Below are 228,280 nucleotides of genomic sequence, written 5' to 3'. Positions count from 1 at the left end.
TCGGCGTCGCCGGCAGAGCCGTGAGCTCCGCGGCGTACTGCGGCAGCAGATGCGCCGCACCGAAGGCGCTCCAGCGCGCGGCGACCTGCGTGATCTGACTGCGGGTGTCCAGCATCGAATGCCCTGCCCGAGGCACCTCCAGCAGATCCGCTCCGGGGATCCGTGCCACCAGCTCACGCGCGATCACGGGTGGCGAGACGAGGTCCTGACGGCCCGTGAGGACGAGGGTCGGGGCCGTGATCGCAGGGGCGAGCTGGTGCAGATCCAGCACCTCGCCCGTGAACGGCGGCACCGCCCGGGCCTGCTGCCCGACGACCACCAGCGGATCGAGCGGGCCGCCGTCGGCGTGGTGGCCGTGGCCGAGCTCGCTGTGGCTGATCCGGGCCGTGAGGTCGTACTCCATCACGTAGGGCGTGTTCTGCAGCCATTCCTGGTTCAGCACCTGCCGCACGCTGTTCCAGGTCAGCTGTCCGCGTCCCAGGGCGAGCAGGTCCACCAGGTCGCGCACCGCCGAGGGGCCGCCGTGCTCGTGGACGGCGAGCACCACGGGCCCGGCGCGGTGGGCGTCGATCACGCCCTCGGCGGCCAGGCGTCGCAGCGTGGAGGCGATCGTCGACGTCGACGGCTCGGTGCCCTCCCAGTACAGGCCCCGCAGGGCCGCCTGCGCGACACGCTCGTCGTCGGCGCCGGTCAGCGGCGAGTCCAGCACCAGCGAGTGCACCCGGCCGGGGTGGAGGGCGGCCAGCGCCTGCGCGAGGTAGGCGCCGTAGCCGACGCCGTAGACGCTGACGCGAGGGACCCGCGCGTGGTCCAGCACCGCGAGCAGGTCGTCGAGGACCTCGCGCACGGAGATCACGGACGCCGGGAGGTCCTCCCCGGTGGAGTCCAGACGGGACAGCCCGACGCCGCGGTGCTCCATCATCAGCACATCGAGCCCGCGCCCGGCGAGCGCGCGACGCAGCACGTCGTAGGGCAGCACCGAGCCCCGCCCCGGCCCGTCGGGGATCAGCAGCACGGGCACCTGGGGCGGCGCCCCCGCCGGCGAGGTTCCCCCCGTCCCGGCTGCAGGACGGCGGGCTCGTCGCGGCACCGTGCGGGCGTAGCGCAGAGGGAACAGGCGCGGGTCAGCGGCGGAGAACTCGCGGTAGACCGTCATCAGGTCGTTGCGGATCTGCAGGAGGTCGTCCTGCGCGGGACGGTCGAAGAGGTCGACGGATCGCATGGCTGCGGGAGTCACTCGCCGGTCCGGCCGTCCAGCAGCTCGGCGAGCACATCGAGCTGCCCGGCGTGGCGCGCGGTCTCCTCCACCATGTGGGTGAGCACCCAGCGCACCGTGACCACCTCGGGCCTGCCGCGCAGCTCCTCCTCGACGTCACGGCCGAGCAGCTGGGCCCGGGAGAGCCGGGTCGCGGCCTCGTAGTCCTCGAGCGCCCCGGCGAGGGAGGCGCCGCCGTCCATCTCCCAGGCGTGGGACGGGCCCGATCCGTCCTCCCAGGCATAGCCGACCTCGTCGACCGGGACGGCGCCGAGGATCTGCCGGAACCAGTAGCGCTCGGTGTCCGCCAGATGGCGCACCATCCCTGTCACCGTCGTGGCGGAGCCGAGCATCCGGGCCGAGGCCTGCTCGTCGCTCAGTCCCTCGACCTTCCACCGGATCGTCGCGCGCAGGAAGTCGAGGAAACCCTCGAGAGTGGCCATCTCATCGGCGACCGACGGCGGCTCGGGTCGGCCCGCACCGTCGGACGGCCCCCGGGCCTCGGAGGCCGCCGTCGACGCCTGTTCATCGGCCAGCCGGTCCACCAGGACGTCGAGCTCGTCGGGAGCGTCGGCGGACACCGGGGCGAGGGTCCCCGGCGGGTCCGCGCGGTGGTTCGGACTCATCAGCGCTGTCCGCCGACGTCGCCGACGGTGTTCCACAGGAAGGTGTACATCAGGGCGTTCATGCGGGCGGCCTGCTCGTTGGTGGCCGCGCCGCCGTGCCCGCCCTCGGTGTTCTCCCACGAGCGCACGTCGGCCCCCAGCGACTCCATGGCGGCGGCGAACTTGCGGGCGTGGCCGGGGTGGACACGGTCGTCCCGAGTGGACGTGAGCAGGAACGTCGGCGGGTAATCCGTCCCTTCGGCCAGCAGGTGGTAGGGGCTGAAGGTGCGCACGAACTCCCAGTCGTCGGTGTCCGGATCGCCGTACTCCGCCATCCAGGACGCCCCGGCCAGCAGGTGCGAGTACCGCTTCATGTCCAGCAGCGGGACCTGGATGACGACCGCGCCGAACAGCTCCGGATACCGGGTGACCATGTTGCCGGTGAGCAGACCGCCGTTGGAGCCGCCGCGCACGGCGAGATGGTCGCGGTCGGTCACGTCGCGCTCGACGAGGTCCTTCGCGACCGAGGAGAAGTCCTCATAGGCCCGGTGGCGGTTCTCGGTCAGCGCCGCCTGGTGCCACGTCGGTCCGTACTCGCCGCCGCCGCGGATGTTCGCCAGCACGTAGGTGCCGCCGCGCTCCAGCCAGGCCTTCCCGATCGCCCCCAGATAGCCGGGGGTCAGGGAGATCTCGAAGCCGCCGTAGCCGTACAGCAGGGTCGGCACGGGGGCCTCGGCCTCCGCCCGGTCCTGGCGGGAGATCTCGAAATAGGGGACACGGGTGCCGTCGTCGCTGGTCGCGAAGTGCTGGCTGACGTCCAGTCCCTCCGCGTCGAAGCGCGCGGGAGTGGTCTTGATGACGTCGAGGTCGCCCGCCTCCCCGTCGGTCGGGATCTCCGCGAGGTCGCCCAGCTGCAGCGTGGTGGGCTCGAGGAAGCCGGTGACGGTCACCCAGACCCGGTCGTCGACGTCGGCGTCGACCGCGGCCACCCCGATCGAGCCGCGCAGCTCCGGGTAGAGGTCCTGCTGCACCCAGGCACCGTGCTCGTCGCGGTAGTGGACCTCCAGGCGGTGGACCACGTCCTCGAGGATCGACAGCACGATCGTCGACCGGGTGATGGTCATGTCCGCCAGCGACGTGGTCTCGGTGGGCTCGAACAGCATGTGCAGCTCGGGCTCGCCGGCCTGGAAGCGGGCGAAGTCGCCGACGACGAGGGACCCCGCGGGGAAGGTCGATCCCGCCACGTCCCAGTCGCTGCGGGGATGGAAGATCCCCAGGTCGCGGTGGGCGCTGGCCTCGAGGTCGCGGGGGACGTCGACCCGGGTCAGCTCCGGCGGCTGCGTCGTGCGGTCGACGACGTGCATGGTGGAGTCGTAGAAGGCGTGCGCCTCGATCACCCAGTCGCGCTCCCAGCCGGGGGTGGAGTCGTGGGCGGCGAAGACCGCCATGTCCTCCGCGGGGATCTCGTGGACCAGGTGCGCGTCGGACAGCGCGGTGCCGCGGTTCCACAGCCGTGCCTGCCGGGCGTACCCCGAGGTGGTCATGGTGTCCTCGCCGAAGTCGGTGGAGACCCAGACGGTGTCGGCGTCGATCCAGCTCAGACCGCCCTTCGCCTCGGGGCGGACGAAGCCGCCCGCGGACTCGGGCACGAAGGAGAGGGTCTCGAGGTCGAACTCGCGGGTGACGTCGGCATCGGAGCCGCCGTGGGAGAGGTCCACCAGGGCGTGGCGGTAGGGCTCTCCCTCGGCGTGACCTGCCGGCCGCAGCAGGCTCGCACCGTGCCACACCCAGTCCTCACCCTCGGCCTCGTTGAGCGCATCGAGGTCCAGCAGGATCTCCCATTCTGGGTCCTCGCCGCGGTAGGACTCGAGCGTCGTGCGGCGCCAGAGACCCCGCTCGTGCTCGGCGTCGGTCCAGAAGTTGTACAGATGGTCGCCGCGCATCACGACGCCGGGGATCTTGTCCTTGGCGTCGAGGATCTCGAGGATCTCCCGCTGCAACGTGGCGGCCAGCGGCGCCCCGTCCGCGTCGCGCGGATCGACCACCTGCTCGAGCTCGGACTCCGCGCGGGCATTGCGCTCGTGGACCCAGGCCAGGGCGTCCTCGCCGGTGACCTCCTCGAGCCACTGGTGGGGGTCGGCGCTGCCGTCGGAGGCGGGCAGGGACGGCGTCAGGGTGCGCTGCGCGGCGGGGTCCTGCGAGGCATGGGTCTGCGAGGCGGGGTCGGTCATGGATGCTCCTTCTCGGCGATGTCGGCGGCGAACTCCGTCAGGACCGCCCTCCAGATGTCCTTCCAGGCGTCGCGGGCTGCGGCGGTCACGATGCCCTTGTGCTCGAGACCCACCGTGCTGCGGGCGGCCCCGTCGTGATGGTCCTTGGTGGTGATGTTGACGCTGAGCCGGCTGCCGTCGGCCACGGTGGCGCGCCAGTACCTCCAGGTGTCGGTGGCGGTCAGGGTCGGCTCCTCGAGTCCGAGCTCCTCCCGGCGCTGCGGAGTGAGGTGCGCGTCCCAGGCATCGCGCGCCCGGTCCATGTCGCCGGCGACGGTCCTGGAGGCGGAGGCCGCGAAGTCGCCGGCGCTGCTCTGCCCGACGACGCGACGGCCGATCACCTGCTCGTAGGCGACGGTGACGCCCTGAGCCCACCATTCGGAGATCTCCCAGCGCTCAGGAAGCAGCCGGGCGATGGCGGTGTGGTCGAGGGTCCGGCCGTCGGCCCCGTCGATCCGCTGGACCCAGGTCCCCAGCGAGGTGCCCGTCGCCGTTTCGATCGCCGCAGCCCGAGGGTGCTCCCGGGGCGAGGTCTCGGTGCTCATGGCCCCAGCCTACGGGGCTGGTCGTGCCGCAGGTCACCAGTTCCTGGAGGTCGCCGCGGCGTGGAACACTGGCGCCATGCGCCGACGACACCTCCTGGCCCTGGCCCCCGTGGCCGCGCTCGCCGCCTGCACCGAGCAGGACGAGGACCCGCAGGCCGATCCGGAGCGGACCGGAGCGGCCGACCCCGAGGAGACCGGCGACGGCCAGGCCGAGGAGTCGGCCGACGAAGGACGGGTCGAGGAGACCTCGGAGCCGCCCTCGGCCGCCGAGCTGCTGCTGGAGGATCTCCCCTCCCGCGAGCTGGCCGGACAGCTGGTGCTGGTCGGCATCGCCGCGGGCACCGAGTTCCCCGCCGACGTGCTCACCGAGCATCACGCCGCCGGGGTCTTCCTGCTGCAGGTGTGGGAGAGCGCCACCGCGGTCGACGACACCGTGGCCGCCGCCCGGGAGAGCTCGCGGCAGGACCTGCCCCCGCTGATCGCCGTCGACCAGGAAGGCGGCGAGGTGCGGATGCTGCGCGGAGAGGCCGCTCGGCGCACCCCGTCGGCGGAGGAGCTCGGCGCCGAGGGGCCCGCCGCCGTCACCGAGGCCTACACGACCATCGGGGAGGACCTCGCCGCGCGCGGCATCCAGGTCGCCTTCTCCCCCGTCGCCGACGTCGTCGACCCCGACCTGGGCGATGCCAACGAACCGGTCGGCGGGCTCGACCGCGGCTTCGGCACGGACCCTGAACAGGTCGGAGAGTGCGTCGCCGCGGCGGTCGAGGCGCTCGACGCCCAGGGCGTGGCCGCGACTCTCAAGCACTTCCCCGGCCTGGGACGGGTGGAGCAGAACACCGACTTCTCGGCCGAGGGGATCGAGGACCCGGTCACCGGGATGGACGATCCGTTCCTGGAATCCTTCGCCGCCGGGATCGATGCCGGCGCCGGCCTGGTGATGATGTCCTCGGCGATCTACCCGCAGCTCGAGGCCGACGTCCCGGCCATGTTCTCCCGTGTCGCGATCCAGGATCTGCTGCGTGACCGGATGGGCTTCGACGGGCTCGTGATCACCGACGACATCGGCAACGCGAAGGCCGTCGCGGCCGTCCCGGTCGCCGAGCGGGCCACCCGGCTGCTCGAGGCGGGCGGCGATGTGCTCGTGACGGCGGACCCCTCGATCACCGGCCAACTGGTCGACGCGATCGAGGACTGGGCCGCCGCAGGGCCGGAGAACGAGCAGCGGGTGCGCGAGTCCGCCGCGCGCATGCTCTCGCTGAAGGAGGACCTGGGGCTGCTCGAGCGCTGATCGACGCGGTGGGCCCCTACTGCGCGATGGGCCCCTACTGCTTGTCGAGGGTGATGAGGTGGTTCAGGGGGTGGTATCCGCCGCGGGTGCGGGAGATCTTCCACTCCCCCGCGTTCTCGATGGCGCTGGCGAGGAACTCGCGGGCCGAGGCCACGATCGTGACCAGGTCGTCGTCGGCCCCCTCTCCACCGATGTCCCCCAGCTCCCCGGCGCGGTCGAACTCTTCGATGCGGGCCAGCTGCGCCGCGATCGCGGCCGAGAGCGTCGCCCCGGCACCGCGCACCCGCCGTCCCGGCACCCGGTCCGCGCGCAGCAGGTCCGTGCCGCCGGGATGGACGAGGACGTCGACCGCGTCCTCGGCCTCCAGCCGACCTCCGGTGATCAGCACGGCGGTCGGGCCCAGCTCCTGCAGCGCGAGGGCCTGCTCGCGCATCTCGTCGATCGAGGTGGCCAGCGGTCGGCCGAGCAGTTGGGCGGCCTCGGCCATGTTCGGCGTCAGGATGTCCACCAGCGGCACGAGCGTGCTGCGCAGGGCCCGCGCCCCTTCGGCGGAGATCAGCGGCGCGCCGTCGCTGGAGACCATCACGGGGTCCAGGACGAGGCGTCCCAGACGCCCTCGGTGCTCACGGACCGCCCCGGCGACCGCCTCGACCACGGCGGCACTGCCCAGGGCGCCGATCTTGGTGACGTCCAGCAGGAGGTCCGCCGCGACCGCGTCGATCTGGCTGCGCACGACGTCGCCCGGGAGGTAGTGGGTCCCGATGAGCTCGCGGGTGTTCACCGCGGCGACCATGGTGACCGCGGAGGCCCCGTAGGCCCCGAGCGCCGTGAACGTCTTCAGATCCGCCTGGATGCCGGAGGCGCCGTCGGCGTCGGAGCCGGCGATCGTGAGGACCAGGGGTGGGCGCATGCGAACTCCATCCGTCGGGGGCCGGAACCGGGGCGGAGGGCACCCGTGACCGTGTCCCGGGAGGGTATCAAGGGGGCCCGGACACCCCCTGGCAGATCACGCGGACCCCTCGCCGGAGTCCTTATGCTGTGACGGTGCACGCCGGCGGGGCGTGCGAGAATCACCCGGGGACGAGACCCTCGACGGGGACGAGACCTTCGACGGGAGCGAGCCTCCCGCGGGGGCTCGGGGCCCTCCGCGCCGGGGAGGTGGCGATGACACAGGATCCGCACGGCGGCGACCAGCAGCCGACGGGCTCCCCCCTGCCCGATTTCACCGGGGCCGACCCAGGGCGCCTGCCCGACCACGAGACCCCCGACCGCGGGGGGCCGCTCGGCGAGCCCGATGAGCGCGCTCGGCATCGGGCCCTGGCCACGGTGCTGGCCGTCGTCGGCTCCGGCGTCGTGCTGCTCGCCGTCGTCGCCCTGGTCCTGTCGCAGACGGTGTTCCGCTCGGCCCTGGAGGACGACCCCCAGGCGTACAAGACCGGCGAGCGCTCCGCCGAGGGCCAGTCGGAGTACGTGCCGGACCCGCAGGACCCCGACATCGCCCCTCCCCCGCCGATCTTCACCGAGAAGCCCACCACCGAGTGCACGATGCCCTCCGCCCCGGAGCCCGCGAAGGCGGCAGATCCGGGCACGATCCGAGGTGGCGACCTGCAGTACACGGTCCCGGAGACCTGGGACTTCCCCTGGGGCCCCTCCTCCCTGCCCTATCTCACCGAGGTCGACGCGCAGGCGCGCCCCGTCGAGGGCAACTGGTACAGCGTCGTGAATCTCGGCAAGGTCAGCTGGCCGGAGGAGGAGGGCGGCTATCCCGGGATGGAGGCGGCCGCGGTCGCTCTCTTCCAGTGCTATGCGACCACCTCGGGCGTCGTCGACTACTTCGGCGACCATCCGAAGGTCACGGACTACCGCTCCGAGGTCACGACGGTCGACGGCCACACGGCATGGATCGTGCAGGCCACCTACCACTTCGAGGATCCCGAGATCCTCGATACCACCAAGGCCTCGGTCGTGACGTCGATCGTCGTCGATGGCCCGAACGGGCCCAGCGCCCTGGCCAGCGACGTCGCGGCCGACCAGCCCGAGCACGTCCAGGACCTCGAGGACATCATCGCGAGCCTCGAGGTCGTCGAGTGACGCCCTGACGCGTACCGCACCCCCAAGGAGCAGCCCGTGCACACCGGAGAGCAGTTCACCTCGCCCCAGCCGCCGACCCCCGGCCCGGGCGGTGGGCGCGGCGGCGCGCTGCTGATCGGCGGCATCGCCTTCGCCATCGTCTTCCTGCTGATCGTCGGCGCCACCGTCGGATACCTGGTGCTACGCCCGACCCTCCTCGGCGGAGGGGGCGACGAGACCACTGCGGCGACCTCGGAGACCGCAGAGGATCCCGAGGACACGGCGTCCGACGATGCGACCGCCGAGGAGCCGACGGGCGAGGCGTCGACGACGGTCGTCGAGGAGCGGTGCTGGTCGCCGGCGTACGAGCGGACCTCGAAGAACCCCTCCGGCAAGCTCCGCGGCGGCGGCCTGGAGTTCATCCCCCCGGCCGCGTACACCGGGCGCGAATCCGAGGGGTTCGTCTACTTCCTCAATGACACCCAGACCGCGTACGGCAAGGTCGAGGAGGGTTGGATCTCGACCATGACCGTCGGGGAGGTCGAGTGGCAGCCGGGCGTCGAGTACCCCGGCAACGAGGTCGCCTCGCAGAAGATCGCGAAGTGCTTCTTCACCGACGGCAACTGGGGCGAGAAGGCCCGCGAGCGCACCTGGGACGACGAGACCACCAAGCCCGTCACGATCGCCGGGATGCCCGGGTACGAGACCCGGGCGGTGGTGAACTTCGGCTCCGACGACCTCGAGAAGACCGACGCCACCGAGATCGTGGTCGTGGTGCTGGACACCGATCAGGGGCCGAGCGCGTTCGTGACGGACACCGCCGTGGGCGTCACCGAGCACGAGGAAGCGGTCGAGAAGGCCTACGCGTCCGTGACCGGCCTGTCGGGCTGAGTGCTCGCGGCCGAGGCGGTCAGACGACCGCCGAGGCGAGACGGCAGAGGTTGTCCAGCAGGCGCATGGGCACCGGACGCCGCTCCCATTCGTCCCGGGTGAGCTCCCGGCTGCGGGAGCGGTAGACGTCCTCGACCTGGTGCATCTTCGCCATGAAGTCGGTGCCGCCGATCATCATCGAGCTCTCCATGTCCAGGAGGAACGAGCGGATGTCCATGTTCGAGGAGCCGATCACCGTCACCGAGTCGTCGATGGTCACATGCTTGGCGTGCAGGATCGTCGGCGCCTGGTACAGCCAGATCCGCACCCCGGCCGCCAGCAGCGCGTCGTAGTACGAGCGCTGGGCGTGGAAGACCAGGAACTGGTCCCCGATCTCGGAGACGAACAGCTCCACGTCGACCCCGCGGCGAGCGGCGGTCACCAGCGCGGCGAGCATCGACTCGTCGGGCACGAAGTAGGGGCTGACGGCGCTGATACGGTGCTCTGCCGAATAGAACAGCTGGTTGAACAGCGCCAGGTTGTTCTCGAAGACGTAGCCGGGGCCGCTGGGGACGAGCTGGCACTCGTAGGTGCCGGAGGTGTCGGCCGGGGCCTGCAGCAGCTCGTCCTCGCTGATCAGCTCGGCGGATTCATAGAACCAGTCGGTGGCGAACAACAGGTTCATCTCGGCGACGATCGGTCCGCGCAGCCGCGCCATCGTCTCCTGCCAGTGCAGGCCACGGCGGATGTTGGAGCGCTTGTCGTAGTGGGCGGCGATCATGTTCTGGCTGCCCATCCACCCGATCTGGCCGTCCACGATGAGCAGCTTGCGGTGATTGCGCAGATCCGGACGCTGGAAGGCACCGTCGCTGAACGGCTTGATCGGCATCATCGGATGATGCTCGATGCCGTGGGAGTCCAGGAAGCGACGCATCGATCGGTAGGCCGATCCGTGCATCAGCGAGCCCAGATGGTCGTACAGGACCCGCACGACGACCCCTCGCTGCGCGGCCTCGCCGAGGGCGTCGAAGAAGTCCTCGGTGACCGCATCCCGGGTCATGATGTAGAACAGCACGTTCACGTCGTGCCGGGCGGTGCGGATGTCCGCGGCCATGCGGGCGATCGAGGCGTCGTAGTCGATCTCCAGGTCCACGGAATTGTTGCCCGTCAGCGGGAACGCCCCGAGCTCCCGATTGAGGTTCACCGCGGACTGCAGCCAGCTGGGGGCGTCGGCGTCGAGCTCGCTGTCGACGATGTCGTGGGCCCGCACGTGCATCAGCCGGTTGATGACCTTCTGCTTCTCGCGCCGCTTGCGCGGCAGCTCCGCCTTGCCCAGCAGGAGATAGAGGGGGAAGCCGATGATCGGGAGCACCATGATGGCCAGCAGCCAGGCCAGCGCCGATCCGGGGCGTCGGTTGCGGGGCACCAGGATCAGTCCGAGGATCCGCAGGAACACGTCGATCACCAGGAACGTGTACGTGCCGACGACCACCCCGTGGTCGAGCAGCCACTGCCACACCTCGGCCATGGTCGGTCCCCTTTCCTCCCGGACGCGGAACGGCGGGCCCCCAGGAAGGGGGCCCGCCGCGTCAGCATACGGGTGGGCGCCGTGCGGCGTCCGGAGCCGCTGTCAGTCGCCGCGAAGGATCGCGATGATCCGCAGGATCTCGACGTACAGCCACACCATGGTGACCGCGAGCCCGAAGGCGCAGCGCCAGGCGTACACGCGCGGCATCGCCGAGTTCGCGGCGCGCTGGACGTCCTCGAAGTCCATCACCAGCGAGTACGAGGCCATGACCACGGCCAGACCGCCGATGACCAGGCCGAGGACCCCGTCGCGCAGGCTGCCGCCGGTCATGAACACGTAACCGATGTTGACGATGCCGAACAGCAGGTAGGCGACCATCGCGACCATGAAGATCTTGTTCAGCACCGGGGAGGTGCGCAGCACTCCGAGGCGGAACATGACCAGCACGGACCCCGCGACGGCGAGCGTGCCGACCACGGCCTGCAGGCCGATGCCGGGGAACTGCTGGCCCAGCATGGCGGTGAGGCCGCCCAGCAGCAGACCCTCGAACACCGCGTAGGCGAGCACCAGGATCGGCGAGGGCTTCTTCTTGAAGATGTTGATCAGCGCGGTGACCAGGCCGCCGACCAGACCGATGAACAGCGCGGCGATCGCGACGGTCAGCCCGATCGCGACGCCCTGCTCGCCGGCGATGATGCCCAGCGCACCCGGGGTCACGCCGACCGCGAAGCCGACGACCACGATGGTGCCGAGGGTCGCCGTGATCGCGTTCAGGGCGTCCCGCATCGACATCCGGCCGGTGTCGTGCCCGGTCGCGGCGGGCCGGGCGTACAGAGCCTCGAGCGACTCGGCGCTCTGCTGGCCGGCGGCCGGCGCTGCGGTGGCCGTCCCCCCGAAGTCGGTGGACCACTGGGTCCCGGGCGGAGGTCCGTCCTGCGACTGGCCGAACTGGGGGCCGCGATAGTTCCGCCCCTGCTGAACAGCCTGGTCGCGTCCGAACACGATGTTGTGGCGTGCCATGGCGCTCCTCACGAAAGAGATGGTGGGCCGACGTCGGGGAACGCAGGACGGTCCCCGGCGCGCCGACGGCACTACCTTAACGGGGTTTCCCGTGTCCGAGCTGGATGTGCTCTGCGCTCTCAGCGAGATGCGCCGGGTTTGGCCCGCAGAATGCGCTCCGCGCGGTCACCGGGAGGCGAGAAGAGCCTGGTCCAGGTCCTCGATCAGGTCGCGCACATCCTCGATCCCGACCGCGAGCCGCAGCAGCTGATCGGAGATGCCGGCGCGCTCGCGCGCCTCCGGGGTCATGGCCTCGTGGGTCATGGTGGCGGGGCGGCAGATCAGGGTCTCGACGCCGCCGAGGCTGACGGCGAAGCCGGGATAGCGCAGGGCGCGCAGGAAGGCCACCCGGTCCCTGCCGGGGGCGAGCTCGAAGGAGAGCACCGCCCCGGTGCCGGTGGCCTGGGAGGCGTGGGTCCTCGCCTCCTGGTCGCTGTGGGAGCCCGGGAACCGGACGCCGGCGATGTCGTCGTGACCGCGCAGGTGCTGCACGATCGCCCGGGCGTTGTCCTGTTGGCGCTCGAGCCGCAGCGGCATCGTCTTGATGCCCTGGATCAGGCGGAAGGAATCCCCCGGGGAGAGCACCCCGCCCTGGGCCTTCTGCGCGAGCGCGAAGGCCTCGGCGAGGTGGGCGTCATCGGTGGTGATCGCGCCGGCCAGGAGGTCCGAGTGTCCGGCGAGGAACTTGGTGGCCGACTGGACGACGACGTCGGCCCCCAGCTCCAGCGGTCGCTGCAGCAGGGAGGTCATGAAGGTGTTGTCCACGATCACCAGGGCGTCGTGGCGGTGGGCGAGGTCGATGAGGCGGCGCAGATCGGTGATCCGCAGCGTGGGGTTGGCGGGCGTCTCCACGAACACGGCCCGCGTGGCCGGGGTGAAGTCCGCGTCGGTCAGCTCCCCGAGGTCGTCGACGAAGCGACCGGTGACGCCACGACCGGGCAGGACCAGGTCGACGAAGCGATAGGTGCCGCCGTAGACGCTGGCCGGGAGGATGACCTCATCGCCCACCGTCAGCGTGGACAGCGCGGCGGCGGTGGCGGCCATGCCGGTGGCGAAGGCGAAGCCGTGCGCGGCTCCGTCCAGGGTGGCCAGCAGGGTCTCGAGCTGTGCGCGGGTGGGGTTCCCGCCCCGCTGGTAGGCGTAGGCGCCGTCCTCGCTGCCGGGGTCGAGCTCGAAGGTCGAGGCCAGGTGCACCGGGGGGACGACGGCGCCGTGCTCCTGGTGGCGCAGGGTCTGCACGGCGGCGGTCTGGACGCGCACGGGGCCTCCCCAGGGAGTCGTCGGGGCGGGCCGGTCAACGGCCCGGGGCGTCGGACGACGCCGGCTCCACTGTAGGCATCGCGGGAGCGGGATGCGCACACGGGATGACCGAGTGTGACGGCACCCGTCGGCCGACGCGCCCGCGTCCTGCCCGCTCCGTGCCTCAGACGCCGACGGGGACCCGCGGGATCTGTCCGGTGAGGGTGTCCTCGTGGCGGGCCAGCAGGGCCCGGGTGCGACGAGCGCGCACCCGCAGGGCGATCAGCGTCGCGGAGACCATCGCGAAGCCGACGCTCGCGAGCACGATCGCGACCACCATCGGCGCCTCGTAGCCGAAGCCGGCGGCGATCACGGCTCCGCCGAGGGCGGCACCGAGGGCGTTGGCGACGTTGAAGGCGGCGTGGTTCAGGGACGCGCCGAGCACCTCGGAGCGGTGGGCGACACGGATCAGCCAGGTCTGCATCGCCGGGTTCAGCGAGGCGTTGGCCGCGTTCATCAGGAAGAACGCGATGAGCAGGGCGACCAGGGAGACGCCGGAGACCAGGAACAGCCCCACCAGCGCCGCGATGTACAGCGGGAAGCCGATCATCAGCGTGGCGCTGACGGAGCGGTCGGTGGTGGCGCCGCCGATGACGTTGCCGACGGTCATGCCCAGACCGGCGGCGGCCAGCACCCACGGAACGGCGGTCGCGGAGGCACCGGTGACGTTGGTGGTGATGTCGGCGACGTAGCTGAAGACGGCGAAGGCGCCGGCGAAACCGACCGCGGCGATGCCCATGATGATCCACAGCTGCACCCGGCGCAGGGCGACGATCTCGTCGGCCATGCGGCGTCCGGCCACCCTCTCCTCGCGCGGCACCGTCCGGTGCAGCGCGGTGACCGTGGCGACGAAGATCAGGGCGATCAGCAGGTAGACGGCGCGCCAGCCGGCGGCCTGGCCGACGGCGGTCAGCACGGGCACGCCGATGAGGTTGGCGACGGTGAGCCCGGACAGCGCCAGCGCCACGCCCTTGCCCTGGTTGCCGGGCCCCATCAGCGAAGCGGCCAGCAGCGAGGCGACGCCGAAGTACGCGCCGTGGGGCACCCCCGCGAGGAAGCGGGCGAGCACGGTGAGCTCGAAGGTGGGCATGAGCGCGGAGAGGACGGCGCCGGCCGCGAGCGCGACGGCGAGGCCGACGATCATGGTCGACCGGCTCCAGCGCACCGAGAGCAGGGCGAGCACCGGGGCGCCGACGACGACGCCGAGGGCGTAGGCGGAGATGGCCAGGCCGGCCTGGGCGATGCCGCCCTCGGGGTCGACGGCCATGCGCTCGCTCAGCAGGCCGTCGGCGATGTTCGGCAGCAGGCCCATGGAGACGAACTCCGAGGCTCCGATGCCGAAACCACCCAGGGCGAGGGCGAACAGGGCCAGACGGCGGCGGGCGGGCGAGAGGGGTGCGGAGGTCCGAGGGACGGCGCGGGTGTCGTCGATGGTGGTCATGGCTGGTCCTCGACTGTCGGGAGCATGCAGGGCGGGCGGGCTCCATCGACCCGACGCACAGGTAAGCAAACGCTGTTGCGTTACGTCAAGGGGGAGGCGACCAGGAGCCGCGTCACAGGCCCGAGCACCGGCGCACCCCGGGCCGCCACCACGTGATGCTCGGCGCCGCGCACAGGGCCGTGTCCAGGAACGACGATGCGCCGGCAGGCCGGGCGACGGCACTGCCGGGCCCGGACCCGCCCGAGCAGCGTGGGAGGATGACGAGGTGAGAGAGAGCACTCCCCTGGACCGTGTGGCGGGCGCCCATGACGCCGCCGTCCTCGCCGTCGCCCGGCGGGGCGATCCCGTCTCGAGGGCGGGACTGGCACAGGCCCTGCAGGTCACGCCGCAGGCGATCTCGAAGATCCTGGGCCGGCTGATGGATCGCGGGCTGATCACCGAGATCGGCACGGTCGCCGCGGGCCCCGGCAAGCCGACCACCTTCTACCGCATCGTCCCCTCCTCGCGACGCGCGATCGGACTGCACCTGACCCGTTCCCGCGTCCACGGCGTGGTGGTCGACCTCACCGGCGAGATCCTGGAGCGGCGCGACCTGGAGATCGGGCGGCTGCAACCGGTCGACGAGCTGATCGCGACCCTGGCCGAGCAGGCGCGCGACCTGGCCCGGGTCGGCCCCGGCGAGCTGCTGGGCGTCGGGGTCGGGATGCCGGGACCGGTGGACTGGTCCGAAGGCGTCTACCGCGGCAGCGCCCAGCCCGACCCGTGGCGCGGGGCACCGCTGCGTCGGCTCCTGGCGCAGGAGCTGTCCCTGCCGGTGCTGCTGGACCACGATTCGCGGGCCGCCCTGGTGGGCGAGGCGTGGTCGCAGCCCGGACTGCTGGACGACGCCGCGCTCGTGCTCGTCGAGGACGGGCTCGGGGCGGCCCTGTGCCTGGGCGGCATGATCGTGCGCGGCGCCCACTCCCACGCCGGCGAGGCCGGCCACACCGTGGTGCGCATCGACGGGGTCCCGTGCACCTGCGGTCGACGAGGCTGCGCCCAGGCCGAGCACCAGGCCGCGCTGGAGGCGGGCGACGAGGAGTACGCCGCCCAGGTGCTGGCGACGGTGGTGGTGGATCTGGTGCGGCTGGTCGACGTGGACCGGGTCGTGCTCGGCGGGCGGTCGGTCTACGCCCAGCACGAGCGCACGATGGACGCGATCCGCGCTGCGCTGGAGGAGAGCCTGCAGGCCGAGCCCTGGGTCCACGTCGAGGTCATGCTCTCCACCCGGGGCACGGACCTGATCGCCGTCGGCTCGGCCTGCGAGGTGCTCGAGCACGAGTACGGACTGCCGCAGGCACTCGTCGGCCCCGGCTGAGGCGACGCCGAGAGGTCAGGGGCCGCGGCGACAGGCCCCCGGGAGAGCACCGTCGGAGGGACATCGGATCAGGGCCGGGGGCCGAAGATCGCCGAGCCGACGCGCACGATCGTCGCCCCCTCCTCGACGGCGATGTCGAGGTCCCCGCTCATCCCCATCGACAGGTGCTCCAGCTCCGGCACGTCGAGCTCGGCGCGCGCCTGGTCGCGCAGCTGCCGCAGGGTGCGCAGCGAAGCGCGCACGGCACCCGCGTCGTCCGTGTTGGCGCCGATCGTCATCAGGCCGACGGGCCGCAGGCCCTCGCCGGCCCGCAGCCGCTCGATGATCGGGCCGACGGCCTCCAGGGCCGGGGCGAACCCGCCCTTGGACTCCTCCCCCGAGGTGTTGACCTGCACCAGCACGTCCCGCCTCAGGCCAGCCATCCCGGCCCGACGCTCGAGCGCATCGGCGATGTCCTCGCGGTCCACGCTGTGGATCGTCTCGGCGAAGGCGACCACGTCGCGGGCTTTGTTGGTCTGCAGGCGCCCGATGAAGTGCCGCGGCACCCCGTTGTCCGCCAGCAGCGGGTCGGTGTGCTTGGAGATCTCCTGGGCCCGGTTCTCCCCCACGACGATCGGTCGCCCCCGCTCGCGCAGCAGATCGATGACGGTGGCGATCTCCTGGGGCGTGCGGGTCTTGGTGGCCAGCAGCACCGTGATCTCCCGGCCGCCCCGGCCGGCGCGGGCGGCTGCGGCATCGAGACGGGAGAGCACGTCGTCGAGGCGGGCGGTGAGCTGATCGGCGGCGGAGGTCTCGGTCATGGCCTCCATTGTGGCCCGGATCCGTGACGATCGGCCCGGAGGCGCGGGGATCGGCCCGGAGGCGCGGGGCACCGGGCCCCGTCCTGCCTGATGTCGTGGGCCTGGCCGTCGTGGGTGCACAACGATTCTTCCGTGCCCCCAGCGGGACTCGAACCCGCACTGCGCCGATTTTAAGTCGGCCGCCTCTGCCGATTGGGCTATGGGGGCGACGCCGTGGTGTCCGGCAGCATCGTCACTTTATGCTGGAATCATCATGAGCGCTGTGATCCGGTCCCTCGCGGACTCCCTGCGACGGTTCGGCGACGATCGCCTGGAGGCGCTGCTCGTCGCCCGGCCGGACCTCGCCTCGCCGCTTCCCAAGGGGCTCGGTCCGCTCGCGGCCCGGGCCGCCGGCGCCACCTCCGCCCGTCGCGCCCTCGGGGCGCTGCGGCTGCCGGAGCTCCACCTCGTCGAAGCCCTCGCCGTGCTCGAGGACGGCACGGCGCCGTCCGCCCTGGCCGAGTCGGTCTCCTCTGACCCTGCGACGATCTCCCCCGCCCTCGAACGGCTGACCACTCTCGCCCTGGTGTGGGGTGAGGACGAGCTGCACCTGATCCGGCCCCTGCGCGAGGGGCTGCGCACCCCGGCCGGCCTCGCCCCCGCCTCGGCCGACGACCCCTCGGCAGAGGTCGCCGAACGCCGGGTGGCCGCCGCCCGCGCGTCGATGCCGGACGTTCTGGAGACTCTGGCCTGGGGGCCCGCGACCGTCGAGGGCCACGGGCGGCTCGCGAAGGAGCTGCGGGAGGTCGGCATCGTCGTGACCGGTGAGGACGGCACGCTGCACATCCCCCGCAGCATCCATCTGGCGCTGCGCGGTGGACGCGTGCGCCGCTCCCATGCCGCCCGGCGCCCCGTGCCGGACGGGCCGGAGGTCACCGAGCGGATCGCCGGATCACGGTCCGCCCAGGCCGTCGAGCAGGCCTTCGAGGCGCTGCGTCTGCTGAGCACGGTCCGCGGCTTCGACGAGGACCCTCCCGGGGTGCTGCGTCGCGGCGGGATCCCCCAGCGGGACCTGCGGCGCCTCGCCGATCGTGCCGGAGCTCCCGTGCTCACCGTCGCGACCGTGCTGCAGTCGGCCTGGCAGGCCGGGCTGATCGGCCACGACGGCCAGGAATGGCATCCCACGCGCGACTGGGACGCCCACCGCGTCCAGGCCCCCGAGCAGCGGTGGACGGAGCTCGTGCTCGCCTGGGTCCACGGGCACCACCTCGCCGCGGTCGTCGGCACCCCGGACTCCTCGGGCACCGGCCGCGCCCTGCTGTCGGACCTGACCCGGCGCGACGGGGTGCGCACCCGCCGGGGAAGCCTGCTGCGCACCCTGCGGACCTGCCCGGGCGTCCATGCCACGGCCGATTCCCTGGGGCTCTGTCTGGCCTGGGCCTTCCCGCTGGTCCCGGCCGACGTGATCGAGGAGGAGACGGCGGCGCTGCTGACCGAGGGCGAGGCGCTCGGGGTGCTCGACGGCGGAGCCCTGACCGTGCTCGGGCAGGAGCTCGTGCTCGCCCTCGACGAGGACGTCACCGAGGCCGACGCCCGGCTCGCGGGGGCGCTGCGGGCCGCGGCCCCGGTCCCGGTCGACGAGGTGCTGCTGGATGCGGACCTCACGGCCGTGGTCCCCGGCCGTCCGGCCGAGCGCCTGCTGCCGCTGCTGGACTGGGCCGAGGTGGTCTCCCGCGGCGGTGCCCTCACGCTGCGCTTCAGCACCACCTCGGTGCGCCGGGCGCTGGGGGCCGGGCGCGACGCCGAGGCACTGCTGGTCCTGCTCGAGGACGCCTCCCGCTCCCCCGTCCCGCAGGCGCTGACCTATCTGCTGCGCGACGAGCAGCGTCGCCACGGTCGGGTGCAGGTCTCGCGAGCCACCACCGTGCTCACCGCGGAACCGGAGGTGCTGGACCTGCTGCAGGTGGCCCCCGAAGCGTCGGCCCTGGCAGTGCACCGCCTGGCCCCGACGGTCGCGGTGACCCTCTCCGATCCCGGTTTCGCCCTCCAGGTGGCCCGGCAGGCCGGGCTCTCCCCGCAGGCCGTCGGGCCCGACGGGCGCCCGGCCGGGCCCGAGCTCGCGCACTCGCTGCCCGGTGGGCCCGTCGACCCCGACCTCGTCACCGTCGACGGCCCCGAGCTGCGCGTCCCGGCCCCCGAGGCCGTGGCCCGGATCCGGGCGGCGGAGGAGGGCGCGACCGATCTGTCGGTGACCGATCGCCTGCTGGACGCGATCGCCCACGAGGGCGAGCTGCCGCTCGGGATCGTCGACGGCCGCGGCGGCGTGATCGTCAAGCAGGTGCGGCCCCTCTCCCTCGAGGGCGGGCGCCTGCGCGCCCGCGAGCGCGGCCACGACGAGGAGTTCACGGTGCTCGTCCACCGGGTGACGCTGGGATAGCGGGAGCCGTGACCGGCCGACGACACGCCATGGGGAGTCCTCCCCATGGCGCAGCCACGGGGACCTCTGGCTATGCTGTCCCCGACGTCGCGCGGGTCACTCCTGCGGCGTCGACAGCACCCAGGGGAACAGACCCGCAGGACTTTCGGAGGGAATCACCATGACCGACATGAACCCCAACGCCCCCGGCGGCAACTTCAACGCCCCCGGCGGCGGCGTCGGCGGGCAGGCCGGAGGCTTCGGCGGCAACCAGCCGGTGTCCAAGACCAAGTGGATCGTGCAGATCGTCGTGTCGTTCCTCTGCGGCGGCAACCTCATCACGCTGGTGCTCGCGATCATGGGTCTCGTGAAGGCCGACACCGACCTCCCGCTGGCGAACAAGCTCTACAAGTGGGGCTGGATCATCTTCGCGATCGGCTGGATCCTCTACATCATCCTCATCGTGCTGGCGCTCCTCTCGGGAGCGTTCACCGCGAACATGCAGACGTACTGACGCTCGCGCAGCGCACGACGGGAAGGCCCGGACCTGATGGTCCGGGCCTTCCGCATGTCCGGGGCGGGCGGAGCGACGTCCACCTCCCGAGCGTGGTTCCGGGGCCACCCGCGCTGGGCGGCCCCGGACACGGTCAGTCCTGCTTGGTCTCGCGACGATCCTCGGACCACTCCACGTGGAAGGTGCCCTCGACGTCGACGCGCTGGTAGGTGTGGGCGCCGAAGTAGTCGCGCTGGGCCTGGACCAGGGCGGCCGGGAGGCGCTCGGCACGGACCGAGTCGTAGTAGGACAGGGTGGAGGCGAACACGGGGACCGGGTAGCCGCTGGAGGCCGCGAAGGCCACCACACGACGCCACGCCGGGATGCACTTGGCGATCTCGGTGGTGAAGTATTCGTCGCTCAGCAGCAGCGAGAGCTTCGGATCGCGCGTGTAGGCCTCGGTGATGCGGTCGAGGAAGCGGGCGCGGATGATGCAGCCCTCGCGCCAGATCTTCGCCATGTCGCCGAGGTCGATGTCCCAGCCGAACTCCTCGGCACCGGCCGCGATCTCGTCGAAGCCCTGCGAATAGGAGACCAGCTTCGCCGCGTACAGCGCCTTCTGGAGATCGTCGATGAACTGCGCGGGGTCGGCGATCTCGAGCTCCTGCTCCTCGCCGGGCAGGACACCGCGGGCGGCCTCCCGCTGCGGGGTGCCGCCGGAGATGGATCGGGCGAAGGTCGCCTCGGCGATGCCGGTGACCGGCACGCCGAGATCCAGCGCGGTCTTCACGGTCCAGGCGCCGGTGCCCTTCTGGGCGGCCTGGTCGAGGACCACGTCGACGAAGGGCTCGCCGGTGGTGGCGTCCTTGTGGTGGAGCACGGTGGCGGTGATCTCGATGAGGAAGGACTCCAGATCGCCCTTGTTCCACTCGTCGAACACGTCGCCGATGGCGGAGGCGTCCATGCCGAGCGCCTTGGACATCATGTCGTAGGCCTCGGAGATGACCTGCATGTCGGCGTACTCGATGCCGTTATGGACCATCTTGACGAAATGACCCGCGCCGTCGGAGCCGACGTGCACGCAGCACGGGGCGCCGTCCTCGGCCTTCGCGGAGATCGTCTCGAACATCGGGCCGAGGCGGTCGTAGGACTCCTTGGTCCCGCCGGGCATGATCGAGGGGCCGTTCAGCGCGCCCTCCTCGCCGCCGGAGACGCCGGCGCCGACGAAGTGCTGGCCCTTCTCGCGCAGCGCGGCCTCGCGGCGACGGGTGTCGGTGAACAGCGCGTTGCCGGCGTCGACGATGATGTCACCCTCCTCCATGAGGGAGGACAGCTCCTCGATCACGGCGTCGGTGGGCCCTCCGGCCTTGACCATGATGATCGCGACGCGCGGCTTCTGCAGCGAGGCGACGAAGTCCTCCATGGACTCCGAGGGGTAGAACTCGCCGTCGCCGCCGTGCTCCGCGATGACCGTCTCGGTCTTGCCGACGCTGCGGTTGTGGAGGGCGACCTTGTAGCCGTTGCGGGCGAGGTTCCGGGCCAGATTGGAGCCCATCACCGCCATTCCGGTGACGCCGATGTCCGCGACATCGGCGGGGGACGGAGCGAAGCTAGCCATGGGTTCTCCTCAGGTCGGGTGACTGTCGAGCCGGGTCGGACCGCCGGACCGAGCAGGTCGGCCGAGGGCGGGGTCCCGGACCATCATGGCCATTCTAGGGAAGTCGCGCCTGCGGCGACGGGGCGTGCCGGTCCTTGCCGTGCGCCGACGCGGCGGCGGGTGGCGATGGTCGGCCTCCCCGACCCTGCCGACGAAGGTCCCGGGCCCCGGACGGCATCGTCGCCCCGGGTCGGGTGCGACTCCGGGCCCCGGGCACGTACCGTGGTGCCGTCCCCGTCGGGACGGTGCAGCCGTCCCTGCCGGGCCCTTGACCGTCGTCGTCGCGTCGCCGAGCACGGCCCGCCCTCGCGAGAGTAGAACCACCTGATGACTGTTCCCCCGCCCCCACACGATCCGTACGGCCAGCCATCGCCCGCACCGGGTTCCGACCCGTACGGCCAGCCGTCGCCGGCGCAGCCCGGCGCCTACGGCCAGCCCTCCCCTGCGGACCAGTACGGCCAGCCGGCACCTGGTGGTCAGTTCGGCCAGCCGTCCCCCGCCGGGCCGTACGGCCAGCCGTCTCCCTCCGCGGGCTACGGGGCGGGGAACGCTCCGGCCCCGGTCGGGAGGGACGCGTGGGGTCAGCAGGCGCCGGCCGCCTCGCCCGCCGCCGGCCCGCCGCCGGGCACGGACCTCGCCTCCGATCTCGGCGCCGCGCTGAAGTTCGCCGGGAACTCGCTGCTGCGCAACCCCGCCGCGTTCATCATCGCCGGACTGATCTACAGCGTCGTGATGTTCGTGCTGATCGCCGGCGGGTCCGTCCTCGGCTTCGTGCTCACGATCCCGCAGATGGAGGCGACCGCGAGCTCCGATGACCCGCCGATCGGAGCCCTGCTGACCCTGTACGGGATCATCCTCGCCGCGTCGCTGCTGTGCATTCCGCTCAACCTGCTGTGGCAGTCGGGGTCCGCCCGCGCGGCCGGCGTGATCCTCGAGGGAGGGCGTCCGAGCATCGGCCAGGCGATGATCGGTCCGATGCGGATCATCCTCACGGCGCTGCTCGTCCTGGTGATCACGGCCGTCGGATTCCTCCTGCTCTACATCCCCGGGATCATCGCCTCCGTGGTGCTGATGTACGCGGTGCCTGCGGCGGTGCGCGGCGCCTCCCCCGGCGAGGCGATCAAGGAGAGCTTCTCGCTGGTCAAGAACAACCTCGGGACCTCGATCGTGATGGTCCTGGCGCTCGCCGTGATCGGCTCGATCGCGGGCATGATCGTGATCTCCGTCATCGTCCTCGTGCCGTTCATGGTGCTGGCCTACATCGGGATGTACGAGCGGCTGAGCGGCAGGGAGCTGCCGGAGCCCGCCCGCGGCTGAGCGAGGCGGATCGCCCGCCCGCCCCGCGGCGTCGGCCCCCGCGTAGTCTGATCCGATGACCGACGGTCCCCTCATCGTCCAGAGCGACAAGTCCCTCCTGCTCGAGGTCGCCCACCCTCGGGGGCAGGCCGCCCGCGCCGCGATCGCCGCCTTCGCGGAGCTGGAGCGGGCGCCGGAGCACGTCCACACCTATCGGATCACGGATCTGGGCCTGTGGAACGCGCGCGCCGCGGGCTACGACGCCGAGTCCGTGGTGGCCGCGCTCGTGGACCATTCGCGCTACCCGGTCCCCCATGCGCTGCTGATCGACGTGGCGGACACGATGGACCGCTACGGGCGGCTGCAGCTGCTGGCCGACCCCGCCCACGGTCTGGTCCTGCACGCCCTGGACCGGGCCGTGCTCGAGGAGGTCTCCCGGGCCCGCCGCATCCAGGGGATGCTGGGCGAGCGGATCGACGAGGAGACCGTGATCGTCCACCCCTCCGCACGGGGCGCCCTCAAGCAGGCGCTGCTGAAGCTGGGGTGGCCCGCCGAGGACCTGGCCGGCTACGTCGACGGCGAGTCCCACGCCATCGCCCTGCGCGAGGAGGACTGGTCGCTGCGGCCGTACCAGGCCGAGGCGGTCGACAGCTTCCGCCACGGCGGCAGCGGCGTGGTCGTCCTCCCCTGCGGGGCGGGCAAGACTCTGGTCGGGGCCGGGGCGATGGCGGCGATGGGCCGCACCACGCTGATCCTGGTGACCTCGACGGTCTCGGCCCGCCAGTGGAAGGACGAGCTGCTGGCCCGGACCACACTGACCGAGGACGAGATCGGCGAGTACTCCGGGGCGACCAAGGAGGTCCGACCGATCACGATCGCGACCTATCAGGTGCTGACGACGAAGCGGAAGGGCGTCCATCCGCATCTGGAGCTGATGAGCGCCCGGGACTGGGGCCTGATCGTCTACGACGAGGTCCACCTGCTGCCGGCTCCCGTCTTCCGCATGACCGCGGATCTGCAGGCTCGGCGCCGTCTGGGCCTGACCGCGACCCTGGTGCGCGAGGACGGCCGCGAGGGTGAGGTGTTCTCGCTGATCGGGCCCAAGCGCTATGACGCCCCGTGGAAGGACATCGAGGGTCAGGGCTACATCGCCCCGGCCGACTGCACCGAGGTCCGGGTCGCGATGCCGTCGGCGGACCGCATGGCCTATGCGATGGCCGACGTCGGGGACCGACCCCGGCTCGGCGCCGCGCATCCGGCCAAGATCGACGTGGTCCAGCGCATCGCCGCCGGGCATCGGGGCGAACCGATGCTGGTGATCGGCCAGTACCTCGACCAGCTCGAGGAGATCGCCGACCAGCTGGACGCCGAGCTCGTCACCGGCCGGACGCCGGTCCGGCGCCGCCAGGAGCTGTTCGCGGCCTTCCGGAGCGGGGAGCTGACGCGACTGGTGGTCTCCAAGGTCGCGAACTTCTCGGTCGACCTCCCGGAGGCCTCGGTCGCGGTGCAGGTCAGCGGTGCCTTCGGGTCTCGGCAGGAGGAGGCGCAGCGCCTGGGCCGCCTGCTGCGTCCGAAGGCCGACGGGCGGTCCGCGCACTTCTACACCGTGGTCATGCGAGACACCCAGGACCAGGACTATGCGGCCCATCGCCAGCGCTTCCTGGCGGAGCAGGGCTACGCCTACACGATCGTGGACGCCGACGAGCCGGAGACCGCGCACGAGGGGAGCTGACGCCTCGGGCGGTGCCACCCCGCGCGGGAAGCTCGGCCTCCTGGGGAGGGTCGGCGGGTGCTTCCACACCGCTGGCACACGGGGTCCCTGCGGCCTGCGCGTTCCCCGAATCGTTACAGTGTGCTCAGCGGCCGCCTTCCCCCGTCGGCCGCACGGGAGACATCCCGGCACCCGAATTCGAGGAGCGACCATGAGCACCGGACCCGAGACCCCGGACCGTCCCACAGACCGCACGCCCGCGGACGGCGCAGATGCCGACGGCGCCACCGGGCGGGATCACGCTCGCGAGGCACCGGCAGGGACGGACGGCCCCGCCGAGCCGGCACGGGGTCGCCGCGCCGCCGACCCCGGGGACGGCACGGGCACCGCCGAACGGCCGGCGCAGCGGACGAAACAGCCCGAGCCCGTGGAGCCCGTCTCCTCCGGCGGCGGCCGGACGGCCGGGATCTGGATCTCCCTGATCCTCGGTGCGATCGTGCTGGTGCTCCTGCTGATCTTCGTGATCCAGAACAGCGCTCCGGCGAGCTTCGACTACTTCGGCGCGAGCTTCGAGCTGCCCCTGGGCGTGGCAATGCTGCTCGCGGCCATCGCCGGCGCACTGGTCATGGCCCTGGTCGGCTCGGTGCGGATGATCCAGATGAGCTGGACGATCCGCAAGCTGCGCAAGCAGCAGGAGAAGATCCAGCGCGCGGCCCGCTGATTCCGCCCAGTCAGCATTCAGCCGATTCTCACGAATCAGGAGCACCGTGGAGCCATGACTACGACTGCCACGACCGAAGACCAGGATTTCGAGGCCCGACTGCTCGTCGTGGACGATGAGCCGAACATCCGCGACCTCCTCGCGACATCCCTGCGTTTCGCCGGCTTCGAGGTGTTCACCGCCTCCACCGGCAACGAGGCGATCCGCGAGGCCACCGAGCACCAGCCCGATCTCGTCGTCCTCGACGTGATGCTGCCGGACATGGACGGCTTCACCGTCACCCGACGCCTGCGCGACCGCGGCGAGCAGTACCCCATCCTGTTCCTGACGGCGAAGGACGAGACCCAGGACAAGGTGGCAGGGCTCACCGTCGGCGGGGACGACTACGTCACCAAGCCGTTCAGTCTGGAGGAGGTCGTCGCCCGCATCCGCGCGGTGCTGCGCCGCACCCACGGCGGCCACGACGCGACGATCGACAGCTCCCTGGTGGTCGGGGACCTCCGCCTGGACGAGGATTCCCACGAGGTCTACCGGGCCGACGTCACCATCGAGCTGTCCCCCACCGAGTTCAAGCTCCTGCGCTACCTCATGCTCAACGCGGGCCGCGTCGTGTCCAAGACGCAGATCCTCGACCACGTGTGGGACTACGACTGGTCCGGCGAGGTCGGCATCGTCGAGTCCTACATCTCCTACCTGCGCCGCAAGATCGACGTCATCGGCGACCCGATGATCCACACCAAGCGCGGCATCGGCTACGTGCTGCGCGCCGCCGACGCCTCCTGAGAGACGCCCGCTGAGTAGTGACGCTGCCGACCCTGCGCACTGACCGACCCGTGTCCCTGTGGACACGGATCGTCGCTCTGATCTCCCTGCTGCTGGTCATCGGCGTCGTCATCACCGGGAGCCTGTCGCTGTTCCTGCTGAATCGCACCCTGATCCAGTCGGTGGACAACAACCTCCACTCGGGCATGGGAGAGATGCTCTCGCTGGCCCAGCGCGAGCTCGCCGGGGACGTGGACGACGACGTCCGCAGCAGCGTCTACACCCCGGTGGAGTACGCCGTGGAGGTCCGCGACGAGAACGGCGTCCCGATCGAGCAGGTCGTCGTCCACTACGGCAACGGCGACGTGGCGGTCCCCTTCCCGGACCTCTCGGACGAGGAGATCCTCCAGCGCGGCGGCCGGCCCTTCACCGTCCTGGACTCCTCGGAGAACCGTTGGCGCGTCGTCGCCATGCTCAATTCCGGGCCCGAGAAGGGCAGCGTGTACGTGGCGCTGCCGCTGACCGGGGTGGACCGCACGATGCACGAGATGGCGCTGATCATCGTGCTGGTCGGCACCCTCGTGGTGCTGGTCGGGATGGGGCTGGGCGGTTTCATGACGCACCGCGCCCTCGAGCCGCTGCAGGATGTCGAGGCCACGGCCTCCCAGATCGCCGGCGGGGACCTCTCCCGCCGCGTCCCGGTCACCGACACCAGCCTCGAGGTCCATGCCCTCGCGCGATCGCTGAACGAGATGCTGGTGCGGATCGAGCAGTCCTTCGCCGCGCAGTCCGCCTCCGAGGAGCACGCCACCCGCTCCGAGGCCCGGATGCGCCGTTTCGTGGGCGATGCCTCCCATGAGCTGCGCACCCCGCTGGCCGCCATCCGCGGCTTCGGGGAGCTGTACCGGATGGGCGCGCTGGGATCCGACGAGGACGTCGCCTCGGCGATGCGCCGCATCGAGGACGAGGCCCGACGCATGGGATCGCTGGTGGAGAACCTCCTGCGTCTGGCGCGCCTGGACGAGAACCCGGACCTGGCCCTGGAGCCGATCGACCTCACCGACGCCCTCTTCGATGCGGCTCAGGACCTGCGCGCGCTGGACCCGGGCCGCCAGGTCATGGTGGTCTCGCTGTCGGGGACCCCGGTGTCGGTCCAGCCCCACCTGTCGATCGGGGTGCTCGGCGACGAGGCGTCCCTGCGCCAGGTGATCCTCAACCTGGTGGGCAACGCGAACCGGCACACCCCCAAGGGGTCGGCGGTGGAGATCGCCGTGGGGTACACCGACGAGGGCACCGTGCGCATCGAGGTCCGCGACCACGGCGAGGGCATCGACGACGACCAGCGCGAGAAGGTGTTCGAGCGCTTCTACCGCACGGACTCCTCCCGGGTGCGCTCGGCCACCCAGGGCGGCGGCGCGGGTCTGGGCCTGTCCATCGCGGCCACCATCGTCCAGCAGCATCGCGGCACCATCGGGGTCACCGAGACGCCCGGCGGCGGATCCACGTTCTGGATCGAGCTGCCCGGCAGCGACGTCGAGGCGGAGCACCGCTCCCAGCCCGATCAGGTGCAGGCGCTGACGAGCCCGCAGTCCCCCGGCGAGCCGACGGGCCCCCGGACCCCCGGCGATCCGCAGAGCCCGTCGTCCGGTCCCTGAGGGCTCCGCCGAGCGCGGGCCGACGTCTCAGTCCCCGCCACCGAGCACCTGGCCGATGAACACCCGCCCGCTCGCCTGCTGGGAGAGCTCGTCGAGCTCCTCGAGCAGGGCCGCGGCGGCGCGGCGTCCGGACATCTCGTGTGCTTCCACGCGGGGCGGGGCCGCAGGATCGTCCCGCGTCATCCGGAAGGCGCCCGGTGCCGCCTCGTGCGGCAGCGGAAGCGGGTCGACGTGACCGGTCGGTCCCCAGATCAGGTCCTGTGGGACCGGAGCCAGGCCCAGCTGCGCCGCGTGCTCGGCGGAGCGACGGGCGCGGGCGGCAGGGCGGTCGACGAGGCGGATCCTCAGACCGGAGCGGATGAGGATCCGGGTGAGCTCCCCCGCCTCGACGAAGCGGACGCCGACGGCCTCGAGGTCGGTGCGCGCCGGTTCGGGCCAGTCGTAGTGGTCGAGGTCGAAGGAGCGCGGCGGCAGGGCGGCCCGGGCCGCGATACCGTGCAGCTCCGTGAGCGAGGTGTCCGAGATCAGGTGGCCCCAGACCATGCCGTGGCGGGGCCACCGCGGGGTGTCGGCGTAGACGGTCACGGGCAACCTCCAGGGCGTCGCGCGGGGGCTGTGGCGGCCGGTGCCGCGGGGTCCGGGACGGTCCCGCGGGGCATGCTCGAGCCGGCCAGTGCACGCAGCACCACCTCGAGCGGTCCGCGGTGCTCGCCGCGCCGCAGCGCGGCCGCGAGCGGGATCATCGCCAGGTAGGTCACCACGACGATCACAGCGGCGCCCGCCGTGCCCAGCCGGGCCCCGAGGTCGAGGGCGTACGGCGGGAACAGGGCCGCGAAGACGAGGGACTGGCCCACATAGGCGCTCAGCGACACCGCCCCCAGGGCTTCGACGCCGTGCACCGCACGGTCCAGCAGCCGGCCCTGCCCGGTGGCGGCGCCCCGGGCCCGGACGTGCTCGGCGACCAGGGCGGCGGCCGCGGCGAGGCCGAGCGCGCCGACCAGCCCGCTGTACTGGTGGACCAGCCCGAGGACGCCGAGCGCGGTCTCGGAGTCGAGGACCTGATGGCCGGGATCCAGGACCAGCACCGCGGTCAGCGGCACCGCTCCCACCAGGCCGATCCCGATCCCCCGACGCGCGAGGGGCACGAGCAGGTCACGGTTGGCCTCGACCTCCTCGAACAGGCGCACCCGGGCCGCGATCACCCCGATCGCCATCGGGGCCAGCAGACCGATGTCGCTGACCAGACCGGTGGCCACCTCGGAGCCCGCCAGCTCGGTGCGCAGGACCAGGCCCGTGAGGTAGTCGGCAGCGGCGGCCGAGGCGTAGCCGTCTCCGTCCGACAGGCCGATGATCCCGTCGATCCAGCCCCACACCCCGAGCGCCGGCAGGGCGATGACGCCGGCCAGCGGCAGGACGACGCGGCGGCGGGTCAACAGCAGCACGCAGAGCATCCCGACCAGGGCGTAGGCGACGAGGATGTCGCCCTGGAACAGCAGGATCGCATGGGCCAGACCGATCGCCAGCAGCGCCACGTGGCGTCGCAGCATCCGCAGCAGGAAGTGCCCGGTGCGCTCCCCGCGCTCCTGGGAGCGGCGATGCAGGCTCCCGATCCCGTACCCGAAGAGCATCGCGAACAGGGGGAAGCCGCGGTTGTCGACCGTCAGCGCGATCAGCACGTCGGCGACCCGGTCCCAGGCCGTGGCGTCCTGCTGCTTCAGCAGCACGGTCCACGGCGAGCCGTGCAGCCAGCCGACGGTGTTGGCCAGAGCGATGCCGAGCAGCGCCAGGCCCCGCGCGAGATCCGGCCCGCCCGCGCGGCGGCTCAGCGGGACGGAGCCCACGCCCCCGGCGCGTGCCATCAGCGTCCGTCGGTCGCGGTGCCCTGGTGGTGGCGCAGGAGCCAGCGACCCTTCTCGCGGACCCACAGGGAGCTGCGGGCGGCGGCGCCGTCCGGCCCGCTGGTCGTGTACTGCAGCAGCACCACGCCGGGGGCCACGTCGTCGGCGACGAAGCCCTCGGCCCGGATGCCGGGCACCGGGGCGAGATGGGCGAGGATCGCGTCGCGGTCATAGGTGCGACCGCTGGCGCCGATCTCCGTGAAGGAGGGGTGCAGCAGTTCGGCGGCGCTGGGCGCGTCGGCGCGCAGGGCGTCGGACAGCAGGGCCTGCTCGCGGGCGGTGACCTGCTCGAAGTCGGTCGCGCCAGGGGCGTCGGCGGCCAGCACGGTCTCCTCGGAGGCGGTGCTGCAGGCCTCCGGGGTCGCGGAGGGCTGGTCGAAGAGGCTGAAGAGGTCGTCGGCAGGGCCGGCGGCGGGGGCCGGGGCGGCCGGGCCCGACGGGGTCCCGCCGTCGGCGGACGGTGTGCGAGCAGCCCGGTCGGCGGCGGGGCCCGACGGGGAGCGCGTACCCCGGCCGGAGGCGCGGTATCCGGGCCCGACCTGCGGGTCCTGTGACTTCGAGAAGGCGGTCGCGGCGGCATTGGCCCGCTGGTCGGCGGCCTCGTTCAGGGCGTGCCCGGAGTGGCCCTTGACCCATTCGAACTCGACGCTGCGCCCGGCGAGCGCCCGATCGATGTCCTTCAGCAGCTCGACGTTCAGCACCGGCTTGCCGTCCTTCTTGCGCCAGCCCTTGCGCTTCCAGCCCGGCATCCACGTCGTGACCGAGTTGATGACGTACTGGCTGTCGCAGAGGATCAGCAGGTGCTGATCGGCGTCGACGGCGGTGGCCTCGAGCAGGTCGAGCACGGCCTTGAGCTCGCCCATGTTGTTGGTGCCGTGGGGCCAGCCGCCGGCGCGCCAGGTGTTCTCGTCGATGTACCAGGCCCAGCCGGCCGGGCCGGGATTGCCCAGGGCGGAGCCGTCGGCAGCTGCAGTGAGGGTCATGGGCCAATCGTTCCACAGCGGGCCGTCGTCCCCGCACCGGGGCCGCCGTGCGCCCGGGGGATGCGGGGTTCGTCTCGTGCTCGGCGGACGAAGCACCTCGGCGGACGAAGCACGTGGCGCGGTGCCCAGCGTGCGGTGTCCGGTCAGCGCAGGCGGGCGACGGTCATCCCGGCCGCGGTGGGCGGATGGTCCATGGCGAGCATCGCCGAGGGCAGGTCCTCGAGCGTGAGCAGGCGGCCGACGGTGGACCCGAGGTCCAGGCGTCCTGCGGCGACATCGGCCAGCAGCTCGCGGTACTCCGCGACGGCCAGGCCGTGGCTGCCGAGGATCTGCAGCTCCTGCCCGATCACCCGGCCCATGGGCAGGCAGGGGTCGGCGTCCTCGCCCAGCAGCAGCCCCACCTGGACGTGGCGACCGCAGGGGCGCAGCGCCTCGATCGCGGAGCGGGCGGTCGCCGCGGAGCCCAGCGCGTCGAGGGTGACATGGGCTCCGCCGCCGGACGCCTCGCGGACCCGGTCGACGACGTCGGCCCCGGAGGCGATCGCGGTCGCCCCGAGCTCGGCGGCGGCCGCCAGGGCGTGCTCGGAGACGTCGACGGCGATCACGTCGGCGCCGGCGGCGCGCGCGACCATCACGCAGGCCAGGCCCAGCCCGCCGCAGCCGAACACGGCGACCCGCTCATCGGGCGCAACAGCCGCCTGCACCCGCACGGCGTGGTACGCGGTGCCGACGCGGCAGCCGAGCCCAGCGGCGAGGGTCATGTCGATCCCGTCGGGCAGGGCGACGAGATTGTGGTCCGCCTCGATCACCACCACCTTCTCGGCCCAGGAGCCGGGCAGGTCGAAACCGGGCTGATGCTGGTCCGGGCACACCTGCGGTGCGCCCGCTCGGCACTGCACGCAACGGCCGCAGGCGAGGATGAACGGGGCGGTGGCCCGCTCGCCCACGGCGAAGCGCGTGACCTCCTCGCCGACCTGCTCGATGATGCCCGCGAACTCGTGGCCGGGGATGTGCGGGACCTGCACGGAGTCGTCGTGGCCCTGCCAGGCGTGCCAGTCGCTGCGGCACACCCCGGTGGCACGGACCGAGACCACGGCTCCGCGCGGCGGGCACACGGGATCGGGGACGTCGACCAGAGCCGGCCGCTCACGGAAGGCGTCGAAGCGCACTGCTCTCATCGGGTCATCCTCGCGTAGATCCGTCCCGTCACGACGCCGAGGTCAGCCGACCGGCTTCTCGAAGGTGGCGTAGACGTGCTCTCGGGTGAAGCCGAGGGCGTCGTAGAGCCGGGTGGCGCCGGTGAGGGATTCCGCGTCGACCTCGAGCTCAGCGGACGAGTATCCGGCCCGCGCCGCGGCGTCGAGGGTGCGGGCGATGACGGCGCGCGCGATGCCACGACCGCGGGCGGCGGGGCGCGTGCCGACGAGGGCGAGGTGCAGCACGCCGGGCTTGTCCTCCATCGCGATCGCATAGGCGAGGACGGCGCCCTCGTCGTCGACGGCGATCGTCGACAGCTCGCGGCGGGCGGTGTGCGAGGACCACATCATGTTCCAGCGCTCCTCACCGACCGGGGCCGAGCCCCAGTGGTCGGCGAAGGCGGCGAGGTGGGCGAGGCGGGTGGCCTCACGCTCGGTGTCGGCCGGGGCGCTGATCCGAGCCCCCTCGGCGTCGACGGCGGGCAGTTCGGCACCGGGCAGCTCACGGGTCATGGACAGCCAGCTGCGCACGCGACGGTAGCCGCGGCGCTCCAGGAGCGGGCGCACGTCGGCACCACCGGTCCGCGGCGCAGACGGATCCGAGCCCGCCGCAGGATCACGTCCGCCGGAGGTGCGGTAGACGGCAGGGACACCGGGGTGTCGTGCCGCCGCGAGCTCGGCGGCGCGGCGCTCGCCGTGCTCGAACAGGGCGGTGCCGAGGCCTCGACGGCGGTACGCGGGGTCGACCGTCCCGAGCAGCTGGCAGCGTGCCCGGCCGTCGCGGTCGAGGGAGACGTGGACGTCGGCCAGCGAGACCGCCACCAGCTCGTCCCGGTCCCGCACGGCGAGGGAGTCCCCAGCGAGGTCCCGGTCGGGCATCGTCAGCCACTCCCGGGTGCTGGCCTCCTCGGCGGGCTCACCGAGGTCGTCGGCCTGATCGACGCGGTTCAGCAGCGCGGTCAGCGCCGGGACGTCCTCGAGGGTGAGCGGGGTCCAGGTGAGGGAGTCTGCAGCGGTGTCGGTGGAGGTCACCGGTCAAGTGTAGAGAGCCGGTAGACGCTGACGTGGCTGCGGGACTCGGCGGTGAACTCCGAGCGGTCCCAGTCGGCCCACCGGGACTCGAGGGTGAAGCCGGTCAACTGCGCCATCAGATCGAGCTCGGAGGGCCAGACGTAGCGCTGCGGGGTGCGGCCGATGCTCGCCTGCCGGGAGCCGTCCACGGGGGGGTCGAAGTGCACGTGATGGGAGACGAGGATCTGGGCGAGGGTGTCGTAGGTGTCCACCAGCAGGTACCCGGGCTCGGAGTGCTCGAGGGTGCCGCCGGTGCCCGGGGTGAGCGAGCGCAGGTCCGGCACGCTCAGCTCGATCACGAAGCAGCCGCCCGGGGCGAGATGCCGGGCGGCGTTGCGGAAGCACTCCACCTGCTGCTGCTGGGTCAGGACGTTCCCGATCGTGTTGAAGACGAGGTAGGCCAGCGAGTACCCCTCGCCCGCGCTCGCCGTGGTCATGTCGCCCATGACGACGGGGATCTCGAGGGCGTCAGCCTTCTCGCGCAGCCGGGCGATCATCGCCTCCGACAGCTCGATCCCCGTGACCTCGACGCCGGCCTCGCGCAGCGGGATCGCGACGCGGCCGGTGCCGATCGCGAGCTCGAGGACGGGCCCGCCGGCGGAGAGCTCCTGCAGGCGCTCGACCGTCGGACCCAGCACCTCCGGGGCGAACATCCCCTCGCCGGGGGTGTCGTACTCGGCGGCGGCGTGGGCGTCCCACAGGCGTGACTGATCGACCATGTCCCCATCGTGGAGCAGGTCGTCCGGGGCGTCACGGGATTATCCGTGCCCCGGGCGCCCCGCTCCCACGGCTCAGGCGTCCTGCTCGTACGCCGCAGCCTTCTCCTGCACCGCCCGCAGCCGGGCGAGGTCCAGCTTGCGGCCGCGCTCGAAGTCGACGATGCCGTTCTTCTCCTGGAACACGTCGGTCATCTGCGTGTAGCAGTAGGCGAACATCCCCGGGTCCTCGAGCAGCACCCGGGTCAGGCCCTCGAAGCGCTCGTAGAGCTCGTCCTCGCTGCGGATCCGCTGCCCGTACCCCCAGGACACGGCGGCGTTGTTCCCGGCGCGCTCGGCCTCCTCGGCCTCGCGGGCCTCCTGCTCGTTCCACCAGATGCCGCCGTACTCGGAGACGAAGTAGGGCTGACCGGCGTAGGGCAGGGAGAAGGAGCCGTCGGCGAAGGGCATCTGGTCGGGCGCGAGATCGCGACGGTTGGCGAAGGGCTCCCCCTCGGCCAGGCCCGCCTGCTCGGTGCGGAAGCGCTCGGGATCCTGCTCGTAGGAGTGGGAGTCGTAGACGTCGGCCCCGCGGACCCGGTGGGAGTAGCCGGAGGCGTCCAGCACGGGACGGGTGGGATCGGCGAGCTTGGTCGCGTCGTACATCGCCTGGGTGACCACGTCGAGCTGGGTGATGCGGTCATGCATGACCTGGTGCGTCTCGTTCAGGGGGCACCAGCCGATGATCGAAGGGTGGTTCAGGTCGCGCTGGACGGCCTCGACCCACTGGCCGATGAAGGAGGCGGTGGGCTGCTGGTTGTCCCCCATCGGGCCGAATCCCTCCACGCCCCAGTCGCCGAACTCGCCCCAGGTGAGGTAGCCGTGCAGATCCGACCAGAACAGCATCCGCTGCTCGAAGACCTTCTGGTGCAGCCGGGCACCGTTGAACCCGGCCTCCAGCGCCAGCCGGATGTCTGCGGTCATCGCGTGATCCGTCGGGGAGGTCATGAACGACTCCTCCCAGTACCCCTGGTCGAGCACGAGACGCTGGAAGACCTTCTCGCCGTTGATCCGGAACTCGTTCCCGCGCAGCGACGTCGAGCGCAGCCCCGCGTAGGAGCGGACCTCGTCGAGCACCGCACCGTCGGCGCCCAGCAGACGCACCGTGAGGGCGTACAGCTCCGGGGCCCCGGGACCCCAGACCCGCAGCGCGTCCTCGGGGATCGCCAGCTCCAGGTGCGGGGCGAGATCGAGGTCGGCGCGCACCTCGGCGCGGGCGACGTCCTCGCCGCCCGGTACGGAGGCGATGATCTCGATCCGGGTGCCGGCCGTGGTGCGCGACAGGGGCACGTCGATCGCGAAGGAGCGCCCGGCCAGCGACGGCAGGACGCGCAGGGAGCGGATCTCGTCGACGGGGACGCCCTCGAGCCAGACACTCTGCCAGATGCCGGTGGTGCGGTGGTACAAGGCATGGGTGGGGCGGAACCGGCCGGACTGCTTGCCGCGGGCCTGCGGCACGTCGTGCGGATCGCGGGCGCGCACCACGATCTCGACGTCCGCGCCGGGGCCGACGCCCGGGACGGCCGAGAGGTCCGCGGCGAAGGGCGTGAAGCCGCCGCGGTGGCGGGCGACCTCGACGCCGTTCGCCCACACGGTGGCGTCGTGGTCGACGGCCTCGAAGCGCAGCATCGGGCGCAGACCCTCCCAGTCGGCGGGGACGGTGACGGTGCGGCGGTACCAGACCGCCTCGTGGAAGTCGCGATCGCCGATCCCGGAGGCCGCCGTCTCGGGAGCGAAGGGCACGGTGATCTCGCCGGCGAGCTCGCGCTCGACCAGCCCGCGGTCGCGGCCGGAGTCACCCTGGTCGGTCTCGAACTGCCAGGTGCCGTTCAGCGTCAGCCAGGTTCGGCGGTGCAGCTGCGGCCGGGGATGCTCCGGACGGGGCACGTCGGTGATCGCCGACAGCGGGGCGTCCAGGTGCGCGGCGAGCTCATCGGCCCGGGCGAACAGGGAGCTGAGGTGCTGCGGCAGGGCGGAGGGCTGGGCGTTCACGAACGGCTCCTGGGATCGGTGATGCTCGGCGCTGAGTCACCGGCGCACGGTGCGCCGGCACGGATCGGTCAGGGATCAGTCAACCGCACACGAGACATGATTGCAACGTGGGAAACGCCAGCGAGGCGGGCGCCGCCGCCGGGTGCGCGCGCCGTGGCCGTCGTCCACAGAGCGCTGTGGTCGGGAACGGGCGTTACAGCGTGCGTCGTGGCCATATAGCCAGGACGCACGCCATGGCGCCCGTACCCGACCAATCCCTGCGGCGACGGGGACCCGGCCCTGGGGGCGGCGGCGGGACCCGGCCCTGGGGACCGATGAGTCAAGCACCCGGGGCGGCGGGCGGGGAGCTGGTCGGGACGGCCCGGGTGGACTCGCGCTCCACCAGCCGGTGCGCGATGACGGCCTCGGCGACGCGTCCCGCCGCCGCGCCGCTCTGCCCCGCGCCGGACTTCTCTGCATCTCCCTGCTCCGCGCCGCCGATCGCAGCATCCAGGGCGGCGGCGATGAGAGCGTCGAGGTCGGGGGCGATCGAGGTGAGCGCAGGGCGGGTCCACGCCACCTCGGCGGTGTCGTCCCAGCCCACCACGGCCACGTCCCCGGGCACCTCCAGGCCCCGGGCGTGCAGGGCGGCCAGCACCCCGACGGCGAGCAGGTCGTTGCCGGCGACCACCGCGTCGAACTCCACCCCGTCCTCCAGGGCAGCCAGCGCGGCGTCGCGGCCCGCTTCGCGCGTCCACTCCCCCACTCCGCGCACGAGGGACGGATCCTGCGGGAGGCCGGCGAAGCGGGTCGCGGCGCGGAATCCCGCCAAGCGGTCCGTCCCGGTCGAGCGCACCGCGTCCTCGGCGCCGAGGAACAGCAGGCGGCGATGACCGCCTGCGACCAGGTGGCGCACCACGTCGGCCGCGGAGGCGACATTGTCGATGGCGACGTGGACCACGCCGGCCGCCCCCGGAAGCGTCTCCCCCAGCAGCACGACCGGCGGCCCGGAGACCCTGTCCAGCAGGTCCTCGGGATCGAGGCCCGACGGGGAGATCACCACCGCATCGACGGGACGCGCGGTGCGACCGCGGACGTGGGCGCGCTCGGTCTCGGCGCTGTGCAGCGAGACCTCGACGCTGACCGTGTAGCCGCGCTCCCGGGCGGCGGCCTGCATCCGCTCGGCCAGTCGCGCGAAGTAGGGGTTCTGCAGCTCCGGGACCACGAGGGCGATCGTCCGGATGAGCCCGCCGCGCAGTTCGCGGCCGACGAGATTGGGCACGTAGCCGAGCTCCTCGATGGCGGCGAGCACCTTCGCGCGGGTGTCGGCCCGCACCACGGGACGCTCGTTGACGACGTTCGAGACCGTCTTCCAGGACACCCCGGCTCGCTGCGCGACGTCCTTGATGCTCACCCTGCGCGCCATCATCGGCTCCTTCTCGCCTCTCGCCCCGGACCGTTCCCGTCCCGGCCCACCTCGGAACTGTATCGGGCACCCGACCCGGGGCCCGGGCAGGGGTATCTCACATCTGAGGTGTCGATCGTTCCCCCTGGGCAGAGCCGGGTCTACGGTGGGGTCAGCGTGCCGTCGTCCCGCCGCGGCACAGGTCCCATCGCACGGTGGTGACAGCGAGGACCCGCAGCGATCGCCACGGCTGCGCTCGGGGACCCCACGCATCGGGCGGGATCTGCATCTTCAGAACGGATCTCCGTGACCTCCCCCGATTTCGCACGCCTCGGCGTGCCCTCTGTCCTGACGAGCGCGCTCGCGCCGCAGGGCATCACCCAGCCCACTCCCATCCAGGCCGCGACGCTGCCCGACTCCCTGTCCGGGCGCGACGTCCTGGGCCGGGGCCGCACCGGCTCGGGCAAGACCTACGCCTTCCTGCTGCCGCTGGTGGCTCGCCTGCTCGAGACGCCGCGCAGGCGCGCGTCCCGTCGGCCCCGCTCCCTGATCCTGGCCCCGACCCGTGAGCTCGCCACGCAGCTGGCCGAATCGCTCAAGCCCCTCGCGGCCGCGACCGGTCTGCACAGCGCTGTCGTCTTCGGCGGTGTCGGGCAGAAACCGCAGGTCAACGCGCTCGCCGGGGGCATCGACGTGCTCATCGCCTGCCCCGGCCGCCTGCTCGACCTCATGGGTCAGGGCCATGCGGACCTCAGCGCCGTCGAGATCACGGTGATCGACGAGGCCGACCACATGGCCGACATGGGCTTCCTGCCCATGGTGCGCAAGATCCTGGAGAAGACCCCGCCGAAGGGCCAGCGGATGCTGTTCTCGGCGACCCTCGACTCCGGTGTCAACAAGCTGGTCAAGCAGTTCCTGCACGAACCCGTGACCCACTCGGCGGACCCGGCCTCCAGCCCTGTCGGCACCATGGAGCACCACGTGCTCGAGGTCGACACCGCCACGCGGTTCGATGTGCTCCGCGATCTCGCCGCGGCCCCCGGCCGCACCATCATGTTCACGCGCACCAAGTACGGCGCGAAGAACCTCGCCCGCAAGCTGAGCGCCCGCGGCGTGGACGCCGTCGACCTGCACGGCAATCTCTCGCAGAACGCCCGCACCCGGAACCTCGAGGCCTTCGGCTCGGGGGCGGCCACCACGATGGTCTGCACCGACATCGCCGCCCGCGGCATCCACGTCGACGAGGTGGCTCTCGTGGTCCACGCCGACCCGCCCGTCGAGCACAAGGCCTACCTGCACCGCTCCGGTCGCACCGCGCGCGCCGGTGAGTCCGGCACGGTGATCACCGTCCAGACCCCGGAGCAGAAGCGCGACGTCAGCGATCTGATGCGCAAGGCGGGCATCAAGCCCACCGTCCACCAGCACGTGGTCCCCACCTCCCCCGTGCTCTCGCAGCTCGCCCCCGGTGAGCGCGTCGAGATGCACGAGCCCCGGGCGCCCGAGCCGGCCGAGCGCCCGCAGCGCTCCGGCGGCCAGGGCGGACGCGGCGGACGCGGCGGCCAGGGCGGCGGGCGCGGTCGCTCCGGTGGCCAGGGCCGAGGCCCCGGTGAGGGCGGCGGCCGCCGCGGAGGCCAGGGCGGCGACGGTCGCTCCGGCGGCTCGCGTCGCTCCGGTGGTCGCGGCGGTCAGGACGGCGAGGGCCGCCCCGCACGCAGCCGCAGCGGACGGCGCGACGGCGCCCCCGCGCGGTACTCCACCAGCTCCGAGGGCTCCCGCGGCGGGAACTCGGGCGGCGGTCTCGCGTCCTTCTCCTCGGGCCGCACCCGGTGACGCAGGGCACCGCCGGACGGCGCCGCGCCGACACCTCGGAGCGGCACGGCATCGACGAGATCCTCTCGGCCGCGCGCCGGGGCGTCCAGCGCGTCGAGGCCGACGACCTCGCGGCCGTGCTCGCGCAGGGAGGTCATGCGATCGACATCCGTTCGGCGAGCACCCGGGAGCCCGAGGGACACATCCCCGGCGCCACCGTCATCGAGCGCCTCGTGCTCGAATGGCGGCTGGATCCGGGCAGCGAGAACCGCATGGACGGCGGGCCGGATCACGACGATCCGGTCGTCGTGATCTGCGACGAGGGGTACTACTCCTCGCTCGCCGCGCGGGACCTGCGGGACCTCGGGTTCCATCGGGCCACCGATCTGGTCGGCGGCTTCCGTGCGTACGCGGAGACCGGTCTTCCCACGGCGGCGCAGCCCACCCGCCAGGTGCGCTGAGCTGAGGGCCGGCGCGCTCTCGGACCCTCAGCGCAGCTTGCGGACCCTCAGCGCAGCTCGCGCTTGAGGATCTTGCCGGTCGAGGTCATCGGCAGCTCCTCGACGATCACCACCTCGCGCGGATACTTGTAGGCCGCCATCTGCTCCGCGCCCCAGGCGCGCAGCTCCTCGGCGGTCACGCTCGCGTCGTCCTCGAGGATGACGTAGGCCTTGACCTCCTCGCCGACGCGCTCGTCGCTGACCCCGACGACCGCGGCGAGCGAGACCTGCGGGTGGGAGATGAGCACCTCCTCGAGCTCGCGCGGATACACGTTGTATCCCCCGCGCACGATCATGTCCTTCGAGCGGTCGACGACGTAGTAGAAGCCCTCCTCGTCCTTCCGCGCCAGGTCGCCGGTGCGGAACCAGCCCTCGCGCATCACCGCCGCCGTCTCCTCGGGACGGTTCAGGTATCCGCTCATCACGTTGTGGCCGCGGACGGCCAGCTCGCCCACCACACCGGGCTCGGTGATCTCCGTCCAGTCCGGGTCGGCGGGATCGATCAGGCGCATCTCGACGCCCCAGACCGGCATCCCGATGGAGCCGGGCCGCGGCGTCTCGGCCAGGGAGAAGCTGGCCACGGGCGAGGTCTCCGAGAGCCCGTAGCCCTCCATGATCGAGACCCCGAGCCGCTCGCGCACGGTCTCGAGGATCTCGACCGGCAGCGGGGCCCCGCCGGAGACGCCGAGGCGCAGGTGCTCGGAGAGGCCGCGGGGGTCGGCCCCGTTCTCGAGGGCGTGCAGCAGGCCCCACCACATCGTAGGCACGCCCGCGAAGCGGGTCACGCGGTGGCGGACCAGCAGATCCAGCGCCTGCTGGGCCTCGAAGCGGGGCAGCAGCACCAGGGTCGCGCCCATCGAGAACCCGGCGTTCATGTCCACCGTCGCACCGAAGGTGTGGAACAGAGGCAGCGCCACCAGATGCGTATCCGTCCCGGGCGCGGAGCGGAAGAGCCGGTTGCAGGTCAGAGCGTTCATCAGCTGGTTGGAGTGGCTGAGCTCAGCTCCCTTGGGCCGCCCCGTGGTGCCCGAGGTGTAGAGGATCACGGCGGTGTCGGTCTCGCGAGCCTGCACGGTCTCGAAGGTGGTGGGCATCCGGGCGAGGGACTCGGCGAGGGTGGGCACACCCTCGACAGGGATGGCGGCCGACGCGTCCGCCGTGATCAGGATCAGATGGGGCGGCGCGGCCGCGGTGGTCGCCCCGTCGTACCCGTACCGTCCGATCGGCAGGTCCTCACTGCCTTCGAAGCAGAAGAAGACCGTCGCCGCGGAGTCGTCGAGATAGTAGGTGACCTCACGGGCCTTGTTCAGGACGTTCATCGGCACCACCACGCCGCCGGCCTTGAGGATCCCGAAGTAGATGATCGGGAACTGCGGCAGGTTGGGGCAGGTGAGCGCGACCCGGTCCCCGGGGGCCACCCCGAGGGAGACCAGCAGATTCGCGACCTGGTTCGCCGCCGCGTCAACCTGCGAGTAGCTGAGGGTCAGATCACCGAGGACGAGCGCCGGATGGTCCGGAGCGGTCCGGGCGCTGTCCTCCAGCACGAGGGAGAGGTTGTACATGGCGGGCTCCTTCGGACGACGATGTCACGCTGCCTGCTCACGATAGGAGCAGCGCCCGCGTCCCGCGATGGATTCCGGGAACTGCGCGGGATGCGGTCGCGACGCACCGAGCTCCGTGCCCCGGCGAATCCGCGCAGCTCGTCCATCTCGCAGCGTGTCCGTGTCACAGCTCGTCCATGTCACATCCACGTTTCGTCTCTTGCGCAACTGCGAAAATTGGGAGAGGATCGAGGGCATGGACGACGAACAGACCCCCGGCGGTCCGGTCGAGGAGCCCACGGAGCTGCAGCTCGCCGCGGCGTCCGACACCTTCGCCATGCTGGCCAGCCCCGCGCGGCTGCACCTGATGTGGCGCATGAGCTCCGGTCGCTACGACGTCGGCCAGCTCGCCGCGCACGTCGGCCTCAGCTTGCCCACGACCAGTCAGCACCTGTCCAAGCTGCGTCTTGCCGGGGTGGTCTCCGCGCGCCGCGAGGGGCGGCACAGCTACTACACCGTGGACGACCCGCACGTGCTGTCCCTGGTCGAGCAGATCTTCGAGCACATCGCCCCCGACGGCACCCTCGCCCCCGATCCCCCGCTGAAGGACCTCCGCGCATGACTGCCTCGCGCTCCGATTCCCCTGCCGCGGCTGCGACGGTCGATCTGCGCAAGTTCGCCTGGCTCTCGATCGCCACCGCCATCGCCACGATCGTCCTGAAGACGGCGGCATGGGCGATGACGGGCTCCGTCGGGCTGCTCTCCGACGCCGCCGAGTCGACGGTGAACCTGGTGGCGGCGGTCGTCGCCCTGGTCGCGCTGACCGTCGCCGCCCGCCCTGCCACCGAGCGCTTCCTCTACGGCCGAGCGAAGGCGGAGTACTTCTCGGCCGCCGTCGAAGGCCTGATGATCTTCGTGGCCGCCGCGGTCATCCTGGTCACCGCCGTGGAGCGGTTCGTGAACCCGCGCCCGCTGGAGAACCTCGGCATCGGGCTGGTCATCCTGGTCATCTCCTCGGTGCTCAACGGCGTCGTCGCCTTGGTCCTGATGCGCGCCGGGAAGCGGCACAACTCGATCACCCTGCGCGCGGACGGCAAGCACCTGATGACCGACGTGGTCACCAGCGCGGGGGTGCTGATCGGGGTGGGCCTGGTGGCCCTGACCGGGTGGGAGCGGCTCGATGCGCTCGTGGCCTTCGCCGTCGGGGTGAACATCATCGTCACCGGGATCGGCCTGCTCTCGGAGTCGGTCTCCGGTCTGCTCGACAAGGCGCTGCCGGACGGCGACCACGCGGTGATCACCGAGATCCTGCGCCGCCGCACCGACGAGGGGAGCACCACCTTCCACGGCCTGCAGACCCGTGAGGCCGGGCAGGAGCGGTTCATGAGCGTGCACGTGCTGGTGCCCGACGAGTGGACGGTCAAGCACGGCCACGACTACATCGAGGGCCTCGAGGACGAGCTGCGAGGCGCGCTGCCCTCGCTGCGGGTGCTCACCCACCTCGAGCCGATCTCCGACCCGGCCAGCTACGAGGACATCCCTGCGGCGCACGTGCCGATCCACGACGGGGAGCACGACCCGACGCGGCCGCCGAAGACCTGAGTACCTCCGAGACGTCGGCCCCGGAGCTTACGATGAGCGAGCCACACCGGGCCGATCAGGGGGAGCGATGCATCACGTGCCGCAGCACGACCAGGACCGCTCGCCGGCGCACGGGCCCGTGATCCCCGGGGAGCTGGTCCCCACCGGGTCCGTCGATCCCGACGCGCGCACCGACGATCCACCGGCCGGGACCGCCGGACCGCAGCAGCCTCAGCAGGCTCCCCTGCAGCCCTATGCCGCACCGCCGTGGCCGCCGCACGCCGCCGGGCCGCCGCCCGTCCCGCCGCCGCCGGAGAAGAGCGTGGGCGTGGCCTTCGTGCTGACCTTCTTCTTCGGCCCGTTCGGAATGTTCTACTCGACCGTCGCCGGGGCCCTGATCCTGCTGGGGATCACGCTCGGGATCGCGCTGCTGGCCGGTGTGGTGATCGGACTGATCACCCTGGCGACCTTCGGGCTCGGGGCGTTCCTGGTGGCCCTGGCACCCCTGGCAGGGGTCCCGGTCTGGATCGCGAGCATCATCTGGGGCTGCCTGGCCGCCTCCGGCCACAACGACCGCGTGCGCGCGGAGTATGCGCAGCACGGCGCCGCGCACGCACAGTACGGGGCGCGGCGGGCGGCGTTCGACGGGTACCGCTCAGCCGGGTACTGACCTCTGCCGGCCCGTGACCAGGACACACCAGGAGCACTCGTGACCCGCACCGACTCCTCCGGTCCCGCCCGGGCCCTCGATGACCTCGCCGTCCGTCTGCGCGCAGAGCTCGGCGAGGACGCAGTGCCCACGGTCGTCGAGGCTCGCTACGGCGGGGACCGGGCCGTCCCGGGCGCGCCGGACCACCGATTCGTGCTGGTCCTCCCCCACGATGTCGAGGGGGTGCGGACCACGCTGCGCCGGGCGCACGAGACCACCACGCCCGTCGTGCCCCGGGGCGCCGGCTCGGGCCTCTCCGGCGGCGCGGTCCCCACGGACGGGGCGATCGTCCTCGGCCTGGAGCGCCTGAGCACCATCCGCGAGATCGACCCGCTGGACGAGGTCGCCGTCGTCGAGGCCGGGGTGATCACCTCCGATCTCTCCGCGGCCCTGGCCCCGCACGGCTTCTTCTACGCCCCGGACCCGGCCAGCGTCGGGATCTCCACGATCGGCGGCAACATCGCCACCAACGCCGGTGGCCTGCACTGCGCGAAATACGGGGTGACCCGCGAGTCCGTGCTCGGCCTCGAGGTCGTGCTGGCCGACGGCACGCTGCTGCGCACCGGCCACCGCTCGATCAAGGGCGTGACGGGGCTCGACCTCACCCAGCTGCTGATCGGGTCCGAGGGCACCCTGGCCGTGGTGGTGGCCGCCACCGTGCGGATCCGTCCGCTCCCGGTCGCCCGCCGCACGGTGCTGGCCCGCTTCGAGTCGGCGTCGGCCGCCGCTGCGGGGGTGGGCGCGATCTCCCGCAGCCCCGTGCGCCCGGCCGCCACCGAGCTGCTGGACGCGGGCACCCTCGCCGACATCGATGCGCACACCGGGTCGCGGATCGCCGAGGGTGACGGCGCGATGCTGCTGGTCGAGCTCGACGGCTACGGCGTCGAGGAGCAGACGCGCGACCTGGTGGCCGCCCTCGCCGGCGCGGGCGCGGCCGTGCATGCGATCGAGGACGCCGCGGAGGCGGAGCGGCTGTGGGAGCTGCGCCGCTCCAGCCGAGCCGCCGGGGGCGGCCGGGCGCGCCTGGGCGAGGACGTGGCGGTGCCGAAGTCCCGCCTGGCGGAGCTGCTCACCGAGTTGGAGGCGATCGGCCGGCGCCACGACGTGCGCACCTCCGCCGTCGCCCATGCGGGGGACGGCAATCTTCATCCTTCCTTCTCGCTGCCCGGCGTCCCGGAGAACCCCTCCGGTCAGCTGCCCCCTGCGATCCTCGCCGCGGCCGACGAACTGGTCCGCACGGCGCTGGACCTCGGCGGCACGATCAGCGGCGAGCACGGCATCGGCACCTCCAAGCGCGGCTGGCTCGATCTCGAGCTGTCCCCCGCCTCCCGGGCCCTGCAGCACCGGGTGAAGGAGGCCTTCGATCCGCAGCACCTGCTCAATCCCGGCAAGGCGCTGTGAGACAGCCGAGGGCGCCTCGTGAGGACGCCGTCCGCACGGTCGACGACGGGACCGCGGGATGTCATCCGGCCATTCGTCGCACCTGGATCAGGACAATCGTGCTCGTGCCCGTGTCCCCGTTGTCGCAGTCCCGGGTGTTCACCTCGGTCGACATCTCGTGGCTCCGCTCGCGTCGCAGTGGGCATCGGATGAGCAGCTCCGGTGAGCAGCTCAGGCCCGCCGCTCAGCGCAGCAGCGCCGCCAGGCGGGCGTCGGAGTCCGCGAGCGCGGCGCGGTCGTAGGTCGAGCCGGTCGAGAGGATCTCCTCGGCGCCGGTGCGCTCGGCGATCCGCTCGAGGCGGCGCCGCACGGCGTCCGCGGTGCCGGCGACCGTGGTCGCCAGTCCCTTCTCGACGCGGCGGCGCTCCGGGGTCTCCCACCTCGCCGCACGGATGTCGGCGGGCGGCTCGAGCGCGCCGAACACCCCGGTGCTGCGGGAACGGGCCATCGCCCAGATCTCCGGCAGCGCGAGCTCGCGGGCCTCGGCGTCGGTGTCGGCGATGAGCGCGTCCACGGACGCGATGATCTGCGCGACGCTGCCGCGGTGCGGACGGAACGCGCGGCGGTAGGCGGTGAGCCGTGCCGACAGCTCCGGGGCGTCCAGGATCGGGCCGCCGATCACCACGGGCAGGCCGAGCGCGGCTGCCGTCTCCATCCCGCTGCCCGTGGCGAGCACGAACAGCGGCACCTCGCCGTCGTCGTCCGGGCGGGCGGTGAGGGGCGCGGTGCCCTCGAGATGATCGCGCACCTCGGTGATCTCCTGGCCGAAGGAAGCCGGATCGGCCTCCAGGCGCCCGAGGGCCTCGCGCACCGGGGCGGTGAAGCCGAGGGAGCGTCCCAGGCCCAGGTCGATGCGGCCGGGGTACAGCGCCTCGAGCATGCGGAACTGCTCGGCGACCACGAGCGGCCGGTGATTGGGGAGCATCACGCCACCGGAGCCGAGGCGGATCCGGGCGGTGCGGGCACCGATCGCGCTCAGCAGCACCGCCGGGGAGCCGCTCGCGATGCCCGGCACGGCGTGGTGCTCAGCCACCCAGAACCGGTGGTATCCCTGCTGCTCGGTGGCGATCGCCCGCTGGACGGAGTGCTCCAGGGCCGCTGACTCGGCCTGGCCCCGACGCGTGCGGGAGCGGTCGAGCAGGGAGAGCCTCATGCCGTGATCAACGCGGACGTCTGCCAGGATCTTCCCTGCTGGGAGGTCGAGAACGTCTCATCCTCGGCGCGACCCGCGAGCGCTCCGCGCCGATAGCCTGACGAGCATGAGCGCACCGCATGTCCCCCTGTCGATCCTGGATCTCGTCTCGATCTCCGAAGGAATGAGCACCCGGGAGGCGATCACCGCCTCCATGGACGGTGCGCAGGCCGCCGACCGTCTCGGCTACGAGCGCTACTGGTTCGCCGAGCACCACAACACCAACTCGCTCGCCTCGAGCGCCACCTCGCTGCTGATCGACCGCGCGGCCTCGATGACCGAGCGGATCCGCGTCGGCTCCGGCGGCATCATGCTGCCCAACCACTCCCCGCTGAGCGTGATCGAGCAGTTCGGCACCCTGGTGCAGTTCCACGGAGACCGCATCGACCTGGGTCTCGGCCGAGCGCCGGGCACCGACCAGCTGACCGCGCAGCTGCTGGCCCGCACCTCGGCGGAGCCGCAGGCCTTCGTCGCGGCGGTCGAGCAGATGCGGGACTGGTCGCGCGAGGAGTCCACCGGCGGCCTCCCGATCTCCGCCGACGTCGCCCGCGGCACCGAGGTGCCGATGTGGATCCTTGGCTCGACCGCCAACGGCGCCCGCCTCGCCGCGCAGCTGGGGATGCCCTTCTCCGTCGCCTCGCACTTCGCGCCGTTCCAGTACCTGCACGCCCTGCAGGCCTATCGCGAGAACTTCGATGCCGGGGCGTCCACGGCCCAGATCGAGAAGCCCCGCACCATGGTCGGGGTGAACCTGGTGGTCGCCGAGACGGACGAGGAGGCACAGCGCCACTTCTCCACGCTCCAGCAGATGTTCCTGGGCGTCGTCACCGGCCAGCGGCAGAAGATCCAGCCGCCCCGGCCCATCGAGGAGATCGCTGCCGATCACCTGGTCCAGCAGGTCGACCAGACGCTGTCGATCAAGGCCGTCGGCTCCCCCGCGACCGTGGTGCGCCAGCTGGAGGAGATCGTCGAGGCGACCGACGCCGACGAGCTCATCCTGACGGCCTATTACTACGATCCCTCCGACCGGATCAAGGGGCTGGAGCTGCTGGCCGAGGCCTGGGGACTGGGCGGCTGACCGCGCCGACCCGTGAAGCCGCTGGGCGGCTGACGGCGCCGACCCGGGAGCCCGCTCAGCGCGCGGTGACCGTCGCGGTGAGGGTCGCGTGGTCGCTCGCGACCCTGCCGTCCAGCTCCGGGACCGAGGCGGCGTAAGAGTCCACGGCCAGATCGCGGGTGAGGATCCAGTCGATCCGCTCCCCGCCGACCGCCGGCGGCCCGTAGTCCGGGAAGGTGCCGATGTCCTCCCCCTCGTGGACGCCGGCGACCTCGTGCGCGTCCTCGAAGCCGGCGTCGCGCAGCACGCGCCACGGGATGCTCTGCCCGCCGGCGGCGTTGAAGTCGCCCATCAGCACCACCGGTGCGCCGTCGGCCGCCTCCGTCAGTCGCTGCGCGATGACCCCGGCGCCCCTCTCCCGGGCGAGATGACCGGCATGGTCGAGGTGGGTGACGGCCAGAACCAGCTCCCCGCCGGCGAGGAGGTCCCGCACCCTCGCCCATACCGCGATGCGGGGGCAGTGGGCGTCCCAACCCACCGAGCCCATCAATGCAGGCTGCTCGGAGAGCCAGAACTGGTCCCAGTCGAGCACCTCGAAGCGCTCCCGGCGCAGGAACAGCAGGTTGTGCTCCCCGCGTCCACCGCCGTCGCGTCCGAAGCCGAGCCGCAGATGGGTCGCCCCGAGGGCCTCGTCGAGCGTCGCGATCTGGGAGGGCAGCACCTCCTGGGTGCCGACCACGTCGGCATCGGCCGCGTGCAGCAGGTCCACCAGCACCGGAGCTCGATCTCCCCAGTGGTCGCTCTGGCCGGGGCGGGTCTCCGCCCGGTGCTGACGGATGTTCTGGGTGAGCAGTCGCAGGGCGGTGGGCAGGCGTTCCTCGGTGGTCCTCATGTCCCTATCCTGTCGCACGGCCGCCGCGGTCGCACGGTCGCCGCGGACGCACGGCCCGGGCCGGGGCCTGTGTCCCGAATCGACGCCACGTGTCGGACCTCCGGGTGCGACGCCCCCCTGTCGGCGCATACTGCCCCCATGAGTGCTCTGGTCCTGCAGTCCGATTTCGGGCTCGACGACGGCGCGGTCAGCGCGATGTACGGCGTCGCCGTCGGCGTCGACCCCACACTGCGCATCCACGACGTCACCCACAACATCCCGCCCTACGACATCTGGGAGGGCTCGTACCGCCTCGCCCAGGTGCTGCAGTACTGGCCCGAGGGCACCGTCTTCGTCTCCGTGGTCGATCCCGGCGTCGGCTCCTCCCGGCTGTCCGTGGTCGCTCGCACCGCCACCGGCCACTACGTGGTCACTCCCGACAATGGGACGCTGACCCATCTCGAGGACATCTTCGAGATCACCGCGCTGCGGGAGATCGACGAGACCCGCCATCGCCGCCCGGGCTCCGAGGAGTCCTACACCTTCCACGGCCGCGACATCTACGCGTTCACGGGCGCTCGGCTCGCCTCCGGCGCCACCGACGTCGACGACATCGGGCCCGAGCTCGACCGAGAGCAGATGGTGCGGCTGCCGATCACGGCGCCGGCCCGCTCGCAGGACACGGTCGTCGGCACCATCGACACGCTCGACGTGCGCTACGGCTCGCTCTGGACCTCGATCCCCCGCCCTCTCTTCGCCGAACTCGACGTCTCCCCCGGCGATCGCGTCACCGTGCGCGTCCATCACCACGACACGGTCGTGCACGCCGCACAGGTCACCTACGCGCGCAGCTTCGCCGCCGTCGAGGTCGGCGAGTCCCTGCTGTACGTGAACTCCCTGGACCGGATGGCGATCGCCATCAACCGTGGCCACTACGCCCGCGCTTTCTCGCTCGGCACCGGCGCCTCCTGGCGCGTGACCCTGGTGCCGGTGCGCTGACCGCCCCTCTCCCTCCGAAGGACGTCTCATGAACCGCACCCACTCCCCCGTCACCCAGGTGGTCGCCATCGGCATCGGCGCCGCCGTCTTCTTCGTACTCGGCCGCTTCGCGGCGATCCCGACCCCCGTGCCCAACACCTCGATCAACATCCAGTACGCGATCCTCGCGGTGTTCGCCGTCCTGTACGGCCCCCTCGTCGGTGCTCTGGCCGGCTTCATCGGTCATCTGCTCGTCGACGTCACCGGCTACGGCGTCTGGATCAGCTGGGAGCTGGCCTCCGGCGTGTTCGGGCTGGTCGTCGGGCTCCTCCTGCTGAAGCACGCGATCGCCGACGGCGAGTTCGGCCGTGCGGTCGCGGCCCGCTTCTGCCTCGCGGTGATCGCCGCGAACCTCCTCGCCTGGCTGCTCATCGCGCCGCTCGGGGACGTGCTGATCTACTCCGAGCCCGCCACCAAGGTCTGGGTGCAGGGGGCGTTCGCCTTCGCCTCGAACACGATCACCGCATGCGTCCTCGGGACCATCATCCTGTCGATCTACGCTCGGACCCGCACCAGGACCGGGTCGCTGAGCCTCGGCCAGTGACCACGCGGCGACCACGACCAGAGGGGGACGACACCCCGCTGATCGACCTGTCCGGCTACTCCTTCCAGTACCGGGCACAGGCCGAGCCGACCCTGCACGACATCGACCTCACGGTGCGCCGAGGGGAGAAGATCGCGATAGTCGGCGCCTCCGGCTCCGGGAAGTCCACCCTCCTCAGCGTGATCAACGGGCTGATCCCCCATCACCACCGCGGTACCGCGACCGGCACCGTCCGCGTGGCGGGCACGGATCCGTCCGCGGTGCCGCTGGTGGAGACCGCCGCCGTGGTCGGCACCGTGCTGCAGGACAGCAACAGCCAGTTCGTCGGGCTCACCGTGGCCGAGGACATCGCCTTCAGCCTCGAGAACCAGCAGGTCCCCCGCGGAGAGATGCCCGCGCGGATCACCCGCGCCGCGGAGTCGGCCGGGATCCCCGATCGCCTCGGCGACGCCCCGCAGGACCTCTCCGGCGGGCAGAAGCAGCGTGTCGCGATCGCTGGAGTGCTGGTGGACGACGTCGAGGTGCTGCTGCTGGACGAACCGCTGGCGAACCTGGACCCGGCGGCCGGGCGCGCCGCCGTCGAGCTGATCGACGATCTCCACCGCGACGGCGGTCGGACCGTGGTCCTGGTGGAGCACCGCCTCGAGGACGTGCTGCACCGCGACGTCGACCGGATCGTGGTGATGGATCAGGGCCGCATCATCGCCGATGCCGCCCCCGAGGAGATCCTCGCCTCGGGGCTGCTGGAGCAGCACGGCATCCGCCCGCCCCTGCACGTGGCCGCCTTGCGGTATGCCGGCACCCCGGTCACCGCCGCGCAGCATCCTCAGCGCAGTGAGGACATCGACCTGACCGAGGAGCAGATCGGCGCCGTCCGGGAGTGGGTCGCGGCCTGCGCGGAGGACCAGGGACCGGCCGCACCGCCCACCGACGCCGCCCCCGCCGCCTTGGACCTGCACCAGGTGCGCTGCGAGCTCCCCCTCGGGCCGGAACGCACCCGCGTCGCCCTCGAGGACGTCACCGCCTCCGTGTCCCGCGGCGAGATGCTCGGGGTGCTCGGCTCCAACGGCGCCGGAAAATCCACCCTCGCCCGTGTGATCTGCGGATTCGAGGAGCTCACCGGTGGGACGCTGACCATCGGTGGGGTCGACGCACACGGGTGGAGCCTCGCCGAGCGCGGCGAGCAGGTCGGCTTCGTGCTGCAGGAGCCCGGTCAGATGCTCTCCCGACCCCAGGTCACCGAAGAGATCGTCCTCGGCCTGCGCGCTCGCGACATCGCGGAGGACGAGATCGCCCGGCGCACCACCACCGTGCTGACGGCTTGCGGGCTGACCCCGTTCCGCTCCTGGCCGATCTCCGCTCTCAGCCACGGGCAGAAGAAGCGCGTGAGCATCGCCGCGGTGCTCGCCCTGGAGCCCGACGTGCTGATCCTCGACGAGCCCACCGCCGGACAGGACTTCGCCCATTACTCCGAGTTCATGCGCTTTCTGAGGTCCCTGCATCAGGCCGGGACCACCATCGTGCTGATCACCCACGACATGCATCTCGCCCTCGAGCACACCGAGCGGGTGCTGGTGCTCTCCGGGGGCCGACTGCTGGCCGACCAGCACCCGGCCGCCGTGCTCACCGATCCGGAGCTCGCCGCTTCTGCGGACCTCGTGACGACCGGGCTGCACGCCCTCGCCCGTCGGTGCGGGATCACCGACGCCAGGACCCTCGTGCACCGCTTCATCGCGACCGACCGTGCGGCTCGGGCGGAAGCGACATGACCGACCCGGTGCTCGGTTACGTCGATCGCCCCGGTCCTCTCCACGCGCTGTCGGGCGTCTCGAAGCTCGGCCTGTCCCTCGGTGTCGTGCTCGGGGCGATGATCGGATTCGACGTGCGCTACCTGGCGGCGGTCTCCGTGGGCTCGATCGTGCTGTGGGGCCTGTCGAGGGTGCGGGCGCGGGACCTCGCCGTCGTCCTGTGGTTCATCGTGGTGTTCGCGGCCCTGAACAACATCGGCATCTTCCTGTTCGCCCCCGGGTACGGCAGCGAGCTGTTCGGCACCCGCCACGTGCTCATGGACGGCCCCTGGCACTGGGACGTCACCGCGGAGCAGCTGTTCTACCAGCTTGCCGTGACGCTCAAGTACGTCGCGGTGCTGCCCTCGGTGCTCCTGTTCGTGGCCACCACCCGGCCTCCGGAATTCGCCTCCTCGCTGGCCAGGATCGGAGTCCCCTACCGGATCGCCTACGCTGTCTCCCTGGCCCTGCGATACATCCCCGATGTGCAGCGGGAGTTCCGCACCATCTCCCAGGCGCAGCAGGCGCGCGGCCTGGACACCACGGGTGACGTGGACCTGCGCCTGCGGATCCGGAACCTCACCTCGGTGCTGACGCCGCTGCTGCTGGGCACCTTCGACCGCATCGAGTCGGTCTCCGCCGCGATGGAGCTGCGAGGCTTCGGGCGCGGGAAGGGTCGCACGTGGTTCGTGCATTCGCGGCTGCAGGTCCCGGACATGCTCGTGATCGGGATGGCCGTCCTGCTGGTCGCCGTCCCCGTCCTCCTGCTCGTCGTCGACGACGGGCGGTTCTGGAATCCCTTCGTGTGACGAGCGGCCCCGGTCCCGACCGCTGGGGTCGAGGTCCGGGGCCGCCACCAGCACGGACATCCCCCGCGTCAGGGCGCTTCGGTCACCATCCCCAGCGCATCCGGCAGGAACATCGTGATCTGCGGGATGAACACCACCAAGAGCAGGCCGACGACGAGGGCGAGGAAGAACGGGATCATCGCCTTGATGACCGGCTCGACCCTGACGTCGCCCACCTTCGCGGCGACGAAGAGGATGTTGCCCACCGGCGGGGTGATCGTCCCCAGCGACAGGTTGAAGGTGATCATCAGCCCGAAGTGGATCGGATCCACCCCGAGCTCCAGCGCGATCGGGAGGAAGATCGGCGTGAAGATCAGGATCGCCGGGGTCGGGTCCATGAACGCGCCGACGATCAGCAGGATCACCATCATCAGCAGCAGGATGATCGTCGTGGAGTCCGCCAGGCCCAGCAGGGCGTCCGAGATGGTCTGCGGGATGGTGGCGTAGCTGAGCACCCAGCTGAGCGCCGAGGACACGGCGACCAGAAGCATCACGACGGCCGTGGTACGGGCCGCCCCGGCGACCACGTCCGGAAGGTTCTTGAGCGTGAGCTGCTGGTAGATCAGCCCCAGCACCAGGGAGTACACGACGGCAATCACGGCGGACTCGGTGGCGGTGAAGAGACCGGCCAGCAGACCTCCGATGACGATGACGATCATGAAGATCGACGGGACCGCCTTCGCCAGCGTCGTCAACGCCAGGCCCAGCGGCACCCGCTCGCCGCGGGCACGCATCTCCGGCCGACGGCGGCTGATCACAGCGACCACCGCGATGCAGGCCAGCACCCACACCAGCCCGGGGCCGTAGCCCGCCACGAACAGCGTGGCCACGGACGTGGAGGACACCAGCGAGTAGACGATCAGCGTGTTCGACGGCGGAATCATCATGCCCGAGGGCGCCGAGGCGGCATTGACGGCCGCGGAGATGGATGGGTCGTAGCCCTCCTTGCGCTCACGCGGCCCGAGAGTGGAGCCCATGGCCGCGGCCGAGGCGACGGCCGCCCCGGAGACGGAGCCGAACAGGGCGTTGGCGACCACGTTGGTCTGGGCGAGCGAGCCGGGCATGCGGCCGACGAGCACCTTGGCGGCGTCGATCAGCTTCCCGGCGATGCCGCCGGTGTTCATCAACGACCCGGCGAGCACGAAGAAGGGGATCGCGAGCAGGGTGAAGGAGCTCGCGCCCGTGAACATGCGCTGCGAGGCGACGAACACGGCCTGGTCGGGGCTGATCACAGCGACCAGCGCGAGGATGGACGGCAGGCCGATGGCGATGCCGATGGGGGCGCCGATGCCGATGAGCACGACGACTCCGGCGATCAGGATGACGCCGGCGATCATGGCGGGATCCATGGTCAGGCCCCCTTTCCGTCGGTCGAAGGGTCCTCGGTCGAGGAGTCGTCGGCCGAGAGGTCGTCGGCCGCCGTGCCACCGGTGGTGGATCCGCCGGTCGCCGCGTCGTCGGCCTCCCCGGCCTCGGCCGCAGAGATCGTGGCGGCCTGCTGCGCGTCGTCACCGGCGAGCATGTCCCCGCCGCGCGCCGCGTGCACCAGATCATCGAGGGCGAAGACGGCGATGATGACGCCGGCGATCGGCAGGGCCAGGTACATCTGACCGACGGTCACCGGAAGCCCGGGAATGGCCTGGTGCCAGGAGATGGACATGCCGCGCAGCCCGCCCCACACCAGGCCGAGTGCGGCGAAGGCGAAGACGGACAGCGCGACGAGCACGTTGGTGATGCGCTGCCCGGCGCGGGGCAGCATCCGGGCGAAGAAGTCGACGGCCACGTGCCCGCGCTCCCCGAACACCATCGCGACGGAGAACAGCACCAACCAGATCAGCAGGTACTGGGACACGGTGGTGGACCAGGCGCTCGGCGCGGACAGCACCTGGCGGGCGAACACCTGCCAGACGACCACGGCCACCAGCACCGCGAACAACCCGATGCTGATCCATCTCAGCACCTCGACACCGCGTGATCGCAGCGCGCTCATGCGCCGTCCTCCCCCATGCTCTCGGCGACCGCCTGGACCGCCTGGTACATCTCCTCGTCCTCGGCGGTCTCCAGGAATGTGCGGCCGACCTCCTCGATGGCCGGACCGAAGGCGTCGGGGCCCGGGTCATTGATCTCGACGCCCGCGTCCAGCATCTGCTGGGTGCTGGCGTCGGTCTCCTCGATCCAGAGCCGCACGAACTCCTCCTGGGCGGCGGCGAAGGTCTCGGCGTAGGCCTGCTGATCGGCCTCGTCCATCTCCTCGACGCGGTCGACGTTGGCCATCACGTAGTCGAGCCCCACCAGGTGATTGGTGAGCGTGAAGTACGGAGCGACCTCGTAGTGGCGCTGGGTCACGTAGCTGACCTCGTTGTTCTCCGCACCGTTGAGCACGCCTGACTGGAGTGCGGTGTACACCTCGCCGTAGGCCATCGGCGTGGGCGAGCCGCCCAGCGCCCGCATGAGCGCCATGAACACGTCCGACTCCTGGACCCGGATCTTCAGTCCCGCGAGGTCCTCCGGGCCCTCGACCGGTCCCCGATCGGTGTAGACGTGACGCGAGCCCTGGGTGAATCCGCCCAGGACACGCAGGCGGTGGCTCGGCTCGAGGGAGGAGAACAGATCGCCGACGATCGACTCATCGCCCAGCACGGCCTGTTGGTGATCGATGCTCTCGAAGGCGCCGGGCAGGTTCAGCGGACGGAAGTCCATCGACAGGTTCTCGACCTGGGTGCTGGAGATGACGGCCATGTCCACGGCACCGTCCGAGACCAGCTGGACGACCTCCTGCTGGGCACCGAGGGATTCGTTGGCGTACACGCGGGCGCCCCACCGTCCCTCGGTCGCCTCGGCCAGCTGCTCGCCGAAGAAGGACAGCGCCGTGAAGCTGGGGTGGGACTCGGTCTGGTTCAGCGAGATCGACAGGACGTTCTCCACGTCCGTCGTCGCCCCGGCCTGCGCGCAGCCGCCGAGGGCGAGGGCGCCGAGCCCCAGGGCCGGCAGACCCACCAGCAGGTCGCGCCGGCTCGCTCGGCGTCCGCTGCGCGGGCCGCGCAGTGGGGATGAAGCCACGAGTTACCTCCTCGTAACACAGAGCGGCCGACCGCACTCCGCGGTCGGCACACTGCTCGGATGTTCCCGGGGAGCGTAGTCGGGGCCCCGTCCCGACGCCTCGGCTTGCCAAGGGTTGCCCCTGGTCGGCGACGATCCGGGGCGGCGGCGGGCAGTCGCCGGGCCGCCGCCGAACGGGAAGGCTGCGCCCCGTCAGCTGGCATGCTGGTCCCCATGGCACCCCGGCCCCTCGCTGACGTCCCCGTGCATGAGCCCCCCGACACCCCGGGGATCGGGATGCTTCCGGCTGCAGGAGTGTCGCTGTCCGCGGTCGGGCTGTTCGGGCTGCAGCTCTCCGGATGGGGACACGCGCTGCTCGTGGTCAGCCTGATCGGCGCCTTTCTCATCTCGCGCGAGCTGGCGAAAGACCTGGCCCTGATCGGCATCGGCATCGCGATCCTCTCGACGACCTCCGTGAGGGCGGACGTGGACTGGGACCGATTCGTCACGATCGGCACGGTGCTGCTGCTCGCCGTGGCGGTGCCGCTCCTGGTGGACCGCGTCGTCCACCGCCGCCGGGCGATCCGGTTCCCCTGGCTCACCGGACAGCCCTGGACCCGCCTGGAGAAGGGGTACATCGTCGCCGTCCCGGTGCTGGGATGGCTGATCCTGCCGTTCTACTTCATCACCTCCGGCGCGTACGAGAACTGGCCGCACATCACCGGGGGCAGCGAGCTGGCGCGGTTCTTCGTGGGGGTGAGCTTCGTGGGCACGTGGGACGAGTTGTTCTTCATCTGCACCTGCTTCGCCCTGCTGCGCCGACACGTCGGCCTGTGGACGGCGAACGTGCTGCAGGCGATCATCTTCGTCTCGTTCCTCTGGGAGCTCGGCTACCAGGAATGGGGCCCGCTGCTCACCGCTCCGTTCGCGCTGCTCCAGGGCTGGCTCTTCACCAGGACCGGTTCGCTGCTGTACGTGCTGATCGTGCATCTGCTCTTCGACGTCGTCGTCTTCCTCGCCATCGTGCACGCCCACAATCCCGGTGCGATCCCGATCTTCCTCGTCTGATCCCCGAAGGGTCGGTCCGTTCAGGGCCTCCGTCCACCGAGCCGGATCCCGACCGTCCGCGGGCCGGTGTCGTCGATCAGGACCCTCTGGGCCGCCGAGCCCCTGTTCCGGACGACGACGGGCCCCGACCCTCCGGGGAGGATCGGGGCCCGGGCGCTCCGGGAGGAGCGGCTGGTGATCAGACGATCACATCATGCCGCCCATACCTCCCATGCCGCCCATGCCGCCCATGTCGTCGCCGCCGCCGCCCGCGGGGGCGGGCTCCGGCTTGTCGGCCACGACGGCCTCGGTGGTCAGGAACAGGCCCGCGATGGACGCCGCGTTCTGCAGCGCGGAGCGGGTGACCTTGACCGGGTCGATGATGCCGGCGGCGAGGAGATCCTCGTACGCACCGGTGGCCGCGTTCAGGCCCTGGCCCACGGGCAGGGACTTGACCTTCTCGGCCACGACGCCGCCCTCGAGACCGGCGTTGACCGCGATCTGCTTGAGCGGGGCCTCGATGGCGACCTTGACGATGCTCGCGCCGGTCGCCTCGTCATCGACCAGGGTGAGCGAGTCGAAGGTGTCCTTGCCCGCCTGCAGCAGCGAGACGCCGCCACCGGCGACGACGCCCTCGTCCACGGCGGCCTTGGCGTTGCGCACGGCATCCTCGATGCGGTGCTTGCGCTCCTTGAGCTCGACCTCGGTGGCGGCACCGGCCTTGATGACGGCCACGCCGCCGGCCAGCTTCGCCAGACGCTCCTGGAGCTTCTCGCGGTCGTAGTCCGAGTCCGAGTTCTCGATCTCGTTGCGGATCTGCGAGACGCGGCCGGCGATGCGCTCGGCGTCACCGGTGCCCTCGACGATGGTGGTCTCGTCCTTGGTCACGACGATCTTGCGAGCCTGGCCCAACTGCTCGAGACCAGCGGTCTCCAGCTTGAGGCCGACCTCCTCGGCGATGACCTGGCCACCGGTGAGGATCGCCATGTCCTCCAGCATCGCCTTGCGGCGGTCGCCGAAGCCGGGAGCCTTGACGGCCACGGACTTGAAGGAACCCTTGAGCTTGTTGACGACGAGCACCGCGAGGGCCTCGCCCTCGACGTCCTCGGCGAGGATCGCCAGCGGCTTGCCGGCCTGGATGACCTTCTCCAGCAGCGGCAGCAGGTCCTTGACCGAGGAGACCTTGGAGGACAGCAGGAGGATGTAGGGATCCTCGAGAACGGTCTCCTGGCGCTCGGCGTCGGTGACGAAGTACGGCGAGATGTAGCCCTTGTCGAACCGCATGCCTTCCGTGAGCTCCAGCTCGAGGCCCATGGTGTTGGACTCCTCGACCGTGATCACGCCTTCCTTGCCGACCTTGTCGAGCGCCTCGGCGATGAGCTCGCCGATGGCCGGGTCGGCCGCCGAGATGCCGGCGGTGTGGGCGATCTGCTCCTTGGTCTCGATCTCCTTGGCCTGCTTCAGCAGGGTCTCGGAGACCGCGGCCACGGCCTGGTCGATGCCGCGCTTGAGCGCGATCGGGTTGGCGCCGGCGACGACGTTGCGCAGTCCCTCCTTGACCAGGGCCTGGGCGAGGACGGTGGCGGTGGTGGTGCCGTCGCCCGCGATGTCGTCCGTCTTCTTGGCGACCTCCTTGACGAGCTCGGCGCCGATCTTCTCGTAGGGATCGTCGAGTTCGATCTCCTTGGCGATCGACACGCCGTCGTTCGTGATGGTGGGGGCGCCCCAGGACTTCTCGAGCACGACGTTGCGGCCCTTGGGACCGAGGGTGACCTTGACGGCGTCCGCGAGCTGGTTCATACCCCGCTCGAGGCCGCGCCGGGCCTCCTCGTCGTAAGAGATGAGCTTGGCCATTGTGGAATCTCTCCCGTGTGGTGTGGTGTCCACCCGACCCTGTGCCCGCGACGGACGGAACCCCACGCCGTGTTCATGTCCCACGGCGCCGGATCCCTCACGGGGCCGGAATGTTCGTGGCCGGCCGGCAAGCTGCCTGTCGACCGATCAGGCTCACGACGCCCGAGTGCGGCCTCGCCGTACGGCGCTGTCACTCTCGATCATCGAGTGCCAGATCATCATAAGCACTCGGAGGCGGAGAGTGCTAACTCCGCCGGGGGTGGATCACGGGTTCCGCTGAGGGCCGAGGACGCAGGACGCGCGCCGCCTCCCGGGAGGAGAGGTCGGCGCGCGTCCGATGCTGCGCGGAGCGGGGCGGATCAGCCCTCGCCGCCGTCGTCCCCCTGGCCGCCGTCGCCCTCGTCGCCGCCGCCCTCGTCGGGCATCTCGACGGCCACGAAGGTGATGCGGGCGTCGTACTCGTCGCTCTGGCGCGCCTCCCCGGCGCCCACCTCGGCGGCGAGAGCCTGCGCGGTCTCCTGGTCCTCGTCGTCCCGGTAGAACACGACGGGCTCCTGCTGCTGGTTGTCAGCCGTGCTGACGCTGACGTCCTCCCAGCCGTCCCCCTCGAGGGTGTCCCGCCAGGTCCCCGCCAGGCCATTCATGCCGCCGGCGTTGACCACCAGGACCGGAACCGACTTGTCGGCCTCCGGAGGCGGCTCCTCCTCGGTGGTCTCCTCCGCGGGCGCGGAGCTGGTCTCCGACGCCGCCGGGGTGGTCGGGTCCTCGGCACGCTCGTCGCCGCCGCCGCCCATGCCCCCGATGACGAAGAGGAGCACGATCAGCATCACCAGCGCGGCGCCGATGATGACGATGTAGAGCAGGTTCTGACGCCAGAACGGCTCCTCGGCACGGTGGGCGCCGTGGAAGGACACGGCGTCGGCCTCGTCGTCGAAACGGTCCGGCGGGTAGGGATACTGGGAATCAGCCACGGCCCCATTAAACCTGCTCCACCCGGTGCGGCGTCGGAGCACACGCCCCGGGATCGGGTCTGTCGGGTGGGACGGTCGGGCCTGTCAGGCGACCTGACCCGACCCGTCTGCGGAGGCGGGGCCGTGCTCGGAGGTGCGTCGGCCGCGCAGGCGGTGGACCACCGAGGGCGCCGCGCGCAGCGCCGCCGGCTCGTCGAGCAGAGCGTTCAGACGCACGTAATAGGCCACCTTGGAGATCCCGATCTCCTCGCGGATCGCACGCTCCTTGGCGCCGACGTAGCGGAAGGTGCGGGACTCGAGCGCGAGGATCTGCCGGTCCCGCTCCGAGAGCGCGCCCTGCGGCCCCGGCAGTGACGTATCGGACATCGTCGCCGGAGTGTCGACGGATCCGGCCCCGTCGTCGTTCTGCACCGGCCCGGCGGGGGTATCGGTCGATCGCCCGTCCTCGTGCGGCGTCGATCCGTCCGGCGCCCCAGGAGGCGGGGAGTCCGGGGTGCGGCCGGCGGATCGGAGGGGCATGCCGGCAGGTTACGTGGTCCGTCGCGTCCACCCGGGACGGCTCGCCGCCGCCCGGCCGACGATGGAAGACTGCTCACATGCCGAAGCCCCTGACCGAGATCATCAGTGCCGACTGGGCCCGGGCCCTCGCTCCCGCGGAGGAGCGGATCCACACGCTGGGAGAGTTCCTCCGCACCGAGGCCGGGTCCGGCCGCGGGTACCTCCCCGACGGGGATCGGGTGCTGGCGGCGTTCACCCGCCCCCTGGAGGACGTGCGCGTGCTCATCGTCGGCCAGGACCCGTACCCCACCCCCGGCCACCCGATCGGGCTCTCCTTCGCTGTGGACCGTGACGTGCGCCCGCTGCCACGGTCGCTGACGAACATCTACACCGAGCTCGAGACCGACCTGGGGATCCCCCGTGCCACCCATGGCGATCTCACCGCCTGGCAGGACCAAGGGGTGCTGCTGCTGAACCGGGTGCTGACCGTCGCGCCCGGCGCCCCGGCCTCCCACCGCCGACGGGGGTGGGAGGAGATCACCGAGCTCGCGATCCGCGCCCTGGTCGAGCGGGGCGGCCCGCTGGTGGCGATCCTGTGGGGGCGCGATGCACAGTCCTTGATCCCGATGCTCGGGCAGGTCCCGCACCTGGCGAGCCCGCATCCGAGCCCGCTGTCCGCCTCCCGCGGCTTCTTCGGCTCCCGTCCGTTCTCCGGCGCCAACGCGCTGCTGGAGCAGCAGGGCGCCGTCGGCATCGACTGGCGGATCCCCGACTGACCCGGCGCGCTCCGCGGCCGACGGGTCCGCGGCGAGGCGCGCCAGGGCCGGCGGCCGTCGGCGAGGCACTCCGCCTCACGCGGCGTCGGACCACCGCCAGCTGTCCAGGATCGCCCGGATCTCCGGGGACACCTCCGCGGCGCCATGGGTCTCCACCAGGATCTGCAGCACCTGATCGCCCACGTCGGCGCAGTACATCTCGGAGACCGCCTCCCGGTCGTCGTGGGTGCCCAGGGCGCGGTGCGAGGGCAGCTCCTTCCCGTCCAGGGTGATGGGGTCGATCGTCGTCGGATCACCGACCTCGTCCCAGAGGTACCCGATCCAGATCGCCTGCCTCTCACACTCGGACTTCGCGTGCAGCGTCGCGTCGAACACGTACACGACCAGGGAGTTGGTCGCGACCTCCTCGCCCTCGACCTGCTCGTCGCGGAGGTCGAGGACCATGCCGGAGCTCGCGCTGTCCTCGCTGATCTCCCCCTCGAACCACTCCGCCGGGTATCGCAGGGAGAAGTACTCCTGCGAGACCTGCACCGTCTCGGGCGCCGTCGCCCCGTCCTCCCCGCCGTCTCGGGTCAGCAGGTGGACGACGCCGACGGTCACGGCGATCAGCAGCAGCAGGATCAGCAGCACCGCGCAGCCCAGCGCGATCCAGATCCCGGGGCGCGAGCGCCGCGGAGCCGGAGGAGCCATCTGTGCACCGGCCGGGCCCGGCCCGCCGCCCGCGCCCGACGCACCGGGCCCTGGCGCGAACGGTCCCTGGGCGAACTGCCCCTGCGAGTCCTGCCCCCGTCCCTGCTGCCCGTGATCCTGCTGCCCGTGATCCGGCTGTCCTCGATCCGGCTGACCCATGTCCCCTCCTGGCCCCTCGGCGCTGCGGACGACAGGCGTCGTCGTCCGCCGAGCTGATGTCCATGGTAGGCGCGTACCCGGGTGGCGCCACGTCCGGCGCCGTGCCGCCCGATCATCGACGATCATCGACCGTCGTGCCCGGACCGCACGGCTACTCCTGGCGGGAGGTGCGCTCGCTGCCCCCGGACGGCGGGCCGATGACGGGGTAGCCGACGTCACGTCCCGGCTCTGCCGCCCGGTCCCGGAACACGATTGCCGCGCTGGTCACGCGGGCGGGTGTGATCGTCGCTGCGACCGCGCCCACCCCCACCGAGGCCCCTCCCGGCCGGCCCCGGGAGTGGACCGTCGCGAGCCGTGGTGTCAGACTCTCGGGGTCCGCGGCACGCCTCGTACGGCTGCGGCGAGGTCCTGGGCGCGCCCGAGAGCCCGTGTCGACACCGAGGGAGAAGCCTGTGGCCGAGCCACGATCAGCGGCAGAGGAAGCACGCGATCCGAGCACGACGCCGGAGCGCCTGCTCGAACTCACGGAGAAGCATCCCCAGCTCCAGAGGCTGATCGTGCTGAACCCGTCGTGCCCCGACGTGGCGCGGCAGTGGATCCTCGCCACGAACCCCTGGGCCAAGTCGGCCTACGACGAGCACACCGCCGCTGAGGAGCCCGAGGAGGACGCCTCCGGTGGGGACGTGGACGGCGGGCCCGCCACCGCTGCGATGGACCCGATCGATCTGCCGGGCGACGCCGAGGACACCTCCGTCGAGAGCGTTCCCGGGGAGTCGGGCACCCCGGACCGCTCCGACGACACCGCTGACGCACCGGCCGTCGTGCCGCCGTCGGCACCGTCCATGGAGTCCGCACCGCCGAGCGCACCGGCGGAGCCCGAGGAGGCCTCGGTCTGGGGCGATTTCCCGGACGAGGCGCTCTGGGGCACGTCTCCGGCATCCGCTCCGCCGTCTTCCGCGGGCGGGTCCGGTGCGTCGGCACCCGGCGGGACCACCGGCGTCCGCGTCTCCCAGGACGCCTCGGTGGTGCCGCTCGGCCCGGCGGCGAGCGGAGCCGCAGCGGGAGGAGCCGCCGCTGCAGGAGCCGCCGCTGCAGGTGGCGCCGCCGCTGCGGGTGGTGCCGGTCCTGCTGCTGCCGACGGGGGCCCCGGCGGCCCGGGCGCGGACGCCCCCGCGACCGGATCGGTCGACGACGGGGCGGTCGCATCCGGTGGCGTCGGCGCTGCGGGCGCCTATGGCTACTCCGCCTCTGCCCCTGGCGCGCAGCCTCCTGGCGCGCAGCCATCCGGCACCCAGCCTCCTGCCGGGCATCCTCCGGCCGCACCTGCGCCCACCGGCGACGGCGGCTCCGACGACACCGGACGCTCCCGCCGGCGCATCTGGTTCGCCTGCGGCGGGTGCCTGATCCTCGTGATCATCCTGCTAGTGGTCGCCTCTCTCGTCGGCCGTGCCTGGTTCGGCGGGGACGACGAGACGTACCAGCGCGACAGTTCCACCACGGCGGCGGAGACCACGGAGGAGGAGACGACCCCGGAGGAGCCTCCGACGACGGAGCCCGACCCCGTCTCCCCCGCTCCCGATGACGCGACGGAACTGACGACGCTGCAGTCGCCCACCGGGAACATCTCCTGCACCCTCGAGGAGGACTCGGTCTCCTGCTCCCTGGTCGAGCGCGACTACTCCGAGGCAGACCTCGAGGACTGCGACGACGGCCCGTTCACCATCACCGTGGCCGGGGAGGAACCCCAGCTCGACTGCGGGCAGTCCTCCCGCGACGACGAGGCGACGACCCTTGAGTACGATCGCAGCGCGAAGCACGGAGACATGGCGTGCACCAGCCGTTTCGACGGCATGACCTGCTGGAACGTCATGACCGGGCACGGGTTCATGGTGAACCGGTCGACCTACGAGACGTTCTGAGCGCCACGTTCACCCGGTGACCGGCCCGCGTTCGAGCAGACTGCGGCCCGCCGCGACGATGGCGTCACGGGACGGGCGCGGCCGGATGCCCAGCACCTCATGCAGGCGCGTGGTGCTGACTCGTTTGACCACTCCCAGGTCATGGGCGGCGACCCGCTGCGACGCATCCGTCCGGGCGGCCTGTCGCACCACGTCGTCGGGAAGGGTCCGGGTGGGGATGTTCGCGGCCGCCTCACCGAGGGCGTCACGCAGGATCTGCCCGATTCTCATCATCGCGAGCGCATCCTGCCCGGAGGAGATCAGGATGCGACGGCCGGCGGCAGCAGGGGCATCGAGCGCGGCGACGTGCGCCGCCGCCACGTCGCGCACGTCCACGATCGGTATGTACAGGTTCGGATACGCCGCCATGGCGCCGTCGAGGCTGCGCTGGATGATGCGGTTCCCGCCGGAGACCTTCGCCCCCAGCACCGGTCCCATCACGGCCACCGGGGCCAGGGTCACCAGCTCCATCCCGCGTCCCTCACGCGCGATGAACTCCCAGGCGTCGCGCTCGGCGAGGATCTTGCTGCGCCCGTAGGCGTCCACCCCGTCGCTGTCCTCGACCGACCAGTCGTCCTCGGTGAACTCGCCATGATCCGGCCCGTGGCCGAAGCCGACAGCATGGAACGCCGAGGTCTGCACGAGACGACGCACTCCCGAGTCGCGCGCCGCACGCAGCACCCGCTGAGTGCCTTCGCGCGCCGGACGCACCACCTCCTCCTCGCCGTGCGTGTCCAGGAGCACCGGCGAGGCCACGTGCAGTACCACCTCGATGCCTTCGACGGCTTCCGTCCAGCCCTCGTCGGCCAGCAGATCCGCTTCGACGAACGTCAGGGCGTCGCCGCGCGTCATCCCCGCCTGCTCGAGGTCCGCGCGCACATCGGCCTCCCGCGCGAGCGAACGGACCGTCGTGCGCACCTCGTGCCCGGCAGCCAGCAGCTGCAGGACGGTGTGCCCGGCGATGAATCCGGATCCTCCGGTGACCAGTACCTGTGTCATGATCCTGCTTCTCCTTCACCCCACGGTCCGTCCGCGGGTTCTGCTGCGATGCTCGTCCTTCGCACCGTCTCCGGCCAGGCCCCCTCGACCCTGGCAGCGACAGGGACAGGCAGGTGCGCTGGCCCCGGGTCTATCGTCGACGCATGAGCGAAGAGCAGAATCTCCTGGGGTCGTACCTGCGGGCGAGACGAGACCTCATCGCCCCCGAGCAGGTCGGCATCCCCTCCAGCGGGACCCGACGCGTTCCGGGGCTGCGCCGCGAGGAGGTGGCGATGCTCGCCGGGATCAGCGCCGAGTACTATCTCCGGCTGGAACAGGGGCGGGACCGCCACCCGTCCCCGCAGATCCTCACGGCCATCGCCCATGTGCTGGACCTCGACGACGTCGACTACCTCCTCGCTCTCGCGACCGACCGTCCCCGGCGACGCACCTCCCGTCGGCGGCCCCGCGAGACGGCCCCGGCCTCGACACAGCGCTTGATCTCACATCTGGGGTTCCCGGCCTTCGTCGAGGGCCGATACCTCGATGTGCTGGCGGCGAACCCGCTGGCGGCGGCGATCTCACCCCGCCTGGAGGTGGGTCGCAACCGCTTGCGGGATGTCTTCCTCGATCCGGCCGAGCAGGCCCTGTTCCCCGACTGGGAGGCCACTGCCCGCGCCCTGGTCGCAGGTTTCCGCCAGTCCGTCGGCACAGGGGTCGAGGATCCCCGCTCCATCGAACTGGTCGGCGAGCTCTCGCTGGCGAGCACGCAGTTCAGCGACCTGTGGGCGCGCCACGACGTCGGGCCCGCCAGAGCGCGTCGGTGGAGTTCCAGCACCCGCAGGTCGGACCGCTGCGGCTGGACCGCGAGAAGCTCGCGGTGACGGGGACGGAGGGGATGATGCTGGTCATCTATCATCCCGAGCCGGGAACGGCCGCGGCCGAGAAGCTGAGCCTGCTCGCCTCCTCGGCCCTGCCGTCGGCGGACGAGGCCGTGGCGCCGGGGTCCGGGACGGAGCAGGACTCGACGAATGAGAGCTGGAGACGAGATTCGAACTCGCAACCACCTGTTTACAAGACAGGTGCGCTACCGTTGCGCCACTCCAGCGGGAGGGGCCGGCCGACGGATCGACCGGCCCCTCAGGCCTAGAAGTCTAGACGAGCCGGCGGGGCCGTCGGACCCCGCGGACCTCCGTGCGCGGCACGTGGGCCGCGCGAGGACCTGTCACTTCCCGCCGCCGTCCGAGGCGCCGCTGCCGGCGGCCGCGACCGCGTCGGCCAGGGCACCGGGCGTGGACCAATCCTGGAACTGCGTGCCGTTGATCTCGATGTACGGAGTTCCCGCCCCCTTCTCGTCGGCATAGGGATCGGAGATCTCGCGGACCCAGCGGAGGTAGGTGCCGTTGTCGATCGTGTCCTTCACCGCGTCGGAGGCTCCGGCTTCCTCGGCATAGGCCCAGATCTCCTCGTCCGTGAGTCCGGCGCTGCCCTCGGCGGGCTGGTTGGCGAACATCAGCTGCATGAAGGTCAGCGCCGCCGCCGGGTCCTCCTCGTAGATCGCGACCATGGCGGCCGCCGCCCGAGAGGAGTAGTCACCGGTGGTCGACTGGCTGTCCAGGAATCGGCGCGGGACGATGTGGACGGTGGCGTCCTCGTTCTCGATCATCGTCTGGACGTCCTCGCCGTTGATGTCCTCGAACTGGCCGCAGACGGGGCACATGAAGTCGAGATGGATCTCCACGACGGGCTTGCCGGAGTCCTCGGGGGCGCCGAAGCTCAGGTACGGCTCATCCTCGCTCATACCGGCGGGCACGGCCACGGGGCCCTCCGGTTGGGTGGACTTGTAGATCAGGAAGCCCAGGCCGGCGAGGATCACCAGGGCGACCACCGTGATCGCGGCGATCACGGTGGTGCGCACGGTGCGCTGGCGCCGCAGCTCGGCCTGCCGCTGCTGGCGCAGCTGCTCGCGCTGGGCGGAACGGCGCTCCTGCGCTGATTTCGACGGAGAGGACTTCGACGAGCCGGACGCGGCCATGGATGCTCCTCGCCCCGAGCCGGGGCTGCGGTGGGTGACGGGTCGGTGAGAGTTTAACGGTCCGCTCCTGAGCACCGAGAGACCCCATGGGACACCTCACGCCCGGGAGTGCGGCGGCACCTCGCGGCCGCTGCCGCGTGCACGTCACGATCGGGGAGCGCGAACCTCCCGCCGCGCGTCACCGCCTCCACAGCGCGACGTCCTCGAGCCGCGGTCCGTTCGGGAAGGGGAAGTAGTCGACCATCCCCTGGCGGGCGAAGAGGGTGAAGACCACCGCGCCGACCAGCAGCAAGAGCAGGACCACGACGACCGCGGTCCACACGGCGTCCGGAGCGGCGGCATCCAGCATCCGGTGAGCACCGCTGCGGGTGGTGCGGGACCCGATCCCCACCCAGGTGATCAGCAGCGTCACCACCATCGCGGCGGCGAAGGCCACCCCGTCCGGCGGAGCTTCCCCCTGCAGGAGCGTCCAGGAGGCGTCGATCGCGATCCCCACCAGCACGCCGAGGATCAGCGGGAACAGGGCCTGCAGCACGATCTCGAGCAGTCCCAGCAGGAACGTGAACGGGCTCGAGAGCCCGGCGGCCCAGAGCGGCGCGGAGCCGGTCGAGCCGCGCAGGCGCTTCCCGGCGACGCCGCGATGGGCTCGCTCCCAGGTCCGGGCGAGCGCGCCGAGCAGGAGGAGCACCGTCAGCGACACGTACGGGGCGACAGCGGCGAGGGTGACGATCAGCAGGTGGCCGATCCACACCAGCAGCGGTCGCCGGGGCGGCGGCATCTGGGCGGCCCAGCTGCCGTTCGGGCTCATCTGTCCGGCACCAGGCTGCGGGTACCCCTGCGGCCACTGCGGATCCTGCCCGGGCTGCGGTGCCTGCTGAACGGGCGCTTGCTGACCGGGTGCCTGCTGGACCGGATACGGCTGCGTCGCCTGCGGGGACGGGTCCTGCCGGCGGGGCGGAGAGGCCTGATGCTGCTGAGGACCGCGCTGGACCGGGTGCTGGGTGCCGGTGGGGAAGCCGGCGTCCTGCGGCGGCGCCGAGGGCGGGATCACGGGCATCTGCTGGGTCGGCGGGCCAGTGACGGGCAGCGCCTCGGTCGGCCCATCCTCTCCGGCGTTGTGACGGGGCAGCGCCTCCGTGGCCGGTTCGGAGGGTGAGCCCACCCGCGGCAGTGACTCGGTGCGCTGCTCGGCCGGGCTCGTCACCGGTGCCAACATCTCGGTGGCCGGCTCCGCGGAGGCGTCCGGCGCCGAGCTCTCGTCGTCGCGCTCGAGACCGCCCGCCGCTCCTGCGGCTCCCGCAGCTCCGGCTCCCGCAGCCGCGGCTCCCGCGGCTCCAGCAGGCAGCACGGCGGTGCGACCGTCGGCGCGCAGCGCCTCCGTCGGCCCCGGGTCCTCGTACCGGGTGAGGTCCAGCTCGGCCAGGCGGGCGAGCAGATCCTCCGGGGCGGGCCGCTGCGCCGGCTCCGACTGCAGGGCCGAGCGCAGCCAGTCGCCGAGCTCGACGGGCACCCCGTCGATGTCGATCTCCCCGCGCTCGGCGCGCAGGAACACCAGGTCGGCGCGCCCGCTGCCATAGGGCTCGCGGCCGGTCGCGGCGAAGGCCAGCAGGGCGGCCCAGCCCCACCAGTCCCCCGCCTCTCCCGTGTGGTCGGTGCGGATCACCTCGGGGTCGAGATACGCGGCGGTGCCCATCACCAGCCCGGTCGAGGTCATCCGCGATTCCTCGGCGGCGATCGCGATGCCGAAGTCGATGATCACCGGGTCCAGCCGGTCGCCGTCGGGGTCGAAGCCGGTCAGGTCCTCCTCGGAGGCATTGCGCAGGAGCACGTTGCTCGGCTTGAGGTCGCGGTGGATCACCCCCGCACGATGGATGGCGTGCAGGGCATCCCCCATGGCGAGGCCGATCTCGCGCACCGCCTCCGGGTGCAGGCCGCCGTGGTTGCGCACGGCGTCATCGAGCGTCGGGCCGGGCACGAACTCGGTGACCACGAAGGCGTCGGAGGATTCCAGCTCGGCATCCAGGATCCGCACGATGTTGTCGTTGCGCACGAGCTTCTGCGCGGCGACCTCCCGGGCCAGCCTCTCCCGTGCGAGGGGGTCGTCGGAGACCTCGTGACGCAGCAGCTTGATGGCCACGTCGCGGCCGTCGGCGTCCTGGGCACGGTAGACGATGCCCATCCCGCCCGATCCGATCCGGCCCTGGATCTCGTACCCGGAGTCCTCGGCGAGCGCCGTCAACCGCGGATCGCGGCGGGCGCTGCGGGAGGACCTGGGGGTCGGGGTGTCGGCCATGAGCACATGCTACGAGGCGCGCCGCGGAGGATGCCCCGACTTCACCGCTCCCGCACAGCCTCCCCACCCCGAGTCCTCGCCCGGGACCGTCGACAGCGCGTCGCCCGGACGCGCCCGGGATGCCCCGGGGCCGTGAGACCATCGCCCTGCGGCGCGGTGGGCGCCGTGGCGACCCGGGCCGGACCGGGCATCCGAGAGGGAAGGGCCCCATGCGCTCCAATCTGTTCGACGCGGCCAACCAGGAACGGCAGACCACCGATCGGTGGGCCCTGCAGTCCACCAAGATGCTGCGCTGCTCGCTGACCCCGCAGTCCCCCGAGATCGTCTCCTCCGCCGGGGCGATGGTCGCCTATCAGGGGCAGATGGATTTCGCCTACCAGGGCTCCGGCGGCGGCATGAAGCTGCTGAAGAAGATGGCCACCGGTGAGGGCGGCAACATGATGCGCACCACCGGCCACGGGGAGATCTTCTTCGCCCATCAGGCCGACGAGATCTTCCTGATCCAGCTCGAGGGCGAGGCCCTCACGCTGAACACGAAGAACATGCTCGCCTTCGACGGCTCCATCCAGTGGGACATCAAGTCCCTCGGCGGCGCGGGATTCATGGCCGGCGGTCTGTTCAACCTGTTCCTGCAGGGCCAGGGCATGGTCGCCGTCACCTCCGACGGCCCGCCGATGCTGCTGGACTGCTCCCAGCAGCCCACCTTCGTCGATCCCCAGGCGGCGGTGTGCTGGTCGGCGAACCTCCAGCCGCAGATCAAGAACGACTTCAAGATGGGTTCGCTGATCGGGCGCGGCTCCGGGGAGTCCTTCCAGCTCGGTTTCCACGGGCCGGGCTTCGTGGTGGTCCAGCCCTCCGAGGGGATGCCCGTCACGCCCTCCTCCTGATCACGACCGGGAGCCGCCATGCCTACGATGGTGCGGTGAGCATCGCACCACCACCGGCCCTGGCCGAGGCGCTGGCCGCACTCGGTCCCCGGGGGCGGCGCCGGGCGGCGACGTCGGCGGCCGCGATGATCGCCGCCGACGTCTCCGTCGCCCAGCCCGTCGTCGACCCGGTCCCCGTCGTCCTGGACCCCGAGGACTGGGAGGCGATCTCCGCGGGCCTGATCCAGCGGGTCCGGGTGCTGGATGCGCTGTACGCGGACCTCTACGGGCCGCGCACGGTGCTGGGCACCGACGTCGCCCCGACCTCCGAACTCCTGCAGGACCCGGCCTACCTCCGTTCCGCGATCGGGATCCCCGCCCGCGGCAGCCATCATCTCTTCGCCGTGACCAGCACGCTGACCCGCACGGACGACGGGTCCTGGGTGGTGCTCGAGGACTCGGTCGACGTGCCCGACGGGGCCGGGACCGCGCTCGAGGTCCGTCGCGCGCTGTCCCGCTGCGCCCCGACGCTGTACCGCACCACGGCCCTGCGCCGCCTGCACCCCTTCTTCGACACGGTCCGCAGCGCCCTGCACCACCGCACCCGCACCGACGGCCGCGCCGGGCGGACCGTCGTGCTCACCGACGACGACGTCGAGGATCCGCTGCGCGCCTTCGACGACAGCTGGTTCGCGAACCTGCTGGGCGCCCCGGTGGTCTCGGCGGGCGATCTGCGCACCGGCTCCGGGACCCTCACCCTGCGTCTGCCGGGGGCCGATGCCGATCCCGGGGACGCGGTCGACGCGCTGATCCGCCTGCTGCCCTCCGAGCTGCTGGACCCGCTGGACCTGGGGTCGACCCGCCTCGGCGGCGTCACCGGACTGATCGAGGCCGCCCGCTGCGGCGACGTGGAGGTGCTCAACCCCTTCGGGGCGGGACTGCTGGAGAATCCCGCGCTGCGCGAGGCGCTGCCCGACCTGTGCCGGCAGATCCTCCACGAGGACCTCCAGCTGCGCCCCGCCGCTCCCGGCACCGCGAACGGACGCGCGGGCTGGCTCTCGCTGGACCCCGGCGGCGGCGACGAGCTGGTCGAGCGCCCGGTGCGCCTGCGCGTGCTGGTGGTCGCCTCCGAGGACGGCTTCGAGGTGCTGCCCGGCGGGGTCGCCCTGACCGACGACGACGGACCCGAGGCGCTCAAGGACGTCTGGGTGACCGTTCCGGAGACCTCTGCACTGCCCGCCGCGCCCGGGGAGGAGCTGCCGGGACCCGACCCGGCGGGCCCCGCCCTGACCGCTGTGACCCGCGGCGTGCTCACGGCCTACCCTGCGATGACGCGCTCGATCGGCTCGGACCTGTTCTGGTTCGGCCGCTACCTGGAACGGGTCGATTCCACCGCCCGCCTGCTGCGCACCGTGCTGGACACCTCCAACGACCTCGGCTCGGAGCACGGCCCCACCGCCCGCACCGCCCAGGCCGTGCTGCTGGGGGCGGTCACCGACGTCACCACCACCTACCCGGGCTTCCTCTCCCGCGACCCCCACGACCCGGAGGACGTCCACACCGAGGTCACGAGCCTGCTGACCGACGTCGGCCGCCCCGGATCCCTCGCCCAGTCCTACGCCTCCCTCGCCCACACCACCCGCACCCTGCGCGATCTCATCTCCGACGACATCTGGCCCGTGATCGCCCGCATGCGGGGCCGGATCCACACCCTCGCCGGCCCGGACTCCCCACCGCTGGAACGCGGGCTGACGGACATCGTCGACGGCTGCCTGACCCTCTCCGGCGCCGTCGCCGACTCGATGCCGCGCAACCTCGGCTGGGACCTCACGGAGATCGGCCGCAAGATCGAACGGACCATGGGCCTGCTGGCCCTGCTGCGCGCCACCCTGGGCCGGCGCCGCAGCCGGGCCGCCGAGGCCCGTATCGCCGGCGCGGTCGCCGTGATCACCGAGTCCGGGGCGTCCTACCGCCGCGCTTACCACGCGGCCGTGCAGTCCGAGCTGCTGCTCGAACTGCTCCTGACCGACACCACCCTGCCGCGCTCGATCGCCTTCCAGCTGGATCGCCTGCACTCGACGCTCGACCGCCTGCCGGAGCTGGACCCCTCCCCCGAGCTGCGGTCTCCGCTGACGGCGCTGCGCAGTCGCATCGGCGCCTGGGAACCGCGCGAGCTGCTGCGTCCGGCCGACGGGGCCGACGCCTCCGACGGCGCCCCCACCGCACTGCTCGAGGAGGCCGACGCCGCGATCCTCACCCTGCGCGAGCTCGCCGGCGCGCTCGAGAACCGATTCTTCCGCCCCTCGGAGTCCACCTCGCTGTGGGGGGTCGACGATGTCTGAGAACCCCGATCCGATGATCCCCCTGCGCACCGAGGACGAGCCGCCCGCCGAGGCCGTCGACTACCGCGTCCACCACCTGACCCGCTACCACTACGCGAAGCCGGTCTCGCGCAACTACGGCCGGGCGCACGTCGAGCCGCGCGCCACCCCGCACCAGCGGGTGCTCTCGCACGAGGTGGTCGTGGACCCCTCCCCGGCGCGGCTCACGGCGCACACCGATTTCTACGGCAACTCCTCGACGTATCTGCTGGTCGACGACGTGCATGAACGGCTCGACGTGCATTCCCATGCCCACGTCACGGTCTCCGAGCGCCGGTACGGGGCCGAGGGGATGTCCCGGCCCTGGGAGCAGTGCGCCTCCGACCACTGGGGCCAGCTGCTGCCCGCCGAGGGCATCGACTTCCTCCACCCCTCCCCGAGGGTCCCGACGCTCGCGGCCGCTCGGGAGCTCTCCGAGGCCGTGTTCACGCCGGAGCGACCCATCGGGGAGTGCCTGGCCGCGCTGACCGGCCTGATCCACACGGACTTCACCTACGACTCGTACGCCACCACGGTGACCTCCACTCTTCAGGACGTGCTCGCGGCCCGACACGGGGTGTGCCAGGACTTCTCGCACGTGGGCGTGGCCGCGGTGCGTGCCGCGGGGCTGGCCGCGCGGTACGTCTCGGGGTACCTGCGCACGGCCCCGTCGGCCGAAGGGGCTCTGGGCACCCAGCCGGCCGGGGAGATGATCGGCTCGGCCGCCTCCCATGCCTGGCTCAGCGTGCTGGTGCCCGGCGCGGGATGGGTGGACATCGACCCCACCAACCGCACCTTCGTCGACCAGCGCTTCGTGACCACCGCCTGGGGCCGCGACTACGGGGACGTGCCGCCGTTGAAGGGCATCGTGGTCGGCCCACCCGGGGCGACCAGTACCCTCGACGTCGCCGTCGGCGTGGTGCCGGTGCCCTCGGAGACCTCTGCGCCGGAATGATCCGGTCGGACCCGCCCTCGGGCGGCGGTCCCACCGGCGCGTTCGCGACCCCGGGGGGGGGCGGCCCACGCAGCGCGACGCCGGGGGCGGCCCACGCAGCGCGACGCCGCTGCCCCGCACATCGGCGTCGGGGGGGCGGTCGGACCACGTCGTCCAGCTCACACGGGCCGATCCGTCCCCGAATTTCGCGTATACAGTGGTGCGGAAATCAGCGCGCGCTCGACGACGCATCCGACCCGGCGCTCCGCGCCACGAGACCGAGGTGAGATGTCCTCCTCCCAGCAGCCCTTCCGTCTGGCCGTGATCGGCTCCGGTCCCGCCGGCGTCTACGCCGCCGAGACCCTGCTGCGCTCGAAGCAGGTCAAGAACGGCGATCTCGAGGTCTCGATCGATCTGTTCGATCGCATGCCGACGCCGTTCGGGCTGATCCGATACGGCGTCGCCCCTGATCATCCACGCATCAAGGGCATCATCACCGCCCTGCACCGCATCCTCGGCCGCGGCGACATCCGCTTCCTCGGCGACGTCGAGTTCGGCACCGACCTGACGGTGGAGGACCTGCGCGCCCACTACGACGCGGTCGTCTTCGCCACCGGCGCGCTCCACGACGCCGACCTCGACATCCCCGGCATCGAGCTGGAAGGTTCCTACGGTGCCGCCGACTTCGTCGCCTGGTACGACGGGAACCCCGACTACCCGCGCACCTGGGAGCTCGACGCCGAGTCCGTCGCCGTGATCGGCAACGGGAACGTCGCCCTCGACGTCGCGCGGGTGCTGTCCAAGAGCGCCGACGAACTGCTGCGCACCGAGATCCCCGCCAACGTCTACGAGGGCCTGCAGGCCGCGAACACCACGGATGTGCACATCTTCGGCCGCCGCGGACCCGCGCAGACCAAGTTCTCCCCGCTGGAGGCCCGCGAGCTCGCCCATCCCCGGGGCCTGCAGGTGGTCATGGATCCGCGCGACCTCGAGCAGATCACCGAGGCCGAATGGGAGACCATCAGGTCCGACAAGCGCACCGACCAGGTCGTGCGGAACTTCGTCGGCTGGCTCGAGGAGCAGCAGCGCCGCGAGGCCGCCGGCGAGGAGCCGACGGACAAGCACGGCGGGCCCGTCAGCCGCCGCCTGCACATGCACTTCTGGCACCGCCCCGTCGAGGTGCTCGGCGAGGACGGACGAGTCACGGGGATGCGCTTCGAGCGCACGCGCCTGGACGCCGAAGGCCGCGTCGAGGGCACCGGCGAGTTCGTCGACTACGCACTGGGCGCCGTCTACCGCGCCGTCGGCTACCACGGCTCCGAGCTGCCCGATATCCCGTACGACGCCCGCCGCGGCGTGATCCGCAACCTCGCCGGACGGGTCACGGACAGGGACGGTGCGCTCGTCCCCGGCCTGTACGCCAACGGCTGGATCAAGCGTGGGCCGGTGGGACTGATCGGCGCCACCAAGTCCGATGCGATCGAGACGATCACCTCGCTGCTCGAGGACATCGAGGCCGGCACGCTCCCGCCCGCCCGAGAGCGGGACGAGGACGCGATCCTGCGCCTGCTCGAGGACAAGGGCGTGCCCTACACGACCTGGGACGGCTGGATGTCCCTGGACGAGCACGAGAAGGCTCTCGGCACCGCCGCGGTCGATGCCGAGGGCGAGCCGCGCGCCCGGGTGAAGGTGGTCGAGCGCGAGGAGATGGTGCGCGTGGCCCGCGAAGGCATGAACTCGAACTCCCCCGCGGGCGTCTGAGGTCCGGCGCCCGGGATCTCGCCGCGCTGGCGAACACCGCGCGGATGGACACGCCCGTCGCGCCGGCGAGCACCGCGTGGGCGGACACGCCCGCCGGTTCCACCGATCCGCTTCACCAGCGGGCCGAATCAGTGGAACCGGCAACACCCACGGTGCGTGTCGCTCCAGCCCGCGCGATCACACCCGCTCGACCTGGCCACCCTCTGCGGCCACCCCTCACGCCCGAGTCTCCGCAACACGCTCATCGATTCCACCGATCCGCTTCACCAGCGAGCCGAAACGGTGGAACCGGCAACACTGAAGCGCCCTGGGTTCCGTTCCGTGGTTAGACGGTCGCGGGCGCGGTCGTCGTGGGGTGAGTGTAGGACGCTTCGACTTCGGCCGGGGTGCGATAGTCGAGTGCTTCGTGCAGGCGCTTCGTGTTCCACCAGGTGACCCAGTCCAGAGTGGCGATCTCGACGGGGGTCGCTGAGGGCCAGGTGCGGCGTCGGTGGATGAGCTCGGCTTTGTAGAGGCCGTTGACGGTCTCAGCCAGGGCGTTGTCGTAGCTGTCTCCGACGGATCCGACCGAGGCCTGGACTCCGGCGGTGATCAGCGCATCGGAGTAGGCCAGCGAGACGTAGTTGCTGCCCCTATCGCTGTGATGGATCAGCCCAGTCCGAGACGCTTCTGCCGGGGAGGTCTGGAGGGCCTGCTCGAGAGCCTGCAGTGGCAGTGCCTCAGTGCGGAGGCTGGTGGCCACTGCCCAGCCGACGATCCTTCGCGTGAAAACGTCCGTGATGAACGCGGTGTAGCAGAACCCGGACGGGATCCGGACGTAGGTGATGTCAGCGACCCAGAGCTGATTCGGTCCGGCAGCCGTGAAGTTCCGCTCGACCAGATCAGGACGACGGTCCAGGCCACCAGCAGGGCTCGTCGTGAACACCTTTCGACCACGGCGTATCCCGCACAGACCAGCAGCTTTCATCAGCCGAGCGGTCTGGTCGCGGCCGACTTCCCATCCGGCACGGCGCATCGCGTGATGCATCTTCCGATACCCGTAGACGCCGTAGTTCTCGGCATGAATCCGACGGATCTCTTCGACGAGCACCTCGTCACGGACCGCTCTGGCCGATGCCGGGCGCTGCTTCGCGGCACGGTATCCGCGAGAGGTGAGGAACCCACGTTCCGTCGCGCCCAGGACGCGGCAGATGGCCTCGACCCCGAAGTGATCGCGATGCCTATCGATGAAGGCGATCATTTCGTCGTGGGGTGGTCGAGTTCCCTGGCGAAAAACACGGAGGCGGCCTTGAGGATCTCGTTGGCCCGCCGGGACTCGGCGAGCTCTCGACGCAGTCTGCGGTTCTCCTCCTCGAGAGACTCCGCGGGGCCGGCCGAGGGCTCGGCTGGCCCGTAGCGGTTGCACCAGATCCTCAGCGTCTCCATGCCAACGCCGAGTTGGGGCGCGACAGCACGGATCGACTCCGATCGTGGGCCACCTTCGAGTGCCTGGCGGTCGTAGACCATGCGCACGGCACGGTCACGCAGCTCCGGACTGAACTTCTTGGGCATACTCCGATTCTCCTTGCTGAGACTCGGAACGGAACCCAGGGCGCTTCAACACCCACGGTGCGTGTCGCTCCAGCCCGCGCGATCACACCCGCTCGACCTGGCCACCCTCTGCAGCCACCCCTCACGCCCAGGCCTCCGCAACACGCTCATCGATTCCACCGATCCGCTTCACCAGCGGGCCGAAACGGTGGAACCGGCAACACCCACGGTGCGTGTCGCTCCAGCCCGCGCGATCACACCCGCTCGACCTGGCCACCCTCTGCAGCCACCCCTCACGCCCAGGCCTCCGCAACACGCTCATCGATTCCACCGATCCGCTTCACCAGCGGGCCGAAACGGTGGAACCGGCAACACCCACGGTGCGTGTCGCTCCAGCCCGCGCGATCACACCCGCTCGACCTGGCCACCCTCTGCAGCCACCCCTCACGCCCAGGCCTCCGCAACACGCTCATCGATTCCACCGATCCGCTTCACCAGCGGGCCGAAACGGTGGAACCGGCAACACCCACGGTGCGTGTCGCTCCAATCCGCGCGATCACACCCGCTCGACCTGGCCACCCTCTGCAGCCACCCCTCACGCCCAGGCCTCCGCAACACGCTCATCGATTCCACCGATCCGCTTCACCAGCGGGCCGAAACGGTGGAACCGGCAGCGCCCACGGTGCGTGTCTGGGCCGTCACCGTCACCGTCACCGTCACCGTCACCGTGCAGCATCGACCGGGGCGGCTCCGTCATCTTCGGAGGCCGCCGCACGGATATGCTCATCGAGGAGTGCGAAGAAGTCTCCCGGATTCCGGTGGTCCTCGACCGTGATCCGCAAGACCGTCCACCCCAGCCGGTGGAGCAATTCATCCTTGCGATGGTCCTTGCGCTGTTGCTCGGGCGTGAAGTGGTCTTTCCCGTCGTACTCGATGGCGATCCGCCGCTGAACGTAGGCGAGGTCGACCCAGTACTCCATGCCGGTGACGGGATCCGTGACCGGCCAGTTCGCCTCCGGTTCCGGATAGCCATGTCTGAGCAGCAGGAGACGGGTGGCGGTCTCGCGCGGGGAGTCGACCCAGTCCCCGGCGTCGCGAATCGCCGCCCTCAGCGCTCGAACACCGGGTGCCCGCGCATTCTCACAAGCCACCCGTATCGCACCGACGGACATCCGTTGGACCTCGCGGCGCCGTGATCCCAGGGAATCTATGCAGGCCACGAGATCGTCGTGGTCGAGCACGGACGCGAGGTCCAGGAGCACTCCGAGTGGGTCCTCGATCTGGACCCCTTCGTGAGCGAGAGCGTGCCGTCCGCTGCGCACATGGATCGTGAGTTCCCTAGCAGAGTTCCTCTTGCGCTCGGGCTCGATGGTGCAGTGGATCGGCTCTCCAGATTTCCACGTCACGCCCTCCGGCAGCGGGAGGCGGAGGAGCTCGGCCGCCGTGACGTGGCTGATGAGGCCGCCTGGAACGACATGACGCTGGGCGACCCGCGCCACCTCTCGCAGATCTGCCGGGTGCTCCTCGAGCGTGTAGCACCCGGGAAGGACCCTGCGGAACTCCGAGGAGGACAGCCGACGGGCGCTGACCCCCATCCTGAAAAGTCCCGCTCGTGTGAACACCCGTCGCGGGGGCACCACGCCCTTCTCGCGTGCTCCCCGCTCACCCCGCGCTCCTCGCGCCATCACGCATCACTCCTTCGCCCAGCGGCCAGCCGCCAGTCGCCAGTCGCCAGTCGCCAGCCAGCCGCCAGCCGCCAGCGGCCAGCTCGACGGTAGGGGCGATGAGCGTGCCGCGCACGCGGAGCGGTCGGCGTGTGGACGGCGCGGAGATGTGGAGGACGGTCACGGCCTTCGCGCGGTGATCTCCGACGGTCACTCGCGGACGCGACACGCTGGCCCGTTCCACGGATCCGCACCATGAGCGATCCGCATCAGCGGAATGGGCGACGCACTACGGCGTGTCGCGGCCTCGTCGCCACCCATCACAGAACGGGAGACCCAGAACCGACCAGGGCCCCACAGCCGACCGGGAACCCCCACGACCGACCAGGACCCCACAGCCGGCCGGGAACGCCACGACCGACCAGGGCCCCCACAACCGACCAGGACCCCCACGGCAGAACGCGGGCCCAGCACGTCAGCGGCGGATGCCGGCCAGGAAGTCCCCGATGCGGTCCACGGCGTCCTCGAGCAGTTCGACCGAGGGCAGGGTGACCAGGCGGAAGTGGTCCGGAGTGGTCATGTTGAAGCCGGTGCCGTGCGTGACGAGCAGTTTCTGCGAGCGCAGCAGGTCGTAGGCGAACTGCTCGTCGTCCTCGATGGCGTACATCTCGCGGTCGATCTTCGGGAACATGTACAGCGCCCCCTGGGACTTGACCACGCTGATGCCGTCGATGGCGCTGAGCCCCTCGTAGGCGACATCGCGCTGCTCGCGCAGCCGCCCGCCGGGCAGCAGCAGCTCGTCGATCGACTGGTAGCCGCCCAGCGCGGTGGCGACCACGTGCTGGGCGGGCACGTTCGGGCACAGCCGCATGTTCGAGAGCACGTCCAGGCCCTCGATGAAGCTGGTGGCGTCGTCCTTCGGGCCGTACAGCGCCATCCACCCGGCGCGGAAACCGGCCACCCTGTACGCCTTCGACAGGCCGTTGAAGGTGATCGACAGCAGGTCGGGGGCGAGGGAGGCGATCGAGGTGTGGACCGCATCGTCGTAGAGGATCTTGTCGTAGATCTCGTCGGCCAGGATCATCAGCCCGTGCTTGCGGGCCACCTCGACGATGTCGCGCAGCACGTGCTCGGGGTACACGGCGCCGGTCGGGTTGTTGGGGTTGATCACCACGATCGCCTTGGTGCGCTCCGTGATCCGGTCGGCGATGTCGGTGACGTCCGGCCACCAGCTGTCCTCCTCGTCGCAGCGGTAGTGCACGGCGCGGCCACCGGCCAGCGACACCGAGGCGGTCCACAGCGGGTAATCCGGCTGCGGGATCAGCACCTCGTCCCCGTCGTCGACGAGGGCCTGGCACACCATCTGGATCAGCTCGGAGACGCCGTTGCCGAGATAGACGTCGTCCAGGCCGATCCCGGGCATGTCCCGCATCTGGTAGTACTGCGCGACCGCGCGCCGGGCCGCCGGGATGCCCTTGGAGTCGGAGTACCCCTGCGCGGTGGGCAGATTCTTGATCATGTCGACGAGGATCTCGTCGGGCGCCTCGAAGCCGAATGGCGCCGGGTTGCCGATGTTCAGCTTGATGATCTGGTGTCCCTCGGCCTCCATGCGGGCGGCCTCGGCGGGCACCGGCCCGCGGATCTCGTAGCACACGTCGCGCAGCTTGGAGGACTGGGTGAAGATCATCGGGGGCTCCTGGCTCTCCTGTGTCGATCAGGACCGGCCCAGGGTAGCGGTCGGCCGGGCTCGCGGAGTCCGGGGACCGCCCGCCGGACACGCCCCTGGCCGCGAGGAGGTCTCTCGGGATCACCCCAGGTGGATGCCGTTGGCCGGGCCGACGGGCAGGTCCAGGCCGTAGAACACGAGCAGGACCACCACCCACACCGTGAAGTAGACCACGGTGAAGGGCGCCAGGCGGGCCACCAGAGTGCCCAGTCCGGCGTGCGGCTCATAGCGGCGCACCATGCCCAGGAGCACGATGAGGTACGGGTTCAGCGGGGTGATGATCTGGGTGGAGGAGTCCCCGATCCGGAATGCCGCCTGCACGAACGCCGGTTCCAGACCGGTCAGGGCGAGCATCGGGACGAACACCACCGCCATCAGACCCCACATCGAGGTGCCGGAGGTGATGAACAGGTTCGCCACCGCGCACAGCACCACGAAGGCGAGCACCACGGGCAGTCCGCCCAGCTGCGCCGACTCGAGCCACTCCGCGCCGTGCACGGCGAAGTAGGTGCCGACACCGCTCCACTCGAACAGGGCCAGGAACTGCGCGAGCGCGAAGGCCACCACCAGGAAGCTGGTCATGGAGCGCAGGCCCTGTCCCATGTGACCGGCCACGTCGGCCCCGGCGCGGATGGTCCCCGCGCGGATGCCGTAGACGATCCCGGTGACCGAGAAGACCAGCACGATGAGGAAGACGATCGACCCCATGAACGGCGAGTCCGGCAGCAGACCGCCGTCCTCGTTCCGCCATGGGGAGACGGGCACGACAGCGAGCGCGACGATCAGAGCCACGAGGCCCGCCAGGGCGAGGCCCGCCGTGGCCAGGGCCCGCTTCTCCCCGCCGTCGAGGGAGGAACCGTCCGGACCCGGCTGCTTCCGGGAGTCGTCGGCCCCCGCCGCGTCGGCCCCCGCCGCGTCGACCCCCGCCGCATCCGCCCCCGCCCCGTCCGCCCCGGCCGCGTCGCCCCCCGCCGCATCGTCTCTTCCCACCGTCGAGATGCCGGCGCGCTCCAACCGCGGCTCGAGCACCCGGTCGATGAGAGCGCCGCAGGCGAGCACCAGCACGAGGGAGGAGGCGAGGTTGATCCAGTAGTTGGAGACCACGGTGACGGGTGACGCGCCGAGCGACTCGGACAGCGAGCCCATCACGGCGGTGGTGATGCCCGCGAAGTTCGCGTCGATCGGCGAGGGCAGCATGGCGGTCGAGAAGGAGGCCCCGACCGCTGCGAAGGCGCCGATCAGTCCGGCCATCGGATGGCGTCCTGCCGCCGAGAACACGAGCGCGGCCAGCGGCGGGATCACCACGAACGAGGCGTCGCTCATGAGGTTCCCGTTCACCCCGACGAGCGCGACGACGTAGGGCAGCAACCAGCGCGGCGCGGAGCCGAACAGCCAGCGGATGGCCGCGCTCAGCAGTCCTGATCCTTCGGCGATGCCCACGGCCAGGACGATCGGCAGAACGTTGACCAGCGGTGGGAAGCCGATGTAGTTCTCGCCGACGGTGGTGGTGAACCAGGTCAGGCCCTCGCTGCTGAAGAAGCCCTTGACCCTCTGGGCCTCGTCCTGACCGGGCACCCGCACCTGGACGTCGAGCGCCGCCAGCACCGTGGTGAGCACGGCCGTGACCAGGAACAGGCCGGCGAAGAGCACGAGCGGATCGGGCAGTCGGTTGCCGAGTCGCTCCACGGCATCGAGAGTCCGGTCGAGGCGCCGCGGACGGCGGGACGGGACGGGGACGGACATCGAGCTCTCCTGGGACGGGCGCGGCGTCCCTTCCCCGGGAGGCCGGTGCGCAGGGCCCGCGCACGAGGATCCATCGTAGGTGTCCAGCCCGTGGGACTCGGCGCCCGCTCCCCTTGACGGACCGCACCACGTCATTTACTTTCAGTGCGTAATTATATGTGCGGCGCGCACCGGGAGGACCGCCGCGCCCCTGCCACCCCGGAGGCCGCCGATGTCCCCGCACCGCCTCGCCGGCGACGCCGTCGCGACCGCCGTGACCTCGCCCGTGCCCGGCTCGACGCAGCGCATCCACCTGCGCGCTGCCGGGGTCTCGGTGGTCCTGGACGTCACCGACGGCCGCTCCCCCGCCCTCGTGCACTGGGGCGCGGACCTCGGCACGCTCGGGCCGACGGGCCTGGACGCGGTGTGCACGGCGAGCATCGCGCCGGTGCCCCACAATGCGGTCGACGTCCCGGCGCGGGTCGCGATCCTCCCTCAGCAGTGCGACGGGTGGATCGGCCGACCGGGCCTGACGGGATCACGGCCCGACGGCTCCGGCTGGGCGCCAAGGCTTCTCACTCGGGCAGTCGGACTCGACGGCCAACCGCTCACCGCCGCCCACACCGAGACCGGGGCCGCCCTGGTGCGCGTCGACCTCGCCGATGAGGAGCTCGGGCTGATGGTCGGGCTCGAGGTCGAGCTGCTGCCCACGGGTCTGCTCCGCCAGCGCGCGAGCCTGATCAACTCCGCCACCCTCCCCTACACGCTCGAGGAGCTCACCGTGACCGTCCCGGTGCCGGGCGACGCCGACGAGCTGCTGGACTTCGCGGGCCGCTGGGGCAAGGAGCGCACCCCACAGCGCAGCGCCTTCACCGTCGGCACCCACCTGCGCGAGAACCGTCGCGGTCGCACCGGGCCCGACGCCGCCCACGTGCTGCACGCCGGGTGTCCCGGCGCCGGCTTCCGCGACGGCGAGGTGTGGGCGGTGCACACCGCCTTCTCCGGCAACCATCGCCACCTGGCCGAGCAGATCAACACGGGTGACCGGATCCTCGGCGGCGGCGAGCTGCTGCTGCCCGGCGAGGTCGTGCTGGCCTCCGGCGAGGAGTACCTCGGGCCCTGGCTGTACGCCTCCTACGGCGAGGGGCTGGACGCGGTGGCCTCCCGCTTCCACCGCCACCTGCGCTCACGGGCGCACCACGTGGGCGCCGAGCGCCCGGTCACCCTGAACGTGTGGGAGGCCGTCTACTTCGACCACGACCTGGCGACGCTCACCGAGCTCGCCGATCAGGCGGCCGCCCTCGGTGTGGAACGGTTCGTGCTGGACGACGGATGGTTCGGCTCCCGCCGCGACGACACCTCGGGCCTGGGCGATTGGGTGGTCTCCCCCGACGTCTGGCCGGACGGCCTCGGCCCCCTGGTCGACCACGTCACCGCCGCCGGCATGGAGTTCGGGCTGTGGTTCGAGCCCGAGATGGTCAGCCTCGACTCCGACGTCGCCCGCGCGCATCCCGAATGGATCATGGCCCCGTCCCCGGACCGCCTGCCGCTGCCGTCGCGCCACCAGCAGGTGCTGAACCTGTCGATCCCGGAGGCGTTCGAGCACGTGCGCGGACAGATGTCCGCGGTCCTGGCGGCCCACGACATCGGCTACATCAAGTGGGACCACAACCGGGACCTGCTGGAGGCCGCCACCCGCAGCTCCGGGCGCGCCGCTGTGCACGCCCAGACCCGGGCCGCCTACGCCCTGATGGACGCGGTGAAGGCGGCCCATCCCGGTCTCGAGATCGAGTCCTGCTCCTCCGGCGGCGCCCGCGTGGACCTCGGCGTGCTCGAGCACACGGACCGGGTGTGGGTCTCGGACTGCATCGATCCGCTGGAGCGCCAGCAGATGAACCGCTGGACCGCGCAGCTGGTCCCGCTCGAGCTGATGGGAAGCCACATCGCCTCCGGTGCCTCGCACGCCACCGGCCGCTTCCACGGCCTCGACTTCCGGGCCGCCACCGCGCTGTTCGGGCACCTCGGCATCGAATGGGATCTCACGCAGGCGAGCGCCGAGGAGCTCTCCGCCCTGCGCGGCTGGATCGCGCTGTACAAGGACCGCCGCGAGCTGCTGTTCACCGGTGACCTGGTACGGGCCGACCGCGGCGACAGCCCGCTGTGGCTGCACGGCGTGGTCTCGCCCGATCGAGAGCGGGCCCTGTTCACGCTCGCCGCCGTCGGCCGCTCCGGCCGCTCCCAGCACACCCGCCTGCGCTTCCCGGGGCTGGACCCCGAGGCCGTCTATCGGATCCTGCCGCTGCCGTCCGCCGCCCGCACCTCCAGCCTGGTCCCGCCCCGCTGGATGCAGCTCGCCGAGCTGGCGGCCGACGAGGGCGGGCTGCCGGTGCCCGGCAGCGTCCTGACCGCGGCCGGTCTGGCCGCCCCGCTGCTCGATCCCGAGCAGGCGCTCCTGATCGACCTGACCCGCGCCGAGGTCTCCTGACCTCTCGCCCCCTGCACGCACGGAGCCGGGTGGTCCGGCTCCGTCCGATGGAACGACGGAAAGAAGGTAGCCATGTCCACCGCGACGACGTCGACGCGGTCGGCCCCGAGGCGACGCCGACGGAAGGACGACACGAAGCTGGCGCTGATGTTCATCGCGCCCGCCTCCGTCGGCCTCCTGGTGTTCCTCGTGTGGCCGCTGCTGACCGGCATCTACTACTCCTTCACGGAGTACACGACGCTGACCCCGCCCGAGTGGGTGGGGCTGGCGAACTACCAGCAGCTGCTGGCCGATCCGATCTTCTGGACCTCGCTGAAGGTGACGGTCCTGTACGTCCTCATCAACATCGGCGTGCAGACCGTGGTGGCGCTGGTGATCGCGGTGCTCATGCAGCGCCTGACCCAGTCGACCCTGCTGCGCTCGCTGGTGCTGGCCCCGTACCTGGTCTCCAATGTGGTCGCCGCGCTCGTGTTCCTGTGGATCCTGGACACCCAGCTGGGCATCTTCAACATCTTCCTGCAGTGGATCGGCTTCGACCCCGTCGCCTTCTGGGCCAACGAGACCTGGGTGATCCCGACGGTCGCCCTGGTCAACGTGTGGCGGCACATGGGCTACACGGCGCTGCTGCTGTTCGCCGGCCTGCAGTCCATCCCCGGGCACCTCTACGAGGCGGCGCGCACCGAGGGCGCCGGCGAGATCACGCAGTTCCGACGCATCACCCTGCCGCTGCTGCGACCGATCCTGGCGCTGGTGCTGATCATGACGATCATCGGCTCGTTCCAGGTGTTCGACACCGTCTCGGTGACCACGCAGGGCGGCCCGGCCGACGCCTCCCGGGTGCTGCAGATGTACATCTACCAGAACGCCTTCGCGGAGTACGAGTTCGGCTACGCCTCGGCCCTGTCCGTCGCCCTGCTGCTGATCCTCATGATCGTCACCTTCGCGCAGTACTGGATGAGCCGGGCCGGCCAATCGGACCTGGACTGACGGGAGAGGACACCATGACCACCACGACGCACCCCGTCACCGACACCTCGCAGCGGCCCGCCGTCCACAAGCCGCGCCGGCCCATCCCCTGGGGGAAGATCGCGGCCTGGACCGTGATGGTGATCTTCCTGTTCATCACCATGTTCCCCTTCTACTGGATGCTGCGCACCGCGCTGTCCAGCAACAACGCTCTGGGCACCGATCCGGGCAGTCTGCTGCCGGTGGGTCTGAACACCGGCGGCTTCGAGCGGGTCTTCGGCATGCAGGACGTGGAGACCGCGATCTCCCAGGGCGGCTCGGGCGCCTCCATCAACTTCTGGCGCTACCTGCTGAACTCCGTGATCGTGGCGACCTCGATCACCGTCGTGCAGACCTTCTCCTGCGCGATGGCGGCCTACGCGTTCTCGCGCCTGCACTGGAAGGGGCGCGACACGGTGTTCATGATCTTCCTGGGTTCGCTGATGATCCCGCAGATCTTCACCCTGCTGCCCAACTTCATCCTGATCAAGAACCTGCACCTGGTCGACACGCTGCTGGGCATCATGCTCCCGACCCTGTTCATCTCGTCCTTCGCGATCTTCTTCCTGCGACAGTTCTTCAACAACATCTCGCGCGAGGTGGAGGAGGCGGCGCTGATCGACGGCGCGAGCAAGGTGCGGGTGTTCTTCACCCTGGTCCTGCCGCTGTCCAGCGCCCCGCTGGCCACGCTCGCGCTGCTGACGTACATGACGGCGTGGAACGAGTACTTCTGGGCGCTGATGGTCTCGTACACCGACCAGTCCCGGGTGCTCACGGTGGCGCTGGGCGTCTTCCGCGCCCAGGCGCCGGGCACCGGTCCCGACTGGTCGGGTCTGATGGCCGCCACCCTGGTCGCGGCCGCGCCCATGCTGATCCTCTTCGCCCTGTTCGCGAAGAAGATCGTCAACTCCATCGGCTTCAGCGGGATCAAGTGAGGTGCCCCAGATGAACTCCCCGATCCAGCGAGCACACACCGCTCGCACCACCCCGTCCCCGCGCTCCGCGGGCGCCCTGTCCCGTCGTCGTCTCCTGCAGGGCTCCGCCGCCCTCGCCGCCGGGGTCGCCGGCACGGGGGCCCTGGCCGCCTGCGGCGGGACCTCCGCACCGGCCGGGGCGACCCAGATCGACTACTGGCTGTGGGACGCGAACCAGCTTCCCGCCTACTCCGCCGCCATCGACCTGTTCATGGAGAACAACCCCGACGTCTTCGTCCGCATCACCCAGCTGGGCTGGGAGGACTACTGGACCAAGCTGACGGCGAGCTTCGTGGCCGAAGCAGGCCCCGATGCCTTCGCCGACCATCTCGCGCGATATCCGCAGTTCCTCGAGCTGGGCGTGATCGCCCCGCTGGACGGGCTCGGCGAGCTCGACGCGATCCCGCCCGAACGATTCCAGGAGGGTCTGCAGGAGTTGTGGACCGGCCAGGACGGCAAGCGGTACGGGCTGCCCAAGGACTACGACACCATCGCGGTGCTGTACGACAAGGGGATGCTCGAGGAGGAGGGGCTGGCCCCCGAGGACCTCGAGGACCTGGACTGGAACCCCGAGGACGGCGGCAGCTTCGAGAAGATGCTCGCCCGGCTGAGCCTGGATGCGAACGGTGTCCGCGGCGACCAGGAGGGGTTCGACCCGAAGAACGTGGTCCGCTACGGCTTGGGGGCCGGCGCCGGCACCGACTACGTCGGCCAGACCAGCTGGTCGCCCTTCGCCCTGTCCACCGGCTGGACGTTCACCGACGCCGAGACCTGGGGAACGCATTTCAACTACGACGACGAGCGGTTCGCCGCCACCATGGACTGGTACTTCGGGCTGGTCGACAAGGGATTCTTCCCGCCGTTCGGCACCTTCGGCGATTCGAGCCCGGAGCAGGTCCAGCTGCAGTCCGGCAGCGCAGCCCTGGCGACGGCCGGGTCGTGGATGATCACGACGTACAACAACATGGAGGGCATGGACCTCGGCATCGCCCCGCTGCCGGCAGGGCCCGTCGGCCACCCGGTCTCGATGTTCAACGGACTCGGCGACTCGATCTCGGCCCAGTCGGGGAACAAGGAGGAGGCCGCCCGGCTGGTCGCCTTCCTCGCCACCGACGAGGCGCAGCAGCTGATCGGCGAGCGCGCCCCGTTCTTCCCCGCGACCGACGTGGGGACCCAGGCGGCGATCGATGCCTACGCCGCCGAAGGCCTGGACGTCACGCCTTTCACGGATCGGGTGGCGAACGGCGAGACCGGGCTGTATCCGCTGGTGGAGAACTCCGCCTCGATCATGACGATCATGCAGAGCGCCTTCGACCAGTGCTGGATGCGGCAGATCGACGGGGCGGACTTCGCCGCGTACAACGAACGGGTCAACGCCCTGTTCGAGTGACGGTTCGGCGGCGCAGCGTCGTGCGGGTCGGGGTCGGGGTCAGGTCCGAGAGGTGGTCGTCTCCTAGGATTCGACCCCGACGAATTCCTGGATCGCGATGACGGCGGCGCCGCGCGCCCACTCGTCGAAGTCCCCGCTGAGCACGCGCACGACGAGGCCCTGCTGGGCCTCGGAGATCGCGCCGCGCAGGGTGTCCTCGAAGAGGGGGCCGACGGCCCGCACCAGGTCGACGTTCTCCCCGCCGAGCACGATCGCGTCGGGGTCCACGGTCGCGACCAGTCCGGCCGCCGCGGCGGCGAGGGCCTGAGCGAGCTCCCGGGCCACCTCGAGCGCGTCCGGGTCCTGGTCGGCGAGCAGGCGCCGCAGCTCGTCCATGCCCTGGTCCGCCGCGAGCATCGAGGAGGCGTGGGCGCGGCGCAGGATCGAGTCCGTGCTGGCCACCTCCCGTACGGGCAGCGGCGTTCCGTCCGCCCGTCGGCCGATGGGGAGGCGACCGGTCAGGCCGGCGACGTGGTGCCGGCCCTCGATCAAGCGGCCGTCGATCACGGTTCCGGTCCCGATGCCGGCACCGACCGTGAGCACGGCGAAGGAGCGGTAGGACCGTCCGATCCCGAACCAGTGCAGGCCGTTGACCATGGCGACCAGGTCGTTCTCCACCACCACGGGCAGCAGCAGGCGCGTCTCGAGGGCGGTGGCGACGTCGAACTCCTGCTCCCACCCCAGCAGGTACGAGGAGAGCACCCGGCGCCGGTCGCCGACCGGCCCGCCGAGGCTCACGCCCACCCCGGCCAGGTGCGGATGCGCCGCGGCGAGCGCCTGGACGGGCGCGAGGACGGCCTCGATGACGGCCTCCGGCGCGGTGTCCTGGACGGGCAGCACCAGCTCCTCGAGGACGTTGCCGCGCACCGTGGTGACCACGGCGTGGATCTCGTCGGCCGTCACCTTCACGCCGATGAACCGCGGCCCGAGGTTCTCCTCGATGTCCAGCGGTTCGTGCGGGCGGCCCTTGGCGCGCACCACGGCTCCGAGCTGATGGAGGCGGCCGGCGTCCAGCAGGTCGCGGGTGACCCGGGTGACCGTCGGGGCCGACAGGCCCAGCCGCGAGGTGAGCTCGCTGCGGGAACGGGGGCCGAAGCGGAGCAGGTCGCGGTAGACGGCGCGCGCGCTGTCCCCGCCGAGGGCCGCCACGGTGCCCGCTCCAGCGGCCCGGTCCTCCTCGCTCCCCTGCATGGGACGAGCTTATCCGGCACGGACCGCTCCCCGTGCACGGTCCTCAGCACCGGGGCCACCTGCACCGGGGCCCGTCCACCCCGGGGGCCGTCCCCTGCGAAGCGCCCGTCGTGAGACTCCCTCGGCAGGGACGAGCAGAACCGATACCCTGGTCCTCCCCACCCGCCACCCTCATCGGATATGCCGAGCCTTCACGAGACCTCATCGACGTCGATGTCCACCGTCCCCTCCGACCGCGCCTGGTGGCAGGACCGCCTGGGCGCGATCCCCGATCCCGACGGCAGCTGGCGGCCGGGGGTGAGCCGCCCGCCGGAGCATCCCGGGGTGCGCGGCGAGATCCATCAGCTGCTGCTGACCAGCTACGGCACCGAACTGGTCGCCGAGTTCTTCCGGCCGACGTCGGTGCCGTCGACGGGCGTCGTGGTGGTGGTGCCCTCCTACGACACCCCAGGCCTGTTCGCCGAGTCGACCGAGCGCACCGAGCTGAGCGGTCAGGATCCCACCCTGGCAGCACACGGCCTCCAGCTCGCCGAGGTCGGGCACGCGGTCCTCGCGGTGCCGTGGTGGTTCGAGCAGGTCGCGACCGAGGACCCCTCCCTGTCCCACGCCCAGGACTTCGCGGAGCGCTACGGCCCCGCCGCCGAGCGTCACCGGCGCGAGCAGTCCGTGACACCGTTGGGCCGGAGCGTCGCCGACGTCATGCTCGCCGTCACCGCTCTGGAGGGCTCCGGACTCGCCGACGGCGCCCGACTGGCCGCCTTCGGACACGCCCTGGGCGGCAAGCTCACGCTGCACCTGGCGGCGCTCGATCCGCGCATCGAGGTCGCCGCCGTGCACGAGGCAGGGATCGGCTTCGATCAGCCGAACTGGGGCGCCCCCTGGTACCTCGACGGCGACGTGCCCCGGGACCATGACCAGGACGAGCTGCTCGCCCTGATCGCCCCGCGCCCCTTCCTGGTCTCCGGCGGCGGGGACCGCGACGGCGAGCACAACCTGGAGCTGATCCGCGAGGCCCGTCGGCACTGGCCCGACGAGCAGGGGCTCGACCTGCTGCTGCACGACAGCGGGCATGCGCTGCCGCGCTCCGTGATGGCCGGGATCCGGGAGTGGCTGCGCGAACAGACCAGCTGAGCCCGCACCCGGGCGGCCCGTCGGCCGTCACCTCGCCCGCCCGTCAGCCGCCACCCCGCCCACCCGTCAGGCCGAGACCTGCGTTGACGGGGCCACCGGGCACCTTGGCACCGTTTCCGCAGAACTCAGCCCGGTCGCCCGGCCGACGACACCGGGGCAGCTGTCGGTGGTCGCTGCCGGAGGAACAGCCCACCCCGGGAACAGGCCCGCCCTCGGAACAGGCCCGCCTCGGTGGAACAGGCCCACCCCGGGAACAGCCCCGCCCCGGGAATGGGCTCGCCGCGGTGGAACAGCCCCGCCCGATCTGCCATGCTTCTTCCCAGACCACCCGGCCCGCACCGCGCGGCACCGGGAGATTCCACGACACGCAGCAGGGGAGCCCATGAGCGAGACGCCGGCGGACGCCGCGACCGACGAGCAGGCCACGATCTACACCGCCTACGAGATCGACTTCATGCTGTCCCTGCGCCCCACCGACAACGGGGCGATCACGCGCGAGCAGATCGGCCTGCGTCGCGCCCCGGAGGCTGCCCAGGAGTTCGTCACCGCAGCGGTCACCTCGGGCCTGCGGGCTCGCGGCAAGGTCGAGCGCTCGCAGGACGGCCAGTGGCTGCTCGGCGAGGAGGGGCAGGTCATCGCCACCGCGCTGACCGCCGCGGATCGCTGGCTCGGCATCGCGCTGGCCGAGGGCGAGGCGATGCGGATGGCCTTCGTGATCAAGGCGAACGAAGCGATCCTGATGCTCACCCAGGACGAACTGGACTCCTTCGTGGTCTCGGCGCTGCCGGACCCCTCGCACGTGCCCGCCTCGGTCAGCGACATCGTCACCGCCTTCCTCGAGGAGCAGCGCGGACGCACCGTCTCGCTGCGCCGCCGGGACGTCGGCGACGACGGCGAGGAGGTGCCGCTGATGTTCCATGTCGAGGAGGACGGCGCCTGGAAGCTCGGGCACCTGCCGCTGGACGAGGACGGCATCCTCAGCGTCTCCGACCTGGTCCGCGAGGACGTCACGGAGGCGGTCCGAGGGCTGTGGGAGGACGGCGCCGCCACGGCTCCGTCGGCGACCGGGGCCTGATCCGCCGAGCCCTGCCTCTCCGGGCCCGCCCTGCCGAGGGCTCGAACGGCCGAGGGCTCGACCGCCGACCCCGGATCCCCGACCGTCAGACGGGTCGGGCCACCGCTTTCCGACGGCGGTGCAGCTCGATGCGCAGCGCACGGATGTCCTGGCCGGAGGGCTCGGAGTAGGTCCAGATGTGGCGGTCGAACGCCGGCATCACCACCCGGGATCCATCGTCCAGGCGCAGCGCCGCGGTCAGCCAATGCACCGGATGGACCACCCTCGACTCAATGGCCAGGATCCGATGCCAGGGCACCGTGCGGGAGCGGACGACGCCGACCACGTGCAAACCGTCCTCGGAGATGTCCACGCGCGACCTCGCACTTCCCAGCGCGACCAGGCCGAAGCGGACCCCCAGCAGGCCGATCAGCACCATGGAGGCCCCCAGCAGCAGCATGACCAGCAGCAGAGCGATGCCCGGCGCGTGGCCGTCCTCGACGGTCAGCCCCAGGGCCACCAGGACCACTGCCAGCACGAGCGCAGCGCCCAGCCCCAGCGCACAGACCACGGCCCGCAGCGCCGTGTCCCGGATGGCAGCACGGGGCAGGAGCGTGCGGACACCCCGTGCCCGAGCGCCGGAACGCGGAGACGAGATGCGACCGAGGTTCGAGACCATGCGCTCGATGGTCGCGGTGCTGCGCGAGTAGTCGGGCAGGGCGGTGCGCGGCCCGGTCCGGGGCCCGAGCTGCCGGGGAATGGTCATGAGCCCAGGCTAATGCGAGTTCCAGGAGCCCGCGATGGGGCGAACTGCCCATGCGGAACCATGCCTCACGCCCCGGCGTGAGCGGCGCACCGGGCCCCGGCGACGACTGTGCGCACCGCCGATGCGGCGCGGCCCCGGCGATGCGTAGAGTTCCGGTCATGGCCCCTTCCGGATCCTCTCCCCGCTTCCGTCGCCCGGCGTCGCTGTTCCCCGCCACCGCGGAGGCGATCCCCGGCGAACCGGACCCGTCGACCTCGACGGACCTGGCCCACGACTCGGCCCAGGCCCTGCTGGACGGTGTGTTCCACAGCTCGGATCCCGAGGTCGTCGATCGGGTGCTGCGCCTGGCGGCCGAGGACGGGCTCTCGGACCTCGCCGCCCTGTGGTCCGGCTCCCCCGCGACCACGCTGCCCGGCGCGCTGTGGCGGCTGTACGTGCTGCACACCTGGGTCCTCAGCAGCGGGGACGACGTCGTCCACCGCTACCGCGCCGGCTCGCACACCATCCCGGGCCTGCGCTATCTCTCGGGGTTCGCGGAACCGCCCGACGTCCGACAGGTGCAGCGCACCATGGACGACATCCTGCGCGGCGCCTTCACCGGCGATCTCGGCCTCGCCCTGACCCGGGCCGGGGCGGTGGCCACGATCGTGGCCCACGGCACCGCCCAACTGGCCGACGAGGACCGCAACGGCGACCGCACCCGCCAGGCGGAACGTCTGCTGAGCACCGGGGAGGAGCTCACCGCCGCCGCCCGGCACGCAGAGGCCGGGACCCTCGGCTGAGGACCGCCGCCTCGGCCGAGGGCGATCCGGTCGGGGCCGCGACCGACGTATTCCCGGATCGGGCCCGTGGTGGCACTTCCCATGCCGTCCCGTCGCACGGGTGGAACCGGCCCCGCCCCGTGCCCTACGATGATCGGGCGCCGGGCCGCGGTTGCCCCGGGCTCCAACATTTGCCGCTTCGAGCGGCCTTCGCGCCGACAGGCGCATCCCGGTCCGGCGCTCCAAGCTTCACGAGACGGCCGCTCCTCGCTCACCCGGGGACGACGGCGCCGGGTACTGCGCCCTCGGGCGTGAGGAGGGGGACCTGAGGTGGTGCAGCTCTTCCCCCGCCGCGTCGAACGCCCGATGAACGACCTGTTCGGCGAGCTCGCCGAAGTCCTGGTCCAGGCCACCGACACCCACTCCAAGCTGCTCGGCCACGGCTACCGCGAGCGCACCCGCATCGCCCCGAAGCTGCACGAGCAGTCGACCCGGGCAGAGGAGCTCAGCCGACGGATCTCCCAGCGCCTCGCGCAGTCCCTGATCACGCCGTACGAGGCGGAGCTGCTCTACGACCTGGCCCTGACGATCGCCGACGCCGTCGACTCCATGGAGAACACGGCCGAGCTGCTGGTCCTCTCGCGCGTCGGCGCCCTGCCCACCCCGCTGCTCGAGGCGGCCAAGGGCATCGAGCGCTCCGCCGAGCTGACCGTGGCGGCCAGCTGGACGCTGCACCGGGTGCGGGACCTGGGCGACTACTACCCCCAGATCCGCAAGCTCACGCGTCAGGGCGAGCGGCTGGTCCGCCAGAGCCTCGCCGAGCTCTACGGACGCGGCGGCGCCACCACCGAACTGCTGCCCCTGCATGACATCACCGCATCCATCGGCCGCACCGTCGCCCTGCAGGAGAGCATCGCCCGGATCGCGGACCTGCTGCGCGTCAAGGACGCCTGAGTGACGCCCGGACTGCTCGTCGTGGTCGTCGTCCTGGCGCTGGTGATGGCGTTCTACAACGGCTTCCACGACGCCTCCAACGCGGTCTCCACCACCATCACCACCCGGTCCCTGCGGGAATCGACGGCCCTGGGGATGGCCGCGATCCTCAACCTGCTCGGCGCGCTGCTGGGCATGCTTCTGCTGTCCGTGACCGCCGAGTGGGCGCTCGCACTGCTGGGGCTGCGCCGCCTGGCGGAGAGCACCGCCGGCGCACCGGACGTGCTCGGCGCGGGGTTGATCGCGATCATGCTGGCCACCCTGGCCTGGGAGGTGCTGACGTGGTGGATCGGCATGCCGTCCTCGACCTGGCACTCCTTCTTCGGCGGCGCCCTCGGAGCCTCGCTGGCGATCGGCGCGGCAGCCGCCTGGAACCATCTGGTGGAGATCCTGGTCGCCTCGCTCGTCGGCCCGCTGATCGCCGTGGTCCTGGCATACGTCGTGATGCAGGGCCTGCTGGCGCTGGCCCGCAACGAGCGCCTGGGCGTGGCCCACATCCGCTTCGCCCAGACCGTCTCCGCCGGTGCGGTCGCCACCGGGCACGGGCTCAGCGACGCCCGCCTCCCCCTGGCCGTCATCGTCGTGGCGACCTCCGTCTCGGGCCTGTCGGCCGGCTCCTCCCTGACGGTGATGTCGGCGGTGGCCGTCGCCGTGGCCGCGGGCACCCTGCTGGGCGGGCACCGGATCATCCGCACGATCGGCCGTCGCCTCACGGATCTCTCGGCCGCCCAGGGTCTGGCCGCGGAGTCCTCCGCGGTGATCTCGATGTCCGTCGCGCTGTTCGGCCTGGACTCCCCCGTGTCCTCCTCGCACGGCCTCGCCTCGAGCGTGGTCGGCGCCGGCGTCGCCATGGGGCCGCGGCATGTGCGCTGGCCGGTGGCGCGCACGATGGTCCTGACCTGGCTCGCGACGCCGATCGCGACCGCCGTGCTCGGAGCCGCTCTGGCCGGATTGATGCTCGAGGTCGCCGCAGGGTGATCCCCCGCACGAGGGCAGGTTCCCGTCACCGGGCGGCCCGACCGACGTCGCGCCGGCCGCTCACCCTCGTCTCACGCCCGCGCCCCGCCCTGCTCCGACGGCTATCCTGGGCCAGCCCGATCGCGAAGGAGAGCTGATGTCCGACGGCGAGTCCACGACGCCCGCCCCGAGGAAGCGCCCCACCTACGGGCTTCCCGGCCCCACGACGCCGCAGCCGGGCGGCCCGTCGGCCTCCCCGTACGGATCCCCCGCGCCGCACGGAGCGCCGGCTCCGTACGGATCTCCCGAGGCCCCGGGCGCGTCCTTCGGTCAGCACACCCATGCCCACGACGCCAACGCGTCCGCGGACCCGTCCGGCGCCTACGCCCCCGCCACCGGCCCGCTCCCGCCGCAGCCGGGCGGGCCCGCCGCACCGCGTCGGCGACGGGGCCTGTGGCCGCTGCTGATCGGACTGGCCCTGCTGCTGATCATCGCTCCCGCCGCGACCGTCGGCGGCCTGGTGTGGGCCTTCGGCTCCCTGGTCGACGACGCCTCCTCCGGCCCCACCGTGATCGAGGGCGGCACCGGCCAGCACGAGATGAGCGCCAACGAGATGCTGATCCTGTACGTGCCCGCCGAGGACGCGGCCGAGGCGGAATGCACGGCGGAGGGCAGCTCGTCCGGGTCGATCACCGAGGTGCCGACCTCCGGATCGGTCACCTTCGGCGACGGGACGCAGTACGAGCAGGTGATGGGCGTGGCCGCCAGCGCGGACACCACGGTGTCGATCTCGTGCACCGGCACCGACGCCCCCGCATTCCTGGGGCCCTACAGCCTGTTGAGCGTCGCCGCACCCATGCTGATCGGGCCGGTCATCGGGATCGTGGCCGGCCTGGTCGGGCTGGTGCTCATCGTGGTCGGCATCCTGCTCCTGGTGCGCAGCCGACGGTCCTGAACGGCCGCGTCCGGTCCGGTCGACGGCGTCTCAGAGAACGACCGCGCCTGCCACCCGGGAGAGCTCCCTGTCTTAGAGTGGCGGCATCAACCGCCCCGAGGATGGAGTGATGACCATGCACCCCCGCGCAGGCCAGAAGGCTCTTCCGGAGGATCTCGTCGACATCGACGCCCTCCTCGACTCCTATTACGACCTCCATCCGGATCCCGCCGACCCCGATCAGGCCGTCGCCTTCGGAACCTCGGGGCACCGCGGCTCGTCGCTGGACACCGCATTCACCGAGGACCACATCGCCGCGACCACTCAGGCGATCGTGGAGTACCGCGCCGGCCAGGGGATCCGCGGACCGCTGTTCATCGGGCGGGACACCCATGCGCTCTCGCGTCCGGCCTTCGACACCGCGCTCGAGGTGCTGGTCGGCAACGACGTCGCGGTCCAGGTGGACTCGCTGGACGGGTACACGCCCACCCCGGCGATCTCCCACGCGATCCTCGTGCACAACCGCGGCAGGTCCGCCTCCGATCCCTCGCGGGCCGACGGCATCGTCGTCACCCCGAGCCACAATCCGCCGCGCGACGGAGGGTTCAAGTACAACCCCCCGCACGGCGGCCCGGCGGATGCGGATGCGACCGCCTGGATCGCCGACCGCGCCAATGAGCTGCTGGCCGCCGGGCTGCGGGGCGTGCGCCGCCACGGCCGCCAGAAGGCGCTGCAGGACGCGGGACGCTACGACTTCCTGCACACCTATGTCCAGGATCTGTCGGGCGTGGTGGACCTCGACGCGATCCGCCGCTCGGGGATCCGCATCGGCGCCGATCCGCTGGGCGGCGCGGCCGTGGACTACTGGGCCGAGATCGGCGAGATGCACGACCTGGACCTGTCCGTGGTCAATCCCGAGGTGGATCCGCAGTGGTCGTTCATGACCCTGGACCGCGACGGGAAGATCCGCATGGACTGCTCGAGCCCGTGGGCGATGGCCTCTCTGCTCGAGAAGCGCTCCGAGTTCGACATCGCGACCGGCAACGACGCGGATGCCGATCGGCACGGCATCGTCACGCCCGACGCCGGGTTGATGAACCCCAACCACTTCCTCGCCACCGCGATCCAGTACCTGTTCGCCCACCGCCCCGACTGGCCGGCCGACGCGAAGGTCGGCAAGACGGTCGTCTCCTCGAGCCTCATCGACCAGGTCGTCGGCTCCCTGGGACGGGAGCTGTACGAGGTCCCGGTCGGCTTCAAGTGGTTCGTCCCCGGCCTGATCGACTCCTCCGTCGGCTTCGGCGGCGAGGAGAGCGCGGGAGCCTCGTTCCTGCGCCGCGACGGCTCGGTGTGGACCACCGACAAGGACGGCATCATCATGGCGCTGCTGGCCTCCGAGATGCTCGCGGTCACCGGTCGCTCCCCCAGCGCCCTGCACGCGGAGCTGGTCGAGGAGTTCGGTGAGAGCGCCTACGCGCGCATCGACGCCCCGGCCGACCGGGAGCAGAAGGCGAAGCTCAAGGCCCTCAGCCCCCGCCAGGTCACCGCGACCGAGCTGGCGGGCGAGCCGATCGTCTCGGCGATCACCGAGGCCCCCTCGGGCGGCGCGATCGGCGGGCTGAAGGTCGCCACGGAGTCGGCCTGGTTCGCCGCCCGCCCCTCCGGCACCGAGGACGTCTACAAGATCTACGCGGAGTCCTTCCGTGGGCCGGAGCACCTGGCAGAGGTTCAGAAGGCGGCCAAGGAGCTCGTGGACGGAGCTCTCGCGGACTGAGCCCCGGGGCGGCCCGCCGGATCCGTTCTCGACGCGGTCAGGGCGTGTCTCCCGTGACCTCTCGGTGGCTTTCGAGGGCATTCCGCCCGTCCTCCCCACCACCGTCCATCCGTCCATCCGACGAGGCATCGTCCCCCGCTCACGCTGTGTGACCAGGTCAATAGTCAAGGAATCGTCAAGCCTGCCCCAAGATCTCGTCCTTCACGCGGGCGTGGCACCGTCCACACCCCCCTTGCGCGCCTCCCCCGGTTGCCTGGACCATGACAGCGGAAGGTAAAGGGACAGTAGGGTAATATGCTCCGCCGGACCCACCAGAGATGACACCGACCGCTGCCGACCGGCATGCGACATGGAAAGGGGGGACCGCGCCTATGCGCCTGCGTGCACGCCTGTGTGCTTATTCCGCAGCTGTCGCTGTCGCGCTCCCTCTCACCGCAGCGCCGGCCCTGGCGGCATCGGAAGAGTCCACAAGAACGGCATCGGAGGAGTGCGAGGGCGCTGTCGCCGAGACCGTGGCGGAGACGACACGGGACGTCGGGGATGCGGTGTCCAGCGATGAGGTCCCTGCGGTCGACGAGTTGACGACCGATCAGGGCGTCGTCCCCGGTGATTCGAAGAGCAACCCCGACCCGGCGAACGACGCATCGCAAGCGGACGGGGACGGGACGGCGGACGATTCGTCGGAGGCCGAGGACACGAACAGCTCTGATTCCGACGCCGAGGGGACACCCGGGGCGGGCGATCGGTCGGGTCAGGACGGCGCGGCGAGCACGGAGGACGACTCGGGAGCCCAGGACGGTGAGCCCGCCGCACCCGCAGAGAGCGACCCCGTCGGCGACCGGCCCCCCTCGACCGGCGGAGACACGTCCGGCGACGCCGAGGAATCGGACGGCGACCCCGAGGTCGAGCCCGCCCCCGACCAGGGCGGCGGAGGCGGAGACACCTCAGAGGGGACCGTCGACGGAGAAGTCGACGGAACACAGACCCCGAGCACGCCACAAAGCACCCCGTCTGCATCGACGTCGCCCGCAGAGACGCCGACATCGGACGAAGAGTCGGGCGACGTGACGTCGACGCCGTCCGAGGACGCGGACGGTGCCTCGGACTCGACCACGCCGGACAAGACCCCGACGTCGCCCGCAGAGACCCCGACGTCGGACGAAGAGTCGGACCAAGAGACCTCGACACCGCCCGCAGAGACCCCGACCTCGGACGAAGAGTCGGACCAAGAGACCTCGACGCCACCCGAGGAGACGGACGGTTCCTCGGACTCGACCTCGCCGGACAAGACCCCGACCGAGGACCCCACCTCGGAGGACGAGACCGAGAAGGCGGGCCCAACGATCGGAGCCAGCCAGTCCGCCGAGGCCGAGCAGGAGATCGAGACGGAGACTCTCGCGCCCGAGCCGCCGTCCGAGCCAACCGAGGACCCCTCCCCGGAGCAGCCCGAGCCCGCCACCGAGGAGGAGCCGGTCGAGGCACCGACCCCCGAGGAGGATCCGACCGATCCCCCGCGGGAGCCGGAGGCGACAGAGGAAGCGCAGGAGACCGAGAACGAATCCTCCGAGACCGATGCGGCGGCTGCCGCCGACGACGGGGACACCCCGGCGGCCGCGCCTGCCCCCGAGCCGATCGCAGCTCAGCAACAGGGCGGGCCGATCGTCAAGCTGCTGAGCACGATCTCCTCGCAGGATTCGGACTCCGCCTTCGGCCGGGTGCGGAGCGTCCTCGTGATCGCCCTCGGGATCGGCTTCCTGACCACTGCCGGCTTCGTCGGCGCCACCTGGCACAGCCGACGGGCCGCGGGACTGGGCTCCTCGAAGGACACCGGCCGCTGAACCCGCCGCAGCACCCCGGCGAACGCTGCGTGCTATCGGGCGCTGAGCACGTCCTGCACGTGCGCCACGAGCGCCGGCAGGCTCCGCTGCATCTGCACGACCGTGCGATCGAAGGCTGATTGGCCCTCGTACCACGGATCGTCGACGGCGATGTCCGTCTCGGGCATCTCGGCCGACGCCGCCGGATCGAACCGCCGCCACATGATGATCTCGGGCGGCGTCCGCCCCTGTGGCACCTGGTCCGCCATGCGGCGCAGCGCCTGAGCCTGCTCGACGGTCATCGGCAGCACCACGTCCCAGGTGAGCAGCTCGGTCAGATGGATCGTCCGGGCGGTGTGCTCGAACGGCCGCACGTATCCGGCCCGCACCAGGGACAGCTCCGTGCGCTCGTCCATCGGCATCCCCTCGGCCTCCCAGCTGGTGCCCGCCGAGCCCACCTCGACCCTGTCGGCGAGACCCGCGCCGCGCACGGCCTCTCGCAGCATCACGGCGGCGGCCGGGGAACGGCACACGTTGCCGGTGCAGACTGTCAGGATGCGCAGGGACGACATGTGCCCATTGTGTCAACGATGGGGGCGGGGCGAGCATCGAACCGCCATCCCCATTAGACTGCCGGTGTCAGCGCATGCGAGGCCGCGTGTCCGCGCGCACAATCGCCAGGACGTGGTCGCCCGGGAATGATCGCCCGTGACCACGCCACGACGGCTCAGGAGGACAGCCATGGCCGAAATCATCCGTGCCCAGGACGACGACTGGTCGCTCGTGCGCGAGATCCGTCTCCGCTCTCTCAGCACCGATCCCAAGGCCTTCGGCCAGAGCTGGGAGAAGGAATCCACCTACGAGGAGAAGGTCTGGAAGAAGCGCGTCCGCGAGGCCGCCTGGTTCCTGGCCGTCGAGGCCGGGCAGCCGGTGGCCGTCGTCGCCGTGCGCCACGAGGCCGACTCCCCCGCCAACGAGCGAGAGCTCCAGGCGATGTGGGTGCTGCCGAGCGCACGGAAGGCCCGTCTCGGCCAGCGCCTGGCCGAAGCGGTCCTCGACTGGTCGCGGGAAGACGGCGCCGACACGGTCACGCTCTACGTCGGCCCCACCAACACGGCCGCCCGCGCCGCCTACGAGAGCCTCGGCTTCGCCGACACCGGAGAGCGCTGGGAGGTCGTCGAGGACGATCCCGACGGCGCCTGGCTGAAGATGTCCCGAGGCCTCTGAGGCCCGGTGTCGATCGCACGTCGCGTCGGCTCCCGCGTCCCCTCGCCCCGCACCGTGCTGGCAACGGTCGGAGCACGATCCGAGCAGGTGCGCCCGCACTGGGCCGCCCGGCTCGAGGACGTCAAGAATGCCGTCGTCGGTCGCGCACTGCGCAGACTGCACTGGGATCTGCGACTTCAGCCCTTCCACGGCTACGGGTCCCCGACCCGCGTCCGGGTGATGGCGAAGGTCCTCCACTCCTCCCCCGGCACGCCCGCCGATTTCCACGATCAGCCGGTCCACGACATGCGCACGATGGCGGTGCGGGGCTGGCGGAACTTCGCGGGCCAGGTGGTCCCCTACAGCACCGTGCACGTGCTGGTGGGCGGACAGGAGTTCAGCGTGCGCGCCGATCGCGGCGGCATCGTCGATGCCGAGATCGAGATCGATCTGCCCCCCGGCGACCACCAGGCCGTGCTGTGGACGGCCCCCGGCAACGAGGTCACCGCTGACATCACCGTGTTCCCCGACGAAGCGAGCGTGGGACTGGTCAGCGACATCGACGACACCGTGATGGTGACCTGGCTGCCCCGGCCCCTGCTGGCCTTCTGGAACGCCTTCGTGGTCCACCAGTCCTCCCGCCAGGTCGTTCCCGGCATGCCGATGCTCTACCAGCGCCTGGCCCGCGAGCACACCGCGATGCCGGTGATGTACCTGTCCACGGGTGCCTGGAACGTGTTCCCGGTGCTCAAGCGCTTCCTGTACAAGAACGGGTATCCCGACGGTCCGCTGCTGCTGACGGACTGGGGTCCCACCAACACCGGGTTCTTCCGCTCCGGCCGCGAGCACAAGGAGCGGGCGCTGCGCCGGCTGGTCGCGGACTTCCCGGAGATGCGGTGGATCCTGGTGGGCGACGACGGGCAGCACGACCCGTCGATCTACGCGGACTTCGCCTCCGAGCTGCCGGATCACGTCGAGGCGATCCTCATCCGGCAGCTGACCGAGTCCGAGCAGCTGCTCGCTCACGGCACCCTGCGACCCCTCGAGCAGCGGCGCCGCGGCAGCCACACCCCACGGACCGCCACGGCCCCCGACGGACACGGACTGCTCGCCGAGCTCGAACGCGCAGGAGACCTCCCATGACCATCTCGCAGGACACCGACCTGCAGGTCCGCCCCGCCCGGCCCGCGGACGTCCCCGACATCGTCGACCTGGTCCAGGCCGCCTACCGCGGCGAGGGCGGGTGGACGACCGAGGCCCACCTCGTCCGCGGCGCGCGGACGCACCCGGACGAGGTCCACGGGATGCTCGCCGACGACGCGGTGGTCCTGCTGGTCGCCGAGGCCGTCACCGACCTCGAGCCGGCCGCCGACTCCCCCGCCGACGTCGTCGGCTGCTGCTACACGCGCCAGGAGCCCGCCGATGTGAACGGCCGGATCCAGGCCGAGCTCGGGCTGTTCGCCGTCCATCCCTCGGCGCAGTCCCGCGGGCTCGGCGGGCGGCTGCTGGAGTCCCAGGCGGAGCTCCTGAGGTCGGCCGGGGTCGACGTGCTCATGATCCGGGTGCTGCAGTCCCGACCCGAGCTGCATGCGTGGTACGAGCGGCACGGCTTCGTGCGGACCGGCGCTGCCGTCCCCTTCCCCGGTGACCCCTCCTGGCTGACCGTGGAGGGTCTCGGGATGGATGTCATGGAGCGCCCGCTGACCTGAGCCCCGGCCGCGCAGCTGTTGAGGTCGCCCCTGCTGGGCGACGACGCTGACCTGCACGACCGTGACGCAGAGTGGCCCATGCCACTAAACTGCCCCCATGAGCATCGACGCCTACGTCCCGTCCCCTTCCCGCTATGACGGCACGCCCTACCGGCGGGTGGGCCGCTCCGGTGTTCTGCTGCCCCCGATCTCGCTGGGATTCTGGCAGAACTTCGGGGAGGGCCGGGATCCGCAGGCCCTGCGAGCGATCGTGCGCCGTGCCTTCGACCTCGGCATCACCCACTTCGACCTGGCCAACAACTACGGCCCGCCCCCGGGGAGCGCGGAGGAGCACGTCGGCCGCATCCTCGAACAGGACTTCCGCCACCTGCGCGACGAGATCGTCGTCTCCACGAAAGCCGGCTACCGGATGGGGCCGGGCCCCTACGGCGACGGCGGCTCCCGGAAGTACCTGCTGACCTCCCTGGACCGGTCGCTGCACCGGCTGGGCCTGGGATACGTCGACATCTTCTACCACCATCGCGAGGACCCGGACACGCCTCTCGAGGAGACCATGGGCGCGCTCCACCAGGCAGTCCGCAGCGGCAAGGCCCTGTACGCCGGGATCTCGAACTACTCCCCCGAGCGGACCGTCCAGGCGGCCGAGATCCTCGCCGACCTGGGCACACCGCTGCTGATCCACCAGCCCTCCTACTCGATGTTCAACCGGCACGTCGAGCACGGTCTGCTGGAGGCCGCCGACGGCCTCGGGATCGGACTGGCCGTCTACTCGCCGCTGCAGCAGGGGCTGCTGACCAACAAGTACGCCTCCGGGGTCCCGACGGGCTCGCGGGCGAGCAATACGGGAGGCTCGCTGACCGCACGGCAGGTCCACGATCACGCCTACCAGGAACGCCGGCACGCCCTGAGCGAGATCGCGCTCGGGCGCGGTCAGAGCCTGGCTCAGCTCGCCCTCGCCTGGACCCTGCGCCACCCGTCGGTGGCGACCGCCCTGGTCGGAGCCTCCACGGTGCGTCAGCTCGAGCAGAACAACCTCACCGTCGAGAACCTCGGCTTCACCCCCGAGGAGCTGGCGCTCATCGACGAGTTCGCGATCGACGGCACCGCCCGCTGAGGGTCCGCACGCGGCTCAGCCGGTGTTCTTCAGACCGGCCGCCACACCGTTGATCGTGGTCAGCAGCGCGCGCTGCAGCTCCGGGGAGAGCTCCTCGCCGCGAGCCGTCGCGGCCCGGGCGCGCTGCAGCATCGCCACCTGCATGTAGGAGATCGGATCCAGGTAGCGGTCGCGCACGGCGAGGGTCCGCTTCAGCACCGGCTGGTTGTCCAGCAGCTCCAGCACCCCGGTGAGGCGCTCGAGCTCCGCGACGGACAGCTCGTACTCCGCCTTGATCCGGTCGAACAGCGGCCACAGCCGCTCCGGCACCAGCGAGTGCACGTAGTGCGCGGCGATCTGCATGTCCGTCTTCGCCAGCGTCATCTCCACGTTGCTGATCACGGTGCGGAAGAAGTGCCAGCTGCGGTACATCTCGTGCAGGTCCGGCTCGAGCCCGGCCTCACGGGCGGCCTTCAGCCCGGAGCCCGCGCCGAACCAGCCCGGCACGATCTGCCGCGACTGGGTCCAGCCGAACACCCACGGGATCGCCCGCAGGCCGTCCAGGCCCTTGTCGGAGGTGGCGCGCTTGGAGGGGCGCGAGCCGATGTTCAGGTCCCCGAGCTGCTCCACCGGGGTGGAGGTGACGAAGTACTCGGGCAGGTCCGGGTCGTCGGCCAGCGTGCGGTACCGGGTGAAGGAGGCGTCGGAGACGGTCTGCATGACCTCGCCCCAGCGTCCCAGCTGCTCCTCGGTGGAGCGCGGCGTGGTGTGCAGAGCAGAGCCCTCGAGCACCGCCGCCAGCGACAGGTCGAGGTTCTCCCGGGCCAGCGTGGGCAGGGTGTACTTGTCGGAGATGACCTCGCCCTGCTCGGTGAACTTGATCTCGCCCTCGAGCACGCCGTACGGCTGGGCGAGGATCGCGTCGTAGGTCGGCCCGCCGCCGCGGCCCACGGACCCGCCGCGACCGTGGAACAGGCGCAGCGTCACCCCGTGGCGCGCCGCGACGTCACGCAGACGCCGCTGGGCCTGGTGGATCTCCCACTGGCTGGTCATCACGCCGGCGTCCTTGTTGCCGTCGGAGTAGCCGAGCATGACCTCCTGCAGGTCACCGCGCAGGCGGACGATCTTGCGATAGGAGGGGTCGCTGAGCAGCTCGTCGAGGATCTCGCCGGCGTGACGCAGCTCGGAGACCTCCTCGAGCAGCGGGGCGAAGCTGATGTCGGCGCGGTTCCCCTCGCCGCCGGGCAGCGTGACCAGACCGGCCTCACGGGCCAGCAGGGCGACCGCGAGGATGTCGTCGGCCCCGTGGGTCATCGAGACGATGTAGGTCTCGATGGAGGAGGTGCCGTACTTGCGATGGGCGTCGCGGATCTCGTCGAGCACCCGGTAGGTGGTGCGGGTGGCGTCGTCGAGGATCGTCTCGTCCGAGCTGAGCGCCGTGCCGACCAGCGGGCGGCGGCTGGCGAGCTCGGCCCCCAGCACCGTGGTGCGCTCGGCGCGGCTGAGCTCCGCATAGGGGCGATCCAGCTCCCCGACGCGGTCGAAGACCCGGGCGAGCACCTCGTGGTGCTTCTCGGAGTGCTCGCGCACGTCGAGGGTCGCCAGGTTCAGGCCGGAGCCGGCCAGCACCTGCTGCGCGATCGCGATCGCCCCGTCGGCGGCGCGCTTGCCGCCATGACGACCCAGCGCGGACCGCAGCACCGAGAAGTCCTGCTGCAGCTCGTCGCCGTCGCGGTAGTCCTTGCCGTGCACGTGCGGTTCCCCGCTGAGGATCCGTTCGCGGGTGGCCGTGAGCTTCGCCCGCATGGTCCCGAGCTTGAGCCGGTAGGGCTCCTGCTCGTACAGCCTCTGCTGGACCTCGTCGACCTCGGACTCGAACTCGAGATCGGCCGCGATGCTCGCGCGCAGCTCCTCGTCCTCACCGGTCAGCGCGCTGGAGATCGACAGGTCCGCGATCAGCTCCGAGATGACGTCGATCGCGAGATCCACGGCGGTCTCCGCCTGCAGCTGCAGGACCTCGCGCGTGACCTCCGCGGTGACGAAGGGGTTGCCGTCACGGTCACCGCCGATCCAGGAGCCGAAGCGCAGCGGGACCTGGCGCTCGGACAGGTCCGCCCCATGGCCGCGCAGCTCCTCGCGCAGATCGTCGAGGAAGCCCGGCATGGTCTGCATGTACAGCTGACGGAGGTAGTACAGGACGTTGCGGGCCTCGTCCTGCGGGGTGGGCCGCTGGCGGCGCAGCTCGTCGGTCTGCCACAGCGACTCGATGAGCTCGGAGAGCGCATGGTCCTGGCGGCGCCGCTCGGCGGTGCCCTCCTCCGTGTCCTGCTCCAGGATGTCGGAGATCTTGCGCAGCTTGGTCAGGACCGCCCGGCGGGACGCCTCGGTGGGATGGGCCGTGAAGATCAGGCGCACGTCGAGCGAGTCGACAGCCTCCTGCAGACCGGTGGGGCCGACCTCCTCGTGGACGTCCGCGACGGTGCGCGGCACCCACGACTGAGAGGCCGGGCGATCATTCAGCCCACGCACCCGGTACACCTGCTCCGCGGCGTTCGCCAGCAGGAAGTACTGGGCGAAGGCACGGGTCAGCTCGGTGGCCTGCTCGATCGGCAGCTCCGCCAGTCGGTCCTGGACGTCACGCGCCTCGCCCTCGGACTCCGAGGACTTCGCGTCCTTGGTCAGCGTGCGGACCTGCTCGACGAGGTCCAGCAGCTCCTGGCCGTGCTGGTCGGCGAGGGTGCGACCCAGCAGGGTCGACAGGCGGCGGACGGTCGCACGCAGCGGCGCATCGATATGGGGATCATCGCCGACGACGGGGAACTCGCTCGTCAGGGTCGGGACGGCAATGGCGTCGGTTTCTGGCACGGGGCCTCCTGGGGTCGGCGGCGCCACACAGCGGCCGCCGACAGCTGAGGCGACCGCTTCGGCGCGGAACGAACGGGCACAGACTACCGCGAGGGACTCTCGCAGCATCCGGCGGGACGGTCCGCGGACGGACCGGGCCACGGTCCGGGGCCGACGGAGAGCGTCCCCGCCGGCCCCGGATCCCGGGCTTCGCGGGTCAGAGCACGGCGCGCAGGAAGTCCCTGGTGCGCTGGTTCTCGGGCTCGCTGAAGATCTTCTCGGGCGTGGCCTCCTCGACGATCGAGCCCTGGTCGAACATCATCACGCGATCGGAGACGTCCTTGGCGAACTGCATCTCGTGGGTGACGATCAGCATGGAGATGTCTGTCTCGGCGGCGATGTCCTTGAGGACACCGAGCACCTCGTCCACCAGCTCCGGGTCCAGCGCCGAGGTGACCTCGTCCAGCAGCAGCACCTCGGGGTCCATCGCCAGGGCACGGGCGATCGCCACGCGCTGCTGCTGACCACCGGAGAGCTGCGAAGGGTTGAAGTCGCGCTTCTCCCCCATGCCCACCTTCTCCAGCAGGCCCTCGGCCTTGGTGATGGCTTCGGCCTTGGGCAGACCCATCACATGGATGGGCGCCTCGATGATGTTCTCCAGCACCGACATGTTCGGGAACAGGTTGAAGTGCTGGAACACCATCCCGATCTGGGTGGTGGTCCGGCGACGCTGCTTGTCCGCGACGCGCTGGCGCTTGCCGCCCTTGTGCTCGTACTGCAGCGCCTGCTCGCCGACGTAGATGTATCCGTCGGTGAGCTCCTCGAGCGTCATCAGCAGGCGCAGGATCGTCGTCTTGCCCGAACCGGACGGGCCGATGAGGGTGACGCGCTCCCCGCGCGAGACCGTGAAGTTCAGGTCGTCCAGCACGGTGTTGTCCCCGAAGCGCTTGATCACGTCCCGGAACTCGATGTGCGCAGTGTTCTCAGGCAAGTTTCTTCTCCAGTCGTCGGATCAGGAGGGACGTCGGATAGCTGGCCGCCAGGAAGATGAGGCCGGCCAGGGTGATCGCCTCGGTGTATCGGAAGGTGTCTCCTCCGTAGTTCTGGGCGACCCGCACCATCTCCGGTACGTAGATGACCACGAAGAAGGGGGTCTCCTTGAACATGGAGATCGCGTAGTTGCCCAGGGCCGGCAGGGTGTTGCGGATCGCCTGCGGGACGACGACCGCCCTCCAGGTGCGCAGCCGCGGCAGCGACAGCGCCGTGGCGGCTTCCCACTGCCCCTTGGGCACCGAGTCGATCCCGGCGCGGTACACCTCGGCCATATAGGTCGTGTAGTGGATGCCCAGCACCCAGATCCCGATCGCGAGCGTGCTGTCGATGTAGGGCGAGAGCGCGAGGTTCGCGAACACCAGCTGCACCACCAGAGGTGTCATGCGGATGAACTCGACCACGCCGGTGACCGGGGCGCTGATCAGCCGCGGCGCGCTGCGCCGGGTCATCGCGACGACCAGGCCGAGCACCAGGGCGATGAGGGTGCCGAGCACGGTGGCCAGCAGCGTGATCTTGAAGCCGTCCAAGAGCATGGGGAAGACCGCGAACGCGTGGTCCCATTCCCACCAGGAGGGGTTCATGCCAGCTCACCTCCCGCGGGCTTGCTCCCGGGGGCGCGGAACAGCATCCCCCAGGACTGCGACAGGGCGGGGCCGCGCCCGATCTTGTGCTTGGCCCGGACCTCGAGCGCGTTCATGAGCACCACGATCAGCCAGGCGATGAGGAAGTAGGCCAGGAGCGCGAAGATGTACGCGAACCAGGTGCCGGTCCGGATACGCAGCTGCTCGACCTGGAAGAAGAGGTCGTACAGCGTCACCGTGTAGACGATGGCGCTGCCCTTGAGCAGCTGGATCCACAGGTTCGACAGCGAGGGCAGCATCAGGGCCCAGGCTTGGGGGATCACGATGCGGAACATCCCGCGCATCGGGCTCAGGCTGAGGGCGCTGACCGCCTCGTACTGGCCGGTCGGCACGGAGCCGATGGACCCGCGCACGACCTCGGCGGCGTAGGCCCCGTAGTTCAAGCCCAGTGCGAGGACCCCGATGGCCAGCGGTTCGAGCTGGAAGCCGAAGGGATAGGGCAGCTGCGGAAGCACGAAGGCCAGCCAGAACAGCTGCACCACGAGCGAGGTGCCGCGGAAGAACTCCACGAAGATGCGCGCGATGATGCGCACGACGGCGAACTTCGCCACCTGGGCGATGCCGAAGACGAAGGCGATCAGCAGCGCGAGCAGGGCCCCGAGTGCGGTGGTGAGCACGGTGATGTAGACGCCGTCGAGGATCAGCGGCATCCGGTCCAGCAGCAGCTGGAAGTTCGGTCCGAGGTCCTGGAAGAAGCCGATCACACCATCCATCGGCCGGTCACCTCCTGGGCGAGCACGGACCCGGCGCGCCCCGTGGTGGGACGCGCCGGATCGAGCTCATCGCTGGGGCAGGGGCTCACTGCAGGGAGGACAGATCGCCCGAGCACAGGATCTCGGTCGTCATGTCCTCGGGCGGCAGCTCCTGCTCGGTGAAGCCGAAGTCACCGACGATGGAGAGGTAGCGCTCCGGATCGGCGATGATCTCGTCGAGCTTCTCGTTGTACGCCTCCAGCAGGGAGGTGTCGTCCTTGCGGAACACGGTCGCGCCGGCACCGAACTGCTTGACGTCGTTGATGTTCGCGACGAAGCTCTCGGTCACCTCGACGCCGTCGACGGTGTTGTCGGCCAGCCAGTTCAGCGAGATCGCGGTGAGCGCGAAGGCCGCGGCGTTGCCGGCCTTCAGCGCGTCCACGCCGTCCTGCGGTCCGCCGACCTCGATGCTGTCGAGGCCGAGATCCTCGGCATAGGTGGACTCGATCGCGCCGGACATCGTGGCGACGGTCAGACCGGAGTCGACGAAGGAGTGCATGTCCTCCAGCCCTTCAGGGTTGCCCTCGAGGACCATGAGCGCGGTCGTGTACTGGAACTCGGGGTGGCTGAAGGCGGCCTGGGCGCAGCGGTCCGGGAGAATCGACATGCCGGCGCTGACGGCGTCGAACTGGCCGGCGTTCAGGCCCGGGATCAGCGAGTTCCAGTCGGTGAGCTTGCCCTCGACCGTGTCGATGCCCAGCTCCCCGAAGATCTCGCGGTGCATCGCGAGGGTCGCGCCCTTGAGCTCGCCCCCCTCCTCGAAGCTGTAAGGCGCCTCGCCGGCGAAACCGACGGTGATGGACCCCTTCTCCTGCAGCTGGGAGAGCAGGTCGCCCCCGCCGCCGCCGTCGCTGGCGCCGCCACCGCCGCCACCGCCATCGGTGCTCTCGCTGGTCCGGCTGCAGGCGGCCAGACCGCCCAGGGCGGCGGCCGACAGGACGAGTCCGCTGCCGCGGACGAAAGTTCGGCGATTGTGCATGGTGGTCCCTCTCACTTGCTCTCGACGTGCGACCACCCTACGGGTTGTCGGACAATCAGACGTCTGGATATCGGATTAGCGTCCACGCTATCGGGCAAGCGATCTCTCCCACGGATGCAGACGTGATTCGTGATCCGGTCGTGACCCCGTGTCATGGGATCGTGACCTCATGACGTGCAGGACACAGGGCACGGGGCCACCGAGGAGCGTCGATGCGGGATGACGTCGCTCCCCCGCCCTGTTCTACGATGTCGCCGCGCGGCGCGCGCCGCACACGAGCAAGGAGGACGGCGATGACGACTCGCCATGAACGGGTGCAGCTGCCGATGATGCAGCCGCTGCGCCGGCCCTCGATCATCGACCAGGCCGAGCTCGAGCTGCGCAACGGCATCTACTACGGCGACCTCCGTCCGGGCGACGCGGTCCCCGAGGTGCAGGTGTCCCGCCAGATGGGCATCTCCCGCTCCTCGCTGCGCGAGGCCTGCCAGCGTCTGGTGCGCGACGGCCTGCTCACCCAGATCCCCGGTCGCGGGCTCTTCGTCACCCATATGGACGCCGAGACGATGTCGGACTTCATCGACTATCGCCTGGGCATCGAGATGCAGGCCGCCACGATCGTCGCGGAGCGGGTGGCGCGGCTGCGCAGCACAGGTCATGGCGAGAAGGTCGAGATCCTGCTCGCCCCGCTGCGGGCGTGCCTGGAGCGCAGTCGCACCTCGATGGCCGCCGAGGAGGTCATCGAGGCCGGCAACGCGGACCTCGACCTCCATCAGCAGCTGGCCGAGCTCTCCCGCAACCGCTTCCTGGTCACCGCGATGAACACGATCGTGATCCTCACCCGGATGGGCAGCTTCTCCGACCCTCTCGGCTTCGGCGTGCGCGCCGACATCACCTCCACGCTCGAGGATCTGGTCGAGGCGCTCTCCCGCGGCGATGCCTCCCGGGCCCGCGCGCTGCTGCGCGAGTCGCTGCAGGAGCTGGCGCGCCGCCTGCGCTCCGGCGAGGAGACCGTCGAGGACACCGAGGTCGTGCGCGATCCGGACCTGCTGGAGTCGACCGCCCCGGAGTGGCCGACCCTGGGCGAGGGCGACGCGACGAGCTGACCCGGGCCGCACCGGGCCGCTCCCGTCGGCTCGGGCCGGCGCTCGTCGGCTATGGACAGCGAGAAGGCCTCCGACCCGCGAACATCTCGCGGATCGGAGGCCTTCTCCGTCGGGCGGAGACGAGAGGATTTGAACCTCCGAGGCGATGTTGGTCGCCTACTCCCTTAGCAGGGGAGCGCATTCGGCCGCTCTGCCACGTCTCCTGATGCCGTGCGCTCGGCAGGGCATGCCGGAACAGCATACGGGAGCACGGGGGGTGCGCCAAAGCGGGAGCAGGCAGATCACGTCACATGTGTGGACCGCCACCGCACAGCGGGCCGGCCTGCGCCGAGGTCGCTCCTGCGGCGTCAGGGATCAGAGCCCGAGCTTCTCCTGCAGCAGCGCGATGTGCTTCGGGGTGCCCACGCGGTACTTCACGAAGGTCAGCACGCCCTCGGCATCGAGGGCGAACGTCGAGCGGATCGTGCCCTGGACCGTCCTGCCGTACATGTTCTTCTCGCCCCAGGCCCCGTAGGCCTCCATGACCTGGTGGGTCTCGTCGCCGGCCAGGGTGTACGGCAGGTCCTGCTCGGCGACGAAGCGGTCCAGCTCCGTGACCGGGTCCGGGGAGATGCCCACCACGCGGTATCCGGCACCCGTGAACAGCTGATGGTTGTCGCGCAGGTCGCAGGCCTGCTTCGTGCACAGCGAGGTGTTCGCCGCCGGGTAGAACCAGATCAGGGCCGGGGCCCCGCGCAGCTCCGCGAGGCTCACCCGGCCGCCTCCGGCGCTGGGCAGATCGAACTCGGGGGCGCGGTCGCCGACGGCGAGCTTCACGGGGGCGGTCATGTCACTCCTGGGGGACGGTGGGCGACGGCTCCGCACACCTTATCGGGCCGACCCGACAGGGCCCGTCGGCCGCGGCCGACGGCGCTTGAAGTACGTCTGGCGGAAGAGCCGTTCGGCGTGGCGGTCGCCGAGCAGCAGCAGCTTGCCGGGCGACGAGGGGATCGACTCGCTGTCGTAGCGGAGGGTGCCGTCCTCCTCGGCGACGGCGACGATGTGGCAGCCGGTGCGACGGTGCACCTCGGAATTGCGCACGGACCGCCGGACCAGCGAGGACGGCCGGGGTGCCAGGAACAGCTCGTTGCCCTCGGCCACCAGCACACGGTGGCTGAGCCCGGCGTGGTTCCACAGGTCGGTCGCGCCGATGGTGGCGTAGGACAGCACGCTGTCCGCCCCCGCGCGGTACAGCGTGGCGACGTTGCGCTCGTAGGTGGCGCGGGAGACGACCTGCAGCTCGGGGCGCAGACGACGACAGAACAGGGTCAGATACACATTGAGGTCGTCGTCCCGAGGCGTCACCAGCACCGCGGTCGCGCGGTCGAGACCCGCCCGCCGCAGGACCCTCTGGTCCGCGGCGTCGCCGTCGACCACCGTGTAGGAGGCGGTCCCCTCGAGGGCCGAGTACGAGTTCTCCACCCGGCCCGGCAGCTGCTCGACGATCGTGTTGGGGATCCCCTGCGCGGTCAGCTCTCGCGATGCGGAGCGTCCCACCCGACCCCCACCGATGATGATCACCGGGTCCTCGGACTGCTCCTGGACCTGGAACTGCGCGTCATAGGCCGCGAGCTCGTCCGGCTCCCCCGCGAGGATCAGCACGGTCGTGGCCGTGATCTGCAGCTCGGGCTTGAGCGGGCGCAGCCGCCCCTTGCGCATGATCGCGAGGATCCGCACGCAGGAGCGGAGGCTCTCGGTGGCCTCCCCCAGGGTCATGCCCACCAGGGCGGTGTCCCGCGCGGCGGCCTCCGCGATGAAGGTGTCGCCGAAACTGCCGATGCGATGGACCCGTCCCGTCGATCCGAGCACGCGGGAGGCCATCTCCCGGCCCAGCACCGCGCCGAGTTCGAGCACGTGGTCGGAGCCGGCCAGGCCGAGCACGTCGACGGAGACGGGTTTGCTCGCGGTGACCGCGACCGGGACGTCGCCGCAGACCTGACGGACGGTGAACGCGACGTTGGTGTTGGCGGTGTCCGAGAGCGTGGAGACGACCAGGCGGGCCCGTTCCGCCCCGGCGCTGCGGTAGGTCATCGCCGAGTCGAGCGGGCCGACGACGACCTGCCGACCCTGGTCGTGGATCCGTCCGGCCTCGATCGGGTCCTCGACGACGAGGACGGCGGGCACCTGCGAGCGTTCGGCGCGGGCGGCGAAGGCCTGGGTGACGGCGTCGGAGCCCACCAGCAGGACGTGGTCCTGCAGGGCTGCGGGGACCTTGCGCGGGGTGCGCGTGGTGCGACGCCGGTCCAGCCAGGGCGTGACGATGTACTGGATGACGAAGAAGGGCAGCAGCACCAGCATGTAGACGACCCCGCTGAGCAGGACCCACAGGGAGAACAGGCGACCCACGTCGCTGTCGAAGGTGATGTCGCCGTAGCCGAGCGTCGACATGGTGGTGATCGCCCAGTAGATCGCGGTGACGAGGGAATGGTCCTGTCCCTCGAGCGTCATCAGGGCCAGGAAGCCGGCGGCGTGGACGAGCACCATCAGGGCGCCGATCGCGACGATCAGCACCCCGGACCGCGACGTCCGCCGCGCCGCCGGGACGTGCTCTGCGCGCCGACGTCTGCGCTCGGGCAGCTCCATGACTCTCCTCTCCGTGGCGCCCGCCCCTCGTGGTGAGGTCCGCGGCGGGCCTGCGGCATCGTAGGCCGGTCCCGTCGGCCGCGCCCAGCGGGCCCGCGCCGGTGAGGGCGAGGCCACTGTGCCTGCCTCGTCACATCCCGGCACCACCAGCGGGGCGAGGCACGGGGTCCCCGATGCGACGCCGTGTCGCCGCCTTCTACCATGTGGTCCTGACCCGGGTGCGCACGGGCCCTGCGGGGCGCTCTCAGCTGGTGCCGGGCTCGGTCTCCCAGGCGTGGGTGACCAGCTCGGCCAGCACGCCGAGGTCGATGTCCTCGAGCTTCTTCACCCACACGCATCCGGCGCCGCGACGATGCCTGCCCATCCGCCCCAGCAGCTCGTCGGTGCGCGGGAGGTTCACGAGCCCGTACAGGGCGAGGTCCGCCTTCCGGGGGCTGAAGCCGACGTGGAAGGTGTCCCCCTCACGGCCGCTCGCATACACGTAGTGGGTCTGTCCGTAGCCGATCATGGTGGGCCCACATGGTCGCCGGTGCGCCGGTGGCCTCACCGAACAGCTCCAGGAGGACATGGCCCTCGCGGGCGCGTCGGGCACCGAGGCCCGCGACGTGCTCGGCCGGGTCCACCGCGGTCGCGTGGGTCCTCAGGTCCGCGGCGTTCTTCCCCGTGTTCCCGCGGGTGACCGTGGCCGAGCGGCCCTGCGGAGCGGGCGGGTGCGCCAGGGTCTCGCCGTGCTCGGCGAGGGCCGCCTGCAGCCGACGCCCGGCGGCGGGGCCGACGCCGTGCAGAGAGGCCAGCAGGCCCCAGTCCGCCCCGGCGAGGGAGCCGAGGGTGGTCAGCCCCTGCCCCGCGAGGGCTCGCGCCGCCGGTCGGCCGACGCCGGGGATCTCGCCGATCGGCGTGCTGAGGTCGCTCATGGTGGGCAGGCTACTCGGAGGCCGCGACCTTCGCGGTCGATCCGCGAGGCACGAACTGGGTGGGCAGGCCGATGCGGGCGCGTCCGGCGCCGGGCGGGGCCGCAGCCGTCAGGACCAGGTCCGTCGCGGGCGCGCCCGTCGGGGGCGCGCCGCGTTCGTGCACCAGATCGATGGCCGCGACGCCCATGTCGTAGCGGGGCACGCGGACGGTGCTGAGGCCCGGGGTGACCAGGGCGGAGAACTCGATGTCGTCCCAGCCCACCACGCTGATGTCGCCGGGCACGCCGACGCCGAAGCTGCGCAGGCGCTCCATCAGGGCCAGCGCCATGACGTCGTTGTAGACGAGAACGGCGGTGACATCGGTCAGCAGCACGCTTTCGGCGCCGCGTCGTCCGCCGTCGACCGACGGTGGGAAGGAACCGATGTCGGTCCATTCCAGGCCCGCTCCGGTGCAGACCCGCTCGATCACGGTGCGCCGCACCGCATCGGACCGGCTGGTGCCGGGTCCGCCGACGTAGCCGATGCGGCGGTGGCCCATGCGCTGCAGGTGCCGCAGCGCTGCCGGGATCCCTTCGGCGGGATCCGCGAACACTCCCGGCAGGGCCGGGGAGACACGGTTGACGAGACTGAGAGGGGTCATCGTGGCCGCCTGGCGCAACGAGTCCTCGTCCATCCGGCTCGAGCACAGCACGATGCCGTCGACCTGGGCGGCGAGGGTGTGCACCAGAGGCAGCTCCCCCTCCGGGACCTCGCCCGCATCGGTGATCAGCAGCTGCGAGCCGAGCTGGTGGGCACGGGCCTGGGCCCCTTTGAGCACGGCCGGGAAGAAGGGGTTCTCCAGGTCCGGCACGATCACGCCGTAGACCCCGGCACGGCCGGTGATCAGAGCACGGGCACTGCGGTTGGGGGCGTACCCGAGCTCCTCGGCGGCGGCGAGGACCTTGTCCCGGGTGGCGGTGCCGACCAGCTCGGGTCGCTGGAACGCGCGGGAGGCGGTCGCGACCGAGACCCCCGCCCGGGCCGAGACGTCCTTCAGGGTCATGGCCATCGACTCGCTCCTCACCTCCCCCGGGCCTGTTCCCGGCCCGGTCGTGATCGACTCCCCCGAGCGCGCACTGCAACTTTTACATCCCGGCCATATCCTACGGTATGGAAAGGGGGTTCCCTGAGGGCGAATCCTATGCAATCGTTTACGTCGTTGCGGCACGCCGCCGGCTCCTGGGCCGCGAGCCGGGAGGGCGCTGCCGGAGGCGCACTGCTGCGGAGGGAGGACGTCATGAGAGCACTGCAGGTGACCAGGCCGGGATCGGCCGAGCTGGCCGAGGTCCCCGCGCCCCGGCCCGCCGCCGGGGAGGCGCTGCTGCGCGTCCGCTATGCGGGCATCTGCGGCTCGGACGTCCAGGTCCTCCGCGGCACCCAGCCCTTCGCCTCCTATCCCCGCGTGCCCGGCCACGAGTTCTCCGCCGAGATCGTGGAGCTGGGCGGCCGCGACCACGGGTCGGGTGACGCCCCCGGGAACACCGCCGGCTTCGCGGTCGGGGACCTGGTCACCGGGGTGCCGTACATCGAGGACGGCACCTGCTACTCGTGCCGCCGCGGCCTGGTCAACGCCTGCGTGCACAACGAGACCATGGGCGTGCATCGCGACGGGGCCTTCCAGGAGCTGCTGACGATGCCGCTGGACCGCCTCCACCGCGCCGACGGGATCGACCCCCGGGATCTGGCCCTGGTCGAACCCTTCTCGATCGGCTATCACGCCGTGCGTCGCGCCGCGGTCGGCCCCGGCGAGCGGGTGCTGGTGCTCGGCGCCGGGGCGATCGGCCTGCTCACCCTGCTGGCCGCCCGCCTCCACGGCGCCGAGGTCTGGATCGCCGACATCGTCCCGGGCCGCCTGGAGCTCGCCGCCTCCCTCGGCGCCGCCGGCATCGCCGATCTCAGCACCACCACGATCCAGGAGCTGGTGGGCACGGCCACCGAGGGCGACGGCTTCGACGTGATCTGCGAGGCCACGGGGCTGCCGGTCTCCTTCACCAATGCGATCGAGGCGGCGGCCGTCGGCGCGAGCCTGGCCCTGATCGGCAACGGCACCGCCGAGGTCACCTTCAACCAGTCCGTCCTGATCAAGAAGGAGCTCACCGTCGTCGGCTCCCGCAACAGCCGTGGCGTCTTCCCGACCCTCATCGAGCTGCTGGAGACCGGCGAGGTCGAGGTCTCCCCGCTGCGCACGAGCGTGGTGCCGTTCACCGCCGCGACCGGGGCGCTGCAGGCCGCGGCCGCCGGGTCGACCGCGGACGTCAAGGTGCTCCTGGAGTTCCCGCCCGGCCCGTGATCCGCGCCCGGCATCCGCCGTTGATCCGCACCGCCCGTTCCACCTCCCACCCCTCGCCCTTCCGATCGGAGAACCCCATGACCCTGCGCACCGACTCCCTGGCCGCGAGCATCCGCTACGACGGCCCCGCCCGCTCCCTGCAGCTGACCGCCGCCTCGGCCGACGCCCTGGCCGGATTCGAGGGCGAGGCCGCCGCGGGCGGTGACGGCCACGTGCTGAGCGGTCCGCTGACCACCACCAACGCCCGGGCGCTGCAGGACGCCTTCGAGGTCCTGCGTCCCCGGCTGATCAGCGGGCACCGCACCTCCGTCGGCACCGGCGACCGCACCGGGCTCGCCACCCCCGGCCAGGTCCGCGCCTTCGCCACCGAGGGCACCGGTGTGATGCCTGTGCTCGCCCAGCAGTCGATCCGCGAGATGGACCGGCTGGGCCGCAGCGCCCGCACGGTCCTGGACGACGCCGTCTTCGGGCTGGTGGAGGCCGGGTGGGAGGGGGGCTTCGGCGCCGACTGCGACCACATCAAGACCACCGAGGGCATCGACCGCGGCCTCGAGGCCGGCTTCACGATGTTCACCCTCGATCCCGGGGACCTGGTCGCCGATACGACCGGCGGGATCACGAGGGCCGACGCCGAGGCGCTGCCCTGGGACCAGCTCGAGGACTCCCTCGCCGATCTCACGACGCGCTACGCCGGGATGACCCTGGACGTCGGTCACTCGCAGTTCGAGGTCACCGAGCGCGACGTCCTGACCGCCGCGGTGAAGTACGGCCGCGCGGTGGTCGAAGCGATGGATCTGTACCGCCATGTCACCGAGCACGCCCGGCACGAGGTGGAGATCGAGATCGCGGTCGACGAGACGGCCTGGCAGACCACCTTCTTCGAGCACTACTACCTCGCCTCCGAGCTCACGCGCCTGGGGGCGAGCTGGTTCAGCTTCGCCCCCCGCTACGTGGACGGCTTCGAGAAGGGCCTGGACTTCCTCGGGGACGCCGAGGAGCTGCGCACGAACCTCGAGGCGCATCATGCGATCTCCGAGCAGTTCGGCGGGTACCGGATCTCCCTGCATTCCGGCTCGGACAAGTACTCCATCTACCCTCTGTGCGTCCAGGCCACGCAGGGGCACGTGCATCTGAAGACCTCGGGAACCAGCTACCTGTGCGGCCTCGAGATCGTCGCCGCCCACGAGCCGGAGCTGTTCGGGGCGATCTGGGGCATCTCCCGCGCCTCCTACGTCAAGGCGCGCGCCAGCTACCAGGTCTCGGCCCACGAGGACCGCACCCCCACCTCGTTGGCCGGCGTGGACCTGGTGGATCTGATCCGATCGGCCGACGCCCGCCAGATCCTGCACGTGGGCTACGGCGACTCGCTCAGCGGCACCGATGCCGCCGGCGCCTCGATCCACGACCGCTTCCTCGACGTGGTGGCCTCGCACCAGGGCGAGCACACCGACGTGGTCGCCGCCCACATCGGTCGCCACCTCTCCCCGTTCGCCGCGGCCGACGTCCGGAGCTGACGCGCAGGGGGTGCAGGCTCCTGCGCCCCCGGGGTGCCAGGATGTCCCCTGATGACCGTCGGAGGGGGAGCGCAGTGCTGGGTGTGCTGGGTGTGATGGCCGCGGTGGTGCTGTGGTGGGCGGCCTACCTGCTGCTGTTCCGGCAGGATCGGCGCCGGCTGCGCACGGGGTTCGTCCTGCTGCTGGCCGTCCACGCGTGCATCGCGCTGCTCACCCTCCTGCTCTGCGGGCAGCGCCCCGCCGGCGAGGCACTGCTCCTGGCCGGAGGCGCCCTCGGCCTGCTCGGCGCGCTCACCCTGGGCGTCACGGTGGTCGTCGGCGCCGCGGTGGTCCCCCCGCTCGAGAGCGGCCCTCTCGGGCGGCTCTCCTCGGGGCTCGGCGGGATCGCGCTGCTGGTCGCGCCCTGGGCCGTCCTCGCCCTGGTGGGCACCGGGACGCCGCTCGGGATCGGCATCGGGATCGCGGGCGGAGTGATCGCCGCGCACCTGGGACTCGCCTTCCTCGTGTACCTGGGCGCCACGGTCCCCTACCAGGTGCTCCCCTCGCCCCGGGAGAGCACGGGGATCATCATCCTGGGCTCCGTCCTGTTCGACGGCCGCATCCCTCCCCTGCTGCGCAGTCGCCTCGATCGCGCCGTCGCGGAGCGCGAGCGACTCCTCACCCTCGGGATCGATCCGCTGCTGGTGCCCTCCGGCGGCAAGGGTGACGCGGTGAACCCCGCCGAGGCCACCGCCATGGCCGCGTATCTGGTCGCGGTGGCCGGGGTGCCGGCCGGTCGTGTCCGCACCGAGACGGCCGCCCGCACCACCGAGGAGAACCTGGTCCTCTCGCACGCCCTCCTCGACCGGGCCGGCCACCAGGGCCCCTACATCATCGCCACCAGCCGGTATCACGCGTTCCGCGCCGCGCTCCTGGCGCGCGGGCTCGGGTTCGACGACCAGGTGATCGGTGGTCCGACAGCCCTGTCCTACCTGCCCACCGCGACGCTGCGCGAGTTCGTCATCACCCTGTGGCGCCGGAAGCGCTGGATCGCGGCGCTGGTCCCCGTGACGGCGGCTCTCGTCGCGCTGCTGGTCGCCCAGGTCGTCCCGAGCAGCTGAGGCTCACGAGCCCCCGTCGTCGGGGAGCACCAGCTCTCCGATCGGGCCGGGGCCGACCGCGATCTCGCAGCGGCAGCCGTCGGAGGGGACGTCCAGCTCCGCGCTCCATCCGAGACCGTCCCGGGAGAACCGGCGGCTCTCGGCGAGATCGTGCACGGCGAGGGTGATGATGCTGATTCTCCGGTCCATGCGGAGCATGTTCCCGGCCCCGGCCGACGGACGAGGCGGAGTGCGCTCCGCCGCGTCGGGCCGGCCGCGGGTATCAAGGGCGCCGGCGTTCCCCGCATCGGACCAGTGCGGTGTCAGGATGGGCAGGTCAGCTTTCGAGAAGGAGCGGTGGATGCTGGGTGCGGTGGTCGGGACGGCCTTCTGGTGGGCGGTGTACCTGTTGGTCCTCCGACGGGACCGGCGTCGGGTGCGCAATGGCGTGCTGCTGCTGATCGCGCTGTACTCGAGCGTCTCGACTCTCGCGCAGCTGATCTCCACCACCCTGCCGCTCGGGGACGTCCTGGTGCTCGTGGCCGCAGGCGTCGCCCTGTTCGGCATCGTCGCTCTGGGGATCTTCCTGGTCACCAACGGCCTGACGATGGTTCGCAAGGAGGGGCGTTCCCTGGGGAATCTGCTCTCCGGGCTCGCCGGCCTCGCACTGCTGGGCGCTCCGGTGGCCGCGGTCGCGCTGGTGCTGACGCTGACCCCGCTCGGCGTCGGAGCAGGTGCCCTGCTGACCCTTCTCGCCCTCCACCTCGGGATCGCGTTCCTGGTGTTCCTGGGCGCCTCGATCCCGTACCAGCTGTTCCCGAAGCCATTGACGACCACCGGGATCATCGTGCACGGGTCGGGCCTGATCGACGGCCGGGTCACGAAGCTCCTGCGGGGCCGGCTGGACCGTGCGGTGTCCGAGCGCGAGCGCCTGCTGGGCGAGGGCATCGATCCGGTGCTGGTGCCCTCGGGCGGTCAGGGCGAGGACGAGGCCCGCGCGGAGGGTGCGGCGATGGCCGAGTACCTGATCGAGGTGGCCGGAGTGCCCGCCGATCGGGTCCTCGCCGAGACAGCTTCGGCCACCACGTCGGAGAACCTGACCTTCTCGCACCGCCTGCTCGACGAGGCGGGCCACCAGGGCCCCTACATCGTCTCGACCAGCCGATACCACGCCTTCCGCGCTGCGCTGCTGGCACGCGGCCTGGGCTATGCGGACGAGGCGATCGGCGGCCCGACCACGTTCTACTACGTCCCCAGCGCCACCCTGCGCGAGTTCCTCGCCGTGATGTCGTACCACAAGGTATGGATCACCGTGCTGTTCCTGCCGTCGCTGGCCTTCGTCGCGCTCGTGGTCCGTGCGCTGTTCCTGGCGGCCTGAGCGCCGCGACCCGCCGCATCGCTGACCCACCACGTCACCACCGCACTGCATTGCTGACCCACCACGTCACCACCACGCCGCATCGGCGACGCCGAGCCCACCGATCCGACCCACGAACGAAACGTATCGGTGGACTCGACGACCGACATGCGGCGCGTCGCAGGGCACCCGGCGCGCGGCAGATCACCCGGGGCGCGGCAGATCACCCGGCTCGTCGCAGGTCACCCGGCGCACCGCAGGGTCACCCGACACGCCGCATCGGCAACGCCGAGACCACCGATCCGACCCACGAACGAAACGTATAGGTGGACTCGACGACCGACGCGCGGCGCGTCGCAGGGCAGCCGGCGCGTCGCAGGCCACCCGGCGCGCGGCATCTCACCCGGCGCACCGCGGGCTCACCCGACGCACCGCAGGACACCCAACGCGCGGCAGGTCTCAGGAGGCCGAGCGCCCGGCCACGCGCCGAATCGCCCGCTCAGCCGCGCTCGTCGAGGCGGCGCACGCCGCGCCAGGCCGCGGGGATCAGCACCGCGGCGATCGCGGCCTTGACCAGGCCGCCGGGGATGAAGGGCCACAGTCCGGCGGCGAGCACGCCGCCGATGCCCAGGTCGGCGCCCAGGACGGCGCTCGCGATCAGGCCCAGGTACGGCACGCCCACCAGGAACGGCACGGCGCTCGCGGCGACGAAGCCCACCATCGCCAGGACCGGGCGGCGGTCCCAGGCGCGCTCGGCGAACCAGCCGGCCACGAAGGCGGCGGGGATGAACCCGAGGACGAAGCCGAAGCTCGGGGTCAGCACGGCGGCCGGTCCCCCGGTGAACTCGGCGAAGACCGGGGCGCCGGCGAGACCCACGAGCAGGTAGGTGGCCAGCGCGGCAGCGCCGCGGCGGGAGCCGAGGGCGGCGCCGACCAGGATCACGCCGAGGGTCTGGCCGGTGATCGGCACCAGCGGCAGCGGGATGGTGACCTGTGCCAGGAGGGCGACGACGGCGGTGCCGGTCAGCACCAGAGCGGCGTCCTGGACGCGGCTGCGGTGCGGGGCCAGGGCATCGGCCAGGACGGGACGGCGGGCCGGGACGGCGATCGCGGACATGGGACTCCTCGAGGATCAGGGCGGGAGGCACCAGCCTAGATCAGTCGCGACTCGGGCCCGTCCCTCCGTCCGGCTCGGGGTCCATCCGGGCGATGACGCCGAGATCGGTGCGCATCCACCACTGGCCGCTCTCGCGCCGCTCGGCCGCGGTCGCGTAGCGGTAGCGGAAGTACCTCACCCGCAGACCCGTCGGCGGGGCTCCGTCGAAGGGGTCGCTGCGCAGCAGGCGTCGGACCCCCGGGTCGCCGTCCCAGAGCTTCTCCAGCAGCGCCACGAACCAGTCCTGGGCACCGGGCCGCAGGGCGAGGAACCACATCTGCCAGTCCAGCCGCAGGTGGTACGGCGCGAACTGGCCCGAGCGACGGCGCACGTCGCCGGGCTTGCCCGGGAACTCGTAGGCGTGCCACGCCTCCTCGTCGGCCGCAGGAGGGTCCGGGTCCTGGGTGCCTTCGATGACCACCTCGAAGCGCTGGGCGGTCATGGACCCGAATGCGCCGTAGGCGTTGACCAGATGGAATCGGTTGAAGCTCGCGTTCATCAGCTGGTGCGAGGAGAACAGGTTCACGAGCGGCTTCCAGCTCAGCACGGCGAGGAACGCGACGACGGCGAAGATCAGCAGATGCCACCACAGCGGGGACCCCGCCGCCCCGTCCACCGCCGCCGATGCCGTGACGTCCTGCCAGCCCCAGCCCGGGAACGGGCCGCCGCCCAGCCATCGCCAGAAGGGGTCGCTGATCGCCGCGGTGGCGACCAGGATCGTCAGCCAGTTCAACCAGGCGTAGTTGCCGGTGACCACGAGGAACAGCTGGGTGAGGATCACCAGCGACGCCCCGATCGAGGCGATCGGCTGGGGCAGCAGCACCAGCCAGATCGCCCCCAGCTGGACCACGTGGCTGCCGAGCACCTCCATCCGGTGCCACCAGCGCGGCCGCAGGTGCGCGAGGCGGCTGAGGGGACCCGGCATCGGCTGGGTCTCGTGGTGGTGGTCCATCGCGGTCAGGTCCCGCCAGGAGGGGTCGCCACGCATCTTGATCATCCCGGCGCCGAACTCGAGGCGCAGCAGCATCCAGCGCAGGAACCACAGGATCAGCAGCGGCGGGGCGACCTGGTGGGAGCCGAGGAAGCCGACGACGAACCCGCATTCCAGCAGCATCGACTCCCAGCCGTAGCCGTAGAAGATCCGGCCGACGGAGTGGATCGACAGGTAGATCCCCCACATCGCCAGGAACACGGGGATCGTCGTCCACCCCGGCCCCTGCTGCGGCAGCCCGACCACGACCGACGCCCCGAGCGCCATCCCGGTCGCGCACATCCCCCGCAGCAGGGCGTCGCTGTAGCCGAGGCGTCGCCAGGGGAACAGGCTCGGTCCGCCGCGGCCGAGCGAGCGTGCGAGGTGGTCGGGGGTGGGCAGCAGCCCCCGCTCCCCCAGCAGCACCGGGAACTGGCGGTACGTGGAGGCGAAGGCGAGCACGAACACGACGGCGACCCCGCGCTGGATGATCTCGCGCGCGATCGTGTAGTCCTGCGCGTTCAACAGTGCCAGCCCGTTCATCCACTCCACGGCGGTCCACCTCCGTCGATCGATCCTGCCCTCCGATCATCCGCCGACGGAGCCGGCCTGTCACGCCCTGGGCGTCCGGTGCCGCGCACCGAGCGAGAGCACGAAGGCGCCGGGCCAGTGCGCAGGGTCGACGTCCCGCGGCAGCGCGCGGGGAGAGTAGCCGTGCCGGTCGCCGAAGCGCCGGGCCGCCCGGGCAGTCATCCCTCCTCCGCGTCGCAGCACCTGCTCGAGACCGCGACCGGGACCGGTGAAGACGCGGCGGATGAACTGCTGGTAGGCGTGTCGGTCACGGCGATCAAGATGCGGCTGCCGACGCCTCTGGAGGATCAGCAGGCCGGAGTCGACGCTCGGTCGCGGCCGGAAGGCGGAGGCGGGGATCCGCCGGTCGAGGGCGACCTCGACCCACGGCCACCACTGGGCGGTCATCATGGTGGCGCCCCCGACCCCGGCCCGCTTCCGGGCGACCTCCCACTGGGTGACGAGGACGGCGCGGGTCCATCCCTCCGCGCTCAGCAGATGCCGCAGCGCGGGGGTGGTGAGGTGGTACGGGAGATTGCTGACCACCGTGGAACCGGCCGGCGGAGCGTGCCGCAGGATGTCTCCGCAGCGGACGGTGACGTGCGGCGGGACGCGGCGGGACAGGGCGTCGACGGCGCGCGGGTCGATCTCGACGGCCTCGAGGGGGCGGTCCAGCCGCGACAGCGGCAGGGTCAGCGCGCCGTCGCCGGCTCCCCATTCGACGAGGTCGCCGTCGGTGCGGGCGACGAGGTCGACGATGCGACAGATGGTGCCTCGGTCACGCAGGAAGTTCTGGCCCAGTTCATGGGCTCCGGGATGGTGGAGGGACGGACGGGACATGGGACTCCTCGCGATGCGACGGGAGCCGGGCAGCATGAGACGCCGCCCGGCGGTGGACCGGGTCGGCGCGGAGTCGTCAGGGGATGATCGGGATCCGCGCCGTCAGCGGCGGCGGATCCGGACGAAGATCGAAGCGTTCATGATGCCCACGGCGAGCACGGTACGGAAGGCGTCAGCACCGGGCAACGTCTTTTCCGCGGGCCGTCGCCGTCCGGCTGGCGGTCAGGCGGGGCCCGGCGTCATCAGGCGCCGAGCACCTGTGGGGCCAGGGCGGTCCACGCCCACCAGCTGCAGGCGGCGAGCACGGCCACGTAGAGCAGATGCCAGATCCACGTCGGCACCCCCGTGAGCTGGGCGAGCTGGGCGGGGTCGTCCCCCCGGCCGCCGCCGGTGATCACGGCCCCCAGGTGCCGCCAGGCACCGAACAGAGCGAAGACGGACGCGGCCAGGGTGAGCAGGGCGGCCACCGCCGGGCTCCCCCACCACCACGCGGTGCCGACGGCCACCGCGGTCGCCAGCACCGCGAGCACGGTGTGCAGGGAACGGGTGAACACCAGGGAGATCACGAGCACCACGAGTGCGGCGAACAGGGCGGTGGGCGCCCAGCCGTGCAGGGCGATCTGGACCCCGACGGCGCCGAGGATCGCGGGGGCGGGGTAGCCCGCCCAGGTCGAGACGACACGCCCGAATCCGCGGCGCGGGCCGACGGTCACGGCGAGTCCGGACATGTCGGCGCTGACCACGAATCCGGTGAAGCGGCGTCCGACGAGGATGCCGACGATCGCATGGCCCAGCTCGTGCACGATCGTCACCGCCGGACGCACCAGGTGCCACAGAGGCGGGAGCACGACCACGGCGAGCGCCGCGGCCAGGGCCGTCAGCACCCACCAGGCGTTCTCCGGCGCCGCCGAGGGCACGATGCGCTCCCACACCGCCCGGGCGAGGTTCTCGAGGTCCATCCGCTCATGGTGACAGCGCCGTCTGGGAGCCCGCCTGCCCGGTGCGCGCCATGGTGCGTGTCACACTGACCCGACGCGTCGACGACGACCCGAGGAATCAGGTGGCCTGTGATGACGGATATCGACCCGGCTCTCGCCCGCTGGATCACCGCGCCCGGCGAGGATCCCCAGAATCCGCTGCTGCGCACGAGCTTCGAGCTGTCGGCGCCGCCGACGTCGGCCCGCCTGCTGGTGACCGGCCTGGGCGTGTTCCGGGCCTTCGTCAACGGGGAGCCCTACCGGGATACGCGCCTGGATCCTGGCCTGACCGACGCCCGGCGCAGGGTGCTGGTGTGTGAGGCGGACGTCGCCGCGCTGCTGCGGAGGGGCACGAACGTGCTGGGGATCGCGCTGGGCCGGGGTTTCCACGCGATGACGACCCCGAACGTCTGGCGCTGGGAGCAGGCGCCCTGGCGGGGACCGGTCCGCGCCTGGGCGCATCTGCGCATCGACCTGGCCGACGGCAGCTCGCACGCCGTCTCCACCGGCGAGGGCTGGCGCACCGGTCCGGGCCCGATCTCCCACGATTCGATGTACGAGGGGGAGGTCTTCGAGGGCGGGGCCGATCCGACGGCGTGGCTGCGCGCAGAGTTCGACGACTCGGCCTGGGACGAGGTGCTCGTGGACCGCCCCGGGTCCGGAACCCGGCGGGGCGCCGCCGCTCCCGAGCCGCGGATGCAGCTGCAGGTCCAGGAGCCGGTGGTGGTCCGCGACGAGCTGACCCCCCGTGCGCTCCCCCGCGAGGACGGGTCGATGGTGCTGGACATGGGGCGGGTGATCGCCGGCTGGTGCCGCTACGAGCTGACGGGTCCGGGCCCGCTGGAGTTCTCCGCCGTCCACGGCGAGAAGCTGCGTGGCGACGGCCGCGTCGACGCCGACAACGAGCACATCCATGCCGCGCGCTTCCAGGAGGACCTGGTGCGTCTGGAGCGCGGCGCGCCGTGCTTCGAGCCCCAGGTCAGCTACAAGGGCTTCCGCTACGTCGAACTCTCCTCGCGCCTCGGCTCGCTCGACCAGCTGAAGGTCACCGGGCTCCTCGCCCACGCCGATCTCCCCGTCGCGAGCACGCTGACCAGCTCCGATCCCTATCTCGAACGCTTCGATCAGGCGATGCGGGCCTCGCTGGCCAACAACATGCACCACGTCCCCACCGACACCCCGATGCACGAGAAGAACGGGTGGACCGGGGATGCGCTGACGGGGCTGGCCGCGATGACGGCGAGCTTCGACCTGCGGGGGATGCTGCGCAAGTGGGCCGCCGATCAGGTGGACGGCCAGCGGGCGGACGGATCCCTGTCGGTGATCGCGCCGAACCCGGGCTGGGGCTATGTGGAGCTCGCTCCGGCCCCCGAGTGGACCACGCTGCTGCCCGTGCTGCTGGACGAGCTGGCCACCGAGTACGCCGAGGTGGATGCCGTCCGTGAGCACGGGTCGGCGGCCGCCGCATACCTGGCCTACGAGCTGGGTCGTCGGGACGCCGACGGGCTCGTCGCCGGGGTGCTCGGCGACTACCTGACCCCGGGCAGCCCGGGCCCGGCCCCGGAGGACAAGCGCCTGACCGCCACTCTGGCCGTCGCCCAGGGTCTGCGGGCGCTCGCCCACGCGATCGAGCTCCTCGATGCGGCCGACGAGCCCCGCGCATCCCCCGGGTCCGACGCGGCGAGGCGCCGCGACGACCTCCCCTCGCCCGCGCCTCTGCGCGAGGACGCCGAGACCCTCGAGGCCGCCGTCAACACCCTCTTCCTCGACCCGGATCGCGGGATGTACCGGGATCCGGGCTCGACGGTCTATCGCCAGACCAGCAACCTGCTGCCGCTGGCCCACGGGATCGTGCCGAGCGGGCAGATCGAGGCCGTCCTCGCGCACCTGGTCGAGGACGTCGAGGCGCGCGGGGATCATCACGACTGCGGGCACATCGGGGTGCGATACCTGCTGCCCGTGCTCTCTGCCCACGGGCATGGGGCGCTCGCGCTGCGGGTGCTCGCGAACCCGACGGCGCCGGGCTGGCGGTCCTGGCTCGAGGACGGCAACTCCACGTTCATGGAGATGTGGGAGAACCCGCGCTCGTGCTCCCACTACTTCATGGGGACCCCGGCGACGTGGATCCACGAGCACGTGGCCGGGCTGCGGCGCGGCCCCGACGGGTGGCGGGAGTTCGTCGTGGCCCCGGACCCGGGCGTCCCCGTCGGGCGGATCGAGCTGACCCGCACCACGATCCATGGAGAGATCGACGTGGAGGTGGACCGCGACGCGGCCACCGTCACGCTCACCGTGCCCGAGGGGACGCGCGCCCGCGTGGTGCTGCCCGGGGTCGAGCAGCTGCTCGAGCCGGGGGTGCACGCCGTCACCTGGTGAGGGCGCCGTGACCGGGCGCGGGATCGCCGGACGACCGGCCCCGACGCAGAGCGACGCCCGCCGGTCCCGGCGCGTTGCCGGACCCGACGGGCGTCGAGGTCATCACCGGGCCCCGCGAGGGGGCCGGAAGTCTCAGATGCCGCGGATGTTCACGGCCTGCATGCCCTTGGGGCCCTGCTCGGTCTCGAACTCCACGCGCTGGTTCTCCTCGAGGTCGCGACGACCGGTGCCCTGGATCGCGCTGAAGTGCGCGAACACATCGGCGGAGCCGTCTTCGGGGGCGATGAAGCCGTAGCCCTTGTCGGAGTTGAACCAGCTGACGATGCCAGTAGCCATGGCGATATTCCTTCGTTGTCGTGAACCACGTTCGTGGCCCGGGTCTCCGCGACGACCCCGCCGCGGATGGGGCGCACCCCGTGATGGGGGTGCGGGTGCGGTCTCGAGGACCGCCTGAGCCGTGGCCGACGACAGGACGTCGCCGGCACGGCCGATCTGGGGCCCGGAGGCCGTGGGGGCCGGCGCATCAGCGGTGGCGCTGACGACGGGGCCGGCGAGCTCTCCGGCGAGCGGGGCGACGCGGGCGTCGGCCTCGGCTCGGAGCCGGGAGGGGGCAGGGTGCGCTGCGACGGCACGGGGTGGGGCCATCGGCGGGGTGGTCAGGGGTGACGCGGGGGCGTCGTCATGCGGGGGCAGGGCGGAGGAGGTGATGAATTCTCAGTTTCGTCAGGTGTTCTGCGCGACCGTCGTCGATCGCCTCCGAGAGAGGCATCCAGCGCCGTGCGGCCGTCCGCGGTCCCGCCGGAGCGGTGGTGCGGACGACTCCGAGCAGACTACGGCATGCCCGGGGCGTGCGACGACGGATGTGACTCAGTCCTCCCAGCGCACCTCGTCGGCGGTCTTGTCCCGACGCCAGCCGCGCCAGACGGGGTGGCGCAGGCGGCCGTCGTCGGTCCGTTCGGTGTGCTGGACCTCGCCGACGAGATCGGCGCGGACCCATTCGGCGTCGCGGGCGTCCGCGCGGGGGACGTCGTCCACCGGCGGGGTCTTGCGGGATCGGGAGCGCAGCGTGCGGGCGATGTCCTCGAGGTCCTGCTCGCTGAAGCCGGTGCCGACGCGACCCGCGTAGCGCAGCGTCCCGTCCTCGTCCGGCACGGCCACCAGCAGGGAGCCGAGGGTGCCGGAGCGCTCGCCTTTGCCGCGACGCCATCCGATGACGACGACCTCCTGGTGGCGCGCGTTCTTGATCTTGATCCAGGTGCGGGCGCGCTTCCCGGGCCGGTAGGTGCTCTGCTCCTTCTTGGCCATCACCCCTTCGAGCTGCAGGTGCCGCGAGAGGTCGATCGCATGGTCGACATCGCCATGATCGGCATGCGGCAGGTGGACGTGCTCGTTGGCGCTCACGGTCTCGAACAGCGCCTCGCGTCGCTGTCGGTACGGGGTGCGCAGCAGGGAGTCGCCGCCGCGCACCAGCAGGTCGAAGAGCATCACCTGTGCCGTGACGTCCTTCCGGGCGCGTTCGACGTCCCGGTCGCGGGTGAGCCCGAGGCGCTGCTGGAGGCGGGAGAAGGAGGGCCGGTCCTTGCCGTCCAGCGCCACGATCTCCCCGTCCAGCACCGTCTCGCCGGCGGCGAGGACGTCCGGATCGATCGCCTCGCCCAGCCCGGCGAGCTCGGGGAAGGTGGCGGTGAGGTCCTTGCCGCCACGGCTGGTCAGGCGGACGGCGCCCCCTGCGATGGTGGCGATCACGCGCACGCCGTCCCACTTCATCTCGAAGGCCCATTCATCCTGGTCGCGGATGTCGTCCCGGCTGCCGAGGGTGGCGAGCATGGGGGTGATCGGCTCGCCCATGGCGGTGTCGGCCGAGGTCGCGGCTTGCGACTCCGCGCCCACGGCCTCGGGCTGGTCCTTCATGAGGTGCAGCAGCCAGTTCGAGGCGGCCTTCTCCTTCGCCGCCGCGGTCTTCTGCGTCCCGCCCATGCCGCCGGTGTGGAGGAAGGCGTAGCGGCGCGGCACCCCGCCCAGCCCCCCGTTCTCGCGGCCGTGGCAGACGGCGATGACCTCCTCGCCCTCGCGCCACTTCTCGATCTCGACCGTCCCGGTGTCCCAGATGCTCACGTCGCCGCCGCCGTACTCGTCGCGGGGGATGGTGCCCTCGAAGGTGCCGTACTCGAGAGGATGGTCCTCGGTCCGGACGGCGAGGCGGTTCACGTCGACCTCGAGCGGCGGTCCCTTGGGAACCGCCCAGGAGACCAGCACCCCGTCGTTCTCGAGGCGGACATCCCAGTGCAGGGACGAGGCGTGGTGCTCCTGGATGACGAACATCGGCACCGCGGCATCGAGGGCGTCCTGCGCGGCCTCGGCGCCGGCTCCCGACTCGGGAACCGGCTCCGGGGTCCTGTCGGGATCACGTTTGGAGCGGTAGACCTCGAGCCGGTCGCGGGCCTGCTCGGTCGAGGGAGCGCGCTCTGCCGACGGGGTGTCCTCGTCCTGGCTCCCGGAGCCCGAGCCGCCGGAGCGGCCCGAGGCGCCGGAGCGCCATGGCGCACCGCCCGGCTCCCCTCCGAGCGGAGCGATCGGGTCCTGCCCGTCCTCCACCCTCTCCAGCACCTCGTCGACCTCGAGATGGGCCAGATCGGGGTCTTCGATCTCCTCCCAGGTGCGGGGGGCGGCGACGGTCGGGCGGAGCCGGCCGCGCAGGGAGTAGGGACACACGGTGGTCTTGTGACCGTTGTTCTGCGACCAGTCCACCAGGACCTTGCCGGCGCGCAGCGACTTCTTCATGTCGCTGACCACCTGGTCGGGATGATCCTGCTCGAGGGCGCGCGCCAGCTGGTGGGCGACCTCGTCGACCTCGTCGGCGGTGCTGGCCCCGTCCAGCGGGGCGTACAGGTGGACCCCCTTCGAGCCGGACGTCACCGGGTAGGACGTAAGACCCATGTCCGCGAGGATCTCCCGGCACCACTGCGCGACGCGGGCGCAGTCCGCCAGATCGGCGCCGTCGCCCGGGTCGAGGTCGAGCACCAAGCGGTCCGGGTTCCTGCTCCCGCCCTCGTCGTCGAACCGCCATTGCGGGGTATGGATCTCCAGGGCGGCGAGCTGGGCGAGCCAGACCAGCACCGCCGTCTCGTCGACCAGGGGGTACGTCGAGGTGCCGTCCTCGTGCTCGATGTCCGACCGCGGCACCCAGTCCGGGGCGTGGTCCTCGAGATCCTTGCGGAAGAACACCTTCCCGGGCTTCCTCGCCGTGCCCACTCCGTCGACCCAGCGCTTCCGGGTCGCCGGGCGCCGGGTGGCCTGGGGGATCATCACCGGGGCGATGCGGCGGTAGTAGTCGATCACATCGCCCTTGGTGGTGCCCGTGGAGGGGTAGAAGACCTTCTCGAGGTTCGAGAGCTTCAGCGTGTGCCCGTCGATCTCGACCTTCTGCTCAGCGGTGGCCATGGGTCCACTGTGCCCTCGATCACGCCTCCCGTCACGGTCCGGGCCTACCGATCGTTCCTGGTCACCGCACGGGGCTGCATGGTGTCATGGAGCATGCGCGCGATATGGAGCGGTGAGATCACCTTCGGGCTCGTGAACGTGCCCGTGAAACTGTACGGCGCCACGCGGTCGCACGACCTGTCCTTCCACCAGGTCCACGACGAGGACCACGGGCGGATCCGGTACGAGCGCCGGTGCGAGGTGTGCGGCCGCGAGGTCGACTACGAGCACATCGAGAAGGCCTACGACGACGGCGACAAGACCGTGGTGCTCACCGACGAGGAGCTCGCGGCCCTGCCGGTCGAGGACGACGACGAGATCGACGTCGTCCAGTTCGTCCCCGACGAGCAGATCGACCCCCTCCTGCTGGGCACCTCGTACTTCCTGGAGCCCGTGGGCCGCTCCGCGAAGGCGTACGTGCTGCTGCGCCGGACCCTCGAGGACACCGAGCGCACCGCGGTCGTGACCTTCACGCTGCGCACGAAGACGCGGCTGGGGATCCTGCGGGTCCACGACGACCTGCTGGCCCTGCAGACCCTGCGCTGGCCGAAGGACCTGCGGGAGGTCGACGTCGCCCCCGGGGCCTCGAAGATCTCGGCGAAGGAACGAGACATGTCGGCCGCGCTGGTCGAGCAGTTCAGCGGCGACTTCGAGCCCGAGCAGTACACCGACGAGTACCAGGCGCAGCTGCGGGAGCTGGTCGACGCGAAGCTCGAGGAGGGCGAAGGCGTCGATACCGAGGAGACCTTCGGCGAGAAGCGTGAGAAGCAGTCCGCGGACGACGGCAAGGTCATCAGCCTGATGGACGCGCTCGAGCGCAGCGTGGACAAGCGGCGCGGCGCCGCGGAGTCCTCCGCGAAGGGCTCGGGCTCCGGCAAGAAGTCCGGATCCGGCACCAGCAAGAAATCCGGATCCGGCACGAGCAAGAAGTCCGGATCATCGAAGAAGTCCCGGACCTCCTCGAAGAAGTCGGGCAAGAAATCGGCCTGACCAGGCCCCCGACGGTTCTCAGCCGCACTCGGATACACTCCCCGACCGTCGGCCGCCGCGAGTAGCGTGAGGCGGGTGAACCATCGACGCGTCCCCCAGCCCACGGCCATCGAGGTGCGCGGCGCCCGCGTGCACAACCTGCGCGATCTCGACGTCGACGTGCCGCTGCACCGGGTGGTGGGCATCGCGGGCGTCTCCGGCTCCGGGAAGTCCTCGCTGGCGATGGGCGTGCTGTACGCCGAGGGCTCACGCCGCTACGTCGAGGCGCTGTCGACCTACACCCGGCGTCGCATGTCCCAGGCTCCGCGCGCCGACGTCGACGAGGTCGTCCACGTCCCGGCCGCCCTCGCGCTGCGCCAGCGCCCCGGCGTCCCCGGGGTGCGCTCGACCTTCGGCACCTCGACGGAGCTGCTGAACGTCCTGCGGCTGATGTTCTCCCGCCTGGGTGCCCACCTCTGCCCGAACGGCCACCGTCAGGACCCGACCATCGACGTGGCCGCCGAGGTGCCCTTCGCCTGCCCCGAATGCGGTGAGCAGGTCCGGGCCCCGGGCGCGGAGCAGCTCGCCTTCAACGCCGAGGGGGCCTGCCCGCGCTGCGAGGGCCTGGGCATCGTGCGCACGGTCGACGACGCGACGCTGGTGCCCGATCCGACGAAGACCCTCGACGGCGGCGCCGTCGTGCCGTGGAACATGTTCGGCTTCAACGTCCAGCCGGACATCGCCCGCGAGTTCGGGGTGCGCACCGACGTCCCCTGGCAGGACCTCGCCGGATGGGAGCGCGAGATCGTCCTGGACGGCCCCGAGGAGAAGAAGCACATCACCGTCACCTCGAAGAAGGGCCTGCACGACCTGGACTTCACCTTCCGCAACGCGCGTCTGACCGTCACCGAGGAACTGCGCCGCGCCGACACGGAGAAGCGGCTGGGCCGCGTCAGCCGCTTCCTGCGCGAGGGAGTCTGTCCCGACTGCGAGGGCACTCGCCTCGGCCCCACCGCTCGCAGCCCGCGGATCGCGGGGATCGACCTCGCCGCCGCCACCGCGATGACCCTCGAGGACCTGATCGCCTGGACCGCGGGCATCGTCGACCCGCTGCCGCAGGACATGCGGCCGATGGCCACGGCGCTGGTCGATCAGCTGCACGAGATGGCGGACCGCCTGACGCGGCTGGGTCTGGGCTATCTCGCCCTGGACCGCGCCGGCAGCTCGTTGTCCACCGGCGAGCGCCAACGGGTCCAGCTCGCCCGCGCCGTCCGCAACCGCACCACCGGCGTGCTGTACGTCCTGGACGAGCCCAGCATCGGGCTGCACCCCTCGAACATCGACGGGCTCCTGGCTCTGGTCGGGGACCTGCTGACCGACGGCAACTCGGTGGTGCTCGTCGACCACGACGTCCAGGTGCTGCGCGCGGTCGACCACCTGATCGAGATCGGTCCCGGCTCCGGACGCGACGGCGGCGAGGTGGTGGCGACCGGGAGCGTCGAGGAGATCGCGGCCTCCCCCGTCTCCTCCCTGGGCGGCTTCCTCGACGGCCGCGAGGACGTCCTGGTCCGTGAGCGCGCGAGCGGTGACGACGTGTTCTCCCGCGGCAGCCTCCGCCTGCGCACCGCCCCCGTGCACACGGTCCACGCCCTGGAGGTCGAGATCCCGCGCGGTCGCCTCACCGCCGTCACCGGGGTCTCCGGCTCCGGCAAGACCACGATGGTGCTGGAGTCCCTGGTCCCGGCCCTGACCGCCCGTCTGGACGGGTCGGGCGCGCCGGCGCACGTCGAGCAGCTCGAGGGCGAGGGCATCAGCCGGGTCCACCGCATCGACGCCACACCGATCGGTCTGAACGTGCGCTCGACGGTGGCGACCTACAGCGGCGTGATGGACGACCTGCGCCGCGCCTTCGCCCGCACCGAGGACGCCCGCGAGCGCGACCTGCGCCTCGGCGACTTCTCCTACAACACCGGCTCCCTGCGCTGCCCGCGCTGCGACGGGACGGGCCAGGTCTCCCTCGACGTGCAGTTCCTGCCCGACATCGACATCGACTGCCCCGAGTGCGACGGCACCCGCTACGCTCCGGGGGCCGATGAGATCACCCGTCCCCGCGCGGACGGACCGGCCGGGATCTCGCTGCCGCACCTGATGACGCTGACCACCCGCGAGGCCCTCGAGGTGGCCGGGGACATCCCGGCCGTCCGCCGACGCCTGCAAGCCCTGGTCGACCTCGGGCTGGGCTACCTCACGCTCGGCGAGGACACCCCGGCGCTGTCCGGCGGCGAGGCGCAGCGGCTCAAGCTCGCCGGCCAGATCGACCGCCGCCAGGACGAGGCCCTGTTCGTGTTCGACGAGCCCAGCGTCGGCCTCCATCCCCTCGACGTGCGCACCCTGCTGGACGTCCTGGACCGGCTGGTCGACCACGGGGCGACCGTGATCGTCATCGAGCACGACCTCGACATGATCGCGAACGCCGATCACGTGATCGACATGGGCCCCGGCGGCGGGGTCGACGGCGGCCGGATCGTCGCCACCGGCGCCCCGGGCCGCCTCGCGACCGAGGACGCGGGCGTGACCGGACGGTACCTGCGCGCACACCTGGGATGAGGCCCCGGAGGCGGGTCCCGGGTGAACGTCCCGGGAACGGCCGGTCCGCGCCCGCGTCGACCCACGCACTGCTCAGCCCGATCCCCTAGTGTCTCTTATGGAGATCCTCAGAGGATCGATACACGCCGCCGGAGGAGAGACGTCGAGATGAGCGAGACCGCATCCAGCCCACGATTCCACTGGTTCCTGCCGCCGCGTGGGGACGCCATGGCCCCGGGACCCTTCGCGCGCGAGCACGAGAGCATCCCCGAGTCGGGACTCGTGGACTTCCTGACCGAGGTCGCCCTGGCCGCCGAGCAGGGCGGCTTCGACGGAGCGCTGACCCCCGTCGGCATCAACTGCCCGGACCCGTGGGTGCTGTGCTCCGCGATCGCTGCCCGCACCGAGCACCTGAGCTTCATCGTCGCGCTGCGCCCCAGCCTGCAGTCGGCCACCCTGGTCGCGCAGCAGGCGGACACCTTCCGCCGGCTCCACGACGGCCGGGTCATCCTCAACGTCGTCACCGGCGGTGACCCCGCCGAGCAGGCCGGGTACGGCGTGCACGTCCCGCACGACGAGCGCTACGACATCACCGAGGAGGCGCTGCAGGCGATCCGTCCGCTCCTGGCCGGCGAGCGGGTGGACCTCGAGGGTCGCCATCTCCACCTGGTCGGTGCCCGGCTGGTCGAGCCGGGCTCCTCCCGGGTCCCGCTGTTCTTCGGCGGCGCCTCCCCGAAGGCCGTCGAGGTCGCGGCCGCCCAGGCAGACACCTACCTGCTGTGGGGCGAGCCGCTGGCGGACATCGCCGAGCGCATCGAGACCGTCCGCACCGCCGCCGCTGCCGCGGGGCGCGAGCTCGACTACGGCCTGCGCCTGCACGTCATCTCCCGTGACTCGGCCGAGGAGGCCTGGCAGGTCGCCGCCGACATCCAGTCGGGGTTCGACGCGGAATCCGTCGCTGCGGTCCAGCGACACAAGGCCTCGATGGACTCCGTCGGCCAGGCGCGCATGGGCGCCCTGCACGGCACCGAGATCCCGGAGGACGTCGCCGACCTCGTCGTCGGCCCGAACCTGTGGGCCGGGATCGGCCTGATGCGCGAGGGCGTCGGCACGGCGCTGGTCGGCTCCCACGAGGAGGTCGCCGACCGCCTCGCCGAGTACGCGGATCTCGGCATCTCCGAGTTCATCCTCTCCAGCTACCCCCACCGCGAGGAGGCTCTGCGGGTGGGGCACGAGGTGATCTCCCGCGTGCGCGAGCGGGTCGACGCCGCGGCGCCGGCATGACCGGACGGTACCTGCGCTCCCACCTGCGCATCCGTCCCTGAGTTCCGCTGCGCCCATTGACGGTCCTTCCCGGTGGTCCTACTCTCCCGTCGTGTCGAATTCACCGGAGAACGAACCAGAACAGGTCGGCGACACCTCCTCCGGTCGCACCGACTCCCCCTCGAGCAGCGAGGCCACTCCACCGGGTCCACCGGGCGGAGCCGTCCCGGCGGAGGACGGCAGTCCGCCGGACGGCGGCGTCCTGGCCGCACTCGACAACCGAGATGTGCGCGGCCTCTACATCTACCTCGCCCTCCTCGCCACCATCGGCGGGTTCCTGTTCGGCTTCGACTCCTCGAACATCGGCTCGGCGCTGGTGTTCCTGCCCTTCGACCTCGGCGCCTGGGGCACCGGCATCACCGTCGCCGGCGCCTCGCTCGGCTCCTTCGCCGGCGCCCTGCTCGCCGGGCCGCTGACCGACCGCTTCGGCCGCAAGTCCCTGCTGCTGGTCGACTCGGGGCTGTTCGCCGTCGGCTCGCTCATCTCGGCGCTCGCCCCGGAGGCGATCACGCTGATCATCGGCCGCATCATCATCGGGCTGGCGATCGGTGCCGACTCGGCGATCGCCACCGCCTACATCGCGGAGTTCGCGCCCAAGAAGCGCCGCGGCGGGCTGGCGATCCTCCAGCAGTGGATGATCACGATCGGCATCCTCGGCGCCTACGTCGTCGCCGTGGTGCTGCTGAAGGCCTTCCCCGACGCGGCGACCACGATCGACTGGCGGATCATGCTGGGCGTCGGCTTCATCCCCGCGATCATCTCCCTGCTGCTGCGCGCGCGGATGCCGGAATCGCCGCGCTGGCTGCTGGAGCGCGGACGCGAGGAGGACGTGCGGATCGCGATGGGCAAGCTCGACATCCAGGTCACCGCCGAGCAGGTGCGGGCCGAGGCCCGGGCGGTCCAGGAGCGCGCGCGGAAGCTGGCGAACACCACGCTGTGGACGCCGGCGGTGCGACGCGCCCTGGTGGTGGTGTGCGTGTTCTTCGTCTTCCAGCAGATCACCGGCATCAACGTCGCGTTCTACTACGGGCCGGAGCTGCTGGGCCCGTACTTCGGCACCGAAGGCGGCGACCCCGTCGACGCGGAGATCGCGGGGGTGATGGCCGCCGGCGTGCTGGCGATCGTCAACGTGGTGGCGACGTACTTCGCCTTCCGCTACATCGACATCTTCGGCCGCCGCAAGCTCGCGATCGGCGGGTTCAGCTGCATGCTCGTGTTCTTGGTCCTGGGCGCGATCGGCAATGCGACGCTGACCGGGACGGCGCAGCTGGTGGTCCTCATGGTCACCTTCGCCCTGTTCATCTCATCCTTCGCGATCGGCGTCGGGGGCACCGGCTGGCTGATCCAAGGGGAGATCTTCCCGACGGCCGTGCGCGGCCGTGCCGCAGCGATCGCCGCCGCGGTGAACTGGCTGTCGAACTACCTGCTGGTGCTGCTGTTCCCCGTGCTGCAGGCCGGGCTCGGGCTCTCCTGGGTGATGATCATCTTCGCGGTGCTGTGCCTGTGCGGCGCCGTGTTCGTGCACCGCTTCCTGCCGGAGACGAACGGGAAGGCGGCCGACGAGACGATCGAGCTGTTCGAAGGGCCCGTCAACCGCGAGGATCCCTCCCGGCCGTCGGCCCCGCCGGCGGCGCTGCGCTGACCCTTCACGCCCCGAGGATCCGCCGCGTCCTCACCAGAGCGCGCTGCTGGCCGAGTTCCTGGAACACCCGGGGGACACCGCCCGATCGACGGAGTGAGAGCACTGGAGACCAGGACGATCGTCATCACCGGCGCCTCCGACGGCATCGGTGCCGCCGCCGCACGACAGCTGGCCGGCCCGGGCCACCGCCTGCTCCTCGTCGGCCGCTCCCCCGAGAAGACCGCCGCCGTCGCGCGGGAGGTGGGCGCCGAGCACTTCGTCGCCGACTTCGCCCGCCTGCGCGACGTCCGCCGCCTGGCCGACGACCTCTCCGAGGCGACCGCCGAGGACGGCATCGATGCGCTGGCCAACAATGCGGGAGGGGTCTTCGGCGAGCGGGCCCCGACGGTCGACGGCTTCGAGAAGACCTTCCAGGTCAACCATCTCGCCCCGTTCCTGCTGACCAATCTGCTGCTGCCCCGGCTGCTCCCGGGAGGCGCCTCGGTGATCGCCACCTCGAGCATCGGGCACCGGCTGTTCGGGCATCTCGACCTCGAGGACCTGGACAACGCGCGCCACTATAGCGCGCGCAAAGCCTATGGCGACGCGAAGCTCGCGAACATCCTGGTCACCCGCAGCCTGCACGCGAAGTTCCATGCCGAGGGGATCTCCTCGGCGGCCTTCCACCCCGGGATCGTGCGCACGAGCTTCGGCACCGGCTCCGCGAGCGGAATGCGCTGGATCTACCAATCGGCGCTCAGCCGCCTCGTGCCGATGAGCAGCCCGGAGGCCGGCGGCGCGATCCTCGCCTGGTTCCTGACCGGCACCCCCGGATCGACCTGGACCTCCGGCCGCTACTACGACCAGGACCGACCCGCCGCGAAGGTCCACCCCCAGGCCGACGACCTCGAGCTCGCCGAGGCCCTATGGCTTCGCAGCGCCGAGCTGGTGGGCCTCCGCTGAGGAGCAGCCCGCCCGTGGGACGGGATGGAGTCGGCCCTCGCGGGAAGGCAGGATGGGGACGCACCGGAACGCACCACCCCGAGGAGATCCCATGACCGTCGTCGTCACCGCCGTGTTCTACCCCAAGCCCGGCAAGAAGCAGGAGCTCGCCGAGGCGATGCGCCGCGGCATCGAGGCCGTCCAGAGCGAGAAGGGATGCGAGCTGTACTCCATCCACGATGCCGAGGACGGCACCATCACGATGATCGAGAAGTGGTCGAGCGTGGAGGATCTCGACGTGCACGGCGACAGCGATCAGGTGAAGATCCTGCGCGCCGACGTCGCCGATCTCGTCGAGAAGCCCGGCCTGGTCACGCGCATGACCCCGATCCCCGTCGGCTCCGCGGAGCAGGGCGCGGTCTGAGCCCACGAACCGACGCCACGGCGCCCGACGGGACGTTCCCGTCGGGCGCTGTCGTCGTCTGCGGTGACGGCAGATGGCGGTGCCCGCGCGACCAGGCCCTCGGAGAGCAGACTCGAGGCGACCACCCCGATCGAGGAGGCATCCGATGAGCACCACCGAGAACACCCCGGGCAGCACCGACGAATCCATCTGGCGGACCTTCCGCCGCAACCGGGACGAGTCCCTGGCCGACCCGCACGGCATCCTGGCGCAGGTGGGATTGCACTGGATCGATCCGTCGGCCGGCCCGCAGCGTCTCGACGGGATCCCCGGCAGCTGGGAGGTCGTCGAGGGGCGTCTCGTCGCAGAATTCGAGGACGCAGCATTCGAGGACACGGAGCCGACCCTGCTCGCCGCCGCCGACGAGGTGGACGTGCGGACCCGCGGCGAGCGCACGACGGCGACCGTGACCGGCACCGGCGACGTGCGCCTGGCCCGCTTCGGCGACGACGTGCAGATCGACGTGATCCGCCGCGGAGGACGCATCGGCCTGCGGCTGCTCGATCCAGCGGCCCCGCGGCGGGCCGCCTTCGACGGCGTTCCGACGTTCCCCTACAACCCTGAGGCCGTGCTGACCGGAACCTGGCGCCGGGAGCCCACCACGGTGACCGTCGGCTCCGCGCTCCCGTGGCTCACCCAGGAGCTCCCCTCCCCCGGCGTCGCCACCCTCGACACGTCGCGCGGACCTGTCGAGCTGCTGCTGACCGGCGAGTCGAGCATCGTCTTCACCGATGTGACCTCCGGGACCGAGAGCGCCGACTGGCGCCAGGTGACCGCTCAGCTCGACGGCGACGCCGTGCGCGTGGATCTGAACTACGCGCTGAACTTCCCGTCCGCCTTCAGCGTCTGGGGCACCTGCCCCAGGTCGCCCGAGGGAAACCATCTGCCCCGTGCGGTGCGCGCCGGCGAACGACGGGTCGAGCCGACCGAGCGCTGAGCCAGACGGCCCGACGGCCGCCGGCTCAGAGCGTGAAGCCGGCCGGGAAGGGGTCGGTGGGATCGAGCCGCAGCTGGGCGGTCGCCGTGACCAGTCGCGCCCGGTGATCGTGGGCACGACCGCCTCACGGCCGCCCACGGCTGGTGGGGAAGGCGGACATGCCCGGCCAGCGTCTCGGAGGGGCAGGTCGGCCCGAGGATCAGCCCGCTCCCCCGCCGGAGTGGGCCGGACCGCCCTGCGCGCCCGTAGGATCGCCAGATGCCCGATCACCCCGAGCACGCTGCCGCTTCCCCGGGCTCCGTCACGCCTGACCGCCCTGGCCCCGGTCGCAGCCGCGGACGCGGAGGCGTGCCCTGGGGCTCGGTGCTGCGCAACGTCGTCCTGGTGGCGGTGGTCCTGATCATGATCTGGCTGGCGCTGAACGTGCGACTGCCCTCGCTGGACCAGCTGCAGGCGGACATCGCGGACCTCGGCGCCTGGGGTCCGCTGGCCTTCATCGGGCTGTACGCCGTCGTCGCGGTGACCCCGATCCCGGTGACGATCATGTCGGTCACGGCCGGGATGCTCTTCGGGCTGCCCCTCGGCACGGTGCTGTCGATGATCGGCGTGGTGCTGGGCTGCTGGGGCGGCTACGGCATCGCGCGGGGACTGGGCCGGGACACGGTGATGCGATCGCTGGGCTCCCACGCCGACATGGTCGAGGAGCATCTGGAAGAGGGCGGCTTCTACGCGGTGTGCACGCTGCGCCTGATGCCGGGCATCCCCTACTGGCCCGTGAACTACGGCAGCGGGGCGCTCGGGGTCACCCAGCGGGAATTCCTGGTCGCCACCAGTCTGTCCGCGCTGCCCGGGCAGGTCTCCCTGATCTCGATCGGGGCGTTCATCGCCTCCCCGACGATGCTCAACGGCATCGCGGTCGGCCTCTCCTGGCTGGTGGTCATCGTGCTGACCGTGCTCTCGCTGCGCCGCTGGCGGGCCGCTCGCGGCTAGACTGCCCAACGCCGACGGAGCAGCTCCTCTGACGCACGCCCGGGGACGGCCCCGCACGGCCGCTGCGCGTCGCCCGGCGCGCGGCGTCGCCCACGGGGGCTCGCGGGTCCCCGGATGTCACCGAGGACGTCTCATGAGCACAACGACCGAGGCCCGAAGCGGTTTCAGCCCGCGGGTGGTCCTGCAGAAGGTCGGCACTTCCCTGTCCAACATGGTGATGCCGAACATCCCGGCGCTGATCGCCTGGGGCATCCTGACAGCTTTCGTCATCCCCAAGGGGTGGACGCCCAACGAGCCGCTGGCCAGCGTCGTCGACCCGATGATCCACTACCTCCTGCCGCTGCTGATCGCCAACACCGGTGGCCGCATGGTCTACGAGGCACGCGGCGCAGTGGTCGGCGTCATCGCCACCATGGGGGTGATCGGCGGCTCGGACTGGCTGATCGCCCAGGAGAACGCCGCCGAACTCGAGAAGTGGATCGCTGCGGGCAACACCGAAGGCACCTTCGAAGCTCTGCCCGAGGTCCACATGTTCATCGGCGCGATGATCATGGCCCCGCTCGCGGCCTGGATCATGAAGCGGCTGGACCGGCTCTGGCAGGAGCACATCCCCGCCGGTTTCGAGATGCTCGTGAACATGTTCTCCGCCGGGATCATCGGCTTCGCACTGCTGGTGGCGGGCTTCTTCGGCCTCGCCCCGCTGGTGAACGGCCTGATGACACTACTGTCGAACGGTGTGGGCGCGCTGGTGAACGCGCATGTGCTACCGCTGGTCTCGCTGCTGATCGAGCCCGCCAAGATCTTCTTCCTCAACAACGCGATTAATCACGGCGTCCTCACCCCGTTGGGCCTGGAGCAGGCCGGGGTGGACGGGAAGTCGATCCTCTTCCTGCTCGAGTCGAACCCCGGACCCGGGGTGGGCATCCTGCTGGCGTTCACCGTCTTCGGCCGCGGGGCGGCGAGAGCCTCCGCCCCGGGTGCCGCGGTCATCCAGTTCTTCGGCGGCATCCACGAGATCTACTTCCCCTACGTGCTCATGAAGCCGGTCCTCATCATCGCCGCGATCGGCGGCGGCATGACCGGAGTCCTGATCAACATGCTCTTCGGGACCGGTCTGGTCGCCCCGGCCTCTCCCGGCTCGGTGTTCATGATCTTCGGCGTCGCCGCGCGCGACTCCTACCTGGGCATCGCCCTCGCGATCGCCGGGGCCGCCGTGGTGAGCTTCCTGCTCTCGGCGCTGCTCCTGCGGATCGGCACGCAGGACGACGGCGACATCGGCGCGGCCACCGCCAAGATGGAGCAGATGAAGGGCAAGAAGTCCTCGGTCGCCGGCGCCCTGACCGGCGCGGGGGCGGCAGGTGCGGGAGCCGCTGCGACGGCCGACGCCTCCGGGCACTCCGGCCGCATCGAGAGGATCGTCTTCGCCTGCGACGCCGGCATGGGCTCCTCCGCCATGGGCGCGACGGTGCTGCGCAAGAAGGTCCGCGCCGCCGGGTTCGACGACGTCGAGGTCACCAACAAGGCAATCTCGAGCCTGTCCGACGAATGGGACGTGGTGGTCACCCAGAAGGAGCTCACCGACCGCGCCCAGCAGCGCACCGGTTCCGCCGTGCACGTCAGCGTCGACCAGTTCATGAACTCGCCGCGCTACGACGAGGTGGTCGAGCTGGTCCAGCAGCGCAACGATCCCGACGCGGCCGCAGAGCCCGAGGCCGAGGCGACGAGCGAGGCGCCCGGGTCCGAGCCCGCCGCCGGAGCGGGCGCTGCGTCGGCCGCTGCCCGCACGGGCCATGGCCGCCGCGCCGCGGACGCCGACGCCGCGAAGGACGACTCCCCGGAGATCCTGGCCTCGGACAGCATCGTCCTGTCCGGCAGCGCCACCGATTCGGCCTCCGGGATCGACGAGGCCGGGGCCCTGCTGGTCGCCGCGGGCGCCGTCGACCAGGGCTACGTGACCGCCATGCACGACCGCGAGGCCACGGTCTCGACGTTCATGGGCAACTCGCTGGCGATCCCCCACGGCACCAACGACGCCAAGTCCTCGATCACGCGCTCGGCGATGTCGTTCGTGCGCTACCCGGACGGCATCGACTGGAACGGCAACTCCACGACGTTCGTCATCGGCATCGCCGGGGTCGGCAACGAGCATCTCGAGCTGCTGCAGAAGGTCGCCATGACCTTCTCCGACCCCGCCCAGGTCGAACGCCTGGAGCAGGCCACCACGGCCGAGGAGATCCGCGCGATCCTCGGCGACGAGAAGGAGTGAAGACGATGAAGACGATGAAGGCAGTCCACGTCGGCGCAGGGAACATCGGCCGCGGCTTCATCGGCCTGCTGCTGCACGAGGCCGGCTACGAGCTGGTGTTCGCGGACGTCGCCGACGCCCTGATCACCCGACTGCAGGAGGCGGACTCCTACCAGGTCCGCACCGTCGGCCAGCACCCCACCACCACCGTCGTCGACGGCTTCACGGCCATCAACTCGTCGCAGGACCCCGATGTTCTGGCTGCGCAGATCGCCGAGGCGGACGTCGTCACCACGGCGGTGGGCGCGCACATCCTGCGCTTCGTCGCCCCGGACATCGCCGCCGGGATCGCGGCCCGCCCGGCCACCTCGCCCCGCCTGGCGGTGATGGCCTGCGAGAACGCGATCAACGCGACCGACCTGCTGGAGCAGGAGATCCGCGCGAACTACTCCGGCGACGATCTCGAGGACAAGGCGCTGTTCTCCAACACCGCCGTCGACCGGATCGTGCCGGTGCAGGCCGAGGACGCCGGGCTCGACGTCACGGTCGAGGACTTCTCCGAGTGGGCGGTCGAGCGCGGGCCCTTCGACGGTCAGGAACCCGATGTCCCGGGCATCACCTGGGTCGACGACCTCGGTCCGTACATCGAGCGCAAGCTGTTCACCGTCAACACCGGGCACGCGACCACCGCCTGGCACGGGTGGAGGGCCGGTCACGCGAGGATCGCCGAGGCCATCGCCGATCCGTCGGTCGCCCAGCAGGTCGAGGCCGTGCTCGGTGAGACCTCCGCGCTGCTGGTCGCCAAGCACGGCTTCACCGCGGACGACATGGCCGCCTACCGCACGAAGGTCCTGGCCCGCTTCGCGAACGAGGCGCTGCCCGATCCGGTCGAGCGTGTGGGGCGGGCCCCGCTGCGCAAGCTCTCGCGCCACGACCGCATCATCGGCCCGGCCGCCGAACTTGCCGAGCGCGGACTGGGGTGTGAGGGCCTGCTGGCCTGCTTCGCGGCCGCGCTCGCCTTCACCCCGGACGGCGACGAGGAGGCGGACCGCCTGCAGGAGATCCTCCGCGGACAGGACGCCGACGCCGCCACGGAGGAGATCACGGGCCTCGACGCGAGCCATCCGCTGTTCGCCGCGGCACGGGAGCGCGTCGCGGCCCGGCAGAGAACCCTCTGATCCCGGTATATTCGTCCCCAGACCGTACGAACCCGGCGCGGACGACCGCGCCCAGTATCCGCCGCTCACCGTGCGGCGGCCCGTCGAAAGGCACACACCATGGCAGAGCGCACCGTCACCATCGCCAGCGCCTCCGGGCTCCACGCGCGCCCCGCGGGAATCTTCGCGCAGGCGGCCGGCGAGCAGCCCGCGACCGTCACCATCGAGAAGCCGGGCGGCAGCCCCGTCCAGGCCTCCAGCATGCTGATGCTGATGACGCTCGGCGCGGGCAAGGGCGATGAGGTCACCCTGCGCGCCGAGGGTGAGGGCGCCGATGAGTCGGTGAACGCTCTCGCGGACCTGCTGGAGAAGGACCTCGACGCCGAGGAGTGAGCAGCGCGGGCGCCTCAAGGGGAAGGGGCAGGACAATAGGCTTGCCGCCCCTTCCCTGCTTTCATGTGAGCACCGTCGACTTGGCATCCAGGGACGCTTTCAAGCCTCTTTGACAGCGCCCTAATTAGCATCTCACATTCAAATATCGGAATACCCGTGAATCGTCAAGCATCTCGTTTAGTCCCGAAATTCGACTCGCCGCAACGAATGTGTTTGCCTCGGCGTTGCCAACCGGAGTATTGGGCCACAGTTGAGCCCTCTATGGAGAGGAAATGATGCGAACGATCAAGAAGGCACTGACAGCAGCCGCAACGCTTGCCGCCGCTGGCACCCTGATCACTGTCGGAGCGCCCGTGGCGAGTGCTTACAATACTCTCGTCAACGACTTCACCAACGCCGAGGTGAACGAGGTTCTTCGCAACAACGGTGAGGTCAAGGGTTACACCTGCGGATGGATGCCGTGGCCGTTCTCTAACCTGTGCGAGTCTATGGTCGATCGGGGTGCTAACGGGGGAATGATTCCCGTCTTCGAGAATGCCTCAGACCGCGGTTGCGGTGTTCGACAGACTGTAAACGCGACCGGCTCCGGAAACTCCTACGACAAAGCTGACTTCTCGTACGAGCTCATCGACTGCCCATGATTCTCACGCGGTAGGCGAACGTGCACGGGCCCACTTGTGCTGCAGTCAGCGCATCACAGTCCCAGCTCCCCCAGGACCGGCAGCCCGGCGCGCACCGCATGCATGGCCTCCTCGGCCGTGCGGGCGCCGACGGCCTGCGCCGCGAGCGCCTTCGCCTCCTCGAGGGTGACGGTGGAGAGGACCTTCGCGACCGCGGGCAGCGCTCGCGGGGTCATGGACAGGCTGTTCACGCCGAGACCGACGAGCACCACGGCCAGGCCCGGGTCACCCGCGGCCTCGCCGCACACGCCCACGGGTTTGGCGGCCTTCTCCCCGAAGGCCTCGGGGTCGCCGCCGGCGGCGCGGGCCCCGTCGCAGGTGGCCTTGACCAGGGACAGCACCGAGGGCTGCCACGGGTTGTTGAGATGGGCCAGGGAGCCCAGCTGACGGTCGGCGGCCATCGTGTACTGGGTGAGGTCGTTGGTGCCGATGGACGCGAAGTCGCAGGCGGCCAGGTGTCGGTCCGCGGTGATCGCGGCCGACGGGGTCTCGACCATGATCCCGGCGGGGTGGAGGTTCCGCTCCCGGCACAGGGCCGCGAAGTCCTCGGTCTCGGTGACGGTGGCGATCATCGGGGCCATCACCCAGGGCGTCGCCTCGGACTGCTCGGCGGCGGCGGCGATCGCGTCGAGCTGGTTGGTCAGCACCGAGCGCTTCTCCCAGGAGGTGCGGTAGGCCCGCACCCCGAGAGCCGGGTTGGGCTCGTCGGCGTCGGTGAGGAACGGCAGCGGCTTGTCGGCGCCGGCATCGATGGTGCGCACCACGACCTTCTTGCCGGCCATGTGCGCGAACGCCTCGACATAGGCCGACGTCTGCTCCGGGACGCTCGGCTCGTCCTCGCGGTCCAGGAACAGGAACTCGGTGCGGAACAGACCCACCCCGTCGGCGTGCGCCGCGGCGGCCTTCTCGGCGTCGGCCGCGCCGCCGATGTTGGCCAGCAGCTGCACGCGGGTCCCGTCGGCCAGGACCCCTCCCCCGCCCTCGTAGGTCAGCGGGTTCTTCTGCAGCTCGGCCCAGGCCTCGGCGAAGCGGTGGTGCTCCTCGGTGACCTCGTCGGTGATGGTGCCCAGCCCGGCGTCGACGAACACCTCGGTGCCGTCGGCGAACTCGTGGATGCTCTTGGCCGCCACGATCGCGGGCAGGCCCAGCTGGCGGGCAAGGATCGCGGTGTGCGACTGGGGACCGCCGTCGGAGGTGATCAGGGCGATCACCCGGGTCGGGTCGAGGGTGGCGGTATCGGCCGGGGCGAGGTCGATCGCGGTGAGCACGAAGGGCTCGGTGACGTCCGGGATCCCGGGGGCCTGCTCGCCGCGCAGCTCGGCGACGATGCGGGCGCGCACGTCGCGCACGTCCGTCGCGCGCTCGGCCATGTAGCCGCCCAGGCCCTCGAGCATGGTGGCGACTTGGTCGCCGGCCTCCCAGACGGCGCGCGCCGGGGACTTGCCGCCGGAGAGCACGAAGCCCTGCGCGGTCTGGGTCAGGGAGGGATCCGCCGCCATCTGCGCGGTGGCCTCGAGGATCTTCTTCCCGTCACCCGGGGCGCGCTCGGCCAGACGGGTCAGGGCCTCCTGCACGGCCGCCGCGGCGACCGGGATCCGCTCCGCCTCGACGGCCGGGTCCGCGCCCTCGGAGATCTTCTCGTTCCCCGGCGGCTCGGCGACCGGTGGGGCCATCGATCGGATCGTGCCGATCACGCGACCGGGGCTCACGGCAACACCTGTGTACTGGGCCATCGCTGACTCTCCTTGCGGGGATCCGGGCGGTGTCGACGGGAGCGACGACACGCTCATGCTACGCGGGCGGAGGGCGATCCACGGCGGTCCGTATGAAGGCACGATGACCGCGATGGACTGGGAGCACCTGCCCGTGCCCGATCTCACCGGTCACACCGTCGTGATGACGGGTGCGAGCGACGGCCTCGGCCGGGAGGCGGCGCTGCAGCTGGCGCTCTGGGGTGCCGACCTCGTCCTTCCGGTCCGCTCCCGCAGCAAGGGCGAGGTCGTCGCTCAGCGGATCATCCGCGAGACCGGTCGGCCGGACGCGGTGCGCCTGGCACGCCTGGACCTCTCGGACCTGTCGTCGGTGCGCGAGGGCGCCGAGGAGATCATGCGTCTGATCGGACCGGGTGGGATCGACCTGCTGATCCATGTCGCCGGGGTCGTCACCCGGCGCCGCGAGGAGACGACCGACGGATTCGAGCGGATGATGGCGGTCAACGCGCTCGCTCCCCTGCTCCTCACCGAGACCCTGCTGCCGCTGGTGCGGGAGCGGGTCGTGGTCGTCGCCTCCGACGCGCACACGTTCGGGTCGATCGACCTGAGTGATCCGCCACCCAGCCTCTGCCCCCGGGGTCCTACATCGGTCCCGACGGTCGTGGTGCCCTGCGGGGCCGGCCGACGTTCCTGCGACGCTCGGCGACCGCCCTGGACCGCGGACTGGCCCGGGAGGTCACCGCCTGGGCACGGTCCGAGGCGCGCTTCGCACCGTCCTGAGCGGCGGCGACCGGCTGGGAGCTGATCTGCGGCATCTCGGGCGGAGGGTGCGGGATTCGAACCCGCGGTACGGGGTCACCGCACAATGGTTTTCAAGACCATCTCATTCGGCCGCTCTGACAACCCTCCCGGTGCCCGGAGGCACCCGGGCAGTGTACCGGGGCCGCGGCGCTCACCCGGCCACCGCACGGGGCATAGGCTGGCGGCACCTGCAGTCGAGGAGAGGAGCGTCTCCATGCGCGCCGTACTGATCGATGCCGAGGGGGCCGACGCCCGCCTCGTCGAGGACGCCGACGAAGCCCTGCTGGCGGGCCCCGTCGAGCTGGACGTGCTCTTCTCCAGCTACAACTACAAGGACGGCATGGCGATCGCCGGCCAGGGCATCGTCCGTCGCTTCCCACTGATCCCCGGCATCGACCTGGTGGGGCGCGTGACCGCCTCGGAGGCCGAGGAGTACTCCGCCGGCGATCTCGTGATCCTGGACGGCGACGGCATCGGCGAGACCCTGCACGGCGGCTTCGCCACCCGCGCCCGCGTGCGCCCCGACGCCCTGGTGCGCCTGCCCGCGGACCTCTCCCCCGAGCGGGCCGCCGCCATCGGCACCGCCGGATTCACGGCGATGCTCTCGGTGCTGCGCCTCGAGGACGGCGGCGTCACCCCGGAGGACGGGGACGTGCTGGTCACGGGTGCTTCCGGCGGCGCAGGATCGGTCGCCGTCGCTCTCCTGGCGGGCCGCGGACACCGCGTCGTGGCCTCGACCGGTCGGACCGGGGAGAACGCGGAGTACCTGCGTGACCTCGGGGCCAGCGAGGTGATCGACCGTGGCGAGCTCGGCGACGAGATCGGCAAGCCCCTGCAGTCCCAGCGCTGGGCCGGGGCGATCGACGCCGTGGGCAGTACGACGCTCGCCAACGTCCTCGCGCAGACGTCCTGGGGTGGCGTGGTCGCGGCCTACGGCCTCGCCCAGGGGATGGATCTGCCGACGTCCGTCATGCCGTTCATCCTGCGCCACGTGACCCTCGCCGGGGTGAACTCGGTCGAGGCCCCGCCGGCTCTGCGCGAGCGGGCCTGGGACGCGCTGGCCCACGAGCTCGACCTCGACCTGCTGGATTCGATGACCACCAGCATCGGACTGTCGGAGACGATCTCCTACGCGCCGCGGATCCTCGCCGGCGAGACCCGGGGCCGCACCGTCGTGGACGTGACCCAGTGACCGGCCCCGTGACCATGCGCGCGATCGCCATCACCGAGGACCACCACCTCGAACCGGTGGACCTGCCCGAGCCCGTCCCTGCCCCCGGCGAGGTTCTCGTCGACGTGGTCGCCGCCGGCGTGAACCGCGCCGACGTGGCCCAGACCGCCGGGAAGTACCCGCCGCCCCCGGGTGCCTCCGAGCTGCCCGGCCTGGAGATCTCCGGCCGCCGCCGGGACACCGGCGAAGCCGTGGTGGCGCTGCTGGCGGGCGGCGGCTACGCCGAGGTGGTCGCGGTCCCCGAGGGCCAGCTGCTGCCGGTGCCCGAGAACACCGACCTGGTCGAGGCCGCCGGGGTGGTCGAGGTGTGCGCGACCGTCGTCTCCAACCTGGTGCTCGAAGGGCGCCTGCGCGACGGCGAGACCGTGCTGATCCACGGCGGCACCGGCGGCATCGGCACCGTCGCGATCCAGCTGGCGCGGCAGCTCGGCGCCCGGGTGCTGACCACCGTCGGCTCCGAGGAGGCGATCGCGCGCGTGCGGGAGCTGGGGGCCGACGCCGCCTGGAACCGCCGCACCACCGACCTGCTCGAGGCGGTGCGGGAGACCGGCGGGGCCGACGTGATCCTCGACGTGGTCGGCGGCTCCGCGCTCGCGGACAACGTGTCGATGCTGCGCGAGCACGGCCGTCTGGTCATCATCGGCACCCTCGGCGGGGCCAGCGGCGAGCTGCCGATCGGGATGCTGATGGGCAAGCGCGCCCGCGTCATCGGCACCACGCTGCGCTCGCGGCGCACCGAGGGCAAGCGCGAGATCCTCGAGGCCACCCGCGAGCTGGTCTGGCCGCTGCTGGCCGATGGGTCGCTGCAGATCCCGATCCATGCCCGATTCCCGCTCGAGCGCGCCGCGGAGGCGCATGACGTGCTGCGCGAGGGTGGGCATCTGGGCAAGGTGGTCCTGGAGGTCGCGGAGACGCAGCCCCGGAACCGCTGATCAGCCCCGGAACCGCTGATCAGCCCCGCAGCGCCTCCAGCACCAGCACCGTGCCGTCCTCGTAGACGGAGTCGGTGACCACGTCCGCGACGTCCTTCACGCCCTGCGGTGCCTGCCCCATCGCGATCCCGACCCCGGCCCAGGTGAGCATCTCGGTGTCGTTGAAGCCGTCGCCGACGGCCACGGTGTGCGCGGCGGCGATGTCGAGCCGGGCGCGGATGTCCTCGAGGGCCGTGGCCTTGGAGACGCCGGGAGCGGCCATGTCCAGCCAGGCCGTCCACCCGATCGAGTACTCCACGCCGTGGACGCCGGATGCGGCGATGACCTCGCTGAACTCCTGCGGGGACAGATCGGGCACATGGACCACCACGCGCACCGCTTCGAGCTCCATGAGGTCATCCAGCGGGCGCTCGGTCGCCTGGACGCCGAAGCTGGCGTCCTGGAAGCCGGTGGTGGCGTGGAAGCCGCCGTCGACCGTCTCGACCGCGTAGTGGGCGTCGGGCTGGACCTCGCGCAGGGTGCGCAGGGCATGGCCGGGCTGGAAGGAACGGGTCTCGACGATGCGGTGGCCCCCGTCGGCCTCCGGATCCAGCTGGACGGTGACCGCGCCGTTGGAGCACACCGCGTAGCCGCGGGTGATGCCGGCGGCCTCGACGATCGGCAGGGTCGCGCCGATGGAGCGGCCGGTGGCGATGACGACGGTGTGCTGGTCAGCGGTGCGCTGCAGCACCCGGCGCATCGGCGGGGACATGACGCCGTCGTGATCGACGAGCGTGCCGTCGACGTCGAGGCCCACCAGCAGCTGCTCGCCGCCCAGGGCGTCGAGGTGCTCCTGCAGGCGGGTGCGGGTCGCGTCGGGATCGGTCAGGGACGTCGGAGAGGTCGGGGCGGTCATGTCCCCCAGTCTTCCAGCACGGTCTGACACCCGGGTGAACCGACGGTGACGCACGGACTCCAGGAGCCGTCGCAGCGGGGACGCGGAGGCCATCTCAGGCGGTGACCTCGAAGACCTCACGCCCGCCGAGGTAGGGCCGCAGTCCCTCCGGGACCACCACCGACCCGTCGGGGCGCTGATGGTTCTCGAGGATCGCCGCGATGAAGCGGGTGGTCCCGAGGGTGCCGTTCAGCGTCGCGACAGGGCGCAGGCCGTCGACGGTGCGCTCGCGGATGTTCAGCCGCCTCGCCTGGAACTGGGTGGTGTTCGAGGTCGAGGTGAGCTCGCGGTAGGTGTTCTGGCTGGGCATCCACGCCTCGCAGTCGTACTTGCGGGCGGCGGAGGTGCCGAGGTCGCCGGCGGCCGTGTCGATGATGCGGTAGGGCACGTCGATCCGCGCGAGCATCTCGCGCTCGAGGTCCAGCAGGCGCTCGTGCTCCGCGTAGGAGTCCTCGATGCGGCAGTAGGAGAACATCTCGACCTTGTGGAACTGGTGGACGCGGATGATACCGCGGGTGTCCCTGCCGTAGCTGCCGGCCTCGCGGCGGTAGCAGGCGCTCCAGCCGGCGTAGCGGATCGGGCCGTCGGAGAGGTCGAGGACCTCGTCCTTGTGGTAGCTGGCCAGGGCCACCTCGCTGGTGCCGACGAGGTAGAGGTCGTCGTCCTTGTCGAGGTGGTAGACCTCGTCGGCGTGCTCGCCGAGGAAGCCGGTGCCCTCCATCGACTCGGGAAGCACCAGGGTCGGGGTGATCATCGGGGTGAAACCGGCCTTCGTGGCCTGGTCGATCGCTGAGTTCAGGATCGCGAGCTCGAGCTGGGCGCCGACGCCGGTGAGGAAGTAGAAGCGGGCCCCGGAGACCTTCGCGCCACGGGCCATGTCGATCGCCTTCAGACCCTCGGCGAGCTCCAGATGGTCCTTGACCGGGTGCTCGAAGGCGGGGTTCTCCCCGACGGTCTCGCGGAGGGCGAAGTCGTCCTCGAGCCCCTCGGGGGCGCCCTCGGCGACGTTCGGGATGGCGCGCAGCAGGGTGTCCCGGGCGGCGATGGCCTCGTCGGCCTCCGCCTGCAGGTGCTTGACGTCGGCGGCGAGCTGCTTGACCTCGGCCAGCAGCCGCTGCTTCTCCTCGCCTGCGGCCTGGGCGACCTGCTTGCCGAAGGCCTTCTGCTCGGCTCGCGCGGACTCGAAGGATCCGGTCGCCTCGCGCCAGCGGGAGTCGGCCTCGAGCACCGCGTCGACGGCAGAGGGGTCTCGCCGACGCGCCCTCTGGGCGTCACGGACGGCATCGGGATTCTCGCGCAGGAGCCGCAGATCGATCATTGCTCCAGGGTACCCGCGCCGCGAGGCGGTCACGGCGGCCGCCGCGCTCAGTAGGCTGTGCCCATGGACCAGCCCCTCCTCGTGCTCAACATCGTCTCGATCATCATCCTGGTCGTGGCGGTCGTGCTGCTGGCCGTGGCCCTGCGGCACCTGGCCCGGCACCGTCGGGAGATCGGCGAGCTGCGCGCGAGGACCGAGAGGCACGAGAAGGAGATGCGCGAGGCATCGACCCCCGGCGGCACGGACGGGGAGCTCTCCGGCGACGCTGCGGGCTCCGCCGGGACGGTCAGCTCCCCGGACCGGGTCCAGCAGGTCGCCGTGGTCCTGAACCCCGCGAAGTTCGACGACGCCGAGCAGTTCCGCACCCGGGTGCGCGAGATCGCCGAGCACCTCGAGGGGGCGGAGGTCGTCTTCTACGAGACCAGCGTCGAGGACCCGGGCCGCGGGCAGGCGCGCCAGGCCCGACTGGACGGCGCGGACCTGGTGATCGCCGCCGGCGGGGACGGCACCGTGCGCCTGGTCGCCTCCGTGCTCGCCGGGACCGACACCCGGATGGGCATCATCCCCTCGGGCACCGGGAACCTGCTGGCCCGCAACCTCGACATCCCGCTGGAGGATCCCTCGGCCGCGATGACCGCGGCCCTGGCCGGCCACGACAAGCAGATCGACGTGGGCTGGCTGCGCACCGGCGGCTCGATCAGCGAGGCGGCGAGCTCTGCCGAACAGATCTTCCTGGTCATCGCCGGCTTCGGAGCCGACGCCGAGATGATCGGCCATACCGACGACACGCTGAAGAAGCGCCTGGGCTGGGTCGCCTACGTGTTCGGCGGGGTGCGCACGATCCTGGGGCGCTCGGTCGACGTGGTCCTGGACTTCCCCGACGGCACCCGTCACGCGCACAAGGCCCGCACCGTGCTGCTGGGCAACGTCGGCAAGCTGCCCGGCGGCTTCGTGCTCATGCCGGACGCGACCGCGGACAACGGACGGCTGGAGATCGTGGTGGCCGGGTGGAAGGGCGCGGCCGGCTTCAGCCAGGTGCTCACCGAGGTCGTGACCCCCAAGCTCGTCCCCCGGGGCAGGTTCGCCGAGACGACCCGACTCTCCTCGATGGACCGCTACCAGGCCACCGAGGTGAAGGTCGCGACCACGAAGGCTCAGCCCGTACAGCTGGACGGCGACACCGACGCCGAGGCCACGCACCTGATCGCCCGGATCGACCCGGGGTCGCTGCGACTGCGGGTCCCGGCGGGCACGGACTCGACGCAGCCCTGACCGTGCAGCCATGCTGCGGCGGCGTCACCGGCGCTGTCGACGCCGCCGGCAGCGGCGCTGTCACGCGCGGCCGGACGCCGGGGTGACCATACCGGTGAGCTTCTCGATCCAGCGGTGCGCCTCGTCGTAGGTCTCGTCGGCGAACTCCTCGCGCGGCTCGGGGCGCGCCCCGTCGATGCGGGGGTAGGAGCCGAGGTAGTGCACGACGGGGCAGATCCGGTGCAGCGCGCGCAGGGAGGCGGCGACCCGCCGGTCCTCGATGTGGCCCTCGACGTCGAGGGAGAAGGAGTACCTCCCCAGGAAGTCACCGATGGGGCGCGACTCGATCCGCGAGAGGTTCACGCCGTTGGCGCTGAACATCTCGAGGGTCTCGAGCAGCGCGCCGGAGCGGTTGTGCGGGAGGTGGACGACGAGGGTGGTCTTGTCGGCGCCGGTGCGGGCGGGGATCCGTCCCTCGCGGGTGACCAGGACGAAGCGGGTCTGGGCGCCCTCGGTGTCCTCGATCCGCTCGGCGAGGACGGTGAGGCCGAAGTGCTTCGCGGCCAGGGGGGAGCAGACAGCGGCGCGACCGCGGGCCTGCTCGGGGCTCAGCGCGGCGAGGTCCCGCGCGGCGGCGGCGGTCGAGGACGCGGTCGCGACGTGCGCGTCGGGGAGGTTGCCGCGCAGCCAGCCCTGCACCTGGGCCTGGGCGTGCGGATGGGAGGAGACCACCTCGAGGTCCTTCAGGGCGGTGTCCTCGCGCGCGGCGAGGACGAAAGTGACCTGGACGATCTGCTCGGCGACGATGGTGATGGAGTCGGTCGCCGCGAGCACGTCGAGAGTGCCGGAGACGCCGCCCTCGACGGAGTTCTCGATGGGTGCGATGAGCGCGTCGATGTCTCCGGCGAGGAGGTCCGTGGTGGCGGTCGCGACGGCGGAGAACGGCACCTGCTCCACCTGCTCGGAGATCTCGCGGGGCATCACCTCGAGAGCCTGCAGCAGCGCCTGATGGGTGAAGGTGGTCTCGGGTCCCAGATATCCGTACCGCATGAGAGCCAAGGGTACTGCGCAGGCCGTGGTCGAGCGGAACGCGCGGCGATCAGTAGGGCGGGTCTCCGTCGTGGACGGTGGGGCCTGTGGGCGGTTCGAGCCCGTCGTCGAGAGCGGGGTCGTCCGGGTCGTGCTCTCGCAGGAATCGGTCGAATTCCCCGGCGCGCTCGAGCCCGTCCAGTTCGAGCTGCCACTGGTACCTGTCCCAGGACTCGGTGAGGGCGATGGCGATGTGCGGGGTGAGCAGATCGCCGCGCGGTCGCACCGTGATCCGCGCGCGTTCGGTCGCGCCGACCGACCACGTGGTGGAGCCGTCGGGGTTGCGCTCGGGATCGATGAGACGCCGGGTCTTGTCGCTGTGATGCCCCCAGTCCATGCGGTGGAGGTTCGCGATGCTCGTCGGGCCGCCCCGAGCGGGGTGCGCGTGGTCGAACTCCTCGATGTGGTCGTTCTCCGCACCGCTGCCCGAGGTGTTCTTCGTGCAGGCGGGAGCGGCGCAGACCGGGTCTCGAAGGCGGAGGTGCTCGACCATCGCCGCGGTGGGCCGGTACTGGTCCGCCGGGAGCGGAAGGAACTCCCCGCTCGAGGGATCGGTGAGGACCCGGTACCAGGTGGTCTCGCCGGCGGCGAGCCGGCGAGCCATCGGGGCTGGGATCGGGGTGGTCCCGTCATAGGTGGCCGGGGCGTCGGAGAGCCCCATGAGGGTCAGGAACGGGACGACGACGTTGATGCGGTGGGCGGGAGCGGGAACCTCGACTCCGCCGGTCCCCAGCAGGGTGCGGCTCAGGATCGCGTATCGGATCTCGGGCAGGCCCATGGTCTTCTGCTCCTCGGCGACGGCGCCGTCGAGATCGAAAGGGATCGGGGACCCGTCCTCCAGCGCACGGCGCTGGTCGGCGCGGACGGCTCGCGCGGAGTCGTCCAACCGCTGGGCGAGGGCATGGATCTCGGGGACCGGGCCGGTGACGCGGAGCGATGCCGTGCCGTCGTCGACGGGCGAGCGCTCCAGGAACACGCCCCGGGAGTCGACGGGGTCCGGGCGGGCCCCGTGGGTCTCGTACCAGGCCCGCAGGAGGCGCAGCTCATCGGAGAAACGGTCGGCGGGGATGGATGCGAGGTCCCATCCCGCGACGAGCTCGTCGGCCTCCGCGCGCTGGGCATCGGACAGATCGCGCACCGCGGTGAGGACCTTGTCGAACCAGTCCGCCGGCATGTCCCCGCGGCGCAGCCGCTCGAACGTGCGCGGCAGATGCGTGGTGGCGAGATGGGCGTCGTTGAGCAGCCTGCCGGCCCTTTTCGTGGTGGTGCGCAGCGCGATCGCGACGGCGAGGTCCGCCTCCTCGCGCGGATCGTCGGAGTCGGGGTCGACCCAGAACACCGCTGCCTGCGCGAGGAGCTCCGCGCGGGCTCGGGACGCGGTGCGCTGCATGTCCAGCAACCGTGCCACGCCGGCCCTGTCCGGGGAGTCGACCGCGAGCTTCCCTCGTGTCGCCGCGGACTCGGCGGTGAGCTCCGAACGCGCCCGGACCCGCTGGTGCGGGGCACGTCGAGCCGGGGCCGCGGACCGGGACGAGGCGGCTCGAGTCGCATGTGCCTCAGGAGCAGCGGGGGCACCAGGAGCACGGGGTGCGTCGGGCGAGTCGGACGTGGGCGGGTCGAGGGTGAGCGGCATGGACGTCATCGCGGAATCCGTGGTGCCCATGCTCCCCACCCCCATGCCGACAGTCTTCTGCGGATGCCGATGGGCGAGTACGTCCGGATCGCTCGCCATCGAACATGTCCCCGATTGATGACCCCATTTTAGAACGTGCGTTCCCTCACGGCAAGAGGGACGCCGAGATCGGGGAGAAATGTGGATGACTCGGCGTGGGGAGGAAAGACCTCGGCCCGGTGCCGGTCGGCGTTCCGCATCGGGCGGAACCGCGCCGATCACCGCCCTGCCGATCACCGCCTTGCCGATCGCCGCCGCGCGGTCACGGCCGCGCCGGCCGCTCCTCGTCGCCGACCCAGAAGCGCAGCTTTCCCTCCACCGTGTTCTCGAGGCGTCCACCCGCCCTCTCGATCGCACGACGGGAGCCGATGTTGGTCTCGTCGCAGGTGATCAGCACAGGGGCGATGCCGAGGCCGCGTGCTTCCTCCAGGCCGAGCGCGAGGGCGGCCGAGGCGATGCCCCGGCGCCGGGCCGAGGGACGCACGGAGTAGCCGATGTGCCCGCCCTGGTCGTGGAGGAAGCGGTTCAGGCGGTGGCGGATCGCGAGGAATCCCAGGATCTCGTCGGACCTGTCGGTCGCGAGGATCCAGCGGCTCGTGCAGTGCACCCGCGGCTCCTCGAGCGCGGTGGCGGGATCTTCCTCGGCGAGCCGTCCGGTCACGAAGTCGATGAAGTCGGTGTCGTCCACGGGCGGCGCCGCGGGGTCGGCGATGCTCGCACCGTCCAGGGGCGTGCCGGCGAAGTCCGCGAGGCACTCGACGAAGGCCGCGTGGCGGGAGACGGAGGGCGGGACGAGGCGGATCGATGGCGGCATCGGCCCATCGTGCCAGGCCCGTGCGGTGTGCGGTGTGCGGTGCGCGGTGCGCGGTGTGCGGTACGACCCGTCGCCGGTCACCCGGGTCGTCACCGCAGGTCCAGCACCCACCGGTCGGCGAGACGCGAGGCATCGGCCGGGTGGCGGTCCCGGGTTCCCGCCGATATCGCACCGAGCCGTCGGGCGACCGCGCGCGAGGCCTCGTTGCGCGGGGCGATGCGCAGGACGAGCTGCGCGATACGGACATCGGATCGCGCCCGGTCGACGAGTGCGCGGACGAGCTCGAATCCGTGTCGCCGGCCGCGATGCTCGGCGAGCAACCAGTAGGTCAGGGCCGCCTGCCCCCGGGCGAGACCGGGCGCCATCAGGTTCAGACCGCCGCCTCCGACCAGCCGGCCACCACCGAGGAGCCGGCCACCCGCGACCGGTGGGGACCTGAGTACCGCGGCGTACTCGCGGATCGGTCCCTCGTCCCGCCAGCGGGCAGCGCGCTCGAGGAACTCGCCGAGCATCTCGGTCTCCCATCGGGCCCCGATGATCTCCTCGGCCAGCGCATCGTCCTGGCCGGCCAGGATCGCGGGAGCATGCCCCGGCCCGAGCCGTTCGAGGCGCAGCGTCACGCCGGGGACGCGCCGCTCGCTGCCGATGCGGCGCCGTTCTGCCCCGCCAGGGCGGCTCGCAGCGAGGCCATGATCGCGAGGTCGCTGTGCCCCTGCCCGCGGGCCTCGGCGACGGGTCCGGCCAGCAGCGCCACCACGGCCGGGTCCGCCGTGCCGCCGTGCTCGCGCTGCGTGGTCGCGGCGGAGCGTTCGCTCGCGGCGACAGCGTCCGGGGCGATCGTGGTGCCGGCTCCGCGCTTGGTCACGATGACCTGCGCCTCCTCGAGGAGCTTGTAGGCGCGGGCCACGGTGCCGGCGGACAGGCCCAGATCAGCGGCGTGGACGCGGATCGCCGGCAACTTGTCGCCGGGCCTCAGCTCGCCGGAGCGGACCTGCTCGACGACCTCGCGGCGGACCTGTTCATAGGGCGGGGTCGGGGAGTTCATGGGTCCACGATAAGCCGCCCGCCGCGCCCTCCGTCCGAGCCCGGCAGATCTCGTGAAGGCGGTGAGGGAAGGGTGGAGGCCCTGCGCATCCTGACGGGAGCGACCGGGATCGACCCGACCAGGCCCGTAGCATCGTGCCGTGCCCCAGGACCGTGCCGCCTCCTCCCCCGCCCGCCGCCTCCGCGCGCTGCCGGGCGCTCTGTTCGCCGTGCTGCTGGGGGCACTGCTGCTGGGCCTGACCCCCGCCGCACAGGCCGACGGGCCGGACACTCCTGCGGACCCGGTGCGTCTGGTCATCGCCACCGCGGGCCTGAACTGGGAGGACGTCTCCGCGGAGACGACCCCGAACCTGCAGTGCCTGGCGGACCGCTCCGGCGCCGGGGCCATGAACACGACCTCCACCTCGGTCGTCTCCACGAAGCGCCAGGGCATGGAGACGCTGCACACCGGATACCGGGGCCTCGCCGGGGAGGCGCCCCGCACGGCCGGGATCCCCACGCCGCCGACGGACCAGTGGGAGCAGCTGCCGGTGGACACCGTCGAGGTCGACGCCACCGGCGCCTCGGACGCCGGAACGGGGGCAGCCGCCCCCGCGATCGCCGACGCCCTCGGCACCGACGCCATCGTCGAGGTCGACGTCGGCTCCGTCCCGGAGCACGGTGATCCCGACCGTTCCCGGGCCCTCGCCGCGCTGGACGATCGCGTCGGCACCGTGCTCGACGTGGCCGGCGGCTGCGAGTCCGAGGACCTGCCGCGCACGCTGCTGGTCTCGGTCGCGGCCACCGATCCGGTCGATCCCGACGAGGTCGAGCGCACCGGCGCCGTCGCGTCCCGCACCGTCGGCCTCCAGGTCGCGCTCGACTCCGCCTTCCCTGGTCAGGCGCTGACCAGCGGCGCCACCAAGCAGAACGGGGTGGTGGTGCTGACCGACGTGCTGCCGACGATCCTGGACTCCTATGACGTCACGGCCGACGGACCCGTCCCCGGCCAGCCGCTGCGCGGCACCGACCACGACGACCCCCAGCAGCTCGCCGTGGACCGCTCGCAGGCGGCCGCGCAGGTCGACGCCGCGACGATCCCCGCGCTCGGGTCCTGGCTCGCGCTCGGCGTGATCGGGATCGTGATCGTGCTGGTCCCGCCCCTCGCCCGGAGGCCGCGCCTGGCCGCCGTGGGCCGCGCCCTGGCGGCGATCGCCCCGCTGGCCCTCCCGGTGGGGCTGTGCGCCTCGATCATCCCCTGGTGGCGGGGCGAGAACGTGACGGCGGCGCTGACCGGCGTGGTCTGGGGCGGCTGCGCGCTGCTGACGGTGATCGTGCTCGCAGGGCCATGGCGCCGCCACCGCCTCGGCCCCCTCGGCATCTCGGCCGCGCTGGTGGCCGCGGTGATCCTCGGGGAGTCCGCGACCGGGTCGCGGTTCCAGCTCGGCTCGCCGCTGGGGGCGCAGCCGATCTCCGGGGGACGCTTCTACGGGCTCTCGAACCACCTGTTCGGCATGGTGCTCGCCGCGGCATTGATGGCGCTGCTGTGCCTGTTCACCGTGGTGCGAACGCCCCGCGCCCGGGTGGTGTGGACGCTCGTGGTCGGCGCGGTCGTCGCCGGGGTGTGCGTGGCCCCGTCGATGGGGGCGGACTTCGGGTCGATGCTCGCCACCATCCCCGCCTTCGGCCTGCTGGCGCTGCTGGTCTCGGGGGTCCGCCTGCGGTTCTGGCATGTGCTCGCGCTCTGCGCCGCGGGGGCGGTCGCCGTGCTCGGGGTGTCCTTCCTGGACTGGCTGCGGCCGCCGGAGCAGCGCACCCACCTGGGGCGCTTCATCGACGAGCTGCTCGGTGGGGAGCTGGTCTCCGTGGTCATCCGCAAGCTCGCCCAGAACATCGCGATGACCACCGGGTACTGGGGCCTCGCGGTGGTGATGGTGCTGGCCCTCGCGGCCTCGGTCGCGATCCTCATGCCGCGCCGGCTGCGCTGGCACCGGCTCGCCACCCTCGACGAGCGCCATCCCGCCTCCTATGCGGTGCGGGTCGCGCTCGTGGTCGGCACCTGGGTGGGCTATGCGGTCAACGACACCGGCCCGGTGCTGGTGGCCGCGATCTTCGGGATCTGGTTGGCCTTCCTGCCTGCCGCGCTGCCTGCTCCGCGGCCGACGGGGGCCGAGCCCGCGAGGGCCGACGAGGCCGCCGGCTGCCCGGCCGCGCCGCAGTGATCCAGCGCCCCGTCCGCCCGACGACGGCCCGGTGCCGGTGCCGGTGTCGGTGTCGGCCCGCGATGATCAGGACTCGAGGTCAGGCGTCGTCCGCGCTGGTGTTGCCGGCGTCGACCGCGGCGTGCACCACGAGCGAGGTGTACTCGTCAGCGCTCAGCGGCGGCCGGATCGAGCTGGGCAGCTCGGGCTCCGGGACCGTCAGGTGGGACGCGATGATCACCGCGTGCCCGGGCTCGAACGGCTCCTCGACCGGTGCCTCCTGCAGCCGCACGGCGAGGGCGTCGAGGTCGATGTCGACGAGATAGACAACGTCGTCCGGCGCGAAGGTCCCGTCCACCGGCAGAGCGCGCAGACGACGGTCCAGCAGCTCGATGTCACGGTCGCCGATCGCTCGGGTCTCGTCGTCGGAGAAGGCCCCGTCGACGGGGAGGATCGCCAGGCGCTCCCGGCGGCGGTCCGCGCGCAGGGCGGCCGCGGCCTCCTCGGCGGCACCGTGATCCGCGGCGGCGTCATCGAAGCCCGCATCGTCGGATCCCCCGCTCTCCGACACCTCGGGGACCACCGACCAGACGTGGGCCTCGTCGACATCAGATCCGGCGGCCGACACCTGGTCGTCCGCTGCCGCGGGAGCATCGGACCGACCGGGCCACGTCCGGGCGACCTGTGACGGCCTGAGGCCGTCCACCTCGGGCTCCCCCGTCGCGGGGCTTCCCGCCGCAGCGCCGACTCCCAGGGGGCCCGGGGAGGACAGGGCCGGATCGGCCGAGTCGGCAGCGTCGGTCACGTCGGCCGAATCGGGCAGGTCCGCAGCGTCGGTCGGTTCGCCCTGGCCGGCCGGATCGGGCAGGTCCGCAGATGCCAGCCCGGTGTCGTCCTCGTCGGCCGGTTCCTCCGGCACCACCTGGCGCTTGCGGGCCAGAGCGCGCACCACGTCGCGCAGCTGGGCGGCGCGGTGCAGGCGACCGCGCAGGTCGCTGCCGGTGGCGCGGTGATGGAGCTCGGCCTCGATCTCCTTGACCCAGAATCCCCCGGTCAGCGCGTCGATGGTCAGGGAGGTCTCGACGCCCCAGCCCGGAGCGAGCGGCTGGCAGGCGTCCCAGGTCTCGCGGGTGATGCACCGCGTGCCGGACAGCGGCTGCGTCGCCGTCCAGCCGGTGGCGCGCTCGATCCCGCGCCGCGCGGTGCGCACCACGACCCCCATGCCGCCGGCACCGACCTGCGGAGGCAGCAGTGCGATCGCCATGTCGACGCCCTGACCCAGGACCGCGTCCACGAGGGGCTGCGCGGCGGTGGCGGAGCCCTCCATGTCGGCGTCGAGGAACAGCAGAGCGCGCGGCGGAGGCGTATCGCCATCGATCACCGGCAGCGGACCGGTGTGCCCCGGAGTGCGCGGTTCGGCGTGGAGCTCCTCGGAGAATCCCTCCCCGCCCTCGGCGCGTTCGGCACCCTCCCGCAGCGCGATCATCTGCGCGCCCGTGGCCATCGCCGCCGCCTTGCCGCGATTGCTCCTGTGCCGCACCACCAGGGCGTCGGCCCCCATCGCGACCGCGGAGGTGGCGTCGGAGGAGCCGTCGTCGACGACCACCACGAGGTCGACTCCCGTGATCGCGTGAGCGGCGCCGATGGTCGCCTCGATCCGCTCCGCCTCGTTCTTGGCGGGGATCACGACGGCCACCCGCTCGGGGCGATGCGCCGTCAGCGGCCCCGCTGCGCTCATCGCAGGGTCACCTGCCGCGCCACGATGCCGCCGCGCGCACGTCGCTCGAGCGCGGTCAGCGGCTCCTCGGTCTCCAGCGCCTCGACGAAGCGGGCGCGGAACTCCTCGGCCTCCGCCTCCACGCCCTCGACGCCGAAACCCTTGGGCAGGTCCCATACCGGGATCGCCAAACCCTCCGCGCGGAAGGAGCCGACGTACTTGGTGTCCTCGCCGATGCCGGACTCGCGGCGGGCGTGCAGGCGCGTGACCGCGTCGATCACGCGCTCCTCGTCGGCCTCCAGCACCCAGCGCAGGTGCTCCTTGGGGCCGGCATCGACCCAGTAGGCGTGCGGGAGGCCCTCGACGGTGCGAGTGGGCATGATCGATTCGTTGGCCTGCTGGATCGACGACTCGATCTCGGGAGTGCGCTCAGCGCTCGGGTCGAGCCAGAACTCGAAGGTCTCGTGGACGGTGATGACGAAGTCCCCGTCCAGGTCGAGGATCTCCTGCAGACGCGGGGCCTCGTCGTCGAGGGTCACGGTGGTGACGGGGTTGCCGGGTTCGAGGGCGAGGGCCTGCTTGATCGCCTGGCCGATGCCGCGCGAGAGGTCGCCGCCGGGAAACCCTGCCTGGATGCCGACGGTCACGGAGCCGTCGGTGCGGCGCACGGCCGGCCACGCCATCGGCAGGATGGTCGCGATCTCGACGTCGACCGCGCCGTACTCTGCGGTGGTCTTCGCGGCCATCGTCGCCGCGGGGATCAGCTGACGCATGGCCACCAGGTCGCGCTCGTTCGGCAGTCCCTCGAAGGGGCGGAGGACCAGGGCGTCGTGCGAGGTAGGACTCATGGCGGGAAGTCTACCGACCACCGGGGCGTGCCCGACGGAGCCCCGCGGCGCCGGACCTCCCCAGCACAGCGCCGAGCTCTGCGTTTGCGGTGCCACCCGCGATCTTGGCACCGCAAACGCAGAGCTCGACGGATGGGGCCGGGGTGGTGTCGGGGTGGTGTGGGGGTGGGTGGTGTCGGGGTGGGTGTTGTCGGGGTTATGGGGCGCCGTGCTCCATGAGCAGCTCGGCGTCATCCTCCGGATTGCGGCCGATCACGCCGAAGCCGCAGCGCGAATACAGGGCGCGCGCCGGGGCATTGGTCTCGACGACCGCCAGCAGGAGTCGGGCCCCGGGGTGGCGGAGGGCGTGATGGTCGACGGCCGCGCTCACGAGCGCGCGCCCGACGCCCCGACCGCGATGCTCGGGCGCGACCCAGATGGATATCAGCTCCGCAGGGGCGCCCGGCTCCTCGGTGAACATCAGCCGACCCATGGCGGCGGGAGCGCCCTCGACCTCCGCCACGAAGGGGACCATCGGCGCGGTGACCCCGGCACGCCAGTGCTGCTCCGTGTCGCGTGCGAGCACCTCGGCAAGCGTGCTGCCGAACGCCTCGGGAGCGTCCTCGAGGGCGCGCAGGCGCAGCTCGCGCCAGATGCGCCAGTCGTCGGGGTCGAGGGGGAACACGCGGGTCATGGCAGGGAGCGTCCCAGCTGGTCTCCCGGTCGGCAAGCGAAATAGCCGCCCGGAGCCCGGGGAAGGATGCCTGGTCGCTGAACGCCAGTGCTCGCGACGGCATCGCGGCAGAAGCCCCCCGGACGGCGCCGAGCTCCCTGGGCAGCCCGGGTCCCGCTGAACAGCGCCGAGCTCCCTGGACAGCGCCGAGCTCTGCGTTTGCGGTGCCACCCGCGATCTTGACACCGCAAACGCAGAGCTCGAGGTGGGGCCCATGATCCGGTGGGGATCCGGGCTCGGGGGCGGCGGGAGCGCGGGATGAACGTCCTCCTCAGGGGTGCGTGCCGACCTCCATCAGCTCCTGTGCGCATTCCTCGAGGTCGCGCGGCTCGACCCCGTCGAGCATGTGGAGGGCGAAGTCGGTGCTGAACCGCTCGAAGAAGAGGGTCCCGCGCACCGAGTTGCCATGCAGGTCCAGCTGCGGGGCGTAGCTGGCCACGCCGAATCGGGAGGGCAGCCCCGCGATGATCCCGCCGCCCACGCCGGACTTCGCGGGCAGGCCCACGTCGCTGACCCAGTCGCCGGCGTTGTCGTACATCCCGCAGGTGAGCATCACCGAGAGCACCTGGCGGGCGGCGACGCGGGAGAACACCTCCTCGCCCGTCAGCGGGTTGGTGCCGCCGGAGGCGAGCGTCGCGGCCATCACGGCGAGGTCGGTGACGGTGGCGAGCACGGAACAGCCCTCGATGTACCCGCCGACCACCTCGGTGGCGTCCTCCGTCATGGACCCGGCGGCGCGGAGCATGTAGGCCAGCGCCAGGTTGCGGTCGGCGCTCTTGAGCTCCTCCTGCCAGGTCTCGCGGTGCGCCTCCAGGGCGTGCCCCGCGGAGGCGTCGAGCACCACGCGCAAGCGCTGCGTGCGCTCCTGCCTGGTGGTGCCGAGCATCGCGTGGGTGCGGATCGCCCCGATGTTCACCAACGGGTTCTTGGGCTTCTTGGTGTGCGGGTCGAGGCTGAGGGCATTGAACTCCTCCCCCGAGGGCTCCTCGTCCACCACCGAATCCACGTAGTCCATGCCGTGCAGGTCGATCGCGGCCCCATAGGCGAAGGCCTTGGAGATCGACTGGATCGGGAACTCATGATCGGTGCCGGCAGCGGTGATCTCCCCGTCGACGGTGCAGATCGCCACGCCGAGATGATCCTCCCGCGCCCCGGAGAGGAAGGACAGGTCCGGGATGTCGCCCTGGGTGTCGACGTCGCCGGTGATCCCCCGGTCCGGTTGCACCGCATCGGGGATCTCGGGCGCCGTCGCACTGGACAGGGCGATGGAGAGACGGTCGAGATAGGTGGTCAGCGCGCTCGTCACGACTCCGACGGTACAGGTCCGCGCACCCGTCGCGGACCGGTCGCGCCCGCCTGCGGAACGGTCGCGCCCGCCTGCGGACCAACGCCGCCCCGCCCGCTCGCGCCCGCCCTCGGACCGCCGCTGCCCTCCTCGTTCGCACCCGGCGAGAAGGCCCGTGATCCCACCCCCGGTGGCGGGATACCGTGAAGCATGACCATCGCACCGCTGCTGGACACCGATGTCCTCGCCCGTCACGCGCGGGCCCACGACGCCTCGCACTACCTGCTGCTGCCGGAGGCGGTCACCGCCCCGGACGACGAGGCCGCCGTCATCGCCCTGCTGCGCCGGGCAGGGCTCGACCGTCGGCCGCTGACCTTCCGCTCCGGCGGTACCAGCCTGTCCGGGCAGGGACAGACCGACGCCGTCCTCGCCGACGTGCGCACCCACTTCCGCTCGGTCGAGGTGCTCGATCGCGGCGAGCGCGTGCGCGTGGGGCCCGGGGCGACGCTGCGCCAGGTCAACGCCCACCTGCTGCGGCACCGGCGACGGCTCGGCCCGGATCCGGCCTCCGAGGTCGCCTGCACCATCGGCGGGGTCATCGCCAACAACTCCTCGGGCATGGCCGCGGGGATCTCCGAGAACTCCTACCGCACCCTCGAGTCGCTGCGGTTCGTGCTGCCCAGCGGCACCGTCGTCGACACCGCCGAAGAGGGGGCCGACGCGCGCCTGCGGCGCGAGGAGCCCGAGCTGCACGAGGGCCTGCTGCGCCTGATGCGCAGGGTGCGGGACGACGCCGAGGCCACCCGTGTGATCCGCGAACGCTTCGCGATGAAGAACACGATGGGCTACGGGATCAACGCCCTGCTGGACTTCGGGACCCCGGCCGACGTCCTCGCCCATCTCGTGGTCGGCTCCGAGGGCACGCTCGCCTTCGTCTCCTCGGCGACCTTCCGCACCGTGCCGATCCAGAAGCACATCGCCACCGGGCTGCTGGTGCTGCCCTCGCTGCAGGCCGCGACCGCGGCGCTGCCTGAGGTGGTGGGCGCGGGGTTCGCGACCGCGGAGCTGATGGACGCCCGCTCGCTGATCGTCGCCCAGGGCGTGGCCGGGGCGCCGCAGGAGGTCCTCGGCCTGGACGTCGACGGGCACGCCGCCCTGCTGGTCGAGCATCGCAGCGACGACGAGGACGAGCTCACGCAGCGCGCGGCCGAGGCCATGGGGATGTCCGAGGCGCTCGGGCTGTCCGTGCCGCTGGAGATGACCACCGACGCCGCCCGGCGAGCGGCGATGTGGACCACCCGCAAGGGGCTCTACGCCGCGATCGCCGGGGCCCGCCCCGCGGGGTCGACCGCCCTGCTCGAGGACGTGGTGGTGCCCGTGCCCGAGCTCGAGGCGACCTGCCGCGGGCTGCAGGCCCTGTTCGACCGCCACGGCTACGACGAGTCGGTGATCTTCGGGCACGCGAAGGACGGCAACATCCACTTCCTCCTCAACGAGTACCTGGGCGGGTCCTCGACCCGGCTGGAGGCGTTCACCGAGGACATGGCCGAGCTGGTGCTGGGCCACGGCGGGAACCTCAAGGCCGAGCACGGCACCGGGAGGGTGATGGCGCCCTTCGTCCAGCGCCAGTACGGCGCCGAGCTCTACAACGTGATGCGGGAGATCAAGGCGCTGGTCGACCCCGCCGGGATCCTCAACCCCGGGGTGGTGCTCACCGATGACCCGTCGGCCCACATGCGCGATCTGAAGCCCGTGATCGACATCGAGGAGGAGGCGGATCGCTGCGTGGAGTGCGGCTACTGCGAGCCCGTGTGCCCGTCCAAGGACCTCACCCTCACCCCGCGCCAGCGGATCGTGCTGCGGCGCGATGCGAAGCTCGCCGAGCAGCGCGGGGACCACGCCACCGCGAGCGCGATCCGGAAGGGCTATGAGTACGAGGGCTTGCAGACCTGCGCGGTCGACGGGATGTGCGTGACCACCTGCCCTGTCGACATCAACACCGGTGACCTGGTCCGGCGGCTGCGGGCGGAGGATGGCGGGGCGGCCGAGAACACGGCCTGGGGCGTCGCCGCCGGGAACTGGGACCTGCTCACCCGTGGGGCGTCGGCGGCGATGAGCGCGGCCGGGACGATGCCCTCGGCGCTGCCGCGGGCCGCGACCGACGTCGGCCGCGCCGTGCTGGGCTCCGACGCGGTTCCGCAGTACCGGCCCGAGCTGCCCCGCCGCGGCGGGGCCGTGCGCCGGGCGGGTGGGCGCGGGCGCGCCTCGGCCGACGTCAGCGCCGTCTACCTCCCGGCCTGCGTGCACACCATGTTCGGGGCCGCCGAGGAGCCGCGCGCCGCGGGCTCGGGCGGCGGGGGCTGCGGCGGGAACTGCGCCTGCGGCAGCGGGGGCGCGGACGGGGGCTCGTCTCGCGCCGCGACGCGCCAGGTGTCCGAGACGCCTCGAACCTCCGACGGGGTCCCGGCGTCCCTGAACCTGCTCGCGCAGCGCGCCGGGGTCCGATTCGCCGTGCCGGACGACGCCGCCGAGCTGTGCTGCGGCACCCCCTTCTCCTCGAAGGGCATGACGGGCGCGAAGGCGCGGATGCGCGAGCGCGTCCGCGGCGCTCTGCGGGAGGCGAGCGGGGGCGGCCGGCTGCCGGTGATCGTCGATGCCGCCAGTTGCACCGAAGGCATCGCCGGGGCCATGGACGGCACCGGGGTGGAGGTGATCGACGCGATCACATACGTGCGCACCCACCTGCTCGAGCGCCTCGAGGTCCGCGAGCGCGCCGGGTCCGTGACCGTGCACCCCACGTGCTCCACCACCCATCTGGGGGCGAGCGATGACCTGATCGCGATCGCCGAGGCCTGCGCCGAGGACGTGGTGGTGCCGGTCGAGTGGGGCTGCTGCGGCTACGCGGGCGACCGCGGGATGCTCCACCCCGAGCTGACGGCCTCGGCCACCGCGGCCGAGGCGGCGGAGGTCGCCCGGCGGGAGACGGACTGGTACGTCAGCGCCAATCGCACCTGCGAGCTGGGGATGCAGGCTGCGACCGGGAAGGCGTACCGGCACGTGCTCGAGCTGCTGGCGTCGGTGACGGGGTGAGGCCGCACTGTCACCGCCCACCGGTACGCTTCCCCACGGCCCTCCTCCCCCGGTGACGCACGACGTCCCACCAGCGGCTCCGCCCGCTGGCTTCCCCCGGTGAGGCCACGTCGACCATCCCCGAGGAGGACGGTGCCCCATGATGGGCGGACACCATGCGATCAGCGGCACGGCCGCCTGGATGGCCCTGGCGGGATCCGCCCCGGTGCTGGGGCACGTGACCGGACTCGACCTGTGGGAGCTCGCTCCCTCGCAGGTGACCACCGGAGCCGTGGTCGCCACCGGCGCTGCGCTGCTGCCGGACATCGACCACCCCAGCGGGACGATCTCCCGCTCGGGCGGCGGCCTCACCAAGGCACTCACCCGGGCCGTCAGCTCCGCGGCCGGGCACCGCGGGGCGACGCACACTCTCCTGGCGGTCGCGATCTTCACCGCCCTGGCGGTGGTCATCCACCGGCTCGACTGGCAGGTCGACCTGCCCGTCCTGGGTGAGGTCCAGGCCGGCGCCGCACTGCTGGTCGCCGCGATGTGCGCGCTCGGCACCCGGGCCCTGAAGATGGTCGAGGGGCGGTGGCTGCCCTGGGCGGTGGGCCTCGCCGCGGGTCTGCTGGTCGCCGTCATCGCCCCGGACACGTCGTTCTGGCTCCCGGCCGCCGTAGCTGTCGGTGCGCTGACCCATCTCGTCGGCGATCTGCTCACCACCGACGGGATCCCGTTCCCCACCTGGCCGCTGACCGTGAAGCCTCCGAAGCACCTCGCCTCGGGCCTCTGGCAGCGCAGCGGGGACATCGCCCTGCCGCTGCTCGGAGATGCGGGCAGCGCGCGGGAGTGGCTGCTGTGCACGGCGCTGACCGCGTATGCCGCGATGACCACCGTCGTGACGGTCGCCGGGGCGCCGTGGACGCTCGCCACCTGACACCTGACACCTGAGCCCGTCTGCCCGTCTCCGACCCCGCGCACAGAGCTCAGGGGCCGCTCACGGCGCGTGCCGAGCCGCGCCACGCCGTCCGAGCGCGCCAACACGCAGCCCGAGCGCACCCGTTCCATCGATCCGACCCGGATGCGGGACGTATCGGTGGAACGGGCCGGCGCGCCCCGGCCGGACAGCGGCCCGCCCTCAGCGCAGCACGGAGCTGAGCAGCAGGCTGGTCTCGCTGTTGACGACCCCGTCGATCGAACGGACCCGGCGCAGCACGTCGTCGAAGGCGGGCAGGTCCGGGCAGGCGATCTCGGCGACCAGGTCCCAGCCCCCGTTGGTGGTGTGCAGGGACTGGATCTCCGGGAACCCGCGCAGACGCGCGATCACCCGATCGGTGCTGCGCCCCTCGACCTCGATGAACGAGGTGGCCCGCACGGTGGCGGTCTCGGCGTAGTCCCGCACCCGCACCGTGAAGCCGACGATCACGCCGGCGGCGGTGAGCTTGTCGAGCCGGTTGGAGATCGTCGCCCGCGAGACCCCGAGCTGCGTGGCGAGGGTCGCGATCGGGGCCCGACCGTCCTTGCGCAGCGCCGCCAGCAGTCGTTCGTCGAGATCCGAGATGCGCTCCATGCGCATAATGATAGGTCGTTCATCACATTGTGCGCAGGAGCTGCACATATCTTCCGCGATCTGGCCCTATCTCCTGCCATCTGCGAAATCTACGCTGAGAGCATCAGCGCCGGCGAAGCCCGCGGCCGGCCCCGCACCCAGGAGGCGCAGCGATGACGCAGCTGCTCGATGTCGCCAACATGGCCCGATGGATCCGGCGCGACGGAGCCGAGAAGATCCTCACGAGCATGACCGAGTACCTCGAGGCGGACTTCCGCCGCTGGGAGCGTTTCGACAAGACCCCGCGGATCGCCAGCCACACGCCGCTGGGCGTGATCGAGCTGATGCCGACCTCCGACGGGGAGACCTACTCCTTCAAGTACGTCAACGGCCATCCCTCCAATCCGGCCCGCGGCTTCCAGACCGTCACCGCGTTCGGGGTGCTGGCCGACGTGGACAACGGCTACCCCACCTTCCTCGCGGAGATGACGCTGCTGACCGCGCTGCGCACTGCGGCGACGTCGGCCCTGGCGGCGAAGACCCTGGCCCGTCCCGACGCACGCACCCTGGCGCTGATCGGCGCCGGCTCGCAGTCCGAGTTCCAGGCCCTGGCCTTCCGCGGGGTGCTCGGCATCGAGGACGTGCGGGTCTTCGACGTCGATCCCGCCGCGATCGCGAAGGTGCGGCGGAACCTCGAACCGCTCGGATTCCGGGTGCACGCCGCGGACTGCGTGGACGATGCTGTCCGTGGCGCGGACATCATCACCACCTGCACCGCGGACAAGGCGCGCAACACCGTCCTGGACGCCGCACAGGTGCGGCCGGGCGTGCACGTGAACGCCATCGGCGGCGACTGTCCCGGCAAGACGGAGCTCGACCCGGCGATCCTCGAGCAGGCGCAGGTGTTCGTCGAGTTCACGCCCCAGACCCGCATCGAGGGAGAGATCCAGCAGATGGACGCCGACTTCCCGGTCACCGAGCTGTGGCGGGTCCTCACCGGCGCCGCGACCGGCCGCACGGCCCCCGAGGACATCACCGTCTTCGACTCCGTCGGCTTCGCGATCGCCGACTTCTCCGCGCTGCGCTGCGCCCGGGACGCGACCGTCGGCACCGACATGCAGTCCGCGGTGGACCTGGTGGCGGACCCCGACGACCCCAAGGATCTCTTCTCCCTGGTGGACGTCCTCGCCCCGGTGAGCTGACGATGACCGGGCAGGCACCGGCACACGTCGTCCTCGTCCGTCCCCACCGCTTCCACCCCAACCCTCTGACCGCGGCCGACAACGCCTTCCAGCACGACGTCACCGCACCGAGCGACGAGATCGCCCGGCGTGCCCGCAGGGAGGTCGGCGGTCTCGCCGAGGTGCTGACCGCCGCCGGTGTCGAGGTGCACATCTTCGAGGACGAGGGAGCCGCGACCCCCGACAGCGTGTTCCCCAACAACTGGCTGTCCACCCACGAGGACGGCACTGTGGTCCTCTACCCGATGTGCGCGCCGAACCGTCGGGCGGAGCGCCGCGCCGATGTCGTGACCCATCTGCGGGAGCGCTTCGCGGTGCGCCGCGTCCTGGATCTCTCGGGGTACGAGGACCGGTCGCGCTTTCTCGAGGGGACCGGGGCGATGGTGCTGGACCACGTCGGGCGCATCGCCTATGCCTGCCGGTCCCGGCGGCTGGACCCGGAGCTGTTCGCCCTGACGTGCACCGAGCTCGGATACGCCCCACTGCTGATGGACGCCGCGGACCGCGACGGGACGCCCGTCTACCACACGAACGTGCTGATGAGCGTGGGGTCCGAGGTCGCGGTCGTCGGCAGCGAGATGATCCGGGACCCCGGTCAGCGCGAGCGTGTGCTGGGATCGCTGCGCGGCAGCGGCCGGGACGTCGTGGAGATCTCCGAGGACCAGGTGCAGGGCTTCCTCGGCAACTGCCTCGAGGTCTCCGGCCGCGACGGGCCGGCCCTGGTGATGTCCGCCCGGGCGGCCGGGAAGCTCTCGACCGCCCAGCGCCGACGGATCGAGCGCTCCTGCCGGATCCTCACCGCCGAGGTGCCGACGATCGAGGCGGCCGGCGGCTCGGTGCGCTGCATGATCGCCGGGATCCACCTGCCTCGCGAGCAGGCTCCCTCCTCGACCGGGATGCCGAGCGCCCGGATCACCGTGGTGCCTCAGACCGTGTAGACGTGCTCGCCGGGGCCGCCTCCCCGAGTCACTCCCGCGGCCCGCTGCCCGTGCTCGGGACGACCTCGGCCGGCTCGGGCTCCTGGACCTCGGTGCCGGTGGCGTGGCCGAGTGAGTCCATGACGTGGTAGATCAGCAGGGCGGCGATCGTGCCCAGCGCGATGCCGGTCAGCTGGATGCCGCCGACGGTCCAGGTGACGTTCGCGATCCCGACCACCAGGGCCACGCCCGCGGTGAACTGGTTCTTGGGACGGGAGAAGTCGACCTTCCCGTCGACCCACATGCGCACGCCGACGATGCCGATCAGGCCATAGAGCACGAAGGTCACGCCGCCGAGCACGCCGGGCGGGATGGTGAAGATCAGCGCGCCGATCTTCGGCGACAGCGACAGCAGGATCGCGACGACGCCGGCCACCCAGTACGCGGCCGTGGAGTAGACGCGGGTGGCGCTCATGACCCCGATGTTCTCGCCGTAGGTGGTGGTCGGCGAGCCGCCGAAGCCGGCCGAGAGCGCGGTGGCCAGGCCGTCGGAGGCCAGGGTGCGGCCCACCATGTGGTCGAGGTTCCGGTTGGTCATGAGCCCGACGCTGGTCACGTGGCCGACGTTCTCGGCCAGCAGCACGAGCACCACGGGCAGGAACATCACCAGCAGGCCCGGGTCGACCGTGGGGTGGTGGAACTCGGGCAGCCCGAACCAGGGCGCCGCCCTCACCTCCTCGAAGGACACCTCCCCGCGCAGGACCGCCATCAGGTAGCCGATCAGCACACCCAGCAGCACGGAGACGCGTCCCAGCAGGCCCTTGAACAGCGCGGTGCACAGCACCACGGCCAGCAGCGTCACCGTCGCCGTGGCGGCGGACTGCTGGAAGTTCTCGTACGCCGTGGGGGCGAGGTTGAAGCCGATCAGCGCGACGATCGAACCCATCACCACCGGGGGCATGAGCACGGAGATCCAGCGGGTCCCCACCCGGGAGACGATCAGGCCCAGGACGGCCAGCAGGAGCCCGGTGATCATCACGCCGCCGAGGGCGGCTCCCATGGAGTCCGCCTGGGTGGAGGCGGTGATGGGGGCGATGAACGCGAAGGACGAGCCGAGGTAGCTGGGCACCTTGTTCGCGGTGATGACCAGGAACAGCAGCGTGCCGATGCCGGAGAACAGCAGGGTGGTCGACGGCGGGAAACCGGTCAGCAGCGGCACCAGGAACGTGGCGCCGAACATGGCGATCACGTGCTGGGCGCCGATGCCGATGGTCAGCGGCCAGGCCAGACGCTCCTCGGGCAGGACGATCTCGTCGGCGGCGATTGTGCGGCCGTCGCCGTGCAGGCTCCAGCGGAACATGGGGCTCTCCCAGGGGGTGAGGAGGATCGGCCGCGGGCGGCCGGAGGGATCGGGCGGCCGACGGGTCAGCTGCCGGGGAAGGTCTTCTTGCGGGCGGTCTCCTCGGTGACGTCCGGCACCAGGGTCAGCAGGGAGACGCCGCCGGCGTCGCGGGTGCGGAAGTCGGCGAACATGCGGGAGATGTCCGGGGCGCCGAACTCGTCGCGCACCGGGGCGGGGACGGTCAGCATCAGGGAGGCGGCGATACCGATCGCCAAGGCGGTGCCGCCCGTGGCCAGGCCGGCGCCGGCACCGGTGGCCAGCGAGTTCACGATCACGTCGAGGAAGCCGACGACGACCAGGATCAGCCCCGCGACGACGCCGTTGGCGCGGGCCACCAGAGCCGGACGGGACAGCAGCGAGGTGCGGGCGAACAGGGAGACGGCGACGAAGCAGACGCAGACGGCGGCGTCGACGAGGTGGAGGACGGGGCCGCCCGGGGTCCGACCGGAACTCGAGGAGATCGCGGCCAGCAGATGCCAGAGCACGGCCGAGGTGTGCATGAGGACGCTGAACTCGAAGGCCCGCACCGTGTAGACCAGCCAGTCCGTGCGGCGGAACGAGATCGGCATGGTGCGCACGAAGGACCGCGAGATCATCAGCCCGAAGGCGGCGAACAGGAAGGGCAGGTAGACGAAGTCGGTGGCGAAGCTCAGCGGTGCCGCGAACTGCAGCTCCAGGGTGTTGTCGGCGAGAGCGGCGAGGACCAGGCCGCCGGCGGCGCCGGTGGCGAAGACGAACCAGGAGCGTTCCCGGCGCAGCGCCGACAGCAGCACGATCGCCAGCAGCAGCGTGGAGGTCACGGCGTCGGCGAAGGTCATCAGCGAATAGCCCCAGCCGGTGGTGAACAGTCTCCCGACGATCATCACCAGGGCCACCAGCAGGGCGACGGCGGCCGCGATGCCGATGGCGACCAGACCGATGCGGGCCACGCGACGGGCGCGGGTGCGGGGCAGGTAGCCCTCGTGGGCGCGCGGCTCCATCCCGATCAGGGCGCCGAGCAGCAGCAGGGGGACGCCGACGCCGATCCCGACGGGCGGGCCCTCGGGCAGGGACGCGAACAGGACCGGCAGGGACTGCACCAGATCGTCGATGACCACCCCGACGGCCACCAGCATCGCGGGGGCCAGTCCGGCCACCCGGACCACGCGGACGGCCCTCAGCGGCGGCCGCTTCGGGATCCAGCGCAGCAGGTGCACGGCGACGAGCGCCGCCAGGCCCACGCCGATCGCGGCCTTGCCGATGCCGTCCACGAGCACGCTGTGGGCCACCGTGAAGGTCGTGGTCATGGCCGTGGCCATGCAGATCAGGGCGAGCACGTCGCGCAGCGCGTCGAACAGGCCGAGCTCCCGGAACCGGTCCGGGAGGACGAACCCGTTGATGCCGGCCGGCGGGTCGTCGTCCTCGGCGTTGGGGGTGGTGCCGGAGCGGGCGTAGGCAAGATCGTGCGGGGTGCGCAGCGGCGCCGTGGTGGCGGGCCGGGCCGTCCCGCCCTCGGGATCCTCGGGGGAGGCGTCGGCCCCCATCCCGGACGGGGCGTCGCCCTCGGCCTCCGGATCGACCGCCGGGATCGCGCCGGTGACCGCGTCGGGCTCGGAGCCGACGGGCCGCTGCTCGGGGTCGCGGCCCGAGTGGTCGACGGTCCCGTGCTCGCTCGGCGGCCGGGCGGCCTCGGCGCGGCGCCGTGCGAGCAGCGGTGCGGAGTAGCGGTCGAACTCGGCCCGGTCGGGCAGACGTTCCGTGGGCAGGGTGTGCGGGTCGTCGCTGGCGAAGATCCAGTCCGCATCCTGGTTCTCGTCGCGGGGGCGATCCCTGTCCATCAACCTTCTCTTCCGTGGTCCGTCATGCGCGGGCCGTCGGTGATCCGGGGCCGCCTGCGCAGATGCGTCTTCGATCATAAGGACGCGAGGGCCGCCGCCCCCTGCGGCGCGCCGCAGGACCCCGGGCCGGGACCCGATGCGGGACTCCCGATGCGAGACTACAGATGCAGGCGCTTGGCGAGCTCGTGGCGGGTCTCGGCGCCGCGGGCCAGCTGCAGCAGCACCAGCGCGGCCACGCTGAGCGCCCCGCAGATGGCCGAGGGCAGCGGCGTGGTCACCCAGCGCAGGCCGAGGAACACCAGCGGGGTCAGACCCAGCAGCACCACCAGGCCGCTGTAGACGATGTGCTCGCCGACCTCCATCCGCATCAGGTGCACGATGATCATCAGCGCGAGCAGCGAGGAGGCGCACAGGATCGGCACCGCGTACGTCAGGGACCAGGCGCTCCATCCCAGCAGGTAGTCCCAGTACACGGTGACCAGCCCGACCAGGACCACGAAGTACACCGTGGACTTGGCGAGGTTGCGCCGTTTGTGCACCGCCATCAGCACCACCAGCCAGAGACCGGCGATCGCCAGCCACACCGAGCGCAGCACGCCCAGACCCGGCACGCCCGGGGTGATCAGCAGCTGCACGGCGAAGGAGACGAGGACGACGCCGATCGAGGTCAGCACGAGGGCGCGCAGCAGGCGGCGGCGGGAGAACCGCAGCGGCACGGCGGGCAGGGGGCCGACGCCGGGATCCCCCGCCAGCGGCCCGCTGCACAACGGGCAGCGGGACCAGTCGCCCTCGACATCGACCTCGCAGTCGCGGCAACGGCTCATGGCCCCCCCTCCCCCGCTGCCGCGAGCTCGGCCTCGGTGGTGCGTGCCGCGGCGACGGAGACGTCGACCCCGGCGTCGGTGAGGATCCGGACGAACTCGCGGACGTGATCGGTCTCGACGAACGGGGAGGTGAAGGAGATCGTCAGGACGTCGCCGTGGGAGATGACGGAGATCTGGGGCCGCACGGCGGAGACGTGGAACAGCAGCCGCTGCACGTGGGCGGCGGACGGCTCCGGCATCGTGACCCGGCCCAGGTTCGAGACGGCGACGGTCAGTCCCCGGTTGTTGGCCCGATTCACCTGCGACAGGATCACGTCCTTGAGCGGGCGCGGCACCACGCGCAGCAGGGGCATGCGCTCGAAGCGGAGGAAGCGGCGCAGATTGTGCTCGAGGTGGTCCGCCGAGGCCTTGGCCCGGAAGTCGCACTCCAGCGCCCGGCAGATGCGTCCCAGGGAGTCGTCCCCCTCGCCGTAGGTGTGCTGGATGCGGGTGGTGGCGAAGAAGTTCCGCGCCGAGGTGGACGGGAAGAACTGCCGCAGGTTCACCGGCACCGAGGCGGCAAGGGTGCGGGCCTTCCCCAGCCCGCCCGAGGAACGTCGGACCGCGTCGAACAGCACTGCGGTCAGGTACATCGTCAGCGCGGCGCCCTCGGCGCGGGCCAGGCCCAGCACCGGGGCGGCGGGCATGGTGAGCTCGACCAGGCGCGGACGGGAGTCCGGCGTACGGGTCCCGCGCAGATGGTGCACCGGGGAGTCCGGCGGCGCCGGCCGCTCCTCGCGGGCCTCGCTCTCGTCGTCCTCGACGTCGACCGCGACGGTCAGAGGGGCCGGAGCGGCCTCGCGGCTGAAGGCGGCGCGCTCCGCCCACGCATCGGGCCGACGGCGGCGCCGTCGGCGGCGGAAGTAGTGGACGAAGTCGTCGGTGGTCAGATGGTGGACAGGCTCCGTGGGGGCCGGTGCGGCGGCGGCCGGCGCTGCAGCGCCGTCGCGGTCGGGCTCGTCGCTGCCGGGCAGGGCGGGGTCGGGGAAGCGGCGCCGCACGTAGGCGGCGACCAGGTCGGTGAGGAACCACAGGGCGCCGGTGCCGTCGGCGAGCGCGTGGAACACCTCGAGGCTGATCCGGCGGTGATGGTGCATGACGCGGAACAGCAGCGTGCGCCGGTCGGCCTGGTAGATCGGGGCGCAGGGCGCGGTCTCCTCGGCGATCACCTGCGGCTGCAGGTCGCTGTCCTGGAGGTAGTACCAGAACACGCCGCGGCGCAGCACCGCGTGGTAGAGCCGGTAGCGCTCGTAGGTGGACTCGAGGGCCTCCTGCAGCAGCTGCGGGTCCACCTCGTGGTCCAGCTCGGCGCTCAGGCGGAACACCTTGGGGTCGACCTCGCTGCGGGCGGCCAGGAAGATGTTCGAGGCGTTGTCCAGCCGCACCCAGGCCTCGCGGCTCACAGCGGCTCCTCGAGGAACTCGTCGATCACCTCGTAGGCGTCCCGCAGGGTCCTCGAGAAGCGCGGCAAGGTGATGAAGCCGTGCAGCGCCTCGGGCACGCAGTGGATGCGCACCGCGGTGCCGGCCCCGGCCAGGGCCTGCCCGTAGGCCTCCCCCTCGTCCCGCAGCAGGTCCAGCTCCGCGGTGATCACGAGGGTCCGGGGCTGCGCGGTGAGGTCGCGCGCCATCAGCGGGGAGACGCGGGGATCCTTCCGGTGCGCGGGGTCGGGGACGTACATCTCCATGTAGTCCTGGACCTCGGTGGTGGTCAGACGGTAGTCCGCGCCGTGCTCGCGGACCGAGGCGAAGGGGCTGGTCGCCGGGTCGTGGTCCCAGTGCGTGACCGGGTACAGCAGGATCTGGCGGCGCACCCCGACGTGGCCGCGCTCGCGCAGCAGCAGGGACACGGCGGCGGCGAGGTTGCCCCCGGCGGAGTCGCCGACCAGCACGATGCGGCCGGGGTCGTCGAGGTCGGCGCGCCCGGGCTCGTCCAGCAGCAGGCGCACCACCTGATAGCAGTCCTCGAGGCCCGCCGGGAAGGGGTGCTCCGGGGCGAGGCGGTAGTCGACCGAGACGACGACGCACCCGGTGAGGTCCGCCATCGTGGCGCAGGCCGGGGTGTAGCTCTCGATGTCGCCGGTGACCCAGCCGCCGCCGTGGAGGAACAGCAGAACGTCCTCACGCCGCTTCTCGCGGGGCTGGAAGACCCGCACCGGCACGTGGCTGCCGGGGTCGCCGGGGACGGTGCGCCAGGAGGCGGCCCGATATCTCGTGCGGGGGAGCGCCGTGAGGTGGCGCTGGAGGCGGCGGACCTTCTGGTAGTCCTCGCGCATGTTCAGCCGCGGCGCGGCGAACACCCTCAGCAGCGGCCGCAGCAGCGCTCTCACGCGCTCACGGCCGGTGTCGACGGGGCGGGGCGTTCCATCGGCCCAGCATAGACGGACGGCGGAGAATGCCGACGAGCGGGCCGGGCGGGCATCGCCTCAGCGCAGCTCGCGCTTCTCGGCGGCGAAGCGCACCGCGGGCCCGACCCCGAGCCGGCCCTCCCCCATCTCGTGCACGGGGCCGATCAGCACACGGTGGGTGGCGGCATCGACGGCCTGCTGGACACGGATCGCGAAGTGGGCGAGGGTGCCCGGCAGGATCGCGTCGCCGTCGGCCGTGCGGGTGATCTCGAGGCCGCTGAACAGGCCGACCAGTGGGGCGCCCGGAGTGCCGAAACGATCGGCCAGGTGCTGTTGGTCCGCGGCCAGGACGCTGAGGCAGAAGTGCCCCGACTCCTCGGCGGCCTCGGCGACGCGGGACATGCCGTACAGGGCCACCAGCATCGTGGGCGGGTCGTAGGAGAGGTCGAGATAGGAGTCGACGGTGACGGCGATGTCGTGGCTGCCCTGTCGGGTGCTCACGACCGCCAGCCCCGCCGCGATCAGGTCGCTGAGACGGCGATACTCGGCTTCGTCGACCGGCGCGGCCTCGTCGTCCGGAGGATTCCGCGGGACGGAAGGATTCTGCGGCACGGATCAGCGGGCCGTGGGGACCATGCGGGCGCGGGCCGCGTCGGAGCCGACGACCTCCTTGCCGAAGGGGAAGCAGGTGACGGGGATGAGCTTGATGTTCGCCCAGGCGAGCGGGATGCCGATGATCGTGACGGCCTGGGCGACGGCGGTGACGACGTGGCCGATCGCCAGCCACCATCCGGCGATGACGAACCAGAGCACGTTGCCGAGCGCGCTGCCGACGCCGCCGCGACGGGTGTCGACCACCTCGCGGCCGAACGGCCAGATCACGAAGCCGGCGATCCGGAACGATGCCAGGCCGAAGGGGATCGTGACGACGAAGATGCAGGCGATGATCCCGGCGAGCACGTAGCCCAGGAACAGGGACCATCCCGCGGTGAGCAGCCAGATGATGTTCAGGATCAGGGCGAGGAGGGAGCGCATGCCGCCAGCCTAGGCATCCCGCCGGGACGCGGCCAGGGGGCCAGCCCCCGCGCGGGGGTGCGGGGAACCGTTCGGCGGCGGAGCCGCGGGAGAGCCGGCGCGTGCTCCTGGCGGGATCCGACGAGCATCACGTCCACGGCGCGGGATCCGGCGGACCGACGCGACTACCCTGGTCGCATGCCTGCTCCCGAGATCGCGCTGACCGAGCGCTTCCAGTCCGCCTTCGCCTCCGCCTTCGGGCCCGAGTACGCCGATGCGGACCCGATCATCCGTCCGTCCCAGTTCGCGGACTTCCAGTGCAATGCGGCGATGGGTCTGGCGAAGCGCCTGGGGCGGAAGCCACGCGACATCGCCACCGACATCCTGGCCGCCGTGGACCTGGACGACATCGCCGAGACGCCCGAGATCGCGGGCCCGGGCTTCCTGAACATCCGCCTGCGCACCGCATGGATCGCTGATCAGGCCGGGCAGCTGGCCGCCGACCCGCGGCTCGGTGCGCCCGTCCCGGAGCACGCGGACACCGTGGTCATCGACTACTCGGCGCCCAACGTCGCCAAGGAGATGCACGTCGGCCATCTGCGCACCACCGTGGTGGGCGACTCGATCGCGCGCACCCTGGAGAAGCTCGGGCACACGGTGATCCGCCAGAACCACGTCGGCGACTGGGGCACGCCCTTCGGCATGCTCATCGAGCACCTCCTCGAGGTGGGCGAGGACAGCGCCGAGGCGGAGCAGCTGAAGACGGACCCGAACAGCTTCTACCAGGCGGCGCGGGCGGCGTTCGACGCCGGCGGGGACTTCGCCGACCGTGCCCGGAAGCGGGTCGCGACCCTGCAGTCCGGCGACGGCGAGTCCCTGCGGATCTGGGCCCAGCTGGTGGAGCTGTCCAAGCAGTACTTCCACCGCATCTACGACATGCTCGGCGTCACGCTGACCGATGCGGACCTCGCGGGCGAGTCCACCTACAACGATCAGCTCGAGATCGTCTGCAAGGACCTCGAGGCCGAGGGCATCGCGACGATCTCCGACGGCGCTCTGTGCGTGTTCCCGGAGGGCTTCACGGGTCGGGACGAGCAGCCGCTGCCCCTGATCGTGCGCAAGTCCGACGGCGGCTACGGGTACGCCACCACGGACCTCGCCGCGGTCCGCCACCGCGTGCGCGACCTCGGCGCGGACCGCATCGCGTACGTCGTCGGCACCGCGCAGGAGCTGCACTTCCAGATGGTCTTCACGGCCGCCCGCGAGGCCGGCTGGCTGCCCGCGGAGGTCGACGCCCAGCACGTGAAGATCGGTTCGGTGCTCGGCGAGGACGGCAAGATCCTGCGCACCCGCTCCGGGGCCTCCTTGCGGCTGATGGCGCTGCTCGAGGAGGCCGTCGCGACGGCCCGCACCGTGATCGACGAGATGCGCCCGGACCTGCCCGAGAGCGAGCGGACGCAGATCGCCCACGACATCGGCATCGGCGCCGTGAAGTACGCGGACCTGTCGACCGCGCACGACTCGGACTACACCTTCGACCTGGACCGGATGCTCGCCCTCACGGGCAACACGGCCCCGTACCTGCAGTACGCGGTGGCCCGGATCCGCTCCATCTCCCGCAAGGCCGAGGCGCAGGGCATCGTCGCGGCCGCGTCCCCGCGGATCGAGAACGACGCCGAGCGGGCCCTGGCCCTGCAGCTGCTGGATTTCGGGCCGACGCTGGCGACCGTGGGCGCGGCCTACGAGCCGCACCGGCTGTGCGCCTACCTGTTCTCCCTGGCGCAAGCGTTCACCGCGTTCTACGACGCCTCCCCGATCCTCCAGGGGTCCGACGACCAGCTGCGCTCCGGGCGCCTGGCTCTCGCGCAGCTGACCGAGACGGTCCTCGTCGAGGGTCTCGACGCCCTCGGCGTGAACGCTCCGCAGCGGATGTGACGGCACGGGGCGCGGCCGGTGAGCGCCGCCCGCGCCCCGGATGTCCGATATCTACAGTCTCGAGGCCGCTTCGCCCCGCGTTGTTACCCAACCGTGCCCGTACCCAGGGAAAATCCTCTGGTTCGCCCGGCGAAGGCTTTCTAGCCTGGGTGGGTGACTCCGATCAGAACCGTCCACGTCGCCCTCTGGGTGGCGTATGCCGCTGCGGTGGCGGCCCATGTCGGGGCTCTGCTGATGGACGCGGAGCTGCTGCGGCGGATCACGCAGCCGATGTTCGCGCCGCTCCTGATCGCGGTGGTGGTGACCGCGATCCCGCGGCGCACGCGCACCAGCGTCCTGATGGTGCTGGGGCTGCTGTTCGCCTGGGCGGGCGACACCCTCGCCGGGCTCGCCGCGGAGTCCGGGCAGCTGATCGCCGTGCTCAGCTTCCTGGCTGCCCTGGTCTGCTATTCGGCGGCGCTGGCGCCGCTGTGGAACCGCACCCGGGACACGTTGCGCATCGCCCTGGCCATCCCCTACGGCGGCGTCGTGATCGGGCTGTTCGTGGCCTGCGCCGACGGCGCGGGCCCGATGCTGCCGGCGGTGGCCGCGTACGCGGTCGCGCTGGCGACCATGGCTTTCCTGTCCGCGGGCGGGAACGGCATGACCTGGACGGGCGGGACGCTGTTCCTGCTGTCCAGCTCGATGCTGGCGATGGACTGGTTCTTGCCCGGCGCCGCGATCGCGTACAGCGGCGTGTGGGTGATGATCACCTACACGATCGGCCACGCCCTGCTGATCGCCGGCATGGTCCACGCCATGCCCGCGCGGCGCTGGTCGGCGTGCGCTCCGGGGGCCGCCCTGGTGATCGTCGAGAACTGAGAGCTCTCACCCCTGCACGAAGACCCTCTCGATGAGGTCGGCCTGTTCGCGGTGGACACGCTCGATGTCTTCGCCCTTGCGCACGAGCAGCTGCAGCCCGAGGCGGCCGCTGATCTCGCGGTAGACCACGTCCACCCCGTTCTCCTCGAGCTGCAGCTTCGCCACGCGCACGTCGGAGAGGAACAGGTCGCGCATCCCCACGCTGAGGTGCACGGGCGGCAGTCCCTCGAGGCTCGCGTTGATGGGTGAGAGGTCGGGGTCGTCCAGCGGGGTGCGGCCGGCGTAGCGACGGGCCGCGTCGCGCAGCAGGCGCCGCTCGTGGACGGGGTCGGCCTGGTCGGTCTCGGTGATCCCCGCGTTGGAGAGCTCGAGGTCCAGCCAGGGGGACATGGCGATCAGGGCGGCGGGGGCGGGGACGTCGGTGCCGCGCAGACGGCGGGCGATGGAGAAGGCGAGCCCTCCCCCGGCATGCTGTCCGGCCAGCACCCATGGCTGGTCGCCGAGGCGACCGTCGGCCACGAGCGCCGTCAGGACGGCCTCGGCGTCGTCGAGCGCGACGGGGTGCTGGTGGTCCGGGGCGTTGCGGTAGTCGACCATCAGTCCGGCGCATCCACGGGCGTCGGTCTGGCGGGACAACCAGGCCCAGTCGCTGGCGAAGGGACCGGAGACGTAGGCGCCGCCGTGGAGGAAGACGATCAGCCCGCGGTCGGCGCGGTGGCGATCGAGCCAGACGGTGCGGGTGCGGCCGATCATCTCGTTCTCGACGGCATGGGTCTTCTGCACGTGGTTCGGCGGCTGCGGGCTGCGGGCCTCGCGCAGCGCCTGATGGGTCAGGGTCGAGGGGATGGGGATCCGACGAACCGCCCGTGCTCCCGTGACCACTGCCTCGCGGACGCGACCCATGACTGCCTCCTACCTGCGACCCGCGGGTCGCTTCGCTGCGGATGCCTCCAGCGTAACGAACCGGGCTGGGACGGCGGGTCCCGGCGGGCGCCGATATCCTTCGGGGCATGACGTCTCCCCTCGATCCCACCGGACCGCTCCTGGTGCTCGCCGCGATGGCGGAGGAGGCGGCGCCGCTGATCTCCCGCCTCGAGCGGCCGGCGACGCTCGAGCCACCCTTCACCGAGGGGGTCGCCGCCGTGCGGGGCACGCTCGCAGGTCTCGAGACCGTCGTGGTCACCACGGGCATCGGCATCGCGGCGTCGACCGCGGCGGCCACCTGGGGGATCCTCTCCCACCGTCCGCGCGCGATGGTCGCCGCCGGTTCCTGTGGCGGGCTCGCGGCCGACGTGGAGGTGGGGACGCTGATCGTCGGCGATGCCTTCACCTATTCGATCGCCGACGCCACGGCCTTCGGCTACGCCCCGGGGCAGGTGCCGGGCGGCCCGGAACGCTTCCTCGCCGAGGGACCGTGGGCCGATGCCGCCGAGGAGTCGGCGCGGCGCGCGGCGGGTCCGACGGTGCCCGGCGGTGAGCAGGGGCCCGGCCACCGCCGAGGGCTGATGCTCTCCGGGGACGCCTTCGTGACCGCGTCGATCGCCGAGCCCATGCGGGAGCGGTTCCCCACCGCGCTGAGCGCGGACATGGAGACCACCGCGAGCGCGCGCACCTCTGCCGCGCTGGGAGTCCCCTTCGTGGCCCTGCGGGCGGTCTCGGACCTGTGCGGCCCGGCGGCCGGGCAGCAGTTCCACCTCGAGCTCGACCTGGTCGCGGAGACGTCCGCCCGCGCCGTCGAGGAGTTCGCCCGCTCCCTCGCCGTCTGAGCGGGCGGCGGTCGACCGGGCGGCGGGTCAGCGCGCGGCGGCGTGCAGGATCTCGGCGCCGTCCACGAGGGCGCGCACGTTCGCGCTGATCCGCTCGTCGGCCCCGACGGGGCGACCGCCGGCCCCGTGCGGCGTGATCAGGAAGCGCGGGGCATCCCACAGCGGGTCCTCCGCCGGCAGCGGCTCGGGGTCGGTGACATCGATCCCGGCGCTGCCGAGGGTGCCCGCCTCGAGCGCCTCGCGCAGGGCGACCTGGTCCACCGTGGCACCGCGGCCGACGTTGATCAGCACGGCATGGTCGGGCAGGGCGGCGAGCACCTCGCGGCCGACGGCCCCGGCGGTCGCCTCGGTGGCCGGGAGGATGTCGATGAGCACGTCGACCTCGCCCAGCTCGTCCAGCACGTCGGACTCGGCGATCACCGGGTAGCCGTCGCGGGTGCCGGCGCTGCGGGCGACGCCGCGCACCTCGGCGCCCAGGGCCGTCAGCGTCGGGGCGAGGGTGCGGGCGATCTGTCCGAAGCCCCAGATCAGCACCTTCGCGCCGATCAGCGTGGTGATCCGTCCGGCGGGATGCAGCGGCTGCAGGCCGCCCAGCTCGGTGGACCACTCGTGGCGGGCCTGCGCCTCGCGGGCTTCCGGCAGGCGGCGCAGGAGGCTCAGCAGCAGCGCGAGCGCATGCTCGCTGACGGTCAGCGAGTGCAGCCCGGCGCCGGCGGCGATCGTGACGTCCGTGCGGAAGCCCGCGGCGAGGATCCCGTCGATCCCGGCCGACAGCGACTGCACCAGACGCAACCGGTCCAGGTGCTCCGCGGCGGAGGCGAGATGCCGGCGGGAGGCGCCCCAGATCACCAGGACGTCGGCGTCGTGATGCTCGGCGGGGATCTCGGCGCGGGCGTCGACGGTGACGGCCTCCCAGCCCTGGGGCAGGGCGGGGTCCAGAGGCATGGTGTCGGGGAGCAGGATCTTCATGGCCCCAGGCTACGGTGACTGCGACGTCGCCGCGAAGGATGCTCACCGCCCGGTCGTCGCGGACCGCCGAGTCCCGGTCCGATACGATCGCGAGCATGCGATCTGGCTCCGGAGCGTCCCTGACGGCCCTTGGCAGAGCGCTCGGCGACGCCGTGCACGTCGTGCGCACCGTGTCCCGGCGCACGGAACGGCGGGTGCGCCGCACCGCGATCGCGAAACCGCTGTCCACCGGCGGGTTCCTCGGCGCCTCGATGACCACCTGGGTCTCGACCTCGCCGAGCCTGCTGCCGCGCACCTGGTGGATGTGGACCGTCAACTTCGGACTCTCGCAGATCTACGGCTACGCCGGCGGGGTGGTGGCGGAGTCGGTGATCCGCCGCGTGATGGACACCCTGGGGCTCGAGGTGGACATCGCCGAGGACCGGCAGGAGCGGGCACGCTGGATCGGTGCCGGTGCGCTGCTGAGCATCTCGGCCTACTCCTGGGTTCGCGGGGTGCTGCGGCAGCGCGAGATCAGCCATCTCGTCCAGGCCGAGCCCAAGAACCTCGCCACCCACGTGGTCGGCGCGATCGGCGGGCTCTCCGCCTCGCTCAGTGCGCTGGCGGCGGTGCGCGGCGTCATCGCCACCGCGCACCTGTACCGGGCGCTGCTGCGGCCCTATCTGCCGCGCCGGGTGGTCGGCGCTCTCTCGCTGGTCCTGACCGCCGCGACCGTCACGGTGCTCGCCGAGCGCCTGCTGCGCGGCCGGGTGCTGGAGCAGATGCTCGAGCGGGCCGAGGCCGCGAACCGGCTGATCTCCCCGGACGTGCCGCGGCCGAGCTCCCCGCTGCGCTCGGGCAGCCCCGAGTCGCTGCAGACGTGGCAGTCCCTCGGCGCCCCCGGCCGCAAGATCATGTCCTCCGGGCCGACGCCGGAGACCATCGCGGCCACCACCGGGGAGGCGGCGATCGAGCCGATCCGGGTGTACGCCGGCAAATCCACCTCCCGCACCCTCGAGGAGACCGTGGACGCGGTGGTGGCGGAACTGGACCGCACCGGGGCCTGGGACCGGGAGGTGCTGGTGCTGTTCACCGGGACCGGCACCGGCTGGCTGCAGGAGTGGTCGCTGTCCGCGATCGAGTTCCTCACCGGCGGGAACTGTGCCACCGCCTCCCTGCAGTATTCGGTGTACTCCAGCGCCCTGAGCTTCCTGCTGGATCTTCGCTCCCCGCGACGGGCAGGGCATCTGCTGTTCGACGCGGTGCGACGGCGCCTGGACGCGATGGACGAGGACGCCCGACCGCGTCTGTTCGTCGCCGGCGAGTCCCTGGGCTCCTTCGGCGGGCAGGCGGCGTTCCGCGACCTGCAGGAGATGCTCACGACGGTCGACGGCGCGGTGTGGACGGGCACCCCGAGCTTCACCCCGCTGTGGCGCGAGCTCGCCTCCCGCAGCCGGGACGGCGCCCCCGCCATCGCCCCGATCCTCGAGCACGGCCGCCACGTCCGCGTGGTCACGCGACCGCGCGATCTGGAGCTCAACTACTTCGGCGGACTGTACGAGCCGTGGCAACATCCGCGGGTGGTCTACGCCCAGCACCCCTCGGATCCCGTCGCCTGGTGGCGACCGTCGCTGATGTGGGAGGAGCCGGCCTGGCTGCGCCAGCGCGTGGGCCACGACGTCACTCCCGCGATCCGCTGGTTCCCCTGGATCACGTTCTGGCAGCTCGCGGCGGACATGCCGCTGTCGATCAGCGTCACCGGCGGCCACGGGCACGCCTATCACCAGGAGATGGTGCCGATCTGGGCCGCGGTGCTCGGGCAGGACGGCACGGATCCGCACGCGCGGCGACGCCGTCACGTGGCGATCATGAAGGCCATCCGCGAGGCGAACCCGAAAGCATGATCGGCGTCCCGGGAGACCTTAGGGCCTCGCGCCGGTGGCGACCGGGCGGGCCGGGTCGGCGCTCCACTGCGACCACGAGCCGGGGAACAGCCGCACCCGCGTGAAGCCCGCGCGCTGCAGGGCGAGGACGTCGTGCGCGGCGGTCACCCCGGAGCCGCAGTAGACGATCGCCTCCTGCTCGGCTCGTACGCCGGCGGCCTCGAAGCGTCCGCGCAGCTCCTCGGGGGCGAGGAAGGCGCCGTCCTGACCGAGATTGCCGGTGAAGGGGAGGTTCACCGCGCCGGGGACGTGGCCGGCGCGCGGGTCGACGGGCTCGACCTCGCCGCGGTAGCGCTCGGGGGCGCGGGCATCGATGACCAGGGACCTCCCGGAGGCGACCTCGTCGGCCGAGGCGATCTCCGTGACGGGCCACTCACGGGCGGGCACGTCGCCGGCCGTCGGCCGTACGTCGTCGGTGGCGAGTCCGCCGTCCCAGGCCGCCAGTCCCCCGTCGAGCACGGCGGCGTCGTGGCCGAGCGCGCGCAGCATCCACACCAGGCGCCCGGCCGGGGCGCCGGTGGTGTCGTCGTAGGCGACCACGCGGGACCCGGCGGTGACCCCGGCGCGGCGCAGCGAGGCGGCGAAGTCCTCCGGTGCGGGCAGCGGGTGGCGGCCGGCGTCGGCACGGGCGGGGGCGGCCAGCTCGGTGTCGAGGTCGACGTGGACCGCGCCCGGCAGGTGCCCTGCGAGGTAGGTGTGATGGCCCTTCGACCCGTCCAGGGCCCAGCGCACGTCCAGCAGATGAAGCCGTTCCCGGCCGGAGGCGGAGGCGTCGAGCAGCTCGTGGAGCCGGGAGATGTCGATGATCGGGGCGAGCGCAGCGGGGGCCATGCCCGGGATCCTACGCGTCGCTGGTCATGTCCGACACCTCCGAGAAGGACAGGTCAGGACTTGACCTGCAGGTCCGCGCGCACCAGGCGGTGGTCCGAGGTGGGGAACGGGGTCTCACCGGTCAGCTCGCTGCCCGGGGCGCCTCGCTTCGGCCAGTACACGGCGGACGAGGCGACCTGGAGGGACGTGTCGGGCAGCACGTAGTCCACGCGCAGGTTCCCGGGGCCGTCGTCGGCGAAGTCCGCGGTGTCGTAGCGGGCCTCCCCGGTGTGCTCGGCGTTCGCCCCGCCCTGCAGCTCGGCGGCCTCCACGGCGCCCGCGCTGCGGGGCTTGGTGTCGCGGATCCGGGGGTGGTTCAGCAGCTGGTCGATCGCGCCGGGCCAGGAGTCCCCGTCGTGGGGATCGGAGTTGTAGTCACCCAGGATCACGAAGGGTTCGCTGGGGGCGAGTCCGCCCCGGGTGCCGGCGTCGTCGACGATCCATTGCGAGCGCTGTCCGGGGCTGAGGTAATCGGCCCACAGGCGGATCTCGTCGCTGTTGCGGCGCTGATTGCGCTTCTCCGGCCCGTCGAAGCTGGGCGGCGTGGGGTGGGCGGCGAGCACGTGCAGGGTGGAGCTGCCGATCTGCACCGGGACGTCCCAGTGCGACTTCGAGCTCAGGCGCAGCACGGAGGCGGCCTCGGCGCTGTAGAACTCGGTGGGCAGCAGATTGCTGGGCATGTCCGCCCAGCGCAGCTTCTGGAAGGTGCGCACCTGCTCGGTGAGGATCGGGTGGCGGGAGAGGACGACCATGCCGTACTGCCCGGGGAACTCGCCGAAGCCCCAGGCATCGCCCGGACCGCCGACCGTGCCGTCCCCGTCGAGGTCGAGCTCGCTGGGCACTCCGGTGTTGACAGGAGCGCTGAAGGCATACGGGTAGTAGACGGGGGTGCGCCTGTTCTGGCCGACCTCGAGGTAGTTGCGGCGCAACAGGTCGATCCCGGCGCCGTCCTCGTCGTGATCGACCTCGTTGAGCAGGATGATGTCCGGATTGTTGATCTGGATGACCTCGGCGACCGCGCGGATCTGCTCGTCCTCGCCGGATTCGAGGTCACGCAGCAGCTCGCCCTCCTCGGGGCGGTTCAGCGAGACGTTGAACGTGGCCACGCGCAGGTTCTCGAACGGTCCGCCGCGGTAGGCCGGACCCGGCTCGGCGTGGGCGGCGGCTGCGGGCAGGCCGAGGCCTGCAGCCGCGGCGACGGTGAGCGCGCGGCGGCGACTGATGTGCGAGGGCATGGCTGCCATTGTGCAGGATTCATCGACCGCGGGACAAGCGGGGCACGGGGTCGCGTGAACGTTCCCTGATGTGATACCCGCGAGGCGGAGATGCGAGACTCGGGCCATGAGAATCGCGTTCCTGGGCACCGGCCGCATGGGCACCGAACTGGCCCTCCACCTGATCCCCGACCACCAGCTCACCGTCTGGAACCGCACGAGCGAGCGCACCGCGCGCCTCGCCGACGCGGGCGCCCAGGTCGCCGCCACGCCGGCGCGGGCCGTGGACGGGGCCGAACTGATCATCACCTCCCTGTTCGGGCCCGACGCCGTGCGCGAGACCGTGATCGCACCCGACCTGGTCCCGAGCGGCGTGCCCTGGGTCGACACCACCACCGTCTCCCCCGCCGACGCCGACGAGTTCGCCGCCGCGGTCCCCACCTATGTGGGCGTGCCGGTGGTCGGCTCGCTGGGTCCGGCCCGCGCCGGCTCGCTCGGCGTGTACGTCGGCGCCCCCGACGGGACACGACGCAGCCTGGTGCTGGATGTGGTGGCGCCGTGGGCCGACCCGGAGCGTCTGCACGGCGTGGATTCCGGGCGCAAGGCCGCCACCGGCAAGCTGCTGGCGAACCTGGCCCTCGCGGTCAGTGCGCAAGGGCTGCGCGAGGCGCTCGCGCTCGGCGAATCCGCCGGAGCCTCGGCCGAGGAGACCCTCGAGATGCTCGACGGCACCGGACTCGCCGTCATCGCCGGGATGAAGGGGCCCTTCGTGCGCGGCGAACGCAGCACCGACGGCGGCGACTTCACGGCCGATGCGATCGCCAAGGACGCCTCCCTGATGATCGACACGATCGACGCGGCCGCCGACGACGCCGGTCCCCGGCCCGGGGCGGATCTGCCGGCGCTGCGCGCGGCCCTGGCCTCGCTGGACGCGGAGATCGCGGCCGGGCGCGGGGACGACGACTTCTCCACGATCCTGCTGGAGGAGGCCGAGCGCACCGGGGAGTAACGTGACGCAGGACCCGTGGGCGCCCGCCCGGACCCTCGGGCGCCTGCCCGAACGAAGGAGTTCCCATGAGCAGTCCCGTCACCCGCCGCACCCTCTTCGCCGCCGGCACCGCGACCACCGCCGCCATCGGCCTCGCCCCGTCCGCTCTGGCCGCGCCGCCGGGCGAGCGCTCGGCGACCTTCACGCTCGACGCCGAGGTCCTGGACGGCGGGGAGCAAGTGGTCTCGGTGACGCTCGACGCCTCTCGGCGGGGCGGGCTGCCGACCGGCGATCTGCCCGTCTCCGCCTTCACTGTGCATGCGCGCGGCACCAATCCGCTGACCGGCGCCGTCGCCTTCGACCTCGACCGCCTCGTGACCGCGGCGCATGCGGACCACCGGGGCCGTATCACCCTCGCCCTCGAGCACGGCGACGGCGTCGAGGGCGCGACCACCCTCGACTGGATGGACGACGCCTCGCGCAACGTGCAGCTCGACCTCGAGTACACGATCACCCAGAACGCGCCCCTGCCCACCCGCAGCAGCGCGCACGAGTGGATCGCCTCGTTCCGGCAGGGCGATCTCGTCTCCCCCGAGGTCGACGCGTTCACCTCCCATCTCTCGGCCTCCGGCACCAACTACCGTGTGTTCAGCCCGCCCCGCCGCGGACGATCTGCCGAGCTCCCTCTCGTGGTGTGGCTGCACGGCGGCGGAGAGGGCGGCTTCACGGCGGACAGCACGACGTATTACGACAACGAGACCCAGCTGCGGGCGAACCGGGGCGCGCTCGGCGTCACGACCGACGCCGCCCAGGATCTCTTCGGCGGTGCCTACGTGGTCGCTCCGCAGTGCCCGTCGGCCTGGATGCTCGACGGCCCCGCCTTCGAGCCCTTGATCGACGAGATCATCGAGGAGGTCGCCGCAGCCCATCCGATCGACCGCGACCGGATCCATGTCACCGGTTGCAGCAACGGCGGATACATGACGTTGAAAATGGTGGTGGAGAACCCTGGTGTCTACGCCTCTGCGGTCCCGATCTGCGGGGTGGTCGAGGAGTACGGCGACTCCCCCGGGCCGCTGATCTCTGATGCGGAGCTGCGGGAGATCGCCGCGCCGACCTGGCTGATCGCCTCGGCCGACGACGGCACCGTCGATCCGCAGGCGAACACGGTCCACGCCCATGAGCTGATCGACGGCTCGATCATGTCGCTGTACGACACCGTGATCTGGGACGGCGTGCAGTACCCCGGGCATTTCTCGTGGATCTACGCGGCCCGCGACGATCCGGCCCATGAGGGCCGGAGCCTGTGGGAGTGGATGAGCGCGCAGGAGCTCTGAGAGGAGCACGGTCCAGGGACCGGGAGCAGGGGCAGGCGCTCAGATCCCGACGGCGTCGAGCACCGCGCGCGCCGTGGCGCGGGGATCCTCCCGGATCGCGACCCCGACGTCCTCCACCCCGGCGTCATCGAGGACGGCGGTGAGCTCGTCGTAGCGCTCGAGATGCCAGACGAGGCCGCCGGGGTCGAGGTCGTGGCGGCGGTGGAGGCGCTCGCGCACCAGGTCGCGCGGGGCGGTCAGGCGCACCACGGTCAGCGGGCAGCCGCATGCCACCTCGTAGGCGGGGCGGTCCTCGCGCGCCTCCAGGACTCCGGCCGCCACCAGCACCAGCGCTCCGGCGGCGCGGTACGTCCCGGCGACGAGCCGGAGGTTCTCGAGCTCGAGTCGGCTCTGGAAGGGGTCGTCGTCCGGGGCGGGCCAGCTGCGGCGCAACCAGTCCAGGTCGATCGCCGCGCCGGCGACGCCCTGCGCGGCGAGCTCCTCCCCGACCGCGTCGGTCACCGTGGTCTTGCCGACGCCGACCGCACCGGTGATCAGCAGGGCGCGAGGGCCGGTGGTCATCTCACTCCGCCGAGATGCGACGGACCCGCTGGAGGTGATCGGTCGAGTTCTCGCCGGCCATGGTGCGGGACTTCTGGCGGTTGTTGGTCCCGACCTTGCGGTCCCCGGTGCGGAGGTTGCCCACGGCGACGTCGGTCTCGCGCTCGAAATGGTGGCGCTTGTCGGTGTTGCGGTAGTACCGGTAGATGCCGCCGTAGACGGCCGCGAACACCGCCGGTCCGGCGATGAAGGGGAAGGCGATGCCGATGGCCCCGTCGCCGGACTCGGCCAGCAGCATCGGGGTGGCCGGGTCAGCGACCAGCTCAGCCAGCAGGGGAAACATCGTCCACGCTCCGTTCGTCGTCTCGCCCGATCGTCACCGTCGGCCTCCTCATCATCCCGCCAGGAACCAGCCGAAGCCGACCACGGCGCCGATCACGGCGGCCACCGAGCCGGCCGCGCAGGCCGCTGCGAAGATCTTGGGGTGGGAGACGGGCACCGAGCCCATGGTGTTGCCGTTGCGGGCGTTGACCGCGATGTAGTGGACCAGCGAGCCCTCGCCCTGGGCGGAGTCGGCGTAGCTGTACAGCCACACGGGCACGTACACGGCGACCCAGCGGGTGCCGTGCACGGTCACGCCCTCCTCCGTCCAGCGCACGCCGCGGTCGTACCGGCTGATCGTCGGCAGCGCCTTGGCCCGGGCGATCGCCAGGAACTTGTCCTCCACCACGTCGTCGACGTCGCGGATGTTGAGATCGCGGCGCTCGGAGGTGAAGTTCTTGAGGTAGTTCGAGTTGTAGGCGACCGCGTTCTCGACGTCGTAGGGCCGCACGGCCCCGAGGATGTTGTTGGTCGCCTGCGAGCTGTCGTGGATGTCGAAGCGCTGCGCGGACTCGACCGTGAGGTCGTCGACCAGCAGGTCGAAGGCCCGTTGGACGGAGAAGACGTCCGCGTCGTAGAACGTCTCGGACCGGGCGTTGTCCCCGCTGCCGGTGCGCACCGTGTACTGCCGGGTGGTGATCTCGCCGCGGCCGCCGAGGACGGCGTGCATGTTGCCGTCGACCACCAGGTACGGGATGTACACGCCCATCACGTTGTCGGGGACGAACTCCTGCTTGAAGCGTCCCTGCGCGAAGGCCTTGCGCTGACCGGCGAAGGCGTCGATCCGCGCGACGGCCTCCTCGCGGGTGAGCTGGAAGGGCAGCACCGCATCCGGCACCGCACCGTTGGGGATCTGGGAGTTCACCGACAAGGTCTGACGGCACCAGTGGCAGCGGGCCTGCAGCTCCTGCTCCACGTTGATCACGATCTCCGCACCGCAGCCCTGGCACTTCAGGGTCATCACCGTGACGTCCTCACGGACGTCGGCCGTGCCGGAGGCCATGGTGGCGCCGCGCAGGTCCGCGATGGAGGAATCGAGTCCGAAGGCCTCCTCCGCATTCTCCTCGTTCCACGCGTGGCGGCAGTAGGCGCAGACCAGGGCCTTCTGGGTGAGCGAGTACTGGATGTCCGTGCTGCCGCACCGCGGGCACTTGCTCAGCCCGTCGGCCTTCCCCGAGCTGGTGTCGATGATGCGTTCGCTGGAATGCTTCTGCGCGGCCTGCGTCGCGCCGCCGACGGAGTCGTCGCCGAGCATCTGCGGCGGCCGGCCCGAGGTCTGCTGCGGGGATCGGGCCTGCCCGGACCCGCCCTGGCCGCCCGGCCACTCGGGCAGCGAACCGGGGGCGGCGCTCCCGCCGTCGGGCGCGGCGAAGCGCCCGTCGTCAGAAGCGGCCGACGGGCCGGACTGCGCCGACTGGTCGTCCTGCGGCTCGCGGGCGGGGTCGGGCGGCCGCGCCCACGGCGCGTCCTGGGGGGGGGGGGACATGTCGGATCAGAGGCCGAGGGCGGCCTTCTTCGCCGCCTCGTAGTCCTCGTCGGTGATCAGGCCCTTCTCCAGCATCTCCTTGTACTGGGCGAGCTTGGCGACCGGATCGTCCTGGGCGGGGGCCGCCTGCTGCTGCGGAGCGGCCTGCTGCGAGGGCTGGCCCTGCTGCTGCGGGGCCGCCTGCTGCTGCGGCTGGCCCTGCTGACCGGGAGGCGACCACGGCTGCGCCGGTCCCACCATGCCGCCGGCGGCCCCCATGCCCGCCCCGAACATGGCCAGGCCCGCACCGCCGCCGGTCTCCCCGGCGGACTCCACACCGCGGGCGGCGGCCTGGTTCATGAAGGACTGCGAGCGGGCGCCGGAGAGCGCGTCGGCCTTCTGCACGTCGGCCAGCAGCTCGCGGGTGCGCTGGTCGTACTCGATGGAGACGATGGCGGTCTTCACGATCGCGAGGCCGCGGTCGCTGGACCAGCGGTAGCCCTCCTCGACGGCGGCCGAGAGGGACTGCGCGAAGCCCACCGAGTCGCCCTGGATGCGGGAGATGCGGTTGCCCTTGTCGGGATCGTTCGTGTAGCGCGAGAAGGCCGCCGCGAGCGAGCCGACGACCTCGCGGAACAGCTGGGACCCGGCGGCGTTGTCGACGTCGGAGAAGTCGAAGACGGGGGCGTTCGCGGAGATGAAGGAGGCCGGCACGAAGTTGTGCACGAACAGCAGCGGGTCGATGATCCGCAGGGTGTACGAGCCGCGGCACACCGCGCCCACCTGCGCGTTGAGGTACGCGTCGTCCCAGTAGATCTCCGACTGGGTGCCGAACTTGTTGCCCGGGATCTCCTTGAGGCTCACGTAGAAGGCGAGCTGCTGCGAGGAGGGGCGGCCGCCGAACTTGAAGCGCTCCCACGAGGTCCCGACGGTCGAGGCCAGCATCTCGTCCCCGGCAAAGACGGAGCGCGCATCGGGCGAGGTGTCGTTGAACTCGTAGCCGCCGGCCTCGGTGATCAGGCCCGTCGCCCGGCCGTCGACCACGGTGATCAGCCCGTACCCCTGGGGCACCAGGATCTTCGAGCCGTTGGAGATGATGTTCTCGGAGCCGCGCGTGTTGGAGCCCCGCCCGGCGTTCGTGCCCTTCGGGACCGCCGGGAACAGCGCCGCCGTCTGCGGCAGTCCGTTGGGGACGGTCAGGAAGTCCTTCCACTGATCGGCGAGCATCCCGCCGACGGCGCCCTTGAATGCCTGGATGAATCCCATGTGATCTCCTTCGTCTCCCCCGAAGCGTGTGGTCCCGGCCATGGTATCCCGTGCGCCCCGAACATCCCCTGGGTCCGCGCAGTACGGTGCCCGATATGGCGTGGCGACGGTTCCGGGACGTGCTCGAGGAGCACCAGGTGCCGATCTATCTGCTCGCGATCGGGGCCGGGCTCGCGCTCGGGGCGCTGCTGCCAGGATCCGCCGTGACGCTGGAGATCGCCGTGGAGCCCGCGATCGCGGCCCTGCTGCTGGTCACCTTCTGCGGGGTGCCGCTGCGTGGTCTGGGCGGTGCCGTGCAGGACCGACGCTTCCTGCTCTCCCTGCTGGCGGTGAACTTCGTGGCGGTGCCGCTGCTGGTCCTGGTGATCACGCGCCCGCTGGCGGGCGCACCCGAGCTGCTGGTGCCCGCGCTCCTCGTGCTGCTCGCCCCCTGCGTGGACTACGTCATCGTGTTCACCGCCCTCGCGGGTGGGGCGAAGGGGCAGCTGCTGGCGGCGACCCCGCTGCTGATGCTCGTCCAGATGCTCGCGCTGCCGGTGCTGGTGCCGCTGCTCGCCGGCGGCGGGGTGAGCGGGCTGTTCTCCCCCGTCCCCTTCCTGCGGGCCCTGGTGCTGCTCATCCTGCTGCCGCTGCTGGCCGCGGCCCTCATCCAGCACCTCGCTCCGCACTGGGACCTCTCGGCGGCGATGGTCCCCCTGATGGCGGCGACGCTGGTCACGGTCGTCGGCTCCCAGACGCCGCGCGTGCTGGCGACGGGGACGTCCCTGCTGGTGCTGGTGCCCGTCTACGTCGCGTTCCTGGTGCTCGCCACGGCCGCCGGGATCCTGGTCAGCCGTCACGCAGGTCTGGACGTGCCGTCCGCGCGGGCGCTGACCTTCTCCGGCGCGACCCGCAACTCCCTGGTGGTCCTGCCGCTGGCCCTCGCCCTGCCCCTGCCGCTGGCCCCCGCCGCCGTGGTCACCCAGACCCTCGTCGAGCTGCTCGGGATGGTGCTGCTGGTGCGGATCCTGCCGCGTCTGATCAGGGACGGGCGGCGACCACCAGCACGGCGGTGATCGGGACGGCGAGCAGCCCGTCGGCCGTGGCGTGATCGCTCCAGAGCGCGCGCACCCGGGTCTCGATGTCGGCGCGCACGGCGTCCGTCTGCGCCCGATGGATGCTGCCGGCGCCTCCGACCCCGCCCGCGATCCCGGCCATGAGGTCATCAGCCGGGATCCGCCAGGTCCAGGAGATCTCCTCGGCCCGCCGGACCCGCAGGTCGGTCTCCTCCGCCAGGGATGCCAGGCCCTCGACGGAACGGGCGACGTCGAGGTGCTCGGGCAGGCGCGTGCTCGGCACCGCGACGGCACCCGCCTCCCGCGCGGCCTCTCCATAAGCAGCCAGGTGAGGACCGGGGGTGGCGGGCCAGATCGTCATCGCGATCGGGGCCGACGGCGCGGCGACCCGCGCGAGGTCCCGCACCGTCGCGCGCGGATCGGGCACGTGATTGACCACGAAATTCGCGGTGACGGCCGCGGCGGAGGCGTCGGCGAGCGGGAGGGACGGCGCACCGGCCTCGCGGACCTCGACGGCGTCGGCGACATCGGCCGATGCCGCGGCCTTGCCACTCAGGGCCACCATGTCCGGATCCGGGTCCACGGCGAGGACCCGTCGACCCTCCCGCGCGGCGGCGAGCGCGAGATCGCCGGTGCCGCAGCCGACGTCGAGCAGGACATCGGCGGATGCCGTGGACTCCAGCAGCGCCGGGATCGCCCCGGCGCAGAGTGTCGCGAAGGAGCGGCGGTACGCGGCGGCGACGCCGTGGAAACTGCTCATGGCCCCATTGTGCGCGCGGTGCTCGGCGGTGGCGTCAGCCCGTGATGTCGTACCGGGCCAGGCGACGGGTGTCGCCGGAGCTCTGCAGTGCGAGCAGCTGAGCGTAGATGCCGCCGCTGTCGGCGAGCTCGGCGGGGCTGCCGATCTCGTCGATGTTCCCGTCGCTCAGCGTGATGATGCGGTCCACCTCGGCGATCGTGGAGAGGCGGTGGGCGATGATCAGCGAGGTGCGCCCGGTCATCAGCTGGTCGAGCCCCTTCTGCACCTGGATCTCCGCCTTGGTGTCCAGCGCCGACGTGGCCTCGTCGAGCACCAGCACCGGGGCGTCCTTGAGGATCGCGCGGGCCACCGCGATGCGCTGGCGCTGCCCGCCCGAGAGCTTCAGGCCGCGTTCGCCGATGACCTGCTCGTAGCCGTCCGGGAAGCGGAGGACGAAGGCCTCGGCATTGGCTCGGCGCGCCGCGAGGGCCACGTCCTCGTCGCTCGCCTCCGGGCGGCCGTAGGCGATGTTCTCCCGGATCGTGCCGGAGAACAGAGAGGCGTCCTGGAAGACGACGCCGATCCGCGAACGCAGCTGGTCCAGGGGCAGGTCCGCGCTGGGGCGCCCCGCCACCTCGATGCTCCCCCGACGCGGTTCGTACAGGCCCAGCAGCAGGTTCACGATGGTGGACTTCCCGCCGCCGGACTCGCCGACCAGGGCGACCTTCTCGCCGCGGTCGACGTGGAAGTCGATCCCGTGCAGCACGTCCTCGTCGTCCTCATAGGCGAAGTCGACCTCGTGGAACGAGATCACGGGAGCGCCGGGCACCGGCTGGACCGCGGCACCGGCCGGCTCCCCGTCGGCCTGCTCCCCGTCGGCCGGCTCCCCGTCGGCCGGCTCCCCGTCGCCTGGACGGGCCGCCATCAGGGCGGCGGTGCGCGGATCCACCTCCGTCTCCATCACCCGGAAGTAGTCGCGCGAGCCGGCCAGCGCCCGCTGGGCGGAGTCGATCACGAAGCTCATCGACTCCACCGGAGCCTTGGCCATGCTCATCAGCTGGACCAGCAGCACCATCTCGCCGAGGGAGAACTGCCCCTGGACGGTGCGCACGAAGATGATCACGTAGATGCCGAAGAAGACGACGTTCAAGAACGCTCGGCGGATCACGTCCATGCGGTGCCAGTGCGCGGACTGCTCGCGGGTGATGTCATCGGTGGAACCGAACCGGCGCGAGAAGTCCGCGAGCTCGCCGCGCTCGCGCACGAAGGACTTCACCACCCGGATCTGCCCGACGACCTCGGCGAACCGCCCCGAGGCGATGTCGACCTGCTCGTTCTTCTCCGCCTCGAGCCGCTGCCACTTCACCGACGTCAGGGAGGTCAGCCACACGTAGACGGGGAAGACGATCAGCAGCAGCAGGGTGAGCGGCCAGGCGTACCAGGCGCTGATCACCAGCACCGCGAACGTGGTGATGAGCATCGAGGCGAAGGAGTTCGACATCATCTTCACGAAGTTCGTGACCTCGGTGATCGACCGGTTCAACCGGGCGACGATGGTGCCGGTGATCTCGCCGTCGAACCAGCGCTGCGGCAGGTGGAGCAGCTTGTCGTAGTAGCGCACCGAGAGGATCGTGCGCATCCGGTTGCTCATGACGTCGCCGAACCAGCCGCCGACGTTGGAGACCACCGTGGTGATCAGCTCGGCGAGCAGCACCGCCGCGGCGATCAGCACGACGGAGCGCACGGCGGTGGCGACCTCGGTCTCCCCGCTGACGGCGCCCGTGACCGTGTCGGTCGCATGACCGATCAGGAAGGGGACGGCCAGGCCCGCTGCCGCGGTGAGCACCGAGCAGACGATGACGGCGGTGTACAGAGGGGCCAGGGACCGGGTGAAGTGGACGATGCGCAGCAGGGACGACACGTTTCACGACCCTAAGCGGTGCAGGCGACGCCGACCAGAGGGCGAGAGCGCGCGCGGTGACGCCCACAGCGAAAGGCGGCGGGGACGGGAGCCGCCCTCCGGCGGCTGCGCACGAGCAGGCGGTCCGACACGTCGGAATCGCCCTGCCTCTTCGACACGTCAGACCGCCTGCCGATGAGCAACCGGGAGGTTCGGGGTCAGGCGGTCAGGCGGTTGGAGCAGTCGGATCAGTCGGACTTCGGCCCCACCACACCCAGCAGCACACCGAGGGTGGCGCGCTCCCCCTGCCTGCGGCGGCGGATCACCCCGGCGGCCAGGGCATAGGGCACGAGCATCACGAAGCCGACGGCGCTCAGCAGCAGGATGGCCACCACGATGGAGCCGTCCCCGGCGCCGGTGCGCGCGACGAGCAGGGCGGCGGCGATGTTGCGCTGGCTGGTGAGGATCGCGGGCCCGTCGTCGACGGTGAGGGTGTCCCCGGCGAGGTCCCCGGAGATGCGCCCTGCGACGAAGGCGATCGCCACCAGGCCGACGGCGACCAGCATCGCCGGGGAGAGCACGAGGCTCAGCACGAGGCCGGTGTTGGAGCCGAAACCGGAGAGGAACATGAGCACCGCGGAGACCGCGGCGACGCTGCCGGCGACGCGCGCGAACTGGTCCGACCGCTTCGGCCACACGGCCGCGATGACGATGCCGGCGATCATCGGCGAGAGCATGGTGCCCAGCAGGAGCCGGGCCACCGCCCAGCCGTCGACCTCCACGTCCTGGAGCACGAAGGGCACCACCAGCGGCATGAACACGATCGAGCCCAGCAGCAGCACCGCCATCGGGCCGGCGGTCTCCCCGTAGGGGATGCGGGCCATCGCCCCCAGTTGCAGGACGAACGGGGCGCCGGCCGCGCACAGCGCGATGATGAAACCCTCCCCGGTCTGGTACGGCAGCAGGCCGTTGAGGATCCAGACGAGCAGGGTGCCGACCGCCGGCACCACCACGAAGTTGGCTCCGAGCACGGAGAACACGGTGCGGCGGTCGCGCAGCTGGTTGCGGAAGGCCCGCAGCGGGGTGCGCAGGCCCATGGAGAGCATCGACGCGATCGCGAAGACCGGGACGCTGATCTGGATCAGCAGGCCCAGCAGGGATTCGATCGTATGCACCCCGGCAGGTTACGCGGCCGCTCTGGGAACGTGCACGTCCATTCGCCCCCGGCCGTTCCAGCCGGCCAGATCCAGCCGGTCAGATCCAGCCGTTGTCCGAGGCGGTCCTCACCGCCTCGGCGCGGTTGCTCACGCCCAGCTTCCCGATCGCGGCGGAGACGTGGTTGCGCACGGTGCCCTCGCTGAGGAACAGCGACGTGGCGATCTGCGCGGTGGTGATGCCGGAGGCGGCGCTCTGCAGCACCGCGGTCTCCTTCGCGGTCAGCGGGCTGGGGCCGACGGCGAGGGACTGGGCGGCGAGCTCGGGATCCACGACGCGCAGGCCCTGGTGGACGCGGCGGATCGCATCGACCAGACGCTCGACGGGGGTGTCCTTGACCATGAACCCCTGGGCACCGGCCTCCATGGTGCGGCGCAGGTACCCGGCCCGGCCGAAGGTGGTCAGCACGATGATGCGGGGACCGTCAGCGTCCACCTCCTGCAGGGCCTGGGCGACGGCGATGCCGTCCTCCGGTCCGGCGCTGCCATCGGCGGCGTTGCCGGCAGGCATCTGCACGTCCAGCAGGAGGACGTCGGGGCGGTGCTCGGCCACGGCGGCGAGCGTGCTCGCCCCGTCGGCCGCCTCTGCGACCACCTCGAGATCGGATTCGAGGCGCAGCAGCGCCACCAGCCCCGAGCGCAGGATGGACTGGTCGTCGGCGACCACGAGGCGGATCATGTGTTCTCCCCTCTCGGCGCTCGCATCGGCTCTCCCATCGTCGCGCGCAGCGTGGTCCCCCGCTCGTCCGAGGTGATCTCGAGGCCGCCGCCGGCGACGGCGAGGCGGGCCTCGAGGCCCCGCAGGCCGGAACGGACGGCGGAATCCGCGATGCCGACGCCGTCGTCGGCGACGGTCACGGAATCCTCCTCGACGGTGATCGTGGCGCGGGTGGCGCGGGAGTGGCGGACCATGTTGGTGACGCCCTCGCGGATCACGAACCCGAACAGCTCGGCGAGCTCGTCGGACAGCGGCGGCAGCGCGGTGGGCACCTCGGCCTGAATGCCGACGGTCGCCAGCACGGTGCGGGCCGAGGCGATCTCCGTCGCGGCACGCACGTGCTGCATGCCGCTGGCGGTCGAGCGCACGTCCGAGAGCGCCTGACGGACCGTCACCTCGATGTGCTCGAGCTGCTCGCGGGCGGCGTCGGGATCGGATTCCACCAGACGCCGGGCGAGCTGCGCGGAGATGGTCAGCGAGGTCAGGGAGTGGCCGACGAGATCATGGAGGTCGCGGCCGATGCGCTCGCGCTCGGCGACGACGGCGAGCACGGCGTTGCGGGACTGGGCGGCCTCCAGCTCCTCCTGCAGGACCTGCTGGCGGATGCCGTAGCCGATGCCCCAGCTCATCAGCATGCCCATCCCGGCCAGCCCCGCCGCGACGTAGATCCCCAGCACGAGCGCGATGACGAACACCGTCAGGCTCATGGCGATCATCGTCGGGAGTGCCCATCTCCAGGGCAGCAGCAGCACGTGCGTCATGGCCTGGAACATCACCATGTACAGCACGTTCTCGCCGAGGATCGGGATCAGCGCCAGCAGCAGCGCGGTGCACGCCGTGAACCACGCCAGGCGCACGGGCTGCGGATAGAGGCCGATGCCGGTGCAGTAGACGAACAGCAGCCCGTAGACCAGCATCGCGACGGTCACGAGTGCGGCCCAGGGGCCGGGGGCGCTGGCCCAGGCGAAGGCGATCGGGATCGCCACGAAGACGACCGGGGGGGGGGCGAAGGCCAGCCCTCCGGACTCGACGGCGGCGCGGTGGATCGCGAGGGGGGTGAGGCGCCGAGCCGCGGCGGTCCCCTCGCCGCCGCGCGCCCGGGTCCCCCAGGCCGGTTCGTCGCCGGTGATCATGAGCGACATTGTGTCAGCGTCGCCTCAGCGCCGGGTCAGGCCCACGGCACGGGACATGCTCACCGAGCAGATCAGGACCAGGACCAGGGTCCAGGCGCCGATCACCAGCACTCCGGTCACCGGCGGCTGGCCGCCGTACAGGGCCCATCCGCCCAGGGACGAGATCCAGGAGGTCGGGATCGCGTGGCCGACGGTCTGCATCCAGCCGGGGAACATCTCCAGCGGCATCCACAGCCCGCCGAAGATGGCCATCACCATCATCGTGACCACGCCGGCGGCCATCGCGGCGCCGCCCTTGAGGACCATGCCGAGCACGATGCCCACCAGGATCGTGGGCAGCAGTCCGAGCCACAGCACGGCGAGCGTGGCCAGGAACGGGCCGGGGCCCACCTCGACCCCGGTGGCCAGTCCCACCAGGCCCACGGCGAGCAGGGCCGGGATGATCACCGCGCTGGCGGCCATCACGGACCCGGTGAGGAAGGAGCGCGGGGACAGCCCCGCGACGATCAGCTGACGCAGGAAGCCGTTGCGCTGATCCTCCTGGATCTGGGTACCGGCCGTGACCGCGGCGCCGAGACCGCCGTAGGCGGCCATGTTGACCATGATCATGCCGCGCACCTGCCCGCCGGACTGGTCGCCGAACATCATCGAGAACAGCAGGTACATACCCACGGGCATGATGATGGTGAACACCATGAACATGACGTTGGTGGCCGTCATGCGGGTGGTGTGCAGCGCGTACCGCACGATCCGCGTGGTCTCCGACGGGGCTGCTGACGTGCGGGCGACGGGGGCGGAGGCGGAACTGAGGACGGCGGACTCTGCGGGGGCGGACATGGGATCGCTCCTCCTGGACGTGGTGCTCGGGGCGGTGGTCGTGGCGGTGGCGGGGACCGTGGTGCGGCTCATCGATCGGCTCCTTCCGAGGCCTCGTCCGCGGTGTGGTCGGTGATGCGCAGGAAGGCCTCCTCGAGTCCCGGCGCGGAGACCAGGACGTCGTGGACGGCGGAGGCCAGGTCCGTGGAGAACAGGGCGGCCAGCGCGGCATCCGAATCGGTGCAGACGGCGCGGACCCGCTCGGGGTCCGCCTCGTCGGGCCCGGCGCTCTCGATCCCCGGCAGCCGCGCGATCCGGGCGGCGTCGACACCGCGCACGGTGATCACGCGCCCGGCGACCACCGCGGCGATCTCGGGGCCGGTGCCGTCGGCGACCACGCGGCCGCGGTCCAGGACGACCACACGAGCGGCCTCGCGCTCCGCCTCGTCGAGGTGGTGGGTGGCGAAGACGATGGTGCGGCCGGTGGCGGCGACGGAGCGCATCTGGTCCCAGAAGGCGCGACGCGCTGCGATGTCCATGCCGACGGTCGGTTCATCCAACAGCAGCACCTGCGGGTCGCCGAGCAGGGCGATCGCGAAGCGGACGCGCTGGGCCTCACCTCCGGAGAGGGCGCCGATCTTGCGGGACAGGAGCTCGGTGATGTCCGCCTGCTCCGCCGCCTCGGCCAGCGGCATCGGATGGGCCTGCAGCGCGTGGAGCATCCGCAGCATGGAGCGCACCGTCTGGTCGGGCAGCATCGCCCCTCCCTGGAGCATGGTGCCGATCAGCCCGGTGCGGGTGGCTGTGACCGGATCGGTGCCGAGGATCGCCACCTCGCCGGCGTCCGGCCGGGCGAGCCCGACCATCATCTCCATGGCGGTGGACTTGCCGGCGCCGTTGGGCCCCAGCAGCGCGACGATCTCGCCGGGGCCGATCTCGACGTCGAGACCGTCGAGGGCTCGGATCTTCCCGTAGCTCCTGGTGACGGTGTCCAGTCGGATCGCGGGAGCGGGCGGGGCCTCGTCGGTGCCGGGGGCGGGGGCGGGGACGGTCGTCGTGTTCATGGTCCCGAGCCTCCCGCGCGGGGCCGGGCGGACCCAGGGCCGGCGATCATCTCGCACCCATGACAGTCGTCATGATGTCGCCTCGTCCGACTAGTCTGGATCGGTGCTGATAAGACAGGTGCGGCCCCTCGATGCCGCCGCTGGCGGGGCTCCGCAGCGTCTCGTGGACCTGCGGCTCCGCGACGGGGCGATCGTCGAGATCGCCCCGGGCCTGGCCCGGGCCGACGGTGAGGAGGTCCTCGACGGCGGCGGGGCGCTCGCGCTGCCGGGGCTGTGGGACCAGCACGTCCACACCGGTCAGCTCGCCCAGGCTCACGCGCGGCTGGACACCGGCGGAGCCGACAGCGTCGGCGTGATCCTGGAGCTGGTGCGCGGGGAGCTCGGCGCACGCCGGGACGCGCGCACCGACCCGCGGCAGGCGCTGATCGGGTTCGGCCACCGCCTGGTGGACTTCGCGGTGCCGCCGACGGTCCCGGCGCTCGACGAGGCCACCGGATGCGTCCCCACGGTGCTCATCGGGGGCGACGCCCACCACGCCTGGCTGAACACCGCCGCGCTGGAGCAGCTGGGACTGCCGCCGCGCGACGGGATCGTCGCCGAGGACGAATGGTTCGACCTCGCCCCGCGGCTGACCGAGCTGCCCGGGGTGGCCGATGCCGTCGCGACCGGGGCGGCGATGATGCAGCGCCAGGCGCTCGATCGCGGGGTGGTCGGCCTCGTGGACATGGAGTGGGGCCGGCCCTGGGAGGTCTGGCGCTCGCGCGGGGCGCGGATGCGGATCCGCACCGCGGTCTATCCCGCCGAGCTCGCGCACGCCCCGGGGCCGACGGGCACCGTCCTGGACGAGACCGGCCTGGTGACCATGGGGCCGCTGAAGGTGATCGTCGACGGGGCGCTCGGCTCCCACTCGGCCTACACCCGCGAGGCGTACACCGACGGTCACGGCTACGCCGGCCGGGGCGTGCTGAGCTACGGCGCGGACGAGCTCGGCGCCGCGCTGGGGCGGGCTCAGGACCAGGGGCTCACCGCGGCCGTCCACGCGATCGGCGATGCCGCCGCGCAGCTCGCCCTCACCGCGATCGGTCAGGTCGGCATCGCGGCGCGGATCGAGCACGCCCAGATGCTCACCGACGACGACGTGGCCCACATGGCCCGCCTCGGCGTGACCGCCTCGGTCCAGCCCGCACATCTGCTCGATGACCGCGACGTGACCGAGAGCGTCTGGCCGGGCCGCGGAGCCCGGGCCTTCCGGCTGCGGGACCTGCTCGCCGCCGGCGTGCCGCTGGCGATGGGGTCCGACGCCCCCGTCGCCCCCATGGATCCGTGGTTGGCGATGGCCGCCGCGGTGCACCGCAGCGGGGACGAGCGTCCCGGCTGGCACCGCGAGCAGCAGCTGCAGCCGCGCGAGGCCCTCGCCGCCTCGACCGACGGCATCACGTCCCTGGAGGTCGGCGGGCGCGGCGACGTGGTGCTGCTCGAGGAGGACCCTTTCGCCGAGTTGCCGCTCGGGGCCGACGGGTCGATGGTCGAGGCCGCCGCCCGGGAGGCCGCGGAGCGGCTGCGGGAGACGGCGGTGCTGGCGACGGTGGTCGCGGGGCGATCGACCTGACTCCTGGGTCGGACGTCGGCGCTCGACGTTCCTGCTGCTGATCGCCGGCGTGTTCGGCCCGGTCTGCACCGCCTGGTGCTGTCCGGGGTGTTCCTGCCGTGGCGGGCGAGCACCACCGCTGCGTCCTCCGGCCTCAGCCCTTCATCCCGGAATGCGCCAATCCCTCGACGACCCGACGCTGCAGCACGATGAACAGGATCATCAGGGGAAGCATGGCCATGAAGCTCGCGGCCATCATCACCGGGTAGTCCGTGGTGAACTGTCCCTGCATCGTCGACAGTCCCACCGCGAGGGTGGTGCGGTCGTCATAGGTCGCCACGATCAGCGGCCACATCAGGTCGTTCCACGAGGCCAGCGCGGTGAGGATGGCGACGGCGCTCAGCGACGGCCCGCTCAGCGGGAACATGATCCGCCAGAAGGTCTGCCATGGGTTCGCACCGTCCAGGCGCGCAGCCTCCTCGAGCGAACGGGGCAGGCCCAGGAAGTGCTGACGCATGAGGAAGGTGCCGAAGGCGCTGAAGATGCCGGGAGCGGCGATGCCCGCCACCGTGTTCAGCCACCCCAGCTCCTGGATGATCTCGTACTGCGGGATGAGGTAGATCTGGTAGGGCACCATCAGGATCGACAGCACCAGACCGAACAGGACGGTCTTGCCGCGGAACTCCATCCGGGCGAAGGCGTACCCGGCCATCGCGCACAGCAGCAGCTGGCCGACGACGCGGGCGAGGGTGACCGCCGCCGTGGTGACGAACTGGCTGAAGAACGGGATCTGCTCGAACACCGCCGGATAATTCTGCCACTGCAGCTTCTCCGGGACCCACGTGGGCGGCACCGAGGTGACCTCGGCGTGTGTGGACAGCGACATGACCAGCTGCCACGCGAAGGGGAAGACCATCACCGCTCCACCGATCAGCAGCGCCGCGTGGGTCGCGTAGCGGGGACGAGTCCTGCGCGTCTCAGTCATAGTGGACCCACCTCTTCTGCACCCGGAACTGCACCAGCGTGAACGCCCCGATGATCGCCAGGATCAGCAGAGCGATGACCGAGGCGTACCCCTGGTCGTGCTGTCGGAACGCCTCCGAATAGAACAGGTAGACCAGCGACTGGGTGTCGGCCATCGCCGGATTGGCCTGGCCCATCATCGCGAACAGCAGATCGAACAGCTGGAAGCCGTTGATCGCGGTGATGACCATCAGGAAGAAGATGCTGGGGGTCAGCAGGGGAACCGTCACCGCGAGGAACCGTCGCAGCGATCCGGCTCCGTCGAGCTGGGCGGCCTCGTACAGCTCACCGGGGATCCCCTGCAGCCCGGCCGACAGGATGATCACGGCCAGCGGCAGGCTCGACCAGAGGCCGACGACGGACACGGCCAGCAGCGCCCACCACGGAGCCGTGGTCCAGTACGGGCCCTCGATGCCGATCACGGACAGTGCCCAGTTGATGACGCCGAACTCCTGGTTGAAGATCATCCGCCACACCAGGGCGACGGCCACGGGCATCGAGACCGCCGGCAGGAAGAACAGCACCTGGTAGAAGCGGGAGAATCGCAGTCCCTTCTGGGTCAGCAAGGACGCGATCCCCACGGCGATCGGGATGCCGAGCAGCACGATCGCGGTGTAGACAGCGGTGTTGAGGACCGCTCGGGGGATGAAGGAATCGCTCAGCAGCGTCCTGTAGTTCTCCAGGCCGGCGAACGTGCGGCCGCCGAACGGGTCGAAGCTCGCGAAGGAGTTCAGCGCCGTCGCCAGGATCGGCCAGAAATAGAAGGCCACCACGCCGATCATGAGCGGGGCGAGGAAGACCAGTGGCCAGTAGCCGTCTCGCCCGCGCCGTCGGCGCCTCCTCGGTGGGGCGGCGTCATGACTCATCGGCGAGCACTCCGTTCATCCTCTCGGCGAGATCCTGTGCGTGCTTCTCGAGCTCCCCGTCCCCGCTCAGGATCTTCGGGAACAGCAGCTCCTCCAGCTGCAACCACGCAGAGGTGTTCTGCGAGGCCGGGTACTGCCTCGCGGTCTCCGCCGCATCGACGAAGACGTCGAGGGAGAACTCCGGCAGCGCCTCGATGTAGGTGTCGTTGGTGCCGAGGAAGGCAGGGTTGGCGGCGCCGGCCGCACCCTGGATGCGGTTCGCCTCCTCGGAGCCGAGGAAGGAGAGGAACGCCGAGGCGGCCGGTTTGTTGTGGCTGCGGGCGGACATCGCGTACCCGATGCCGTGGATGACATTGGCGTCATGGGCGCCGTGGATCAGCGGCGCGACTCCGAGATGCTCCCGCACCGGTGAGTCCTTCAAGAGCGCTGCCTCCCAGTTCCCGGACTGGTACAGGGCGGCGCGACCGCTGTTGAAGAGGTCCTTCGGCGAGTTCTCCGCCGTGTAGCGAACGCCCGGAGCGATGCCGTCCTGGATCATGCCGTCGAGGAAGGAGAACGCCTCGATCGCTTCCGGGCTGTCGTATCCGGAGAGGGTCTTGTCCTCATCGACGATGAACCCTCCGGCCTGCATGATCAGCGGGTAGATGTAGGCCTGGTTCGCGACGCCGCCCGGGTTGCCCCAGACCTGCTCGGCACCGAGCGCTCGCGTCACCGCCTCGGAGGCGTCGCGGTATTCCTGCCAGCTCCAGCTGTCGGTGGGCTCGTCGACTCCGGCGCGGTGCAGCAGATCGCGGTTGTACCACAGGGCGATCGTGTCGAAGTCCTTCGGGATCGCGTACGGCGCTCCCTGATACGTGTAGAGCTCGGTGAGGTTGGGCGGGTAGTTCGCCGGGTCGAAGCCCTCGAGGTCGCTGAGGTCCTGGAGCATCCCGTACGAGGCGTACAGCTCGAAGTTCGGCCCGTTGATCCAGAACACATCAGGGAGGTCGTCGCCGGTCGCTTGGATCCGCAGCCGCTCGAAGTAGCTCGCGAAGGCTGCGGAGCTCATGGTGACCGAGATGTTCGGGTGATGCTCGTGGAAGGCGTCGATGATCTGCTGCATCGCAGGCTCCTGGGCCTTGTCCCAGATCTGGAACGTGATCGCGCCGGAGTCGCCGGGACCTGCCGGCGGGCCGAGCGCGCGATCGACCTCGGGGTCGCCGGCGCAGCCGCTGGCGAGAGCGGTCCCCGCCAGCCCGGCGGCGCCGAGCACGGTACGTCTGGTGATCACTGGTGCTCCTTCGGACCGGACGGACGATCGCCCACCGTAGAGCATGTAGAAGCTTTCACCAACGCGGTGTCCGCGACGTGGGCGTGGGTGGCGGGTGGCGCGTCGCCACCGCCTCGTCCGGAGTGGTCAGGACGCTGCTGAGGTCCCCGTGGAGGTGCGGGCCACGTGCAGGGCCTGAGCGATGAGCACACCCTGCAGGGGAAGGCGCCCCAGCGCGATCGCCCGCTTGCCCGGGGAGGCGCGCCGCCGGTCGTAGGCCATCTGGAGATTCGCGGGGAACACGGCGAGGAACAGGGCCGCGGCGGCGAGACCGCCGCGGCGTCGGATGCGCGGGATCGCGAGCAGTCCGGCCACGACGAGCTCGGCCACACCGGAGGCGCAGGTGTACCCCCGAGCCGGTCCGGGCAGCGCCGGCGGGACGATGCTGTCGAAGGGGGCGGGGCGCACCAGGTGCAGGGCACCGGCCCCACCGAGCAGCACGGACAGGAACGCCGCGGTCCCGCGCGCACCGCTCACGAGGCGGTTCCCGGAGCCGGCAGCAGGCAGAACTCGTTGCCGGAGGGGTCCTGGTAGATGCGCCAGGGCAGCTCGCCCCAACCGGGGTGCAGCTCCCGGCCGCCGCGCTCGGCGATCTCGGCGGTGATCTTCTCGATGTCGTCCTCGGGCTCGAGGCGGATGTCCAGGTGGATGGGGTTCTTGGCGCCGGGGCGCTTCGGCTCGGGCTCCGGGTACAGCGCCAGCAGCGGGCCCCGCGATGACGGGTGCCGCAGCGTGCGCGGCGCCTGGCCGGGAGCATCGACCCAGCCGGTCAGCCACGCCCAGAAGTCCCCCTCGCGCTGCGGGTCGGCGACATACAGCGGCAGGGCGGCGAGCGGACCGGTGTCGGTGTACTCCTCCCGCTCCTCCATCACGCAGAACGCCACGGCCTCGACGTCGCCGAGCACGATCCAGGGCACGTCCCCCTGGCCGATGTCGAGATCGCGCGCCCCGAGTCCCCGCAGACGCTCGGCCACCTCGTGCTGCCCCTCCCCGCCGCGCAGGTCGACGTGCAGCCGCAGGGGCGAGGCGGGGTGCTCGGGCACCCGTACGAAGCACAGGTCGAGGTAGGCGTCGCCGTCGATGTCCAGGCGGGTCTCGTAGATGTCGGGGTCCACCGTCATCGCGGTGGTGCCCAGCGCCGCATCCCAGAAGCGGCCGCGGCGGATCGGGTCGTCGGCGTCGATGCCCAGGTTCTCCAGGAACATGCGGCCAGTGTAGGGAAGGGCCGGCGGGCCCGCCCACGAATATTCGCTCGCCCTCCCTCCGATCCTCCGTATACCGTGAGGACGGCTCGACCCGGAGCCCTGAGGGAAGGAGGACCAGATGGTTGTCACCGCGCCGACCCCTGCCGTCCTCCCGTCCGTCCCGACCTGCTGAGCATCTCGCAGGTCCTCCCTCAGGAGACCCCATGACACCGTCCTTCGATCGGGACGCCTTCTTCGCCCGCTCCCTGCTCACCATGACCGTCGCCGAGCTCGACGACGACCAGCGCTGGTCCACCTGGCCCGAGACGGCCCACACGCTGGACCGCGGCCCGCAGCCCTTCCCCGACTGGGTGGTCCAGCACGACGGGGCGATCGACACCGAGCTCGGCGTGCTCAAGACCGGCAAGGAGGCCGACGCCTTCCTGCTCGCGCGCTCCCTGCCGACCGAGCACCGCACCGGAGCCGCCGGGGAGGCGACCCTGCTGGTCGCCAAGCGCTACCGCTCCCCCGAGCACTCCAGCTTCCACCGCTCCCATCGGTACACGGAGGGCCGACGCGGCAAGGACTCCCGCGAGGCGCGCGCCGTCGCCAAGGGCACCGCCTTCGGCCGCCAGGTCGCCGCGGCGCAGTGGGCCCGTGCCGAGTTCGACGTGCTCGGTCAGCTGTTCTCGGCCGGGCTGCCCGTCCCCTATCCGGTCCAGATCGTCGGCACCGAGGTGTGCATGGAGTTCATCGGCACCGACGGCGCCGACGGGGCGGTCGCCGCGCCCCGACTCCAGGAGACCGCCCCGTCCCCCGAACAGGCCGAGCACTGGGCCCGCACGCTGCGCGAGGTGGTGCTGGACTTCGCCGAGCTGGGCCTGGTCCACGGCGACCTCTCCCCCTACAACATCCTGATCGATGCCCGAGGCGGTGAGGCGGAGCCGGTGATCATCGACGTCCCGCAGGTCATCGACCTGATCGGGAACCCGAACGGTCCCGAGTTCCTGCGCCGGGACTGCGACAACGTGTGCGCCTGGCTGCGGGCGAACGGGGCCTCGGATGCTGCGGCGGATCCGCAGGAGTGGGCCGAGGCCGCTCTCGGCACGTGGCGGGCTCCGTGATCAGCGCCGTCGCCCGAACGGCCACCACCGCCGGCGTCGCGACGGCTCCTCGGCGGGTTCGGCGCGGACGGGTTCGGCATCGGCCGTCGCGGTACGCAGCTCCCGCCAGCGCGCCACGGCGTCGTCGGGATCCATCTCGGGGGCCATCATCCGCGACAGCGGGTTCGCGCGACGGTCCTCGTGGACGCGCTCGGTGAAGTCCGCGGCGTACTCGCGCACCAGATGCTCCTCGGGCAGCTCGAGGAGGGTGGCGTCGCGCTGCTCGTACTCACGGCGCAGCAGCACCACGACGGGCAGCAGAGCATCGCGGTCCACGTCGTCCTCGGCCAGGCGCTGCTTGATCCACCAGTCCGGGTCGTGGGTGGCCGGCAGGTCGAGCGGCTTGCCGGCGCCGGGCAGATCGTCGAAGTCGCCGCGCGCGATCGCGTTCTCGATCGCCCCTTCGATCTTCGCGACGTCGGGGTCCATCGGCGGGCCCCGGCGGCCGTTCCCGCCCGCGTCGCTCATCGCTCGGCCCCGGACTCCGCGACGTCCGCGAGGCGGTCGAGCGAGGCGCGCAGGGTGTCGACGGTGGTGGAGCGTGCGCGCCGGAGCCGGGCCTCGGGGCGGTGCAGGTCCGTCCAGTCGTAGGTGTGGGTGACGTGGGTCGAGCCCTCGCCCGCGGGCTCCAGCTCCCAGCGCCACAGCTGCCCGAACGTCGGCCCGTCCACCTCGCCCGGCTGCCAGGCGATCAGTCGGCCCTCCTCGAACTCCACGACGTGGTTCGCCCGCTCGGCCCCCTTGGTCAGGGTCATCACGAACACGTCGCCGACGGCGCGGACCCGCTGGCCGGGCGCGGCGTCGGCGAGGTTGTCGTTGCCGTCCCAGCGGGGCTGCTCGGCGGGGTCGGCGATCAGGGCGAAGATCCGCTCGGCGGGCGCTGTGATCTCGCGGGACGCGCTCACGACGCGCTGCTCGGACTGCTGGTGCTGGTCGAGGTGCTCGGGGGTCATGCTCACATCATCTCCTCGGCGCGGGTGGTGTCGTCGAAGACGTCGATCGATCCCGCGTAGTTGGCGACCCAGATGCGCCGCTGCGTCGGCTCGTAGGTGATCCCGATCGGGTTCTGCCCGACCTCGACCACCTGAATCTCCTCCATGGTCTCGGTGTCGAACTTCGAGACCGTGTTCGCGTAGTAGTTCACCACGTACAGCGCGAGGCCGTCGGGCGAGATCGCCATCGTCCTCGGCTCGCGCCCGGTGCCGGCCACGCGCAGCACCTCGGCGGTGTCGGCATCGAGCTCGACCAGGTGGTCCGACCCCGACTCGGTGAGGTACATCCGGCTCGCGTCGGGCGAGAGCAGCAGGTGGCGGGGCTTCCGGCCGGTCTCCAGCACCATCTCGCTCTCCCCCGTGACCAGGTCGATCCGGAACAGCTCATCGGCGTACATCGCCGTGACGTAGGCGGTGCGGTTGTCGGGCAGGATCACGCTGCCGCGCGGAGCGGAGTCCACCGGGATCTCCCGGATCTCCTCGCCCGCGGCGAGGTCGAGCACCGACACGCTCTCATCGCACCAGTTCGAGACCAGCGCCAGGCTCCCGTCGGGCGAGAGGGAGATGAATTTCGGGACCGTGCCCACCTCGATGACCTGGTCCCACTGACCGCGCTCGACGTCCAGGCGGAACACGGCGGAGTCGCCGATGGCGTCGCCGTTGCGGCAGTCGTCGGTCGCCGGGGCCCCCGCACCCGGCCCGTGCAGGGAGTACTGCGAGACGTAGGCGTACCGCCCGTCGGGCGTGAACACCGCTTCGACGGGGGCGCCCGTCGTCGTCCCGGCACGGTCGTCGAACCCGTACTCGGCCAGGTCCACCGCGTCGGGCACGGTCTCGATCAGCTCGAGCGTCTCGGCGTCGTACAGCGTCGAGGAGTGGCTGTACATCATGTTGTTCGCGATCACGGTGCCCGTGGGGCTCGCCACGACGGACTTCGGGGTGATGTCCCCGGTGATCCGCCGACGGTTGTCCATGCGGGTGGTGTTCGAGGGATCGCCCGAACGGGTCGTGCTCCGGGCCGCCGAGGTCGGATCCGGCACGACGACGCTGGTCAGCAGGCCACTGAGCATCCCGCCGGACATGATGACCGCCATGATCGCGATCGCGACCGTGAACTGCTCATGCGGCCGCCCCGGACGCAGCGGCTTCCTGCGATGCCTTGCCTGCACGCCCACACCCCCTCGGCCTCTGAGCACGAACCTAGGCCGGAGGGGCCCTGGCCGTGGGGAGGCGTCGGGGTGTGTCGCGCGCGCGTCAGAGCTGGGGACGGCCCTGGAGGGCGAGCTCGCGGTAGGCGATCTCGTAGCCGAGCTTCTCGTTGATGGCGATCATCCACGGGTTCACGTGCGAGTTCCAGGTGGCCAGCACCCGCACGTCCGGGGCCTGCTCGCGCAGCAGTCGATGTGTGGCGACCTTCAGCGCGAGGCCCAGCCGATGCCCGCGATGTTCGGGCATGACCAGCGTGTTCTCCTGCCATCCGATGGTCGTGCCCGCCGTGCGCCGGACGTGCACCTCGGAGTTGCCGGCGAAGCTGCCGTCGGGGGCGATCGCCACCGCGATGAGCGCTCGCGTGCCGGCCGCCCGTCGTCGCTGCTCGGAGATCCGCAGCCGCTCGGGCGTGTACTCGGGGGCCTCGTGCTCGACCTCCTCGTCGGGCTCGTCGAGCTCGAGCTGGCGCATCAGCACGCCGTAGGCGCTCAGGTGCTCCTCAGGGATCTCGTCGTCCCACAGCTGGACCCGGTACTCCCCCAGCTCCGCCTCCGCCTCGGACTGCAGGTGGTCCAGCAGGCCGTCGGGCAGCGGAAGCGCCAGGGTGCGGCACACCGCGACGTTCTTCCGCGTGATGCCCAGGCGTCGGGCCAGGCGGTTCACGGGCTCCGCCGGGTCGTCGGGATCCCCGTCGGCCGCGATCTCGCCGTAGGCCTCGACGAGGCCGCGTTCGGACTCGCGGATCGCCGGGACCAGCGCCTCCTGGACCAGCGCCGTCGCGATGCCCCGGCCCCGGTGGGCGGGATGCACCGAGGCGCCGACGGAGACCGTCTCGAGGTTCTCCGACTGCGGCAGGAACATCGCCGCCCGTCCGACGATCATCTCCCCACCGTCCATCGGCTCGGCGACGGCCACCCAGCGCTGGACGCGCCAGTACGGGCTGTCCGCGAGGGAGGCGCGATACTGCTCGAGCGTGCTGACCTCACTGCCCCCGTGGGCGGCCTCGTCCAGCGCCGCGTCGAGCACGATCGACTGGGCGATGTCGAGGTCGGAGGCGACGTCCAGCGGACGGATCGAGAAGTGCATGATCGCAGTGGACCACATCGGTTTCCTGCTGGTCGACGGAATTTCCCGGGCGCGCGCGTCGGGGCCCTTGACCTTCCCCCAGGGACAATGCGGAGCGTGGTGGAGCCGGGACGGCCCCGGTGCCCGGGAGCCCGGGCGAGGAATGACGGAGGTCCGCATGGCGCAGGCACACCGGGACGGGACGCTGCTGAGCATCGGGGAGCTGGCCGCCGCGAGCGGGCTGAGCCCGAAGGCGCTGCGGATGTACGCCGACTCGGAGCTGCTCCCGCCGCGGCAGGTCGACCCCTTCAGCGGCTACCGCTCCTACGGAACCGACCAGGTCGAGCGGGCTCGGCTGATCGCCGCGCTGCGCGGACTCGGGATGGGGCTCGCCCGCATCCGGGTGCTCTGCGACCTGGACGCCGCGGCGGCGGTCGCCGAGCTGCGCTCCTGGTGGCACCAGGAGGAGGCCGACGCCCTCTCCCGCGGCGCCGCCGTCCATGCCCTCGCCCTGGACCTCGGGGGATCCCCCTCGGAGGACTCGACCATGACCACGTCCACCACCAGCCACGCCGCCGGCTCCCGGCAGATCGCCACGGCCGCCCATCGCGGTCTCGTCCGCGCCGCCCAGCAGGATGCGACGCTGCACCGTGACCTTCCCGGACGCGCGGTCCTGATCGCCGTGGCCGACGGCTTCGGCGGCGACGACGAGCTGTCCGCCCGGATGCTCTCGGCATTCGCCCCGGCACTCGAACGCGAGCTCGACGCCGACCCGTCGGCCGATCCTCTCGTGGCACTGGAGACCGCGTGGGTCGCCGCGGAGGCCCTCGTCCCCGCGGAGGAGCCGGACGGCTCCACCCTGACCGCGGCACTGCTGCACAGGGGCCGCCTGCACGTCGCGCACATCGGCGACACCAGGGTCATGCTCGTGCACGGGGATCGGATCGACCCGGTCACCCAGGATCACACCCGGCTGCGCTCCCTCGTCGCGGCGGGCCGCCTCTCCCCAGAAGAGGTCGCCGCACATCCGGACCGCGCGGTGCTGAACCGTGCGCTGGCAGCAGGGGCCCCGACGGCCCCGGACCTGCTGGTGCGCCGGCTCGAGGCGGGAGACCTGGTGCTCCTCGCGTCCGACGGGCTGCACGCCGTGGTGGGGCCGTCTGCGCTGGCCGAGGCGCTGACGGACCCGACGACAGACGTCGACACCCTGGCCGAGCAGCTGGTGACGATGGCCCTCGAGGAGGGCGCACCGGACAACGTCGCGCTGGCCTTGGCGCGGGTCTGAAGGCTGCGGCGGGGCGGGGCGAGCAGCCGCACTCTACCGCCCCGCCCGCAGCAGCCGGATGATCCCGACGACCACGGATCCCAGCAGCACCGCCATCCCGATCCAGATCAGGACGCCGCCGCCCGGGCCGTCCATGATCGACAGCGCGATGTCCAGGTAGATCAGCTGCACGCCGACCAGGGCCGCGACCATCATTCTCTCCCCCTCGCGGTAGATGCCCTGGGCGTTGCCCGCGGTGACCTCCGTCGGAAAGTTGAACGCCCGCGGGTGGGCGGACAGAGCGGCGAGACCCAGCGAGAGCAGCAGCATCACCCCGGCGAGCACGAGCACCGTCCAGGACGGGCCCCAGTCATCGGCCTGCCCGCGTGCATCGACGTGGGTCGGCACGGTCTGCGGGAGTGAGCCGTAGCGCACGAGGGTCCACGTCGTGATCGCCAGGGTCGCGAGCAGGGAGAGCGTCCGCCTATGGTTGGGAGCTGCGACGTGAACGGTGCGAGCGCTGGACGCCTCGGTCGGGTTCGACGTCCGCCCCCACCCCGGCGCGGGACTCGTGCCGCAGCGCCTCGCCGAGGTACGGCAGGGAGAACTCGACGAATCCGCGCCCGGCAGGACGGATCAGCTCCTCCTCGATGAGCCGCTCGCGGTAGGTCGACTGGTTGCGCGGGTCGATGCCCATCCGCTCGGCGATGTCTCCGACGCTCGAGGGCCCCTCGTCCTCGAGCATCGCGTGGAGGTACTCGCGTTTGCGGGCGCTGAGCCCGCGCAGGGCCGGACGGTGCACGTTCTTGATCATCGCGGCGACGACGTCCTCGCGACCGCTGCGCACGTCCTCGATCTCGATCGTGTCGGCGTCGCCGCAGTTCTGCCAGGCCTTGGAGCCGATCAACTGGATCAGGTACGGGTAGCCCTGCGAGATCTCGCCGGCCAGCACAGCGGCCTCCGGCGTGATCGATTTCCGGGTATCGGCGATGGTCATGCGGATCGCCTCGGCCGCGGTGCCGACGTCGACGCTGCCCACCTCGATGCGATGGGCGCGGCGCAGGAAGGTGGTGCGCTCGTGGTCCAGCAGCGCGTCGACCCCGGGACGGACTCCGGCGGCGATGAAGGCCACGGCGTGCCCCGACCCGATGAGGTCCTGGACGTGCTGGGTGAGCGCATGCAGCTGGTCGCGGTCCACGGACTGCAGCTCGTCGAGCGTGATCAGCAGTCCGCCGCCGTCCTGGTCGGTGAGCGCCGCGAGCCGATCCAGCACGGTGGTGAGCGGTTCCTGCTCCCCCTCGTAGCGCTGGCGGACCTCTCGGGAGGCCCCGGTCCCGGAAACTCGCGCAGAGGTCAACCGGGAGGACTCCGCGTCCGGATCCTGCTCCCGCAGCTGCGCGATCGCCGTGCCCCGCAGCTCGTCGACCAGGGAGGACGAGGATGTGTGCACCCGCAGATCGGTCCACCCCGCCTCGAGCGCGAGCTCCTTGAACTCCGTCAGCAGCACCGTCTTGCCGGAGCCGCGGGCTCCGGAGATGAGGATGGCGCGGGCTTCGGGGACGTTGCCCTGCAGGGCGGCCGTGAAGTCCTCGATCGCCCCGGCGCGGCCGGCGAGGATGATCGGGGTCAGCCCGAATCCGGGGGTGAAGGGGTTGGTGCTGCGCTGATCACGCTGATCACGCTGGGCCATGCTGTTGTCCCATCCGGTGGGTCGGCGTGGTGATCGCCGCGGTGCGGCTCGTGCCGACGATCGTTCTGCGGGGTGTGGTTCTCGCGGCGACCAGTCTGCCTTGTATGTGATTGTGTGTAAATGCGCTGGGTCGCGGACGCGTCCGATGTCGAGTGCGACGCCAGGAACGACATGAGCGCCGGATAGCATCCCGAGGGCACGGTCGATCCTCCGCCGACAGCCTTGACAAGCAATCGTACGTGATCATTCTTCGGCAATAGTGTTGCACGATATTCCTCCACACCGGGCAGTCATCCACAAGGCGCTGAACACGACACGCATCGCGAGCATTCGACTCGTGAGCAGTCAACGCACCTGAATGCATCTCAGTGCGCCTCAGCCAGCAGTGACGCGATCCCATAGCACCTCGCGACCGCCATGCCCCTGACCAGCCTTCCTCCACATGGGGTGGTTATCCACATTTTCTGTGGGTGCGGGGTCGTGGGTTTCGATTGTCGGGGTCGGGTCGTAGTGTGGGAACACGTCGACATCGAGGTCGATGGTGTTGTCCGCAGTGGTGCGGGCGATGATTGTTCGGGATGGGAGGTGAGGGTCGTGGGTGAGGAGTTCGAGTCCGATCACGGGCCCGGCGACGGTCCCCCGGTGCCGTCCCGTCCCGTCTCCCGCGGCCCGTCCGGCTCTGATGCCGGTGACCAGCCCGCCGCGTCCCCCGGGAGTGCATTCGGTCCGGTGGTTGATCGACACAAGCAACGGGCCGAGGACCAGACCGCCGATGCCACCGACGCTGTGGCGTCCAGTGCTGCTGCCTCCGATCCCCCGGCCTCCGATCCCTCGACCACCGCCGGGGACACGGTCTCTGCGGCCACGGCGTCTGGTGCTGCCGCTGATGGCCCTGCGGCCGCTGGTGATGCCGGGGCTGTGCTTCCGGTGCGGGCGTGGGCGGTGGACGCGCGGGTGCCGCTGACCGGTGAGCGGATGGTGAAACTCGCGGGCGTCGAGCCCGCCAGTGACCAGGCCTACCGCGTCCTCCACCTACATGCGACGGTGCGCGAACGCACCATCCTCTACGCCCGCCAGCAGGAACTGCTGGTGGAGTTCTTCACCGACGACCCCGATACCGACGGGCTGATCGATGAGGCCGACATCTCCGCGATGAAGATCGCCACCGGCATGCGCCTCACCACCCGCCAGGCCGAACGACTCATCCGCGACGCCCACCGATCCGTCGACCTCATGCCCGCCACGTTCACCCATCTCGCCGCCGGGACATGCCCGAAGGGTTCCACCAATACCTGCTGCGCCACGTCCGCTCCCTCACCGACGAGCAAGTGGTGATGGTCGATGGGCACGTCGCCGGGTGGGATCTGAGAAACATCTCCCGCCACACGTTCGAGACCCACCTCAAAACCCTGATCGTCCGCATCACCGCCGGCACCCTCCCCACAGCACCGCAGACACAGCGGCGCGTCGATCTCGAGATCACTGACCCCACGTGCGGGCTGGCCACGTTGATGGTGACGGGGCCGATCCCGGAGATCACAGACCTCGCCCACCGCCTGGACGTGACCGCCCTGACGGTGCAGAAAGCCCAACGCGCCGCCCTGCACGACACAGACACCGGTGAGATCCCCTTCGACATCGACGAGAACCTCCGCGACCGCGGCAGACCCCTGTCGTTAGCGGCGCTGCGGTACGCGATCCTGACCCGCACGATGCTTGATACCGGCCCGGTGCCCGAACCCGCCAGTGCCTACAAGCTCCTGGTGACCGTCCCGGCCATGACGCTGCTCGGTATCGAGGACGCGCCGGGGTTGATCGAGGGCCTCACCCCGATCCCGGCCGAACAGGCCCGCGCCCTGGCCGCGGGGATGAACACCTGGCAGCGGATCCTCACCGACCCCACCACCGGGGCCTACCTCCCGGCCACCGCCGATACCTACACCCCCACTGCGGCGATGCGACTGCAACTCCGACTGCGCCACCCCGTCTGCGCCGCTCCCGGCTGCACCCGCCCCACCGCGCTGGCGGCCGAGGACGACCACATTGAGGAGTTCAACCACCATGACCCCACCCAGGGTGGGGCGACAGACCTGGCGAACCTCCACCGCCTGTGCTGGCTGCACCACACGATCAAAACCGCCGGCCACATCGACCCCCACCGCGACAGTGCCGGGAACGGGGCGAACAGTCCACCAGCAACGACCAGGCCTCCGGGCCCGCCACCGGAACCGCTCGACTTCCCGCCCGGGTCCCTGCACCTGGATCCTCTGCCGTTGGATCCTCTGCCGGGCCCGACTGCCCCGCGCGAGCATGCCCACGCGGTGGTGGAGCCGACCGTGACCTGGTGGGACATCGACGACACCATCCACACCACCACCCGAGACGACGTCGACCTCCTCACCCCCACCCTCGCCCGAGCACTCGATACCGCCTGGGCCACCCACCACCGCGCCCGCGAGATCGCCCTCCACCACCGCGAGATCGAAGCCCGCCGCCCCCACCGCGACCGCGTCACCGAACAACGAACAGCAGAAGCCACGCGCTTCACCCAACGCCACCACGGCAGCTCACTCCCCGACCCCAACACCCCGCCCGACCACCGCCACGACGACCCCCCACCGTTCTGACCCGTCGATCCGTTCTGCCCCGTCGATGCCGGATATCCGTGTCCGAGCCACGCTGGGCCACGCCGCGCAGACGGTCGGGCTGTGATGCCCATCCACCACAGCAGATCCCGGCCGTCAGCCGTCCACGACGCTCACTCCGCCTGCGACAAGTTCCCGCTCGAGCCGGCCGACCGCGTCCGGATGCACGGCGGCGGTGAGCGTGCGCAGGACGCGCACCTGAGCATCAGTGTCCACACACGCGCTCGCATTTGCCGGACCGACCACCTCGGCAGCGCCGAGAGCCGTGGCCCGCACGCAGAAGTCGTAGGCCAGCCCGACCACCTCGATCCGTTCCCATCCGCCGCCGGCGATCAGCTCCTGGACACTCTCACCGGTCGCGATGACGGTCCCCTCCAGGGCGCTGTACCCGGGAGCCCCCCGTCCCTTGTGCACCACCTCCAGCCGCTCGCTCAGCTCAGCCGCGAGGTCCTCCATCTCCGGGTGGAACGCCGCGCCAGGCGTATCGGCCACGCAGTGGACCGGCCAGGTCCCGACGAAGTCCGGTTCCGTCGGCGGCGTCGCGAAGTGCCCGCCGTTGTCGGTATCCCCGCGATGCCAGTCCCGGCTGGCGAGAATGCGGTCGTACTGGTCACCGGCACGGCGCACCTGCTCGGCGATCCGCGCGGCGACCCCTGCGCCGCCGTCGACGCCGAGGGCCCCGCCCTCGCAGAAGTCGTTCTGGACGTCGACGATGATGAGCATCCGCGCGGACATGGGTCCTCCTCGGGTCGGGGCACGATCACGGGCCAGCCTACGGACCGCGCCCTGTCACCCCGGGTCGCGCCCCCTGGCACAATCGGCCCATGCCCACGCCGCTTCCCCCTCCGACCGGTCCCCGCTCCTACCCGACGCTGCTCTCACCCCTGGACCTGGGGCGCTTCACGGTGCGCAACCGCATCGTCATGGGCTCCATGCACATCGGCCTCGAGGACCGCCCCGCCGACGCGAAGAAGCTCGCGGCCTACCTCGGCGAGCGCGCCCGCGGCGGCGCGGGGCTGATCGTCACCGGCGGCTTCTCCCCCGACCGCACCGGCCGACTCACCCCGCGCGGCGCCCAGGCGAGCGATCGCACCCTGCGCGGGCACCGGCTGATCACCCGCGAGGTCCATGAGGCCGACGGGCGCATCCTCCTCCAGCTCCTGCACGCCGGGCGGTATGCCTTCCAACCGCTCGCCGCCTCGGCCGGCCGTGGCCGCTCCCGCCTGTCCCCGTTCCGCGCACGCCGCCTGACCCGCCGCGGCGTCGGCCGCACCATCGACCACTTCGCCGAGGCGTCCCGTCGGGCGATCGACGCCGGATATGACGGGGTCGAGATCATGGGCTCCGAGGGGTACCTGCTCAACCAGTTCCTCGCCCCCGCGACGAACCGACGCCGGGACCGCTGGGGCCGCGGCTCGGAGGGCCGACGCACGATGCCGCTGGCCATCGCCCGCGCCGTGCGCGAGGCGATCGGCGAGGAGGCCCTGCTCAGCTACCGCATCTCCCTGTTGGACCTGGTCCCGGGCGGGCAGACCTGGGCGGAGACGGCGGCGCTGGCCCGCGGCCTCACCGAGCGCGGCGTGGACGTGCTCTCGACCGGCATCGGCTGGCACGAGGCGCGGGTTCCCACCATCGTCACCTCCGTCCCCCGCGCCGCCTTCGTCGAGCAGACCGCCGCGCTGCGCGAGCTGGTGGACGTCCCCGTCGTCGCCTCCAACCGGATCCATGATCCCGCCGTCGCCGAACAGGTCCTCGCCGACGGCCGGGCGGACCTCATCTCGATGGCACGCCCGCTGCTGGCCGACCCGCAGCTGCCCGCGAAGCTGGCGGACGGCCGCGCCTCGCAGGTGGTCGCCTGCATCTCGTGCAACCAGGCCTGCCTGGACAAGGTGTTCGACGGCAAGCGGGCCAGCTGCCTGGTCAATCCCCGCGCCGGGCACGAGACGGAGCTGGTCCTGAAACCGGTCGCCGAGCGCCGTGCCCGCAAGGTCGCCGTCGTCGGTGCCGGCCCGGCCGGGCTCGAGGCCGCGCTGGCGGCCGCCGAGCGCGGGCACGTGGTCACCCTGTTCGAGGCGGGCGAGGAGATCGGCGGGCAGCTGCGCCTGGCCGCCCGCATCCCCGGCAAGGAGGACTACGCCCAGGCGCTGCAGTCCTGGCGGATGCGGCTCGCCGCCGCCGGCGTCGGGATCCGCCTGGGGCTGCGTCCCACGGCGGAGGACCTGCTCGGCTTCCACGACGTCATCGTCGCCACCGGAGTCGTCCCGCGCGTGATCGATCTGCCCGGCAGCTCGTCGGAGCGGGGCGCGGGGCCGCGGGTGATCAGTTACGCGGACCTGCTCGAAGGCCGCGCCGAGGCGGGCGAGCGGGTGGCGATCATCGGTGCCGGAGGCATCGGGGTGGACGTCGCCGAATACCTCAGCGCACCTCGCCCCTCCCCCACGCTGGAGACCGCGAGCTGGCGCGAGCACTGGGGCGTGGTCGACGCCGACGAGCACCGCGGCGGCGTCATGACGCGCCCGCCCGCCACCGCCGAGGACGGGCGCGTGGCCCGCGAGGTCCACCTGCTCCAGCGCAAGGAGACCCGGATCGGCGCGGGCCTCGGCCGCACGACGGGCTGGGTGCACCGGGCCGAGCTGCGCCATGCCGGGGTCGTCCAGCACCGGGGCGTCGCCTACCAGCACGTCGACGAGGAGGGCCTGCACCTGATCGAGGACGGTGCCGAACGCGTCCTCGCCGTGGACACCGTGGTGGTCTGCGCCGGGCAGGTCAGCGAGGACGGCCTGGCCGACGAGGTCCGCGCCGCGCGGCGGGGCCGCACGCCCCGGGTGCACGTCATCGGCGGGGCGGACGTCGCGGCCGAGCTCGATGCCGAACGAGCGATCCGCCAGGCCGTGGAGGTCGCCGCCGGGCTCTGACAGAATCGGTCGCCATGAGCACCCCTGCCGAGTCCGATCTGCTGGCCCGCGCCGTCGACCTCGCCACCGCCAACGTCGCCGAGGACGGCGGTCCCTTCGGCGCGGTCCTGGCCACGGCCGACGGGCGGCTGTTCGAGGGTGTCAACCAGGTCACCTCGGCCCATGATCCGACCGCGCACGCCGAGGTGGCCGCACTCCGGGCGGCCTGCGCGCAGCTGGAGACCCATGAGCTGCCCGGCGCCGTGCTCTACGCCAGCTGCGAGCCGTGCCCCATGTGCCTGGCCTCGGCGCTGTGGGCGCGGGTGGACCGGGTGGTGTTCGCCGCGGGCCGGGACGACGCCGCCCGGGCCGGTTTCGACGACGCCGCTTTCTACGAGTACTTCGAGAGTCCCGGGCACCGGGCGCTGCTGCCCACCGCGCAGTCCCGGACCGCGCAGGCGGCGGCACCCTTCGACGCCTGGCGAGCGCACGAGGGGCGCACCGCCTACTGAGCCGGCCGCCCCGCGGAGTCACCCGCCCTGGACGCCCTCGAGCACCTCGCGGGCGATGGGCCCGGCGGTCGTCGAGCCGTAGCTGCCGTCCTCGACGAACGCGACCACGACCAGGTCCCCCTGCGCGACCATCACCCAGGAGTGCAGCGCCAGATCACCGTTCTCGTCCGTCCACTCGGCGGTGCCGGTCTTGCCGATCACCGGTTCGCCCGGCATATCGGCGAAGTCGTCGAGGCTGCCGCGGGTGACGACGCCGCGCAGCAGATTCTGCATCTGCGCGGTCTCGTCCTCGGTCAGCGGCTGGTCCACTTCGACCGGGCCGGCCTCGTCATCGGCGAGGATCCTGGGGTGCACCGCATGGCCCTCCTGGATGCTCGCCAGCACCACGGCCATCGCCAGGGGCGAGGCCTGCACCCTGCCCTGCCCCATCAGCGCCGCGGCGTGCTGGGCGCCCTCGTCCTCCGTCGGGACCGACCCCATGAAGGCATCGAGCCCTGTCGGCGCCTCCTGGCCGATGCCGAGGGTGGTCGCGGCCTCGGCGAGCGCGCCCTGGGAGACGACGTCGTGCTGCAGCAGCATCGCCGTGTTGCAGGAGTGGGCGATGGCGTCGCTCAGCGGCATCGGGCCGAACAGGCTCGGATCCAGCGAATCGGCGTTCTTGAACGTGACCCCGTCGACGGTCGCCGTCTCCGGGCACTGCAGGGTGGTCTCCGGGGTGACGCCCTCGCGCAGCAGGGCCAGCGCGGTGACGGCCTTGAAGGTCGAGCCGGGGGCGTACCGGCCGACGAGACCGACCGGGTAGGACTGCCCCGTCGGCCCCAGGCCCGCGGCGAGCACGTCCCCGGTCGAGGGCTGCAGGGCGATCACCGCGCTCGGGGAGTCCTCCTCGGCGATCGCCTCGGTGGCCAGGTTCTGCAGGTCGTGATCGAGGGTCGTGGCCACCTCGGTGCCGTCGGTCGGCTCGACCCGGTGCAGGGAGCGCTCGGTCCCGGCCTCGGCGTCGACCGCGCGGACGTCCACGCCGGTGGCACCGGTGATCGCGTCCTGCCGGGCGGCGAGGACGCCGCCGGTCGCCACGAGGTCCCCGGCCACGATCTCGCCGTCCGACCCCTCGATGTCCTCCTGGGAGGCCTCGCGCAAGGAGCCGAGCACACCGGGCGCGAAGCCGCGCTCGACGGCGAGGGGCTGGGTGCGCTCGAGCGCTCGGTACCCCGTCACGTCCGCGGCCTGGTCGAGGGGATAGTCTCCCAGGTCGTCCTCGCGGACGGTGAGCCCGGGGACGAAGGCGTCGGGGCCGTAGCCGGCCACGGTCTCGACGTAGCGGTCGGCGTCGATGCCGAGCAGATCGGCGAGCTCGCGGGCGGCGTCCTCCTGGGTGTCCTCCTCGAGCTGGGCCTTGTCGAGCCCGAGCACGCGGACGGCGTGCGGGCCGTACAGCGTCGTGCCGTCACGCCCGACGACGGTGCCGAGCTCCGGTTCCAGCGGTGCGATCTCCAGGTGCTCGTCGGCGGTGAGATCGGGGGCGAACACGGAGGGATCCAGCTGGGCGGCCCAGCCCTCCGCGGTGCGCTCCAGCGTGGCCTCGGTGGTGTAGCGCCAGGTCCCCGCCTCGTGCGGAAGCGTCCACGTCCACTGCAGGGTGGCGGTGCGGGTGCCGTCCTCGGCGCTGCCGGCATCGGCCAGCTCCACCTTCGGCGGCTCCCCCGTCGCCTCGAGCATCGCCCCGAGCACGCGCTCGTGCTCCTCGGCGGCCGCGCCGGCCGAGAGGTCCTGCAGCGGCACCTCCGCGAAGTCCCCGCTGGGCAGGGCCGCGGCGAGCGCCTCGGCCTCCTCGACGCCGTCCCCGAAGCGGTCGCGCCAGATCACGAGGGCGAGCACGAGCGCTGCGATCACGGCGAGGACGAGGACGATGATCAGGGGGCGGCGACGAGACCGCGAGGGCGCTGGGCTCATACCCGTATCGTCACCGCCCGGGGGCCTCCGCGTCCACTCCGGTGCCTCGGGATCATCCGGTGCCTAGACTCGGTCCCATGCCCCGCGTGCTGCACACCGCCCAGGCACTCGTCGACGTCGTGGTCGAGGTGCCCGCCCTGCCGCCGCCCGGCGGGAACACCAATGCGACCAGCGAGACCCGCTATGCCGGAGGGGCGGCCACGATCCTGGTCGCCGCCGCCCGCACCGGGGCCCGCGCCGTCCACGGCGGGGCGCACGGCACCGGGGCGAACGGGGACCTGGTGCGCGCGGTGCTCGCGGCCGGCGGGGTCACCCTCTCCGCCGCGCCTCGTCCGGACTCCGACACCGGATCCTGTCTCGTGTTCGTCGAGCCCTCCGCCCAGCGCAGCTTCGTGTCCATCTACGGCGCCGAGCGCGAGATCACCGGGGACTCGCTGGCGACCCTCGCCCCGGAGCCGGGCGACCTGCTGTGCGTCTCCGGCTACACCCTGTTCGACCCCACCCGTGAGCCGCTGCTGGAGTTCCTGGAGACCCTGCCCGCAGGCGTCGAGGTGGTGCTCGACCCCGGCGAGCCCTTCGCCTCCTTCGACCGCGAGGTGCAGGACCGGGTGCTCGAGCGCACCACCGTGTGGACCTCGAACGCCGACGAGGCCCGCGCCCTGACCGGCCTGGACAGCCCCGAGGACACCCCGGAGGCTTTGCGGCGCCGCATCGGCAGCCATGCCGCGGTCATCGTGCGCGACGGGGAGCGCGGCTGCATCGTCTTCCACCACGGCCGCGGCACCGAGATCCCCGCCTTCCCTCAGCTGGCCGTGGACACCAACGGGGCCGGCGACACCCACACCGGCGTGCTGCTGGCCGAGCGGGCGCTCGGCGCGGACTGGGAATCGGCGGCCACCCGGGCCAACGCCGCCGCCGCGATCGCCGTGACGCGCAAGGGCCCCGAGAGCGCGCCGACGCGTGCCGAGGTGGATGCCTTCCTGGCGTGAGCTCCCCCTGCCGTAATCTGGCCACATGGATACCAAGGGCGAGGTCCGGCAGTTCCTCACCGCCGCGCGAGGCCGCGTGTCGCCCGAGCGGGCCGGGATCGCGACGTACGGCGTGCGCCGCGTCCCCGGGCTGCGCCGCGAGGAGGTCGCCCAGCTCGCCGATGTGTCCATCGCGTACTACACGCGGATCGAGCGCGGTGACCTGCGCGGAGTCTCGGAGAGCGTGCTGGTGGCCCTGGCCCGTGCCCTGCAGCTCGACGAGGCCGAACGCGCTCACCTGCACCACCTCGCGCGCGCCGCCGGCGGCAGTCCGCGTCGCCCGGTGCGGGCCGACGACTGCGTGCCCGAGCGCGTCCAGCAGCTCATCGAGACCATGCAGGACCTGCCGGTGATCGCCTCGAATCATCTGCGCGATCCGCTGGCGTCCAATGCACTGGGGCGCGCACTGTTCCCGCACCTGTTCCCCGTCGATGCGGCCCCGGTGAACACCGCGCTGTACACCTTCCTCGATCCGCGGGCGCGCACCTTCTACCCGGAGTGGGAGCCCGTCGCCCGCGGCGCGGTCTCGAACCTGCGGCTGACCCTCGGCCAGCATCCTGACGACGAGGAGCTCAAGGCGCTGATCGGTCGACTCGCCGGGGAGAGCTCGGAGTTCCGCGCCTGGTGGGTCGACCAGACCGTGCGCACGCACACGCACGGGGCGAAGCGGATCGCCCATCCCGTGGTCGGCGAGCTCACCCTCACCTACGAGGTGCTCCAGGTGCCCTCGGCCCCCGGGATCCGACTGGCCGGCTACCTGGCCGAGCCCGGGACCCCGGACGCAGACGCCCTGGACCTGCTGCGCAGCTGGACCGCGCAGCCCGCGGCCGCGGAGACGATCCCCGGGGGATACCAGCGGTGACTCCCTCGCCGGGGCGTGCGCGCCTACGGTCGAGGTCATGAACACTTTCACCCTGAACAGCTCCGTCACGATCCCCTCGATCGGACTCGGGGTCTTCCAGACCGCGCCCTAGGACACGGAGGCCGCGGTGGGTGCGGCGCTCGACGCCGGATACCGCCATCTCGACACCGCCGCCGCCTACGGCAACGAGAAGGAGGTCGGGCAGGCATTGCGCGCCTCGGGGATCGACCGCAAGGACGTCGTCGTCGAGACCAAGATCTGGATCAGCGACTATGGCACCGAGGAGACCCCGCGCGGCATCGAGAAGAGCCGCGCGAAGCTGGGCGTGGATCAGATCGACCTGCTGCTCCTGCACCAGCCCCTGCCCACGGACTTCGACCGCACCCTCGCCGCCTACCGCGCCCTCGAGGACGCGCTGTCGACGGGAACTGTGCGCGCGATCGGGGTGAGCAACTTCCTGCCCGAGCACCTCTCCGACCTGCTGGAGCACACCCACGTGGTACCCGCCGTCAATCAGATCGAGGTCCACCCCTATTTCCAGCAGCGCGAGCTCGAGGCGATGAACGCCCGCCACGGCATACTCACCCAGGCCTGGTCCCCGATCGGAGGGATCACCTCGTACGGCGGTGGTCAGCGCCGCAGCTTCGACGATCCCACGCTGCACGAGATCGCCACGGCGCACGGAGCGACAGCAGCCCAGGTCATGCTCGCTTGGCACCTCCAGCAAGGTCGCCAGGTGATTCCGAAGTCGGTGCACGTCGAGCGGATCCAGGAGAATCTCGACGCGCTGAACCTCGAGCTCACCGCCGAGGAGCTGGCTCGGATCGACTCGCTGGAGACGGGAGTGCGCAGCGGACCGGAACCGGCCTCGTTGACACTCGCCGAGCACGGTCGGCCGATTCCTGAGGCCTGAGGAACCTCGGTGATGCGCTTCCTCGTCCCCTCGACGGCACTGCTGTGGGGGCTGCAGTTCGCCTTCCTCAACCCGGCCCTCGCGCTGGTGCTGACGACGCTGTTCGGCGCCACCACCAGCGAGCTCGGCTGGGCGCTCGCGCTGTACAACGCCAGCGCCCTGATCGCGACGACGATCATCCCCGCCCAGGCCGACCGCACGGGCCGCTACCTGCGTCCGATGCTGGTCAGCGCCGTGCTGACGATCCTCCTGTCGGCGCTGCTCGCGCTGGCCACCTCGCTGCCGCTGGCCGTCGTCGCCCTCGTGGTGCTCGGCGGCCCGGCCGGGGTGGGCAGCACGCTGCTGTTCGCCCATCTCCGCCATGCCGGGGCGGACAGCGCCCAGATCATCAACACCCGTGCGCTGTTCTCGGTGGCATGGGTGGCGGGCCCGCCGGTCGCGACCTTCCTCATCGGGGCCTTCGGCGAGCGCGCCGCCCTGCTGGCCATCGCCGTCACCGCGGCGCTGAGCTTCGCCGCCACCGCCGTGCTGCAGTCCGTCGGCCCCCGTGCGATGCCCGAGGACAGCACGACGGCTGACCCCGACCCCGGCCCGCTTCCCGGGCGCACCGGGGTGGTGGTCATCGTGATCGGCTTCGTGCTGCTACAGGCCGCGAACGCGAGCGCCATGTCGTTCATGACCGTCTACGTCACCCAGTCGCTCGGGCTCGACGTCCTCTGGGCGGGCGTCGCCCTGGGCGTCGCCGCGGGCCTCGAGATCCCTGCGCTGCTCCTGCTGGGACGGTTGTCGAAGCGATTCTCGGCGCAGCGGCTGATCATCGTCGGCTGCGCCGTCGGCGTCGTGTACTACGTGCTGCTGGCCGCGGTGCAGTCGCCCGCCGGGCTGATCGGGATCCAGCTGCTCAACGCCTGGTGCTTCGCGACGATCGCGGGCACCGGGCTGACGCTCTTCCAACGGATCATCGTCCGTCCCGGGCTCTCCACCAGCCTGTACATGAACGCCCGGCGGGTGGGCGCGATCCTGTCCGGTGGGGTGATCGCCTTCGGGTCGATGACGACGCTGGGCCAAGCGGGGATCTATCTGGTGTGCGCCGTGCTCACCGCCGCAGGGATCGCGGCGATCGTGCTCGCCCATCGCGGTGCTCCGCGGACGGTGAGCGCGTGACCAGCCCCCCTTCAGCCGGCGCTCCTACGCTGTCGAAGTCGGCGAGAGGACGCAGAGCATGGACGCCACCACCTTCCACGACTTCCACGCCACCACCATCGACGGGGAGCGCCAGGAGCTGAGCAACTACCGCGGGCGGCTCGTGCTGGTCGTCAACACGGCCACCGAGTGCGCCTTCACCCCGCAGTTCCGGGGCCTGCAGGACCTGCAGGACCGCTTCGGCGCACACGGCTTCACGGTGCTGGGATTCCCCTCGGACCAGTTCCATCAGGACCCCGGCAGCGACCAGGACACCCGCGACGCATGCGCCGCCACCTACGACATCACCTTCCCGCTGTTCGCCAAGGCCGACGTCAACGGGCCCGACGCCCTCCCGCTGTGGCGATGGCTGCGCGAGCAGAAGGCGGGGGTGATGGGCGGGCGCATCGCCTGGAACTTCACCAAGTTCCTCATCGCACCCGACGGCCGGGTGCTGCGCCGTTGGGCCCCGCCGGTGCCCCCGGCCCGGATCGCCCGTCGGATCGAGACGGAGCTGGACCTGCGCTGATCCGCGGCTCCCGCACCGGGCTTGGTAGCGTGGCTCACAAGACCTGTCCATCTGAAAGGGGTCCTCATGGAAGGCGTCGTCATCTTCCTCATCATCGCCGTCGTCGTCATCGTCGTCCTGATCGTCCTGGCAGCACTGCTGTTCGGCGGTCTGCGCACATCGCTGATGTTCACGGTCCACTCCCGCGAGGCGGTGATCGTCGAGAGGTTCGGCAAGTTCCGCCGCGTCGCGTCGGCCGGCCTGAACTTCAAGGCGCCGTTCATCGACAACACCACCCGGCCGATCTCTCTGCGCGTCCAGCAGCTCGAGGTCAACATCGAGTCCAAGACGAAGGACAACGTGTTCGTCACGGTCCCGGTGGCGGTGCAGTACGTGATCAAGGAGGAGCAGGTCGTCGACGCGTACTACAAGCTGTCGAACCCCGAGGCGCAGATCCGCTCCTATGTGTTCGACACCGTGCGCTCGGCCCTGTCCGCCCTCGAGCTGGACCAGGCCTTCGAGTCGAAGGACGACATCGCCCGGAGCGTCGAGCAGACCCTGTCGGCCCGCATGGCGGACTTCGGCTTCAACATCATCAACACCCTGGTCCAGGACATCTCCCCGGACTCGCGGGTGCGCGATTCGATGAACTCCATCAACGCCGCACAGCGCGACCGCGTCGCGGCGCAGTCCCTGGCCGAGGCCGACAAGATCAAGCGCGTCACCCAGGCCGAGGCGGAGGCCGAGTCCAAGCGCCTGCAGGGCGAGGGCGTCGCCGCCCAGCGCAAGGCGATCGCCCTGGGCATCGCCGAGCAGTACGAGATGCTGCGCAAGGTCGGCATCGAGAACTCCGCCGAGCAGCTGCTGCTGATGACGCAGTACTTCGACACCATGCAGGACGTGGCCCGCAACGGCCGCTCCAACGTGCTCTACCTGCCCTCGAACCCCGGCGCCGTGGGCGGCATGGGCGACGAGATCCGTACCGCCATGCTGCAGGCCCAGGCCGCGCACGAGGCCGAGAAGGACGGCGAGGCCACCGACGCCCGCATCTCCGCCGCACAGCTGCGCGAGCAGGAGCAGGAGCGCGCCGAGCGCGCGCGCGCCGAGGCCGAGCATCGTTCGCGCGACGCACAGCGCGAAGCCCAGCGGTCCTCGGACGACACCCCGCCGTGGGCGCACCCGGGGTCCGCGGACCAGTCCTGACGCGGGATCACCATCGGTGCTGCGGGCCCGTCTCCGACAC

At 71.6% G+C, this 228,280-nt stretch carries 196 protein-coding genes, 4 tRNA genes and 1 pseudogene (1 of these 201 cut by a window edge); 93 read left to right on the top strand and 108 right to left on the bottom strand.

Annotation, left to right across the window (positions count from 1 at the left end; all coding sequences use genetic code 11):
- The 4 genes in view from BH708_RS18075 to BH708_RS18060 are tightly spaced (at most 11 nt apart) and all read right to left on the bottom strand, a layout consistent with a single transcriptional unit that may run on beyond the window.
- Nucleotides 1-1,222: the 5' portion of an alpha/beta hydrolase gene (locus tag BH708_RS18075; RefSeq protein ID WP_076810353.1), read on the bottom strand. 152 nt of this gene lie to the left of the window's left edge; 1,222 of the gene's 1,374 nt are visible here — the first part of the coding sequence; its start codon is at nt 1,220-1,222; its stop codon lies beyond the left edge, outside the window.
- Nucleotides 1,223-1,233: 11 nt separating this feature from the next.
- Nucleotides 1,234-1,881 (bottom strand): DinB family protein, encoded by a 648-nt coding sequence (locus tag BH708_RS18070; RefSeq protein ID WP_083713787.1) that lies wholly within the window; start codon nt 1,879-1,881, stop codon nt 1,234-1,236.
- Nucleotides 1,881-4,091, bottom strand: a complete 2,211-nt coding sequence (locus BH708_RS18065; protein WP_076810352.1) for a prolyl oligopeptidase family protein — start codon at nt 4,089-4,091, stop codon at nt 1,881-1,883. The genes BH708_RS18070 and BH708_RS18065 overlap by 1 nt, the downstream gene beginning before the upstream one ends.
- Nucleotides 4,088-4,675: a hypothetical protein gene (locus tag BH708_RS18060; protein WP_076810351.1), complete on the bottom strand. Its 588-nt coding sequence runs from the start codon at nt 4,673-4,675 to the stop codon at nt 4,088-4,090. The genes BH708_RS18065 and BH708_RS18060 overlap by 4 nt, the downstream gene beginning before the upstream one ends.
- 76 nt (nt 4,676-4,751) lie before the next feature.
- Here BH708_RS18060 and BH708_RS18055 point away from each other — a divergent pair, with 76 nt between their 5' ends.
- Nucleotides 4,752-5,963 carry a glycoside hydrolase family 3 N-terminal domain-containing protein gene (locus BH708_RS18055; protein ID WP_076810350.1) on the top strand — a complete coding sequence of 404 codons (1,212 nt, stop codon included), beginning with the start codon at nt 4,752-4,754 and terminating at the stop codon, nt 5,961-5,963.
- A gap of 34 nt (nt 5,964-5,997) precedes the next feature.
- Here BH708_RS18055 and thiD read toward each other — a convergent pair whose 3' ends face one another.
- Nucleotides 5,998-6,873 (bottom strand): bifunctional hydroxymethylpyrimidine kinase/phosphomethylpyrimidine kinase, encoded by an 876-nt coding sequence (gene thiD / locus BH708_RS18050; protein ID WP_076810349.1) that lies wholly within the window; start codon nt 6,871-6,873, stop codon nt 5,998-6,000.
- 254 nt (nt 6,874-7,127) lie between these two features.
- Here thiD and BH708_RS18045 point away from each other — a divergent pair, with 254 nt between their 5' ends.
- Both BH708_RS18045 and BH708_RS18040 read left to right on the top strand, forming a co-directional pair.
- Complete coding sequence (locus BH708_RS18045) at nt 7,128-8,054, top strand: hypothetical protein (protein ID WP_076810348.1); 927 nt, start codon at nt 7,128-7,130, stop codon at nt 8,052-8,054.
- Between the two features lie 36 nt (nt 8,055-8,090).
- Nucleotides 8,091-8,924, top strand: coding sequence for a hypothetical protein (locus BH708_RS18040; protein ID WP_076810347.1), 834 nt, complete (start codon nt 8,091-8,093; stop codon nt 8,922-8,924).
- A gap of 19 nt (nt 8,925-8,943) precedes the next feature.
- Here BH708_RS18040 and cls read toward each other — a convergent pair whose 3' ends face one another.
- The 4 genes from cls to BH708_RS18020 form a co-directional block, all read right to left on the bottom strand.
- Nucleotides 8,944-10,431, bottom strand: a complete 1,488-nt coding sequence (cls, locus tag BH708_RS18035; RefSeq protein WP_076810346.1) for a cardiolipin synthase — start codon at nt 10,429-10,431, stop codon at nt 8,944-8,946.
- Nucleotides 10,432-10,533: 102 nt separating this feature from the next.
- Nucleotides 10,534-11,451 carry a Bax inhibitor-1/YccA family protein gene (locus tag BH708_RS18030; protein WP_076810345.1) on the bottom strand — a complete coding sequence of 306 codons (918 nt, stop codon included), beginning with the start codon at nt 11,449-11,451 and terminating at the stop codon, nt 10,534-10,536.
- A gap of 165 nt (nt 11,452-11,616) precedes the next feature.
- Nucleotides 11,617-12,750, bottom strand: a complete 1,134-nt coding sequence (locus BH708_RS18025; protein WP_076810344.1) for a PLP-dependent aspartate aminotransferase family protein — start codon at nt 12,748-12,750, stop codon at nt 11,617-11,619.
- A gap of 163 nt (nt 12,751-12,913) precedes the next feature.
- Entirely contained in the window at nt 12,914-14,230 is a 1,317-nt protein-coding gene (locus BH708_RS18020) for an MFS transporter (protein ID WP_076810343.1), read from the bottom strand.
- Between the two features lie 265 nt (nt 14,231-14,495).
- Between BH708_RS18020 and BH708_RS18015 the strand changes: the two genes are divergently transcribed.
- Nucleotides 14,496-15,587 carry an ROK family transcriptional regulator gene (locus BH708_RS18015; protein ID WP_076810342.1) on the top strand — a complete coding sequence of 364 codons (1,092 nt, stop codon included), beginning with the start codon at nt 14,496-14,498 and terminating at the stop codon, nt 15,585-15,587.
- 68 nt (nt 15,588-15,655) lie between these two features.
- Here the strand turns inward: BH708_RS18015 and BH708_RS18010 are convergent, their stop codons facing one another.
- The gene (locus tag BH708_RS18010) at nt 15,656-16,387 is read right to left on the bottom strand and encodes a YggS family pyridoxal phosphate-dependent enzyme (RefSeq protein WP_076811582.1); all 732 of its coding nucleotides are present in this window, start codon (nt 16,385-16,387) and stop codon (nt 15,656-15,658) included.
- 133 nt (nt 16,388-16,520) lie between these two features.
- A tRNA-Leu gene (locus tag BH708_RS18005) sits at nt 16,521-16,594 on the bottom strand.
- A gap of 46 nt (nt 16,595-16,640) precedes the next feature.
- On the opposite strand from BH708_RS18005, the gene BH708_RS18000 reads away from it, so the two are divergent.
- Nucleotides 16,641-18,803: a helicase-associated domain-containing protein gene (locus tag BH708_RS18000; protein ID WP_076810341.1), complete on the top strand. Its 2,163-nt coding sequence runs from the start codon at nt 16,641-16,643 to the stop codon at nt 18,801-18,803.
- A 160-nt stretch (nt 18,804-18,963) separates the two neighbouring features.
- Entirely contained in the window at nt 18,964-19,296 is a 333-nt protein-coding gene (locus BH708_RS17995; RefSeq protein WP_083713786.1) for a hypothetical protein, read from the top strand.
- Between the two features lie 133 nt (nt 19,297-19,429).
- On the opposite strand, the gene gndA is transcribed toward BH708_RS17995, so the two are convergent.
- Nucleotides 19,430-20,893 (bottom strand): NADP-dependent phosphogluconate dehydrogenase, encoded by a 1,464-nt coding sequence (gene gndA / locus BH708_RS17990; protein WP_076810340.1) that lies wholly within the window; start codon nt 20,891-20,893, stop codon nt 19,430-19,432.
- Between the two features lie 366 nt (nt 20,894-21,259).
- On the opposite strand from gndA, the gene BH708_RS17985 reads away from it, so the two are divergent.
- The 5 genes from BH708_RS17985 (at nt 21,260) to BH708_RS17965 (ending at nt 27,077) form a co-directional block, all read left to right on the top strand.
- The gene (locus BH708_RS17985; RefSeq protein ID WP_076810339.1) at nt 21,260-22,249 is read left to right on the top strand and encodes a hypothetical protein; all 990 of its coding nucleotides are present in this window, start codon (nt 21,260-21,262) and stop codon (nt 22,247-22,249) included.
- A 55-nt stretch (nt 22,250-22,304) separates the two neighbouring features.
- The gene (locus tag BH708_RS17980) at nt 22,305-23,960 is read left to right on the top strand and encodes a DNA repair helicase XPB (protein WP_076810338.1); all 1,656 of its coding nucleotides are present in this window, start codon (nt 22,305-22,307) and stop codon (nt 23,958-23,960) included.
- A 190-nt stretch (nt 23,961-24,150) separates the two neighbouring features.
- Nucleotides 24,151-24,660 carry a lipopolysaccharide assembly LapA domain-containing protein gene (locus tag BH708_RS19930; protein WP_076810337.1) on the top strand — a complete coding sequence of 170 codons (510 nt, stop codon included), beginning with the start codon at nt 24,151-24,153 and terminating at the stop codon, nt 24,658-24,660.
- 54 nt (nt 24,661-24,714) lie between these two features.
- Nucleotides 24,715-25,443: a response regulator transcription factor gene (locus BH708_RS17970; protein WP_076810336.1), complete on the top strand. Its 729-nt coding sequence runs from the start codon at nt 24,715-24,717 to the stop codon at nt 25,441-25,443.
- A gap of 50 nt (nt 25,444-25,493) precedes the next feature.
- Nucleotides 25,494-27,077 carry a HAMP domain-containing sensor histidine kinase gene (locus BH708_RS17965; RefSeq protein ID WP_253705392.1) on the top strand — a complete coding sequence of 528 codons (1,584 nt, stop codon included), beginning with the start codon at nt 25,494-25,496 and terminating at the stop codon, nt 27,075-27,077.
- 27 nt (nt 27,078-27,104) lie between these two features.
- Here BH708_RS17965 and BH708_RS17960 read toward each other — a convergent pair whose 3' ends face one another.
- The 8 genes from BH708_RS17960 to BH708_RS17925 form a co-directional block, all read right to left on the bottom strand.
- Complete coding sequence (locus BH708_RS17960; RefSeq protein WP_076810334.1) at nt 27,105-27,662, bottom strand: DUF4031 domain-containing protein; 558 nt, start codon at nt 27,660-27,662, stop codon at nt 27,105-27,107.
- A complete protein-coding gene (locus tag BH708_RS17955) occupies nt 27,659-28,936 on the bottom strand; it encodes a DUF418 domain-containing protein (RefSeq protein ID WP_083713784.1) in 1,278 nt (425 codons plus the stop codon). The genes BH708_RS17960 and BH708_RS17955 overlap by 4 nt, the downstream gene beginning before the upstream one ends.
- Nucleotides 28,936-29,958, bottom strand: a complete 1,023-nt coding sequence (locus BH708_RS17950) for a ribonuclease HI family protein (protein ID WP_076810333.1) — start codon at nt 29,956-29,958, stop codon at nt 28,936-28,938. Before BH708_RS17950 ends, BH708_RS17955 begins: the two co-directional genes overlap by 1 nt.
- Before the next feature lie 143 nt (nt 29,959-30,101).
- Complete coding sequence (locus tag BH708_RS17945; protein WP_076810332.1) at nt 30,102-31,136, bottom strand: zinc-binding dehydrogenase; 1,035 nt, start codon at nt 31,134-31,136, stop codon at nt 30,102-30,104.
- 42 nt (nt 31,137-31,178) lie between these two features.
- A complete protein-coding gene (locus tag BH708_RS17940) occupies nt 31,179-32,186 on the bottom strand; it encodes a GNAT family N-acetyltransferase (protein WP_076810331.1) in 1,008 nt (335 codons plus the stop codon).
- Nucleotides 32,183-32,944: a class I SAM-dependent methyltransferase gene (locus tag BH708_RS17935; RefSeq protein WP_076810330.1), complete on the bottom strand. Its 762-nt coding sequence runs from the start codon at nt 32,942-32,944 to the stop codon at nt 32,183-32,185. The genes BH708_RS17940 and BH708_RS17935 overlap by 4 nt, the downstream gene beginning before the upstream one ends.
- 72 nt (nt 32,945-33,016) lie before the next feature.
- Nucleotides 33,017-34,972, bottom strand: a complete 1,956-nt coding sequence (locus BH708_RS17930; protein WP_083713783.1) for a glycoside hydrolase family 2 protein — start codon at nt 34,970-34,972, stop codon at nt 33,017-33,019.
- A 319-nt stretch (nt 34,973-35,291) separates the two neighbouring features.
- Nucleotides 35,292-36,380 (bottom strand): LacI family DNA-binding transcriptional regulator, encoded by a 1,089-nt coding sequence (locus tag BH708_RS17925; RefSeq protein ID WP_172805778.1) that lies wholly within the window; start codon nt 36,378-36,380, stop codon nt 35,292-35,294.
- A gap of 282 nt (nt 36,381-36,662) precedes the next feature.
- On the opposite strand from BH708_RS17925, the gene BH708_RS17920 reads away from it, so the two are divergent.
- Nucleotides 36,663-38,186, top strand: coding sequence for a DEAD/DEAH box helicase (locus BH708_RS17920; RefSeq protein ID WP_076810329.1), 1,524 nt, complete (start codon nt 36,663-36,665; stop codon nt 38,184-38,186).
- On the top strand, nt 38,183-38,626 hold the full coding sequence (locus tag BH708_RS17915; protein WP_076810328.1) for a rhodanese-like domain-containing protein: 444 nt from the start codon (nt 38,183-38,185) through the stop codon (nt 38,624-38,626). The genes BH708_RS17920 and BH708_RS17915 overlap by 4 nt, the downstream gene beginning before the upstream one ends.
- A 47-nt stretch (nt 38,627-38,673) precedes the next feature.
- Here BH708_RS17915 and BH708_RS17910 read toward each other — a convergent pair whose 3' ends face one another.
- On the bottom strand, nt 38,674-40,227 hold the full coding sequence (locus BH708_RS17910) for a long-chain fatty acid--CoA ligase (protein ID WP_076810327.1): 1,554 nt from the start codon (nt 40,225-40,227) through the stop codon (nt 38,674-38,676).
- A gap of 235 nt (nt 40,228-40,462) precedes the next feature.
- Between BH708_RS17910 and BH708_RS17905 the strand changes: the two genes are divergently transcribed.
- From BH708_RS17905 to BH708_RS17890, 4 genes are all read left to right on the top strand, one after another.
- The gene (locus BH708_RS17905) at nt 40,463-40,828 is read left to right on the top strand and encodes a helix-turn-helix transcriptional regulator (protein WP_076810326.1); all 366 of its coding nucleotides are present in this window, start codon (nt 40,463-40,465) and stop codon (nt 40,826-40,828) included.
- Complete coding sequence (locus BH708_RS17900) at nt 40,825-41,808, top strand: cation diffusion facilitator family transporter (RefSeq protein WP_076810325.1); 984 nt, start codon at nt 40,825-40,827, stop codon at nt 41,806-41,808. The genes BH708_RS17905 and BH708_RS17900 overlap by 4 nt, the downstream gene beginning before the upstream one ends.
- Before the next feature lie 67 nt (nt 41,809-41,875).
- Nucleotides 41,876-42,457 (top strand): hypothetical protein, encoded by a 582-nt coding sequence (locus BH708_RS20170; RefSeq protein WP_076810324.1) that lies wholly within the window; start codon nt 41,876-41,878, stop codon nt 42,455-42,457.
- Nucleotides 42,458-42,496: 39 nt separating this feature from the next.
- On the top strand, nt 42,497-43,897 hold the full coding sequence (locus BH708_RS17890) for an FAD-binding oxidoreductase (RefSeq protein ID WP_076810323.1): 1,401 nt from the start codon (nt 42,497-42,499) through the stop codon (nt 43,895-43,897).
- Between the two features lie 223 nt (nt 43,898-44,120).
- Here the strand turns inward: BH708_RS17890 and BH708_RS17885 are convergent, their stop codons facing one another.
- The gene (locus BH708_RS17885; protein ID WP_076810322.1) at nt 44,121-45,089 is read right to left on the bottom strand and encodes an MsnO8 family LLM class oxidoreductase; all 969 of its coding nucleotides are present in this window, start codon (nt 45,087-45,089) and stop codon (nt 44,121-44,123) included.
- A 106-nt stretch (nt 45,090-45,195) separates the two neighbouring features.
- On the opposite strand from BH708_RS17885, the gene BH708_RS17880 reads away from it, so the two are divergent.
- Nucleotides 45,196-46,206 carry an LLM class flavin-dependent oxidoreductase gene (locus BH708_RS17880; protein WP_076810321.1) on the top strand — a complete coding sequence of 337 codons (1,011 nt, stop codon included), beginning with the start codon at nt 45,196-45,198 and terminating at the stop codon, nt 46,204-46,206.
- A gap of 55 nt (nt 46,207-46,261) precedes the next feature.
- On the opposite strand, the gene BH708_RS17875 is transcribed toward BH708_RS17880, so the two are convergent.
- Nucleotides 46,262-47,077 carry an endonuclease/exonuclease/phosphatase family protein gene (locus BH708_RS17875; RefSeq protein ID WP_076810320.1) on the bottom strand — a complete coding sequence of 272 codons (816 nt, stop codon included), beginning with the start codon at nt 47,075-47,077 and terminating at the stop codon, nt 46,262-46,264.
- Between the two features lie 138 nt (nt 47,078-47,215).
- On the opposite strand from BH708_RS17875, the gene BH708_RS17870 reads away from it, so the two are divergent.
- From BH708_RS17870 to BH708_RS17855, 4 genes are read left to right on the top strand one after another with little or no spacing between them, the layout of a single operon-like run.
- On the top strand, nt 47,216-48,055 hold the full coding sequence (locus BH708_RS17870) for an S-adenosyl-l-methionine hydroxide adenosyltransferase family protein (protein ID WP_076810319.1): 840 nt from the start codon (nt 47,216-47,218) through the stop codon (nt 48,053-48,055).
- Between the two features lie 28 nt (nt 48,056-48,083).
- On the top strand, nt 48,084-48,638 hold the full coding sequence (locus BH708_RS17865) for an ECF-type riboflavin transporter substrate-binding protein (RefSeq protein WP_076810318.1): 555 nt from the start codon (nt 48,084-48,086) through the stop codon (nt 48,636-48,638).
- On the top strand, nt 48,635-50,407 hold the full coding sequence (locus BH708_RS17860) for an ABC transporter ATP-binding protein (RefSeq protein WP_076810317.1): 1,773 nt from the start codon (nt 48,635-48,637) through the stop codon (nt 50,405-50,407). Before BH708_RS17865 ends, BH708_RS17860 begins: the two co-directional genes overlap by 4 nt.
- Nucleotides 50,404-51,234: an energy-coupling factor transporter transmembrane protein EcfT gene (locus BH708_RS17855; RefSeq protein WP_076810316.1), complete on the top strand. Its 831-nt coding sequence runs from the start codon at nt 50,404-50,406 to the stop codon at nt 51,232-51,234. The genes BH708_RS17860 and BH708_RS17855 overlap by 4 nt, the downstream gene beginning before the upstream one ends.
- 68 nt (nt 51,235-51,302) lie before the next feature.
- On the opposite strand, the gene BH708_RS17850 is transcribed toward BH708_RS17855, so the two are convergent.
- From BH708_RS17850 to BH708_RS17840, 3 genes are read right to left on the bottom strand one after another with little or no spacing between them, the layout of a single operon-like run.
- Complete coding sequence (locus BH708_RS17850) at nt 51,303-52,622, bottom strand: TRAP transporter large permease (RefSeq protein WP_076810315.1); 1,320 nt, start codon at nt 52,620-52,622, stop codon at nt 51,303-51,305.
- Nucleotides 52,623-52,624: 2 nt separating this feature from the next.
- Nucleotides 52,625-53,263 (bottom strand): TRAP transporter small permease, encoded by a 639-nt coding sequence (locus tag BH708_RS17845; protein WP_083713778.1) that lies wholly within the window; start codon nt 53,261-53,263, stop codon nt 52,625-52,627.
- The gene (locus BH708_RS17840) at nt 53,260-54,333 is read right to left on the bottom strand and encodes a TRAP transporter substrate-binding protein (protein ID WP_083713776.1); all 1,074 of its coding nucleotides are present in this window, start codon (nt 54,331-54,333) and stop codon (nt 53,260-53,262) included. The genes BH708_RS17845 and BH708_RS17840 overlap by 4 nt, the downstream gene beginning before the upstream one ends.
- Before the next feature lie 213 nt (nt 54,334-54,546).
- Between BH708_RS17840 and BH708_RS17835 the strand changes: the two genes are divergently transcribed.
- On the top strand, nt 54,547-55,380 hold the full coding sequence (locus BH708_RS17835) for a CPBP family intramembrane glutamic endopeptidase (RefSeq protein WP_076811570.1): 834 nt from the start codon (nt 54,547-54,549) through the stop codon (nt 55,378-55,380).
- 186 nt (nt 55,381-55,566) lie between these two features.
- On the opposite strand, the gene groL is transcribed toward BH708_RS17835, so the two are convergent.
- From groL to BH708_RS20465, 3 genes are all read right to left on the bottom strand, one after another.
- Nucleotides 55,567-57,213, bottom strand: coding sequence for a chaperonin GroEL (groL, locus tag BH708_RS17830; protein WP_076810314.1), 1,647 nt, complete (start codon nt 57,211-57,213; stop codon nt 55,567-55,569).
- Between the two features lie 359 nt (nt 57,214-57,572).
- Nucleotides 57,573-58,184: a LytR C-terminal domain-containing protein gene (locus BH708_RS17825; RefSeq protein WP_076810313.1), complete on the bottom strand. Its 612-nt coding sequence runs from the start codon at nt 58,182-58,184 to the stop codon at nt 57,573-57,575.
- A gap of 84 nt (nt 58,185-58,268) precedes the next feature.
- Nucleotides 58,269-58,703, bottom strand: coding sequence for a DUF3263 domain-containing protein (locus BH708_RS20465; RefSeq protein WP_253705391.1), 435 nt, complete (start codon nt 58,701-58,703; stop codon nt 58,269-58,271).
- 77 nt (nt 58,704-58,780) lie between these two features.
- Here BH708_RS20465 and BH708_RS17815 point away from each other — a divergent pair, with 77 nt between their 5' ends.
- Nucleotides 58,781-59,458, top strand: coding sequence for a uracil-DNA glycosylase (locus BH708_RS17815; RefSeq protein ID WP_076810312.1), 678 nt, complete (start codon nt 58,781-58,783; stop codon nt 59,456-59,458).
- Nucleotides 59,459-59,533: 75 nt separating this feature from the next.
- On the opposite strand, the gene BH708_RS17810 is transcribed toward BH708_RS17815, so the two are convergent.
- Entirely contained in the window at nt 59,534-60,148 is a 615-nt protein-coding gene (locus BH708_RS17810; protein ID WP_157236046.1) for a hypothetical protein, read from the bottom strand.
- Between the two features lie 611 nt (nt 60,149-60,759).
- Between BH708_RS17810 and BH708_RS17805 the strand changes: the two genes are divergently transcribed.
- The gene (locus BH708_RS17805) at nt 60,760-62,226 is read left to right on the top strand and encodes a hypothetical protein (protein WP_076810310.1); all 1,467 of its coding nucleotides are present in this window, start codon (nt 60,760-60,762) and stop codon (nt 62,224-62,226) included.
- A gap of 9 nt (nt 62,227-62,235) precedes the next feature.
- Here BH708_RS17805 and BH708_RS17800 read toward each other — a convergent pair whose 3' ends face one another.
- A complete protein-coding gene (locus tag BH708_RS17800; protein WP_076810309.1) occupies nt 62,236-63,264 on the bottom strand; it encodes an NAD-dependent epimerase/dehydratase family protein in 1,029 nt (342 codons plus the stop codon).
- A 143-nt stretch (nt 63,265-63,407) separates the two neighbouring features.
- Here BH708_RS17800 and BH708_RS17795 point away from each other — a divergent pair.
- Nucleotides 63,408-64,144, top strand: a pseudogene (locus BH708_RS17795) (helix-turn-helix domain-containing protein); the annotation flags it as partial.
- Nucleotides 64,145-64,279: 135 nt separating this feature from the next.
- Here BH708_RS17795 and BH708_RS17790 read toward each other — a convergent pair.
- From BH708_RS17790 to BH708_RS17780, 3 genes are all read right to left on the bottom strand, one after another.
- A tRNA-Thr gene (locus tag BH708_RS17790) sits at nt 64,280-64,351 on the bottom strand.
- Nucleotides 64,352-64,468: 117 nt separating this feature from the next.
- Complete coding sequence (locus tag BH708_RS17785) at nt 64,469-65,278, bottom strand: thioredoxin domain-containing protein (RefSeq protein ID WP_076810307.1); 810 nt, start codon at nt 65,276-65,278, stop codon at nt 64,469-64,471.
- Nucleotides 65,279-65,456: 178 nt separating this feature from the next.
- Entirely contained in the window at nt 65,457-67,571 is a 2,115-nt protein-coding gene (locus BH708_RS17780; protein ID WP_076810306.1) for a serine/threonine-protein kinase, read from the bottom strand.
- A 209-nt stretch (nt 67,572-67,780) separates the two neighbouring features.
- Here BH708_RS17780 and BH708_RS17775 point away from each other — a divergent pair, with 209 nt between their 5' ends.
- The 4 genes from BH708_RS17775 to BH708_RS17760 all read left to right on the top strand — a co-directional run bounded on the left by BH708_RS17775 (nt 67,781) and on the right by BH708_RS17760 (nt 73,492).
- Nucleotides 67,781-68,458 carry an AIM24 family protein gene (locus BH708_RS17775; RefSeq protein ID WP_076810305.1) on the top strand — a complete coding sequence of 226 codons (678 nt, stop codon included), beginning with the start codon at nt 67,781-67,783 and terminating at the stop codon, nt 68,456-68,458.
- 35 nt (nt 68,459-68,493) lie between these two features.
- Nucleotides 68,494-70,779: a circularly permuted type 2 ATP-grasp protein gene (locus BH708_RS17770; protein WP_076810304.1), complete on the top strand. Its 2,286-nt coding sequence runs from the start codon at nt 68,494-68,496 to the stop codon at nt 70,777-70,779.
- Nucleotides 70,772-71,752: a transglutaminase family protein gene (locus BH708_RS17765; RefSeq protein ID WP_083713773.1), complete on the top strand. Its 981-nt coding sequence runs from the start codon at nt 70,772-70,774 to the stop codon at nt 71,750-71,752. The genes BH708_RS17770 and BH708_RS17765 overlap by 8 nt, the downstream gene beginning before the upstream one ends.
- A gap of 267 nt (nt 71,753-72,019) precedes the next feature.
- Nucleotides 72,020-73,492 carry an FAD-dependent oxidoreductase gene (locus BH708_RS17760; RefSeq protein WP_076810302.1) on the top strand — a complete coding sequence of 491 codons (1,473 nt, stop codon included), beginning with the start codon at nt 72,020-72,022 and terminating at the stop codon, nt 73,490-73,492.
- Nucleotides 73,493-73,817: 325 nt separating this feature from the next.
- Here BH708_RS17760 and BH708_RS17755 read toward each other — a convergent pair.
- From BH708_RS17755 to BH708_RS17735, 4 genes are all read right to left on the bottom strand, one after another.
- Nucleotides 73,818-75,043, bottom strand: a protein-coding gene (locus BH708_RS17755; RefSeq protein ID WP_253705390.1) for an IS3 family transposase whose coding sequence is annotated in 2 segments (ribosomal slippage) — nt 73,818-74,758 and nt 74,758-75,043 — 1,227 coding nt in all. Because the reading frame shifts where the segments join, the coding sequence is not laid out codon by codon here.
- 701 nt (nt 75,044-75,744) lie between these two features.
- Complete coding sequence (locus tag BH708_RS17745) at nt 75,745-76,707, bottom strand: endonuclease domain-containing protein (RefSeq protein ID WP_083713772.1); 963 nt, start codon at nt 76,705-76,707, stop codon at nt 75,745-75,747.
- 454 nt (nt 76,708-77,161) lie between these two features.
- Nucleotides 77,162-78,373 carry a pyridoxal phosphate-dependent aminotransferase gene (locus BH708_RS17740; RefSeq protein ID WP_076810300.1) on the bottom strand — a complete coding sequence of 404 codons (1,212 nt, stop codon included), beginning with the start codon at nt 78,371-78,373 and terminating at the stop codon, nt 77,162-77,164.
- A 120-nt stretch (nt 78,374-78,493) separates the two neighbouring features.
- Complete coding sequence (locus BH708_RS17735) at nt 78,494-80,155, bottom strand: AbgT family transporter (RefSeq protein ID WP_076810299.1); 1,662 nt, start codon at nt 80,153-80,155, stop codon at nt 78,494-78,496.
- A 211-nt stretch (nt 80,156-80,366) separates the two neighbouring features.
- Between BH708_RS17735 and BH708_RS17730 the strand changes: the two genes are divergently transcribed.
- The 4 genes from BH708_RS17730 (at nt 80,367) to BH708_RS17715 (ending at nt 85,988) form a co-directional block, all read left to right on the top strand.
- Nucleotides 80,367-82,619, top strand: coding sequence for an alpha-galactosidase (locus tag BH708_RS17730; RefSeq protein WP_076810298.1), 2,253 nt, complete (start codon nt 80,367-80,369; stop codon nt 82,617-82,619).
- A gap of 72 nt (nt 82,620-82,691) precedes the next feature.
- Complete coding sequence (locus BH708_RS17725) at nt 82,692-83,606, top strand: carbohydrate ABC transporter permease (RefSeq protein ID WP_076810297.1); 915 nt, start codon at nt 82,692-82,694, stop codon at nt 83,604-83,606.
- Between the two features lie 14 nt (nt 83,607-83,620).
- Complete coding sequence (locus BH708_RS17720) at nt 83,621-84,559, top strand: carbohydrate ABC transporter permease (protein WP_076810296.1); 939 nt, start codon at nt 83,621-83,623, stop codon at nt 84,557-84,559.
- A 10-nt stretch (nt 84,560-84,569) separates the two neighbouring features.
- Nucleotides 84,570-85,988, top strand: a complete 1,419-nt coding sequence (locus BH708_RS17715) for an ABC transporter substrate-binding protein (RefSeq protein WP_083713770.1) — start codon at nt 84,570-84,572, stop codon at nt 85,986-85,988.
- A 63-nt stretch (nt 85,989-86,051) separates the two neighbouring features.
- Here the strand turns inward: BH708_RS17715 and BH708_RS17710 are convergent, their stop codons facing one another.
- Nucleotides 86,052-87,218 (bottom strand): ROK family transcriptional regulator, encoded by a 1,167-nt coding sequence (locus tag BH708_RS17710; protein WP_076810295.1) that lies wholly within the window; start codon nt 87,216-87,218, stop codon nt 86,052-86,054.
- Nucleotides 87,219-87,431: 213 nt separating this feature from the next.
- Between BH708_RS17710 and BH708_RS17705 the strand changes: the two genes are divergently transcribed.
- Nucleotides 87,432-88,349 carry a hypothetical protein gene (locus BH708_RS17705; protein ID WP_076810294.1) on the top strand — a complete coding sequence of 306 codons (918 nt, stop codon included), beginning with the start codon at nt 87,432-87,434 and terminating at the stop codon, nt 88,347-88,349.
- A 382-nt stretch (nt 88,350-88,731) separates the two neighbouring features.
- On the top strand, nt 88,732-89,424 hold the full coding sequence (locus BH708_RS17700) for a hypothetical protein (RefSeq protein ID WP_076810293.1): 693 nt from the start codon (nt 88,732-88,734) through the stop codon (nt 89,422-89,424).
- An 85-nt stretch (nt 89,425-89,509) separates the two neighbouring features.
- Here BH708_RS17700 and BH708_RS17695 read toward each other — a convergent pair whose 3' ends face one another.
- Complete coding sequence (locus tag BH708_RS17695) at nt 89,510-90,169, bottom strand: PH domain-containing protein (protein ID WP_076810292.1); 660 nt, start codon at nt 90,167-90,169, stop codon at nt 89,510-89,512.
- Between the two features lie 158 nt (nt 90,170-90,327).
- On the opposite strand from BH708_RS17695, the gene BH708_RS17690 reads away from it, so the two are divergent.
- The 6 genes from BH708_RS17690 (at nt 90,328) to BH708_RS17665 (ending at nt 97,426) form a co-directional block, all read left to right on the top strand.
- A complete protein-coding gene (locus BH708_RS17690; RefSeq protein ID WP_083713768.1) occupies nt 90,328-90,951 on the top strand; it encodes a hypothetical protein in 624 nt (207 codons plus the stop codon).
- 312 nt (nt 90,952-91,263) lie between these two features.
- Nucleotides 91,264-91,884 (top strand): DUF47 family protein, encoded by a 621-nt coding sequence (locus BH708_RS17685; RefSeq protein ID WP_253705389.1) that lies wholly within the window; start codon nt 91,264-91,266, stop codon nt 91,882-91,884.
- On the top strand, nt 91,885-92,901 hold the full coding sequence (locus BH708_RS17680; protein WP_076810290.1) for an inorganic phosphate transporter: 1,017 nt from the start codon (nt 91,885-91,887) through the stop codon (nt 92,899-92,901). It abuts the gene before it with no gap.
- Between the two features lie 136 nt (nt 92,902-93,037).
- Nucleotides 93,038-93,835, top strand: coding sequence for a hypothetical protein (locus tag BH708_RS17675; protein WP_076810289.1), 798 nt, complete (start codon nt 93,038-93,040; stop codon nt 93,833-93,835).
- A gap of 115 nt (nt 93,836-93,950) precedes the next feature.
- Nucleotides 93,951-95,588: a phosphoglucomutase (alpha-D-glucose-1,6-bisphosphate-dependent) gene (gene pgm, locus BH708_RS17670; protein ID WP_076811562.1), complete on the top strand. Its 1,638-nt coding sequence runs from the start codon at nt 93,951-93,953 to the stop codon at nt 95,586-95,588.
- A 317-nt stretch (nt 95,589-95,905) separates the two neighbouring features.
- Nucleotides 95,906-97,426, top strand: coding sequence for a hypothetical protein (locus tag BH708_RS17665; protein WP_157236042.1), 1,521 nt, complete (start codon nt 95,906-95,908; stop codon nt 97,424-97,426).
- A gap of 32 nt (nt 97,427-97,458) precedes the next feature.
- Here BH708_RS17665 and BH708_RS17660 read toward each other — a convergent pair whose 3' ends face one another.
- Entirely contained in the window at nt 97,459-97,977 is a 519-nt protein-coding gene (locus BH708_RS17660; protein ID WP_076810287.1) for a protein tyrosine phosphatase, read from the bottom strand.
- 169 nt (nt 97,978-98,146) lie between these two features.
- Between BH708_RS17660 and BH708_RS17655 the strand changes: the two genes are divergently transcribed.
- From BH708_RS17655 to BH708_RS17640, 4 genes are all read left to right on the top strand, one after another.
- The gene (locus BH708_RS17655; protein ID WP_076810286.1) at nt 98,147-98,632 is read left to right on the top strand and encodes a GNAT family N-acetyltransferase; all 486 of its coding nucleotides are present in this window, start codon (nt 98,147-98,149) and stop codon (nt 98,630-98,632) included.
- 6 nt (nt 98,633-98,638) lie between these two features.
- Entirely contained in the window at nt 98,639-99,754 is a 1,116-nt protein-coding gene (locus BH708_RS17650; RefSeq protein WP_253705388.1) for an App1 family protein, read from the top strand.
- Complete coding sequence (locus BH708_RS17645) at nt 99,751-100,320, top strand: GNAT family N-acetyltransferase (protein WP_076810285.1); 570 nt, start codon at nt 99,751-99,753, stop codon at nt 100,318-100,320. Before BH708_RS17650 ends, BH708_RS17645 begins: the two co-directional genes overlap by 4 nt.
- 97 nt (nt 100,321-100,417) lie before the next feature.
- Nucleotides 100,418-101,434 (top strand): aldo/keto reductase, encoded by a 1,017-nt coding sequence (locus tag BH708_RS17640; protein WP_076810284.1) that lies wholly within the window; start codon nt 100,418-100,420, stop codon nt 101,432-101,434.
- A 15-nt stretch (nt 101,435-101,449) separates the two neighbouring features.
- Here BH708_RS17640 and ppc read toward each other — a convergent pair whose 3' ends face one another.
- The 5 genes from ppc to BH708_RS17615 all read right to left on the bottom strand — a co-directional run bounded on the left by ppc (nt 101,450) and on the right by BH708_RS17615 (nt 107,682).
- Nucleotides 101,450-104,278, bottom strand: a complete 2,829-nt coding sequence (gene ppc / locus BH708_RS17635) for a phosphoenolpyruvate carboxylase (RefSeq protein ID WP_076810283.1) — start codon at nt 104,276-104,278, stop codon at nt 101,450-101,452.
- A gap of 196 nt (nt 104,279-104,474) precedes the next feature.
- Nucleotides 104,475-105,248: an ectoine/hydroxyectoine ABC transporter ATP-binding protein EhuA gene (gene ehuA / locus BH708_RS17630; protein WP_253705387.1), complete on the bottom strand. Its 774-nt coding sequence runs from the start codon at nt 105,246-105,248 to the stop codon at nt 104,475-104,477.
- Nucleotides 105,241-105,891, bottom strand: a complete 651-nt coding sequence (ehuD, locus tag BH708_RS17625) for an ectoine/hydroxyectoine ABC transporter permease subunit EhuD (protein ID WP_076810282.1) — start codon at nt 105,889-105,891, stop codon at nt 105,241-105,243. Before ehuD ends, ehuA begins: the two co-directional genes overlap by 8 nt.
- Nucleotides 105,888-106,664 carry an ectoine/hydroxyectoine ABC transporter permease subunit EhuC gene (gene ehuC, locus BH708_RS17620; RefSeq protein ID WP_076810281.1) on the bottom strand — a complete coding sequence of 259 codons (777 nt, stop codon included), beginning with the start codon at nt 106,662-106,664 and terminating at the stop codon, nt 105,888-105,890. The genes ehuD and ehuC overlap by 4 nt, the downstream gene beginning before the upstream one ends.
- An 85-nt stretch (nt 106,665-106,749) precedes the next feature.
- A complete protein-coding gene (locus BH708_RS17615; RefSeq protein WP_076810280.1) occupies nt 106,750-107,682 on the bottom strand; it encodes a transporter substrate-binding domain-containing protein in 933 nt (310 codons plus the stop codon).
- A gap of 293 nt (nt 107,683-107,975) precedes the next feature.
- On the opposite strand from BH708_RS17615, the gene BH708_RS17610 reads away from it, so the two are divergent.
- Nucleotides 107,976-108,785, top strand: coding sequence for a GntR family transcriptional regulator (locus BH708_RS17610; RefSeq protein WP_076810279.1), 810 nt, complete (start codon nt 107,976-107,978; stop codon nt 108,783-108,785).
- 114 nt (nt 108,786-108,899) lie between these two features.
- Here BH708_RS17610 and BH708_RS17605 read toward each other — a convergent pair.
- The 6 genes from BH708_RS17605 to BH708_RS17585 form a co-directional block, all read right to left on the bottom strand.
- A tRNA-Ser gene (locus BH708_RS17605) sits at nt 108,900-108,988 on the bottom strand.
- A gap of 151 nt (nt 108,989-109,139) precedes the next feature.
- A complete protein-coding gene (locus BH708_RS17600) occupies nt 109,140-109,613 on the bottom strand; it encodes a peroxiredoxin (protein ID WP_076810278.1) in 474 nt (157 codons plus the stop codon).
- Between the two features lie 39 nt (nt 109,614-109,652).
- Nucleotides 109,653-111,407 carry a TrkA family potassium uptake protein gene (locus tag BH708_RS17595; RefSeq protein ID WP_076810277.1) on the bottom strand — a complete coding sequence of 585 codons (1,755 nt, stop codon included), beginning with the start codon at nt 111,405-111,407 and terminating at the stop codon, nt 109,653-109,655.
- Between the two features lie 244 nt (nt 111,408-111,651).
- On the bottom strand, nt 111,652-111,915 hold the full coding sequence (locus tag BH708_RS20455) for a DUF1801 domain-containing protein (protein ID WP_253705386.1): 264 nt from the start codon (nt 111,913-111,915) through the stop codon (nt 111,652-111,654).
- Nucleotides 111,869-112,321: a helix-hairpin-helix domain-containing protein gene (locus tag BH708_RS17590; RefSeq protein WP_253705385.1), complete on the bottom strand. Its 453-nt coding sequence runs from the start codon at nt 112,319-112,321 to the stop codon at nt 111,869-111,871. The genes BH708_RS20455 and BH708_RS17590 overlap by 47 nt, the downstream gene beginning before the upstream one ends.
- A gap of 10 nt (nt 112,322-112,331) precedes the next feature.
- Complete coding sequence (locus BH708_RS17585) at nt 112,332-113,369, bottom strand: LacI family DNA-binding transcriptional regulator (protein WP_076810276.1); 1,038 nt, start codon at nt 113,367-113,369, stop codon at nt 112,332-112,334.
- 228 nt (nt 113,370-113,597) lie between these two features.
- Between BH708_RS17585 and BH708_RS17580 the strand changes: the two genes are divergently transcribed.
- From BH708_RS17580 to BH708_RS17570, 3 genes are all read left to right on the top strand, one after another.
- Nucleotides 113,598-114,650 carry a zinc-binding alcohol dehydrogenase family protein gene (locus BH708_RS17580; RefSeq protein WP_076810275.1) on the top strand — a complete coding sequence of 351 codons (1,053 nt, stop codon included), beginning with the start codon at nt 113,598-113,600 and terminating at the stop codon, nt 114,648-114,650.
- Between the two features lie 77 nt (nt 114,651-114,727).
- On the top strand, nt 114,728-116,164 hold the full coding sequence (locus BH708_RS17575; protein ID WP_076811556.1) for a tagaturonate epimerase family protein: 1,437 nt from the start codon (nt 114,728-114,730) through the stop codon (nt 116,162-116,164).
- A 41-nt stretch (nt 116,165-116,205) separates the two neighbouring features.
- Nucleotides 116,206-117,264 (top strand): YdcF family protein, encoded by a 1,059-nt coding sequence (locus BH708_RS17570; RefSeq protein ID WP_083713765.1) that lies wholly within the window; start codon nt 116,206-116,208, stop codon nt 117,262-117,264.
- A 3-nt stretch (nt 117,265-117,267) separates the two neighbouring features.
- Here BH708_RS17570 and BH708_RS17565 read toward each other — a convergent pair whose 3' ends face one another.
- Nucleotides 117,268-117,453, bottom strand: coding sequence for a VOC family protein (locus BH708_RS17565; protein WP_076810273.1), 186 nt, complete (start codon nt 117,451-117,453; stop codon nt 117,268-117,270).
- A 151-nt stretch (nt 117,454-117,604) separates the two neighbouring features.
- Here BH708_RS17565 and BH708_RS17560 point away from each other — a divergent pair, with 151 nt between their 5' ends.
- A complete protein-coding gene (locus BH708_RS17560) occupies nt 117,605-118,621 on the top strand; it encodes a YdcF family protein (RefSeq protein ID WP_076810272.1) in 1,017 nt (338 codons plus the stop codon).
- A gap of 478 nt (nt 118,622-119,099) precedes the next feature.
- Here BH708_RS17560 and BH708_RS17555 read toward each other — a convergent pair whose 3' ends face one another.
- From BH708_RS17555 to BH708_RS17540, 4 genes are all read right to left on the bottom strand, one after another.
- Nucleotides 119,100-119,717, bottom strand: a complete 618-nt coding sequence (locus tag BH708_RS17555) for a biotin transporter BioY (protein ID WP_076810271.1) — start codon at nt 119,715-119,717, stop codon at nt 119,100-119,102.
- 40 nt (nt 119,718-119,757) lie between these two features.
- Nucleotides 119,758-121,269, bottom strand: coding sequence for a lipase maturation factor family protein (locus BH708_RS17550; protein WP_076811554.1), 1,512 nt, complete (start codon nt 121,267-121,269; stop codon nt 119,758-119,760).
- Between the two features lie 69 nt (nt 121,270-121,338).
- A complete protein-coding gene (gene erm / locus BH708_RS17545; protein ID WP_076810270.1) occupies nt 121,339-122,136 on the bottom strand; it encodes a 23S ribosomal RNA methyltransferase Erm in 798 nt (265 codons plus the stop codon).
- A gap of 242 nt (nt 122,137-122,378) precedes the next feature.
- Nucleotides 122,379-123,095, bottom strand: a complete 717-nt coding sequence (locus BH708_RS17540; RefSeq protein WP_076810269.1) for a M50 family metallopeptidase — start codon at nt 123,093-123,095, stop codon at nt 122,379-122,381.
- A gap of 111 nt (nt 123,096-123,206) precedes the next feature.
- On the opposite strand from BH708_RS17540, the gene BH708_RS17535 reads away from it, so the two are divergent.
- Entirely contained in the window at nt 123,207-125,489 is a 2,283-nt protein-coding gene (locus BH708_RS17535; RefSeq protein WP_076810268.1) for a family 78 glycoside hydrolase catalytic domain, read from the top strand.
- A gap of 132 nt (nt 125,490-125,621) precedes the next feature.
- On the opposite strand, the gene BH708_RS17530 is transcribed toward BH708_RS17535, so the two are convergent.
- Both BH708_RS17530 and BH708_RS17525 read right to left on the bottom strand, forming a co-directional pair.
- The gene (locus BH708_RS17530) at nt 125,622-125,825 is read right to left on the bottom strand and encodes a cold-shock protein (protein ID WP_076810267.1); all 204 of its coding nucleotides are present in this window, start codon (nt 125,823-125,825) and stop codon (nt 125,622-125,624) included.
- Nucleotides 125,826-126,356: 531 nt separating this feature from the next.
- The gene (locus BH708_RS17525) at nt 126,357-128,930 is read right to left on the bottom strand and encodes an ATP-dependent DNA ligase (RefSeq protein WP_076810266.1); all 2,574 of its coding nucleotides are present in this window, start codon (nt 128,928-128,930) and stop codon (nt 126,357-126,359) included.
- Between the two features lie 93 nt (nt 128,931-129,023).
- Here BH708_RS17525 and BH708_RS17520 point away from each other — a divergent pair, with 93 nt between their 5' ends.
- The 12 genes from BH708_RS17520 (at nt 129,024) to BH708_RS19925 (ending at nt 143,236) form a co-directional block, all read left to right on the top strand.
- Nucleotides 129,024-129,959: a Ku protein gene (locus BH708_RS17520; RefSeq protein ID WP_076810265.1), complete on the top strand. Its 936-nt coding sequence runs from the start codon at nt 129,024-129,026 to the stop codon at nt 129,957-129,959.
- A gap of 75 nt (nt 129,960-130,034) precedes the next feature.
- A complete protein-coding gene (locus BH708_RS17515; protein ID WP_076810264.1) occupies nt 130,035-132,545 on the top strand; it encodes an ATP-binding cassette domain-containing protein in 2,511 nt (836 codons plus the stop codon).
- Between the two features lie 147 nt (nt 132,546-132,692).
- Entirely contained in the window at nt 132,693-133,808 is a 1,116-nt protein-coding gene (locus tag BH708_RS17510) for an LLM class flavin-dependent oxidoreductase (protein WP_076810263.1), read from the top strand.
- Nucleotides 133,809-133,899: 91 nt separating this feature from the next.
- Complete coding sequence (locus BH708_RS17505; protein ID WP_172805776.1) at nt 133,900-135,489, top strand: sugar porter family MFS transporter; 1,590 nt, start codon at nt 133,900-133,902, stop codon at nt 135,487-135,489.
- A 93-nt stretch (nt 135,490-135,582) separates the two neighbouring features.
- Nucleotides 135,583-136,431 carry an SDR family NAD(P)-dependent oxidoreductase gene (locus BH708_RS17500; protein ID WP_076810262.1) on the top strand — a complete coding sequence of 283 codons (849 nt, stop codon included), beginning with the start codon at nt 135,583-135,585 and terminating at the stop codon, nt 136,429-136,431.
- A gap of 91 nt (nt 136,432-136,522) precedes the next feature.
- Nucleotides 136,523-136,834: a putative quinol monooxygenase gene (locus BH708_RS17495; protein WP_076810261.1), complete on the top strand. Its 312-nt coding sequence runs from the start codon at nt 136,523-136,525 to the stop codon at nt 136,832-136,834.
- 145 nt (nt 136,835-136,979) lie between these two features.
- On the top strand, nt 136,980-137,810 hold the full coding sequence (locus tag BH708_RS17490; protein ID WP_076810260.1) for a DUF1684 domain-containing protein: 831 nt from the start codon (nt 136,980-136,982) through the stop codon (nt 137,808-137,810).
- 258 nt (nt 137,811-138,068) lie between these two features.
- Complete coding sequence (locus BH708_RS17485; RefSeq protein ID WP_076810259.1) at nt 138,069-138,800, top strand: TVP38/TMEM64 family protein; 732 nt, start codon at nt 138,069-138,071, stop codon at nt 138,798-138,800.
- 133 nt (nt 138,801-138,933) lie between these two features.
- Complete coding sequence (locus tag BH708_RS17480) at nt 138,934-141,066, top strand: PTS sugar transporter subunit IIA (protein ID WP_076810258.1); 2,133 nt, start codon at nt 138,934-138,936, stop codon at nt 141,064-141,066.
- 14 nt (nt 141,067-141,080) lie between these two features.
- Nucleotides 141,081-142,223 carry a mannitol-1-phosphate 5-dehydrogenase gene (locus BH708_RS17475; RefSeq protein ID WP_076811550.1) on the top strand — a complete coding sequence of 381 codons (1,143 nt, stop codon included), beginning with the start codon at nt 141,081-141,083 and terminating at the stop codon, nt 142,221-142,223.
- 99 nt (nt 142,224-142,322) lie between these two features.
- On the top strand, nt 142,323-142,595 hold the full coding sequence (locus tag BH708_RS17470; RefSeq protein ID WP_076810257.1) for an HPr family phosphocarrier protein: 273 nt from the start codon (nt 142,323-142,325) through the stop codon (nt 142,593-142,595).
- A gap of 272 nt (nt 142,596-142,867) precedes the next feature.
- A complete protein-coding gene (locus BH708_RS19925; protein ID WP_157236038.1) occupies nt 142,868-143,236 on the top strand; it encodes a hypothetical protein in 369 nt (122 codons plus the stop codon).
- Nucleotides 143,237-143,289: 53 nt separating this feature from the next.
- Here BH708_RS19925 and ptsP read toward each other — a convergent pair whose 3' ends face one another.
- Nucleotides 143,290-145,008, bottom strand: a complete 1,719-nt coding sequence (gene ptsP / locus BH708_RS17465) for a phosphoenolpyruvate--protein phosphotransferase (protein ID WP_076810256.1) — start codon at nt 145,006-145,008, stop codon at nt 143,290-143,292.
- Between the two features lie 103 nt (nt 145,009-145,111).
- On the opposite strand from ptsP, the gene BH708_RS17460 reads away from it, so the two are divergent.
- On the top strand, nt 145,112-145,792 hold the full coding sequence (locus BH708_RS17460) for an SDR family NAD(P)-dependent oxidoreductase (protein ID WP_076810255.1): 681 nt from the start codon (nt 145,112-145,114) through the stop codon (nt 145,790-145,792).
- Nucleotides 145,793-145,808: 16 nt separating this feature from the next.
- Here the strand turns inward: BH708_RS17460 and BH708_RS17455 are convergent.
- Nucleotides 145,809-145,896 (bottom strand) — tRNA-Ser (locus BH708_RS17455).
- A gap of 106 nt (nt 145,897-146,002) precedes the next feature.
- Between BH708_RS17455 and BH708_RS17450 the strand changes: the two genes are divergently transcribed.
- Entirely contained in the window at nt 146,003-146,980 is a 978-nt protein-coding gene (locus BH708_RS17450) for an MDR family oxidoreductase (protein WP_076810254.1), read from the top strand.
- Nucleotides 146,981-146,994: 14 nt separating this feature from the next.
- Nucleotides 146,995-147,951, top strand: coding sequence for an NAD(P)H-quinone oxidoreductase (locus BH708_RS17445; protein WP_076811548.1), 957 nt, complete (start codon nt 146,995-146,997; stop codon nt 147,949-147,951).
- A gap of 19 nt (nt 147,952-147,970) precedes the next feature.
- Here the strand turns inward: BH708_RS17445 and BH708_RS17440 are convergent, their stop codons facing one another.
- Both BH708_RS17440 and serS read right to left on the bottom strand, forming a co-directional pair.
- Nucleotides 147,971-148,846 (bottom strand): HAD family hydrolase, encoded by an 876-nt coding sequence (locus BH708_RS17440; protein WP_076810253.1) that lies wholly within the window; start codon nt 148,844-148,846, stop codon nt 147,971-147,973.
- 94 nt (nt 148,847-148,940) lie between these two features.
- Nucleotides 148,941-150,203, bottom strand: coding sequence for a serine--tRNA ligase (serS, locus tag BH708_RS17435; protein WP_076810252.1), 1,263 nt, complete (start codon nt 150,201-150,203; stop codon nt 148,941-148,943).
- 63 nt (nt 150,204-150,266) lie between these two features.
- Here serS and BH708_RS17430 point away from each other — a divergent pair, with 63 nt between their 5' ends.
- Nucleotides 150,267-151,475, top strand: coding sequence for a diacylglycerol kinase family protein (locus tag BH708_RS17430; RefSeq protein ID WP_076810251.1), 1,209 nt, complete (start codon nt 150,267-150,269; stop codon nt 151,473-151,475).
- Nucleotides 151,476-151,535: 60 nt separating this feature from the next.
- Here BH708_RS17430 and pheA read toward each other — a convergent pair whose 3' ends face one another.
- From pheA to BH708_RS17405, 5 genes are all read right to left on the bottom strand, one after another.
- The gene (gene pheA / locus BH708_RS17425; RefSeq protein ID WP_076810250.1) at nt 151,536-152,504 is read right to left on the bottom strand and encodes a prephenate dehydratase; all 969 of its coding nucleotides are present in this window, start codon (nt 152,502-152,504) and stop codon (nt 151,536-151,538) included.
- A gap of 49 nt (nt 152,505-152,553) precedes the next feature.
- Nucleotides 152,554-153,933 (bottom strand): DUF222 domain-containing protein, encoded by a 1,380-nt coding sequence (locus BH708_RS17420; RefSeq protein WP_076810249.1) that lies wholly within the window; start codon nt 153,931-153,933, stop codon nt 152,554-152,556.
- A 544-nt stretch (nt 153,934-154,477) separates the two neighbouring features.
- Nucleotides 154,478-155,029, bottom strand: coding sequence for a GNAT family N-acetyltransferase (locus tag BH708_RS17415; RefSeq protein WP_076811546.1), 552 nt, complete (start codon nt 155,027-155,029; stop codon nt 154,478-154,480).
- 89 nt (nt 155,030-155,118) lie between these two features.
- Nucleotides 155,119-155,649: a GNAT family N-acetyltransferase gene (locus BH708_RS17410; protein WP_076810248.1), complete on the bottom strand. Its 531-nt coding sequence runs from the start codon at nt 155,647-155,649 to the stop codon at nt 155,119-155,121.
- The gene (locus BH708_RS17405) at nt 155,646-156,074 is read right to left on the bottom strand and encodes a GntR family transcriptional regulator (RefSeq protein WP_076810247.1); all 429 of its coding nucleotides are present in this window, start codon (nt 156,072-156,074) and stop codon (nt 155,646-155,648) included. Before BH708_RS17405 ends, BH708_RS17410 begins: the two co-directional genes overlap by 4 nt.
- Before the next feature lie 139 nt (nt 156,075-156,213).
- On the opposite strand from BH708_RS17405, the gene BH708_RS17400 reads away from it, so the two are divergent.
- Nucleotides 156,214-158,274, top strand: coding sequence for a hypothetical protein (locus tag BH708_RS17400; RefSeq protein WP_076810246.1), 2,061 nt, complete (start codon nt 156,214-156,216; stop codon nt 158,272-158,274).
- 79 nt (nt 158,275-158,353) lie between these two features.
- On the opposite strand, the gene BH708_RS17395 is transcribed toward BH708_RS17400, so the two are convergent.
- The 4 genes from BH708_RS17395 to glsA all read right to left on the bottom strand — a co-directional run bounded on the left by BH708_RS17395 (nt 158,354) and on the right by glsA (nt 162,836).
- Nucleotides 158,354-159,991 carry a glycosyltransferase gene (locus BH708_RS17395; protein WP_076810245.1) on the bottom strand — a complete coding sequence of 546 codons (1,638 nt, stop codon included), beginning with the start codon at nt 159,989-159,991 and terminating at the stop codon, nt 158,354-158,356.
- Complete coding sequence (locus BH708_RS17390; protein WP_076810244.1) at nt 159,988-160,818, bottom strand: DUF5926 family protein; 831 nt, start codon at nt 160,816-160,818, stop codon at nt 159,988-159,990. The genes BH708_RS17395 and BH708_RS17390 overlap by 4 nt, the downstream gene beginning before the upstream one ends.
- A gap of 196 nt (nt 160,819-161,014) precedes the next feature.
- Complete coding sequence (locus tag BH708_RS17385; protein WP_076810243.1) at nt 161,015-161,491, bottom strand: GNAT family N-acetyltransferase; 477 nt, start codon at nt 161,489-161,491, stop codon at nt 161,015-161,017.
- Nucleotides 161,492-161,801: 310 nt separating this feature from the next.
- Entirely contained in the window at nt 161,802-162,836 is a 1,035-nt protein-coding gene (gene glsA / locus BH708_RS17380) for a glutaminase A (protein ID WP_076810242.1), read from the bottom strand.
- Nucleotides 162,837-163,025: 189 nt separating this feature from the next.
- Between glsA and BH708_RS17375 the strand changes: the two genes are divergently transcribed.
- Nucleotides 163,026-165,905, top strand: a complete 2,880-nt coding sequence (locus BH708_RS17375; RefSeq protein ID WP_076810241.1) for an FAD-binding and (Fe-S)-binding domain-containing protein — start codon at nt 163,026-163,028, stop codon at nt 165,903-165,905.
- A gap of 139 nt (nt 165,906-166,044) precedes the next feature.
- Nucleotides 166,045-166,821: a metal-dependent hydrolase gene (locus BH708_RS17370; RefSeq protein WP_076810240.1), complete on the top strand. Its 777-nt coding sequence runs from the start codon at nt 166,045-166,047 to the stop codon at nt 166,819-166,821.
- 201 nt (nt 166,822-167,022) lie between these two features.
- Here BH708_RS17370 and BH708_RS17365 read toward each other — a convergent pair whose 3' ends face one another.
- Nucleotides 167,023-167,454 carry an Lrp/AsnC family transcriptional regulator gene (locus BH708_RS17365; protein ID WP_076811545.1) on the bottom strand — a complete coding sequence of 144 codons (432 nt, stop codon included), beginning with the start codon at nt 167,452-167,454 and terminating at the stop codon, nt 167,023-167,025.
- Nucleotides 167,455-167,606: 152 nt separating this feature from the next.
- Here BH708_RS17365 and BH708_RS17360 point away from each other — a divergent pair, with 152 nt between their 5' ends.
- Both BH708_RS17360 and ctlX read left to right on the top strand, forming a co-directional pair.
- Nucleotides 167,607-168,635: an ornithine cyclodeaminase gene (locus BH708_RS17360; RefSeq protein ID WP_076810239.1), complete on the top strand. Its 1,029-nt coding sequence runs from the start codon at nt 167,607-167,609 to the stop codon at nt 168,633-168,635.
- Between the two features lie 2 nt (nt 168,636-168,637).
- Complete coding sequence (gene ctlX / locus BH708_RS17355) at nt 168,638-169,612, top strand: citrulline utilization hydrolase CtlX (protein WP_076810238.1); 975 nt, start codon at nt 168,638-168,640, stop codon at nt 169,610-169,612.
- A gap of 28 nt (nt 169,613-169,640) precedes the next feature.
- On the opposite strand, the gene BH708_RS17350 is transcribed toward ctlX, so the two are convergent.
- The 7 genes from BH708_RS17350 to BH708_RS17320 all read right to left on the bottom strand — a co-directional run bounded on the left by BH708_RS17350 (nt 169,641) and on the right by BH708_RS17320 (nt 177,055).
- A complete protein-coding gene (locus BH708_RS17350; protein ID WP_076810237.1) occupies nt 169,641-170,951 on the bottom strand; it encodes a uracil-xanthine permease family protein in 1,311 nt (436 codons plus the stop codon).
- Nucleotides 170,952-171,016: 65 nt separating this feature from the next.
- On the bottom strand, nt 171,017-172,810 hold the full coding sequence (locus BH708_RS17345; protein WP_076810236.1) for a hypothetical protein: 1,794 nt from the start codon (nt 172,808-172,810) through the stop codon (nt 171,017-171,019).
- Nucleotides 172,811-172,968: 158 nt separating this feature from the next.
- On the bottom strand, nt 172,969-173,634 hold the full coding sequence (locus BH708_RS17340; protein WP_076810235.1) for a DUF6320 domain-containing protein: 666 nt from the start codon (nt 173,632-173,634) through the stop codon (nt 172,969-172,971).
- Complete coding sequence (locus BH708_RS17335) at nt 173,631-175,076, bottom strand: alcohol acetyltransferase (RefSeq protein ID WP_076810234.1); 1,446 nt, start codon at nt 175,074-175,076, stop codon at nt 173,631-173,633. The genes BH708_RS17340 and BH708_RS17335 overlap by 4 nt, the downstream gene beginning before the upstream one ends.
- Complete coding sequence (locus BH708_RS17330; RefSeq protein WP_253705384.1) at nt 175,073-176,002, bottom strand: alpha/beta hydrolase; 930 nt, start codon at nt 176,000-176,002, stop codon at nt 175,073-175,075. Before BH708_RS17330 ends, BH708_RS17335 begins: the two co-directional genes overlap by 4 nt.
- A gap of 96 nt (nt 176,003-176,098) precedes the next feature.
- Nucleotides 176,099-176,632 (bottom strand): flavin reductase family protein, encoded by a 534-nt coding sequence (locus tag BH708_RS17325; RefSeq protein ID WP_076810233.1) that lies wholly within the window; start codon nt 176,630-176,632, stop codon nt 176,099-176,101.
- 3 nt (nt 176,633-176,635) lie between these two features.
- On the bottom strand, nt 176,636-177,055 hold the full coding sequence (locus BH708_RS17320) for a YccF domain-containing protein (protein ID WP_076810232.1): 420 nt from the start codon (nt 177,053-177,055) through the stop codon (nt 176,636-176,638).
- A 177-nt stretch (nt 177,056-177,232) separates the two neighbouring features.
- Here BH708_RS17320 and argS point away from each other — a divergent pair, with 177 nt between their 5' ends.
- Together argS and BH708_RS17310 are read left to right on the top strand one after the other, a co-directional pair.
- Nucleotides 177,233-178,969 carry an arginine--tRNA ligase gene (argS, locus tag BH708_RS17315; RefSeq protein ID WP_076810231.1) on the top strand — a complete coding sequence of 579 codons (1,737 nt, stop codon included), beginning with the start codon at nt 177,233-177,235 and terminating at the stop codon, nt 178,967-178,969.
- A gap of 153 nt (nt 178,970-179,122) precedes the next feature.
- A complete protein-coding gene (locus BH708_RS17310) occupies nt 179,123-179,830 on the top strand; it encodes a lysoplasmalogenase family protein (protein WP_076810230.1) in 708 nt (235 codons plus the stop codon).
- A 6-nt stretch (nt 179,831-179,836) separates the two neighbouring features.
- Here the strand turns inward: BH708_RS17310 and BH708_RS17305 are convergent, their stop codons facing one another.
- Nucleotides 179,837-180,733 (bottom strand): alpha/beta hydrolase fold domain-containing protein, encoded by an 897-nt coding sequence (locus tag BH708_RS17305; RefSeq protein ID WP_076810229.1) that lies wholly within the window; start codon nt 180,731-180,733, stop codon nt 179,837-179,839.
- A gap of 107 nt (nt 180,734-180,840) precedes the next feature.
- On the opposite strand from BH708_RS17305, the gene mtnN reads away from it, so the two are divergent.
- Nucleotides 180,841-181,596 carry a 5'-methylthioadenosine/S-adenosylhomocysteine nucleosidase gene (gene mtnN, locus BH708_RS17300; protein WP_076810228.1) on the top strand — a complete coding sequence of 252 codons (756 nt, stop codon included), beginning with the start codon at nt 180,841-180,843 and terminating at the stop codon, nt 181,594-181,596.
- Between the two features lie 27 nt (nt 181,597-181,623).
- On the opposite strand, the gene BH708_RS17295 is transcribed toward mtnN, so the two are convergent.
- On the bottom strand, nt 181,624-182,565 hold the full coding sequence (locus BH708_RS17295; RefSeq protein WP_076810227.1) for an NAD(P)-dependent oxidoreductase: 942 nt from the start codon (nt 182,563-182,565) through the stop codon (nt 181,624-181,626).
- Nucleotides 182,566-182,660: 95 nt separating this feature from the next.
- Here BH708_RS17295 and BH708_RS17290 point away from each other — a divergent pair, with 95 nt between their 5' ends.
- On the top strand, nt 182,661-184,448 hold the full coding sequence (locus tag BH708_RS17290) for an alpha/beta-hydrolase family protein (RefSeq protein WP_083713989.1): 1,788 nt from the start codon (nt 182,661-182,663) through the stop codon (nt 184,446-184,448).
- Between the two features lie 18 nt (nt 184,449-184,466).
- Here BH708_RS17290 and BH708_RS17285 read toward each other — a convergent pair whose 3' ends face one another.
- Both BH708_RS17285 and BH708_RS17280 read right to left on the bottom strand, forming a co-directional pair.
- Nucleotides 184,467-185,318 carry a sulfurtransferase gene (locus BH708_RS17285; RefSeq protein WP_076810226.1) on the bottom strand — a complete coding sequence of 284 codons (852 nt, stop codon included), beginning with the start codon at nt 185,316-185,318 and terminating at the stop codon, nt 184,467-184,469.
- A gap of 53 nt (nt 185,319-185,371) precedes the next feature.
- Complete coding sequence (locus BH708_RS17280; protein ID WP_076810225.1) at nt 185,372-186,592, bottom strand: endonuclease/exonuclease/phosphatase family protein; 1,221 nt, start codon at nt 186,590-186,592, stop codon at nt 185,372-185,374.
- A gap of 106 nt (nt 186,593-186,698) precedes the next feature.
- On the opposite strand from BH708_RS17280, the gene BH708_RS17275 reads away from it, so the two are divergent.
- Together BH708_RS17275 and BH708_RS17270 are read left to right on the top strand one after the other, a co-directional pair.
- On the top strand, nt 186,699-187,580 hold the full coding sequence (locus tag BH708_RS17275) for an NAD(P)-dependent oxidoreductase (RefSeq protein ID WP_076810224.1): 882 nt from the start codon (nt 186,699-186,701) through the stop codon (nt 187,578-187,580).
- Nucleotides 187,581-187,645: 65 nt separating this feature from the next.
- Nucleotides 187,646-188,896 carry a prolyl oligopeptidase family serine peptidase gene (locus tag BH708_RS17270; RefSeq protein ID WP_076810223.1) on the top strand — a complete coding sequence of 417 codons (1,251 nt, stop codon included), beginning with the start codon at nt 187,646-187,648 and terminating at the stop codon, nt 188,894-188,896.
- A 39-nt stretch (nt 188,897-188,935) separates the two neighbouring features.
- Here the strand turns inward: BH708_RS17270 and BH708_RS17265 are convergent, their stop codons facing one another.
- From BH708_RS17265 to BH708_RS17250, 4 genes are read right to left on the bottom strand one after another with little or no spacing between them, the layout of a single operon-like run.
- Nucleotides 188,936-189,457, bottom strand: coding sequence for an AAA family ATPase (locus BH708_RS17265; RefSeq protein WP_076810222.1), 522 nt, complete (start codon nt 189,455-189,457; stop codon nt 188,936-188,938).
- A gap of 1 nt (nt 189,458) precedes the next feature.
- Nucleotides 189,459-189,779, bottom strand: a complete 321-nt coding sequence (locus tag BH708_RS17260; protein ID WP_083713758.1) for a hypothetical protein — start codon at nt 189,777-189,779, stop codon at nt 189,459-189,461.
- Nucleotides 189,780-189,830: 51 nt separating this feature from the next.
- Nucleotides 189,831-191,303 carry a proline-rich domain-containing protein gene (locus tag BH708_RS17255; RefSeq protein ID WP_253705382.1) on the bottom strand — a complete coding sequence of 491 codons (1,473 nt, stop codon included), beginning with the start codon at nt 191,301-191,303 and terminating at the stop codon, nt 189,831-189,833.
- Between the two features lie 6 nt (nt 191,304-191,309).
- Entirely contained in the window at nt 191,310-192,548 is a 1,239-nt protein-coding gene (locus BH708_RS17250) for an SPFH domain-containing protein (protein WP_076810221.1), read from the bottom strand.
- Nucleotides 192,549-192,643: 95 nt separating this feature from the next.
- On the opposite strand from BH708_RS17250, the gene BH708_RS17245 reads away from it, so the two are divergent.
- Nucleotides 192,644-193,603: an arsenic resistance protein gene (locus BH708_RS17245; RefSeq protein WP_076810220.1), complete on the top strand. Its 960-nt coding sequence runs from the start codon at nt 192,644-192,646 to the stop codon at nt 193,601-193,603.
- Here the strand turns inward: BH708_RS17245 and BH708_RS17240 are convergent.
- The 7 genes from BH708_RS17240 to BH708_RS17210 all read right to left on the bottom strand — a co-directional run bounded on the left by BH708_RS17240 (nt 193,569) and on the right by BH708_RS17210 (nt 201,187).
- On the bottom strand, nt 193,569-194,363 hold the full coding sequence (locus BH708_RS17240; protein ID WP_076810219.1) for a class I SAM-dependent methyltransferase: 795 nt from the start codon (nt 194,361-194,363) through the stop codon (nt 193,569-193,571). The genes BH708_RS17245 and BH708_RS17240 overlap by 35 nt on opposite strands.
- Before the next feature lie 34 nt (nt 194,364-194,397).
- A complete protein-coding gene (locus BH708_RS17235) occupies nt 194,398-196,263 on the bottom strand; it encodes an ABC transporter ATP-binding protein (protein ID WP_076810218.1) in 1,866 nt (621 codons plus the stop codon).
- Between the two features lie 227 nt (nt 196,264-196,490).
- Nucleotides 196,491-197,417: a bile acid:sodium symporter family protein gene (locus tag BH708_RS17230; RefSeq protein ID WP_076810217.1), complete on the bottom strand. Its 927-nt coding sequence runs from the start codon at nt 197,415-197,417 to the stop codon at nt 196,491-196,493.
- Between the two features lie 79 nt (nt 197,418-197,496).
- The gene (locus BH708_RS17225; RefSeq protein ID WP_076810216.1) at nt 197,497-198,135 is read right to left on the bottom strand and encodes a response regulator transcription factor; all 639 of its coding nucleotides are present in this window, start codon (nt 198,133-198,135) and stop codon (nt 197,497-197,499) included.
- A complete protein-coding gene (locus BH708_RS17220) occupies nt 198,132-199,307 on the bottom strand; it encodes a sensor histidine kinase (RefSeq protein WP_253705381.1) in 1,176 nt (391 codons plus the stop codon). The genes BH708_RS17225 and BH708_RS17220 overlap by 4 nt, the downstream gene beginning before the upstream one ends.
- A 24-nt stretch (nt 199,308-199,331) precedes the next feature.
- Nucleotides 199,332-200,216 (bottom strand): ABC transporter permease, encoded by an 885-nt coding sequence (locus BH708_RS17215; RefSeq protein ID WP_305764390.1) that lies wholly within the window; start codon nt 200,214-200,216, stop codon nt 199,332-199,334.
- On the bottom strand, nt 200,213-201,187 hold the full coding sequence (locus BH708_RS17210) for an ABC transporter ATP-binding protein (RefSeq protein ID WP_076810214.1): 975 nt from the start codon (nt 201,185-201,187) through the stop codon (nt 200,213-200,215). Before BH708_RS17210 ends, BH708_RS17215 begins: the two co-directional genes overlap by 4 nt.
- Before the next feature lie 103 nt (nt 201,188-201,290).
- Here BH708_RS17210 and BH708_RS17205 point away from each other — a divergent pair, with 103 nt between their 5' ends.
- The gene (locus tag BH708_RS17205) at nt 201,291-202,796 is read left to right on the top strand and encodes an amidohydrolase (RefSeq protein ID WP_076810213.1); all 1,506 of its coding nucleotides are present in this window, start codon (nt 201,291-201,293) and stop codon (nt 202,794-202,796) included.
- 133 nt (nt 202,797-202,929) lie between these two features.
- Here the strand turns inward: BH708_RS17205 and BH708_RS17200 are convergent, their stop codons facing one another.
- The 5 genes from BH708_RS17200 to BH708_RS17180 all read right to left on the bottom strand — a co-directional run bounded on the left by BH708_RS17200 (nt 202,930) and on the right by BH708_RS17180 (nt 207,178).
- Nucleotides 202,930-203,760 (bottom strand): carbohydrate ABC transporter permease, encoded by an 831-nt coding sequence (locus tag BH708_RS17200; RefSeq protein ID WP_076810212.1) that lies wholly within the window; start codon nt 203,758-203,760, stop codon nt 202,930-202,932.
- Nucleotides 203,753-204,664, bottom strand: coding sequence for a carbohydrate ABC transporter permease (locus BH708_RS17195; RefSeq protein WP_076810211.1), 912 nt, complete (start codon nt 204,662-204,664; stop codon nt 203,753-203,755). Before BH708_RS17195 ends, BH708_RS17200 begins: the two co-directional genes overlap by 8 nt.
- On the bottom strand, nt 204,654-205,934 hold the full coding sequence (locus BH708_RS17190; protein ID WP_076810210.1) for a sugar ABC transporter substrate-binding protein: 1,281 nt from the start codon (nt 205,932-205,934) through the stop codon (nt 204,654-204,656). The genes BH708_RS17195 and BH708_RS17190 overlap by 11 nt, the downstream gene beginning before the upstream one ends.
- A gap of 126 nt (nt 205,935-206,060) precedes the next feature.
- Entirely contained in the window at nt 206,061-206,450 is a 390-nt protein-coding gene (locus BH708_RS17185; protein WP_076810209.1) for a hypothetical protein, read from the bottom strand.
- A complete protein-coding gene (locus BH708_RS17180; RefSeq protein ID WP_076810208.1) occupies nt 206,447-207,178 on the bottom strand; it encodes a VOC family protein in 732 nt (243 codons plus the stop codon). The genes BH708_RS17185 and BH708_RS17180 overlap by 4 nt, the downstream gene beginning before the upstream one ends.
- Nucleotides 207,179-207,381: 203 nt before the next feature.
- On the opposite strand from BH708_RS17180, the gene BH708_RS17175 reads away from it, so the two are divergent.
- Nucleotides 207,382-208,281 carry a serine protein kinase RIO gene (locus BH708_RS17175; protein WP_076810207.1) on the top strand — a complete coding sequence of 300 codons (900 nt, stop codon included), beginning with the start codon at nt 207,382-207,384 and terminating at the stop codon, nt 208,279-208,281.
- Here BH708_RS17175 and BH708_RS17170 read toward each other — a convergent pair whose 3' ends face one another.
- The 4 genes from BH708_RS17170 to BH708_RS17155 all read right to left on the bottom strand — a co-directional run bounded on the left by BH708_RS17170 (nt 208,282) and on the right by BH708_RS17155 (nt 211,625).
- Entirely contained in the window at nt 208,282-208,788 is a 507-nt protein-coding gene (locus BH708_RS17170; RefSeq protein WP_253705380.1) for a DUF1992 domain-containing protein, read from the bottom strand. It abuts the gene before it with no gap.
- The gene (locus tag BH708_RS17165; RefSeq protein WP_076810205.1) at nt 208,785-209,273 is read right to left on the bottom strand and encodes an SRPBCC family protein; all 489 of its coding nucleotides are present in this window, start codon (nt 209,271-209,273) and stop codon (nt 208,785-208,787) included. The genes BH708_RS17170 and BH708_RS17165 overlap by 4 nt, the downstream gene beginning before the upstream one ends.
- 2 nt (nt 209,274-209,275) lie before the next feature.
- A complete protein-coding gene (locus tag BH708_RS17160; RefSeq protein ID WP_253705379.1) occupies nt 209,276-210,481 on the bottom strand; it encodes a YncE family protein in 1,206 nt (401 codons plus the stop codon).
- An 85-nt stretch (nt 210,482-210,566) separates the two neighbouring features.
- Nucleotides 210,567-211,625 carry a GNAT family N-acetyltransferase gene (locus BH708_RS17155; RefSeq protein WP_253705378.1) on the bottom strand — a complete coding sequence of 353 codons (1,059 nt, stop codon included), beginning with the start codon at nt 211,623-211,625 and terminating at the stop codon, nt 210,567-210,569.
- Between the two features lie 139 nt (nt 211,626-211,764).
- Between BH708_RS17155 and BH708_RS17150 the strand changes: the two genes are divergently transcribed.
- Nucleotides 211,765-212,871: a MerR family transcriptional regulator gene (locus BH708_RS17150; protein WP_076810203.1), complete on the top strand. Its 1,107-nt coding sequence runs from the start codon at nt 211,765-211,767 to the stop codon at nt 212,869-212,871.
- A 33-nt stretch (nt 212,872-212,904) separates the two neighbouring features.
- Here BH708_RS17150 and BH708_RS17145 read toward each other — a convergent pair whose 3' ends face one another.
- Both BH708_RS17145 and BH708_RS17140 read right to left on the bottom strand, forming a co-directional pair.
- The gene (locus tag BH708_RS17145; protein WP_256386318.1) at nt 212,905-213,303 is read right to left on the bottom strand and encodes a DUF1648 domain-containing protein; all 399 of its coding nucleotides are present in this window, start codon (nt 213,301-213,303) and stop codon (nt 212,905-212,907) included.
- A gap of 31 nt (nt 213,304-213,334) precedes the next feature.
- Nucleotides 213,335-214,540, bottom strand: coding sequence for an AAA family ATPase (locus BH708_RS17140; RefSeq protein WP_076810202.1), 1,206 nt, complete (start codon nt 214,538-214,540; stop codon nt 213,335-213,337).
- 729 nt (nt 214,541-215,269) lie between these two features.
- Between BH708_RS17140 and BH708_RS17135 the strand changes: the two genes are divergently transcribed.
- Complete coding sequence (locus BH708_RS17135) at nt 215,270-215,875, top strand: hypothetical protein (RefSeq protein ID WP_157236036.1); 606 nt, start codon at nt 215,270-215,272, stop codon at nt 215,873-215,875.
- The gene (locus BH708_RS17130; protein ID WP_157236034.1) at nt 215,809-217,167 is read left to right on the top strand and encodes an HNH endonuclease; all 1,359 of its coding nucleotides are present in this window, start codon (nt 215,809-215,811) and stop codon (nt 217,165-217,167) included. The genes BH708_RS17135 and BH708_RS17130 overlap by 67 nt, the downstream gene beginning before the upstream one ends.
- Nucleotides 217,168-217,281: 114 nt before the next feature.
- Here the strand turns inward: BH708_RS17130 and BH708_RS17125 are convergent, their stop codons facing one another.
- A complete protein-coding gene (locus BH708_RS17125) occupies nt 217,282-217,920 on the bottom strand; it encodes an isochorismatase family protein (RefSeq protein WP_076810199.1) in 639 nt (212 codons plus the stop codon).
- Between the two features lie 89 nt (nt 217,921-218,009).
- Between BH708_RS17125 and BH708_RS17120 the strand changes: the two genes are divergently transcribed.
- Together BH708_RS17120 and BH708_RS17115 are read left to right on the top strand one after the other, a co-directional pair.
- Entirely contained in the window at nt 218,010-220,100 is a 2,091-nt protein-coding gene (locus BH708_RS17120) for an NADPH-dependent 2,4-dienoyl-CoA reductase (RefSeq protein WP_076810198.1), read from the top strand.
- 14 nt (nt 220,101-220,114) lie between these two features.
- Nucleotides 220,115-220,591, top strand: a complete 477-nt coding sequence (locus BH708_RS17115) for a nucleoside deaminase (RefSeq protein WP_076810197.1) — start codon at nt 220,115-220,117, stop codon at nt 220,589-220,591.
- An 18-nt stretch (nt 220,592-220,609) separates the two neighbouring features.
- Here BH708_RS17115 and BH708_RS17110 read toward each other — a convergent pair whose 3' ends face one another.
- Nucleotides 220,610-222,544, bottom strand: coding sequence for a penicillin-binding transpeptidase domain-containing protein (locus BH708_RS17110; RefSeq protein WP_076810196.1), 1,935 nt, complete (start codon nt 222,542-222,544; stop codon nt 220,610-220,612).
- Between the two features lie 77 nt (nt 222,545-222,621).
- Between BH708_RS17110 and BH708_RS17105 the strand changes: the two genes are divergently transcribed.
- The 6 genes from BH708_RS17105 (at nt 222,622) to BH708_RS17080 (ending at nt 228,240) form a co-directional block, all read left to right on the top strand.
- The gene (locus BH708_RS17105; protein WP_076810195.1) at nt 222,622-223,533 is read left to right on the top strand and encodes a PfkB family carbohydrate kinase; all 912 of its coding nucleotides are present in this window, start codon (nt 222,622-222,624) and stop codon (nt 223,531-223,533) included.
- Nucleotides 223,534-223,558: 25 nt separating this feature from the next.
- The gene (locus BH708_RS17100; protein ID WP_076810194.1) at nt 223,559-224,434 is read left to right on the top strand and encodes a helix-turn-helix transcriptional regulator; all 876 of its coding nucleotides are present in this window, start codon (nt 223,559-223,561) and stop codon (nt 224,432-224,434) included.
- Nucleotides 224,435-224,561: 127 nt separating this feature from the next.
- The gene (locus BH708_RS17095; RefSeq protein ID WP_253705376.1) at nt 224,562-225,347 is read left to right on the top strand and encodes an aldo/keto reductase; all 786 of its coding nucleotides are present in this window, start codon (nt 224,562-224,564) and stop codon (nt 225,345-225,347) included.
- A 12-nt stretch (nt 225,348-225,359) separates the two neighbouring features.
- Nucleotides 225,360-226,511 carry an MFS transporter gene (locus BH708_RS17090; RefSeq protein ID WP_076810193.1) on the top strand — a complete coding sequence of 384 codons (1,152 nt, stop codon included), beginning with the start codon at nt 225,360-225,362 and terminating at the stop codon, nt 226,509-226,511.
- 58 nt (nt 226,512-226,569) lie between these two features.
- Nucleotides 226,570-227,058, top strand: coding sequence for a glutathione peroxidase (locus BH708_RS17085; protein ID WP_076810192.1), 489 nt, complete (start codon nt 226,570-226,572; stop codon nt 227,056-227,058).
- A 66-nt stretch (nt 227,059-227,124) separates the two neighbouring features.
- Nucleotides 227,125-228,240: an SPFH domain-containing protein gene (locus BH708_RS17080; protein ID WP_076810191.1), complete on the top strand. Its 1,116-nt coding sequence runs from the start codon at nt 227,125-227,127 to the stop codon at nt 228,238-228,240.
- The last annotated feature ends 40 nt before the right edge of the window (nt 228,241-228,280 follow it).

The organism is Brachybacterium sp. P6-10-X1 (assembly GCF_001969445.1).
In the GTDB taxonomy this organism is placed as follows: domain Bacteria; phylum Actinomycetota; class Actinomycetes; order Actinomycetales; family Dermabacteraceae; genus Brachybacterium.
Note: the sequence above shows the minus strand (reverse complement) of the source record. Positions and strands in the feature narration are given on the sequence as shown.

Excerpts from the sequence above, each read along its gene's own strand:
- BH708_RS17215 (WP_305764390.1), bottom strand. The coding sequence starts at position 200,216 with ATGAGCCGCACCACGGTCCCCGCCACCGCCACGACCACCGCCCCGAGC.
- BH708_RS17690 (WP_083713768.1), top strand. The coding sequence starts at position 90,328 with ATGGCCCCTTCCGGATCCTCTCCCCGCTTCCGTCGCCCGGCGTCGCTG.
- BH708_RS17700 (WP_076810293.1), top strand. The coding sequence starts at position 88,732 with ATGAGCGAGACGCCGGCGGACGCCGCGACCGACGAGCAGGCCACGATC.
- BH708_RS17270 (WP_076810223.1), top strand. The coding sequence starts at position 187,646 with ATGAGCAGTCCCGTCACCCGCCGCACCCTCTTCGCCGCCGGCACCGCG.
- BH708_RS17440 (WP_076810253.1), bottom strand. The coding sequence starts at position 148,846 with ATGACCGCCCCGACCTCTCCGACGTCCCTGACCGATCCCGACGCGACC.
- BH708_RS17600 (WP_076810278.1), bottom strand. The coding sequence starts at position 109,613 with ATGACCGCCCCCGTGAAGCTCGCCGTCGGCGACCGCGCCCCCGAGTTC.
- BH708_RS17845 (WP_083713778.1), bottom strand. The coding sequence starts at position 53,263 with ATGAGCGCGCTGCGATCACGCGGTGTCGAGGTGCTGAGATGGATCAGC.
- BH708_RS17945 (WP_076810332.1), bottom strand. The coding sequence starts at position 31,136 with ATGAGAGCAGTGCGCTTCGACGCCTTCCGTGAGCGGCCGGCTCTGGTC.
- BH708_RS17175 (WP_076810207.1), top strand. The coding sequence starts at position 207,382 with ATGACACCGTCCTTCGATCGGGACGCCTTCTTCGCCCGCTCCCTGCTC.
- BH708_RS17970 (WP_076810336.1), top strand. The coding sequence starts at position 24,715 with ATGACTACGACTGCCACGACCGAAGACCAGGATTTCGAGGCCCGACTG.
- BH708_RS17985 (WP_076810339.1), top strand. The coding sequence starts at position 21,260 with ATGACTGTTCCCCCGCCCCCACACGATCCGTACGGCCAGCCATCGCCC.
- BH708_RS17470 (WP_076810257.1), top strand. The coding sequence starts at position 142,323 with ATGGCAGAGCGCACCGTCACCATCGCCAGCGCCTCCGGGCTCCACGCG.
- BH708_RS17800 (WP_076810309.1), bottom strand. The coding sequence starts at position 63,264 with ATGACACAGGTACTGGTCACCGGAGGATCCGGATTCATCGCCGGGCAC.
- erm (WP_076810270.1), bottom strand. The coding sequence starts at position 122,136 with ATGTCCCGTCCGTCCCTCCACCATCCCGGAGCCCATGAACTGGGCCAG.
- BH708_RS17295 (WP_076810227.1), bottom strand. The coding sequence starts at position 182,565 with ATGAAGATCCTGCTCCCCGACACCATGCCTCTGGACCCCGCCCTGCCC.
- BH708_RS17165 (WP_076810205.1), bottom strand. The coding sequence starts at position 209,273 with ATGACCCCCGAGCACCTCGACCAGCACCAGCAGTCCGAGCAGCGCGTC.
- BH708_RS18020 (WP_076810343.1), bottom strand. The coding sequence starts at position 14,230 with ATGACCACCATCGACGACACCCGCGCCGTCCCTCGGACCTCCGCACCC.
- thiD (WP_076810349.1), bottom strand. The coding sequence starts at position 6,873 with ATGCGCCCACCCCTGGTCCTCACGATCGCCGGCTCCGACGCCGACGGC.
- BH708_RS17450 (WP_076810254.1), top strand. The coding sequence starts at position 146,003 with ATGCGCGCCGTACTGATCGATGCCGAGGGGGCCGACGCCCGCCTCGTC.
- BH708_RS17735 (WP_076810299.1), bottom strand. The coding sequence starts at position 80,155 with ATGTCCGTCCCCGTCCCGTCCCGCCGTCCGCGGCGCCTCGACCGGACT.
- BH708_RS17955 (WP_083713784.1), bottom strand. The coding sequence starts at position 28,936 with ATGGCACGCGCCGGGGGCGTGGGCTCCGTCCCGCTGAGCCGCCGCGCG.
- serS (WP_076810252.1), bottom strand. The coding sequence starts at position 150,203 with ATGATCGATCTGCGGCTCCTGCGCGAGAATCCCGATGCCGTCCGTGAC.
- BH708_RS17480 (WP_076810258.1), top strand. The coding sequence starts at position 138,934 with ATGAGCACAACGACCGAGGCCCGAAGCGGTTTCAGCCCGCGGGTGGTC.
- ehuC (WP_076810281.1), bottom strand. The coding sequence starts at position 106,664 with ATGGATGGTGTGATCGGCTTCTTCCAGGACCTCGGACCGAACTTCCAG.
- BH708_RS17740 (WP_076810300.1), bottom strand. The coding sequence starts at position 78,373 with ATGATCTTCACCCAGTCCTCCAAGCTGCGCGACGTGTGCTACGAGATC.
- BH708_RS17865 (WP_076810318.1), top strand. The coding sequence starts at position 48,084 with ATGAACCGCACCCACTCCCCCGTCACCCAGGTGGTCGCCATCGGCATC.
- BH708_RS17365 (WP_076811545.1), bottom strand. The coding sequence starts at position 167,454 with ATGGAGCGCATCTCGGATCTCGACGAACGACTGCTGGCGGCGCTGCGC.
- BH708_RS20455 (WP_253705386.1), bottom strand. The coding sequence starts at position 111,915 with ATGATCGGCTACGGACAGACCCACTACGTGTATGCGAGCGGCCGTGAG.
- BH708_RS17360 (WP_076810239.1), top strand. The coding sequence starts at position 167,607 with ATGACGCAGCTGCTCGATGTCGCCAACATGGCCCGATGGATCCGGCGC.
- BH708_RS18000 (WP_076810341.1), top strand. The coding sequence starts at position 16,641 with ATGAGCGCTGTGATCCGGTCCCTCGCGGACTCCCTGCGACGGTTCGGC.
- BH708_RS20170 (WP_076810324.1), top strand. The coding sequence starts at position 41,876 with ATGCATCACGTGCCGCAGCACGACCAGGACCGCTCGCCGGCGCACGGG.
- BH708_RS17640 (WP_076810284.1), top strand. The coding sequence starts at position 100,418 with ATGAGCATCGACGCCTACGTCCCGTCCCCTTCCCGCTATGACGGCACG.
- BH708_RS17370 (WP_076810240.1), top strand. The coding sequence starts at position 166,045 with ATGATGGGCGGACACCATGCGATCAGCGGCACGGCCGCCTGGATGGCC.
- BH708_RS17170 (WP_253705380.1), bottom strand. The coding sequence starts at position 208,788 with ATGAGCGACGCGGGCGGGAACGGCCGCCGGGGCCCGCCGATGGACCCC.
- BH708_RS17815 (WP_076810312.1), top strand. The coding sequence starts at position 58,781 with ATGCCGAAGCCCCTGACCGAGATCATCAGTGCCGACTGGGCCCGGGCC.
- BH708_RS17390 (WP_076810244.1), bottom strand. The coding sequence starts at position 160,818 with ATGAGTCCTACCTCGCACGACGCCCTGGTCCTCCGCCCCTTCGAGGGA.
- BH708_RS17090 (WP_076810193.1), top strand. The coding sequence starts at position 225,360 with ATGCGCTTCCTCGTCCCCTCGACGGCACTGCTGTGGGGGCTGCAGTTC.
- BH708_RS17665 (WP_157236042.1), top strand. The coding sequence starts at position 95,906 with ATGACACCGACCGCTGCCGACCGGCATGCGACATGGAAAGGGGGGACC.
- BH708_RS17200 (WP_076810212.1), bottom strand. The coding sequence starts at position 203,760 with ATGACTGAGACGCGCAGGACTCGTCCCCGCTACGCGACCCACGCGGCG.
- BH708_RS17660 (WP_076810287.1), bottom strand. The coding sequence starts at position 97,977 with ATGTCGTCCCTGCGCATCCTGACAGTCTGCACCGGCAACGTGTGCCGT.
- BH708_RS17540 (WP_076810269.1), bottom strand. The coding sequence starts at position 123,095 with ATGGACCTCGAGAACCTCGCCCGGGCGGTGTGGGAGCGCATCGTGCCC.
- BH708_RS17935 (WP_076810330.1), bottom strand. The coding sequence starts at position 32,944 with ATGGTCGATCAGTCACGCCTGTGGGACGCCCACGCCGCCGCCGAGTAC.
- BH708_RS17195 (WP_076810211.1), bottom strand. The coding sequence starts at position 204,664 with ATGAGTCATGACGCCGCCCCACCGAGGAGGCGCCGACGGCGCGGGCGA.
- BH708_RS17340 (WP_076810235.1), bottom strand. The coding sequence starts at position 173,634 with ATGAGCCGTTGCCGCGACTGCGAGGTCGATGTCGAGGGCGACTGGTCC.
- BH708_RS17115 (WP_076810197.1), top strand. The coding sequence starts at position 220,115 with ATGAGCACCCCTGCCGAGTCCGATCTGCTGGCCCGCGCCGTCGACCTC.
- BH708_RS17550 (WP_076811554.1), bottom strand. The coding sequence starts at position 121,269 with ATGAACGGGCTGGCACTGTTGAACGCGCAGGACTACACGATCGCGCGC.
- BH708_RS17715 (WP_083713770.1), top strand. The coding sequence starts at position 84,570 with ATGAACTCCCCGATCCAGCGAGCACACACCGCTCGCACCACCCCGTCC.
- BH708_RS17120 (WP_076810198.1), top strand. The coding sequence starts at position 218,010 with ATGCCCACGCCGCTTCCCCCTCCGACCGGTCCCCGCTCCTACCCGACG.
- BH708_RS17645 (WP_076810285.1), top strand. The coding sequence starts at position 99,751 with ATGACCATCTCGCAGGACACCGACCTGCAGGTCCGCCCCGCCCGGCCC.
- BH708_RS17530 (WP_076810267.1), bottom strand. The coding sequence starts at position 125,825 with ATGGCTACTGGCATCGTCAGCTGGTTCAACTCCGACAAGGGCTACGGC.
- BH708_RS17080 (WP_076810191.1), top strand. The coding sequence starts at position 227,125 with ATGGAAGGCGTCGTCATCTTCCTCATCATCGCCGTCGTCGTCATCGTC.
- BH708_RS17260 (WP_083713758.1), bottom strand. The coding sequence starts at position 189,779 with ATGTTTCCCCTGCTGGCTGAGCTGGTCGCTGACCCGGCCACCCCGATG.
- BH708_RS17980 (WP_076810338.1), top strand. The coding sequence starts at position 22,305 with ATGACCGACGGTCCCCTCATCGTCCAGAGCGACAAGTCCCTCCTGCTC.
- BH708_RS17245 (WP_076810220.1), top strand. The coding sequence starts at position 192,644 with ATGGCGTGGCGACGGTTCCGGGACGTGCTCGAGGAGCACCAGGTGCCG.
- BH708_RS17575 (WP_076811556.1), top strand. The coding sequence starts at position 114,728 with ATGACCCTGCGCACCGACTCCCTGGCCGCGAGCATCCGCTACGACGGC.
- BH708_RS17320 (WP_076810232.1), bottom strand. The coding sequence starts at position 177,055 with ATGCGCTCCCTCCTCGCCCTGATCCTGAACATCATCTGGCTGCTCACC.
- BH708_RS17535 (WP_076810268.1), top strand. The coding sequence starts at position 123,207 with ATGACGGATATCGACCCGGCTCTCGCCCGCTGGATCACCGCGCCCGGC.
- BH708_RS17655 (WP_076810286.1), top strand. The coding sequence starts at position 98,147 with ATGGCCGAAATCATCCGTGCCCAGGACGACGACTGGTCGCTCGTGCGC.
- BH708_RS17180 (WP_076810208.1), bottom strand. The coding sequence starts at position 207,178 with ATGTTCCTGGAGAACCTGGGCATCGACGCCGACGACCCGATCCGCCGC.
- BH708_RS17490 (WP_076810260.1), top strand. The coding sequence starts at position 136,980 with ATGAGCACCACCGAGAACACCCCGGGCAGCACCGACGAATCCATCTGG.
- BH708_RS17105 (WP_076810195.1), top strand. The coding sequence starts at position 222,622 with ATGCCCCGCGTGCTGCACACCGCCCAGGCACTCGTCGACGTCGTGGTC.
- BH708_RS17875 (WP_076810320.1), bottom strand. The coding sequence starts at position 47,077 with ATGAGGACCACCGAGGAACGCCTGCCCACCGCCCTGCGACTGCTCACC.
- BH708_RS17595 (WP_076810277.1), bottom strand. The coding sequence starts at position 111,407 with ATGGAGCTGCCCGAGCGCAGACGTCGGCGCGCAGAGCACGTCCCGGCG.
- BH708_RS17675 (WP_076810289.1), top strand. The coding sequence starts at position 93,038 with ATGTCCGACGGCGAGTCCACGACGCCCGCCCCGAGGAAGCGCCCCACC.
- BH708_RS17995 (WP_083713786.1), top strand. The coding sequence starts at position 18,964 with ATGACCGACATGAACCCCAACGCCCCCGGCGGCAACTTCAACGCCCCC.
- BH708_RS17375 (WP_076810241.1), top strand. The coding sequence starts at position 163,026 with ATGACCATCGCACCGCTGCTGGACACCGATGTCCTCGCCCGTCACGCG.
- BH708_RS17785 (WP_076810307.1), bottom strand. The coding sequence starts at position 65,278 with ATGGCCGCGTCCGGCTCGTCGAAGTCCTCTCCGTCGAAATCAGCGCAG.
- BH708_RS17150 (WP_076810203.1), top strand. The coding sequence starts at position 211,765 with ATGGCGCAGGCACACCGGGACGGGACGCTGCTGAGCATCGGGGAGCTG.
- BH708_RS17265 (WP_076810222.1), bottom strand. The coding sequence starts at position 189,457 with ATGACCACCGGCCCTCGCGCCCTGCTGATCACCGGTGCGGTCGGCGTC.
- BH708_RS17525 (WP_076810266.1), bottom strand. The coding sequence starts at position 128,930 with ATGGCCACCGCTGAGCAGAAGGTCGAGATCGACGGGCACACGCTGAAG.
- BH708_RS17880 (WP_076810321.1), top strand. The coding sequence starts at position 45,196 with ATGAGCGCACCGCATGTCCCCCTGTCGATCCTGGATCTCGTCTCGATC.
- BH708_RS17460 (WP_076810255.1), top strand. The coding sequence starts at position 145,112 with ATGACCGCGATGGACTGGGAGCACCTGCCCGTGCCCGATCTCACCGGT.
- BH708_RS17615 (WP_076810280.1), bottom strand. The coding sequence starts at position 107,682 with ATGCACAATCGCCGAACTTTCGTCCGCGGCAGCGGACTCGTCCTGTCG.
- BH708_RS17580 (WP_076810275.1), top strand. The coding sequence starts at position 113,598 with ATGAGAGCACTGCAGGTGACCAGGCCGGGATCGGCCGAGCTGGCCGAG.
- BH708_RS17810 (WP_157236046.1), bottom strand. The coding sequence starts at position 60,148 with ATGGCTCCTCCGGCTCCGCGGCGCTCGCGCCCCGGGATCTGGATCGCG.
- BH708_RS17155 (WP_253705378.1), bottom strand. The coding sequence starts at position 211,625 with ATGTGGTCCACTGCGATCATGCACTTCTCGATCCGTCCGCTGGACGTC.
- argS (WP_076810231.1), top strand. The coding sequence starts at position 177,233 with ATGCCTGCTCCCGAGATCGCGCTGACCGAGCGCTTCCAGTCCGCCTTC.
- groL (WP_076810314.1), bottom strand. The coding sequence starts at position 57,213 with ATGGCCAAGCTCATCTCTTACGACGAGGAGGCCCGGCGCGGCCTCGAG.
- BH708_RS17350 (WP_076810237.1), bottom strand. The coding sequence starts at position 170,951 with ATGTTCCGCTGGAGCCTGCACGGCGACGGCCGCACAATCGCCGCCGAC.
- BH708_RS17905 (WP_076810326.1), top strand. The coding sequence starts at position 40,463 with ATGGACGACGAACAGACCCCCGGCGGTCCGGTCGAGGAGCCCACGGAG.
- BH708_RS17210 (WP_076810214.1), bottom strand. The coding sequence starts at position 201,187 with ATGAACACGACGACCGTCCCCGCCCCCGCCCCCGGCACCGACGAGGCC.
- BH708_RS17695 (WP_076810292.1), bottom strand. The coding sequence starts at position 90,169 with ATGACCATTCCCCGGCAGCTCGGGCCCCGGACCGGGCCGCGCACCGCC.
- BH708_RS17610 (WP_076810279.1), top strand. The coding sequence starts at position 107,976 with ATGACGACTCGCCATGAACGGGTGCAGCTGCCGATGATGCAGCCGCTG.
- BH708_RS17560 (WP_076810272.1), top strand. The coding sequence starts at position 117,605 with ATGCTGGGTGCGGTGGTCGGGACGGCCTTCTGGTGGGCGGTGTACCTG.
- gndA (WP_076810340.1), bottom strand. The coding sequence starts at position 20,893 with ATGGCTAGCTTCGCTCCGTCCCCCGCCGATGTCGCGGACATCGGCGTC.
- BH708_RS17220 (WP_253705381.1), bottom strand. The coding sequence starts at position 199,307 with ATGATCACCGGCGACGAACCGGCCTGGGGGACCCGGGCGCGCGGCGGC.
- ctlX (WP_076810238.1), top strand. The coding sequence starts at position 168,638 with ATGACCGGGCAGGCACCGGCACACGTCGTCCTCGTCCGTCCCCACCGC.
- BH708_RS17430 (WP_076810251.1), top strand. The coding sequence starts at position 150,267 with ATGGACCAGCCCCTCCTCGTGCTCAACATCGTCTCGATCATCATCCTG.
- BH708_RS17255 (WP_253705382.1), bottom strand. The coding sequence starts at position 191,303 with ATGTCCCCCCCCCCCCAGGACGCGCCGTGGGCGCGGCCGCCCGACCCC.
- BH708_RS17250 (WP_076810221.1), bottom strand. The coding sequence starts at position 192,548 with ATGGGATTCATCCAGGCATTCAAGGGCGCCGTCGGCGGGATGCTCGCC.
- BH708_RS17710 (WP_076810295.1), bottom strand. The coding sequence starts at position 87,218 with ATGCAGGGGAGCGAGGAGGACCGGGCCGCTGGAGCGGGCACCGTGGCG.
- BH708_RS17275 (WP_076810224.1), top strand. The coding sequence starts at position 186,699 with ATGAGAATCGCGTTCCTGGGCACCGGCCGCATGGGCACCGAACTGGCC.
- BH708_RS17835 (WP_076811570.1), top strand. The coding sequence starts at position 54,547 with ATGGCACCCCGGCCCCTCGCTGACGTCCCCGTGCATGAGCCCCCCGAC.
- BH708_RS17285 (WP_076810226.1), bottom strand. The coding sequence starts at position 185,318 with ATGGCCCCCGCTGCGCTCGCCCCGATCATCGACATCTCCCGGCTCCAC.
- BH708_RS17870 (WP_076810319.1), top strand. The coding sequence starts at position 47,216 with ATGAGTGCTCTGGTCCTGCAGTCCGATTTCGGGCTCGACGACGGCGCG.
- BH708_RS17495 (WP_076810261.1), top strand. The coding sequence starts at position 136,523 with ATGACCGTCGTCGTCACCGCCGTGTTCTACCCCAAGCCCGGCAAGAAG.
- BH708_RS18030 (WP_076810345.1), bottom strand. The coding sequence starts at position 11,451 with ATGGCACGCCACAACATCGTGTTCGGACGCGACCAGGCTGTTCAGCAG.
- BH708_RS17765 (WP_083713773.1), top strand. The coding sequence starts at position 70,772 with ATGTCTGAGAACCCCGATCCGATGATCCCCCTGCGCACCGAGGACGAG.
- BH708_RS18070 (WP_083713787.1), bottom strand. The coding sequence starts at position 1,881 with ATGAGTCCGAACCACCGCGCGGACCCGCCGGGGACCCTCGCCCCGGTG.
- BH708_RS17780 (WP_076810306.1), bottom strand. The coding sequence starts at position 67,571 with ATGGCCGACACCCCGACCCCCAGGTCCTCCCGCAGCGCCCGCCGCGAT.
- BH708_RS18045 (WP_076810348.1), top strand. The coding sequence starts at position 7,128 with ATGACACAGGATCCGCACGGCGGCGACCAGCAGCCGACGGGCTCCCCC.
- BH708_RS18055 (WP_076810350.1), top strand. The coding sequence starts at position 4,752 with ATGCGCCGACGACACCTCCTGGCCCTGGCCCCCGTGGCCGCGCTCGCC.
- pheA (WP_076810250.1), bottom strand. The coding sequence starts at position 152,504 with ATGCGGTACGGATATCTGGGACCCGAGACCACCTTCACCCATCAGGCG.
- BH708_RS17100 (WP_076810194.1), top strand. The coding sequence starts at position 223,559 with ATGGATACCAAGGGCGAGGTCCGGCAGTTCCTCACCGCCGCGCGAGGC.
- cls (WP_076810346.1), bottom strand. The coding sequence starts at position 10,431 with ATGGCCGAGGTGTGGCAGTGGCTGCTCGACCACGGGGTGGTCGTCGGC.
- BH708_RS17725 (WP_076810297.1), top strand. The coding sequence starts at position 82,692 with ATGTCCACCGCGACGACGTCGACGCGGTCGGCCCCGAGGCGACGCCGA.
- BH708_RS17950 (WP_076810333.1), bottom strand. The coding sequence starts at position 29,958 with ATGACCCTCACTGCAGCTGCCGACGGCTCCGCCCTGGGCAATCCCGGC.
- ehuD (WP_076810282.1), bottom strand. The coding sequence starts at position 105,891 with ATGAACCCCTCCTGGTGGGAATGGGACCACGCGTTCGCGGTCTTCCCC.
- BH708_RS17140 (WP_076810202.1), bottom strand. The coding sequence starts at position 214,540 with ATGGCCCAGCGTGATCAGCGTGATCAGCGCAGCACCAACCCCTTCACC.
- BH708_RS20465 (WP_253705391.1), bottom strand. The coding sequence starts at position 58,703 with ATGCCCCTCCGATCCGCCGGCCGCACCCCGGACTCCCCGCCTCCTGGG.
- BH708_RS18010 (WP_076811582.1), bottom strand. The coding sequence starts at position 16,387 with ATGACCGAGACCTCCGCCGCCGATCAGCTCACCGCCCGCCTCGACGAC.
- BH708_RS17225 (WP_076810216.1), bottom strand. The coding sequence starts at position 198,135 with ATGATCCGCCTCGTGGTCGCCGACGACCAGTCCATCCTGCGCTCGGGG.
- BH708_RS19925 (WP_157236038.1), top strand. The coding sequence starts at position 142,868 with ATGATGCGAACGATCAAGAAGGCACTGACAGCAGCCGCAACGCTTGCC.
- BH708_RS17385 (WP_076810243.1), bottom strand. The coding sequence starts at position 161,491 with ATGACCCGCGTGTTCCCCCTCGACCCCGACGACTGGCGCATCTGGCGC.
- BH708_RS17730 (WP_076810298.1), top strand. The coding sequence starts at position 80,367 with ATGTCCCCGCACCGCCTCGCCGGCGACGCCGTCGCGACCGCCGTGACC.
- BH708_RS17775 (WP_076810305.1), top strand. The coding sequence starts at position 67,781 with ATGCGCTCCAATCTGTTCGACGCGGCCAACCAGGAACGGCAGACCACC.
- BH708_RS17395 (WP_076810245.1), bottom strand. The coding sequence starts at position 159,991 with ATGAGCGCAGCGGGGCCGCTGACGGCGCATCGCCCCGAGCGGGTGGCC.
- BH708_RS17720 (WP_076810296.1), top strand. The coding sequence starts at position 83,621 with ATGACCACCACGACGCACCCCGTCACCGACACCTCGCAGCGGCCCGCC.
- BH708_RS17760 (WP_076810302.1), top strand. The coding sequence starts at position 72,020 with ATGTCCTCCTCCCAGCAGCCCTTCCGTCTGGCCGTGATCGGCTCCGGT.
- BH708_RS17345 (WP_076810236.1), bottom strand. The coding sequence starts at position 172,810 with ATGGACAGGGATCGCCCCCGCGACGAGAACCAGGATGCGGACTGGATC.
- BH708_RS17240 (WP_076810219.1), bottom strand. The coding sequence starts at position 194,363 with ATGAGCAGTTTCCACGGCGTCGCCGCCGCGTACCGCCGCTCCTTCGCG.
- BH708_RS17125 (WP_076810199.1), bottom strand. The coding sequence starts at position 217,920 with ATGTCCGCGCGGATGCTCATCATCGTCGACGTCCAGAACGACTTCTGC.
- BH708_RS17485 (WP_076810259.1), top strand. The coding sequence starts at position 138,069 with ATGCCCGATCACCCCGAGCACGCTGCCGCTTCCCCGGGCTCCGTCACG.
- BH708_RS17910 (WP_076810327.1), bottom strand. The coding sequence starts at position 40,227 with ATGTACAACCTCTCCCTCGTGCTGGAGGACAGCGCCCGGACCGCTCCG.
- BH708_RS17305 (WP_076810229.1), bottom strand. The coding sequence starts at position 180,733 with ATGGGTCGCGTCCGCGAGGCAGTGGTCACGGGAGCACGGGCGGTTCGT.
- BH708_RS17855 (WP_076810316.1), top strand. The coding sequence starts at position 50,404 with ATGACCGACCCGGTGCTCGGTTACGTCGATCGCCCCGGTCCTCTCCAC.
- mtnN (WP_076810228.1), top strand. The coding sequence starts at position 180,841 with ATGACGTCTCCCCTCGATCCCACCGGACCGCTCCTGGTGCTCGCCGCG.
- pgm (WP_076811562.1), top strand. The coding sequence starts at position 93,951 with ATGCACCCCCGCGCAGGCCAGAAGGCTCTTCCGGAGGATCTCGTCGAC.
- BH708_RS18060 (WP_076810351.1), bottom strand. The coding sequence starts at position 4,675 with ATGAGCACCGAGACCTCGCCCCGGGAGCACCCTCGGGCTGCGGCGATC.
- BH708_RS17405 (WP_076810247.1), bottom strand. The coding sequence starts at position 156,074 with ATGAACTCCCCGACCCCGCCCTATGAACAGGTCCGCCGCGAGGTCGTC.
- BH708_RS17745 (WP_083713772.1), bottom strand. The coding sequence starts at position 76,707 with ATGGCGCGAGGAGCGCGGGGTGAGCGGGGAGCACGCGAGAAGGGCGTG.
- BH708_RS17565 (WP_076810273.1), bottom strand. The coding sequence starts at position 117,453 with ATGGACCGGAGAATCAGCATCATCACCCTCGCCGTGCACGATCTCGCC.
- BH708_RS17085 (WP_076810192.1), top strand. The coding sequence starts at position 226,570 with ATGGACGCCACCACCTTCCACGACTTCCACGCCACCACCATCGACGGG.
- BH708_RS17110 (WP_076810196.1), bottom strand. The coding sequence starts at position 222,544 with ATGAGCCCAGCGCCCTCGCGGTCTCGTCGCCGCCCCCTGATCATCGTC.
- BH708_RS17475 (WP_076811550.1), top strand. The coding sequence starts at position 141,081 with ATGAAGGCAGTCCACGTCGGCGCAGGGAACATCGGCCGCGGCTTCATC.
- BH708_RS17705 (WP_076810294.1), top strand. The coding sequence starts at position 87,432 with ATGTCCACCGTCCCCTCCGACCGCGCCTGGTGGCAGGACCGCCTGGGC.
- BH708_RS17520 (WP_076810265.1), top strand. The coding sequence starts at position 129,024 with ATGCGCGCGATATGGAGCGGTGAGATCACCTTCGGGCTCGTGAACGTG.
- BH708_RS17900 (WP_076810325.1), top strand. The coding sequence starts at position 40,825 with ATGACTGCCTCGCGCTCCGATTCCCCTGCCGCGGCTGCGACGGTCGAT.
- BH708_RS17420 (WP_076810249.1), bottom strand. The coding sequence starts at position 153,933 with ATGCAGCGCACCGCGTCCCGAGCCCGCGCGGAGCTCCTCGCGCAGGCA.
- BH708_RS17850 (WP_076810315.1), bottom strand. The coding sequence starts at position 52,622 with ATGGATCCCGCCATGATCGCCGGCGTCATCCTGATCGCCGGAGTCGTC.
- BH708_RS17415 (WP_076811546.1), bottom strand. The coding sequence starts at position 155,029 with ATGCCGCCATCGATCCGCCTCGTCCCGCCCTCCGTCTCCCGCCACGCG.
- BH708_RS17130 (WP_157236034.1), top strand. The coding sequence starts at position 215,809 with ATGCCCGAAGGGTTCCACCAATACCTGCTGCGCCACGTCCGCTCCCTC.
- BH708_RS17510 (WP_076810263.1), top strand. The coding sequence starts at position 132,693 with ATGAGCGAGACCGCATCCAGCCCACGATTCCACTGGTTCCTGCCGCCG.
- ptsP (WP_076810256.1), bottom strand. The coding sequence starts at position 145,008 with ATGGCCCAGTACACAGGTGTTGCCGTGAGCCCCGGTCGCGTGATCGGC.
- BH708_RS17585 (WP_076810276.1), bottom strand. The coding sequence starts at position 113,369 with ATGGCCATGACCCTGAAGGACGTCTCGGCCCGGGCGGGGGTCTCGGTC.
- BH708_RS17885 (WP_076810322.1), bottom strand. The coding sequence starts at position 45,089 with ATGAGGCTCTCCCTGCTCGACCGCTCCCGCACGCGTCGGGGCCAGGCC.
- BH708_RS17445 (WP_076811548.1), top strand. The coding sequence starts at position 146,995 with ATGCGCGCGATCGCCATCACCGAGGACCACCACCTCGAACCGGTGGAC.
- BH708_RS18065 (WP_076810352.1), bottom strand. The coding sequence starts at position 4,091 with ATGACCGACCCCGCCTCGCAGACCCATGCCTCGCAGGACCCCGCCGCG.
- BH708_RS19930 (WP_076810337.1), top strand. The coding sequence starts at position 24,151 with ATGAGCACCGGACCCGAGACCCCGGACCGTCCCACAGACCGCACGCCC.
- BH708_RS17590 (WP_253705385.1), bottom strand. The coding sequence starts at position 112,321 with ATGAGCGACCTCAGCACGCCGATCGGCGAGATCCCCGGCGTCGGCCGA.
- BH708_RS17555 (WP_076810271.1), bottom strand. The coding sequence starts at position 119,717 with ATGTCCGCGATCGCCGTCCCGGCCCGCCGTCCCGTCCTGGCCGATGCC.
- BH708_RS17925 (WP_172805778.1), bottom strand. The coding sequence starts at position 36,380 with ATGATGGCGCGCAGGGTGAGCATCAAGGACGTCGCGCAGCGAGCCGGG.
- BH708_RS17280 (WP_076810225.1), bottom strand. The coding sequence starts at position 186,592 with ATGCCCTCGCACATCAGTCGCCGCCGCGCGCTCACCGTCGCCGCGGCT.
- BH708_RS17570 (WP_083713765.1), top strand. The coding sequence starts at position 116,206 with ATGTCCCCTGATGACCGTCGGAGGGGGAGCGCAGTGCTGGGTGTGCTG.
- BH708_RS17290 (WP_083713989.1), top strand. The coding sequence starts at position 182,661 with ATGCGATCTGGCTCCGGAGCGTCCCTGACGGCCCTTGGCAGAGCGCTC.